The sequence below is a fragment of the Grimontia indica genome (assembly GCF_000333895.2).
Classification (GTDB): Bacteria; Pseudomonadota; Gammaproteobacteria; order Enterobacterales; family Vibrionaceae; genus Enterovibrio; species Enterovibrio indicus.
The window spans coordinates 1-194,788 of record NZ_ANFM02000014.1; the positions used below are offsets into that span (position 1 = coordinate 1).

At 48.4% G+C, this 194,788-nt stretch carries 184 protein-coding genes and 2 tRNA genes; 54 read left to right on the forward strand and 132 right to left on the reverse strand.

Translation table 11 applies throughout. From position 1 onward, the window contains the following. Positions 1-341: 341 nt before the first annotated feature. The 3 genes from D515_RS08375 to D515_RS08385 all read right to left on the reverse strand — a co-directional run bounded on the left by D515_RS08375 (position 342) and on the right by D515_RS08385 (position 3,431). The gene (locus tag D515_RS08375; RefSeq protein WP_002537736.1) at positions 342-1,706 is read right to left on the reverse strand and encodes an MBL fold metallo-hydrolase RNA specificity domain-containing protein; all 1,365 of its coding nucleotides are present in this window, start codon (positions 1,704-1,706) and stop codon (positions 342-344) included. 204 nt (positions 1,707-1,910) lie between these two features. Further along, positions 1,911-2,462, reverse strand: coding sequence for a sugar transferase (locus D515_RS08380; protein WP_002537737.1), 552 nt, complete (start codon positions 2,460-2,462; stop codon positions 1,911-1,913). Positions 2,463-2,483: 21 nt separating this feature from the next. Next, positions 2,484-3,431 carry a UDP-glucose 4-epimerase family protein gene (locus D515_RS08385; protein ID WP_039849840.1) on the reverse strand — a complete coding sequence of 316 codons (948 nt, stop codon included), beginning with the start codon at positions 3,429-3,431 and terminating at the stop codon, positions 2,484-2,486. A 147-nt stretch (positions 3,432-3,578) separates the two neighbouring features. Between D515_RS08385 and D515_RS08390 the strand changes: the two genes are divergently transcribed. Both D515_RS08390 and D515_RS08395 read left to right on the forward strand, forming a co-directional pair. After that, positions 3,579-5,462, forward strand: coding sequence for a polysaccharide biosynthesis protein (locus D515_RS08390; RefSeq protein ID WP_039849804.1), 1,884 nt, complete (start codon positions 3,579-3,581; stop codon positions 5,460-5,462). Further along, on the forward strand, positions 5,462-6,559 hold the full coding sequence (locus D515_RS08395; protein WP_039849805.1) for a glycosyltransferase: 1,098 nt from the start codon (positions 5,462-5,464) through the stop codon (positions 6,557-6,559). The genes D515_RS08390 and D515_RS08395 overlap by 1 nt, the downstream gene beginning before the upstream one ends. Here D515_RS08395 and D515_RS08400 read toward each other — a convergent pair. From D515_RS08400 to D515_RS08500, 21 genes are all read right to left on the reverse strand, one after another. Next, on the reverse strand, positions 6,556-7,794 hold the full coding sequence (locus tag D515_RS08400) for a glycosyltransferase family 4 protein (RefSeq protein WP_002537745.1): 1,239 nt from the start codon (positions 7,792-7,794) through the stop codon (positions 6,556-6,558). The two genes, D515_RS08395 and D515_RS08400, sit on opposite strands and share 4 nt — an antisense overlap. Continuing rightward, a complete protein-coding gene (locus tag D515_RS08405; RefSeq protein WP_002537747.1) occupies positions 7,778-8,650 on the reverse strand; it encodes a GDP-mannose 4,6-dehydratase in 873 nt (290 codons plus the stop codon). Before D515_RS08405 ends, D515_RS08400 begins: the two co-directional genes overlap by 17 nt. 73 nt (positions 8,651-8,723) lie before the next feature. Further along, positions 8,724-9,758 carry a GDP-mannose 4,6-dehydratase gene (gmd, locus tag D515_RS08410; RefSeq protein ID WP_002537748.1) on the reverse strand — a complete coding sequence of 345 codons (1,035 nt, stop codon included), beginning with the start codon at positions 9,756-9,758 and terminating at the stop codon, positions 8,724-8,726. An 18-nt stretch (positions 9,759-9,776) separates the two neighbouring features. Continuing rightward, on the reverse strand, positions 9,777-10,529 hold the full coding sequence (locus D515_RS08415; protein ID WP_002537751.1) for a glycosyltransferase family 2 protein: 753 nt from the start codon (positions 10,527-10,529) through the stop codon (positions 9,777-9,779). Continuing rightward, positions 10,523-10,867, reverse strand: a complete 345-nt coding sequence (locus D515_RS08420) for a cupin domain-containing protein (protein WP_002537752.1) — start codon at positions 10,865-10,867, stop codon at positions 10,523-10,525. The genes D515_RS08415 and D515_RS08420 overlap by 7 nt, the downstream gene beginning before the upstream one ends. Further along, positions 10,845-11,939, reverse strand: a complete 1,095-nt coding sequence (locus D515_RS08425; protein WP_002537754.1) for a nuclear transport factor 2 family protein — start codon at positions 11,937-11,939, stop codon at positions 10,845-10,847. Before D515_RS08425 ends, D515_RS08420 begins: the two co-directional genes overlap by 23 nt. Then, a complete protein-coding gene (locus tag D515_RS08430) occupies positions 11,932-12,567 on the reverse strand; it encodes an HAD family hydrolase (RefSeq protein WP_039849808.1) in 636 nt (211 codons plus the stop codon). Before D515_RS08430 ends, D515_RS08425 begins: the two co-directional genes overlap by 8 nt. Further along, positions 12,557-13,195 carry a PI-PLC domain-containing protein gene (locus D515_RS08435; RefSeq protein ID WP_039849809.1) on the reverse strand — a complete coding sequence of 213 codons (639 nt, stop codon included), beginning with the start codon at positions 13,193-13,195 and terminating at the stop codon, positions 12,557-12,559. Before D515_RS08435 ends, D515_RS08430 begins: the two co-directional genes overlap by 11 nt. A gap of 18 nt (positions 13,196-13,213) precedes the next feature. Next, positions 13,214-14,359, reverse strand: a complete 1,146-nt coding sequence (gene rffA / locus D515_RS08440) for a dTDP-4-amino-4,6-dideoxygalactose transaminase (protein ID WP_002537758.1) — start codon at positions 14,357-14,359, stop codon at positions 13,214-13,216. A 90-nt stretch (positions 14,360-14,449) separates the two neighbouring features. Then, on the reverse strand, positions 14,450-15,226 hold the full coding sequence (locus D515_RS08445) for a GNAT family N-acetyltransferase (RefSeq protein WP_002537759.1): 777 nt from the start codon (positions 15,224-15,226) through the stop codon (positions 14,450-14,452). A gap of 54 nt (positions 15,227-15,280) precedes the next feature. Next, positions 15,281-16,498 (reverse strand): oligosaccharide flippase family protein, encoded by a 1,218-nt coding sequence (locus tag D515_RS08450; protein ID WP_002537761.1) that lies wholly within the window; start codon positions 16,496-16,498, stop codon positions 15,281-15,283. Positions 16,499-16,519: 21 nt separating this feature from the next. Further along, complete coding sequence (locus tag D515_RS25000; protein ID WP_002537763.1) at positions 16,520-17,470, reverse strand: glycosyltransferase family 2 protein; 951 nt, start codon at positions 17,468-17,470, stop codon at positions 16,520-16,522. After that, the gene (locus D515_RS08460; RefSeq protein ID WP_002537764.1) at positions 17,463-18,242 is read right to left on the reverse strand and encodes a hypothetical protein; all 780 of its coding nucleotides are present in this window, start codon (positions 18,240-18,242) and stop codon (positions 17,463-17,465) included. The genes D515_RS25000 and D515_RS08460 overlap by 8 nt, the downstream gene beginning before the upstream one ends. After that, complete coding sequence (locus tag D515_RS08465; protein ID WP_002537766.1) at positions 18,235-19,314, reverse strand: glycosyltransferase family 2 protein; 1,080 nt, start codon at positions 19,312-19,314, stop codon at positions 18,235-18,237. Before D515_RS08465 ends, D515_RS08460 begins: the two co-directional genes overlap by 8 nt. Continuing rightward, complete coding sequence (locus tag D515_RS08470; protein WP_002537767.1) at positions 19,304-20,401, reverse strand: UDP-N-acetylglucosamine 2-epimerase; 1,098 nt, start codon at positions 20,399-20,401, stop codon at positions 19,304-19,306. The genes D515_RS08465 and D515_RS08470 overlap by 11 nt, the downstream gene beginning before the upstream one ends. Further along, complete coding sequence (locus D515_RS08475; protein WP_002537769.1) at positions 20,398-21,336, reverse strand: glycosyltransferase family 2 protein; 939 nt, start codon at positions 21,334-21,336, stop codon at positions 20,398-20,400. The genes D515_RS08470 and D515_RS08475 overlap by 4 nt, the downstream gene beginning before the upstream one ends. A gap of 2 nt (positions 21,337-21,338) precedes the next feature. Beyond that, positions 21,339-23,168: a hypothetical protein gene (locus tag D515_RS08480; protein WP_002537772.1), complete on the reverse strand. Its 1,830-nt coding sequence runs from the start codon at positions 23,166-23,168 to the stop codon at positions 21,339-21,341. A 56-nt stretch (positions 23,169-23,224) separates the two neighbouring features. Then, entirely contained in the window at positions 23,225-24,445 is a 1,221-nt protein-coding gene (locus tag D515_RS08485) for an ABC transporter ATP-binding protein (RefSeq protein WP_002537774.1), read from the reverse strand. Then, complete coding sequence (locus tag D515_RS08490; RefSeq protein ID WP_002537776.1) at positions 24,445-25,242, reverse strand: ABC transporter permease; 798 nt, start codon at positions 25,240-25,242, stop codon at positions 24,445-24,447. The genes D515_RS08485 and D515_RS08490 overlap by 1 nt, the downstream gene beginning before the upstream one ends. 195 nt (positions 25,243-25,437) lie before the next feature. Beyond that, entirely contained in the window at positions 25,438-25,935 is a 498-nt protein-coding gene (rfaH, locus tag D515_RS08495; protein WP_002537777.1) for a transcription/translation regulatory transformer protein RfaH, read from the reverse strand. A gap of 221 nt (positions 25,936-26,156) precedes the next feature. Beyond that, positions 26,157-27,212, reverse strand: coding sequence for a response regulator (locus D515_RS08500; protein WP_002537780.1), 1,056 nt, complete (start codon positions 27,210-27,212; stop codon positions 26,157-26,159). Between the two features lie 298 nt (positions 27,213-27,510). Here D515_RS08500 and D515_RS08505 point away from each other — a divergent pair, with 298 nt between their 5' ends. Together D515_RS08505 and D515_RS08510 are read left to right on the forward strand one after the other, a co-directional pair. Next, the gene (locus D515_RS08505; protein ID WP_002537781.1) at positions 27,511-28,401 is read left to right on the forward strand and encodes a LysR family transcriptional regulator; all 891 of its coding nucleotides are present in this window, start codon (positions 27,511-27,513) and stop codon (positions 28,399-28,401) included. A 181-nt stretch (positions 28,402-28,582) separates the two neighbouring features. Then, positions 28,583-29,182 (forward strand): Yip1 family protein, encoded by a 600-nt coding sequence (locus D515_RS08510; RefSeq protein WP_002537783.1) that lies wholly within the window; start codon positions 28,583-28,585, stop codon positions 29,180-29,182. Between the two features lie 257 nt (positions 29,183-29,439). On the opposite strand, the gene purF is transcribed toward D515_RS08510, so the two are convergent. From purF to fabB, 10 genes are all read right to left on the reverse strand, one after another. Next, the gene (gene purF / locus D515_RS08515) at positions 29,440-30,954 is read right to left on the reverse strand and encodes an amidophosphoribosyltransferase (RefSeq protein ID WP_002537785.1); all 1,515 of its coding nucleotides are present in this window, start codon (positions 30,952-30,954) and stop codon (positions 29,440-29,442) included. A gap of 77 nt (positions 30,955-31,031) precedes the next feature. Then, positions 31,032-31,523 (reverse strand): colicin V production protein, encoded by a 492-nt coding sequence (gene cvpA / locus D515_RS08520; RefSeq protein ID WP_002537786.1) that lies wholly within the window; start codon positions 31,521-31,523, stop codon positions 31,032-31,034. Positions 31,524-31,586: 63 nt separating this feature from the next. After that, a complete protein-coding gene (locus D515_RS08525; protein WP_002537787.1) occupies positions 31,587-32,123 on the reverse strand; it encodes an SPOR domain-containing protein in 537 nt (178 codons plus the stop codon). A 2-nt stretch (positions 32,124-32,125) separates the two neighbouring features. Further along, positions 32,126-33,394 (reverse strand): bifunctional tetrahydrofolate synthase/dihydrofolate synthase, encoded by a 1,269-nt coding sequence (gene folC / locus D515_RS08530; protein WP_002537789.1) that lies wholly within the window; start codon positions 33,392-33,394, stop codon positions 32,126-32,128. A gap of 94 nt (positions 33,395-33,488) precedes the next feature. Beyond that, positions 33,489-34,415, reverse strand: a complete 927-nt coding sequence (accD, locus tag D515_RS08535; RefSeq protein WP_039849812.1) for an acetyl-CoA carboxylase, carboxyltransferase subunit beta — start codon at positions 34,413-34,415, stop codon at positions 33,489-33,491. 239 nt (positions 34,416-34,654) lie between these two features. Further along, positions 34,655-35,449 carry a tRNA pseudouridine(38-40) synthase TruA gene (gene truA, locus D515_RS08540; RefSeq protein ID WP_002537793.1) on the reverse strand — a complete coding sequence of 265 codons (795 nt, stop codon included), beginning with the start codon at positions 35,447-35,449 and terminating at the stop codon, positions 34,655-34,657. Positions 35,450-35,816: 367 nt separating this feature from the next. Next, complete coding sequence (locus tag D515_RS08550; RefSeq protein ID WP_039849814.1) at positions 35,817-40,025, reverse strand: FimV/HubP family polar landmark protein; 4,209 nt, start codon at positions 40,023-40,025, stop codon at positions 35,817-35,819. A 244-nt stretch (positions 40,026-40,269) separates the two neighbouring features. Further along, the gene (locus tag D515_RS08555) at positions 40,270-41,295 is read right to left on the reverse strand and encodes an aspartate-semialdehyde dehydrogenase (protein WP_002537796.1); all 1,026 of its coding nucleotides are present in this window, start codon (positions 41,293-41,295) and stop codon (positions 40,270-40,272) included. Positions 41,296-41,297: 2 nt separating this feature from the next. After that, positions 41,298-42,437, reverse strand: coding sequence for a 4-phosphoerythronate dehydrogenase (locus D515_RS08560; RefSeq protein WP_002537797.1), 1,140 nt, complete (start codon positions 42,435-42,437; stop codon positions 41,298-41,300). 229 nt (positions 42,438-42,666) lie between these two features. Further along, positions 42,667-43,878, reverse strand: a complete 1,212-nt coding sequence (gene fabB, locus D515_RS08565; protein ID WP_002537799.1) for a beta-ketoacyl-ACP synthase I — start codon at positions 43,876-43,878, stop codon at positions 42,667-42,669. 199 nt (positions 43,879-44,077) lie between these two features. Here fabB and mnmC point away from each other — a divergent pair, with 199 nt between their 5' ends. After that, positions 44,078-46,081 carry a bifunctional tRNA (5-methylaminomethyl-2-thiouridine)(34)-methyltransferase MnmC2/FAD-dependent 5-carboxymethylaminomethyl-2-thiouridine(34) oxidoreductase MnmC1 gene (gene mnmC / locus D515_RS08570; RefSeq protein WP_002537800.1) on the forward strand — a complete coding sequence of 668 codons (2,004 nt, stop codon included), beginning with the start codon at positions 44,078-44,080 and terminating at the stop codon, positions 46,079-46,081. A 65-nt stretch (positions 46,082-46,146) separates the two neighbouring features. Here mnmC and D515_RS08575 read toward each other — a convergent pair whose 3' ends face one another. Then, entirely contained in the window at positions 46,147-46,413 is a 267-nt protein-coding gene (locus tag D515_RS08575; protein WP_002537801.1) for a YfcL family protein, read from the reverse strand. 9 nt (positions 46,414-46,422) lie between these two features. After that, the gene (locus D515_RS08580) at positions 46,423-46,947 is read right to left on the reverse strand and encodes an elongation factor P hydroxylase (RefSeq protein ID WP_002537802.1); all 525 of its coding nucleotides are present in this window, start codon (positions 46,945-46,947) and stop codon (positions 46,423-46,425) included. Positions 46,948-47,171: 224 nt separating this feature from the next. On the opposite strand from D515_RS08580, the gene D515_RS08585 reads away from it, so the two are divergent. Further along, the gene (locus D515_RS08585; protein ID WP_002537803.1) at positions 47,172-47,831 is read left to right on the forward strand and encodes a trimeric intracellular cation channel family protein; all 660 of its coding nucleotides are present in this window, start codon (positions 47,172-47,174) and stop codon (positions 47,829-47,831) included. A gap of 121 nt (positions 47,832-47,952) precedes the next feature. Here D515_RS08585 and aroC read toward each other — a convergent pair whose 3' ends face one another. Beyond that, positions 47,953-49,038: a chorismate synthase gene (gene aroC / locus D515_RS08590; RefSeq protein ID WP_002537805.1), complete on the reverse strand. Its 1,086-nt coding sequence runs from the start codon at positions 49,036-49,038 to the stop codon at positions 47,953-47,955. Between the two features lie 220 nt (positions 49,039-49,258). Next, positions 49,259-50,191, reverse strand: a complete 933-nt coding sequence (gene prmB / locus D515_RS08595) for a 50S ribosomal protein L3 N(5)-glutamine methyltransferase (RefSeq protein ID WP_002537806.1) — start codon at positions 50,189-50,191, stop codon at positions 49,259-49,261. Between the two features lie 109 nt (positions 50,192-50,300). On the opposite strand from prmB, the gene smrB reads away from it, so the two are divergent. Further along, positions 50,301-50,834, forward strand: coding sequence for an endonuclease SmrB (gene smrB, locus D515_RS08600; protein ID WP_002537807.1), 534 nt, complete (start codon positions 50,301-50,303; stop codon positions 50,832-50,834). 77 nt (positions 50,835-50,911) lie between these two features. On the opposite strand, the gene sixA is transcribed toward smrB, so the two are convergent. Next, a complete protein-coding gene (sixA, locus tag D515_RS08605; protein ID WP_039849815.1) occupies positions 50,912-51,406 on the reverse strand; it encodes a phosphohistidine phosphatase SixA in 495 nt (164 codons plus the stop codon). Positions 51,407-51,547: 141 nt separating this feature from the next. On the opposite strand from sixA, the gene D515_RS08610 reads away from it, so the two are divergent. Further along, entirely contained in the window at positions 51,548-54,325 is a 2,778-nt protein-coding gene (locus D515_RS08610; RefSeq protein WP_002537811.1) for an insulinase family protein, read from the forward strand. Positions 54,326-54,409: 84 nt separating this feature from the next. Here D515_RS08610 and fadJ read toward each other — a convergent pair whose 3' ends face one another. After that, a complete protein-coding gene (fadJ, locus tag D515_RS08615) occupies positions 54,410-56,533 on the reverse strand; it encodes a fatty acid oxidation complex subunit alpha FadJ (protein WP_002537812.1) in 2,124 nt (707 codons plus the stop codon). Beyond that, positions 56,533-57,843 carry an acetyl-CoA C-acyltransferase FadI gene (gene fadI, locus D515_RS08620; RefSeq protein ID WP_039849816.1) on the reverse strand — a complete coding sequence of 437 codons (1,311 nt, stop codon included), beginning with the start codon at positions 57,841-57,843 and terminating at the stop codon, positions 56,533-56,535. The genes fadJ and fadI overlap by 1 nt, the downstream gene beginning before the upstream one ends. 1,042 nt (positions 57,844-58,885) lie before the next feature. Between fadI and D515_RS08625 the strand changes: the two genes are divergently transcribed. The 4 genes from D515_RS08625 to D515_RS08640 all read left to right on the forward strand — a co-directional run bounded on the left by D515_RS08625 (position 58,886) and on the right by D515_RS08640 (position 63,270). Further along, a complete protein-coding gene (locus tag D515_RS08625; RefSeq protein WP_002537816.1) occupies positions 58,886-59,455 on the forward strand; it encodes a sigma-70 family RNA polymerase sigma factor in 570 nt (189 codons plus the stop codon). Continuing rightward, positions 59,448-60,173, forward strand: a complete 726-nt coding sequence (locus D515_RS08630) for a DUF3379 family protein (RefSeq protein WP_002537817.1) — start codon at positions 59,448-59,450, stop codon at positions 60,171-60,173. The genes D515_RS08625 and D515_RS08630 overlap by 8 nt, the downstream gene beginning before the upstream one ends. 208 nt (positions 60,174-60,381) lie before the next feature. Further along, positions 60,382-61,635 carry an outer membrane protein transport protein gene (locus D515_RS08635; protein WP_002537819.1) on the forward strand — a complete coding sequence of 418 codons (1,254 nt, stop codon included), beginning with the start codon at positions 60,382-60,384 and terminating at the stop codon, positions 61,633-61,635. 321 nt (positions 61,636-61,956) lie between these two features. Beyond that, positions 61,957-63,270: an outer membrane protein transport protein gene (locus D515_RS08640; protein ID WP_002537821.1), complete on the forward strand. Its 1,314-nt coding sequence runs from the start codon at positions 61,957-61,959 to the stop codon at positions 63,268-63,270. A gap of 63 nt (positions 63,271-63,333) precedes the next feature. Here D515_RS08640 and D515_RS08645 read toward each other — a convergent pair whose 3' ends face one another. From D515_RS08645 to ccmA, 10 genes are all read right to left on the reverse strand, one after another. Continuing rightward, the gene (locus D515_RS08645; protein ID WP_002537823.1) at positions 63,334-64,122 is read right to left on the reverse strand and encodes an MlaA family lipoprotein; all 789 of its coding nucleotides are present in this window, start codon (positions 64,120-64,122) and stop codon (positions 63,334-63,336) included. Between the two features lie 79 nt (positions 64,123-64,201). Continuing rightward, complete coding sequence (gene ccmI / locus D515_RS08650) at positions 64,202-65,416, reverse strand: c-type cytochrome biogenesis protein CcmI (RefSeq protein WP_002537824.1); 1,215 nt, start codon at positions 65,414-65,416, stop codon at positions 64,202-64,204. Further along, on the reverse strand, positions 65,413-65,904 hold the full coding sequence (locus tag D515_RS08655) for a cytochrome c-type biogenesis protein (RefSeq protein ID WP_002537826.1): 492 nt from the start codon (positions 65,902-65,904) through the stop codon (positions 65,413-65,415). The genes ccmI and D515_RS08655 overlap by 4 nt, the downstream gene beginning before the upstream one ends. Beyond that, positions 65,904-66,458, reverse strand: a complete 555-nt coding sequence (locus D515_RS08660) for a DsbE family thiol:disulfide interchange protein (RefSeq protein ID WP_002537828.1) — start codon at positions 66,456-66,458, stop codon at positions 65,904-65,906. Before D515_RS08660 ends, D515_RS08655 begins: the two co-directional genes overlap by 1 nt. A gap of 2 nt (positions 66,459-66,460) precedes the next feature. Continuing rightward, positions 66,461-68,437 carry a heme lyase CcmF/NrfE family subunit gene (locus D515_RS08665; protein WP_002537830.1) on the reverse strand — a complete coding sequence of 659 codons (1,977 nt, stop codon included), beginning with the start codon at positions 68,435-68,437 and terminating at the stop codon, positions 66,461-66,463. Next, entirely contained in the window at positions 68,437-68,919 is a 483-nt protein-coding gene (gene ccmE, locus D515_RS08670) for a cytochrome c maturation protein CcmE (RefSeq protein ID WP_002537831.1), read from the reverse strand. The genes D515_RS08665 and ccmE overlap by 1 nt, the downstream gene beginning before the upstream one ends. Next, positions 68,916-69,122 (reverse strand): heme exporter protein CcmD, encoded by a 207-nt coding sequence (ccmD, locus tag D515_RS08675; RefSeq protein ID WP_002537832.1) that lies wholly within the window; start codon positions 69,120-69,122, stop codon positions 68,916-68,918. The genes ccmE and ccmD overlap by 4 nt, the downstream gene beginning before the upstream one ends. Before the next feature lie 2 nt (positions 69,123-69,124). Then, positions 69,125-69,862, reverse strand: a complete 738-nt coding sequence (locus tag D515_RS08680; protein ID WP_002537833.1) for a heme ABC transporter permease — start codon at positions 69,860-69,862, stop codon at positions 69,125-69,127. Positions 69,863-69,903: 41 nt separating this feature from the next. Beyond that, positions 69,904-70,572 carry a heme exporter protein CcmB gene (gene ccmB / locus D515_RS08685; protein ID WP_039849818.1) on the reverse strand — a complete coding sequence of 223 codons (669 nt, stop codon included), beginning with the start codon at positions 70,570-70,572 and terminating at the stop codon, positions 69,904-69,906. Then, complete coding sequence (gene ccmA / locus D515_RS08690) at positions 70,572-71,186, reverse strand: cytochrome c biogenesis heme-transporting ATPase CcmA (protein WP_002537836.1); 615 nt, start codon at positions 71,184-71,186, stop codon at positions 70,572-70,574. Before ccmA ends, ccmB begins: the two co-directional genes overlap by 1 nt. Positions 71,187-71,353: 167 nt before the next feature. Between ccmA and D515_RS08695 the strand changes: the two genes are divergently transcribed. Together D515_RS08695 and D515_RS08700 are read left to right on the forward strand one after the other, a co-directional pair. Next, positions 71,354-72,133 carry a flagellar hook-length control protein FliK gene (locus tag D515_RS08695; RefSeq protein ID WP_002537838.1) on the forward strand — a complete coding sequence of 260 codons (780 nt, stop codon included), beginning with the start codon at positions 71,354-71,356 and terminating at the stop codon, positions 72,131-72,133. After that, positions 72,130-72,423, forward strand: a complete 294-nt coding sequence (locus tag D515_RS08700; RefSeq protein WP_002537839.1) for an EscU/YscU/HrcU family type III secretion system export apparatus switch protein — start codon at positions 72,130-72,132, stop codon at positions 72,421-72,423. Before D515_RS08695 ends, D515_RS08700 begins: the two co-directional genes overlap by 4 nt. Before the next feature lie 17 nt (positions 72,424-72,440). Here D515_RS08700 and D515_RS08705 read toward each other — a convergent pair whose 3' ends face one another. From D515_RS08705 to D515_RS08880, 36 genes are all read right to left on the reverse strand, one after another. Beyond that, entirely contained in the window at positions 72,441-72,866 is a 426-nt protein-coding gene (locus tag D515_RS08705; RefSeq protein WP_002537840.1) for a DUF2802 domain-containing protein, read from the reverse strand. Further along, complete coding sequence (locus D515_RS08710) at positions 72,866-73,354, reverse strand: chemotaxis protein CheW (protein WP_002537841.1); 489 nt, start codon at positions 73,352-73,354, stop codon at positions 72,866-72,868. The genes D515_RS08705 and D515_RS08710 overlap by 1 nt, the downstream gene beginning before the upstream one ends. Before the next feature lie 33 nt (positions 73,355-73,387). Further along, on the reverse strand, positions 73,388-74,557 hold the full coding sequence (locus D515_RS08715; RefSeq protein WP_002537842.1) for a chemotaxis protein CheW: 1,170 nt from the start codon (positions 74,555-74,557) through the stop codon (positions 73,388-73,390). Next, on the reverse strand, positions 74,547-75,326 hold the full coding sequence (locus tag D515_RS08720; RefSeq protein WP_002537843.1) for a ParA family protein: 780 nt from the start codon (positions 75,324-75,326) through the stop codon (positions 74,547-74,549). Before D515_RS08720 ends, D515_RS08715 begins: the two co-directional genes overlap by 11 nt. 9 nt (positions 75,327-75,335) lie before the next feature. Next, positions 75,336-76,487, reverse strand: coding sequence for a protein-glutamate methylesterase/protein-glutamine glutaminase (locus tag D515_RS08725; protein WP_002537845.1), 1,152 nt, complete (start codon positions 76,485-76,487; stop codon positions 75,336-75,338). A gap of 16 nt (positions 76,488-76,503) precedes the next feature. Next, positions 76,504-78,678: a chemotaxis protein CheA gene (locus D515_RS08730; RefSeq protein ID WP_002537847.1), complete on the reverse strand. Its 2,175-nt coding sequence runs from the start codon at positions 78,676-78,678 to the stop codon at positions 76,504-76,506. Between the two features lie 9 nt (positions 78,679-78,687). Beyond that, positions 78,688-79,422, reverse strand: a complete 735-nt coding sequence (locus D515_RS08735; RefSeq protein WP_002537848.1) for a protein phosphatase CheZ — start codon at positions 79,420-79,422, stop codon at positions 78,688-78,690. Between the two features lie 32 nt (positions 79,423-79,454). Next, entirely contained in the window at positions 79,455-79,823 is a 369-nt protein-coding gene (gene cheY / locus D515_RS08740; RefSeq protein WP_002537850.1) for a chemotaxis response regulator CheY, read from the reverse strand. A gap of 49 nt (positions 79,824-79,872) precedes the next feature. After that, positions 79,873-80,595 (reverse strand): RNA polymerase sigma factor FliA, encoded by a 723-nt coding sequence (locus tag D515_RS08745; RefSeq protein ID WP_039849820.1) that lies wholly within the window; start codon positions 80,593-80,595, stop codon positions 79,873-79,875. Beyond that, positions 80,588-81,475: a MinD/ParA family protein gene (locus tag D515_RS08750; protein WP_039849822.1), complete on the reverse strand. Its 888-nt coding sequence runs from the start codon at positions 81,473-81,475 to the stop codon at positions 80,588-80,590. Before D515_RS08750 ends, D515_RS08745 begins: the two co-directional genes overlap by 8 nt. After that, the gene (flhF, locus tag D515_RS08755) at positions 81,468-83,096 is read right to left on the reverse strand and encodes a flagellar biosynthesis GTPase FlhF (RefSeq protein ID WP_002537854.1); all 1,629 of its coding nucleotides are present in this window, start codon (positions 83,094-83,096) and stop codon (positions 81,468-81,470) included. The genes D515_RS08750 and flhF overlap by 8 nt, the downstream gene beginning before the upstream one ends. Positions 83,097-83,127: 31 nt before the next feature. Beyond that, positions 83,128-85,233: a flagellar biosynthesis protein FlhA gene (flhA, locus tag D515_RS08760; protein WP_002537856.1), complete on the reverse strand. Its 2,106-nt coding sequence runs from the start codon at positions 85,231-85,233 to the stop codon at positions 83,128-83,130. A gap of 118 nt (positions 85,234-85,351) precedes the next feature. After that, positions 85,352-86,485 carry a flagellar biosynthesis protein FlhB gene (gene flhB / locus D515_RS08765; RefSeq protein WP_002537858.1) on the reverse strand — a complete coding sequence of 378 codons (1,134 nt, stop codon included), beginning with the start codon at positions 86,483-86,485 and terminating at the stop codon, positions 85,352-85,354. Continuing rightward, on the reverse strand, positions 86,485-87,282 hold the full coding sequence (fliR, locus tag D515_RS08770; protein WP_002537859.1) for a flagellar biosynthetic protein FliR: 798 nt from the start codon (positions 87,280-87,282) through the stop codon (positions 86,485-86,487). The genes flhB and fliR overlap by 1 nt, the downstream gene beginning before the upstream one ends. A 13-nt stretch (positions 87,283-87,295) precedes the next feature. Next, positions 87,296-87,565, reverse strand: a complete 270-nt coding sequence (gene fliQ / locus D515_RS08775) for a flagellar biosynthesis protein FliQ (RefSeq protein ID WP_002537861.1) — start codon at positions 87,563-87,565, stop codon at positions 87,296-87,298. Between the two features lie 9 nt (positions 87,566-87,574). Further along, a complete protein-coding gene (fliP, locus tag D515_RS08780) occupies positions 87,575-88,408 on the reverse strand; it encodes a flagellar type III secretion system pore protein FliP (protein WP_002537862.1) in 834 nt (277 codons plus the stop codon). After that, on the reverse strand, positions 88,398-88,787 hold the full coding sequence (fliO, locus tag D515_RS08785) for a flagellar biosynthetic protein FliO (RefSeq protein WP_002537863.1): 390 nt from the start codon (positions 88,785-88,787) through the stop codon (positions 88,398-88,400). Before fliO ends, fliP begins: the two co-directional genes overlap by 11 nt. Positions 88,788-88,908: 121 nt before the next feature. Further along, complete coding sequence (fliN, locus tag D515_RS08790; protein ID WP_002537865.1) at positions 88,909-89,298, reverse strand: flagellar motor switch protein FliN; 390 nt, start codon at positions 89,296-89,298, stop codon at positions 88,909-88,911. 21 nt (positions 89,299-89,319) lie between these two features. Further along, the gene (gene fliM, locus D515_RS08795; RefSeq protein WP_002537866.1) at positions 89,320-90,387 is read right to left on the reverse strand and encodes a flagellar motor switch protein FliM; all 1,068 of its coding nucleotides are present in this window, start codon (positions 90,385-90,387) and stop codon (positions 89,320-89,322) included. Positions 90,388-90,394: 7 nt separating this feature from the next. Further along, the gene (gene fliL, locus D515_RS08800) at positions 90,395-90,892 is read right to left on the reverse strand and encodes a flagellar basal body-associated protein FliL (RefSeq protein WP_002537867.1); all 498 of its coding nucleotides are present in this window, start codon (positions 90,890-90,892) and stop codon (positions 90,395-90,397) included. A gap of 65 nt (positions 90,893-90,957) precedes the next feature. Continuing rightward, a complete protein-coding gene (locus D515_RS08805) occupies positions 90,958-92,907 on the reverse strand; it encodes a flagellar hook-length control protein FliK (RefSeq protein WP_002537868.1) in 1,950 nt (649 codons plus the stop codon). A gap of 89 nt (positions 92,908-92,996) precedes the next feature. Continuing rightward, entirely contained in the window at positions 92,997-93,446 is a 450-nt protein-coding gene (fliJ, locus tag D515_RS08810) for a flagellar export protein FliJ (RefSeq protein ID WP_002537869.1), read from the reverse strand. Positions 93,447-93,453: 7 nt separating this feature from the next. Beyond that, the gene (gene fliI / locus D515_RS08815) at positions 93,454-94,770 is read right to left on the reverse strand and encodes a flagellar protein export ATPase FliI (RefSeq protein WP_002537870.1); all 1,317 of its coding nucleotides are present in this window, start codon (positions 94,768-94,770) and stop codon (positions 93,454-93,456) included. Continuing rightward, positions 94,754-95,779: a flagellar assembly protein FliH gene (fliH, locus tag D515_RS08820; RefSeq protein ID WP_002537871.1), complete on the reverse strand. Its 1,026-nt coding sequence runs from the start codon at positions 95,777-95,779 to the stop codon at positions 94,754-94,756. The genes fliI and fliH overlap by 17 nt, the downstream gene beginning before the upstream one ends. 58 nt (positions 95,780-95,837) lie before the next feature. Continuing rightward, positions 95,838-96,878: a flagellar motor switch protein FliG gene (gene fliG / locus D515_RS08825; protein WP_002537872.1), complete on the reverse strand. Its 1,041-nt coding sequence runs from the start codon at positions 96,876-96,878 to the stop codon at positions 95,838-95,840. Beyond that, on the reverse strand, positions 96,871-98,631 hold the full coding sequence (gene fliF / locus D515_RS08830; RefSeq protein WP_002537873.1) for a flagellar basal-body MS-ring/collar protein FliF: 1,761 nt from the start codon (positions 98,629-98,631) through the stop codon (positions 96,871-96,873). The genes fliG and fliF overlap by 8 nt, the downstream gene beginning before the upstream one ends. Positions 98,632-98,646: 15 nt before the next feature. Next, a complete protein-coding gene (gene fliE / locus D515_RS08835; protein WP_002537874.1) occupies positions 98,647-98,958 on the reverse strand; it encodes a flagellar hook-basal body complex protein FliE in 312 nt (103 codons plus the stop codon). 126 nt (positions 98,959-99,084) lie between these two features. Next, positions 99,085-100,506, reverse strand: coding sequence for a sigma-54-dependent transcriptional regulator (locus D515_RS08840; protein ID WP_002537875.1), 1,422 nt, complete (start codon positions 100,504-100,506; stop codon positions 99,085-99,087). After that, the gene (locus D515_RS08845; protein ID WP_002537876.1) at positions 100,503-101,552 is read right to left on the reverse strand and encodes a sensor histidine kinase; all 1,050 of its coding nucleotides are present in this window, start codon (positions 101,550-101,552) and stop codon (positions 100,503-100,505) included. Before D515_RS08845 ends, D515_RS08840 begins: the two co-directional genes overlap by 4 nt. A 217-nt stretch (positions 101,553-101,769) precedes the next feature. Then, the gene (locus tag D515_RS08850) at positions 101,770-103,245 is read right to left on the reverse strand and encodes a sigma-54 dependent transcriptional regulator (protein ID WP_002537877.1); all 1,476 of its coding nucleotides are present in this window, start codon (positions 103,243-103,245) and stop codon (positions 101,770-101,772) included. A 172-nt stretch (positions 103,246-103,417) separates the two neighbouring features. Beyond that, a complete protein-coding gene (gene fliS, locus D515_RS08855; RefSeq protein ID WP_002537878.1) occupies positions 103,418-103,822 on the reverse strand; it encodes a flagellar export chaperone FliS in 405 nt (134 codons plus the stop codon). A 12-nt stretch (positions 103,823-103,834) separates the two neighbouring features. Beyond that, a complete protein-coding gene (locus tag D515_RS08860; protein WP_002537880.1) occupies positions 103,835-104,128 on the reverse strand; it encodes a hypothetical protein in 294 nt (97 codons plus the stop codon). 11 nt (positions 104,129-104,139) lie between these two features. Beyond that, positions 104,140-105,510 carry a flagellar filament capping protein FliD gene (fliD, locus tag D515_RS08865; RefSeq protein WP_002537881.1) on the reverse strand — a complete coding sequence of 457 codons (1,371 nt, stop codon included), beginning with the start codon at positions 105,508-105,510 and terminating at the stop codon, positions 104,140-104,142. A gap of 16 nt (positions 105,511-105,526) precedes the next feature. Beyond that, entirely contained in the window at positions 105,527-105,949 is a 423-nt protein-coding gene (locus tag D515_RS08870; RefSeq protein WP_039849824.1) for a flagellar protein FlaG, read from the reverse strand. 66 nt (positions 105,950-106,015) lie between these two features. Continuing rightward, complete coding sequence (locus D515_RS08875; RefSeq protein WP_002537884.1) at positions 106,016-107,155, reverse strand: flagellin; 1,140 nt, start codon at positions 107,153-107,155, stop codon at positions 106,016-106,018. A gap of 372 nt (positions 107,156-107,527) precedes the next feature. Continuing rightward, complete coding sequence (locus D515_RS08880; RefSeq protein WP_002537885.1) at positions 107,528-108,670, reverse strand: flagellin; 1,143 nt, start codon at positions 108,668-108,670, stop codon at positions 107,528-107,530. A 492-nt stretch (positions 108,671-109,162) separates the two neighbouring features. Between D515_RS08880 and D515_RS08885 the strand changes: the two genes are divergently transcribed. Next, positions 109,163-111,259, forward strand: coding sequence for a tetratricopeptide repeat protein (locus D515_RS08885; RefSeq protein ID WP_002537886.1), 2,097 nt, complete (start codon positions 109,163-109,165; stop codon positions 111,257-111,259). Positions 111,260-111,313: 54 nt separating this feature from the next. On the opposite strand, the gene D515_RS25005 is transcribed toward D515_RS08885, so the two are convergent. Then, the gene (locus tag D515_RS25005; protein WP_051997488.1) at positions 111,314-112,318 is read right to left on the reverse strand and encodes a helix-turn-helix domain-containing protein; all 1,005 of its coding nucleotides are present in this window, start codon (positions 112,316-112,318) and stop codon (positions 111,314-111,316) included. 109 nt (positions 112,319-112,427) lie between these two features. Here D515_RS25005 and D515_RS08895 point away from each other — a divergent pair, with 109 nt between their 5' ends. Continuing rightward, complete coding sequence (locus D515_RS08895) at positions 112,428-113,630, forward strand: Acg family FMN-binding oxidoreductase (RefSeq protein ID WP_002537890.1); 1,203 nt, start codon at positions 112,428-112,430, stop codon at positions 113,628-113,630. 72 nt (positions 113,631-113,702) lie between these two features. Here the strand turns inward: D515_RS08895 and D515_RS08900 are convergent, their stop codons facing one another. After that, positions 113,703-114,923, reverse strand: a complete 1,221-nt coding sequence (locus D515_RS08900; protein ID WP_002537892.1) for a sugar efflux transporter — start codon at positions 114,921-114,923, stop codon at positions 113,703-113,705. Positions 114,924-115,138: 215 nt separating this feature from the next. On the opposite strand from D515_RS08900, the gene D515_RS08905 reads away from it, so the two are divergent. Then, complete coding sequence (locus D515_RS08905) at positions 115,139-116,026, forward strand: AraC family transcriptional regulator (RefSeq protein WP_002537894.1); 888 nt, start codon at positions 115,139-115,141, stop codon at positions 116,024-116,026. Between the two features lie 47 nt (positions 116,027-116,073). Here the strand turns inward: D515_RS08905 and flgL are convergent, their stop codons facing one another. From flgL to D515_RS08975, 14 genes are all read right to left on the reverse strand, one after another. Beyond that, the gene (flgL, locus tag D515_RS08910) at positions 116,074-117,267 is read right to left on the reverse strand and encodes a flagellar hook-associated protein FlgL (protein WP_002537895.1); all 1,194 of its coding nucleotides are present in this window, start codon (positions 117,265-117,267) and stop codon (positions 116,074-116,076) included. Positions 117,268-117,278: 11 nt separating this feature from the next. Then, entirely contained in the window at positions 117,279-119,156 is a 1,878-nt protein-coding gene (gene flgK, locus D515_RS08915; RefSeq protein ID WP_002537896.1) for a flagellar hook-associated protein FlgK, read from the reverse strand. A gap of 170 nt (positions 119,157-119,326) precedes the next feature. Next, a complete protein-coding gene (locus tag D515_RS08920) occupies positions 119,327-119,785 on the reverse strand; it encodes a hypothetical protein (protein ID WP_002537897.1) in 459 nt (152 codons plus the stop codon). Between the two features lie 54 nt (positions 119,786-119,839). Beyond that, entirely contained in the window at positions 119,840-120,820 is a 981-nt protein-coding gene (gene flgJ, locus D515_RS08925; protein WP_002537898.1) for a flagellar assembly peptidoglycan hydrolase FlgJ, read from the reverse strand. A gap of 3 nt (positions 120,821-120,823) precedes the next feature. Then, positions 120,824-121,915 carry a flagellar basal body P-ring protein FlgI gene (locus D515_RS08930; protein WP_002537900.1) on the reverse strand — a complete coding sequence of 364 codons (1,092 nt, stop codon included), beginning with the start codon at positions 121,913-121,915 and terminating at the stop codon, positions 120,824-120,826. 28 nt (positions 121,916-121,943) lie between these two features. After that, on the reverse strand, positions 121,944-122,735 hold the full coding sequence (gene flgH, locus D515_RS08935; RefSeq protein ID WP_002537901.1) for a flagellar basal body L-ring protein FlgH: 792 nt from the start codon (positions 122,733-122,735) through the stop codon (positions 121,944-121,946). 15 nt (positions 122,736-122,750) lie between these two features. Then, positions 122,751-123,539, reverse strand: coding sequence for a flagellar basal-body rod protein FlgG (flgG, locus tag D515_RS08940; RefSeq protein ID WP_002537902.1), 789 nt, complete (start codon positions 123,537-123,539; stop codon positions 122,751-122,753). Between the two features lie 16 nt (positions 123,540-123,555). Next, a complete protein-coding gene (flgF, locus tag D515_RS08945; protein WP_002537904.1) occupies positions 123,556-124,305 on the reverse strand; it encodes a flagellar basal-body rod protein FlgF in 750 nt (249 codons plus the stop codon). Positions 124,306-124,482: 177 nt separating this feature from the next. Further along, on the reverse strand, positions 124,483-125,790 hold the full coding sequence (gene flgE / locus D515_RS08950) for a flagellar hook protein FlgE (protein ID WP_002537905.1): 1,308 nt from the start codon (positions 125,788-125,790) through the stop codon (positions 124,483-124,485). Between the two features lie 21 nt (positions 125,791-125,811). After that, complete coding sequence (gene flgD, locus D515_RS08955) at positions 125,812-126,567, reverse strand: flagellar hook assembly protein FlgD (RefSeq protein WP_002537906.1); 756 nt, start codon at positions 126,565-126,567, stop codon at positions 125,812-125,814. Positions 126,568-126,584: 17 nt separating this feature from the next. Beyond that, the gene (flgC, locus tag D515_RS08960) at positions 126,585-126,995 is read right to left on the reverse strand and encodes a flagellar basal body rod protein FlgC (protein WP_002537908.1); all 411 of its coding nucleotides are present in this window, start codon (positions 126,993-126,995) and stop codon (positions 126,585-126,587) included. 3 nt (positions 126,996-126,998) lie between these two features. Continuing rightward, on the reverse strand, positions 126,999-127,394 hold the full coding sequence (gene flgB, locus D515_RS08965) for a flagellar basal body rod protein FlgB (RefSeq protein ID WP_002537909.1): 396 nt from the start codon (positions 127,392-127,394) through the stop codon (positions 126,999-127,001). Between the two features lie 198 nt (positions 127,395-127,592). Further along, a complete protein-coding gene (locus D515_RS08970) occupies positions 127,593-128,420 on the reverse strand; it encodes a CheR family methyltransferase (RefSeq protein ID WP_002537911.1) in 828 nt (275 codons plus the stop codon). A gap of 3 nt (positions 128,421-128,423) precedes the next feature. After that, positions 128,424-129,362 (reverse strand): chemotaxis protein CheV, encoded by a 939-nt coding sequence (locus D515_RS08975; RefSeq protein WP_002537912.1) that lies wholly within the window; start codon positions 129,360-129,362, stop codon positions 128,424-128,426. 132 nt (positions 129,363-129,494) lie between these two features. On the opposite strand from D515_RS08975, the gene flgA reads away from it, so the two are divergent. The 3 genes from flgA (at position 129,495) to D515_RS08990 (ending at position 131,031) form a co-directional block, all read left to right on the forward strand. Then, a complete protein-coding gene (gene flgA / locus D515_RS08980) occupies positions 129,495-130,193 on the forward strand; it encodes a flagellar basal body P-ring formation chaperone FlgA (RefSeq protein ID WP_002537914.1) in 699 nt (232 codons plus the stop codon). Between the two features lie 85 nt (positions 130,194-130,278). After that, complete coding sequence (flgM, locus tag D515_RS08985; RefSeq protein WP_039849825.1) at positions 130,279-130,596, forward strand: flagellar biosynthesis anti-sigma factor FlgM; 318 nt, start codon at positions 130,279-130,281, stop codon at positions 130,594-130,596. A gap of 6 nt (positions 130,597-130,602) precedes the next feature. Then, the gene (locus D515_RS08990; RefSeq protein WP_002537918.1) at positions 130,603-131,031 is read left to right on the forward strand and encodes a flagella synthesis protein FlgN; all 429 of its coding nucleotides are present in this window, start codon (positions 130,603-130,605) and stop codon (positions 131,029-131,031) included. A gap of 69 nt (positions 131,032-131,100) precedes the next feature. On the opposite strand, the gene D515_RS08995 is transcribed toward D515_RS08990, so the two are convergent. After that, the gene (locus D515_RS08995; RefSeq protein WP_002537919.1) at positions 131,101-131,529 is read right to left on the reverse strand and encodes an LPP20 family lipoprotein; all 429 of its coding nucleotides are present in this window, start codon (positions 131,527-131,529) and stop codon (positions 131,101-131,103) included. Between the two features lie 13 nt (positions 131,530-131,542). Further along, a complete protein-coding gene (locus D515_RS09000) occupies positions 131,543-132,178 on the reverse strand; it encodes a FlgO family outer membrane protein (protein ID WP_002537920.1) in 636 nt (211 codons plus the stop codon). Positions 132,179-132,378: 200 nt separating this feature from the next. Between D515_RS09000 and D515_RS09005 the strand changes: the two genes are divergently transcribed. Further along, positions 132,379-133,512: a flagella assembly protein FlgT gene (locus D515_RS09005; protein WP_002537921.1), complete on the forward strand. Its 1,134-nt coding sequence runs from the start codon at positions 132,379-132,381 to the stop codon at positions 133,510-133,512. A 79-nt stretch (positions 133,513-133,591) separates the two neighbouring features. Further along, positions 133,592-133,667: transfer RNA gene (locus D515_RS09010), tRNA-Arg, on the forward strand. A 125-nt stretch (positions 133,668-133,792) separates the two neighbouring features. Here the strand turns inward: D515_RS09010 and D515_RS09015 are convergent. The 4 genes from D515_RS09015 to ligA all read right to left on the reverse strand — a co-directional run bounded on the left by D515_RS09015 (position 133,793) and on the right by ligA (position 141,481). After that, positions 133,793-135,175 carry an OprD family outer membrane porin gene (locus D515_RS09015; RefSeq protein ID WP_039849826.1) on the reverse strand — a complete coding sequence of 461 codons (1,383 nt, stop codon included), beginning with the start codon at positions 135,173-135,175 and terminating at the stop codon, positions 133,793-133,795. Positions 135,176-135,637: 462 nt separating this feature from the next. Further along, the gene (gene gltX, locus D515_RS09020; protein ID WP_002537922.1) at positions 135,638-137,059 is read right to left on the reverse strand and encodes a glutamate--tRNA ligase; all 1,422 of its coding nucleotides are present in this window, start codon (positions 137,057-137,059) and stop codon (positions 135,638-135,640) included. 590 nt (positions 137,060-137,649) lie between these two features. Continuing rightward, the gene (locus D515_RS09025) at positions 137,650-138,936 is read right to left on the reverse strand and encodes a hypothetical protein (RefSeq protein WP_002537923.1); all 1,287 of its coding nucleotides are present in this window, start codon (positions 138,934-138,936) and stop codon (positions 137,650-137,652) included. 532 nt (positions 138,937-139,468) lie between these two features. Beyond that, complete coding sequence (gene ligA, locus D515_RS09030) at positions 139,469-141,481, reverse strand: NAD-dependent DNA ligase LigA (protein ID WP_002537924.1); 2,013 nt, start codon at positions 141,479-141,481, stop codon at positions 139,469-139,471. Between the two features lie 154 nt (positions 141,482-141,635). Here ligA and D515_RS09035 point away from each other — a divergent pair, with 154 nt between their 5' ends. The 6 genes from D515_RS09035 (at position 141,636) to D515_RS09060 (ending at position 149,538) form a co-directional block, all read left to right on the forward strand. Next, positions 141,636-142,100, forward strand: coding sequence for a hypothetical protein (locus tag D515_RS09035; protein ID WP_051997489.1), 465 nt, complete (start codon positions 141,636-141,638; stop codon positions 142,098-142,100). Positions 142,101-142,213: 113 nt separating this feature from the next. Then, entirely contained in the window at positions 142,214-144,052 is a 1,839-nt protein-coding gene (secD, locus tag D515_RS09040; protein WP_083939860.1) for a protein translocase subunit SecD, read from the forward strand. A 2-nt stretch (positions 144,053-144,054) separates the two neighbouring features. Further along, positions 144,055-144,951, forward strand: coding sequence for a protein translocase subunit SecF (gene secF / locus D515_RS09045; protein ID WP_002537927.1), 897 nt, complete (start codon positions 144,055-144,057; stop codon positions 144,949-144,951). Between the two features lie 168 nt (positions 144,952-145,119). Then, complete coding sequence (locus D515_RS09050; RefSeq protein ID WP_039849828.1) at positions 145,120-147,222, forward strand: protein-disulfide reductase DsbD family protein; 2,103 nt, start codon at positions 145,120-145,122, stop codon at positions 147,220-147,222. Between the two features lie 4 nt (positions 147,223-147,226). Then, on the forward strand, positions 147,227-147,748 hold the full coding sequence (locus D515_RS09055) for a protein disulfide oxidoreductase (protein WP_002537928.1): 522 nt from the start codon (positions 147,227-147,229) through the stop codon (positions 147,746-147,748). A 227-nt stretch (positions 147,749-147,975) separates the two neighbouring features. Next, positions 147,976-149,538, forward strand: a complete 1,563-nt coding sequence (locus D515_RS09060) for a lytic polysaccharide monooxygenase (protein WP_002537929.1) — start codon at positions 147,976-147,978, stop codon at positions 149,536-149,538. A gap of 75 nt (positions 149,539-149,613) precedes the next feature. On the opposite strand, the gene zipA is transcribed toward D515_RS09060, so the two are convergent. Further along, positions 149,614-150,576, reverse strand: a complete 963-nt coding sequence (zipA, locus tag D515_RS09065) for a cell division protein ZipA (RefSeq protein ID WP_002537930.1) — start codon at positions 150,574-150,576, stop codon at positions 149,614-149,616. 491 nt (positions 150,577-151,067) lie between these two features. Here zipA and cysZ point away from each other — a divergent pair, with 491 nt between their 5' ends. The 5 genes from cysZ to crr all read left to right on the forward strand — a co-directional run bounded on the left by cysZ (position 151,068) and on the right by crr (position 155,907). Next, a complete protein-coding gene (gene cysZ, locus D515_RS09070; RefSeq protein WP_002537932.1) occupies positions 151,068-151,829 on the forward strand; it encodes a sulfate transporter CysZ in 762 nt (253 codons plus the stop codon). 199 nt (positions 151,830-152,028) lie between these two features. Further along, the gene (gene cysK / locus D515_RS09075; RefSeq protein WP_002537933.1) at positions 152,029-152,997 is read left to right on the forward strand and encodes a cysteine synthase A; all 969 of its coding nucleotides are present in this window, start codon (positions 152,029-152,031) and stop codon (positions 152,995-152,997) included. Positions 152,998-153,314: 317 nt separating this feature from the next. Further along, the gene (locus D515_RS09080; protein ID WP_002537934.1) at positions 153,315-153,572 is read left to right on the forward strand and encodes an HPr family phosphocarrier protein; all 258 of its coding nucleotides are present in this window, start codon (positions 153,315-153,317) and stop codon (positions 153,570-153,572) included. Positions 153,573-153,627: 55 nt separating this feature from the next. After that, positions 153,628-155,355 carry a phosphoenolpyruvate-protein phosphotransferase PtsI gene (ptsI, locus tag D515_RS09085; RefSeq protein ID WP_002537935.1) on the forward strand — a complete coding sequence of 576 codons (1,728 nt, stop codon included), beginning with the start codon at positions 153,628-153,630 and terminating at the stop codon, positions 155,353-155,355. Between the two features lie 42 nt (positions 155,356-155,397). After that, positions 155,398-155,907 carry a PTS glucose transporter subunit IIA gene (gene crr / locus D515_RS09090; protein ID WP_002537936.1) on the forward strand — a complete coding sequence of 170 codons (510 nt, stop codon included), beginning with the start codon at positions 155,398-155,400 and terminating at the stop codon, positions 155,905-155,907. An 89-nt stretch (positions 155,908-155,996) separates the two neighbouring features. Here the strand turns inward: crr and D515_RS09095 are convergent, their stop codons facing one another. From D515_RS09095 to D515_RS09115, 5 genes are all read right to left on the reverse strand, one after another. Continuing rightward, a complete protein-coding gene (locus tag D515_RS09095) occupies positions 155,997-158,438 on the reverse strand; it encodes a beta-mannosidase (protein ID WP_002537937.1) in 2,442 nt (813 codons plus the stop codon). A gap of 295 nt (positions 158,439-158,733) precedes the next feature. Further along, entirely contained in the window at positions 158,734-159,630 is an 897-nt protein-coding gene (locus D515_RS09100; protein WP_002537938.1) for a Dyp-type peroxidase, read from the reverse strand. A gap of 113 nt (positions 159,631-159,743) precedes the next feature. Next, a complete protein-coding gene (locus D515_RS09105) occupies positions 159,744-160,139 on the reverse strand; it encodes a hypothetical protein (protein WP_002537939.1) in 396 nt (131 codons plus the stop codon). Continuing rightward, positions 160,132-160,617: a DUF2919 domain-containing protein gene (locus D515_RS09110; RefSeq protein WP_002537940.1), complete on the reverse strand. Its 486-nt coding sequence runs from the start codon at positions 160,615-160,617 to the stop codon at positions 160,132-160,134. The genes D515_RS09105 and D515_RS09110 overlap by 8 nt, the downstream gene beginning before the upstream one ends. Before the next feature lie 176 nt (positions 160,618-160,793). Further along, on the reverse strand, positions 160,794-161,114 hold the full coding sequence (locus tag D515_RS09115) for a heavy metal-binding domain-containing protein (protein ID WP_002537941.1): 321 nt from the start codon (positions 161,112-161,114) through the stop codon (positions 160,794-160,796). A 123-nt stretch (positions 161,115-161,237) separates the two neighbouring features. Between D515_RS09115 and D515_RS09120 the strand changes: the two genes are divergently transcribed. From D515_RS09120 to D515_RS09130, 3 genes are read left to right on the forward strand one after another with little or no spacing between them, the layout of a single operon-like run. Next, entirely contained in the window at positions 161,238-161,573 is a 336-nt protein-coding gene (locus tag D515_RS09120; RefSeq protein WP_002537942.1) for a DUF2956 domain-containing protein, read from the forward strand. A gap of 13 nt (positions 161,574-161,586) precedes the next feature. Next, complete coding sequence (locus D515_RS09125; protein WP_002537943.1) at positions 161,587-162,024, forward strand: DUF1499 domain-containing protein; 438 nt, start codon at positions 161,587-161,589, stop codon at positions 162,022-162,024. Beyond that, entirely contained in the window at positions 162,025-162,381 is a 357-nt protein-coding gene (locus D515_RS09130) for an MmcQ/YjbR family DNA-binding protein (protein ID WP_002537944.1), read from the forward strand. It abuts the gene before it with no gap. Between the two features lie 38 nt (positions 162,382-162,419). Here D515_RS09130 and D515_RS09135 read toward each other — a convergent pair whose 3' ends face one another. Together D515_RS09135 and D515_RS09140 are read right to left on the reverse strand one after the other, a co-directional pair. Further along, positions 162,420-162,701 (reverse strand): winged helix-turn-helix domain-containing protein, encoded by a 282-nt coding sequence (locus D515_RS09135; protein ID WP_002537945.1) that lies wholly within the window; start codon positions 162,699-162,701, stop codon positions 162,420-162,422. Positions 162,702-162,804: 103 nt separating this feature from the next. Then, positions 162,805-163,101 (reverse strand): ArsR/SmtB family transcription factor, encoded by a 297-nt coding sequence (locus tag D515_RS09140; protein WP_002537946.1) that lies wholly within the window; start codon positions 163,099-163,101, stop codon positions 162,805-162,807. A gap of 204 nt (positions 163,102-163,305) precedes the next feature. Here D515_RS09140 and D515_RS09145 point away from each other — a divergent pair, with 204 nt between their 5' ends. From D515_RS09145 to D515_RS09165, 5 genes are all read left to right on the forward strand, one after another. Then, complete coding sequence (locus D515_RS09145) at positions 163,306-163,656, forward strand: ArsC family reductase (protein WP_039849830.1); 351 nt, start codon at positions 163,306-163,308, stop codon at positions 163,654-163,656. A gap of 31 nt (positions 163,657-163,687) precedes the next feature. Continuing rightward, a complete protein-coding gene (gene dapE, locus D515_RS09150; RefSeq protein WP_002537947.1) occupies positions 163,688-164,824 on the forward strand; it encodes a succinyl-diaminopimelate desuccinylase in 1,137 nt (378 codons plus the stop codon). Further along, entirely contained in the window at positions 164,821-165,495 is a 675-nt protein-coding gene (locus tag D515_RS09155; RefSeq protein WP_002537948.1) for a M15 family metallopeptidase, read from the forward strand. The genes dapE and D515_RS09155 overlap by 4 nt, the downstream gene beginning before the upstream one ends. A 2-nt stretch (positions 165,496-165,497) precedes the next feature. Then, positions 165,498-165,707, forward strand: coding sequence for a DUF2897 family protein (locus D515_RS09160; RefSeq protein WP_002537949.1), 210 nt, complete (start codon positions 165,498-165,500; stop codon positions 165,705-165,707). A gap of 208 nt (positions 165,708-165,915) precedes the next feature. Then, positions 165,916-167,019: a phosphoribosylaminoimidazolesuccinocarboxamide synthase gene (locus D515_RS09165; RefSeq protein WP_002537950.1), complete on the forward strand. Its 1,104-nt coding sequence runs from the start codon at positions 165,916-165,918 to the stop codon at positions 167,017-167,019. Between the two features lie 66 nt (positions 167,020-167,085). Here the strand turns inward: D515_RS09165 and bamC are convergent, their stop codons facing one another. Continuing rightward, positions 167,086-168,111 carry an outer membrane protein assembly factor BamC gene (gene bamC / locus D515_RS09170; protein WP_002537951.1) on the reverse strand — a complete coding sequence of 342 codons (1,026 nt, stop codon included), beginning with the start codon at positions 168,109-168,111 and terminating at the stop codon, positions 167,086-167,088. A gap of 18 nt (positions 168,112-168,129) precedes the next feature. Beyond that, positions 168,130-169,008 carry a 4-hydroxy-tetrahydrodipicolinate synthase gene (gene dapA / locus D515_RS09175; protein ID WP_039849846.1) on the reverse strand — a complete coding sequence of 293 codons (879 nt, stop codon included), beginning with the start codon at positions 169,006-169,008 and terminating at the stop codon, positions 168,130-168,132. Between the two features lie 221 nt (positions 169,009-169,229). Between dapA and bcp the strand changes: the two genes are divergently transcribed. Next, complete coding sequence (bcp, locus tag D515_RS09180) at positions 169,230-169,700, forward strand: thioredoxin-dependent thiol peroxidase (protein WP_002537953.1); 471 nt, start codon at positions 169,230-169,232, stop codon at positions 169,698-169,700. Positions 169,701-169,770: 70 nt separating this feature from the next. Here bcp and D515_RS09185 read toward each other — a convergent pair whose 3' ends face one another. From D515_RS09185 to D515_RS09195, 3 genes are all read right to left on the reverse strand, one after another. Next, entirely contained in the window at positions 169,771-171,249 is a 1,479-nt protein-coding gene (locus D515_RS09185; protein ID WP_002537954.1) for an FAD-dependent oxidoreductase, read from the reverse strand. Between the two features lie 99 nt (positions 171,250-171,348). Then, entirely contained in the window at positions 171,349-172,428 is a 1,080-nt protein-coding gene (locus tag D515_RS09190) for an AI-2E family transporter (protein ID WP_002537955.1), read from the reverse strand. A gap of 12 nt (positions 172,429-172,440) precedes the next feature. Further along, positions 172,441-172,662 (reverse strand): sulfurtransferase TusA family protein, encoded by a 222-nt coding sequence (locus D515_RS09195; protein ID WP_002537956.1) that lies wholly within the window; start codon positions 172,660-172,662, stop codon positions 172,441-172,443. Positions 172,663-172,833: 171 nt separating this feature from the next. Between D515_RS09195 and bepA the strand changes: the two genes are divergently transcribed. The 4 genes from bepA to D515_RS09215 are packed head-to-tail and all read left to right on the forward strand — an operon-like array spanning position 172,834 to position 175,690. Next, positions 172,834-174,291: a beta-barrel assembly-enhancing protease gene (gene bepA, locus D515_RS09200; protein ID WP_039849834.1), complete on the forward strand. Its 1,458-nt coding sequence runs from the start codon at positions 172,834-172,836 to the stop codon at positions 174,289-174,291. 42 nt (positions 174,292-174,333) lie between these two features. Further along, the gene (gene arsC / locus D515_RS09205; RefSeq protein WP_002537960.1) at positions 174,334-174,678 is read left to right on the forward strand and encodes an arsenate reductase (glutaredoxin); all 345 of its coding nucleotides are present in this window, start codon (positions 174,334-174,336) and stop codon (positions 174,676-174,678) included. Further along, complete coding sequence (wrbA, locus tag D515_RS09210) at positions 174,678-175,259, forward strand: NAD(P)H:quinone oxidoreductase (protein WP_002537961.1); 582 nt, start codon at positions 174,678-174,680, stop codon at positions 175,257-175,259. The genes arsC and wrbA overlap by 1 nt, the downstream gene beginning before the upstream one ends. A 17-nt stretch (positions 175,260-175,276) precedes the next feature. Further along, complete coding sequence (locus D515_RS09215; RefSeq protein ID WP_002537963.1) at positions 175,277-175,690, forward strand: DUF2069 domain-containing protein; 414 nt, start codon at positions 175,277-175,279, stop codon at positions 175,688-175,690. 80 nt (positions 175,691-175,770) lie between these two features. Here D515_RS09215 and D515_RS09220 read toward each other — a convergent pair whose 3' ends face one another. After that, a complete protein-coding gene (locus tag D515_RS09220; protein ID WP_002537964.1) occupies positions 175,771-176,880 on the reverse strand; it encodes a DUF2066 domain-containing protein in 1,110 nt (369 codons plus the stop codon). Between the two features lie 262 nt (positions 176,881-177,142). Here D515_RS09220 and D515_RS09225 point away from each other — a divergent pair, with 262 nt between their 5' ends. Continuing rightward, positions 177,143-178,384: a uracil-xanthine permease family protein gene (locus D515_RS09225; RefSeq protein WP_002537966.1), complete on the forward strand. Its 1,242-nt coding sequence runs from the start codon at positions 177,143-177,145 to the stop codon at positions 178,382-178,384. A gap of 66 nt (positions 178,385-178,450) precedes the next feature. Here D515_RS09225 and upp read toward each other — a convergent pair whose 3' ends face one another. Then, the gene (gene upp, locus D515_RS09230; RefSeq protein WP_002537967.1) at positions 178,451-179,077 is read right to left on the reverse strand and encodes a uracil phosphoribosyltransferase; all 627 of its coding nucleotides are present in this window, start codon (positions 179,075-179,077) and stop codon (positions 178,451-178,453) included. A gap of 190 nt (positions 179,078-179,267) precedes the next feature. Here upp and purM point away from each other — a divergent pair, with 190 nt between their 5' ends. Then, the gene (purM, locus tag D515_RS09235) at positions 179,268-180,311 is read left to right on the forward strand and encodes a phosphoribosylformylglycinamidine cyclo-ligase (protein ID WP_002537968.1); all 1,044 of its coding nucleotides are present in this window, start codon (positions 179,268-179,270) and stop codon (positions 180,309-180,311) included. A 2-nt stretch (positions 180,312-180,313) separates the two neighbouring features. Then, positions 180,314-180,949 carry a phosphoribosylglycinamide formyltransferase gene (gene purN, locus D515_RS09240; protein ID WP_002537969.1) on the forward strand — a complete coding sequence of 212 codons (636 nt, stop codon included), beginning with the start codon at positions 180,314-180,316 and terminating at the stop codon, positions 180,947-180,949. Positions 180,950-181,013: 64 nt separating this feature from the next. Here purN and D515_RS09245 read toward each other — a convergent pair whose 3' ends face one another. Both D515_RS09245 and lpcA read right to left on the reverse strand, forming a co-directional pair. After that, positions 181,014-181,838 (reverse strand): class II glutamine amidotransferase, encoded by an 825-nt coding sequence (locus tag D515_RS09245; RefSeq protein ID WP_002537971.1) that lies wholly within the window; start codon positions 181,836-181,838, stop codon positions 181,014-181,016. 15 nt (positions 181,839-181,853) lie between these two features. Further along, a complete protein-coding gene (gene lpcA / locus D515_RS09250) occupies positions 181,854-182,432 on the reverse strand; it encodes a D-sedoheptulose 7-phosphate isomerase (protein ID WP_002537972.1) in 579 nt (192 codons plus the stop codon). A 331-nt stretch (positions 182,433-182,763) separates the two neighbouring features. Here lpcA and fadE point away from each other — a divergent pair, with 331 nt between their 5' ends. After that, a complete protein-coding gene (gene fadE, locus D515_RS09255) occupies positions 182,764-185,214 on the forward strand; it encodes an acyl-CoA dehydrogenase FadE (protein WP_002537973.1) in 2,451 nt (816 codons plus the stop codon). Between the two features lie 67 nt (positions 185,215-185,281). Here fadE and D515_RS09260 read toward each other — a convergent pair whose 3' ends face one another. Both D515_RS09260 and dnaQ read right to left on the reverse strand, forming a co-directional pair. Next, positions 185,282-186,565 (reverse strand): TIGR03503 family protein, encoded by a 1,284-nt coding sequence (locus D515_RS09260; RefSeq protein ID WP_002537974.1) that lies wholly within the window; start codon positions 186,563-186,565, stop codon positions 185,282-185,284. Next, a complete protein-coding gene (gene dnaQ, locus D515_RS09265) occupies positions 186,562-187,305 on the reverse strand; it encodes a DNA polymerase III subunit epsilon (protein WP_039849837.1) in 744 nt (247 codons plus the stop codon). The genes D515_RS09260 and dnaQ overlap by 4 nt, the downstream gene beginning before the upstream one ends. A 51-nt stretch (positions 187,306-187,356) precedes the next feature. Between dnaQ and rnhA the strand changes: the two genes are divergently transcribed. Continuing rightward, positions 187,357-187,824, forward strand: a complete 468-nt coding sequence (gene rnhA, locus D515_RS09270) for a ribonuclease HI (RefSeq protein ID WP_039849839.1) — start codon at positions 187,357-187,359, stop codon at positions 187,822-187,824. A 5-nt stretch (positions 187,825-187,829) separates the two neighbouring features. Here the strand turns inward: rnhA and D515_RS09275 are convergent, their stop codons facing one another. Continuing rightward, on the reverse strand, positions 187,830-188,555 hold the full coding sequence (locus D515_RS09275; RefSeq protein WP_002537976.1) for a methyltransferase domain-containing protein: 726 nt from the start codon (positions 188,553-188,555) through the stop codon (positions 187,830-187,832). A 31-nt stretch (positions 188,556-188,586) separates the two neighbouring features. Here D515_RS09275 and gloB point away from each other — a divergent pair, with 31 nt between their 5' ends. Next, complete coding sequence (gloB, locus tag D515_RS09280) at positions 188,587-189,345, forward strand: hydroxyacylglutathione hydrolase (RefSeq protein ID WP_002537978.1); 759 nt, start codon at positions 188,587-188,589, stop codon at positions 189,343-189,345. A 71-nt stretch (positions 189,346-189,416) separates the two neighbouring features. Beyond that, entirely contained in the window at positions 189,417-190,988 is a 1,572-nt protein-coding gene (locus tag D515_RS09285; RefSeq protein WP_002537979.1) for a lytic transglycosylase, read from the forward strand. Between the two features lie 64 nt (positions 190,989-191,052). On the opposite strand, the gene D515_RS09290 is transcribed toward D515_RS09285, so the two are convergent. Further along, positions 191,053-191,958 (reverse strand): LysR substrate-binding domain-containing protein, encoded by a 906-nt coding sequence (locus D515_RS09290; RefSeq protein ID WP_002537981.1) that lies wholly within the window; start codon positions 191,956-191,958, stop codon positions 191,053-191,055. A gap of 219 nt (positions 191,959-192,177) precedes the next feature. On the opposite strand from D515_RS09290, the gene focA reads away from it, so the two are divergent. Continuing rightward, positions 192,178-193,635, forward strand: coding sequence for a formate transporter FocA (gene focA / locus D515_RS09295; RefSeq protein WP_002537982.1), 1,458 nt, complete (start codon positions 192,178-192,180; stop codon positions 193,633-193,635). 15 nt (positions 193,636-193,650) lie between these two features. On the opposite strand, the gene D515_RS09300 is transcribed toward focA, so the two are convergent. After that, the gene (locus D515_RS09300) at positions 193,651-194,508 is read right to left on the reverse strand and encodes an endonuclease/exonuclease/phosphatase family protein (RefSeq protein WP_002537984.1); all 858 of its coding nucleotides are present in this window, start codon (positions 194,506-194,508) and stop codon (positions 193,651-193,653) included. A 134-nt stretch (positions 194,509-194,642) separates the two neighbouring features. Continuing rightward, a tRNA-Trp gene (locus tag D515_RS09305) sits at positions 194,643-194,719 on the reverse strand. Between the last annotated feature and the right edge of the window lie 69 nt (positions 194,720-194,788).

A 194,788-nucleotide genomic window follows, 5' to 3' on the forward strand; every position in this document is an offset into this window, starting at 1 on the left:
GATTACGGATTACGGATTACGGATTACGGATTACGGATTACGGATTACGGATTGCGGATTGCGGATTGCGGATTGCGGATTGCGGATTGCGGATTGCGGATTGCGGATTGCGGATTGCGATTTTTCCAACTCCCAACAGATAACCAAGCTTTTTCCTGTATACAGTATTCCTAACTCTTTCCGTATTCCATTTCTCCTATGCTCTTTCGCTTCACCGCTCTAACCTAGGATCCTAGGACCTCGCTCTTTTCCTAGGACCTCGCTCTTTTCCTAGGACCTCGCTCTTTTCCTAGGACCTCGCTCTTTTCCTAGGACCTTGCTCTTACCCTAGGACCTTGCTCTTACCCTAGGACCTCGCTCTTCCCCATCACCACCCTCTCCGCCAAATCCCGTTGTTCAACCTCGGCCGCCAGCGCTTCTTGCGCTTCGGCATCACCATGAACGATTCTGATTTCTTTAGGCTTGGTGGGAATGCCTTCTATAAATTGCAACAGTTCGCTTTTGTCTGCGTGGGCTGAGTAGCCGGACATGGTGTGAATGTGGGCACTGACATCGATTTGTTGATTGTCTATTTCAACCTGTTTTTCTCCGCGTTGGAGTTTGCGCCCGAGTGTTCCCCTCGCTTGATAGCCAGCTAATATCACATCGGTTCTGGCATCGGGCAGTAGTGCTTTCAGGTAATTCAAAATGCGTCCGCCATTACACATGCCACTGGCGGCGACAACAATAGCGGGCTCTCCCGTTTGCTTCAGGCGATTAACTAAAGCTTGGTGATCGCTGTGCGAATCGATGGTAATGCATTGTTCAAAAGCGAGTGGATGCCTACCCGCTTCCAATCTACTTTTCGCTTCTTTTCCCCAAAGGGCTTTGAATTCGCGATAACGGTCAGTCACTTTGGCTGCCATTGGCGAATCCAGAATCACTGGGATTTTCGACCACTCGCGCTTTTCAAATTCATCCAGTTGGGTGGCAATAATAGCTTCGATATCAAACAGTAACTCTTGCGTTCTTCCGACGCTGAATGCTGGGATCAGGATGACTCCGCCATCAAGCAATGAACGGTCAATAAGGGCTTTGAGTCTTTGGGCTCTGTGTTCTATTGATTCATGAACACCGTCACCATAGGTACTTTCGATCACCAGCACATCGGCTCTTTCAGGTGGCGTTGGGTCTGGGATTAAGGGCGTGTTGTTCGGGCCAAGGTCGCCCGAGAAGACAATCACCTCTTTGCTAGGGAGTTTCACTTCAACAAAGGCAGAGCCAAGGATATGACCTGCTGGCTGAAAACGAATATCTGCGACCAATTGGGATTGGTGATTCGCGCTATGCCAACTGCCGTAATCGACGGGGATTGTTAGCGATTCAATGAGTTTAAGAATTCGCTGCCTATCTTTTCGCTTAAGCCCCAGTTGAAGACGAAGCGCATCGTCCAACATCATTGGAATCAACTTGGCAGTCGCCAAAGTGCAGTAGATAGGAGAGTTAAAACCTGCCGCTAGCAGCCAGGGTAGGCGTCCGATATGGTCGATGTGAGCGTGTGTAAGGATTAATGCATCTATATCATGAACATCAAATTCGATATCGAGCGGCCGTGTTTCTTCACCTTGAAACAACCCACAATCAATGAGGAGCTTTCCGCTTTCTGTGGTGAGTTGATGGCATGAGCCTGTTACGCCAGTTCTGGCGCCATGGTGGGTGATGTGCATACTCGTTTTTTTCGGCAATGGCTTGTAAGGCCAGTCTGCCGTATATCAAGCAAGCATAAAGTGAGGAAGATTATGTGCCGGACAGAGTTGGGAATTTAAGGTGAAACTAGAAGAGTATTTCAGAAGGGTTTCGATCAAGTGGGTAATTTAGTTTGGCGCGTTGACAAAGCGCTCTAATAGGGAGCGCTTCCATAGAGCATTTGACTAGTTTTTGATTCTGTCGCCCGCACCACCACCAGTTGCTGTTTGAATAATATAGGTAAAGTAGAGCTTCACCGTTAGCGTTTGAATCATCTTTTGATCCCACTCTGCAAGCAACTTGGGTGTCGACATGTCAATTTCGTTGACCTGCGCCAAGCCGGTAATTCCAGGTAAAACGTCAAAGACCCCTCTTGAATCTCGTTCAGCGATAAGCTCTTCTTGGTTAAAAAGACAAGGACGAGGACCAACTAAGCTCATCTCCCCCTTGACCACATTAATAAGCTGGGGCAATTCGTCTAACTTGGTTTTTCTCAAGAAAGCCCCTAGTTTTGTAACTGACGAAGCACTGGCAAGATGTGTCGCCACTGACGCAGTGTCGGGTGCCATAGTCCGGAATTTGATTAAGGTAAATGGCTTTTGGTTTTTGCCCACCCGGGTTTGTCGAAAGATAGGAGAACCAGTATCAAAGTAACCGATCACTGTCACGATAAGCAGCACAGGCCAAAGCAAAAGAAGCCCCATAAGGGCAAAGAAAAAGTCAAAGAGTCTTAACATTATTTTTTCTCATAGATTACTTCATTTATCAGACAAAAATGCACTAACAGTTTCATTAATGCCTTTCTCGAACGTGACGGGAGGCTTCCAGGACAAGGTGTTTAATGTATCGGTAACGTTTAATTGCAGATTGCCACAGAGGCGATCGGACAAATGGGATTTCCCCAACACTTTAGCGCTCAATTCTATCAAGCTCTGCGGAATTGGAATAAGGCGGGCAGGTCTGGACATACTATCAGCTATTTGCTGCATCAGGCGTGTTGTCGAAACGTCATCGTTATCGGACACCAAGAATGTTTTGTTGGCTGCATTCGGGTGTTCGCAACAGGTCATAATGAGCGAGACGAGGTTGTCTATATATACCAGGCTACGTTGGTTATCAATCGCACCAAATGGGAGCGGTATGCCTTTGCGCATGAGCTTCATCATTGATTCGAAGTTAGCTTTGACACCTGGCCCATAAACCAAAGGGGGTCGTATGATCACCACTTCCATTCCCGTTTCTTCAGCTATCTCCCTCAGGCCAATTTCAGCTTCATATTTGCTCAAGCCGTAGGGATCTGTCGGGGAATCAGCCAAAGTAGGTTCAAATGCTCCGCCTTTTTCGGTTTTCTCACCATTAACTTTAATGGAGCTGATAAAGACGAAACGCTTAACGCCACTTTGGGCGGCCTGCCGAGCAAGGTTTAGTGTACCTAAGGTGTTAACTTCCCGATAAGAAGCCAAAACATCTTCAGGGCTTTGGGATTCTGTCATTTGGTGAACACGAGCGGCGCAATGAACAACCACGTCTACACCAGTTAATGCGCCAGACCAGTCTGTATCACCATCAATCTGAGTCACAAACTGCCATTCGGCATTTTCAGTCGCGCTGCGTGACTGGTAAACAGAATGCCACCCCAAGGATTTTCCAGCTTCAACAACCCGTCTTCCTACAAAGCCGCTACCACCGGTCACAAAAAACTTCACTGTTTCACTTACTCTAGGTCTTAAAACGCACGATTCTAGCATGAGACAGTGGCGGGCAGCATCAAACATCCCTAAAATGTCCGCATACTTGGCTTGCTGCTCCACCATCGACTCATTTTAAAATTATAACGAGAACCACAACGCCGAATGTTTACACCGATTCAGTTACTCCTCAGTGCACAGCGACAAAATAAACGAATTATCAGCATTATTTATGACTTGATAGCCGTGACTTTTTCGCTGTATTTCGCACTGGCATTAAGGCTCGATACACTAAATGTTCCTTTTGGCATGTCTGAAATGGCATGCTTAGCAGTCACTATCTGCGTAACGATTCTTTGCTTCATTAAACTCGGCATGTACAGGGCGATACTCCGCTATATGATGATGCCTGCAATAGGCAATATCCTTATAGCTGTCGTGCTTTCTTCTGTTACTCTTGCGCTGAGTGGTTTTTTCTTACAGGCATTTATCCCAAGAAGCGTTCCATTTATTTACGCTGGTTTGGCGATGCTGATGCTTGGCGCTCCCCGCATTATCATCAGAACCATTTACTACCACTACTATCGTCGCCAAAAGCCCAATGTATTTATCTATGGCGCTGGTAGTACAGGAAGAGAACTGGCTTATGCGCTCATTCAAGGCGATGAATACCATCCAGTCGTTTTTTTAGACGATGACCCCAAAAAGTACAGGCAAATCATTACAGGTGTAAAGGTCCACTCTGCAGACGAATTCGACCGTTTAAAATCACTTTACCAACCTGTAAAGCTGCTTCTTGCTATCAACAATATTAAAAAAGGCGATCGTTTACGTTTGCTCGACAAGCTTTCAACATGGCCCATTGAAGTTCAGTCTGTTCCTTCAGTGGAGGATATCGCAGCTGGCAAGGCGCTAGCCACAGACGTTAGAGATCTCGATATTGCCGATTTGCTTGGAAGGCAGGCAGTTGAACCTGATTTAGATCTACTTCGCGAGAATATTTCGGGGAAAAATGTTCTGGTTACCGGTGCTGGTGGTTCTATTGGCTCAGAGCTTTGTCGCCAAATCATATCTCAATCTCCGGCCAAACTTGTTCTTTTCGAGCTTAACGAGTACAACCTTTACTCTATCCATCAAGAACTCACTTCTCTTGCTCGACGCCAGAATATCAACCTCGAGATAGTGGCTGCTTTAGGCTCGGTTCAAAAAGAAAACAGAATGACAAAATTGATGGTCAACAATGCCATTGATACGGTTTATCATTCAGCTGCGTATAAGCATGTCCCTTTAGTAGAAGACAATATTATTGAGGGAATTCGCAATAACGTATTTGGTACCCTCCATTGTGCGAATGCGGCGATAGAGGCCGGCGTTAAAAATTTCACCCTGATTTCGACCGATAAAGCCGTTCGCCCTACCAATATAATGGGTGCCAGCAAGCGAATGGCCGAATTAGTTCTCCAAGCTCTTGCCGATAAGGGAACATCGACTTGTTTCACTATGGTTCGTTTTGGGAACGTATTGGGTTCTTCGGGATCTGTAGTGCCTCTATTTAAAAGGCAGATTCGCGAAGGAGGTCCAGTCACCGTTACTCACCCGGATATTATCCGCTACTTCATGTTGATTCCTGAGGCAGCGCAGTTAGTTATCCAAGCTGGTGCAATGGGACACAATGGCCAGGTTTTCGTGCTTGATATGGGAGAGCCTGTCAAAATCGTGGATCTCGCAAAACGAATGATCAGCCTAATGGGTATGAAAGAATTTTATGATGGTGACCATGAGAGTGGTGACATAGAAATTCGATTTACCGGCCTAAGGCCGGGCGAAAAACTCTTCGAAGAGCTCTTAATCGGTGAGAATGTTCAAGGTACAAGCCATCAGAAAATCATGACCGCTTGTGAAGACAAGCTATCTTGGGAAGAGATGCATACGCTACTCGAAAAGCTGGACGTTTGTTGTCATAATTTCGATGTGGAATGTATCAAGACTATCCTACTTACTGCACCAACTGGCTATAAACCAACGCCCCTAAAATCCAAGAGTAATTAATGAAAATTCTACACGTCTACAGGACTTGCTACCCGGAAACCAAGGGCGGACTTGAGCAAGCGATCCGTTATATTTGTAAAGGCAGTACTGATAACGGATATGAAAATACGATCTTGACCCTCGGGGACGAAGATAAAGAATACGAATTTGAAGGCACTCGGATTATTGTTGTTAAAAAACAATGGGAAGTGTCTTCGAACGGCTTTTCTCTCAAACTTATCAATAAGTTTCGTACCCTATCTCAGGAACATGACGTTATCCACTACCAGTATCCTTGGCCAACAGGCGATCTGTTGAGCTTATTTGCGGCAAAGAAGCCGACATTGGTAAGTTACCAGTCTGATATCGTTAAGCAGAAGCTGCTAAAGCTTATTTATCGCCCGCTTGAGCTTGTCTTTCTAAGTAAAGTGGGTCGCATTGTTGCTAGCTCTCCGCAATATGCGGCCAGCAGCATTAACCTGCAGCAGTTTTCGGAGAAAGTCGACGTTATTCCACTAGGTATTGATGAGTCAACCTACCCAGAGGTTACACAAGAAAAGTTGGAAGAATGGCGCGCAGCTGTTGGTGAGGGCTTCTTTTTGTTCGTTGGCGTATTGCGCTACTACAAAGGGCTTCAGTACTTACTTGAGGCTGCAAAGATTAGCGGCTTGCCCGTTGTGATTGCAGGCGATGGCCCAGAAAAAACGGCTCTCGAGCAGTACATTCAAGAGAATAACCTAACCAACGTTAAAATGGTCGGGTTTATTGAAGAAGATGACAAAGTGGCACTGCATCATCTTTCAAAAGCTTTTGTTTTCCCATCTCATCTTCGCTCAGAGGCATTTGGTATTTCTCTGGTTGAAGCTCAACTATACGGAAAGTCTATCGTAAGTTGTGATATTGGTACTGGCTCCTCTTATGTAAACATCCACATGGAGACAGGTTTGCAAGTACCAGGGGCTGACTCAAAAGCATTTGCGGAAGCAATGGATACTATTGACAAGGATCCTGAGTTGGCTCGTAGGCTGGGACAAAATGCGAGAAAACGCTTTGAGGAAAACTTTACCTCAAAGCGTTATGCAGACAGTTATCTTTCGCTATATCAATCGCTCAGCTAATTTACATTAGCTGAGGTTTCTTTTGATATTTCGGACAATCGATCAAGCACTTGCTCAGTCGTATTCTTCCATTTGAAAGTAGCAGCGCGAGCCAAACCTTTCGCTGCTACTTCTTCCCTTGCTACATCATCCGTAATCATTTGATTCAGTGCATCGCAGATTGATTGCTCGGAATATGGGTCCACATGGACTGCACTATCACCCGAAACTTCTGCAGTTGCACCCACACCGGAAGTAATGACCGCAACGCCTGACGCCATAGCCTCGACTACTGGTAGACCAAATCCTTCATACAGTGACGGATAAGCAAATACCTTTGCTGAAGCATAAAGAGCCTTAAGATCAGAATCCGATAGGTAACCTGTGATAATGATTTCTTTTGCAGCGACAAGCTCTTTAGCTTCAGCCATGAGATCTGCATTCATCCAACCATGGTCTCCAACTAAAACCAAAGGACATTGCTTTCTCGTTTCCTGTGGTAGCAGTTTGAAGCCAGATACAAGACGTTTAAGGTTCTTGCGTGGTTCTAGTGTTGCTACAGATAACGTAAAGCCTTTGTACTCAAGACCAAATTTTTTGAGCACTTTGTTACAGTTATCTTTCTCTTGCGGTTTAAACGCATCAGAAACTGCTAGGTGAACTGTAGATGTCTTACCTTTGCTTTCTGGGAAGTTCTTGTGCATTTCTTCCAAGATGAAATCTGAGTCCACAATAATGTGGGCAGAGTTTTTAATTGATTCCACCATGTTAACTTTCAGATAATCAACACGTTCTCTTGGGTGAAATTCTGGGTATGTCACAAAAGATAGGTCATGCACTGTTGTCAGAATTGGACCACTATATTTGAAGGGAATATAGTTAGGCTCGAAGTATACATAGCCTTGCCCTGCCAGTTCGTTCAACTTGGAAGAAACTCGATGCTGAAAGTACGCACTGCGCAGTCGGTATGTTCCCGGAATGAATCGAATCATTTCAATAATTCGACGCTTTAGGGTCTTCTTATTCATTACTGCATTTTTCGTTTCAGCATCAGATGCGCCATCTTCCGCGTCTGAAGCAGGTGCAACGAACGTATCTACAATCTCACGCAGTTCAGGCTTTTGAATAAACCTACCTGGGTGGAAACCAACAACATCTACGTCATTTTCCAAAAGAGTCTGCAAAATATTTAGCGTGTAGTAACCAATACCAGTCAGTGGGTACCTAATAGGCGTGATATTAATTAGAACTTTCATTGTTTAAGAAAACCTCTTTGAGTGTTTCTTTTAAAGGTTTTGATGGGGTAAATCCAATAAGAGACTGCAGCTTGGTATTGTCACCATTTAGGGCTTTGATCTCATTGCTACGAACAAACTCGGGATTCACTTCTACTGCGATTGAATAGCCGGCTATGTCTTCCATCGTCTTAATGATAGACTCCAAAGAATGAAGGCTTCCAGAACAAACGTTTACGGTTTCTGACGTCGCCCCACTCTCCATTAGCTTTACATAGACTTTTGCTACGTCAGTCACGTCGCTAAAGTCTCTAGACACATCGGTATTACCCAATTGGATAACTTTTTTTCCATCACGGAAATGTTTGACGATTTTAGGTACAAGGAAATGTTCAGCTTGGCCAATACCTGTGTAGTTAAACGGCCTGGTGATAATAATCGGTAGACGGCCAAACCATGTACGTACCATATACTCCATCGCCAGTTTACTCATCGCGTAATGATTAACAGGACCAGGGGCTTGCTCCTCGCCAATATTAATGGCGTTTTTAGGGTTGCCATAGATATTTGCGCTGCTCGCAATGACTAGCTTCTTAATTGGCAAGCCTAATTCATGTATTGCTTCAAGAATGTTAAGAGTGCCAAAAACATTCACATCGTAAAGCGCTTTTTGATCAGAGTGCTGAACAAATGACAATGCTGCCAAATGGATGACATACGCCGGATTTAAGCGTTCGATCTCTAATTTTACGCTTTGTTTGTCAGTGATATCGCATTCTGACGAGAGCCCAACAACGGCGTACCCATTATCTCTAAGCTCTTTTTCCACATGCTTTCCAGTAAAACCGGAGAGCCCTGTCACGAGTACCGTTTTCATCTATCTATCTCATGAAAAAACAGTGGCACTCTTCTGAGTGCCACTGTGGGATAAAAGGATTTTTCAGGAAGTCTTAGAACGAGAAACCTTGCTCGTTACGACGAAGGTCAGCTTCTACCATCATGCTGCAAAGCTCTTCGAGCGTTGTTTTAGGCTCCCAGCCAAGATCAACCTTCGCTTTTTCCGGGTTCCCGATGAGCAAATCAACTTCAGCAGGGCGGTAAAACTTAGGGTTAACTTTAACAACGGTTTTACCCGTGCTCTTGTCGATTGCTGTTTCGTTCTCTTCTTGGCCTTGCCACTCCAGTTCAATACCTGCAGCTTTAAATGCCATGGTTACGAAATCCCGAACAGTTTCAGTGCGGTTTGTCGCTAGGACATATGTATCCGCTTTCTCTGCCTGCAGCATTCTCCACATGCCTTCAACATAATCTTTCGCAAAGCCCCAGTCACGCTTCGCGTCCATGTTGCCGAGCTCCAGTACGTCAAGCTTGCCAAGTTTAATTTTAGCTACGGAGTCAGTGATTTTACGTGTAACAAATTCCTGTCCACGAAGTGGTGATTCGTGATTAAACAGGATGCCACTGGTTGCAAAAATGTCGTAAGACTCGCGGTAGTTGATAACCATCCAGTGCGCATAAAGCTTGGCTACACCGTATGGGCTGCGCGGATAGAAAGGTGTGGATTCGCGCTGAGGAATTTCTTGCACCTTACCGAACATTTCTGAAGTAGATGCTTGATAGAAACGGATTGACGGATTAACTATACGGATAGCTTCCAGCAGGTTCACGGGACCAATGCCTGTGATTTCCGCTGTCGTCAGTGGCTGATCAAAAGACACTCCTACGAAGCTTTGTGCTGCTAGGTTGTACACCTCTGTTGCACCAGTAGTTTGAAGCAAACGGATGCTAGCAGACAAGTCAGTCAGATCGTATTCGACCAGCTCCAGATTAGCGTGGTCCTTAATGCCTAACTCTTCGATGCGCCAGAAGTTAACCGAGCTAGTGCGACGGTATGTGCCGTAAACTTTGTAACCTTTTTCAAGCAGCAATTCAGCGAGATAAGCAGCATCTTGTCCCGTAATACCGGTAATGACGGCTGTTTTCATTAAGTACTCCAATAGAATCTAGAAATTTGTAGCTTTGCGAGATACATCTAAGCTGAGAAACAGCTCCAGATCGGATGGGATTCCCAAGCCGTACATCCCGTCGGCTTCTTTGCCGATGTTGTAGACACCAATCTTACCATTATTCTCGGCTAAATAGGTATAAACGGGAGCAACATAAAACTCTCCGTTACTCCGTATATCTGCACGAATAACTTCATCCGCGTGGTGGCAAAAATCACTTCCGCGAAGGAAGTTATAGATACCTACGGTCGCCTCATCAGAAACAACTACTTTCTCCACGACTTCAGTCACATAGCCATTATCACCCAATTTCGCGTATGACCATTTTGGATCATCCGCTTTCATGGTCAACATTGAACCATCCAAATCTCGATGCTGCATATCATCAAGGTATTCGTTGATATCTATATCTACCCACTGATCCGAATTTGCAATCATCAGAGGCTGATCATTGTCAATGAACTCACGTGCCTTTAGAACTGTCACTGCAGCACCTTCAGTCACCCCATCAATTCCGATCACTTCATAGTCTTTGCAGGCGCGACTAAAGATCTCTTTGAGGTTGTACTTTTCAATGTGTTCATTTTGACACACAAAAATGAACCTATGGTCACAGCGGGGTATCAGGTTTCGAATCACCACTTCGATCATATGTTTACCGCCAACATCAATCAGCGGCTTAGGCAATTCATATCCTTCCTTCGCAAAGCGACTACCTCTGCCCGCCATTGGGACAACAATATTTAGCACTGCTCGCTCTCCTCAAGGTATTTGTCATTTAATGCGCCTGGAACCTTCACGACAACAGTCGTCGTGTCTTCCAGCGCCTCAAAATCAGTGTAAGTGCCTGGCTCTATGGAAACGATCTCACCTTCACTGACGATTAGCTCTCCCATTCGAGCCTTTCCTGAAACGATAGCGGTGATTTCAGTGGCAATTTTGTGGCAATGAGATGCTTCCTTGTCGCCTTTTTTAAACTTTTGGATAGCCACTTCAACGTCGGTTGTTTTGAACAGTGTTGGCTCAAAACCGCCTACAAACCATCCTCGAACAAAGTCTTCTAGCTTATGACTCGTCATTTTTTTCATAAAGATATGCGTCCATTTTTGTCATCAGCCCTTCAGTGTTCCAAGTGATGACATCTGTTCCTATCAGCTTGGTTCCGTCAATAATCAGTTCAAATTCGATCACACTGAAAGCATTATTCGAAACAATGATGTTTTTGGCAGTAAAGCTAATATCCCCTACCGAGTCGAATATTCCTTTAATATAAGCAAGAACATTTGACTTACCTTTTACGGACTTTGAAGGGTCAGTTAACGCAAAATTTTCGTCAAAGAACGCCCCCACTTTGTCGAGGTCTTTGCTATCAAATGCATCTACGTACTGTTCAGTTAGGCTGTGCAAACGTTTAGTCTTGTGCTTAAGTTCATCTGCTACCACTGCTTCATAATGTTCTAGTGCGTGAGCATCTGTGATATGAAAGTAGTCTTTATTGTCAATAGGGATAGCTCGCACCAAACCTTCTTTAAGAATAATTTCGTTGAGTGTTGGAGCGATGTAGAAAAGACCATTGGTCTTCTCATCCTTGCGGACCATTTCTTTCGCAGCTTCAATAAAAGCCCTAGCTGATTTGAAAAAATAGAAACCAGCAATTGCATGCCTGCTAATTGGCGATTTTTCTGCTGCCTGATGAACCCTGAAATGCTCATCAAATTTTACGTATGACCACTTAGGATGAATCGCATCAAAGGTCAGCACACCTGCATCAACATCCTCACTCAAAAATCTGTCGATAACACTCTGAAGATCGATGTTCAGTACTTGTTCGAAACTGGCAATTACCAGTGGCGCATCTAGATCAAGCTTTTCAATAGTAAGCAATGCAGAGCAGGCTGCTCCTTGTGTTGCACCGTTGATATTGCAAATTTCCAGATCCGGACTGAGCAACCCTAGTACTTTATTTAAACGATACTTTTCGGATTCTTCTTTCGGCAACGCAACGACAATTTTTTTATCTGCAGCCAGATTCACAAATGGCGCCGCTGCGCGCTCAACAAGCAGCTTTCCACCGACGTCTGCTAGAATTTTTGGAAACGGAATGGACTGATCTGTCTCAAAGGTGCCCTTCCCTGCCAAAGGAATAAGGATATTAATCATTCTGTTCTATCTCCTTGATAAAACTTTTTATATTTTCGAAAGTCACATCGTTCACCGTTTCGACTTTCAATACGTGAGCATTTGCTGCTTTAGCTGCTTTCAATCCATTCTCGTTGTCTTCAACTATCACGCATTCGTCTGGATCCAAGCCTAATCTTTGTATAGCGAGTTGGTAGATCTCAGGGTCTGGCTTACCTTTACTAACATCTTGATTAGAGAGGTAGAATTCTAGATAAGGCATCAAACTTGATTTTTCCATCATCACTTTCACGGTATTTCGAATCGAATTCGAAGCTACTGCCAATTGGTAGCCTTCTTCGCGCAACTTGGAAAGTGCGTACTGATGGTTGAATACTGGTTTACACAGTTGATGCGTTATATCCATTGTGTATTGCTGCTTCATTTCATTGATAAAGCTATGCAACGACTCTGGTAACACGTGGGTCTTCGATAAAATCTCTAGTTTCTGTTTTGTCGAAAGTCCGTCAAAGGTAACGAGATGGTCGTATCGATTGATCTCCAAACCAAAAATTGCCAGAGCTTTATTCAATGCATCATAGTGCCAATCTTTTGCGTCGATCAGAACGCCATCCATGTCAAAAATAACTGCTTTTATTTTAGTTCCCATTGAAATAATCTCTCGCTGATTCCGGAATATCTGTACATAGAATTAAGTTATCAGACCCAAATACGGATGGAGGTAGAGAACGCAGTGCTTCCCAAACACTCTCATAGTCTCTTCCGTGGAGCTCAGGCGAGACTATGGCAACTTTCTTACCTCGGCTTATCAGGTCAGAGACCATTTCTTGGTCAATTACCATGCCATTAAAGCCATCATACCAAACACCTGAGCATTCATCCCAAAGCACTGTTTTTGGTTCATATTCGCTGTACCTTGAAAAACACGTTAACCCTTTTTTCAGAGATACAATCAGGTCAGGTACCGAAGCATCAAATATAAAGTAGTTTTCTATATTTTTTTCTTTAAGTATCTTAAGTAATTCATCCTGAAGCCCATCAGCTTTGATATTTATGGCGAGAACACCATGGCAACCAGTTTCACCGTATATGTCTAAAAACTCGCTGAACATCAGTTCTTCACCATTTGGCATATCATGGCTAATCACTAATTTTCCTAGGCTGTCACGGACATCAGTCTCTGTGCCAAAACCAAGATTAAAGGATCGTTCGAAGGCGAGCCGAGTGTTTTTTTCTTCGTTCGTCTTCCAATATCCTCGATGCGATATCACTTCCATATTAATTCCTAATGGGTTTTAAGCTTTGATACCAAAAAATTCCAGTATAAGAGAGCAAACTTTTTTAACTTCGTTCTCTGTTAGTTCGAAGTAAAGAGGTAGCCTTACAAGCTTTTCGCTCTCACATGTTGTGAAATGATCAGCACCATGGAAGAAACCAGAGGTTTTACCGTACTTTGAACTATGAAGTGGTACATAGTGGAAGACTGCTGCTACATTGTGATTTCTCAAGTAAGTAATCAGCTCGCTTCTCTCATCAATATTTTTACATTTTAAAAAGAAGATATGTGCGTTGTTACCAGTATATTCAGGCACCGACGGTAGTGTTACGATACCTTTTTCTTCTAGAACGGACAGTTCGGCAGCATATGTATTCCAGAGAGCTAGGCGCTTACCATTAATTTTTTTGATATTCTCCAACTGCGCAAGTAAATATGCACATTGTATTTCTGAAGGAAGAAAGCTTGACCCGATATCTACCCAGCTGTACTTGTCTACCACACCTCTCAGGAAAAGTTTCCGGTTTGTACCCTTTTCTCGAATTATTTCGGCGCGTTCTATCAATTTTTCATCATTAATAAGTAACGCACCACCCTCGCCGCCACTAGTTATATTTTTTGTCTCGTGAAAACTAAAGGTACCAAGATGACCAATACTACCAAGTGCTCGATCTCTGTAATGATTGCCAATAGCCTGTGCAGCGTCTTCAATAACATATATGTTATTTTTCTCAGCAATCTGCATTATCTCGTCCATTTTGCAAGCCATACCAGCGTAGTGGACAACGACAATTGCTTTAGTTCTATCCGTTATGGCCTCTTCGACTCTTTTCGGGTCCAAGTTCATACTGTCTTTTTCAATATCGACGAATACCAATTTCGCTCCACGAAGAGCATAAGCATTCGCTGTCGATACGAAAGTAAAACTTGGCAGTATAACTTCGTCCCCTGGCTGTATATCGATAAGTATTGCGCTTAACTCCAATGCCGCCGTGCACGAAGGTACCATCAACGCACGGTGAGTCGATGTCATTTCTGTCAATAACACCTCACATCGCTTGGAGAATATGCCATCACCACACAAAGCCCTAGATTCAATAGCTTGGCGTATATAATCAATCTCTGTACCCAATACAGGGCTTTTATTAAAAGGAATGCTGTTCACGAAAATCCCCTGCCCTTCTAAGCATTGTGAGCGCTCTAACAGGCAAAATTACTTTGAGTTGAAGATAGGTAGTTGGTACCAAGTTGTGGCTTAGTTTACCCATTTATGGAGTGTCATTTCAGGTTCGGGAAACTTAAAACCAAGCTTGACATACAAATTAAATACCGCATCGTTGTGAGAAGAAATACTCGTAGAAAAGTGGCTATACCCTTTAAGTTCCAGATAGTTGAATAGCCCTTTCCATACAGGGGTTGCCAGCCCTTTACCTTGATACTCCGGAAAAATGGCCACCAATGAAAGAAAACAATCTTTGTTGCCATTATCCTCAATAACAAAAAATGCTAAAGACTTACCATCAAGCTCACAGATAAGAACAGATTGATTCTCATGCTCTACAGCATTCAGCAGCCAGTTTTTGTAACGTTCGTCCGCGAGCGCATTATCTGAACGTGGGTCTTGATGGTATCGCCCATGATGAAATACTCCCAAGCTTCGCTCAGCGATAAGAGAGATTTCATCTTTACCTACGAGTCTGAATGAAAATTTTGGAATACTTACCTTTTCACTATTATTTAGCGATTTGAATGGGCGATAGCTAAGCTCCACAAAGCCAAAGCCCAACCTCTCAAGCAGGTTAATTTTTGCGACATCTGACTGCTTTACTCTTGTGATGACAAGGTCTGCTTCAATAAATTCAAAATGATCATTGATGTCTTGAATAACAGTATCCAGACACAGATTAGGTTCTATTTTCACATCAGAGAGGGAGTAAATTCGCTTATTAAACAGGTCACTATCCCAGCTAATGTATCCAAGCTTTCCGACGAGCCCAGCTGTGTGAAAATCTTCATTATCTACTTTAAACACATTCGATACTCTTCTTTACGAGCTCAATCGCCTAAGCTCTTTAGTGCTTTACCTTTAAGAACGGAGACGTGCAATCTGCACAATATTCATGGATAGAAGTAGGAACATCACTCCTAACACCGTGTATGCCAAGGTCTGGGGGCTGTCTACATTCCCGAAAATTATAAATGCTGAGTAGATGGCAAGGACGAATACCGAATATTGAATATATCTATAGTTACCACCCGCGAGAAAGTAGTTGAAGCATACCGTATTAATGCTCAGTAAAGTCATTGAGATTGAGAGCACTTGAAACAAGCTCGCTGATGACAAATACCTTTCTCCGAATAACGTGAGTATAATTTCATTTGGGAAAAGATAAGAAAGTAACACCACGACTCCCCCGCAAAGAAGAGAGGCCAAAATAGCTAACCAAAGCACTTTTCTTGTATCATTACCTTTACTCATTTCACCTTTCGTGATGGCGAATACAATTCCGCTAATGGCACCAGAAACAAAGAATGCAATTTTCCCTAAGTTAGAAGCCACGGAATAATCACCTGCAACCTCCGAAGAGAAAAGATATTTGGAAAAAACTATATCCGAAGATAATAAAACACCAGATATAAACAGTGTTATACCGACAGGTATAGATTTTTTAAAGTAGTGTGAAACCTCATTAAATATAAGTGGCTTAAGTATAAAACTATAACCAATCCAATTTTTCAAAAATAACAGTGATACGCCAGATGCTATAAACTCTGCGAAGAAAACGTAATAAACATTCACATTAAATAATGTGAACATCAGATAAGTAGCAACTAGCTTGGTTATCGTTAATAGAAAAACCTGAACTTGCAGAAGTTCAAATCGCCCTTGTCCCTGGCAATATCCGACGAGTATCTGTAACAGCAGACTATTAAAAAGGCATACAGAGTAGAAGAGCATAGGGAGTGGGCTGCTGATGTTAAGCCACGTCGTCGCTGGAAAAGACAGCATACAGATTGAGACAAAGAAGGCGGATGATATGAGTAGCGCCCATGAATCTAAACTTTTTACAAGTTCACTTCTTCGCGACTTCGAGACATTAATGTCGTTGTATACCAGAACATACAATGAAGGAAAAACAGACAGAAACGACGTTATAGAAATACCTAATGCGGTTACTGAGGAGAAAACTGCGAAGTCATTTTTTGTAAGTGCTCTGGATATGTAAACCATCAAGCCATAATTGAGTAAATTACTCATATTAGACAAAACGACAAGAAGAATTCCCGTTCTAAAATACTTCATTAGTTCATCTACTGCTCTAGTCTACTTACCGCCAACAATGGACATCCACACTTTTTTAATGTTTCTGGCCAATGTTGGAGAACGTCGTTTGATGACTCCGTACACAACCATTCTTGCAATGCTGTTGAACTCTTCCCATTTAAGGAGTAATTTCAATCTCGTTTTCTCGCTAGTAGACAGGTTACTCCCCTGCTCAACAGCTCTTCTGTAAGCACTAAAAGACCGATTGCATATTTCAATCTCTCTGTTGTTAAACAGGTTTCCCTCTCTGAGTCCTTCAGAGGAAGGAAGGAGGTTGGCGTGAAAAAGAACGTCGTCTACGACGCCAAGATTAGCCATTTCTAATAAACGAAATTCAACAGGTAGTTCTGCCCATGTGGTATCACTTTTTTGATCCAAACCGACAAATACTTTCTCAAAAGCCTGCTTTACCAATTCTGTACGATGCAACGACCACAGTATCTTCGACTTTCCACAGTAATCAGGCTGCCTGATATAATTTTTCATCCTGATGTATGGCGTCTCTCCGGGGATGTCATGTAGATACTTAGTAAAGTCACTAATAATAGGAGGATTGCTCATCTTATCAACGACATCATAGCCAGAAACGACAAAACCATAATCATTTGATTTTGTTAAATTAGGCAGAAGTTTTTCTATATAGTTTAATTCGAGCTCATCATCATCGGCTGCCCACATAAAAAATTCGCCTCGGGCCTTTTCGAGAACAAATTTAAAGTTACCTATAGACCCGATGTTCCGTTCTTGAACATAAAGCTTAATTCGTGAGTCTTCTTCGATGTGCTTACGGACGATATCATGGATTATACTGCTGTTATCTGAAGAGTTATCAGATACAATTATTTCTGTGTTTTCATAAGTCTGTTGGCGGATGAGTTTTAAACAGTTATCGATTTCTTGAGGTCTATTGTATGTTGGAATACCAATCGATACTAATGGGGTATTAATCACTGTTTTTCTCCTGTCCATTAAACAGAGAGTTATATAATTCGTAGTTACTTTCTATAAGCATATCTTTAGTTGTATATTCCTTCGCAGAACCTTCAACTTCCACATCACAGAAGTGAAAAGCAGGTATTTTCATGTCATAATACGCTGTCTTATAACGCGTAAAAATGAGTTTTAAATACGCCTTTTTCTCTACTGCTCCGGGAGAGTTGATTACACCTTGTATATTCGCAACAGTTTTATGTAAGAATGCTTTATTTGTAATCGTGGCAGCCAGTGAAAACTGTTCGTGAAAATTTCTGAACCAGAGTTTATTCGATATAAAAAGGTCTTCTTCTCTTTTAAGCTTCTCGCCTGAGATTAGCTGATTTCCTGTAAACCACGGCTTTGGTTGAGGATTAGGGTCTGAAAACCACTCCATACCTCTACAGGAAAGTTTTATCTGTGCTACATTATTTCGCTTAGCCTGATCCATAGCCTTTTGTATCGGATAGTTATATATCCATACAAAGTCATCGGGCAAAAAGACAAAGTAATCATTTTTAACTAGCTCACTAATTTTTTTCAGTCGTTCTATATAAGATGAGCCTGGTAAATGATGATATTCAATACTTAAGCTTTCGTATATTTCCTTTTGTCTATCAATACTATTTGTTGAATCAAGAACAATGTGTCTAATATTTTTGTTGAAGTTATGAAAACTTCTGAAGGACTTGTTGATATACTCGATACGTTTTTCATTTGAAAAGTTAACTAGCGAGATAACTTCAATCATTTTTAATTTCCTTCTTTCCATCATAACTTCTTAAATGAGGCTTTTTCCCAAGAAGCTTCAAACCCATATGATATAAAATCTGAGATGCCGTGTAGAAACATAAGGGACTATGAAATAAAAATGCTTTCTTTTTCCTATGTGAAATTAAGTAAATCGAATCTAGCAAAGCAGGAAAAACAAGAATTGAGTAAGGGATAAAAAGATATTTCTTAACTGTTCCAAATTTACCAGAACGTTTAGCCATCATTTTCTCGCGCATTAAATAACCTGCGGCACCAACATCGTCGGTATGATGGATATTATTTCTCACTCGCCAACTAATCTTTCTTAAATACTTATCTATTGATTCTGAAGAGTAATGATAGAGGCTATGATCTTTACAAATACCAATTTTGGTTTCAATAGACATCAGATAGTAGAAAAGGTGAGGTAGATTCTCAGGCACACTCACAACATTAGGAAACTTCTCAGAAAAAAAAGTTCTATCTATCATAGTTCCCATAGCAAGAAGTTCGATTAAAGGCAGTGGCTTACTTTCACCAAAGTCCACGCTACAATATCTGTCGTTCTCCAATGACACTTCATACTTTTCTCGGAGATCGTTAATGAATACTTCTGGTGACTTAGATATTCTATATATAAAGAGGCTAAACGGGTCTCCGTATTCATTAATATAGTCGTTTATGAAATGCTCTTCTTTGGGGTTTAAATACCCTGCCGAAATAACCGTTTTGACACCATATTCGCGGATACAGTCAACTTGGTCTCGTAAGCAATTACTGTGGCTATATACCTCATCATGATCGAGATAAACTAAAAGCTCGCCCTTGGCCTCGTTGAAGCCTACAAATTTAGCAAATACTGGTTCAGTTCTTGGGTTGTGCTCAACTTTGCAGCCGCGTTCTTTACCATATTGAATAGTATTATCGGTAGAACCGCCGTCAACTAGCAGTATCTCCAATTTATCCTTTGGATAATTTTGACTGAAAATTGCATCTAACGTTCTCGGAAGCATCTTCATCGAGTTATAGGTAGCAATCACAACAGTAACGATGGGTAAGTTAGTTTCCAACTTTACTCCCCTCTATCAGTACTAGTTCATCGACGATAGTTCTAGATGGATATTCACTTCCTAATTTTGACTCTCTTTGATAGGCATATGGATTATCAAAGAACGTCTCTATAGTCGCACGAGACTTTTTAGATAAAAGTACGTTCTCTTCTAATCCTTCAACACGTTCAGTGTGTGTTCGAAGTATCAAACACGGAATTCCCATATAATAGGCTTCTTCCTGATTACTTCCGCCGTCTGTCACCATAAACCGACTATTTGCTAGAACCTTCATAAAATCCACATACTCAAGTCGGGGTATTAGAGTGATGTTACTGTTAGACTTCAGAGAGTCCAAGATACCAAGTTCTGTTAGCTTAATTTTTGTTAGTTCATGGAGAACAAGAACACAATGAATACGCTTAGACTCTTCAACACAACGTTCAACAATGTATTTTACAAACTCTGTGTCAAAAAGATTTTCCTGGCGATGAATAACAAAAACGAAATACTCCTCTCCTTCAGGCGTATGATCTTGAGGTAATTCGACTGTTTTGGAAAGGCGTAAGCCATCAATAAGGGTATTTTCCCTTGTGTTGACAATTTTCCCTTTCTTATTCTTTAGATTATTCACCGCCCAGTCATTTGGAGCGAAGTGAATACGGGCTAAACGAGATGTTAGTACTCGATCAAGCTCTTCAGGGAATGGATTGAAATAGTTATATGATCGTAAGCCGGCTTCTACATGGCAAATCTTCATTCCAATTATCCTACCGAGTAAAGCGCCAAGTACCGTCGAAACTGTATCACCGTGGACAACAAGGACATCACCTGGTTTTGCTTCAGCAATACTTTTAACTTTTCCTACACTTGTAAATAAAGTTTTGGCGAACCATGAAACTAAACCTAGTGCTGTTTTCTTGTGGTTTGTATCACTTAAAACTAATTTTGGCTTTTTAATTCCGAAGTGGGTAAGAATGGTTGAATTTGTAATATCGTTCTGACCGCTAGATATTATTTCATAGGATATTTCTTTCTGATCCATTTCAACCATAATTGGAAACAATTTTATAAGTTCAGCTGTAGTTCCAACAAAGAAAAAAATCACGATTGAGTCCTGTCTGATATAATATAGAGCGGCCTATCTACCACTTGAACATGGATCCGTCCGATGTAAATTGCTGTAAATCCAATCGCTGACAGCACTGTACCCGTTAGGAATGTATTGAATACAACAAAGTAAGCCATCGGAGTAAAGACTTCGATACCGATGGTCTCTGATATGAGCATATAGATTAGTAAAAGCGAGCAACTAACCAATATTAGCGCACCTAACATACCTGCAATTTTTAATGGTAGTAGTGAGAAAGATGTAAAGCTATTGATTGCAAGCCTAGATAGTTTTCTATAGGAGTAAGCTGCCTCTCCATTTAATCTAGCTGGTGCTTCAAACTCAATATAAGTCTTACGAAATCCCAACCATTCAATCAAGCCACGGAACATGACTGCCTTTTCTTTAAATTTTAGAAACTCCAAGGCAACATTCCGGTCAATCAATTTAAAATCGGTCAATCCTCTAGGCAACTCAATATCTGCAAATAGATTCATTACTTTATAGAAAACGTCGGAGGAAAACTTTTTGAATGCTGTGTAATCTTTCGCACTACTCCTTACAGCAGATACATTCATATATCCTTCCTCCCACTTTCGAAGGAAAGACGGAATCATCTCTGGTGGATGCTGTAGATCTGCGTCCATGAAGATAATAGCGTCAGACTCAATGCTATCTGACAAGCCTGCCACTAGCGCGGGCTCTTTACCAAAGTTTGAAGAGAATCTGATTGCATTGACTTCAAAATTCGCAGAGCCTTTTTGTTGAGATATCACTTCCCATGTTGAGTCATTACTACAATCATCGACAAACTTTACTTCCCATTTATATGAAGTCTCTCTCGAAACAACACTATCAATGCTATCAAGAAGTGGTTTTATATTTAGCTCTTCATTATAGGCCGGAACTACAATAGTGATTTTCTTTGTCATTTTCAGTTCATAACTCTTTGGCTAAACATATTTAAAAGGAATCTATTAATATTATTTTCCTTCACACTTTTTTCGCCTTTTACTACATAGATACTAACGCCTTTTTCCTCAGCTATTAACTCTACATCTCTTGAGTTATCCAAGGTTAGTTTAGTTTGGGAGTAGTTATCTTCAACGGCGAAGTATTTCACTCCATTTGTTATCAATTTATTCAAAAAGCCTTCATCTAATTGATTAATACTTTCTGAAAGACTGTCCAAATCATCAATGTATTTTTTGTTATTTGAACCTGTATAGATTTGATTCGCCAAAATCTTTTTATGGAATAGTCGATTAAAGAGATATGGATAGCTTTGCTCTGGCGGCGATTTCTTAGGAGACAAATATGGCACCTCGACTAGTATACCGTTTTCTCTATCACTCAAAACAGTGTAAGGACTCTGTGTATCTAGTTTGAGAGTTGGTATTTTTTCAAAGAAGTCTAATCTAGACACATCGTTGTGAACAAGCAAAACTAGTAATAGTGCAAAAGCACTTATACTATACTTTTTGAACCTCTCCCCGGACTCAGCTTTTTTATCAAGAATACTGATTAAATGAACTAAGCTGATGACCAGAATAGAGAAAAGACCTATATTGAAGTAAAGTAGAGATCTAGTTGCCACGCGGAACATTGGCGCTATTTCATAGGTTAAAGAGACAAGAGAGATTTTATAGTTTGGTGACAACGCAAAGCAAAGGCTTACCAAGGTAGCCAAACACCAAGGCGCAAGCTTTAAAAGGAAATCTACACTTTTCCGGCCTTGAATCAAAACAATATGGTAGCAAATCAAAACGATTGATACTGGCAGCACAAAGCCGATTCGATAGCTCATCTCCCAAAGATCGTTTGAAAATCTTTCCTTGTCCAAAAGATTTTGAATGAAAGAAATATCCGACTCAAATAACGCATGGATTTTTTGTACAGAGTAAAATGTAAAGGCACCCCATTCGTGTACATGAGTACCACCTTTATTACTTATTTCACTAATTATACCTAGCTTAAGTAGTAGGCTCTGACCGATAACATTTGGGTACAGTAGTATGAGTGCCGAAACAAAAACAATTGACGCAATCGTTAGGTTTTTAACTAGTTCCTTCCAATCAACCTTCCTAGCATTTATCGCAGTTTGGGCTATGAAAAAAGAAATCGTATAAAAAACGCCAAAGTAACCATAATATTCATTGACATTGAAATTAAATATATGGACTAGCGCTAGAACAATCAGCCATTTTCTACTCGGATTATTGGAAGCAATCGCTGTTGTCATCACAACCAGAATAGGAGCAAACATAACCCCAAGACCGAAGAGATGACTGTAAGCTCGAGCTATAGTGTTATCCATAGATACAAGTGCAATAGCAAGCACCAGGGATATGAGTCTATTTGCTCCAAGGTATGAGAAAAGATAAAAAGCAGCAACAGCTGAGAAAAAATAGCCCAGCATTCCGACTAAATCATATGTCAGTTGAGGCGAAAAAAAGTAGCCAATAGTTACACTGACAATTTTCCAGAATTGACTAAATGGTCCTGCTTCAGATAGTGCTTGACCGTGGTTGCTAAATTTGGCCAAGTCTGAAAACACATACCCGAGCCCTTCATGTTGTACAAGGTCTTGTAGCGCGAATATCCCAGCAATAGTACCTAAACCATCTCCTTCATTTGCCAAGGACATTTCTGCTGAAAAGATTGCATCAGAGTACTTAAAGACACTAAAGATAAAGAGAAATGGTATTACTAAGAGCCAGGTTTTATTCCAATTATTTTTGCTTGAGGACAATATAGTCGTCATGCCATCTCCATATTAGGCAGTGTTTATATTCGTGAGTCTTAATTTATAAGTTTCACCTAAATACGCTCTGCTTCTAATGTTTGCGGTATCCAGGAGTTTCCTTCAAAATTAGGCTGTTCAAAGTTAATAACATTAAATACTAATGCCCTATCAACCCAGTCATGACATTCTGAAACGTGATTCTCACCTTCGTGAACCGCTATAGATAGGCTGTATGAACCTGGGCCTAGATTTGCGTCAAACTCAAAAATATATCTTAATTTTTCACCATGTTTAACAGACTCGCCTTTGCATCCATTCAAGAAGTACGTGTTGGTACCAAATACAACCTGCCCTAGTCGGTCTTTGATTGAATAGCCAACAACAAAGTCATCTAAATCATAGTCAATTATAGTATCAACCTGGAGTTTAACTTTCTGTCCACAACCCACTACATCAAGTGAACTACCTTCGTTATCTATGATTTTGCATCCACTTAACTTTGCTTTACCCGTTCCAGTAATAAGACGTTCTTCATTGACATTACTGATTATTTTTGTGTTCTTTTTTTGTGAATCGGCAAGTAATGCATTATAGTAATTCATCACAAACTCAGGGCTTCCTTCGAGCTCAAGCTTTCCTCCATTTATCAGTATTGCTGTATCGCAAATGCTCTGGATTACTTGCTTTTCATGAGAAACTATTAGTAATGTTGTCCCCTGCTCTCTAAACTCTCTAATCTTTGAAAAACTTTTATGTTGAAAATAGGTATCTCCGACAGATAGTGCCTCATCAACGATAAGAACATCAGGGCGAACTGCAGTAGCCACACTGAAGGCCAGCCTCATTTGCATTCCTGAAGAATAGACTCGAAGTGGTTGGTCTATGTACTCTCCAATTTCCGCAAACTCGATGATAGAAGGCATTAACTTTTCAATATCCTTCTTCGTCATACCAAGAAGCTGGCTTGCCATTACAGCATTTTGCCGGCCTGTAAACTCCGGATGAAAACCCATACCAAGTTCAAGCAATGCAGAGACTGAACCTTCAATTTTTACCGAGCCAGCTGTTGGCTTGCTGATTCCCGTTATAAGTTTTAATAATGTGCTCTTTCCCGCTCCATTGATTCCAACTATTCCAACAGCTTTTCCAGCTTCAACACTAAAGCTAATATCATTTAATACGTTTTTGTCAGTATGATAGCTTTTAAATGGAACAAGCCACTCCTTTAGTCGTTGAAAACGCGATTGATAACACTTATATGTTTTTGTGAGACCTTCAACTGTTATCTTACCCATTATATTTCATCCGCAATTTCATTGGCATTCTTTTTATAAACGTAAAGTGAAAATATAAAGAGGATTAGAGACAATATACTAACCCAGAGTAATTCTGAAAAGTTAACACTCTCGTTCATTACAAATATTTTCTGAAGTGAGCCTACAATGATAGTCATAGGGTTTAATTGGATAAGGCTTTGTATTGGCGCTGGTAATATATCTAATGGATAAATAATTGGTGTGGCCCAAAACCAGAATTGAAGAACTACACCAAGTAGTTGACCTACGTCTCGGAAAAACACATTGACCACCCCCAAAGTAAAGCCAAGACTCAATCCAAATATAGATAGCAAAACTATAATTGGTATAATCTGTATCACTGATGAAAATGGAAAATTACCAGTAATGAGGAGAAACATTGCGAATAGCGAAAATATTATTGAAAAGTTAACGAGCGCTGTAAGGAGTACAGTGACTGGCAAACACTCTCTAGGAAATTTCAATTTTTTTAGCAAACTGGCGTTATCCAAATAAACATTTGCCCCCTTTGAAACCAACTCAGAAAAGAAACCCCAAAATATAATCCCTGAACATATGTATATACTGTAACCAAAATGTCCTTCTATACCAGGCAGCTTCGCTTTCATAATATTTGTGAATATCAATGTGTAGACCAAAATCATTGATAGCGGATTAATAACACTCCAAGTCGCTCCTAGTAGAGAATTCTGATATTTCAATTGAAACTCTCGTACTACATTGCTTGTAATAAACTCACGATAGTTCCACAAATTTTTAACGGTTTTAGAAAACATCTATTTTCTCTTACAAACAAACTTAATGTGTTTCAGCATCCATTTCTGGCTGCCTACCAAAGGGGATTTTACCGTATAGTCTCCTACACAACCCCATGATCACACTAATTGTATAATTGACACGCTACCGCCCTTGGGTTTCGTTCCCAAAGTACGCTGTAACATTTGATTGGACATAGCTGGGTAGTCAGCTAGTTACTTCTTACGGAGAGCAGAATTCTCCGTAGACACTTCAACCTGGCGGCTTATTAGATTGATCAACAAAATAGAACGTAATTCACCATCTGGTTCCTTATAGATCGCCTCTGCACCTTCAAACTGACCCGTCATGATTTCAATTTCATCACCCGGTTTAAAAATCTCTGCGAGCACTACACGTTGCTCATCGCTATCCTCGAGCGACATTAAATGAGTAATCAGCTCAATTGGAACCGTCGCTGGCAACCGTCCCTGTCGAACAAAGTCAACCACCCCACGCGTTGAACGAACGGTAGTGTAGGAGATTTTTTCTGGATCAAAGGAAGCGAATACATAGTTAGGAAATAGCGGCTCCAATTCACTGGAACGCTTACCACGGCGGATTTTTTCAACAGTTACCTGGGGATAGTAACAATCGACGCCTTGTCTTTTAAGGTGCTGCTCAGCGCGTTGTTGCTCGCTGCGTTTACAATAGAGCAGATACCATGGATTCATTTTTTGTTCTCGTCGATTTCTTTGCTAGCCAGTTTTTGCATCGTCTTTGCGAAGCAACTCAAGAGTATATTAGGCTGGCCTTTGTGCAGCAAGCATACAGCCTTTAACTGCACAAATTGTCTGCACTGGTTCATAGTTTGGAATGCAGGGATTGAATTTTTTTCAAAGGGCAAAGAAAAACCGCCTGATTCGGCGGTTTTTTAGAGAGAGATTTTGATGATTTAAGCGCTAAGTCTTTGGATGTCCAAGCTAAAGCTAGTAAGTCCGATCTCACTGAGCGACACGCGTACACTGCCTCCTGAAAGGTCAATAGTTTGAAAGCGAGTATTCGATGCATCTATGCCTAGTAGATTTTCGTTCTTCACAATCAACGCCTTGCCTGAGCCATCCACTACAGCATTGAGCCCAGCAGATAAAACATCAAGTTGGTTGTCAGCTGCGTTTAGGATACCAAACATAGCGCGGATTGGACTAGCGTAGGTTGAGCGCTTGATGGCGTGTTCGATTTGATGGACAAGATGAACAAAGCCTCTTTCGTCCGCATCTTGTGACCGGAGATATTCGTTGAAGAACGCTCGGATCATCAAGGTTGTCGCTGTTCCGTTCTCTCCAGCGGATGCGCTATCAACCATGTAGAACGCCATCTGACCATCCATCATCCAGGTGTAATCGAGTACGACCGGGTTGGTATCAGCAGACTGCAATGAGTGATAAGACAATCGCCAGTCACCCTGTTGCGAGTCCTGTTCTGGCATCAATCCCATCAATAGGTCTCTAGCGCTACCTGGATTATCCAAGAGATCCTCCAAATGCCACTTCAGTTCTTCTGTCAGTGGCTGATCGCCGTTTTGAGAGACTTTAAACCATTGCTGAGAGAAATCTGCGTCACTGCTGACTCCACCATCGGCGTCTTCCAATACCGAGATAATGGCGGACTTCACCACCATGATGTCTTCGATAGGTTTGATCAGAAAATCTTTAACGCCAAAGCGCAGCGCCTGAGCAACATCAGACATGCCGCCCGTGCCTGAGATAACTATCACTGGCAACATTGGATATTCCATGCTGACTTCTTCGACGAACTCTAACCCGGTCATTACCGGCATAGAGAGGTCGCTGAGTAACAAGTCAGGAATGCCTTCTCTTAGCGCTTTTAAACCATCTAATCCGTTTTCAGCTTCTCTTACAACGCACCCTTCTTTGCGAAGAAAGCTACCGATGATCCGGCTAAACACGGGATCATCTTCAACAATGAGAACTTCTTTTCCTTCCAACACAATATGTTCTCCTGTTTCCTCTTGCCTTGCTGGTGTCTAATATGGGCAATTTGCTACTACTAGGATAGTTTGAAAATCAGTGCGAGGTTGTCACTAGCCTGTATTAGACGACTCGAAAGTGGTTAACTTTCTGTATCCTGAAAAGAAAATAATTTGGATATTTTCTATCTTTCCTTACCTTCAGACCACCTTTAGAGCCCTGCTTATTGATATGAGACAACGAAAAACACGCCATGTTAATTTGAAATAGCCAAAATAACGCTTTTTGTTGAAGACAATCGCAACACAGTGAAATCCTATGAAATTAGATGACCTCAATCTTTTCCGACTGATCGTCGAAAATGGAAGCTATACGCTAGCTTCAAAAAAGACGGGAATTCCTGTTGCTACACTCACCCGAAGAATCCAAGCACTAGAAGAAGATATCAGGATTAAGCTGCTGCACCGTGATGCCAGAAAACTGTCTTTGACAGAGGCCGGGCAAAGTTTTTACGACCGTTGCTCTCCTTTGTTGGAACAACTGGTAGAAGCTACAGAAAATCTGTCCGAATGTTGTCAGGGTACTTCCGGCACCCTCCGTCTGGCAGCGCCTTCGAACATTGCGATGAAGCTTTTGCAACCCATGTTGAGCGCTTTCCTAGTGGCTTACCCTGACATCAAAATTGACTTGTCACTCTACAGTGATGCATCCCCTACTCACTTGGATGACAAACATGCTTTCATCAAAATCGGACCACAGCGTGATTCATCGATGATCGCTCGAAAACTACACACTGTGAGAGACATTCTTGTTGCTAGCTCAACTTATCTGTCGACAAATGCGCCTTTGACAGACGCTGGCGATCTCGAAAAGCATCATCTGCTGAAAGGATGGCCGCTGATGAGATGGCGACTTTCCAATGATAGAGGTCAGCACATAAGTATTTCTCAACAGGGTCGCTTTGAAGCCTCTGAGCTGCGTGTGGTAAGGGCGGCTGCAAAAGATGGATTGGGTATCGCACTGATACCGGATGTTTTGGTGCAGAGAGATATAGATGAGGGTGAACTGACCCAGATTTTGCCGAATTGGACTACCGAACCTCGTGATATCTTTCTGATGTATCATGATAAAACACATCACCCAGCAAAACTTCGTGCATTTATCGACTTTTCACTCTCATATTTTCACTCAGAAAACACTGAAGAGTGAGGTTGATCACCAAGTGTCCCAGATTCGATAAGTGATTAAAAAACCACCACACTTTTGGTGGTTAAAACTTGCTAACGTCGCCCCTCAACACCTAATGTTATTAATATGTAACGAAGCGATCGATCAAGCATCGCTGTTGCGTATTACAAACTACTGGTTACCGCACAGGAAGGAGCGACCTATGATTCTGGGACATTTGCTCGGCCTTTATACTCACCCTAAAGAAGAATGGAAAAACATCGACGATCGCCATGAAGGCACTGTGAACAGTCTTGGGCATGCTGCGATCATGGCGCTTATTCCACCTATCTGCGCCTATTACTCCAGCGTTCATATCGGCTGGCAGATCGGCGTGGGTGATCCAATTTTCCTTACGCAACAAAGCGCAATTATTATCGCCTGCGCCATGTACTTTGCGCTAATTACCGGCGTAATGGCACTCGCGTATCTCACCCTTTGGATGAGCCGTACGTTTGGGTCAACACCAACTTACACACAAGCACTGGAATTGGCCGCTTACACAGCCACGCCCATTTTCATGGTCGGACTCGCAGCACTATATCCAGTGGTCTGGTTTGTGATGCTGGTTGGCTTAGCAGGTATCGCCTACTCTGTGTACCTTCTGTACACGGGCGTTCCCATCATCATGCACATTCCTGAAGAGCGGGGCTTTATTTACGCAAGCTCGGTCGTCACCTGCGGACTGGTTTTGCTGGTCGCCATTCTTGCCAGCTCAGTCATCATGTGGAATGTCGGTTTCGGCCCAATGTTTGTTCAGTAAATAGATTTGTCCAATCATTGAACGGAATAAGAATTGAAAAACGCGGCTTAATGCCGCGTTTTTATTAGACGCTTTTCTGTAAAAGACGCTTAATACCAATCACAGTAAGTAGGTGATCAGAGATAGCGCAGGAAAAATGCTCGAGAACAAGGCGGAAAATTTCGATAAGTAGTTATTCTACAATCAAATTTTTCAACGCAGTGTTCGAGCATTTTAACAAGCTAGGATGAGCAGATATTTACTACGATTGGTATAAGTTAACTCTCGTTGTAAATTTCAAGATTCGCCAATTCTTGCTGCTGTTCACGAAGCGCTTTGGATTCGTCATTACGCAAACTTTCCAGATAATCCAAATATTCCTGGTTGATGTCGCTGGTCACGTATTCACCACTGAACACCGAGCTTTCAAATCGTTTGATATCAGGGTTGCCTTCGCGCACGGCTTCTTCCAAATCGGTCAGGTCTTGGAAAACTAGCCCATCAGCACCGATGATTTGGCAAATTTCATCGACCTCGCGGCCATGTGCAATCAGCTCATTTGCACTCGGCATGTCGATACCATAAACGTTCGGGAATCGAATCTCTGGTGCAGCTGATGCCATGTAAACACGCTTCGCGCCTGCTTCACGTGCCATTTCAATGATTTGCTCAGACGTGGTACCACGAACAATCGAGTCATCTACCAGCAGGACTGACTTATCTTTAAACTCGGAGCGGATTGCGTTGAGCTTACGGCGCACAGATTTACGACGTTGCTGCTGACCCGGCATGATAAAGGTACGGCCGACATAACGGTTCTTCACAAAACCCTGGCGATAAGGCTTTTCCAGCACCTGTGCGATTTCCAGTGCGATGTCACAAGAGGTTTCCGGGATTGGGATGACGACGTCGATATCAAGATCATCCCACTCGCGGCGGATTTTTGCGCCGAGCTTTTGGCCCATGTTAACGCGCGCACCATACACAGAAATCTTGTCGATGAACGAGTCTGGACGTGCAAAGTAAACAAACTCGAAGATACATGGGGACAACGCAGGGTTGTCAGCACATTGGCGGGTAAACAGTCGGCCATCAAAGGTTGCGTAAACGGCTTCACCCGGAGCAATATCGCGTACGAAATCAAAGCCGACAGCATCCAGCGCCACAGACTCTGAAGCCACCATGTACTCTTCTCGGCCATTCACAGTGCGCTTGCCCAAGCAAAGTGGACGAATACCATGTGGGTCGCGGAAAGCAATCAGACCGTGGCCAATAATCATCGCTACCACAGCGTAGCCACCGGTCACTTGTGCGTGCAATTCACGAACCGCTTTGAACACATCTTCTTCGGTGAGTTTTTTAGACGCTACATTGTCAATTTGGTGAGCAAGAACATTGAGGAGAACTTCGGAATCTGAGGTGGTGTTGAGGTGACGGCGGTCTTGTTCAAACAGAGATTCGCGGAGTTGGTTGGCATTGGTCAGGTTACCGTTGTGCGCCAACGTGATGCCATAAGGCGAGTTCACGTAAAATGGCTGCGCTTCGGAAGCACTGGAGCTACCTGCCGTTGGGTAACGGGCATGGCCAATTCCCACAGTTCCCTGCAGTCTTTGCATGTGCTTCAGTTGGAAAACATCTTTGACCAGTCCGTTCGCTTTTCTAAGGCGGAAACGGTTATCGTCAATGGTGACAATCCCTGCCGCATCCTGACCACGGTGCTGAAGTACTGTCAACGCATCGTAAATTGACTGATTAACCGGGGTCTCGCCCACGATCCCAACAATCCCACACATGTATGCTGTTCCTTGTAACGCGAAATTGAGCCCAGGGAACTTGTGGATTTACCCGCGAACTTTGCCGCGGGAAAACCTTAGATCACCTTAGGCAGAAAGCTGGAGCTTTGCTCCAAATAAGTGAAAAACCACTCAATCACTACCCCAAATTTAGGGATTAACTGTGATTGTTTCCACTCTGGAGAGCTGGCAAGGCTGGTGAAAGCATCAAGGAAAAATAACAGCGCAGCGACTATCAATACGCCACGAATTCCCCCAAAAACAATCCCTAACACGCGATCTGTACCTGAAAGGCCAGTTTTTTGTACTAACTGTCCAATCACGTAGTTAACAACCGCACCAACAATCAGGGTGGCAATAAACAGCGCCGCTATCGCCGCACCATTTCGAATCATTTCGTCATGAATATTTGTAAAGTAAGCTGCCAATTGCGGGTAAAAATTACTCGCAACAAAGAAGGCACCAAACCAAATCACCAGCGATAAGGCTTCTTTAACAAAACCGCGGACCAAGCTAATCAGAGCAGAAAAGCTGATCACGCCAATAATGATGTAATCTATCCAATTCATCTTTTAATCATCTGAGCGATTCGCGCGCATTTTAACAGAAAAAATGACGACGCAAACGTTTTCTTATGGGTTGAGTGGGTTAAATCTAAGCAGTTGACCTTTCAAACCAGTCAAAGACTCTAAATCTGCAGTCATCGATTCAAGCTTTTCCTTAGACACATCAGGGCCTACCTCGACGCGTGCTAAATCACCTTCCTGAATATCACGCGGCATCAGTTGAGCGGGATAGCCTTTACTGCGGAGCGTAGATACCAGGTTTTTGGCATTGTCGATATTGCGGAAGGTGCCGAGACGGATCACCCAAGCAGAATCAACATAGCCATCTTTTGGTTCGGAGGCCTCAACAGATGCCGTCGACGTATCCGGTTCGTCGATGGTCACCATGACTGGCGCTTCCGGCGGCATAAAACTTTCGACCTCTTCCGGCGCTTGAACAGGTTCTGCCAGCACGGTCTCGTCGACTTCTTCACGCAATGGAATAGCTTGATAGCTTTCTTCGTAATGTGCTTTCTCGCCGTCAAATACATCGGGGAGGAAAATCACGCCCAGAGAAACCAGAATGAGCGTCCCGACCAAGCGGTTTTGAAACTGGGTTGCCACAATTACTCCTGTTTTTGGAGGTGGTCGGCGATTTCACCGACGGTATGGAATGAACCGAACACGATGAGGATGTCACCATGAAAGTCCAACGCCGCTTTTGCTTTCTCAAAAGCCAGCGTTGGAGATGCAAAGCCTTCAACACCATCAGGTAGGTGAGAAGTAATTTCTTCCCAAGAAGCTGCGCGTGGACCAGCAAGCGAAGCGGGATACCAGCGATCAACAACAGGCTTCATTTCTTCGACCGTAGCAGCGATGTCTTTGTCATGCAGCATGGCGACGACAGCATGTACGCTACCATTCGCCGCGTCTTTCAGTTCTTGAATCTGTTTAGCCAGGTAAGCCGCTGAATGTGGGTTGTGCGCCACGTCCATCAAAATCAATGGAGACTCAGAAACGCGTTCCATTCGGCCTGCCAGTTTGACTGACTTCAAACCATCAACGATGTGTTCATCAGTCACTTCCAACTCAGACAAGCCCAACGCCATCAGCGCCGTTGCGGCATTTGGCAACGGCAAGTTAGGTACGGGTAAATCGCGCAAATCAAATGCGCCACATTGCCAATGCCACACATCACCTTCTTTTTCATAGGTGAACTGGTAACCCACCTGATGGAGATTAGCGCCAATATCATCAGCATGAGCAGCAACACTTGCCGGAGGCTCTGGCTGACCACAGACTGCAGGTTTACCCGCGCGGAAGATCCCAGCTTTCTCGAAACCAATCACTTCAATGTCATCACCCAACCAATCTACATGGTCCAGTGCCAAACTGGTGATCACCGATACATCGTGGTCAACGACATTGGTAGCGTCCAAGCGGCCACCTAAGCCGACTTCCAGTACCACCACCTCAACCTGGTTATCTTGGAACAACCAAAGTGCTGACAATGTGCCGAATTCAAAGAAGCTAAGACTCGTATCACCTCTCAGCGCTTCTATCGCTGCGAAGGCTTCTGAGTGTCTTTCATCATCCAGCTCTTGGCCGTTAATGCGCACGCGCTCGTTATAACGCACCAGATGAGGAGAGCTGTAAACGCCAACCTTATAACCCGCCTTGAGAAGAATGGTTTCGATAATGGCGCAAGTCGAACCTTTGCCATTGGTGCCGGCTACCGTAATGACCGTTGGCGCGGGTTTGGTCAAATTGCCTTTGTTCGCAACCAGAGAAACACGATCTAGGCCTAAGTCAATCGCGCTGGTATGAAGAGATTCAAGGTACTGCAACCATGCAGACAGTGGTGAATTTGCACCCGGAGAAATGAGTTCTGACATTTGTAATCTATTCTATTGTCCAATGCTTCAATCATATCAGTTAAAAGACAAAGAGCGCCATAAGGCGCTCTTTTGATGTTTATTTGTGGGACACTTATTCGTTATCGTCCACTGGCTCAGCTTCAACCACTTCGCCTTCCAATGGTTTATCGACAGATACCACCAATGGAGACTCTTGATTGGTCATCTTCGCCAGAAGACCACCGATTCGCTGGCGCATTTCACGACGGTCGACAATCATGTCAATGGCACCGTGTTCCAACAGGAATTCACTGCGCTGGAAACCTTCTGGCAATTTCTCACGCACGGTTTGCTCGATAACACGCTGGCCTGCGAAACCGATCAGTGCTTTTGGCTCACCAATGTTCACGTCACCCAGCATCGCAAAGCTTGCGGTGACACCACCAAAAGTTGGGTCAGTCAGTACGGATACAAAAGGCAGGCCTTTTGCAGACAAACGCTCAAGCGCTGCACTGGTTTTCGCCATTTGCATCAGCGACATCAGCGCTTCTTGCATACGGGCACCGCCACTTGCAGAGAAACAAACCAAGCCACAGTTATTTTCAATGGCTGCGTCCACCGCTTTTACGAAACGCGCACCGACAACAGCGCCCATTGAACCACCCATAAAGGCAAATTCAAAAGAAGCACCAACCACTGGCATGCCCAGCAGCTCACCTTTCATGACGATCAGAGCGTCTTTCTCGCCACTTGATTTCTGCGCCGCTGAGATGCGGTCTTTGTATTTCTTTGAGTCACGGAATTTGAGCAGGTCTTTCGGCTCCAGCTCATCACCAATTTCTACGCGGTTACCTTCATCAAGGAAGGTTTCCAGACGCTTGCGTGCGCTCATGCGCATGTGGTGGTCACACTTTGGACACACATGCAGGTTACGCTCAAGTTCTGCGTGGTACAGCACCTGTTCGCAAGACGAACACTTGGTCCAGACGCCTTCAGGAATCGAAGCCTTACGTGAAGAACCGATATTGCTTTTTGTCAGAATTTTTTCAAGCCAGCTCATGAACGACCTTTTGTATTGGAGCACTCGCCGCTTACATCATTACCATGCACTGTTTCGCTCACCATGAGCGCGGTCTGTGCAGAGATGGGCAAGTGGCCTTGATATCTACGAATTCAACGAAGAATTAAAACACAACTTGTTAAGACTTTGGACAAAAAACTGGTACTACCTATTGTTAGTCCCACTTCTGTCTACTTTGCTTTGTAACGAAGAGGCGATTTTCCTCGACGCTTTGCTGGTTACAGTTGTTCGTCCGGCAGAAACAGCGGACCTACCGGCGAAGATGGCAATTCATATTCCGCCGGATAGTCGACCTCTACCAGATACAATCCTTCTGCTTTTGCTGTCGCTGCCGCTAAGTTGCGATCTTTGATTTCCAGTAGCCATTTCAGCCACTCAGGTTTTTGCTCCTTGCGGCCAACGGCAATCAGGCTGCCTGTAATGTTTCGCACCATATGGTGAACGAATGCATTGGCCTTGATATCAATGATCACGTAACAACCCTGACGAGTCACATTTATATGGTGAACATTTCGCCATGGACTGTTTGATTGACAGTGAGCAGCACGGAAAGAAGTGAAATCATTCTCACCCAATAAATACTGTGCCGCTTCATGCATCAGTTTTTCATCCAGCTCACCATGATAGTGGCTGACACCATGACGCAGGATGCCCGGACGCAACGCGTGGTTGTAGATAACGTAGCGATAACGACGGGCAGTTGCGGTAAAGCGAGCGTGGAACTCGTCTGGTACTTCTTTGGCCCAACGCACTGCAATGGCATCTGGCAAATGCGTATTGACGCCCATTGTCCACGCACGAAGCGGTCTTGAGCCTTCAACATCGAAGTGAACAACCTGACCTGTGCCGTGCACGCCAGCATCGGTGCGGCCAGCGCACTGCACTTCTATAGGCTGATTGGCGATTTTGGACAGGGCTTTTTCAAGGTGTTCCTGAACGCTCGGTACTTCACGCTGGCGTTGCCAACCATAAAATTTCGCACCGTCGTATTCCACACCCAGGGCAATTCTCATCGTGTTTTCTCTGTATTGCTGGTTATCTAAGGCGGCGCATTATATACCCAAACGACCCGAAAATGCAGGATTCAGCGAGATTGACTGGCGTTGTGATCGCGGCGTTCCTTTGTAGGTGTAGTCACCTCCATCAAAAAGGAACAACAAAGAGCACGGCGTCAGTCAACTCGCCCGAAGGGAGGCCCTCAATATGCCCACTTCTTCGTTAAATTCCACGGAAATAGAATGACTATTCCTCGTAAAATTTGCCTCGAATTGAACGCATTGATGACCTCTGAATGCGAGCATCTTCAGGTTGTTTGGGTATATACCCAAAGTGTCAGGCATAAAAATGGCGGGATAACCCGCCATTTTAGTTTTCATTTGTTTAGTTGAGCTTCTCTATCATCAATCTAGCTTCATCCTTGAGGTTGGCATCGCCACTTTGCATCACCTTTTCAAGGAGCTGAATGGCACCGTCAACGTCGTTCATCTCAAGGTAGGCTTTCGCTAAATCCATGTTGGTAGCAGCTTCGCCACTACTATCAACATCGGCAGGTTGAATATCACTAAGCACATCCGGGAAATCTGCCAGTCCAACATCCAAGTCCATCTTCAGCGAATCAGGGTCTTCTTGAAGCGCGCCGTCGTCTTTCATCAGATCATCGATGCTGATGTAATCCTCACTCGGAGACGACTCTTCAACCAGTTCGCTTTCCACATCGTCCAGCAAACCGTCCAAGTCACCTTCCAGATCCATAGACTTGATATCATCACCCAAAACTTCCGGCTGCTGAGACCAATCTTCGCTTTCAAGCTCCGGCTCTGGTGCCTGCTCAGCACTCCAAACATCCGTTTCTTCTTCCGGAATATCGAGCTCTTCAGTACTGAAATCACCGAGCCCTGAGTGCTCATCATCCAACTCTTCTGAAAGCAACGCTTCCATATTGAGGCCAGCAACCTGATGATCGTCATCATCTAGCTGTGCCAGATCATCCAACTCTGCCGCGCGATATGGCGCTTGGGAAACCGGTGCTGAAGATTGTGTGAAGCCTTCATCTTGGGACTGCGGCAGGAACTCTTCAAGTTCCCGCTGTTCATCTAACGCTGCTGATAGAGCATCGTCTTCGTCAAACTCACCCAACTCGTCAAGCCCAATAGGGTCCACTTTCGGGAACGCAAGGGTATTTGGCTCAGTGGCCGTGAAGGCTTGTGCGTCTGAATCTGCCTCTGTTTCTTGCTGAACTTCTTCTTGCTCTTCCTGACTCAGTTCATCTTGAAGTGCTTGAATGTCCTCAAGGTCGCTTTCTGCGTCTTCTGGCAGAGTTTCCTGAGAAGCTGGCAGTTCAACATCATATTCCTGCGCAGCATCCTCTTCGGTGTATTCAGGCAGATTCTCTAAATCCAGCGGCGTATCGTCTTCTTCAGGGAGCGAATCGCTGCTTGTCTCTGGCTCACCTTCACTGTCCGCTAACGCCGCCTCTTCGTCATATTCCGGCAAAGAAGACAAATCCAACGGCGCTTCTGCTTCTGCTTCTGCTTCTGCTTCTGCTTCTGCTTCTGCTTCTGCTTCTGCTTCTGCTTCTGCTTCAAAAGCGTCTTGTGGCTCTTCCTCTATTGCAAGGTCTTCAGGCTCTTGATCCGGTAATTCAGGCGCTTCAAGTTCAATCTCTGGTTCAGTATTTTCCGTTTCTCGCTCAGCGCTCTCCAAATCCAGAGTTTCATCTGCCATGAGGTCTTCAGCATCTGTCGCCTCTTCAGAATCAGCAATGTCTTCTGACTCCGCTGACATTTGTTCTGGCTGTTCCAGATCGGCAGGTTCTGCGTCAGCTTGCTCAGATTCTTCAGAAGCCGTTTCTTCATCCAACAGGCTGTCGAGAAGCTCTAAATCATCAGCAGTGGCCTCTGGCTCTTCAATCGCCGTATCTTCTGCTAACGGCTCGTCATCTTGAGGGGCTTCTTCGTCTGTTTGCTCTTCCTGTTCAAGAACATCGTCAAGTAAATCCAACTCAGATTCAGACGCTTCCGGTTCTATCTCAACGTCATCAGGAGTTTCTTCAACGAGAGCGTTCAACTCATCAAGCGCTTCTGTGTCGTCACCGACTAAAGACTCCTCTGATTCAGCATGCTCTTCGTCCGAAGCCGTTGGCATCTCTTCAGCCATGACTGGATCTGGAATATCCAGTTCGTCTGAGGCTTCAAGGACATCATCCAATGCATCCACTGGACTTTCATTGGTTGCTTCATCGAGAAGATCGCCATCAATATCGAGTTCATTGTCGATATCCAGCTCGTTATCGATATCAAGCTCACTGTCAACATCGAGGTCATTACCAAGCAAGTCATCGTCAGGGACTTCATCAAGCAACGCACTTTCGTCTTCAAGTGTGTCACCATCATCAATCAGTTCGTCGAGCAGTACATCGGTTTCGCCAAGATCAACGTCTTCCTGCTCTTCCGAGTCACCCAGTACATCACTCAATAGGTCATCTTCATCGATAGACTCGTCAAGTAGTGCGCTTTCATCCAGCGGATCGATGTCGTCATCTTCACTGACCAGTTCATCAAGCAAAGCATCCGTCTCAGACAGATCAGCTTCTGGCTCAGTGTCCAATGACAAATCATCGATGTCGTCTTTTACTTCTGCCTCAACCGTATTGCCATCTTCATCAATCAGATCATCGCCTAACATTTCATCTAGGAGCGCATCTGGGTCAGCGATATCTTCATCACCAGCAATATCATTGCTAATAAGGTCTAAGTCACCATCTTCGTCGAGAAGCTCATCCAGCATGGCGGAATTGTCATCTGCGCTTTGTTCTGGCTCTGCGGCATCGCCGATAAGGTCATCGATGTCGTCATCAGACAAATCGATATCCTGAGACAAATCCACTTCTGGCTCATCATCAAGTACCTTATCGAACAGGGCTTCATTGGTTTCAAGATCACCTTCTGAAGCCTCTTCTTCCTGTATTTCCGGAGCGGGCTCAACATCTTCAGAATCCTTTTCTTCCGCTGTGGCTTCTTCGCTGCCACCCGACTGCTCTGCATTCAACAGAGCGTCAATGTCATCGACTTCTTCATCGTCACCGCCACCCAGAGATTGCTCCCACATTGCAGCCAGTGCTTCATCAGGGCTCAGCTCGGACTCTTCTGGTTGGGAAGACATTTCATCAAGCGCGCGCTCCATGTCTTCAAGGCCGATTGCACCGTCAGTGTTGGCTTCGATATCTAAATCAGTGCTGGTATCGAAGTCATCATCCAAGCCAACATCCAGATTCGATGTCAGGTCAGTATCTGCATCAATGTCGAGGCCACCTTCTTCGGGCTCCTCTGAAAGCTCAAGGGTGTCTGACAGGTTAATGTCATCAAGATCATCTCCCATGTCATCGCCAAAGAGCTGATCGGCATCGATATCATCGGTAACTTCGAGTTCGTCATCTTCCAGAACCAGTTCGTCGGTGTCATCGTCCGCCACCATCACAGCGTCAAGTTCCGGATCTTCGCCGTCTAAACCTTCCGGCTCTTCCACATCAACATCTTCGTCTTTACGACGACGCATGATGAAGAAGGCAGCAGCACCAATCACTAGCAGTGCGGGAATAATCGCCATGGTCGCCAGCATCAGCGGGCTAGCCATCAAGGATTCAAAGAACGAAGGTTCTTTCATTTCCATCTGCGCCTGACGTAGACGCTGGATTTCGAGGAACTCGCGAATTTCTTCTGTCAGTTCTTCATCCGCGGACATTTGGTCTTTGAGAACAGCCAGTTCGTTTTGAACCTCAGCCAGACGGATTTTGAGAATGTGGTTACTTTCTACCAGCTTGCCCATTTGCAGGTCAGATTCATTAATCTGATTCTGAACGGAAGACATGTTTGGCTTAGCCGGTGCACCGGATGTGTCGCCTTCTGGCTCCATCATCTCCTTCTCTTGCATTGGCTTGTTCTCAGCCATGGTTTCCGTTTCAACGGCTTCCATTTCAGGCTTCGCAGTTTCTGCCATTGCAGGTTCAGGTTTTGGCGCTGGCTTAGGCGCAGGTTTTGGTGTGGCAGCAGGTGCTGTAACTTGCTGACTCAACGGCTGGTTAGCAACGCGTTGTGCGTCTTTGCGCGCTTGGTCTATTTGCAGACGGCTTGCGACGTCATCCGTACTCTCTCGGCGAATCTCCGTGAGTGTTGGCATTTGCAATCGACTACCCGGGATGAGGCCATGAATGTTGGCATCTTCAAACGCACCAGGATTGAGGCGGAAAATGGCACCAATGGTCTGATAAACAGTAACGGAGTTATTTGGCTGATAACGCGATGCAATCGACCACAATGTGTCGGAATCACGGGTTGGACCAACCGTTTGGCGTCGGTTCACCGAAGATAGTGGCGCCTGATTTTGTTGAGCCAGAGGTGCAGTAGCATTAGGCGGAGGAGATTCTTCCACCGGGCCAAGAATACGAATAGCAGACTGCGCAGAGAACGGAACACCGAGGCTCAGCAATAAAGACGAGACGACAAGCGTTTTGCCGAGACGACCACCTGATAAGTATGAAAAAAGAGTTCGCTTCATCGCGTTATAAAAATCTGGGTCAGACACTGCCCGCATTCCCCTATGGCAGAATAAAAGGCTTTTCACAATCGCGGCGCGTTTCCCTACTGAAGTCGTTGGGAGGTAAGGCGTTAAACACCTGCTGCGATTGATATTACTGGTTATTTCCCTAACTATATCGGAAGCCCAGCTGAAAACTGTAGTGTGAAGAGATAAAACTGTGTTTTGTGATCAAACAACCGGCACCAGATCACTGCTGCCGGCTGATTTGACTAGCTTAGGTTTAACCAGTCAGGGATGATTACAGATAATCGCGGATCAGAAGTTCAGCGATTTGCACTGAGTTTGTCGCTGCGCCTTTGCGGACGTTGTCAGCAACCACCCACATGTTCAAACCGTTCGGGTGGCTGATGTCGTTACGTACACGGCCGACCATCACATGGTCTTTACCTGTCGCTTCTTTTACCTGCGTTGGGTAATCTTCGCCGTAGTAAACTTCAACACCTTCAGCGCGGGATAGCAGATCCATCGCTTCGGTGGCATCCAACGGCTGCTGACATTCAATATGTACGGCTTCAGCGTGACCATAAAACACAGGCACGCGAACACAGGTCGGGTTTACTGCCACGGAATCGTCGCCCAGGATTTTCTGGGTTTCCCACACCATCTTCATTTCTTCTTTGGTGTAGCCGTTGTCCATGAACTCATCAATATGCGGCAGACAGTTAAATGCGATCTGCTTTTTGTAAGTGCTTGGCTCTGCTTCCTGGCTGTTCAGCAGTTTCACTGTCTGGCCTGCCAGCTCATCAACGCCTTTCTTACCTGAGCCAGATACTGACTGGTAGGTTGCTACGTTGATGCGCTCAATACCTGCAGCATCGTAAATTGGCTTCAGTGCCACCAGCATTTGGATGGTCGAACAGTTAGGGTTCGCGATGATGTTACGGTTACGGAAATCCGCAATCGCTTCAGGGTTCACTTCTGGCACCACTAGCGGAACATCGTATTCATAGCGGAAACGTGAGGTGTTATCGATAACCACTACGCCTTCGTCAGCGGCAATCGGTGCCCAACGGTCAGAAGATTCCGCACCCGCTGAGAACAGGGCGATTTGAACCTGGCTCCAGTCAAAGTCTTCCACGTTTTTCACGCGGACACTTTTACCGTTAAAGCGGATGGTTTCACCGGCACTGCGCTCACTTGCCAGCAAGTGAAGGTTGCGCACAGGGAATTTACGCTCTTCCAACACCTCGATAATGGTGCGCCCTACTGCGCCTGTAGCACCTAAAACAGCGACGTCATAAGCCACATCGAATTCTTGTGTCATGATTATTCCTCTACGGTAAAACCTAAATTAGCGAGCGACTCTAACCCAAACGCAGCCTCGCCCGCTAGTGTAATTGCACTGTACTCGCGTCTGTCCCAGTAATTCTTTCGCAAGCGGTCAAAGCTTGCGCGTTGCTGTTCAATGTCAGCCATCGCACGGCGAAACTCGGCGTCATCACGACGGATGTCATAAATAAGCTGGCACAGTGCCATCAGATCGCTTTCATCCCAAGGCTTGCTCAGTGATACCTTTGGAATTGGCGCGATCGGCAGCAAAGACGCCGCTTCGACTTTTTCTTCCTGGTTACCCAGAAACTCGCAGTAACTGTTGTAGATCATGGTGGTGCCGCGTGCTTTACCTTCCAGTCCGTAACCCGCAACGTGCGGGGTGGCGAAAGCCAGCATAGGAAGGAGTTCCATGTCCACTTCCGGCTCAAACTCGAAAACATCCAGAACGGCAGTTAACTGTTGTGTTTTCAGCGCAGCTTTCAATGCGTCATTACTGACCACTGGACCTCGAGCCGCGTTGATAAGGATTGAACCAGGCTTCAGTGAAGCGATCTCCGCTTCACCCATCAGATGATGCGTTGGGTGTTCACCGTTTTTGGTTAGCGGCGTATGGAAGGTCAGGACATCACACTCTGCAATCAACGTTTGTAGATGATGAAACTCGCGTGTGTCGCCTTCCGCTTGTTTGAGCGGGTCGCACAAAAGGTGTGGAATGCTTAGCGCTGACAGACATTTCGACAGGTAGCTTCCCACCTGACCTGCGCCCACAATGCCGACCTTACGGTCAGCAATAGAAAAGCCTTGTTGTTGACTCAGTACCAGCAGCGCGCTTATCACGTATTCAGCCACACCCACTTTGTTACAGCCTGGCGCAGCAGTAAAGAAGATGCCTTTGCTGGCAAGCAGCTCTGCATCAACATGGTCGGTGCCTGCGGTTGCCGTACCGACAAATTTCAGTTTGTTAGCTTTTTCCAGCAGTGCTTCGTCAACCTTGGTGACGGAGCGAATCATCAGCGCATCAACGTCAATCAAGTCTTTTGCCGTCAAGGTACGCCCAGCTTTAGCGGTGACCGTACCAAGCTTGCTGAACAGCTCAGCGGCATACGGCATATTTTCATCAATCAGAATGTTCAAGTGCGTTTACTCTTACATTTATTCCATTGGCGCTATTGTGACGGTTTTCTGCGCCAGATAAAACGAAAAAACCCGGCCAATTGGCCGGGCAAAATCCAGGATCTGAAAGGTAGAGATCGGCTCTCAACGATCTAAACCTGCGTCTGTTGTAGGCATAAAGCCAACGTCCCGGAAAACTGAAGAGCCTTTTGACTTTGATAGTCGGTGACTCCGGGGACAAGTAAGACGCTTATCCCTCGTATTTTTTGATAACCAGCGTGGCGTTGGTACCACCAAAGCCGAAGCTGTTAGACATGACTGTCTTCAGCTCTACTTCACGGGTTTCCGACACGATATCCAGACCTTCAGCAGCTGGATCCAAGTTTTCAATGTTGATGCTTGGCGCAACGAAGTTGTTTTCCAGCATGATGGTGGAGTAAATCGCTTCGTGAACACCTGCCGCACCCAGTGCGTGACCGGTCATGGCTTTGGTTGCAGAAATTGCAGGGCTGTTGTTGCCGAACACTTCCTGAATCGCGCCCAGCTCTTTCACATCGCCCACTGGCGTAGAGGTGCCGTGAGTGTTGATGTAGTCGATTTGATCAACGTCCTGCATCGCCATCTTCATACAGCGGATCGCGCCTTCGCCTGATGGCGCTACCATGTCGTAGCCATCTGACGTTGCACCGTAGCCCACGATTTCACCGTAGATTTTCGCACCACGCGCCAGCGCATGCTCAAGCTCTTCGATAACCATCATGCCGCCACCACCAGAGATAACGAAGCCATCGCGGTCTGCATCGTAGGTACGTGATGCTTTTTCTGGGTTGTCGTTGTATTTGGTCGACAGCGCGCCCATAGCGTCAAACATCATGGTCAGTGACCAATCCAGTTCTTCACCACCACCTGCAAAAACAACGTCTTGCTTACCCAGTTGAATCAGTTCAACGGCGTGGCCAATACAGTGTGCTGATGTCGCACACGCAGAGCTCATGGTGTAGTTCACACCACGGATTTTGAATGGTGTTGCCAGACAAGCTGAAACCGTCGAAGACATGGTACGTGGCACCATGTAAGGACCAACACGTTTTACGCCTTTCTCACGTAATGTGTCTGTGGCTGCAACTTGGTTAATCGATGATGCGCCACCAGAACCAGCAACCAGACCGGTGCGGTCGTTAGACACTATATCTTCTGTCAAACCGGCATCTTCGATAGCCTGCTCCATTGACAGATAAGCGAAGCCCGCAGCATCGCCCATAAAACGAAACTTTTTGCGATCAATGTGATCAGCAGGATTGAGCTTTAAATCACCCCAGACATTACTGCGAAGCTTCATGTCTGCGAACTGTTGGGAAAAGCTAATCCCTGATTTACCCGTCTTTAATGACTCCAGCACTTCTTTAACGTTGTTACCGATGCTGGAAACAATTCCCATACCTGTAATTACGGCTCGTTTCATCTTTTGTTCCTACAATTCGAGTTCGCACCGATGATAGCGGTTTTGATACGCCTAAGTGGTCAGCTTTCCTAGAGTACAGGTGTAAGCTGAAATTTTTCACATACTGACACAGACCCGTTGTCGGTTCTGTATATTCCGTCGAATTGGCGATAGAATCCGCGCTCGACGTGCAAACCCCGTTTTTATTAAGGTAAGGCTTGTGACCCAAACCCGTATTGAACACGCCCAAATCCATTGGAATGACGCCGGAACACCGGTCTCTGACAACTTTGACGATGTTTACTTTTCCAATGCCAATGGTCTGGAAGAAACGCGCTACGTGTTCCTGCAGCAAAACCAGCTACCAAACCGCTGGGATACCTTTTCACATGACCGATTCGTGATTGCGGAAACCGGGTTTGGTACAGGCCTTAACTTCCTGGCTGTGTGGCAGTGGTTTGCCCAATTCCGAAAGGAAAACCCTGAGGCTCAAGTCAACCAGCTTCATTTCATCAGCTTTGAGAAGTTCCCGGTCTCCGTGACTGATTTAGAAAAAGCCCACGCAGCCTGGCCAGAGTTGGCGGATTTCGCCGAAGCTCTGCGCAAACACTACCCAGCAGTGGTTTCTGGCTGCCACCGTTTGGTATTGGCAGATGGCATGATCACGCTGGATTTGTGGTTCGGCGACATCAAAGACTGTATGCCGCAAGTGTGGACGTCTGATGACGGTATTGTGGATTGCTGGTTTCTGGACGGCTTTGCACCCAGCAAGAACCCAGAAATGTGGAGTCAGACGCTGTTCGACGGCATGGCAAGACTGGCTAAACAGGACTGTACCGTTGCCACTTTCACAGCAGCTGGCTTTGTGCGTCGCGGCTTAATTGACGCTGGCTTTGAAATGAAGAAAGCCAAGGGTTATGGCACCAAGCGCGACATGATTGTCGGCTCCATGGTCGAACGTAACCAGCCACGCCAACAGGCTCCTTGGTATAAACGTACTGCACCACAAAACAGCAATGACATTGCCATTATTGGTGGCGGTGTGGCGAGCGCCACCTTGGCACTGTCACTGGTGCGCCGTGGAAAATCAGTCACCCTTTATTGCGAGCATGACAAGCCTGGACTTGCCGCATCTGGCAACCGACAAGGCGCGGTATATCCACTTCTAAATGGCAGTGACGATGCCCTTTCTCGCTTCTTTGCGCCGGCATTTCTGTTCTCCCGTCAGTTTATTGAACAGGCAGCAGAAACGGTTTCGTTTGATCACGATTTGTGTGGCGTTACCCAATTAGGGTGGGATGAAAAAAGCGCGGACAAATTGGCGAAGATGCTGACAGGTGGTTTTCCGGAATCTCTTATCCACGGTATCACCAGAGAAGACGCCGAATCACTGACTGGCATTGAAACCGGGCACGGCGGAGTAACCTATCCTCTCGGTGGTTGGTTGTGCCCTCAGCAGTTAACCCAGGGCTTGATAGCCAATGCTGAGAAAACTGGCCTGTTGACCTGTCATTACAATGCCGAAGTGACGAAAGCCAGTCATCAGAACGGGTCGTGGACACTGACTTCAAACCAAGGCGAACTGACTCACGATACCGTGGTGATCGCTAACGGTCACAAGTTCACCCAGTTTGAGCAAACCGCCCCCATCCCGGCCTATGCGGTTCGTGGTCAGGTGTCCCACATCAATACCACGCCAGCGTTAAAGCTGCTCAAAACCGTGTTGTGTTATGACGGTTACCTGACGCCGGCCAACCCAAAAAATGACACTCATTGCATCGGCGCCAGCTATAGCCGGAATGATACTTCCATGGACTTCCGCATGGACGATCAGGCTGACAACAAGCAGCGCCTGGTCGATTGCATTCCTGCTGAGTGGCCAGAAGAGATTGATACTGACCATGGTGGTGGTCGTGTAGGTATTCGCTGTGCCAGCCGCGATCATTTGCCGTATGTCGGTGATGTCTGCAACTTTGAAGCTTTGAAAACCGCATACAGCGATTTGCGTGATAAGAAAGACAGTGCCGAAAATGTACCGGTTTACCCGAACCTCTATAGCCTGTTGGCACTCGGTTCGCGCGGTTTAACCTCTGCGCCAATCCTCGGTGAACTTCTGGCATCACAGCTTTGTGGCGATCCACTACCCATGCCGGTTGATGTGCTTAATGCCTTGCATCCAGGGCGTATGTGGGTAAGAAAACTGCTCAAGGGTAAAGCTCTTTAGTAGGGGAAGATAATTCAAACAAAGAAGGCGCCGATTGGCGCCTTCTTCTTATCTGGTTGCAGTGTTTAACCTGCCTGCTGTTGCAGCGATGCCCAGAGGTTACCCACCAGCACTTGATCGGAAGGGTTCAGCTCGTTTGAATTTTCTTTCAGGCTTTCGTCGACACGTACCTTCAGCGCAGACACATCTTCGATGCCGTCCTGCTCACAATCTGCGGCCGCCAGCGAGACATGACCACGCAGATAACCGCTGGCAAACAACTCATCATCAGAGGCCGTTTCTACCATGGCATCAATCAGGTCGAGGATTTTCTCTTCGTATTCTTGGATCATTTTTAGCTCTCAGGAAAAGTCTGCTGGCGTTAAAGGAGGACGATTATAAAACGTTCGAAGGGCGTCTGAATAGGTTTTGGCGCGCGTAGGCATGCCGTCTTTCAGATATTTCATCACTTGCTCACGCACTTTTGCGGTAAATACCGGGCGGTCAGGTTCAAAAGAACCGTTTAGATTGTCGCAACTTACCTGAAAGCGAAAGCCACAACTGGCCGACAGAATCCACTCTACCGCCTGAGGTTTGATTTCTACCTTTTCAAACTCGGCTTGCGTCTGCTCATCGCGTCCATCCGGCAGATACCAGTAGCCAAAGTCTTCCAGCAAACGGCGTTCAGGCCCGGCAATGCACCAGTGTGACACTTCATGAAGCGCAGAGGCATAAAAACCACGGGCGAAGATGATTCGGTGGTGTGGGTTGTCATCATCCGCAGGCAGATAAACCGGCTCATCGCCGCCCAGCAGCAATTCTGTGTTGAAAGAATCAATAAAAGTCTGATTAAAGACAGAAATAAGGTCGTTGTAATCGTGTTGCATGGCGCGAATTGTAATAGTGAAGTTACAGCAAATTCAGTTAAGCGGGCATTTTACCTGCCAAAACCCCTATTGTCGCAGCAAAAAGCGCCGTTTTAGGCCAATTCCACCAGCAAAAGCATGAATTCAATTCATGGGTGACCTCACAACCTTTCATTGGATTGAGAGATCAATCACAACTATGATTGCGCGAAATTATCCCATTCAAATGCAAGTTACTGAATATCATGTTGTTGTCCACGTTATACATCGTTGGAATTACCGCTGAAGCCATGACAGGCGCACTGGCGGCTGGCCGCAGGAATATGGACTGGTTTGGCGTCATGCTGGTCGCTGCCTGCACAGCCATTGGAGGCGGTACCGTGCGTGATATTTTGCTCGGTCACTACCCGCTTGGTTGGGTCGCTAACCCGCACTATCTGGTGATTGTCTGCGTTGCCGGTATCATCACGACCTGGATGGCATCTTGGGTGGCCCGCAATCACAAGCTTTTCGTCTGGCTGGACTCACTCGGTCTGATTGCTTTCAGCATTATCGGTTGCCGCGTGGGCATGGATATGGGGCTGTCGCCGCTGATTTGTGTGGTGTCTGCGCTGGTGACAGGTATATTTGGTGGCCTGCTGCGTGACTTGCTGTGTCGCCGTCAGCCAATGGTGCTGCATAAAGAGCTATATGCTTCCGTCGCTTTCTTAGCAGGCGCTATGTATTGGGCACTGATGACCCACGGAAACCAGTTTGGCATTGATGAGAACATCGCGACCATTTCTACGCTGGTGACTGGCTTTGTCTTCCGTATGTCTGCGGTGAAGTTTGGCTGGAGTCTGCCGGTGTTTAGTTTTGAAGCTGAAGAACAAACCATTCTGGGAAAAGAAGGACCTAGGTCCTAGGTCCTAGGAAGAGCAAAGAACAAAAAGAAGGGCTGATGGTGCGAAACCGTCAGCCCTTTTCTCTTGTATTGGCTTTTGCTAATTCTAGGACCTTCTTTTCCAAGGCCCTAGGATCTTTCTTTTAAATCTTCGGCGTATTGGTATGCACACCCGCATTCTGTGCGCGGTGACGCAGCAGGTGGTCCATCAATACAATCGCAACCATGGCCTCTGCAATTGGCACCGCACGGATACCGACACATGGGTCATGACGACCTTTGGTAATCACGTCGACGGTTTCGCCATCCACATTGATGGTTTCACCCGGTACCGTGATGCTTGAAGTTGGCTTCAGCGCAAGGTGCGCAACGATATCCTGACCTGATGAAATCCCACCAAGAATGCCGCCAGCGTGGTTGGATTTAAAACCTTCCGGCGTCAGTTCATCACGGTGCTCGCTGCCGCGCTGGTTGACGACGTCAAAGCCATCACCCACTTCCACGCCTTTCACGGCATTGATACCCATCAGCGCGTAAGCAATGTCTGCGTCTAAACGGTCAAACACTGGCTCTCCAAGACCAACAGGCACGTTATTCGCGACCACGGTCAATTTGGCACCAATAGAATCGCCTTCTTTTTTCAGCGCACGGATCAGTTCGTCCAGCGCTTCCAGCTTTGTTTCATCCGGGCAGAAGAATGGGTTTTGCTCAACTTGATCCCAGTCGACCTTGTCGATGGTCACATCACCCATTTGAGAGAGGTAACAGCGGACTTCAATACCAAACTCTTGCTTGAGGTATTTCTTTGCAATCGCACCCGCAGCAACACGCATCGCCGTTTCACGCGCTGAAGAGCGGCCACCACCACGGTAATCACGATGTCCGTATTTTTGATGGTAGGTGTAGTCGGCATGGCCAGGGCGGAAGCGGTCTGCAATCTTGGAGTAATCCTGTGAGCGCTGGTCGGTATTTTCGATAACCAAACCAATCGAAGTCCCTGTCGTTTTACCTTCGAAAACGCCAGAAAGGAACTTCACTTCATCCGGTTCACGACGTTGAGTCGTATATTTTGAGGTGCCCGGACGACGACGGTCCAGATCGACCTGTAAATCTGCTTCTGAAATTTCAAGCCCCGGTGGGCAACCGTCAACAATGCAGCCCAACGCCAATCCATGACTTTCACCAAAAGTGGTGACCCGAAAAACCTGACCTATTGAATTGCCTGCCATTACTTCCTCTGTTTCTCTCCGGTCGACATATCACAACCGCATTAGCATGCACCTAATGAAACATAACCGCGATTGAGAAGCAAAAGCTTTTTTTATGTACAGGTGGAAACTCCCTGTAATACTGGGCTGGTTTCAAGAAATGAGGCAAAACCGGAAAGAGAGATACAAAAAAGGCCGAAATCTATAATTTCAGCCTTTTTCTTAGGGGCAAAGACAACAATTAGTCTTTATAGATAGAAAATTCGTCGGCAACACTGACCAGATCCTGATAGGTCATCAGGAAGACACCGTGGCCGCCATTTTCAAATTCCAGCCAGGTCAGTGGCAGGTGTGGATACTGCTCCTGAACGTGAACCATGGAGTTACCCACTTCACAGATCAGAATGCCTTGCTCAGTCAGGTAATCCGGTGCATTGGCAATGATGCGGCGCATCAGTTTCAGGCCATCGGTACCTGCAGCCAGACCCAACTCTGGCTCGTGACGGAACTCATCCGGCAGCGAGTTCATGTCTTCCTCATCCACGTATGGTGGGTTAGAGACAATCAGGTCGTATTTATCTTTTGGCAGATCTCGGAACAAATCTGAGCGGATTGGGAAAACCTGCTGCTCAAGGCCATGTTCCTGAATGTTCATCTCTGCCACTTCCAGTGCATCGGTAGAAATGTCCACCAGATCTACTTCAGCGTCAGGGAACGCGTAGGCACAGGCAATACCAATGCAGCCACTGCCGGTGCACAGATCCATGATACGGTTTGGCTCGACTTCCAGCATTGGGCTGAACTGATTCTGGATCAGCTCACCGATTGGTGAACGTGGCACCAGCACACGCTCATCCACGTAGAATTCCAAATCGCAGAAGTAAGCTTTGTTTGTCAGGTAAGCCACTGGCGTGCGCTCGTTGATACGACGGATTACGCGTTCAACAATACGGTGACGTTCACTGGTGGTCAGACGCGCAGTTTGCGTTTCTGCAGGCACATCAATTGGCAGATAAAGTGTCGGCAGTACCAATTGTACCGCTTCGTCCCATGCGTTGTCCGTTCCGTGACCGTAATAAATTCCTGCTGCATTAAAGCAACTTACCGTCCAACGTAGCATGTCTTGCAGCGTACGCAGCTCGTTGACGACTTCATCAACAATAATTCTATCCAAAATGGCCTCCAGTAGCCTCAACACATCACCGTCAGGGCGATTCCAACAGGAAAGCAGACATTGTTCTTATTTTAAGTAAAATGCAGCTAACAGAATTTGGAAATGACTTATGAGTAAGAAATCCCCGATCCCAGAAGATGACGACATGTCATTGTTCCGCGATGCGGTGAAAGGCGTTAAAAAACTGCAGCAGGATACCATAAACCCGCCAAGACGCCAGACAACAGAGCAAGCACGCAAAAAGCAGACTGAGTCCGCGGCGCGCGACCACACCTTCTATTTCTCAGACGAGTTTGAACCGCTGCTGAAAGAGGATGGGCCAACTCAATATGCGCGCACAGGTGTCTCCAAATACGAAGTAAAAAGACTTCGCCGCGGTGTTTACGTGCCGGATATGTTCCTTGACCTACACGGCATGACGCAACTGGAAGCCAAGCGAGAGTTAGGCGCACTGATTGCAGCATGTATAAAAGAAGGGATCAGTTGTGCCTGTGTCATGCACGGTATTGGCAAACACATACTGAAACAGAAGACACCACTTTGGTTGGCACAGCACCCTGACGTATTGGCATTCCATCAGGCGCCACTGGAATTTGGTGGTGATGGCGCTTTACTGGTTCTGATTGAAATCCCGGAAAAATAGCCTGAAGCACAGAAACCAAAAACGCCCTGTGTTGGGCGTTTTTTTATCTCTGCTTAAAGCTGTTTTCGACCAAGCGGTCAGGACGCGTACCCCATCACTTGCGACGGACTTTTCATCCACAGCACTTCGCTCTGTTCTGTTTGCGGATTGTATTCAATGCAGGAAATCGAAGATGTCGGGAACATCGGCGGCTGAAGATCAGCCTCAAACTCTGCCGTGAGATAACCCACCAGCGGTAGATGAGAAACCAAAAGAATCGACGCTGGATTATCAACGGAAACTAAAGCGCGCAGGTAAGAAGCAACGTGCTCGCTGTCTCCATACGGCGTGATACCGTCTTCAGTCAAAACACTTTTCGCTTCGGGCAAAACGGCAGCACATGCCGACCAAGTCTGCTGTGCGCGTAAATAAGGACTCACCAAAACCAAGTCCAGTTTTCCCTCTGGCAGCTCTTGTGCCAGCCAGCGTGCCATTTCAACCGATTGTTGCTCACCGCGATCGGTCAGCGGACGTTCTTCATCACTGGCGGCGAAGGTGTGTGCCTCACCGTGGCGCATAATATAAATTCGCATATCACAACAGCTGATTTTGAGTATTCTTCGATATGCTACCAGTCAATTCTTTAATCTGGAACGACTGATCGCACAGATGTTTGCCTCAATTTACTTACGTGGTCATAATTAAGACCTTGCCACTACCAGTGAAGGTGCTTTGTGCAAATCAGTCCCAACGATCATCGTAGCTACCGCCTTATTACTCTCGCCAACAATTTGAGGGTGCTTCTGGTAGAAGATGTGCAAGCACCGCGCAGTGCTGCTGCGTTAACCGTGAATGTGGGACACTTCTGTGATCCCGCTGATCGTGAAGGTTTAGCGCACTTCCTAGAACACATGTTGTTTCTCGGTACAGAGAAATATCCCGATGTCGGTGAGTTCCAATCTTTTATCAGTCGCCATGGCGGTAATAACAACGCCTGGACCGGAACCGAAAACACCACCTTTTTCTTCGATATCCGACACGACCATTTCGAAGAGGCGCTTGATCGATTCGGCCAATTCTTCTCTGCGCCTTTGTTCAATGCAGATGCAGTCGACAAAGAGCGCAACGCGGTTGACTCAGAATATCGTCTGAAACTTCAGGACGATGTGCGCCGGATTTACCAGGTGCAGAAAGAGACCATCAACCAGGCTCACCCTTTCTCAAAATTTTCTGTCGGTAGCCTCGACACCCTTGCCGATCGCGAGGGCAGTTCGGTGCGTGATGAGCTGATTGCTTTTTACAAGACCCATTACAGTGCCAACCTGATGGCAGCCTCGATCACTGGCCCATTCAGGCTGGACGATTTGGAAACGCTGGCAAACCAAACATTCAGTGATATTCCAAACCTTGATCTGTCGCCGTTTGTGCCAGACGTCCCGTTTGTCGATAAAGCCCAGTTGCAACAGTTTGTCTGTATCGAGCCGCTCAAAGATGTTCGCAAGCTGACACTGGCATTTTCAATGCCAGCGACCGATGAGCATTACAAAATCAAGCCACTTTCCTACATTGCCCATCTTCTCGGTTATGAAGGTACTGGCAGTGTGATGTCTTTGCTCAAAGCAAAAGGGCTCATCAATAATCTGTCAGCAGGTGGTGGGATCAGCGGTTCGAATTTCCGAGAGTTTTCAGTCAGTGTCAGCTTGACCGAGGCGGGACTGACCAAGATAGACGATATCGTGACTTACATTTTTCAGGCTATCAGTCTTATCCGCGAGCAGGGGCTCGATGATTGGCGTTATGCAGAAAAACGTGCGGTGCAGGAAATGGCGTTTCGTTATCAAGAGCCTTCACGCCCTATCGATACCGTGAGTCATATGGTGCTCAACATGCAGCATTATCAGGATGAGGATGTGCTGTATGGCGACTACATCATGCAGGAATATGACGAAGCCTTGATACGCCAGATGCTTGGCTACCTGACACCCGATCATCTTCGCCTGACGTTGATTGCCAAAGGTGGCAATTATGATCGCACGGCAAATTGGTACGACACCCCTTACAGTGTGAAACCATTCACCGAAGCTCAGCTCGAAAAATGGCGTGCGGCACATATCTCTCCTGCACTGGCTTTGCCAGAGCCAAACCCCTTTATCAGCTACGAACTCGACCCTGCAGATTTAGAAGCGCCAGAACAGCAACTACCTGTGATGATTCAGGAATTACCGGGCTTTCGTTTGTGGCACCTGCAAGATACCGATTTCCGCGTCCCGAAAGGCGTGGTTTACGTCGCGATAGACAGCCCGCATGCGGTGCAATCGGTCGAGAACATCGTAAAGACCCGCGTCAGCGTTGAAATGCTGATGGAGTCCATCAATGAAACAGCCTATCCTGCCGAAGTTGCGGGCCTGAATTACAATCTCTATGCCCATCAAGGTGGCGTGACTTTGAAGCTAAGCGGCTTCAATGAAAAGCTGCCACTCCTGATGGATTTGGTATTGGATAAATTTGCCAAGCGCGATTTCAAACCAGAGCGCTTTGACATCATCAAAACCCAGTTGCTAAGAAGTTGGAAGAACGCGACTCAAAACAAAGCCATTAACCGCTTATACAATTCGATGACAGGTATCTTGCAACCAAACAATCCGACGTATGAAGAGCTCATCGAAGCGCTGGAACCTCTGCAGGTGACAGAACTACCTGACTTTGTGCATCGCGTGATGTCCGAACTGCATGTTGAGATGTTTGTTTATGGTAACTGGCAGAAGCAGCAAACGCTGGATTTGGCTGAGCCAGTAAAAGATGCCCTTCGTGTGCACAACCAACGCTATCAGGAGTCCACCCGACCACTGGTCCTTTTGAAAGGTGCTGGCAGTGCGTCATACCATCTGGGATGTGACAGTCAAGACTCAGCCGTGTTGGTTTACTACCAGAGCCACGGCACTGAACCTCAGGATGTCGCCTTATTTACTTTCGCTCAGCATTTGATGTCTGCCATCTTCTTCAACGAGCTGCGCACCAAGCAGCAACTTGGCTATATGGTTGGCTCCGGCAACATGCCAATGAACCGGCACCCAGGTTTGATTTTCTATGTGCAGTCACCTCAGGCTGGCCCGGCAAAATTGATGGAAGCAATAGACGACTTCCTCAATGCCTTCTTCCTGGTGCTGCTAGAACTCAACGAAGCGCAATGGCAAGCCAGTAAACAAGGGTTACTCGGACAGATAGAAGAGCCGGATGCCAACCTACGCGCCCGTGGACAGCGTTTGTGGATCAGTATTGGCAATAAGGATGCTGAATTTACCCAGCGCCAGAACGTCGCTGCCGCTATTCGGGATATGGATCGCGCAGATATGGTGAAGTTTGTGGTCGAGCAATTGAAACCGCGTACCTCCGATCGTCTGATCATGCACAGTTGTGGTGGCGCTCACCCTGATGAATGTAGCCTTGAAGGCACAAAGGAAATCGAGTCTGTCACAGCGTTTCGTCGCAATCGCACAGAGCGAATTAACTAAAGCCTGTCGACCTTCGTGCTGCCTTTTTCCATGCTTCAGATATAAAAAATCCCCGGGCCAGCCGGGGATTTTTTGTTTAAGGCTTTATGAGTGGAATGTCTTACCTTCCGCAGCCATGGCTTTAAGCAGCTCACACGGTGCAAAACGCTCACCGTACTTGGCTTCATGCTGTTCCAGCATTTCTACCAGACGTTTAATTCCAATGTGGTCCATATAGCGGAATGGACCGCCGAGGAATGGTGGGAATCCGATACCGAACACAGCACCAATATCGCCGTCACGCGCAGATTTCACCACGCCTTCATCCAAACACTGGGCAGCTTCATTCAGCATCATCAGCACACAGCGAATCGCCAGTTCATGCGCTGATAACTGACTTTTCAGCTCAACACCCAGCAAGGTGTAGACACGCTTATCGACTTCTTTTTTCTTACCGTTGTAAACGAAAAAGCCTTTGCCACTCTTACGACCTTTACGGCCATCATTGAGCATCACGTCGAACACATCCGGTGCCCGGAAACGCTCACCCAATTCGTTCAACAGAATTGGGCTGATCTTCGCGCCAATGTCGATACCTACTTCGTCCAGCAGTGTCACTGGGCCAACAGGGAAACCAAAGTCCAACAGCGCATTGTCAATGTGCTCAACCGACTCACCGGACAGTAAGGTTCTTGCCGCTTCGTTCATGTATGGCGCAAGAATACGGTTCACGTAGAACCCGGCTTTGTCTGCCACCACTATCGGCGTTTTACCTTGCTTCTTCGCAAGCTTCACCACAGTCGCCACCGCTTCTTCGGACGTGCCCGCATGTGGAATCACTTCTACCAGTGGCATTTTATCGACCGGCGAGAAGTAGTGCAGACCCACAATATTTTCAGGACGCTTTGCACCCTCGGCGATTTGATGGATTGGCAGTGAAGAAGTGTTGGTGGCGAAGATGGTATCTTCAGCCAGATTCTCTTCTACTTCCGCAACCATTTGGTGCTTCAGCTTCAGATCTTCAAACACGGCCTCAACAACCACATTGTTACGGCTCATACCGGAATAGTCAGTCGTACCGCTAATGCGATCCATCTGCTTTTGCATTTCGGCTTTGGAAATGATGCGGCGCTTGCGCTTTTTATCCAGCAGTTTATAGCTGTAAGCCATGGCATTCAGAATGCCATCGTTGCTGACATCTTTGACGCGCACAGGTGTATTCGCTTTGGTCGCAGAAACATTGGCGATACCAGCGCCCATCAAACCACCGCCAAGCACAGTCACGCCTGTCACAGTGCGAGGGTCAGCATCTGCGCCAGTTTCTTTTTTCATTGCAGTTGTCGCAAAGAAAATGCTGCGCAATGCGGCAGATTCTGATGACATCACCAGCTCACCAAAGCGTTTTGCTTCCAGCGCCAGGCCTTTCTCGACGCCTTTATCCAAGCCGTATTTGATGACCTCAAGGATGGCTTCAGTGGCAGGGTAATTACCGCGGGTTTTCTCACGGGTTTTCTTCGCAGCCTGATCGAACATAACAGAACGGCCAAGTGCATTGCCGCCCATCGCCCAATCCTGCCAGCTCCCTTTGCGTTTGGGTTTACCCTTCAGTGCCAACTCTTCAGCAACACGAAGCAACACAGACTGAGGAACCACATCATCGACTACGCCCATTTTCTTCGCTTTCTTGGCGCGAAGCTGTTTGCCCGTCAGAATCATATCCAACGCGCCCGGCACACCGATGAGTCTTGGAAGACGTTGCGTACCGCCGGAGCCCGGCAACAAGCCAAGCTGCACTTCGGGAAGACCCAGACGGGTTTTATCATCATCACTCGCGACTCGGCTATGACAAGCCAGAGCGAGTTCCAAACCACCGCCCAACGCAGGGCCATGAATCGCTGCGACGACATGAAATGGCAGTTTCTCGATACGGGAGAACAGCTTCTGACCATGTTCAGCAATAGCCTGTGCATCTTCCGCAGTATTGCACGCATCTAACATGCGAACGTCAGCACCAGCCACAAAGTTATCCGGTTTTGCAGAGTGCAGCACCAGACCTTTGATATCGCTTTTGCTTTCAAGCTCGCTCAGAATTGCACTGATTTCATCAACAAAGCTGGCTTGCAGGGTATTCATGCTCTCGCCAGGGACATCAATGCTCAGCCATGCCACACCGTTGTCACCATAGCGCAGCGAGAACGCACCGTTTGTTGGGGTTGTTTGTTCCGTCATTATTCTGCCTCCAAGATCATCGCTGCACCCAGACCACCTGCTGCACAAGCAGTATTCAATGCCAAACCACCTCCACGGCGGCGAAGTTCATTCAAGGTTTGGGTGATCATGCGCGCACCGGTTGCGGCAAATGGGTGACCGTAAGCAATCGAGCCACCCAGCACATTGAACTTGTCCATGTCGATTTCGCCAATTGCCTGGCTACGACCCAGCTTCTGTTCTGCAAAGCTTTTGGACGCAAACATTTTTACGTTAGCCAACGTCTGCGCGGCAAACGCTTCATGCATATCAATCAGAGTGAGATCAGACAGCGTAATGCCAGCGCGATCTAACGCGATTGGCGTTGAGTAAGACGGCCCCATCAGCATGTCATGCTCAACCTGAATTGCAGAAAACGCGTATGAGCGGATGTAACCCAGAGGCGTTAGACCAAGTTCTTTGGCACGCCCTTCACGCATCAGCATCACTGCTGCAGCACCGTCGGTCAGTGGCGTACTGTTTGCAGCAGTCACAGAGCCGTGTTTGCGGTCAAACGCAGGACGCAGTTTCGCGTAGCCTTCAACCGTTGAGTCTTCGCGAACATTGTTGTCTTTATCAATCCACTGGCGATAAGGTTCAGGGAAGGCAGTCATCACCTCATCACGAACCAATCCATCCGCCCAAGCTTTCGCTGCTAGGGAATGAGAGCGGTGTGCCAATGCATCTTGTTCCTCACGGGTAATGCCATGGCTCTTTGCCATTTGCTCTGCAGTTTGTCCCATGCTGAGGCCTGTCGAATATTCCGCTACAGCTGGTGGAACAGGCGCTAAGTCTTTGAGGGAGAGTGAGCTTAGGAGTTTTAAGCGCTTGCTCATCGTCTTAGCTTTGCTAAGCGCCAGCAGTGTCGCTGCCATGTGCTTAGAGACACCAATTGGCAGCACGGAAGAAGAATCTGCGCCACCTGCGATACCGATATCAACAGCACCGGCCATGATGCTTTCGGTGACGTTGACGACAGATTGGAAGCTGGTCGCGCAAGCGCGGCTGACACTGTAAGCATCAGTGTGAACATTCATACCTGTGCCAAGCACTATTTCACGTGCGATGTTCGGTGCTTCCGGCATTTGAACAACCTGTCCAAAAACCAGCTGGTCGATTAGCTTAGGATCAATGTCGGTACGGTTTAGCATTTCGCTAACAACCATCTTTCCGAGATCAACAGCAGGCACATCCGCATATGCGGTGGATTGTCGTGCAAACGGGGTACGTAAACCCGAGACGACAGCTATACGTTCACCCTGACGCGTAGTCAGATTCTGGGGAGAGTTCATTGCCGCTCCTTGCAATTATTAGAGGTCAGACCAGAAGAGTGTAACCAATTTGTTATCAGATTAAAACGTGCGTTTTAATTAAATCTGCCAAGCAAACATAGACCGTTACGACATTTTTGAAAATAAAAACTGAGCGAGAAGCAAAGTTGGAGAGTGACTAGGGGCTGTTGACCTTTGGTGATGATTTTTGCAGCAGTTTGTGGGGATTTTATGCAAGGCAAAGGCTTCGATGTGTAGCTGGCCTACATGAGAAGCTGATAACGCAGCAGAAATTCCCCACAAACGCTGCCCGAAAGGTTCTGCTCTAAGCGTTTTATGCTTTGTTGAGGTGTGTTTGCTTAGAATCACTAGGCGGCACACACCTCGCCGCGCCTAAAACGCTTATAGCGAGAACAAAATTTAACCACCAAAGGTCAACAGCCCCTTTAAACGAAAAGCAAAAAAAAACCACACCTATCAGGTGTGGCAACGTATGTGGAAAGCAATCACGTATTAAATCAATTAACGTAAAGCCAATTGCAAATCAGGTCATAGACCTGAGGAGAAAGTAAAGTCAGCCTTCAAAAAGGAAGTTTGTCATCTTGCTCAACACGGTTTCATGCGACAGATTCGGTAAACCAACGAAGTCTGTAACACGTCACCAGATGACAGTGCCTACTATACCCACGCATCAGGAAGCGATTTTGAAGCAGATCAATTTTTTGTTTGATTACTCATCAATCGAAGGAAAGAGAGGCTAAAGCGAAGGGAAGATTGCGAGTTAGGTTGGATAAATATGCACTTGGTTGAATTTGTTTAATTCTTAGAAAGCTGTCTAAAACACTACAACCACTGCCTAATTGATTAAACTCAAACCAAATCACCTTCAGAAGGCAGGCTCCGTACATTTAACATGGTTATTTATTAGCCCAATCAACACTACAATTACAGCAAAGCGGCTAACCGTCTTAAAGCCAGATTGCTCACTTAGGGGCTGTTGACCTTTGGTGATGATTTTTGCAGCAATTTGGCATTTAATATCCTAAATAATCAGGATGATAGAATGGTTTTGAAATTATTTGGAAATAAAAAGTCAGAAACCAAGGTCTCTAGTGATATGGAAAAGCAGAGACGATACGAAGCGCTCGTGAGAGCCTGGCACAGAGACCTCTACCGTTATGCATACTGGTTGACGAAAGACCAGCACGTAGCGGAAGATTTGGTGCAGGAAACCTGCCTACGTGCATGGCGCTCGCTTGATAGCCTTCAAGATGACAACGCCGCCAAAGCTTGGCTGATCACCATCCTTAGGCGCGAAAATGCACGCCGTTTCGAGCGTAAACAACTCGAATTGGTAGATATTGATGACCACCAGGTTGCAGACGATGCACGCCCCAGTGAAGAAGCCTCGGTCGAACAGCAATGGCTTCACAAGCAAATCATGCGTCTGTCACCAGAATATCGAGAACCGTTGGTGTTGCAGGTCGTTGCCGGATTTAGCGGTGAAGAGATCGCTGAGATCTTAGACCTAAACAAAAACACTGTTATGACGCGTTTGTTCAGAGCGAGAAACCAATTGAAAGAGTTCATGGACAATCAAACTTCAGGCCAGCGAGGTGCGCTAAATGGATGAGCTCGAATTTCGTCGACGCCTTCTGGCGGACCCTCAGGATAAAGACCCTGAGATTCTGGCAGCAAAATCAGAGTCGCCAGCTAATCAAAAATTAGCATCAGAGCTAGATCAACTAGATGCGCTATTAGATCAAACATTGCGCGTGGATGTACCGGATGATTTGGTCGACAAAGTCCTGTTTAAACAAACCAGTGACGTAGTGCGGGAAGCAAGGAAGCCGCGCTTTCATCTGGCTATCGCTGCTTCTGTTGCATTTGCTTTCGGCATTATGCTGGGCCAATTCAATTGGCAGGCGCTACCGGTCTTGCCAGGACAAGCAAGCTTGGGACAAATTGCTCTAGAGCACTATTACCATGAAGAAGACTTCACCAATAACGTGTTCGAGGGTGCAACCTTGACCCAAGTGAATGCCAAGCTGTCACCATTAGGTAAAACCTTTAATGGTCAGTTACCTGGCGAAGTGTCGTACATCAACCATTGCAGCTTTGCCGATAAGCATGCTGTTCATATGGTGCTTAAAGGTAACAATGGCGAAGATTTCACTGTTTTTGTTGTGCCGCAGCAATCCAAAGCTATGGAAAACTATAGCGATGGCAATATGGAAGCTATTTCATTGCCAGCAGCCAATAACAGCAGTGTGATTGTAGTAGGCAAAGAAGGCGCAGATATCATGCCTGTCGCTGAACAATTGAAGCAACATCTCAATCAGAAGGCCTGATACAATCCATTACAAAATCTAGGGGAGCAGATGCTCCCCTTTTTCTTTTCCCGCAATTACAACCACCTAGCGCCATCCCTAGCATTTACAAAACAGCATGTTATAACTGGTCAGATTTCCAATAAAGCACCTACACAATAGAATTTGCGCAGCTCATTCTGAGCATAAATATCAAAAAAATTATAATTTTATTCGGAATATTCGCATTATGAATAAGAAGCGTCTGTTTATCCGCTCAGCAGTGGCAATGGCTGTTGCAGCGAGCTCCACGTCAGCATTGGCTGCTGGCTTCCAACTTAACGCACAATCAGCAACAGGTATCGGCCGTGCTTTTGCCGGTGATGCTGTAATCGCAGATAACGCAGCTGTTATGGCACGAAACTCTGCGGCTATGGCTCTGTTTGATGAGAAAGCATTCTCAATTGGCTTTGAGACAATCACGACTGACATCACCGTCAGTGATGCAACCTACAGCAGTCTTGCTACGCTTAATCAGCCAGTACCAGTTGCTGATACTGATGATGTGGGCGGCACTTCCATTGCGCCAAACGTACATTTCATCATGCCTCTAAACGAAAAGTTTGCTGTTGGTATCAATGCCTATTCGAACTTTGGCACCAAAACTGAGTTCTCTGATGACTATGTGGCGACTGAATACGGCGGTTTGACCGACGTGAAAAGCTTTAACCTGGGTCTAGCTGGTTCATACCGTTTGAACGACCAATGGAGCTTTGGTGCTGGTCTCGACATCATTTATGGTCAAGGCACAATGAAGCGAACAGCCAATGAAAACCTTCCATTTGTCGGGGGACGCGATTTACTGAATGTTGATGGTGCCGACGGTTTTGCTGTGGGATTCAATGTTGGTACTGTGTACGAGCTGGATGAAAACAACCGATTCGGTTTTGCTTACCGTTACAGCCCAGAATTTGAAGCCAAAGATGACAAAGGCCAGAAGATTACTCTTCCACTGCCTGATATCGCTGAATTCTCTGGCTTCCATAAAATTGAAGACACCAAATTTGCCGTTCACTACAGCGTTCAATACATTGGTTGGGGATCTTTCGATCAAATCGAATTTGAAAACCTTCAAGGCACAGTCCTGACCGGTTCGTATAACAAGCCATACGAATGGCAAGATGGCTGGCACTACAGTATCGGTGGTACCTACTACCTGAACAACGATTGGACACTTCGTGCCGGTTATATGTATGACACCAGTGCGCAAGACAGCCTAACATCAATCTCTGTTCCAGACTCTGATCGTCAATGGTTCTCTGCAGGTTTGACATACAACCTTGACCAAAGCTCAACCATTGACTTCGGCTTTACTTACCTGATGGGTAAAGAAGTGTCTGTATCTGAAAGTACAGAGTTTAATGGCATCACTTTGTCTTCGGTCAATGCTACCACCCAAGCAAATGCGATTCTGATGGGTCTACAGTACAGCCGCAGCTTCTAATTTAATTAGAACACAGTGACTAAAGGGGAGCATTCGCTCCCCTTTTTTGTTCGCTCAAATAAAGCCTAAAGCGAACAAATTCAGTAAAACCAAGGCTTTTCAGCGTACACAAGTACGCTTAACTGGTATTAAGGATTAACACGTGTTCGCCGAAACTCAGCGTACACTTGTTCCAAACCACCCAATAAATAGTGCATTTTACTAAAATATATCAATCCATCGATACATTTATCTAAATACATCCTCTCTCTATCATCAAAATTGCATATTGATTGCCTGTCAGTACCCTGTACCGACCACAATAATCAAGTAAATACTCTAATGAACAAGAACAAACTTCTTCCGCTGGCAATTGCTGCAGCACTTGGCTCTCTTTCTTCAACGTCTGCAATCGCTGCAGGTTTTCAACTGGCGGAGTATTCTGCAACTGGTCTTGGCCGCGCATATGCGGGTGAAGCTGCGATGGCAGATAATGCGTCTGCTCAATTCCGCAATCCAGCCATGATGACTTATCTGGAAGGCACCCAAGTTTCTACTGGCCTTATCTACGTTGATCCAAACGTGGATGTGGAAGGCACAAACACCAGCTTAACTGGCGACAAAACTGCGACTTCATCTAAAGATTTTGCAGATTCAGCCTTTATTCCAAACTTCTACTTCTCTCATCAATTGAACGAGAAGGTTTATCTGGGTCTGGCACTGAGCTCAAACTTCGGTATGCACACTAAACTGGATGACAACTTCAAAGGCACCCAGTTTGGTAATGAAGCGTCAGTGATGACCATGGAAATCAATCCAAACATCGCATACAAAATTAACGACCAGTTCTCTGTTGGTGCTGGTGTTAGATACGTATTGGGTGAAGGTAGCATTGGTGCGAAAAGCTCTGCAGATATCAAAAACCCACTCAATGGCAATGTCATCGTACCTACCGGTACTACTCTAAAATACATGGAAGGTGATGATACTGCTTGGGGTTGGCAAGCTGGTGCAGCTTGGCAGATCAATGAAGACAACCGTTTAGGCTTTAACTATCGTTCTGAAGTGAATCTGAATCTGGAAGGCCATGCCACTGGCCTAGCGTTTGGTACTACTACTGCGCAATTGCCTGGCAGTATGGAGCTGACGCTGCCCGCAACCGCAGAGATAGCAAGCTTCCACCAACTGACCGACACAGTTGCAGTACACGCTAGCATCAACTGGACTGACTGGAGTACCTTCGAAAAGCTGGAAGCAAATATCCCTTCCCTTTCTCAGCCAAACCAACTGGTTAAACAAGAGAACTGGAAAGATAACTATCGCTTTGCTGTTGGTGCCACTTATCAGTTGAACACCAAAACCCAGCTTCGTTCTGGCGTTGCTTATGATACAGCAGCGGTCGATGACGCTAACCGCACCATTACAATTCCAGAAACCGATCGCCTTTGGTTAAGCCTGGGTGCAGGTTACCACTACTCTGATAACCTAACGCTTGACGCAGGTTTTACTTACATCTTTGCAAAAGACGCAGATGTCAAAGAGCCTCGTGACGGAATCAGTTCTGACCTAACTTCTGTACCTTTTGGAGGTACTTTCGAAGGTCAAACCTCTGGCAACGTATGGCTGGCAGGTGTTCAGGCAACTTACCGCTTCTAAGAGTTGAACAAATCCCAGAGACAAAAATGCCACTCAATCGAGTGGCATTTCTTTGTTAATTTCTTAGTAATCGTCGATTTCGTCTAGCAAATCGTCATCCAGATAACTGTCGTCAGGCTCTGGTAAATCTGCCGCCTTTCCGCCTCGGGCTTTAAACTCTTTATTCTGGAGGTAAGCATCACGTGCAAAGGCGTATGGATCCGGTGAGTTAGTCAGCAAGCTTTCCTGTTGAACCAAGGCTGCTCTGTCTTCCATCCCTTCAAACATCCATTTGAGGATAGATTGCGGAAGCGTTAACAGAGACAGCGGCGGATAAAGGCCATCGACCATATCCCCTGCTCCCTCACGCAACGTGATGGGTCCGTAAACGGGGAACATAAAGTAAGGCCCTTGCCCTATGTCGTAGTAACCCATGGCGTCACCAAACTGACGGTCAGAGATTTTCGGAACATTGGCAGCCGAAGCGATATCGATTAAGCCACCAATACCAAAGACAGTGTTTAGCCAAAAGCGATTAAAGTGGGTAAGTGCCGCTTCGCCATCAAGCATAACAATGCTGTTCACCATGCTTGCTGGCTCTTCGAGGTTACTGAGGAAATTAGAGATACCCGTTCGTGTCCAGCTTGGCACATAGTCGACATAAGCCAGCGACACAGGTTTTGCGATATAAGGGTCTAGATAATCATAATTGACCGTCCACATCGCGCGGTTGAATCCTTCAAAAGGATCATTGGGATGCGAAATGTCGAATTCAGCATTGGTTTCAGCGTCAGCCTGAGATTCTTCCGGGGATTGGGCACAACCACTCAGTAAAACCAGCACGCCAACTGCCAGAATAAGTTGTTTCCACATTGTTATAACTTGTCCTTTAGGTAAAAAAGAGGTCGGTTAAATACCGACCTTTTGTCATTATTTTGGCAGTATAAAGCACTTACTGCTTTTGGTTAATCACTAACTGTGAACTTCCGCCGAGCTCAAACGGGTCGGTTTCCCCAAACCAGTCACCGTCACGTGTCATTACGTTGCCGTCGTTGTCAATGCGGGCTTTCACCATCACCTCTGGCAATGAAGACATCAAACGCTCTGGGATCATGCTGTCCGCATCTGTCAGTTCAACTTCTACCGGGAAGCGGCTCAGCGGCAAACGCTTCGCTGCAACCGGCATTGGCGCACCATCCGCAGAGTGAACCGATACAATCAATACACCTTCGCTTGGCAATTGGACTTGTTCATCCAGCGAAATTGTCACAGAGACGGACTGTCCTTCGCCAGCGCCCATTTGTGCTTCTGCACGTTGAATACTGCGGTCCAACATAGAGATACGTGGATCGTCCGCTGGCAGTAGTTGTTTCATGGTAGACCAAGCAGCAACCGCCTCTTCGTAAGCACCGCGCTCAAAAGCATCAAATGCAAGCAATGAAAACGCTTGAAGGTTGCCATGATCGACTCTAATCACTTCGCGCAATAGATTGCGCGCTGTATTGCTGTTTTGCTCATCACCCGACAGCATAAGAGATTGCGCATAACCTAGCTTCACGTCGCTGTCGTCTGGCATCAGGTTGTAGGCTTTCGCCATTGCACCTTCGGCGGTTTGCACATCACGGTTTGCCAAACCAATGCGACCAAGCAGTAACCATCCCATCGCATCATCAGGCGTCTGTTGAAGCTTAGTACGAAGAGACAGCGTCAACTCCGCCATTTCCTGATCTGTCATCGGCTCATTGGTGTCAGACATCAAACGACGAGACAGATCCGGCAAGCGTGATGCCGTCTCTTGCCAAGAAACCACTTCACGATAGTTGCCCATGGTGTCGTACAAGCCATAGCTCATCAACACCATGATAAGGATGCCTGGCACCAATACGACAAAAGGGACCTTACTTTGTGTCGCTGACTTCTCGTTGGCCGGAATGTCATCCAGCAATGATTGCTTAAGCTCAACTGCCAATTCATTCTGGTTTTCCACCAGACCTTCCTCGGCTTCTTCGTTAAGCTCTTCCATACGATCACGGAAGAAGGCTTTGTTCAGTTCATCGCGGCTCGCCGCTTCGTCCTGTTCCTTACCGCGGTAAATCGGCAAAACAAATAAGCCAACAGAGACCACCATCATTAAGGCTGTGATCAGCCAGAACCACATTTCAGTCATCCATTGTTATCCTTATTTTTATTGTCAGCCGAGCCTTCATTGAGCAACGCATCCAGACGTGCCTGCTCTTCGCTATCAAGTTCAGCTTTAACGGTTTTCGCTTTAGGTTTACGGCTGCGCATCACCAAGACAGTGAATCCAACAACCACAAACAATGCCGGGCCAGCCCAAAGAATCAATGTCGACGCCGTCAGTGGCGGGTTGTAAGTCACGAAGTTACCGTATCGATCAACCATGTAATCGACAATCTCGTCTTCGTTCTTACCTTGCTTGAGCATCTCATAAACCTTCAAACGAAGATCCTGAGCCAAGCCAGCATTGGAATCGGCAATATTATTGTTCTGACACTTAGGGCAGCGCAGTTCTTTGCCGAGCTTTTTGAAGGCTTCTTCTTGTTCAGGTGTGTCAAACTCATACACTTCGATCGCTGCAGAGACTGTGAACGCAGCACTTGCAGCCAGCATGATTGCTAACAGAAAACGTTTCATTAGCCTTTTGCCTCCGCCAGCATTTGCTCGTACATCGGGCCTAATTTTTCGTTCCAGTTTCTATCATTCACATCACCGACATGTCGGTAACGAATCACACCGTTAGCATCGATAAGGAACGTCTCTGGCGCACCGTAAACACCAAGATCCAGACCTAGCATGCCATCACCATCAAACAGGCTGACCAGATAAGGGTTACCTAATTGGTTGAGCCAGCCGATCGCTTTCACGCGATCGTCTTTGTAGTTAAGGCCAATGATTTTAACGCCGTTGGCCGCTAACTCATTCAGGTAAGTGTGCTCTGCGTAACAAGTAGGGCACCAAGTTGCCCACACGTTCAAAAGCAGAGGTTCGCCTTTGAAAATGTCCTGATCGTAAAGCTTGCCAGCTTGCGCCAAATCTTCCAGCCGGAACGAAGGAACTGGTTTACCTACCAGCACTGACTCTAACTTCGTTGGGTCATCACCTTCGGCGTTCTTGCCCAATTGCACAAAGAAGACACCAACCAACACCATAAACAGTGCAAACGGAATAAAGAGTAAAGGTTTGTTCACCCTTAAGCCTCCTTCACTGGCTCAGCAGATACTTCTGATTGAGCCTTCTTACGAAAACGGTAACGCTTGTCCGAAATAGCCAGCAAACCACCCAGTGACATCACCAGTGAGCCGAACCAAATCCAACGAACAAATGGTTTGTAGTAGATACGCACTGCCCAAGAGCCATCATTCAAACGTTCACCCATTGCCACATAGAGGTCACGGGTGATACCACGGTCAATCGCCGCTTCGGTCATCATCGAGCGCTGAACCGTGTAGAAACGTTTCTCAGCATGCAGTGTGTTTACGCGCTTATCGCCACGGTAAATATCGAAGTCAGCGATGTAACCGTCGTAGTTCGGACCATCTTTATCGCGAAGACCTGCGAAATGGAAATCGTAGCCTTGCAGTTCAATGCGATCGCCAGGTGCCATTTTCACGTCGCGTTCGATGTCGTAGTTCTGAACCATTGCAATACCGAGCACTGTGATTGCCAGACCGATATGACCAAGCACCATCGCCCAGTGGCTCCGACCCAGCTTACCGAGACCGGTGACGAAATCATGACGGTGAGTCGCACGCTGATACACCTCGATGCATGACAAAGTGATGACCCAAAGGCCCATCACCGCACCCAGCGCAGCCAGCGGCATAAAGACATCAGCAAAGATCCACACCAGTGCAACGCCAAGAACAACAGAAACTACGCCACTAAACAGCAGTTCTTTTTTCACGTTCTTGAGGTTGTCACGTTTCCAGCGGATCAGCGGACCAATACCGAGAAGGAAGGCAAACGGTACTGACAGCCAGGTGAACAGCAGGTTGAAGAATGGTTCACCAATAGAAACCGACCCCAGGCCAAGCTGTTTGTGAACCAATGGCAACAATGTACCCAATAGAACAACAACCAGTGCAGCAACAAGCAGAATGTTGTTTGCCAGCAGGACATTCTCACGGGAGACCAGCTCGAAGTTACCGCGCACACGGACTTCTGACGCACGCAATGCATAAAGCAGCAGCGAGCCGCCGATAACCACCACAAGGAAGCCAAGAATAAACAGGCCCCGGCTTGGATCAGATGCGAATGCATGCACTGAAACCAGTACGCCAGAACGTACCAGGAAGGTGCCCAACAAACTGAGTGAAAATGCAGACAATGCTAACAGCACAGTCCAAGCTTTGAATGTGCCGCGCTTTTCCGTTACTGCCAATGAGTGCATCAACGCGGTACCAGCCAGCCAAGGCATAAACGAGGCGTTTTCTACTGGATCCCAGAACCACCAGCCGCCCCAGCCAAGTTCGTAGTAAGCCCACCAAGAGCCCAGTGCGATACCCAATGTCAGGAATACCCAAGCTGCCGTTGTCCAAGGACGGGACCAACGTGCCCACGCCGTATCAAGACGACCCGCCATCAAGGATGCAATCGCAAAAGCAAACGCCACAGAGAAACCCACATAACCCATGTAAAGCATCGGCGGGTGAACAATCAGCCCCGGATCCTGAAGAAGCGGGTTGAGGTCACGGCCATCAACCGGGAAATAAGGAAGTGTTCGCTCAAACGGGTTCGACGTCAGAATGATAAACAGCAGGAAGCCGACACCAATCATGCCCATCACTGCCAATACGCGGGAGACAGACTCCAGTGGCATGCCACGGCTGAAAATGGCAACGGCCAGTGTCCAACCTGCTTGGATAAGCACCCAAAGAAGCAACGAGCCTTCGTGTGCGCCCCAGACTGCCGTCAGACGGTAGTACCAAGGCAAGGCACTGTTTGAGTTACTCGCTACATACGTGACCGTAAAGTCGTTAACGTAGAATGCCCAGCTCAATGCGATAAAAGACATCAATAGCATCAGGAACATGCCGATAGCCAGTGGACGCGCGGAACGCATCATGGCCTGGTTTCCGACGTGAGCACCCCACAGAGGGTAGATACTCAACAGGACGGAAAAACCAAGGGAGATAATAAGGGCGAAATGCCCTAATTCAGCAATCATTAGTAGCTACCCTGTTTTTGCTGCTCGGTGTATTCAAGCGGTTTATGCCCTTTGTTCATCGCTTCTGCGATTTCAGGCGGCATATATTCTTCATCGTGTTTCGCCAATACTTCGCTTGCGAACACGGTACGTTCATCAACCAGCACACCCTGTGCAACAATTCCCTGACCTTCACGGAAAAGGTCTGGCAGAATGCCTTCAAATTCCACGGTAACTTCTGGGCCAACATCCGCAACACGGAAACTCACTTTCAGAGATTCTGGGTCACGCTCCACTGAATCTGTCACCACCATGCCACCAATACGCAGACGTTGACCGACTTCAGGTTTGGTGCCATCAGGCTTACCATTCACCAATTCAGTTGGCGTGTAGAACAAGTCCATGTTTTGGTTCAATGCGTAAAGCACCAATCCAATCGTCGCGCCTACACCAAACACCAGGGCAAGAGCCAGCCCCAGTCGTTTCTTGCGTCTCGGGTTCATAGCGTGTTCTCCATTTTTTGGGCATTCTTAATACGTTGCTCTCGGGCAACTTTGTTTTTAATTTCTTTAAACAGTTTGCGTCGGGTGAAACGGGTCGCCAGTGCTACCCAAGCCATCGCCACGAATGTAATGCCGAAGGCGCCCCAAACATAACCAGCGTAACCACCCATCGCCAGGAATTCAGAGAAAGAATCGAAGTGCATGGTTATCCCCTCTCAACCAATTCACGAACCCAAGGACGGTGCGCTTCACGTTGTAGAATTTTGTTTTTCAGTCCCATCAGCGACACGGCACCAAAGAACATAGCAAAGCCCAGAATATTCAGAAGCAAAGGCCACAACATATCTGATGCAATGGAAGGTTTCGCAAATTTAGTGATCGTCGCGCCTTGGTGCAGCGTGTTCCACCACTCCACTGAAAAGTGAATGATAGGAAGGTTAATCACCCCTACAATCGCCAGAATACCCGCAGCACGACCAGCAGTGCGGTCATCATCAAAGGCGTTGTAAAGCGCGATCACACCGAGATAGAGGAACAGTAGAATAAGCTCAGAAGTCAGGCGTGCATCCCATACCCACCACGCGCCCCACATTGGCTTACCCCAGATAGCACCAGTCACCAATGCAATAAAGGTAAATACCGCACCTACAGGCGCCATCGCCGCGGCCGCCCAATCAGACGTCTTGATTTGCCACACTAAGCCGATAAATGCCGCAATGGCCATCGACATGTAAGCGCCCATAGACCAAATCGCTGCAGGAACGTGAATATAGATGATTCGGAAACTGTCACCCTGCTGGTAGTCAGAAGGCGCGAATGCCAGTCCCCATATGGTACCGGTGATCAAAGACAGGGCTGCCAAAACCACAAACCACGGCAACAATGTGTTACAGAGTTGGTAGGTTGCCTCGGGCTTGGCATATGGGTGAAGCCATTTCCACATTGCAGATATCACTCTCAGTTAATATGTTGTAATAATTAGTATTATTGGACGCTCACCCGGAGAGCAGCAGACACTGCAAACGGGGAAAGCGTGGCCGAACCTGCCAGCATCGCACCCAAAATGGCTAGCTGACCATTTATCGGAAATCCACCAGCAGCCATATCAATCGCCGATGTCGCGAAGATAAGGACCGGAATAAACAACGGTAAGACCAGAAGGCTTAGCAATGCGCCGCCCTTTCTCAGCCCTACCGTCAATGCCACACCAATCGCGCCAAGGAAGCTCAGCGTCGGCGTGCCTAACAACAGTGTTAGCACAACGGCTTTGTAAGCTTCCCAGTCTAAAGACAGTAATACCGCCAGAAGCGGACTTATGATCAATAGTGGCAGACCGGTCAGCAGCCAATGTGCGACAATTTTTGCGAAAACCAGAACGGACAAAGGTTCTGGCATCAGCAGCATCTGCTCTAACGAGCCATCCATAAAGTCATCACGGAACAAACGATCCAATGACAATACCGCCGCCAACAACGCAGCCACCCAGATAATCCCTGGTGCTATTTCAGCCAGTAAGTTGGGACCAGGTCCGACACCCAATGGAAACAAGGTGATGACAATGATGAAAAACCACAGTGGGTTCAGCATGTCAGATTGGCGACGAAACGCCACGAGCAACTCGCGACGGATCATGTGAAACATAGCTGATCCCATTACGCCCCCAACCTGATCCGGCGCAAACCCGGGTTGCCTTCGAACATATCTTGGTGGGTGGTAAACAACACCATGCCTCCATTATTTACATGCTGTTGAAAAAGGCTCTCAAGCACCTTTACACCCTGTTTGTCGATGGCGGTTAACGGCTCATCCAAAATCCAAAGTTTAGATTGGCTAATCCAAAGCCTTGCCAATGCAACCCGACGGTTCTGACCAGCAGACAGCTGCGCGGCAGGCACATCTTCCCGGCCAGCTAGCCCGACACGTGCCAATGCGTCCCAAAGACTGGATTCATCCGCGTCACCATGCATACGTTGGTAAAATGCCAGATTTTCAAACGCGGTCATCTCACGTTTTACGCCTGTGCTGTGGCCAAGAAACAGTAAATTGCCATAAAACTCTTCTCGGGCTTTATTCACCAATTCTCCGTCCCAGAAGACTTCGCCAGATTCCGCCAGCCCCAACCCGGCAATGATCCGTAACAATGTTGTTTTACCCGCGCCGTTTGGCCCTTCAATTTGGACAAGATCACCGGATGACACCGTAAAACTGAGATCTTCAAACAGCACCCTTTCATCACGGATACAGCTGAGCTCGCGCACTTCCAACATGAGAAATTGGCTTTCCCGATAAAGTTATGAAAAATTTGCCCGATAATACCATAGAGGCGTTTAAAGTCGTTAGCCGCGAGGTCTCGCTAATGTCACTCAAGCAATCAAATCCTACTGATTGATGAGGGCTGGGTATATGCGCTAAGCGTTAATAATTGTGAGTAAATATGAAAATCGACAATATCAATCACATCAATGCATTAGCGCAGGAAACATTGAAGAATGTTCCGGTTAAAAGCCTGCTTGATTTAGGGAAACCATTACAGCAACCCGGTCAGCAGCCCAATCTGAGCGATGGTCAGCGCTCCCAGCTCTCTCAACTCTTGGCACTTTTACCACTCTATTCAATGTTGAAAGGCACACACAGCGAAAACGGATCTTTGCCGCCTGTGATGTTAACTCTGCTGAAGCAGCTCACCATGCCCGCTGATACAAAACTGGCCGCTAAATGGCTTGCCGAGCAGAAAGCGGATAAAGGGTTGCTGGAAGCATTGCGCCAGGCAACCGCACCAGCCAATGAGCAAGAAGGTTCGGGAAAGTTGAAATCTTTGCTGATGCTAATGGCTGAGCAGCGCATCAACGAGCAGACCAAACCCGGTGACTACCATTGGCTGTTTCCCTTCAGGGACAACAACGTCTCCCCGGTACACGTTAACGTCGAGAAAAAGACCGGAAGAAAAAAGAAAAAGTTGCGCTGGTGCATCACGCTAAACCTGACTCTGGCAAAGAACCGTCATCTCACTGCGACAGCAGAACTTGAGGACAATTCACTTTCACTCAGTTTTTCTACCGATGCTGAAGGCTTAAAAAAGCAGATTGAGACCGCCATGCCCAAACTGGAAGAAAAACTCGCCCAACATCAAATCGCGCTGCAGCAATGTGAAATCAATACGTTAGAAAGTGCACAGACGGAAACCATCTCGTCAGGAGTGAATATTCAGGTATGAAGAAAGCTAAAAGCGCAGTGGCGCTCAAATACGATGGTGTTAATGCGCCCAAGGTCTCTGCCAAAGGCTATGACGCGTTGGCTGAAAAGCTCATCGAAGAAATGGAGAAGAATGGCGGACTCATACATAGTGACGAAGCCCTGATGAATTGGTTGGCGGCATTGGAAGTGGGTGACGAAATCCCTGAACAACTCTACTTGGTGATCGCAGAGTTAATTGCTTTTGCCTGGTACTTAGATGGAAAAACCCCGCCCGGATGGGAAGGGTCCATGGTCAACAAAACAGTTTGACGCTTTGGAATATCCGATTAACGCGTCATGCGTTGCTTTCTGATATTCAATAGAAGTTCTGCTTCTGCTTTCGGCAGATCACACTCTTCCATCAGCTCACGCAGATCGGCACCGAGCTCCACCATTTTACTGGCTCGGCTATAGAGGCGACCATCTGGGTCCTGCATTTCCATCTCGTTCTGTTTGTCGAGCAACTCATCAAAGCGCTGCGAGAGCTCAGCAAGTTTCTGGCTCATGCCAATAGAGCCTGCACGCAGTTCATTAAACTGCTTGGACAGACCCTCATGTTGTTGACGGGCATTTTTATAAAGTAGCTCCATGGCCTGGAATTTCGCTTCCAGATTCTGACGCGCTTTCTTTTCCCGTCTCAACATCAACAAGGCAACCACCGCGACACTCAGAGAGATGCCCAGTGGTAGCCATTGCAACACCAAGTCGAGCATTACAGCATTGCCATCTCAGACCACTCTTCATCAGAGAGCAGTTTGTTCAGGTCAACCAGAATGAGCAGATGACCGTTACGGTTGCTCACACCTTGAATGAACTTAGCACTTTCATCGGTACCTACGCTAGGCGTGGTGTCGATTTCAGACGTTTTGAGGTAAACCACCTCAGCCACACTGTCGACCATGATGCCTATCACTTGAGATTCAGCTTCAATCACGATCACGCGTGTGTTGTCAGACACTTCACCTTGGGCAAGACCAAAACGTGAACGGGTGTCGATAACCGTCACGACATTACCACGCAGGTTAATGATGCCAAGAACGTAATCTGGCGCACCTGGTACCGGCGCAATTTCGGTGTAGCGCAATACTTCCCGAACCTGCATAACGTTAATGCCGTAGGTTTCGTCTTCCAGCTGGAAAGTCACCCACTGCAAGACTTCGTCATTCACGTTTTCTTTTTGAACTTCAGCTACCTGAGACATTTATTTTCCTCTTTTCGTGCTGTGCTGCGTCACTTACGCCAACGCATTGGCATCAATACCCTGATTCAGCATGGCAATCAGCGCTTCGACGTGGATCAAGGCGCACATTTTTTCTTTGACTAATCCGGCCAACCAAGGCCGTTTGCCAGCTTGTTCGCGCCATCGCACTTGTTCTCCGTTGAGTGACTCTGTCCCCAGGAGGGCATTACAAGCCAAGCCCCATTTGCTGTCACCCAAGATCACAATATAACTATAGTCATCGCGATGGTTGTTATCCGCTATTTTTTCCGGCATCACCCATTTGGCGGTATCGACGACATCCAACTGCTGATCCCGCTCTGTTTGCAGACCTAAATACCAATCAGGTCTGCCAATCAGGTGATTGCAATCTTCGAGTCGGTGAATTCCCCCTAATTCGGCAAGGGGAACGGCGTATGTCACGCCAAACGATTCGAAGAACAACACCTGAAACGCATATTCAGAAGCGATGTTTTGCCAAGGTGGCGCAACATCTTCCTCGGCCTGAGTTTCCGGCTCGTATGCGGTTTCAGTATCTATATCGACAGTTTCTGCCACTTCTTCAGCAACAGTTTCTTCAACTGCGACTTCAACCTCAGGCTCCGTAATAACCTCAGTATCGAACACTTCTTCGGCCACAGTATCCACTTCCGTTTCAACCATGGTTTCAAGTTCTTGCTCGACGGCGGTTTCCACTTCAACCGCCACTTCAGTGTCAACGACAGCCTCTACTTCCACAGCAACGTCTGTTTCAACTTCAGTAGCGACTTCGGTCTCCACTTCCGTCTCAACGGTCGTTTCTACAAGCGCTTCCGTGAGAGTCCCGGTGTCCGTTTCTGTCAGAGTCAGCGCTTCAGTGTAGGTTTCGACTGCCAGCTCGCTGTCGACAAGCACGTCCGTTTCCGTCAATTCCTCGACTTCCACTTCCATGTCTTCGTCCAACTTAAGCTGGCTCAGCAGTTTTTCTACCGAAGACATATCGCGTTTGTCTTTCGTCAGCGTCGCACCGCTGAATTTTTCAATCGGTTCCATCACCACAGGTTGCGGCTTCAGCTCAACGCTGGTCTCGCTGTCCTGCGGTGCTACATCCGTGTCATGCTGCTGGGAAAAGTAGTCTTCTTCCAGCAGGGCATCAAAATAGTCATCCAGCGCCTGAACACTGGATAAGGCACGGCTATCTTTCATCCTGTTCAAGTCGCTCCAGATAAGAGAGCAGCGTTTTATAGGCAAACACGCCGCGACAGTTTTTTGCGTAATACGATGGCGGCATGTGTTTTAAACTGGCATCGCGGAATTTGGTATCAATCGGTACCGCGGACGTCCAAACCTGATCCGGATAACGCACTTTAAGCTCTTGCAGTGTTTCCAAAGAAGCGCGGGTACGCTTGTCGTACATGGTCGGGATTATGCAAACCTTGAACGCTGACGCGCGGGACTTTTGCATGATTTGCAACGTCCGCACCATTCGCTCCAAACCTTTCATGGCCAAGAACTCGGTTTGCACAGGGATCAGAATACGGTTACTTGCTGCCAGCGCATTCACCATCATCACGCCGAGAATAGGCGGACAATCAATCAACGCATAGTCATATTCATCTTCAAGACATGCCAGGGTTTTCTTCAGCATCAAACCCATACCACCGCGGTTGCCCATGGCGCGATCAAGCGTTGCCAGAGACATGTGCGATGGCAAAATATCGAGGTTTTTGTACTCGGTATTAAGGATCAGCGGTTTGACGGTATCACGATTGATAGTTTGCAATTGGAACAGGTCGAACAAGGTGCGTGGCAACTGCTCCGAATCGTAATTCAGATAGGTTGTCAGCGAAGCATGCGGATCGGTATCGATCAGCAATACACGCTTGTTCTTTTCACTGAGAAGCCCAGCGAGGGTAATGGTGGTGGTGGTTTTCCCCACGCCCCCTTTCTGGTTTGCAATGCTCCAGACTATCACAGCCGCTCCTTAAACGAGGTTGAGCTCAACGAGAATACGTTCGGTGATACGATCCAACGGCAAGTCTTCGGTTGAAATTCCCGCTTTAGCAACGGCTTGCGGCATACCGTAAACAACACAGCTTTCTTCGTCCTGTGCCCATACCGTTGAACCTTGTTGTTTCAACAATCTTGCACCGTCTCGGCCATCTGCGCCCATACCCGTCAACACCATCGACAATACTTTGTCGTTGTAGACTTTGGCTGCAGAGCCGAAGGTTACATCTACGCACGGCTTATAGTTCATACGATCGCCGCCGTCGATAATTTTCACACGAGCCGCCCCTGGGCGTCCATCGATCATCATCTGCATGCCACCCGGTGCCAGATAGGCGGTTCCCGGTTGCAACGGGTCGCCATCTTGCGCTTCTTTTACTGTGATTTTGCAAAGGCCATTGAGGCGCTGGGCAAAAGCCGCCGTAAAGGTGGAAGGCATGTGTTGAATAAGCACGATAGGCATCGGGAAATTCGCAGGAAGTCCCGTCAGCACTTTTTGCAGAGCGACTGGGCCACCTGTTGACGTACCAATCGCCACCAATTGATAACGCTTACCACTGGCTTTGAAGCGTGCTGCAGCAGAAGCCGGCCTAGTAGCTGGTGCAGTAGGCGCAGGTGCCGCTGTGCTTCCCCCGGTTGCCGGGCGCACTGGCGCTCGCGCAGCAGGAGCCGCCGTTGGCGCAGCTGTGGCAGGTTTTGCAGATGGGGCAGGTCTTCGCATAAACGCGCGCTTGCGCGCAATTTCGCTCACGCGCTGTTGTAGCAATGAGACCGCCTCATCACGGTTACGAGCAATGTCTTCGAATTTCTTAGGCAGGAAGTCGAGCGCGCCCGCATCCAAGGCATCAAGTGTGGCTTTTGCCCCATCGTGCGTTAACGAAGAAAACATCAGTATCGGCGTTGGATTGCTCTGCATGATCTCTCGAACCGCAGTAATACCATCCATCACAGGCATTTCGATGTCCATGGTAATGACATCAGGTTTCAGCTGTGCTGCCTTTTCAACTGCCTCTTTCCCGTTAACCGCACAATCAATGACTTGAAGGCGAGGATCCCCGTTAATAATTTCACTAACACGGCGGCGGAAAAAACTTGAATCGTCCACCACCAAAACTTTCACTGCCATGTCATTCCTTATGATTTTATCGGCCAGCGTATCGCTTGAGCAGATTCGGCACATCAAGAATCAATGCGATGTGGCCATCACTGGTGATGGTTGCACCCGCCATACCCGGCGTACCTTGCAACAATTCATCCAGCGGTTTAATAACCACTTCTTCTTGCCCAATCAGCGAATCGACCACGAAGGCGACTGGCTGGTGTCCCATTTGAATGATGACAACATGCCCGACCTCGCGATTCACCGAACCGCGGCGAGGACACAGCCAATCTTGCAGATAGAAAAGCGGAATGGCTTTCTCTCTTACAATCAGGGTCAGTTGGCCATCAACCGTGTTGGTTTTCGACAGATCCAAACTGATGATTTCATTCACATTCGACAATGGGAACGCGTATGGGTTATCACCGATACCGACCATCAGAGTCGGCAGGATTGCCAGCGTCAGAGGCACTTTGATTGAGATAATGGTGCCGCGGCCCAGCTCTGAGTCGATAGAAATTGTACCGTTCAGTTGGGTAATCGCCGTTTTCACCACATCCATGCCTACACCACGACCTGAGATATCTGAGATCTCGGTTTTGGTTGAGAAACCTGCTGCAAAAATCAGGTTGTAGGCTTCAGTATCGCTTAGGCGTGCCGCAGCATCTGCATCCATCACACCACGTTCAACGGCGATGGAGCGAAGTTTCTCTGCATCCATACCGCCACCATCATCTTCGATGGTCAACAGAATGTGGTCACCTTCCTGCGAAGCCGCAAGGGTAATCGTACCTGTACGTGGTTTGCCTTTTTCCTCTCGGACATCCGGCATTTCAATACCGTGGTCAACCGAGTTACGCACCAAGTGGACCATTGGGTCTGCCAGAGCCTCAACCAGGTTTTTATCCAAGTCGGTTTCTTCACCGCGCATTTCGAGCACGATGTCTTTTTTCAGGCTTCGCGCCAAGTCACGAACAACGCGAGGGAAACGGCCAAACACCTTCTTAATTGGCTGCATGCGCGTTTGCATCACAGCACCTTGCAGGTCAGCGGTCACCACGTCGAGGTTCGTCACGGCTTTCGCCATGTTTTCGTCGTCGCTGCTTGCACCAAGGCTGACCAGACGGTTACGTACCAGTACCAGCTCACCCACCATGTTCATGATGGTGTCGAGTGTTGAGGTGTTAACACGTACAGTCTGTTCGACTTGAGGTGCAGGCGGCTTTTTGTCGTCAGTTTTTGCTGGCGGCTTAGCAGCCGGCGCAGGCGGTTTCGCTGCAGCAGGTTCTGCTTTTGGTGCTGGAGCTGGTGCAGGTTTTGGCTCTGCTTTCGGCGGCGGAGGTGGTGCCGAAGCCGCAGGGGCTGCACCACTGGCAATAGGGCTTTTACCCTTGCCGTGCAAATCATCCAACAGCTTTTCAAATTCATCGTCAGTGATTTCATCACTGGCAGGGCTTTCTACTGACGCGTTTTGTGGCGGTGGTGTTGCTGCTTCTGCCGCGCCGCCAGCCAGTGGGCCTTTACCTGTGCCATGCAAGTCATCCAGCAGTTTTTCGAATTCATCGTCAGTGATGTCATCGCCACCACCCGCCGCGTCGGCTGCTGGTGCAGGAGCGCTGCCACCGGCTTGCGGGCCTTTGCCTGCGCCGTGAAGTTCATCCAGAAGTCGATCAAATTCGTCATCTGTAATTTCGTCGACAGAGTCACCAGCAATCGCTTCACCGCCTTCAGCAGGGGCTTCAGCCACCACTTCTGGTTCAGGTTCTGGCTCTGGTTCCGGCTCGGGTTCTGGTGCAGGGGCAGCCGCTTCTACCGCTTCATCTTCTGATGCAGGACGGCTGTATCTGTGCAGTGCCTCAATCAATGCCGGGTCTGCCGCAGGGACTGGCTCGCGCTCCTGAACACAAGCGAACTGCTCGTTAACCGTGTCCAACGACTGGAGGATAGTATCCATGACATCCGCAGTGAGTTCGCGGCCACCGTTACGCAGGTTATCGAAGATATTCTCTGCACCGTGACAGGTTTCTACCAGTTCGGTGAGTGAAAGGAAACCTGCACCACCTTTAACGGTATGGAAACCACGGAAGATTGCATTGAGCAGGTCTCTGTCATCCGGTGTTTTTTCCAGATCGACGAGTTGCTCCGACAGCAACTCCAAAATCTCACCGGCTTCAATTAAGAAGTCCTGGAGGATTTCTTCATCCATTTCAAAACTCATAACGCACCCCTAAAAGCCCAGGCTGGAAAGCAGGTCATCGACGTCATCCTGACTTTGCATCACTTGTTTCTCTTGACGCTCTTTCTCGGAGACCACTGGACCTTCAGCCACAATGCCAGATTGCTGTTGTTCTGCTTCTGTTTCTGGTTCTTTCTGCTCTTCGTCAAGACCAAAGGCAGTGAGGATTTCAACCAGTTGTTTTTCTACTTCTTGCACCAATTCGATGACGCGGCGAATAACTTGTCCAGTCAGATCCTGGAAGTCTTGTGCCATCAGAATTTCGGTCAGTTGACCGTGGAGTTTGGTGGTATCTCCTTCGACTTGTGTCAGTAAACCATCGATTTGGTGACACAAATCTTTGAAACTTGTTATGTCAATCCGCCCCCCCATAAGGTTGTTCCACTGAGGTCGAACCTGGGCAAGGCATTCTTGTAGGTTGTCGGCGATAGGAAGGGTTGCTTCCACTGCATCCATAGTTCGGTTCGCAGCAAGTTCCGTTTTTTCCATCACGAAGTTCAGGCGATCTTTCGCATCTGGGATCTCGCTGGTAGCCAGATCGCTGACGCGAGGATCTAAACGGAAGTTGGACAACGAGTCATGCAGTTGCCGGGTCAGTTTTCCTACCTCATTGAAGAGCGGATTGCGCACATCACTGGCCAGCTTAGCCAGTAATTCATTCGCGCCGTCCTGATTCCCTTCTTCGAGCAAACTGACCAATTCTTTAGCTTGGTCGAGAGTTATCATCTAAATAATCCTTCACTGCGCGAAGAGGAAAATCACATGCGCTCGAAAATCTTGTCCAGCTTTTCTTTGAGCGTTGCGGCAGTAAACGGCTTGACGATGTAACCATTCACACCAGCCTGAGCAGCTTCAACAATTTGCTCACGCTTGGCTTCTGCGGTGATCATCAGCACTGGAAGATGCTTGAGCTCATCATCAGCACGGATGTTCTTCAGAAGGTCAATACCCTGCATGCCAGGCATGTTCCAGTCAGTAACGACGAAATCAATACCGCCTTTCTTGAGGATTGGCAGTGCTGTTAAGCCGTCATCTGCTTCAACAGTGTTGTTGAAACCCAGATCTCGAAGGAGGTTTTTTACGATACGGCGCATTGTTGAAAAGTCATCAACAACGAGGATTTTCATATTTGTGTTCAAAGTGGCCTCCAGTGAGGTTCCTTATTATTGTAGAAACTTACTTCGACCAAGCGGAAAGCTTGGTCCGTAACCGCTGCATTGCCTGATTTTGTATCTGGCAAACCCGGGATTCACTCACCCCGATAATGGCCCCTATCTCCTTGAGGTTAAGTTCCTCGTCGTAATAGAGAGAGAGTACCAAAGCTTCTCTTTCAGGAAGTCCGCGAATGGCATTCGCTAAGTGCGATTTGAAGCTATCCCCGGCAACCTCCTCAAAGGGAAGGTTTTCGTCACGATGACTTTCTGTTACGAAAGCATCTTCTGAGACGCCCAGATCATCGATACCAATGAGTCTGCCTGCATTGATGTCGTTTTGAGCCTGATAGTATTGATCCAGACTCATCCCCAGGCGTTTCGCTATTTCTTTATCGTTAGGGTCTCGCCCTAACTCGCCTTCCAGCTGTGAAATCACTTCACTGATCTGACGGTTATTCTTATGTACCGAGCGCGGTACCCAGTCACCTTTGCGGATATCGTCCAACATCGCGCCGCGAATGCGGATACCGGCATAGGTTTCGAAACTCGCCCCTTTTGAAGGGTCGTAGTTTTGTTGCGCTTCGAGCAGGCCAATCATGCCCGCCTGAATGAGATCTTCAACCTGCACATTCGGGGGCAAACGGGCGATCAGGTGGTGGGCAATTCGCTTCACTAATGTGGAGTATTGCTCAAACACCGTCTCCGTTGATGCTCCAGTCCTGCTGTAGGTCAGCGCCCTATTCACTGAGGTAATCCCCCGCTGCTTCGTCTCGAACCAGCAGTCTCTCAACAAAAAACTCTAAGTGTCCGCCCGGATTTCGTGGCACAGGCCATGTCAGGGCCTTGTTTGCCAGCGCATTGAGTGCAAGCGCGGCTGGAGACTTAGGGAACGCATCAATCACGACACGTTGCTTCTTCACAGATTGACGCACATACTCATCAAGTGGAACACATGCTACTAATTCTAGATTAGCATTTAAAAATCTTTCTGTTACACGAGTTAATTTTGTAAATAAATCGCGACCCTCGCGATAACTGCGCACCATATTGGCGACGACCTTGAAGCGGGTCACGCCATGTTCACGGCTCAGCAGCTTGATCAGGGCGTAGGCATCAGTGATAGAAGTTGGCTCATCGCAAACCACAATCAATACGTCCTGCGCAGCGCGGGAGAAGCTCAACACCATGTCAGAGATACCGGCTGCAGTGTCCACCAGCAGTACATCGACATCTTCTTCAAGCGTACCGAATGCACGGATAAGACCTGCATGCTGCGCGGTACTCAACTCTGTCATTCCACGCATGCCTGAGGACGCGGGAATAATCTTCATGCCATGTGGACCTTCAACAATAATGTCTTTCAGGTCGCAGACGCCTTGCATCACGTGGCTGAGGTTTTTACCTACCCGCAAGCCCAGCAGGACGTCGACATTGGCCAATCCTAAGTCAGCATCCAACACCATCACTTTTTTACCTTGTTTGGCCATGGCTGCTGCCATACCCAAAGTGATGTTGGTTTTACCTACCCCGCCTTTACCACCAGTAACAGTAATAACTTTGGTGCGAGTCGGGTTGGTCAGGCGGCGGAGGCCGCTTGCTTGATCATGCATGGTTGTCTCAATCATAAAAGTCCGCCGCATTCGACTCTGGTACATCATGACTCCAGAAATGGTTTCGCTGCTCTGAATCTTGATCCATCAGTTCACTCGCCTTGTTAACCAGGTATCTCCCACTTGCCTGGCGAATGTCCTCGGGTACACGCTGGCCATCAGCCAGATAGGTAACCGGAAGGGCGTTTTCTATGGTCACACTCAATAATTCCCCCAGACTGAGGGATTCATCCAACTTCGTCAGTACACACCCTGAGAGGGGAATACGTCGGAAGTGATCAATAGTCTCCTGCAGCACGCGACGCTGAGAGGTCGCTGGCAATACAAGAAGGCTTCGGATATGTGAACCACTGTTTTGGATAAGAGTATCAAGTTGTTCTGATAGCCTCAGATCTCGCTGGCCCATGCCTGCGGTATCCAACAGGATCAGTCGACGGTGACGTAACTGATACAGTATATCGGCCAGTTCATCCGCATCTTTAGCAACTTTTACGGGGCAACCCAAAATTCTGCCATAGGTTGCCAATTGCTCATGTGCGCCAATACGGAAGGTATCCGTTGTCACAAGGGCAATTTCTTCAGGGCCGAAGTCCATTGCGGCTCTGGCTGCTAGTTTTGCGATGGTCGTTGTTTTGCCCACACCGGTAGGACCAAGCAGTGCAATCACACCGCCTGACTCCAGTAGGTTCTCACTGGTGGTAATGACTTGATCTGCCACTAAATCCAGTAACTCCGACCACGCTTCATTCGGTGGTGTGTCTTCTGGGATATAACCCGCTAGCTGGTCAGCCAGTACCGGGGAGATACCCATTTTTTCCAGACGTTTGATCAGCATGGCGCGAAGCGGCTCTTTGCGCTCCACTTCCTGCCACATCAGACCGGAAAGCTGGTGCTCAAGCAGGCTGCGAATCGTCGCCATTTCTTTGCGCATCGCTTCAATTTCTTCGTTGCCCTGACGCGATGGCTGACGACGCTGTTCGGTGCGCAGTTCAAAACGGTCATCACGACCCGGTGCGCGGCGATCCTGCTCGTCACGTTTTTGACGTAACAGGCGTTCAATCTCTTGCCCTTTTGCCTGTTGCTGAGCGCGGGAGAAACCATTGTTGCCGTTGTTTGCCCCGTTGCGGTTGCCATTGTTCTGTCCATTGTGACCATTTTGGCCATTCGGACGGCGGGCTGGCGCAGCGTTGTAGGTATTTTCGTTTTGACGAAGACGGGCATCATTTTGACGCGCCAACAATGCGCTTAAAGAATCTGCTTCCTGCTGAGGTTCATCGGCTGCGCTATTTTCCGGCAGTTGCGACTGATAGCGGTCAAGCAAGCTGGAGAACTTGCTGCCCAGTGCGCCTCCAAGTGGTTTGCGCGCAGCTTCTTTGCTGATGTCACGGCGCAAATGCACAGTATCATCAGCCAGTCGGCGTGTTTGTTGAGCGCGGTCCATGCTCTGCGCCATCTGCGTTTTCGCCGCTTCTTTGCGCACATCACGGGTTGGTGCGTCAGTATCTACTGCCGCCACGATTTCGACACCGCCAGTCACTTTTTTGTTGGACATGATAACTGCGTCTGCGCCGAGTGCTTCTTTCACTTCGGCCAGCGCTGTTCGCATGTCTTTGGCAAAAAATCGTTTAATCTTCAAAATCGTCGTCCTGAGTTACTGATGCCGCACATCAGTTGCCAACCGCTCTTACAATTCTTATTTGTTTTTCATCCGGCACTTCCTGATAAGACAGGACTCGCAGCGACGGAATGGTGTTCTTCACAAACTTCGCCAGTGTGGAACGCAGTACCCCTGAAGTCAGCAGGACGGCTGGTTCACCTTGCAGTTCCTGATGCTGGGTTGCTTCTGACAGACTTTGTTGCAATCTTTCTGCCAGCCCCGGTTCAATACCGGTTGATTCACCACCTGACGCTTGCATAGTTTTATGCAATATCTGTTCCAGTTCAGGAACCAAAGTAATAACCGGCAATTCTGGCTCTACCCCATTGATTTCCTGAACAATCAGACGTCGCAGTGAAATTCGGACTGCCGCCGTCAAAATGTCGGGATCTTGACTCTTCGGCGCGTACTCAGAGAGTGTCTGTATAATAGTCCGTACATCGCGGATAGGAATCGCTTCATTGAGAAGGTTCTGCATAACCTTGACCACGGCACCGAGGGTGATTTGATCAGGGATAAGACCCTCCACCAATCGAGGAGACTGCTTAGCCAACATATCAATAAGGTTCTGCGCTTCTTCGTGGCCCAGCAGGCGTTCAGCGTTGTTGGTCAGCATCTGGCTCAAGTGGGTTGCCAGCACGGTCGCGGAATCAACCACCGTGTAGCCAAGTGCCTGGGCATGTTCGCGCTGTGATTTTTCAATCCATACCGCTTCCAGTCCAAATGCCGGGTCAACCGTGCCTTCACCATCAACCGGGCCAAACACCTGACCCGGGTTAATCGCCAGTTCTTTGTCAGGGCGGATATCAGCCTCACCGACCGCAACGCCCATCAGGGTAATGCGATAGCTGTTCGGTGGCAGTTCCAGGTTGTCACGGATGTGGACAGGTGGGATAAGGAAGCCGAAGTCTTGCGACAGCTTCTTGCGTACACCTTTCACGCGATCAAGCAACTCACCACCCTGGTCACGGTCAACCATAGGGATCAGGCGATAACCCACTTCCAGACCAATCACATCAACAGGCTGTACGTCGTCCCAAGAAAGTTCTTTCGGCTTCGGCGGTGCCACTTCTTTGGTCGGTGCGGCTTCCGCTTCTTTCTTGATTCGGGCTTGCTCTTTGGTTTTCCAGTAAGCGAAACCGCCACAAACCAGCGCTAGCGTTAAAAATGGAATGTGAGGCATGCCAGGCACAATGCCCATCACGGTCAGAATGCCGGTCGCAATGATCAGTGCACGAGGGTTATCTACCAGTTGGAAGACCAGCTGTTGACCCATGTCTTCGTCAGTGTTCTGACGGGTCACCATGATGGCGGCGCCAATCGACAGCAAGAGTGAAGGGATTTGAGCAACCAGACCATCACCGATGGTCAGAAGGGTGTAGATTTCAATCGCGTCAGAGAAACTGACGTCATGCTGAATCATACCGATGGAGAGACCACCGATAATGTTAATCGCCAGGATAAGGATACCGGCGATGGCATCACCTTTAACGAATTTTGACGCACCGTCCATCGAACCGTAGAAGTCAGCTTCTTTGGTGACTTCCTGACGACGGGTACGAGCCTGATCCTGATTAATCAGGCCAGCATTCAAATCCGCATCGATAGCCATTTGCTTACCCGGCAAGGCGTCGAGGGTGAAGCGCGCGCTCACCTCGGAGATACGGCCCGCACCTTTGGTCACAACCATGAAGTTGATGATCATCAGGATAAGGAACACCACCAGACCGACGGCGTAGTTACCGCCAATCACCACCGAACCAAACGCATCAATCACCTGACCGGCTGCGCCAGGGCCTTCATGACCATGAAGCAGCACCACACGGGTGGAAGCCACGTTCAATGCCAGTCGCATCAGGGTAGCTATCAGCAATACCGTCGGGAATGCGGCGAAATCGAGCGGTCTACGGGTGTAAACGGTAACCAGCAGCACGACCAGAGAAAGGGCAATGTTAAAAGAGAACATCAGGTCGAGCAGCAATGGCGGCATAGGCAACACCACCATCGCAAGGGTTGAGAGTACGAGGAGCGGTGCACCAATCGCGGGGAAAGCATTCCCTCGCTTGAATGGGTTTTTGTCCTGTACCTTGTCGTAGAACGGCAAAGAAAGCTTCATGTGTCGTTTTAGGTTCTTCTGGGCTTAATCACTGAAGACCTCAGAAGCAAAAAACGAACCAGTTTTACTCTGCCTATTAATCAATAAGTTATTGGCAAATAAAAAGCGCAGTATCACATCAGCGACGTAAATCCGGCGGTATTGGCAGTTGTTGGTCCGCCAGCGGGTTTGGTCGTCGTCCACGACCTTTCTTGTACTGTTTAAGCTGGAAGACGTAAGCAAGCAGCTGGGCGACAGCCGTAAACAGGCCGTCAGGGATTTGTTGTTCAAGCTCCGTGCTGTAATACACCGCACGGGCAAGAGGTGGAGCTGGCACAATCGTGATGTCATGTTCTGCTGCAATTTCCCGGATTTTCAGTGCCAGGAAGTCAGAACCTTTGGCGACAACTATCGGTGCTTTGTCGATTTTACTGTCATAGCGAAGCGCAACCGAATAGTGCTCCGGGTTGGTAATTACAACGTCGGCAGACGGCACTTCCGCCATCATTCGCCGTTGTGCCATTTCGCGCTGAAGCATACGGATCCGCCCTTTCACCTCAGGCTTACCTTCAGTTTCCTTGTATTCGTCTTTGATTTCCTGCTTGGTCATCTTGAGCTGTTCGTTGTGCTGCCAGATTTGGAAAGGCACATCTATCGCGACGACCACCAGCAGGGAGCAACAAATCAACAATACGAAATTCAGCAGAATATCGAGGGCGTGATAGAGGTTGGTCGGGAAGGTTTCGATGTTCAGTTGGTAGAAATCATCAAGACTCACCCACATCAGATAGAAAGCCACACCGGACACCAGCGCCACTTTCAGAATCGACTTGAGAAGCTCAACCCAACTTTGTTTACCGAACATGCGCTTGATGCCCTGCAACGGACTCATTTTGGACAGCTTTGGTCTGGCGGCTTCCCAAGAGAAAGACACCCCGCCAAGCGCCGACGCGCCAATCAAACCGGCGATAAATAGCATCAAAAGTACAAAAGTGATCGGCCAGACAATATGGAATATCGCGCCGTAAGAAATCAGCCCCAACGAGGTGACATCAAATATCTCTTCCCGCGTCAGCGTGAAGAGCTTTCGCATCATCTCCATCAAGGCTTTGCCAAGACTCTCGCCAAACCACATCAATGCCACTGCGCCCACGACGAGCACGGCGACTGATGCCAGTTCTCTTGAGCGCGGTACCTGACCTTTCTCCCGCGCCTGCTGTCGCCTTCGGGGCGTCGCGTCTTCTGTGCGTTCCTGACCGTCGTTCTCTGCCATCAGACACCTCCCTCGACATAACACTCGAGACGGATAAGATCACAGATAGTCTTGAGCCCTGTGTCCCAGTGATTCAGGTAATGCGGCAAAATGCCATTGAGCAGGTACATACAGATCAACAAACCCACCAGCAACGCGAACGAAAAACCGAGTGAGAAGATGTTCAACTGAGGCGCGGCACGGGTCATGACACCGAACGAGAGATTGACCGTCAGCAAGGCGATGATGCCCGCCAATGCCATGCCAAGTGCCACACTGAACATGATGCCAAACCAACTCGCCAGTGCACGGTAATCGGCAACACCCAGCATTTCACCCACAGGCAGGGTTTTAAAACTCATCACCACCAGATTAAGCATCTGAAGATGCCCATCGGTGGAAAGGAAAATCATGGTGGCGACGAAGAGATAGAACTGGCCCAGCAAGGGCGTGTTCTGCCCGTTGGCCGGGTCGACCATGGAAGCAAAACCCAAGCTCGATTGCATACCGATGATTTGACCAAGCAACACGAAGGTTTGAATCACAAACTGGGTCACCGTCCCCATCGCGATGCCAATCAGGATTTGTTGCGCCAACACCACAAAGCCGCCAAAAGAAACCAACTGGATGGTTTCAGGCACTTGAGGAAGCGCGGGCATCACCGCAAAGGTGATAGCCAGAGACAGATACAAACGGATTCGAACCGGCACAAATCGGGCACCAAAAAACGTCATCGTCATCATCATTGATGAGATGCGCGTAAACGGCCAGAAGTACTGTGCCAGCCAATTGAGAATGATATCTGCCGGGTATTCCATGCCTGATGCTCAGTCAGTAAAGCAGCAGGGGTATTTCTTCAATTAAGCGAAAGAAATACTCCATCAGCATGCGCGTCATCCAATGGCCAAACACCATCAGAGCAACCAGTGTCGCAATCAAACGCGGCAGGAAGCTTAAGGTCTGTTCGTTAATTGAGGTTGCCGCTTGGAAAATTGCCACCAGCAAACCAACAATAAGGCCAGGAATGATAATGGCGCAGACCATGACCAGGATGAGGTATAAGGCATCCTGGAACAGTTCGACAAACGCTTCTGGTCCCATGATTCACTCCTACCCGAAACTGCCTGCGAGGGTCGACAGGATGAGGTTCCAACCGTCCACCAGCACAAACAACATCAGCTTAAATGGCAGTGATACAATCATTGGCGAAAGCATCATCATACCCATCGCCATCAGTACCGAGGCCACCACCAGGTCGATAATCAAAAACGGCAGGAAAAGCATAAAGCCTATCTGGAACGCCGTTTTCAGCTCTGAGGTAATAAACGCCGGGATAAGCACCGTCATCGGCACCTCTTCCGCTTCAGTCACCTGTGAGCCAGACATATTCACAAAGGTTTCGAGATCTTTTACTCGCGTCTGTTGCAACATGAACTCACGGAGAGGTACCTGCACACGGTCAAACGCTTCGCGCGAGGTAATTTCTTCATTGAGATAAGGCTGCACCGCAGTCACGTTCATACGGTCAATCACCGGTGACATGATGAAGAAGGTCAGGAACATGGCGATACCGATGATCACCTGATTAGATGGTGTCTGCTGCAAGCCCATGGCTTGACGCAAAATCGCCATCACCACCACGATACGGGTGAAGGAAGTCATCAGGATAACAATCGCTGGCAGGAAGCCAAGTGCTGTCATCAACGCCAGGATCTGCAGGGTGACCGAATAATCCTCGCTGCCATCCGGGTTAACGGTCATGGTCAGCGCAGGAATACCGCCACCGTTGCGCGCCTGAATCATCGAGGCTTCGCCAGCATCGTTGATCAGGGTTTCAGTAATCGTTTCTGACGCTGGAACTGGCTCTTCTTCAGCCAGCGCAAACGGGGTGACAAAAAAGCAGCAAAGCGCCAGAAAAATGGCAGTGACGGATTTAAGACGCATCATTTTTCTTCAGAATCTGGTTGAATTGGGAAGAGAAAGATTTGGTGGACTCCGCTTCAGTGATCGGATTTTCCAATGATTTAATCAGCGTGATTTGCTGAGGCGTGACACCCACGAGCACTTGCTCACCGTTCACATCCAATACCACGACACGCTCTTTCTGGCCTAACGGTAGTTGGCTCACCACCTTCAGCCCAGATTTCGTGCCCATCAGCGAAGGAACCTGCATGCGTTTGAGCGCCCAAGCCAGGCCGAAGATCACGCCAATCACCAGTACTAACGCACCGAGTGTCGTCGCCAGATCCTGGCCATCAGGCGCAGCGGCGTAAGCGCCCGGGGCAAACGTCAATCCAATTACAGCTCGTCGCAGAAATACCATGAACTCTCTTTCTCAGCCTGTGTTTTTCGGGTAATACACCCTTTAAGCAAAATCCAGGCCTAAAAAAACGCCCACCGCAAAGCGGCAGGCGTCTTCCATTCAACAAGCGAAGGGGTTGTCGTTAACGCAGCTTCTTAATTCGTTCTGTTTGGCTGATAACGTCAGTGAGTCGGATACCGAACTTGTCGTTCACCACCACGACTTCGCCATGGGCAATCAGGGTTCCGTTAACCAGCACATCCAGTGACTCACCGGCCAGACGGTCTAACTCGACCACCGAGCCTTGGTTAAGCTGAAGCAAGTTACGAATGTTGATGTTGGTGCGTCCCACTTCCATCGAAATGGTCACCGGAATATCAAGAATCGCGTCCAGCTTTCGGGCTTCATCCGCATTGATGGGTGGTGTTTCATCGACCAACTCATCTAAAGGGGCAGTTTGTACATCATCACCGCCTTCCACTACCGCCTGTTCGGCAAGCGCTGCAGCCCAATCGTCTTCTACATCACTCATGATTATCTACCAACGTATTAATTAATCTTCAGAATTTTGTCCATCGGGGCCCAAGTCTTCAAGCAGCTCGATCGGATCGTCTTCTAACAAGGTCACTGAACTCTTCATCACTTCCGGTCGTTTGAGTTTGTCAGTGATCTTAATCGCCAGATTGTCGTTTGACTGGCCCATCTTGCCCCGGAAGGTCGGCAAGTCTTCAATATAAATCGTGCACGCATCCGGCATTTTCACCGGAATCACATCACCGGCTTCCAACTCCATCAAATCACGGAGTGACAGTTGGGTTTCCAGCAGCTTAGCCGTCAGCCCCACTTCCACATCCATCACTTCATCCTGCAGCGCTTTCGACCAGCGCTTGTCGGTATCCATCTTGTCACTCTGGATACCTGCGTCGAGCAATTCACGGATAGGCTCGACCATGGAATAAGGCATGACAACGTGGAAATCACCGCCACCACCATCAAGTTCGATGTGGAATGAGCTCACAACAATCACTTCTGTCGGGCTCACGATGTTCGCCATTGCCGGGTTCACTTCTGAGTCGAGATATTCGAACTCGACCTTCATGACCGGTGCCCAAGCGTCTTTGTAGTCTTCAAATATCAGCTTAAGCAGCATTTGAATAACACGACGCTCGGTTGGGGTAAATTCACGCCCTTCGATACGTGCGTGGAATCGACCGTCACCACCAAAGAAGTTTTCTACCAGAATGAACACCAGGCGCGCTTCCATGGTGACCAACGCGGTCCCCTTCAGCGGACGGAAGCGAACCATGTTCAAACTGGTTGGGACAAACAGGGTGTTTTGGTATTCACCAAACTTCACCATTTGTACTCCGTTAATCGACACTTCAGCCGTTTTGCGCAGCATGTTAAACAAGCTGATACGCATATGACGCGCAAATCGCTCGTTTATCAGCTCCAGGGTGGGCATGCGCCCACGGACGATTCGGTCTTGAGAGGAGAAGTCAAAATTCGAGGCCGAGGCGATATCGCCGCCACCGCCGCCGGAATCCTGTTCCTCTTCTTCAACGTCGTCTACACCATGAAGAAGCGCATCAATTTCGTCTTGACTGAGGAGATCGGTCACATTGCACCTATTGCATTACAAAGCCAGTAAATAACACCCGCTCAACCACTGTTTTGCCGGTGACTTTTTCCATTGCAGCCTGCACGGTATCGACAGCCTGCTTGCGAACTTCCACCTGTCCTTGCGGCGTACGCAGTTGCTCAACGGTTGCCGCCCCGAACGTTGTCAGAAGGCTGTGCTCAACCAAAGGCAAATTCTGCTTCGCCAATGTTTCGTTCTGGTCGCCACGCACCAACAGCTGAACTTTAACTTGTACCAACCGTTGTTGCATGTCGCCGGTTACGTTAAACACAAAAGGCTGCGGTAACGTAACGTAAATTGCTTGAAGGTTCACTGGTTCAGGCTCTTCAATCACAATGTCTTCCTGTGGCGCGCTTTCACCGCCCATCAGGAAAAAGAAAGCACCTGCACCACCACCGAGTAACAACACTGCCGCCACGATGATAATGATCAGTTTCTTTTTACCGCCACCACCGCCGCCAGCTTCAATATCTTCATCTGCCATGATTCACCTCAGTTTCGGGTTAATTCGATTTCCGGTTTCAAAACAAGCGCAGCAAGAATGCTACATTAAGCATAATAGTCAACACGATCTTTTGATGTATTGACATAGAGCTCAGTGTTTACCACAGAGTGATCTGCGTCCTGTTCATTTCCCCTGCCAAATCGAGATGAGTCACCTTGTCCACTCTGCCCGCTCTGACCTTCACCCTGTTGGGCTTGGTTACCTGCAAATTGCTGTCTGCCGCCTGCATCCTGATGTTGAACAGAGGACTGGGACAATTGCAGACCTTGCTGCTGCATCATTTCACGAAGACGCGGCATGGACTGTTCCACCAAATCCCTTGCGGCCTGATTCGCCACCGTAAACTGCACCGAAGCCTGATCGTTGTTCACCGACAGTTTGATTTGCAGTCTGCCCAGTTCAGGTGGGTCGAGACGAATATCCACATGCTTGAGGTTTTTCGACATCATCATGTTGACGCGTTCAGACAAGGCATTCGCCGCTTCTGTCTGGTTTTGGCTCATTTGTAACGGTGTTTGTGCCGCTGCAGCATCCAGTTTTGCTGCTGTGGTTCCCGCTTGCTGACCAAAACTTGAGACCAGTTGCTGAGCAAGGTGATCCGCTTTTGCTTCACCCGGACGCGCGGTTTCCGTCAACTGTTGGGCGGCTGTCGCTTCAAGAACCGCTTGGCTGGCTGCAGGCTGTGGTTGGTTAGCACCATTTTGCATCCCTGCCGGCGTCCATGGGATTGCGGCAAACGCTGACATTGGGGTAGTTTGCTGAGCTTGAGGGTTCACCGCTGCTTGCACCGCAGAGGCGGCTTGACTCATGTTTGCCTGAGCCGTCAGCGTTAACCCTTTCGCCTGCAGTTCTGCCGCGAGCGCTTTCTCTGGCTCACCATTCATGGTCGATGCCGCCGCCATCTGGGCTCGCATCATCATATCCTGCTGGGCTTTTGTTCCCGCCCACTCTGGTGACTGACTGGCTTTCGCCATCATTTCCGGTGTAATTTCCACGTCACCGTTCGCGGCTACCATTGAAGCTGCCTGAGCCACTACCGGCGCTGCGACAATCGGTGAATCGGGTTGTGTGATTTCTTGTGCTGTCGATGCGCGAAGGGTATCCACTGCCGCAATCAGTTCTGCGTCGCTCAGAGGTTTGGCATCAGCCTCAACATTGCTTTTTACGGGTGAAACGTTCAGGGAATCCGCTTCTACCTTGGCAACCAGTTGTTGAATGACAACTTTTTCTTCATCGGTGAGCATATTGACTGGCTTAGAAAGCAAGGCATCCACTTCGGCTTCAACAGCTTTATCCAATGCTGGCTTGGCGCCATCTACCTGTGTTTCTATATCAAGCTGAGAAGCCCCCTTTGCCAATGCTGGCTTTAGCATTTCAGCCTGTATTGCCAACGCGGGTTTTACCTCTTCAGGCATAACTTCGGTGTTGGCTTTCTGTGGCGGCAAGCTTTTGCCATCAGCCATCACGGGTTCAACCTGCACGGCTTTAAGTTCTGGTGATGAGGTATCGGGTTTGGCCTGAAGTGCCTGATTGGACTCATTAAGGCGCTGCAACAAGACTTCGCCATCTTGCTTAGCGACCTGTTGGCGTGTCACAACAGCCTCTTCACTCTTTTCCTCAGAAGCCGTGGCTTTAAGCACCTGTTCTTCAGCTTCTCCGTTTGCCACTGGCTTGGTGACGACTTCTTCGCCTTCAGCGTCAAAAATCACTTCGTCCAGCGCCAACTTTTCGGCATCTTCACCTTCGCCACTGGCGAGTGCTTTCGTCAAAGCGGCATTAATCGCCTCTTCACTCGCAGCATCACCTTCGGCAGAAACAGCTTTTTCACCAACAACCACGTCGGCTTCACCATCACCAGAAACCAGCTGCGTCAGTTGTGCAAAGAAACCTTCTCCTTCACTTTCAGACACTTCTGGAGACATGACAGCTTTACCCTCCCCAACAGGGGCTTTGCTGCTTGATAAACCGGAAAGTAAGAAACTGGTTTGGCTCATAATTATCCCGCTTCAGATTCTTTATCGTTTGACGCCGGCAACCTTGCCCGGCAACGTGTTACAAAGGTAATAGCAATTATCAGGCCAGCTTAGAATTTCGTGGCATTTTGACGGGTATAAATGAGGGTGGCGAACTCGTCCATCTGTTTTTGCTCCAGACGTTCAGCCCGCATTTTTGCTTCGTTCTGGCGTTTTTCAACCAGCCATTCGAGGGACTTGGTTTTCTGTCGACATTGCTGCCAGTGCTCTCGGCACTGCTCGACATTGTCTTCGAAATCCATTGCCGCCTGGCGTTGTTTTGCCAGTGTTTCATCCAGTTGGACAATAAAGCGGTTCAAGTGACCATAGCTGCTGGCACTCAGGCCCGCCTGTCCACGCTCGGACATTTGGCGGAAGTAATCCAGACGGTAACGCTCAATCTGTTCTACCTGAAGGTGGTAATTTTGAAGTTCTTGCTGGGCAGCTACCAAAGCCAGCTGAGCCTGTTGTTCCTGCTCTTTGGCTTGGTCGATCAGAAGGTTCATCGCGGCTTCAGACATGGCTCACCTACTGAAGCGTTGAACGCAGCATGTTGACGCACATGTCGTAAGGCACCACATCTTTCATCCCCTGTTGCAGATACATGTCCAAACGGGGTTTGAGGGTGAACGCCTGATCGATCCCTTGATCGGTGCCCGGCTTATACGCACCAATCGACACCAAATCCTGATTTTTACGACACACGGAAAGCACTTGCCGCACAGCTCGCGCCATCAGCATATGTTCGTCATCAACAATATTAGGCATCACACGACTGACTGAGCGTTCGACATCGATCGCCGGATAATGCCCAGCGTCTGCCATTTCACGGGACAGCACAATGTGGCCATCAAGAATCGCACGAGCAGCATCTGCGATAGGATCCTGGAGGTCATCCCCTTCGGTTAATACCGTAAAGAATGCCGTGATAGAGCCCTGCCCTTCATTGCCGTTACCTGCACGTTCTACCAGTGCAGGGAGTTTCGCAAACACCGAAGGCGGGTAACCTTTGGTGGCAGGCGGTTCGCCAACAGACAACGCAATCTCGCGCTGCGCTTGGGCAAAACGCGTCAGCGAATCCATGAGCAACAGAACGTCTAAACCCTGATCGCGGAAAAACTCGGCAATGGTGAGGGCCGTCTGACAGCCCTTCAAACGCATCAAAGGTGACGCATCCGCAGGGGCCGCAATCACCACTGAGCGCTCACGGCCTTCTTTGCCAAGAATTTCATCGATGAATTCTTTCACCTCTCGGCCACGTTCACCAATCAACCCCACCACAACTACCTGTGCAGTCGTGCCTCGGGTCATCATGCCGAGCGTCACCGATTTACCGACACCAGAGCCAGCAAACAGGCCAATACGCTGACCTTTACCTACGGTTAACAGGCCATTGATGGCTTTAATGCCGACATCCAGCGGTGTATCAATTGGCTTTCTTGCCAGTGGGTTGATAGCCGCAGGCGTGAAAGGCGCCGTTTGTCCTGTAAAGATATCCCCCAGTCCATCCAGCGGATTGCCCACGCCATCAATGACGCGACCAAGGAGTTCAAGACCAACCGGAATACCCTGCTCGCCAACCATAGGGGTGACGCGTGCGCCCGGTAATACACCGGAGATTTGCTCGCTTGGCATCAGATATAGGGTTTCGCCAGAAAAGCCCACGACTTCGGCTTCAATGGTGCCGTTGAGGGTTTCGACTTTGCACAGGCTGCCAACCGGGGCGCGGCAACCAATGGCTTCTAAAGTCAGGCCAACCACACGCACCAGTTTGCCGGAGGCTACCGGACGTGTGGAAAGGTTATCGGTTTTCAGCGCAGCGAGGCGCTCAGACAGGCTGACCATCGTCTTCTCCTGCCTGAACGTCTGCACCAGAAATTTCTTCAATGGCAGATTCAACGTCTTGTGCTGGTTCCGGTTCACCAGCAGAAGCGAGCACGTCTTCATCCTGTGGTTCAGATAAAAATTCTTCTGGCTGTTCAGGCATCTCACCTGTCACCACTTTGTCTGCACCTTGAAGAACGTCAGCACCCAAGCCATCAGCAGGTGCTTCTGGATCTCTCGCCATATTCTGGCCAGCAAATCGGGTCAGCATTTCACGGATGCGATCTTCCATGCGGTAGTCCACCACAGAGTCGCCACAGGCCACCTGAATATCACCACGGTTAATCGAGGGTTCTGCAATCAAACGCCATTCACGGTCGCGAAGGGATTCAACACTGTGTGCGGTTGTCACCACATCCAGATCTTCCGGATGGAGGTAAATGGTAATTTGACGCCCACCCATCGGCAGCGCATTGACGGCCTCACGCAAGGTGTTAAGGATCACTTGGGGATTGGTTTGCACTTCAGTTTGAATCACGGCTTTTGCTAAGTGCAGCACCAGTTCAACCATCTGATTTTGTACCTGATGATCAACCTGTAACAAAGGGAACGCGAGCTTGGAAAGAATGGCATCAAGTTGGTAACAGCGGTTTTCAATTAACTGCTGACCTTCTTCCATGCCTTGCTGATAGCCTTCTTCCTTACCCGCATCAAAGCCTTCTGTTTTGCCTTCTTCAAAGCCCGCTTCTTTGCCTTCGGTAAAGCCCGCTTCACGCCCTTCCGCCATGCCTTCTTCTACGGCAGATTGGCGGATTTGCTCAAGCGCATCAGCAGTAAGCATGGAAAGATCGAGTTCAGGCTCCTGGTCGTCTTCTTCCAGCTCAGCAGGTTCCCAACCCGGATCGTAGTTCATTGCGGTATCGCGCGGAGGCGCATTCGCTGGGTCGTAGTTAGGGATGTCCCAACGCTCCAGAACGTCTTCTGTTTGCTCGCTTGCGCGAATGTATCCGCGACGACGTTCTAAACTCATGCTGTTACCTTATAAAACGCTGTGTTCAAGCTTGGTTGATTGGACAAAAAGTACGGAATTACAGGAATTCGTCCGCACCGCCGCTCGCCAGCATGATTTCGCCAGCATCGGCCAGTTTGCGTGCCACAGACAGAATTTCTTTCTGCGCCGCTTCCACATCTGCCACGCGAATTGGACCCATGGCTTCGAGATCGTCCTGCAGCATTTCTGCTGCACGCTTCGACATGTTGCCCAAAATCTTGTCGCGGAGCCCTTCTTCTGCACCCTTGAGTGCTTTGAGCAGTGCTTCCTGAGGAACGTCTTTGAGGATAGCCTGAATACCGCGGTCGTCCACGTCTGCCAGGTTGTCGAAGACGAACATGAGATCCTGAATTTGCGATGCCATTTCTTCGTCGTTCTGACCAATTTGCTCCATCAGCGCAGACTCGAGCGCGTTGTCCATGTAGTTCATGATATCGGCAGCCGCTTTCAGGCCACCAATCTTCGCAGCCTGTGCACCTGCTTGACCCGCGAACTGTTTCTCCATGATTTCATTCAGCTCATGCAGTGCCGCAGGCTGAACTTCTTCAAGGTTGGCAATACGCATCACCAGGTCGAGGGCATCACGTTCGGCAAACTGAGAAAGAATAACCGCTGACTGCTCCGGCTCCAGGTAAGAAAGCACGATGGTCTGGATCTGCGGGTGTTCGTTAATGATGATGGAAGCCACCTGACGAGGATCCATCCATTTGAGTGAATCGAGGCCTTTTGAACCACTGCCAAGCACAATCTGATCGACCAGGTTGTTGGCTTTGTCCTCACCCAATGCTGCAACCAGTGCATTACGAACGAAGTCTTCACTGCCCATGCCAATAGCCGTGTAGCCCTGAATGTCTTCAAGGAAGGCGCGATGGACAGCATTCACTTTGTCCTGATTAAGATCAGCCAACTGGGTCATGGCGCTACCCACCTTCTGAACCTGTTTTGGTTCAAGGTGGCGAATAATGCTGGCCGCGTCCTGCTCAGTGAGACTGAGGAGGAGAATTGAGGCCTTTTCTATGCCTGATAGCTGCGACACATCAAAGGTGTTCGCAGGTAAGTCTTTATCGTCTTTAGCCATCGTTGCTTACCCAGCTTTTCACTACCTGAGCTGCCAAATCAGGTTCATTGGCAACCAGTGCCCGAACTGCTTTCAGCAGGTCTTCATCTTTATGGAGATCTGGCAGGTTCAGGTTCGAAGAACTCATGCCAAAGTTGTTCGAGCCATCGAGCTCTGCACCAATCAGGCCAATATCGTCGTCTGGGCTGAGAGGCAAGCCATCTGGCCCCAGCATCTCGCCGTTTGGTCCCAGTAAGCTGTCGTCGTCTTTCGCTGGGTTGATAAGTTTGGACATCGCTGGGCGAATCAACACCAATACCACCACGATGATAACCAGAGAGGCCGCCAGCCAACGCACCCAGTCGTTGAAGTTCTGGTGCTCCCAGATTGGCACATCACCCAAGGCCACTTCTTCCGGCGTCACGAACGGCACGGAAATCACTTCCAGAATATCGCCGCGGTTTTGCGCGTAACCTACACCACCGACAAGCAGGCGGCGGATTTTTTCCAGCTCCGCGTCTCCAACAGGCGTACGGGTAATTTCACCGGTTTCCGGATTAGTAGAAGCGATGTAATCCACAGCCACTGACACAGTTTGACGGGCAATGGTGCCTGTCTGACCACGGCGGTGACTGATGGTGGTATCCAATTCAAAGTTTCGGGTGGCTTCGCGACTGAGTGAACCTTTGTCGCCGACGCCGCCGTTTTTCAGATCCTGCACGTCTTGCGGAATCGCTGAGTCAGCCGGTGGCTGGTTACTCAGCGCACCCGGAATACCGGCAACATAGTCGGTATTGTTGTAGTTCTCACGGGTGTATTCGCTTCGGGTCGAAGACGTAGCCGGGTCGAAACGCTTACGGGTTTCTTCAATGGAGCTGAAATCCATAGTGACATCGACCTGAGAGGTGTAATTACCCAAGCCCAGAACGGGGATCAGAATCGCGTCAATTTTTTCTCTAAGCGCCTGTTCTTGCTTGCGCTCCAACTCATATTCTTTGCGGCGTTGAGAAGCCATTGGATCCTGACTGCCTGAACTTAGCAAACGGCCATGTTGGTCAGTCACGGTGACTCGGGAAGGTTTCAGGCTTGGTACGGCAGACGCCACCATATCAACAATCGAGTCCACTTCTTCCTGACCCAGTTGAGTGGTACCGCGCACGGTAAGGAACACAGTTGCGGAAGCTTCTTGGTTGTGGCGAACGAACACACTTTGTTTTGGCATCGCCAGCAGCACGCGGGCTTTGCTGACTGCGCGGATTTTCTCAATCGCAGCAGCAAGCTGACGTTCGCGGCTCAGTTTAAGACGCTCACGTTCAAGTTGCTGAGAAACACCAAAACCCATGTCCTGCATCAGAATATCGTCACCGGCTTCGGTGGCAGAGTTCAGACCGGCACGGCTGAGGTTGAGTTTGATGGTCGAGTAGTCTTTCGCAGGAACACGAATGGTGTTGCCTTCTAGCTTGTAATCGATTTTTTGCTGGTCAAGATGGTCAAGAACCGGGATCAGCTCTTCCGTTTCATAGGTACCAAGCGGGCGCATTTCTGGTTCTTGAACCCACAGGAAAAGCAGCACAACAAGAGAAATACAAATAGCGACGGCTGCAACGAGGATCAGTTGGCGTGCAATATCAATCCCGCCCAGCGGACCGGTTGGGGTGACATTTCGCTCCATCATGTCCGGATCGGCAAGCGACGATCCGCCATCGGTGGTGGCAGGTAATGCTGCTGCACCATCGTTTAGAGCGAGTTGTGTGTTGTCGTTGTCTTCCGCCACAGGTTACGTCCTACGTTAAACAGGCATGTTCATCAGTTCTTTGTACGCTTCGACCAGCTTGTTGCGGGTCTGCACCGTTGCTTCGAAAGCAACGCTGGACTTGTTACGCGCAATCATCACATCTGAAAGGCTGACGCTGCGGTCGCCTTGGTCAAAACGTGTCGCCAACTCACTGGACGTCTTTTGAATGCCATTCACGGAGTTGATGGCACCGGACAAAAGTTCGCCAAAGTCTTGAGAGACTTGTTGACCAGTCGCAGCACGTGACGTGTTCTGCGCTTCCAATGCCATGGTCTGCATTTCATGCTGCATCGGGTTAATTTTCATAGGTCGTCCTCGCTGTCAAAACTTTGGCAATTCCCGTCAGTTCGGGCTTTTTGGGCTATCTGATTACTATTTATGCAATTATTAAGCCAGTTATTATAACGTAGTCACTCAGCAAAAAGCACCGATTCACTGAGGAATGTCGATCCCCGCATCACGCATTTTGGCGAGTTTATAGCGCAAGGTTCTTGGACTGATGCCTAAACGTTCAGCCACATCTTTCCGGCGACCTTCACAGGCACGAATCGTATCCAGAATGATGGCGAACTCCTGATCGCGAAGTTCACTTCCCAGGCTGTCAGAAGATGCAGTAACAGGTTCGGAATGGTAAGACTCAACGCGATTTGGCATGGCCTGTGGTTGAATGGTCGGTGACACAGCTTCACTGCCAGCAACCAGATTCTGCAAGCTTCCTGCGTCTTGCCAGTCAACGCCTTCCAGAAGGATGTCGACAGCTTCAATCACTCCCTGATTGCAAAGGATCAAAGCGCGTTGCATCACGTTGTCCAGTTCACGCACGTTCCCCGGCCAGCGATACTGTGTCAGTTTTTCGGCAGCGCCTTGGGTCAGTTGCGGAACCGCTTGTCCGAGCTTGCAGCAATGGCGTTTCAAAAGGTGTTCGGCAAGCGGAATGATATCTCCAGCGCGCTCACAAAGCGGCAACCAGGAGATTGGGAAAACATTCAGACGGTAGTAAAGGTCTTCTCGGAAATTTCCTTCTTCCACGTACTGGCGAAGATCGCGGTTACTGGTGGCCAGTACGCGCACATCCAGTTTGATGCTCTTACGGCTACCGAGACGTTCCACTTCACGTTCCTGAAGCACACGCAGCAGTTTGGCTTGGAGTGCCAAATCCATCTCACTGATTTCATCAAGCAAAATGGTGCCGCCTTGCGCTTGTTCGAACTTACCCGGACATGCCTGAACAGCACCGGTAAATGCGCCTTTCTCATAACCGAACAGGGTCGCTTCCAGCATATTTTCCGGAATCGCCGCACAGTTGATGGCGACAAAAGCTCCTTCAGAACGCAAAGACTGACGGTGAATATGGCGCGCCATGACTTCTTTACCTGAACCGCTTGGGCCAAGGATCATCACGTTCGCATCGGTCTTCGCTACACGGTCCGCCAATGCAATCAGTGCCTGACTTTTCGGGTCCGCGACCACAGCATCACTCGTGTCAGCCTTAACCGGCGCATAACGGCTCACCATATTCAGCAGCACTTCGGGCGCAAACGGTTTGGCCATGTAATCAATCGCACCTTCTTTCATGGCGGCGACTGCATCCTGAATATTGGCGTAAGCCGTCATCAGCAGCACTGGCAAGTTGGGGTAGTTCAGCTTGAGGTTTCTAAGCAAACCCAATCCGTCCATCCCTGCCATCTGAACATCAGAAACCACGATGTCGACAGTTTCATTTTTCAGCAGTAACAGAGCCTGTTCGGCGCTGTCTGCTTCAAGCCACTGGTAACCTGCAAGTGCAAGGGTATCCACCAAGGCTTCACGCAAGCCTTCATCATCTTCAACGATAAGTACTTTGCTCTGATTCATTGTGCTTCTCCTGATACCTCTTCCTGCGTGGTATCGCAGTTGTCTGCCAGCGGTAGGCAGAGCGTAAAACAGGCACCCTGGCCCGGTTGAGATTGAAGAGTCAGCCTGCCTTTATGGGCATGACAGACCATTTGAACAACAGCGAGACCAAGGCCTGTGCCTTGCTGTCTCGTTGTGAAAAAAGGTTCGAGAATTTTGCTTTGAAGTTCCGGGGCGATACCGGGGCCATTGTCGGCAACCGACAAGAACAGTTGTCCCTGTATTTCACGGGCATCGACAACCACTTTGCTGCCTTTACCTGCCACCTGAATGGCGTTAACCACCAGATTCGACAGGGCACTGGCCAGCGCATTCATATTGCCAAGCAGCTGGTGAGATTCATCATCACAGTTGATTTCAAAGTCGACTTGCTGACTGCTCACCAGGGCTTCGACCATAGGCTCAAATTCATTAAGCAGGTGCTCGAGCGTAAAAGTGTTCACGACTTTGTTGTCGCCACCTTTGGCAAACAACAACATGTCATTGACCTGCTTTTCGAGATCATGAAGCCTGTCCACCAGCTTCATCTGGAAGCGTTTACGGGTAGGCTCATTAAGGTTTGGCGCTCCAAGGTTTGCTGCATAGAGCAAAGCACTGGAAAGCGGGGTACGCACCTGATGCGCCAGTGAGGCGACCATCTTACCCAACGAGGACAGACGCTGGAGATCGCTCACACGTGATTGCAACAGGCGGGTTTCCGTCATATCGGTGATCAGAATGAGCTGACCGGAATCAGAGGCGGAAATGCCGAGTTTCACTTTGCGTCCGTCACGCAGTGAAACTTCATGACCATCATCTTCACGGGGCGAGAAGGCACGGTTGATCACATCAACCCAACGCTCTTGTGTTAACGGTGTACCAAGCAAACGAAATGCTTCTGGGTTGGCTTCCGCCACACGGCCGTAGGGATCGAGCAGAATAACGCCTGCCGGCATGACATCTAACACTTGTTTGTATCGTAGAACCTGCTGATCAACGGTTCCCAAAGGAGAATAATTCGCTTCCATGATGCTCGACTATTTAGCTCTCTTTTTCTGACGCTAAGTAGCTCTAAGCAGGGAATGTGCCAATTATTAAATCATTGAAAATCAGTAGATTAAGCAAGATGGAAACAAAAAAGCGAAGTCAAAAAAATGACTTCGCTTTCCGGTTAACATTTTTAATGAAAGGTGTTCACACCCAAACAACCCGAAGATGCTCATATTCAGTTCGTTTGGGTATAAATCAGGTCACGTCTTCTTTGTTGAGACCGTACTTACGCATCTTCTCAACCAGCGTGGTGCGTCGCATACCCAGCATGTCGGCTGCACGGGCAACGATACCCATTTGCGCTTCGAGTGCCTGACGAATCATTTCCACTTCCAGGTCCGCCAGCATGGCTTTCAGATCAACACCTTCCGGTGGTAGCCCTGCTGCTGAAGGACTCGCAAAGCCCGGCATTTCTTCCTCCGGCTCATCCATCGCAAACACCGCATGCAGTGCGTCACGCTCCAGATCTTCTTCGGCTTCCAAACCGCCCAAGGTTTCTGGCTGGAACTCCGGAATATCGCTGTAGCGATACTTCTTCGGCAGTCGGTTTACATCCACCATCTGACCTGGGTACAGAATCACCATACGCTCGATGAGGTTAGCGAGTTCGCGGACGTTGCCCGGCCATTCGTGCTCCATCAAAGAACTGATCGCACGTGGCGTCAGGTGAACCTGATTGGCTCCCTCTGCTTCCAAACGCGCCATGAGTTCTTGAATCAAAAGCGGAATGTCTTCAATGCGCTCGCGCAGTGCTGGCATTTCGATTGGGAACACATTCAAGCGATAGAAAAGGTCTTCACGGAACGAGCCCTCTTCAATCATGGTATCGAGGTTGCGATGTGTCGCCGCGACAACGCGTACATTCACCTGAATGGTCTTATTGCCACCAACACGTTCGAAACAACGTTCTTGAAGTACGCGTAGCAGCTTAACCTGCATTGGCTGCGGCATATCACCAATTTCATCCAGGAACAGCGTGCCACCTTCTGCCAGCTCAAAACGGCCTTTACGCGCAGAAATCGCGCCGGTAAATGCCCCTTTTTCGTGACCGAACAGCTCACTTTCCAACAGTTCCGGTGGTATCGCACCGCAGTTCACTGGCACAAATGGCCCTTTCCCGCGTTGCGAATGGTAATGGATGTTACGTGCGACAACTTCTTTACCGGTGCCGGATTCACCCAGAATCAGTACGCTGGCATCGGTTCCTGCAACTTGCTCAATAAGATGACGAACATCGGCGATCGCTTCACTGCGACCGACCATGCTTCTGAAGAGCGTATTTTTTCGGCTAAGTTGAGGAATATTGAATGCGCGCTTGCCGGAAAACTCCTGACAGTGTCGGAGTGCATCAGCAAGTTGGGGATAATTTAGTGGCAGCTCGAGCTCACCGACGAAGTTTGGCAGTCCAGACAATTCCGCTTTGTGTTTTGCAAGCGCAATAATAGGAATGTGATTATTAATCGCCAAACTATCCAGCACTTGGGATAAGCGCTGCGGTGAGTGGATGTTACCCAGAAAACAAGCACCCTCGGCCTGCTTCCAGTGCGAATCATTTAGCTCAGTGGTTGAACATAGCAGGTATTGCTCACCAATAAACTCCAAGATAACGCCTAAATCGTGACGAAATTTTTCATCATCCTCGATAACAAGAATCTTCGTTAAACCTTGCATGTGTGAGATATATCTGCCCTAAAACCATCTAAGTCATCGGCGCGACGGATGTCACCAATAACAGAATAATCCAGCTATTGTAATTATTGCTTGGTATAAGGCAACTAGAGACACAATAAAGCTGTGACTCCAGTGCCAAGACAGATTAGATTGTAGTGAATCTGACGCGTTTTTATGCGTCTGCAGAGGTGATATTGTGATACTCAGCCGGTATTTGATCCCACGCTGATTTAATTTCGCGCAAAATATCGACAACTTCATCGATCGGCGCTTCCAGGTTGTCTCGGTTAGCCTCTGAGATTTGGCGGATCATGTAGTCGTAAAGCGCATCCAGGTTAGAAGCAATCTCCCCACCTTCTTCCATCGACAAACAAGTACGCAAGCTGATGATAATATCCAGCGCCTTACCCAGACGTTCACCTTTCACTGCAATGTCGCCTTGCAGCATCGCTGCTTTGCCCTGAACCAAACGTTCAATAGCACCTGCCATCAGCATTTGAATCACTTTATGTGGTGATGCCGCACTCAACTGGCTGTCTACTGAAACCTTTTTGTAGGCCTGAAGTGACCCTCTCATAACATTCCTCACCTACTCGAACTTTTTGTAAATTTGCACTGACTGACGCCCTTTCTTAAAACGACTGGCATGGGCTGCAGCACTATCACGTTGTACTTTTATAAGGCTAAATAACTGCTCAGTTCTGGCAATGGCCTGTGACCAAGCGGCTTGTTCCGGCTTCTCCGGCAACATCGTGATTTCTGCCAGACATTGTTTTCGAATATTCAATAACCGTGCCATCTCATTGGAATCAACAGGGTCTGAATTCAGTACTGCCAGAAGCTGTTCATCAATCTCTGACAGTTGGGATAGCAAAGCGTGCATGGTTAACTCGCTTACATCGACGGCATGATATTCATCATGGCCGACAGTTGAGATTGCATCTCTGCCATCGCGTTATCCATGGCGGAAAACTGCTTTAATGTGCGGTTTTCCAAATCTTCCATTCGGCGATCCAATGTCTGCTGCTCATCTTGCAAGCGCATACGTTGATCGCCCAAGCTGGATTCGCGGTTGCGAATAGCACCGCCAACACCAGTAAAGTTCTGTACGGTTTCTTCCACCTTGCGGGCGAAACCCTGATTACCACCGAAGAAACCTTCCAATGCCCCGAAGTTACGCGTCAATTGTTTGTCCAGCAGGTTGTAGTTGATTTCCAACCGGCCATCCATCGTGGTGGAGATACCTAGCTCGCTCAATGTTTTGAGCGAATCAGGCGCACCTTCAATTGGCGTAGAAAACAAAGAGCGCATCTGGTTGACCGCGGAGCGAATCACGCTGTCACCCACCAAAGGGCCGCCCTGTTGGGTTTCAGGGTCGTACTTCGACAATGCTTTTGTCACTTGGTAGAACGCGTTGTAGGCGTCCACAAACTCTTCCAGTGACCCTTTCACCGTGTCCCTGTCTTCGTCCACAGTGACAATCACAGGGCCATTTGACGGCGAAGTCAGCTGGGACACATCGATGTTGACGCCGCGAATGGCATCAGAAAACGTATTGGTGTCGCTGGACACAGATGCCAGACCATCAATCAGAATGCGGGCATCCAACGCCGCCTGCATCTCATTCATTGAGTTGCTCGGGCTGGCAGGGTCATAAGCCAGTGCTTGCAGCGGTGACGTCACCGGTGCGTTCACACTGACGGAAATTTGGTTATCGACACCGGTTTTATCACCACCGAGGATCAATCGCGCACCGCTGTCATCATTGATAACGGATGCCTTGATACCAGGGTTATTCGCACTGCTGTTGATGGTGCGGACGATATCGAGCAAGGAGCTGCTGTTTTCGTCGATATCTATGGTCGTGGTTCGGCCGCCCAGACTCAGCGTGATTTGCCCAGCGCCAAAATCGGCCTTGGCATCTAAACCGTCAGAGACGAGTTTATGGGACTGTGCGAGTTGCTGAACGTCGATGGAGTAAACGCCGGTAACGGCTTGGTGGTCGGCGGATGCGGAGACAGCTTCTTCGTTGCTTGAAACTGTACTCCGCGCCGCGAAGGTATTGTTACGGCGAAAGTCATACATCAAGTCTTTCATCGTATCGAGGGAGGTCTTGAGTCTACCGTAGGCGCTGATGTTAGTTTCAACATCGTTCAGGCCTTTAACGATTCGCTCTTGTTTAGGCGCACGCTCAGCTTCAACAATTTTGCTGACCATGGAGTTGATGTCCATGCCACTGCCAAGGCCCGTTGCGCTTAAACCCATTTTTCACTCACCTCAGTTATACCTTTTCTGCAACGAGCCCCCTCGCATGAAGAGACAGTTGCTGTGCTAGCTCTAGCATTTCTTTCTCAGGAATCTGTCTGATGATGTCACCGCTACTCATTTCGTAAACAGTCACAACACTTCTTCCAGAACTCTCATCGAGTCGAAATGACAAGCCTTTGTTAAAGGTAGACACAAACTCATCCAGTCGCTCAACCAGCATTTCGAGCTGTTCTTGCTGCATCTCCCGTGTAGCTTCAAGTTTTTGGACTTGTTCTACCCGGCGTTGAGACAGCTTTTCAACATTCTCTGCCATCTGCCGCTGGTTCGTGATGTTGGGTTGAGTCCCCTCCACAGATTGTTTACTGCTAGCAACTTTCGTGCCTGACTGTGGAGTCACATGAGACAGGGATGACGTAGAAACGGATGATAGGTCCATCGTAGTTCACCTCCTGTTAGCTATTGACGGTGAGGGGCAAGCTCACCGTCATTTTTGGTCTTGCTATTAGCCTAACAGGCTCAGTGCAGCTGACGGTGCTTGCTTCGCTTGTGCAAGTATAGACGTACCAGACTGCTGCAGGATCTGAGATTTAGTGAACTGCGTCGTTTCCTTAGCAAAATCAACGTCTCGGATACGGCTGTTAGAAGCACTCACGTTTTCGTTAACGTTATCCAAGTTAGAGATTGCGTGGCTCAGACGGTTCTGCTTCGCACCCAGTTCTGCACGGTGTGAATCGATGTATTGCATCGCGTTATCCACCAGGCCAACAGCGCGCTGTGCACCACCAACAGTACTGACGTCAACGTCTTGTACGGTTTGGTCAACTTTCGCTGCACCTGCGATACCCAGAGAGGTCGCCAGTGCGCCGGTGAATGCTACGTCTGCGCCAGAGGCAGAAACGATTTGCAGTTCGCCGTTTTCAGTCACAGATGCAGAAACTTTGCCGTCTGCTTGACCGTTGATATAGGTCGCCACTTCTTCCACGTCATCGCCTGCTTTTGCAGAAACGTTGATGGTTGCTGTGGTACCGTCAGCGTTGGTGATAGACATAGATAGTGTTGCTCCACCCGTTGCGGTCCAAGCAGCCATGTCAGCAGACGCAGCTACAGTCGCTTTATAGGTCGCACCACCCATCATTGCTTCGTCAGCTCGGATGTTCTTGAATTCCATGAAGACCGCTTCACCAGCGTCAGCACCGATTTGGAATGCTTTAGTACCGTAAGTACCGTTCAGCAGTTTCGCACCACCGAAAGACGTCGTTTCCGCGATACGGTTCAGTTCGTCTTGCAGAGCAACGATCTCTTCCTGGATTGCCACACGCTCTTGGTCACCGTTAGCACCGTTAGCAGATTGCAGTGACAGGTCACGCATACGCTGCAGGATGTTGGTGGATTCTTCCATCGCACCTTCAGCGGTTTGTGACATTGAAATACCGTCGTTTGCGTTACGTACTGCAACGTCCAGACCACGGCTTTGCGAAATCAGGCGGTTAGAGATTTGCAGACCTGCTGCGTCATCCTTTGCGCTGTTGATACGGAAGCCCGAAGACAGACGCTCCATCGAATTGTTCAACGCATCGGTTGAGCTGTTCAGGTAGCGCTGAGCGGTCATTGCAGGCACGTTAGTGTTTACTGTAATAGCCATAACTATTCTCCTTTGGTACTAAGTCCGGCTTCCGCCCAGCAACCCAGGGAAAACCAGTTCTAAATCTCTCACAACCCATGTAACGGCACGTTTGGAAAAACCTTTACACCTTTTTTCCTACTTTTTTTACAAGCCACCTTAGAGGGTGAAAAGCCGTAAAATCATGGTGCTATGAAGGTTTTCGCCTTAGTGGGGAAAAACTTTAGAGATGATTTAAAAAATTTGTCGGCAAAAATACACTGAGGAGAGAAAAAGCCATTAATAACAAGGCATAACAAGGAAAGAAACTGGATAGGGTGTTAATCTTTTCGCTGAAAAAATGCACAAAAAAAGCGGCAATGGCTTGCCGCTTTTCGGGATCTATATTCCAGATTACTGGAGGAGGTTGAGCGCCGCCTGTGGCAACTGCTTCGCCTGCGCAAGAATAGAGGTACTTGCCTGCTGCAGAATTTGCCCTTTGGTGAGCTCTGTCGTTTCTTTCGCGAAGTCAGTATCGCGGATGCGGCTGTTAGACGCAGAAACGTTCTCTTGGATGTTCGACAAGTTACTGATGGTATGGCTCAAGCGGTTTTGCTTCGCACCCAGGTCAGCACGCTGACTGTCGATGTACTGCATCGCTGAGTCGATAATACCCACGGCCATCTGTGCACCACCCGCATCACTGACGTCGATGTCTTGCGTCGTGGTTGCAGCACCTGCACCGGTCACTAAGCCCAGAGAGGTTGCCAGTCCACCACCAAAGGTGACGTTGCCAGAGAGCTTCTCTTCCGCAACGAAAATCTGTAGTTGGCCAGCTTCATCAACAGACGCCGTCACCATCTCATCAGATTGACCATTAATATAGGTCGCGACTTCCTCAATATCGTCGCCAACTTTGGCATCGATGTTCAGGTTAATGGTATTACCGTCTTTCGTTGTAAATGCCATGGTCAGTGTCGCGGCAGTGCTCGCCACTTCCCAACCTGCTGATTTGCCGTTTGCGGCGATAAACTCGGTACCACCCATGCGGAAATCATCAGCACGAATACTGGTTAAGCCCATGATGATGGCCTCACCCGAATCAGCACCAATTTGGAAAGAAGCTTCACCGAATGAGCCATTCAGAAGACGACGGCCACCAAACGCAGTGGTTTCTGCGATACGGTTAAGTTCGTCCTGAAGCGCTGACACTTCTTCCTGAATCGCGATACGTTCAGACTTACCATTCGCACCATTCGCCGATTGCAGAGACAGGTCACGCATACGTTGCAGGATATTGGTGGATTCCTGCATTGCACCTTCTGCAGTCTGGGCAATGGAGATACCATCGTTAGCGTTGCGCATCGCAACATCTAGACCACGGGTCTGGGCGATGAGTCGGTTCGAAATCTGCAGACCAGCGGCGTCATCTTTCGCACTGTTGATCCGACTACCAGACGACAAGCGTTCCATCGACGTATTGAGATCGTTTGTCGACTTGTTCAGGTAACGCTGCGCAGTCATCGCAGACACGTTGGTGTTAACTGTTACACCCATTTTGCTCTCCTTTGACTTTCGCGTATTTTGCGAAACAGCCTACCCGCGACAAACTTGTCCGAATGTAGAAGCGGGACCAGCCTTCAGTTCGTTATCAGGAACGGTATCAGTGCAACTGACACCTCATGCCGAATATTATTCAAATAGCATGCCAATTTTTGGAAAGTCTTGTTTATCATCAACTTAGAAGCAACGAGAGCGAAGTCGTTCAACAAAACGGCAAATAATTTGATTTTCTCCTCAAGAAAATCGGCAACTTGCCGCCTCCGGTCATTGCCTCTTCATAACCATAGCACCAGATCTTGTAATTAAGAGGGATGAATCACATTTTGTTCGAATAAATTTTCATTCTCAAAACAGAGACAAAGCAGTCCACCTTCTAAACACGTGCGAGTTTATCCATAAAATAAACGTCTTCCGGCACGGTATTTGCTGTCTTTTATTTAGTTTAAAAACTTAAGTTTTTCGCTCGAATAACTATATGGATTCCTTATGAACAATCCCTCCCAAACCAATGAAAGTGCTATGACACTGGAACAAGCGTTTGAGCATGGCGTTTCGCTCTATCAACATCAAAAAAAACGCGAAGCCCGAGAGGTGTTCGAACACATTCTTTCCCATGCGCCTGATGCCCTGCCTGTCCTGCAGGTACTGGCGGTCATGGACAATGAAGAAGGCGCCTGGCAGAACGCTTTGAAAAAGCTCGACCATGCACTGACTATTGAACCCGGCAATGCCTCTCTCCTTTTCGATAAGGCAACCTTGCTGACAGAAAACGGCATGAACAAGGAAGCTCTTGAAATTGTTGAAGCCTTGCTAGGTGTGGCACCTGATCACCAGGAACTATTGGCGATGCGGCAACAACTTACCGCGGCAATCGGCAATCTGGGCGAAAGTCGCCGCACGGCAAAGCAAATGCATCAGGCGTCAGCACAAAAAAATGCCGCCATGGATGCCGAAGTTCAGGAGACACTGGCGCTGGCTGACCAAATGGTGGCAAGCGGCAATCTGGATCAAGCTAAACAACTCTATAACGCCGTGATCAGCGTGGCTGGCGACAACCCAGCGGCATTGCTTGGTTTGGCAAAGCTTTATATGGGCGAGGAAAACTTTGGCCTTGCACGCCAAAACCTGCTCCGTGCGTTTGATATTGAGACGTCAGAAAAAGAAGTGGTGGTTCTACTCAGCCACAGCGCCATCAAGATTGAAGACTACAAAGCAGCGCGTGACCATGCCCGCTTCGGCCTCAACACCTGGCCGGCAGAGCCTCTCTTTTGCCGCTTGATTGTGCTGAGCTACGAAAAAGAAGAGAACTGGCTGGAAGCCTACCGACAAGCGAAAACTTTCATCAAGCCATACCCGACTGACGTGGATTTGCTGAACAGGCTGGCAACAGCAAGCTTCCAGTTGCTGCGCACTCGCCATAATTTCACGCCAGCGGCAATTTTGGAATGTCAGCAACATATTCAACAGGCGGCAAGCGTGGCAAACGAAGAAAACAAGCTGCGCCTTTCCACTTATCTTGCGGAAGTACTCTGGTACAAAGGTGAAGCCAAAACCTCAAAAGCCCTGCTTGAAGATTACATCGCCCAATACCCTGACGACGTAGAAGCGGGTTTCAACATCAGTTTTGTTTACCGTACCCTCGGCGAATGGGAAAACTACTACCGCGCCAATGAGCTCGGCCTGACTTGCCATCGTCGCCTCCAATACAGTGGCAACATGCCTCAGTGGAACCTCGAACGCCCGAAAGATGACGTTGTACTGGTGATGCCAGAGCAAGGCGTGGGGGATGAAATCCTTTATTTCCATAATCTTGCTTTGGTTCTGGAAAACACCCAAAAGGTTTATGTGGCCTGTGATCCTCGCTTGGAATCTGTGCTCAACCGCGCGTATCCAGAGGCTATTATGGTGCCGATCAAACGTATTGAAGGCGAAAGCATTCATATTCCAGAGGAAGTGATGAACGACATTACCTCTTGGGTGGCGGGCGGCAGTTTGGCGGGTATCTGCTTTGAAAAACATGGCCGTCACGTTTACCAGTCTGGTTACGTGAATTTGCCGGAAGACACCAAAACGCACTGGCAATCGACATTAGCAGAGATTCGTTCCGTTAACGCTGACAAGAAACTGATTGGTATTTGTTGGAGAAGTGGCCTTGCCGCCGCAACCCGTAACATCCATTACCTGATTGCAGAAGAAGTCGCGCATTTGGTGAAACAATTCCCGGATGCGGTGTTTATCAATCTTCAATACGGGGATTGCAGCAAAGAACTCAACAAGATTGAAAAGCTTTCCGGCGTACGCATTATGCAGCTTGAAGGTCTGGATCTACGCGATGACTTTGAAGGCACTGCTGCGGTGATTAAAGGATTGGATGCCGTAATCACTGCGGGTACCGCGGTGCATCGTCTGACCACTGCCGTTGGCACACCTTGCCATGTGTTCTTTGCCGGCACGGAAGAGTCTGATTTCAACCAGCCTGAACCTTTGTATTGCGACAGCGAGTTCGGTTACTTCTACCCACCTATGCTGGAAAATAAATACCCGCTGCTGGAATCCATTGTACGCCATATTCAGGCAAGCTGATTCACAGCCAAAACAAAAAGGCCGCATCATAGTGATGCGGCCTTTTTTCTGAATTCACTGAACAAATTCTTTCGGCGTGCACCCTTCCCAGCGCCGGAAAGCTCGGTGAAAAGCTCTGGGCTCCGAAAATGCCAACCAATAGCTGATTTCCTTAATACTCAGCCTGCCCTGCTTTAAGTAAGCCACAGCCAAATCATGCCTAGTCGTATCCAGAATATCCTGAAAGGTTTCCCCTTCGGCTTTGAGCTTTCTGTATAGCGATTGCGCGCTAACCCCGAGACTGTCTGCAATCTCTTCTGCACTCGCTTTTTGGTGATGAAGACTGTCCACAATCCGCTTTTTCACTTCATTGGCAAAGGAGCCCGAAGCGGCAATCTCTTGCATCAATTGCCTGGCATGTTCCGATAAGACGCCATGAATATATTCATTACTGCCACTTAACGGCATATTGAGGAATCTTGTGTCGAAGACCAGTTGATTAAATGCTTTGCTACCCAGCACTTCACACCCCAGCAATCGGCTGACTGCTGTTTGTTCTGCGTCAGACAAATGGCGGGTCAATTCTATATGCGCATTCTGAACCGCATCCGGCGGCAAATTCTGACCAGAGAAGGCCACGAAGCCGCCCAACATCCTGTCGGTATGTTTCTCCAGTTCCCACTCCTCGTTTTCATTCAGTATCCGCAGATAGGCAATATCCTCCTCTTCCACTAATACGATACGCTGAGCTTGATTGAGCAGCGGTGACATTTCGCTGAGTTGCTGCAGAGAATGACGCAACGTCGGGCTATGTTTGACGGCCTGGCCTAATGCACTTGCACCTTTGAAATCCGGATCGATGCCAACCCTAAACCCAAGCAGTGGATCGTTTCTCTGAGCCAAAGCCAGTTTCCAGAACGCGTTATAGATATTGAGCCCGCATCTCTCATCTGGCGAGCTTTTTAGGTCTTTCGGCAGTTTTAGCTGTGTTTTAACCGCTTCGGTATCCCATCCCAAATCTGACAGGATCCTGTCGAGCCCCAGCAAAAAGCCCATGACCAACGTTGGTGAAGTGTCCATTTCCATCCCTTGATGACCAGAGTCCCTATTTGATGTCTACGGTCTCTGTGACTGTCATGGCTCCGATACTAACATTTGAAAAAAATGCAAAGGGAACGAGGGAAGAAAAATGCGTGAAGAAACAAATGGCCGCCGTAAGTTTTTAAAAGGATTGATGGGTGTCGGTGTTGTGGTCGCTGGCGGTACCGTCTATCGTGCGGTTGATAACGGCGTATTCAGCGTCGGTAAAGGTGAGCCATTTACACCTTGGACCGACTGGCAATCGGCGTCAAAAAGCGGTGAACTCGCCATCATTAACGCAGCCGTGCTTGCCGCGAACCCCCACAATACCCAGCCTTGGATTTTTGAATTGCGCGACAACGCGATTTGGCTCTACGCAGACACAGCGCGCCATTTGGGCACCATGGATGTTTATGGCCGTGAACTTTGCATAGGTTTGGGATGCGCCGTGGAGAATATGGTTCAAGCCACTCCCGCGTTCGGGTTTGAAGCGACAGTATTGCTTGGCGACACAGACCTGACCAAACAAACCTGGAGCGGCGTGCCTATGCATGTCGCGACGATAACCCTGACACCGACAGGAAAGCAGGAGCAAAGCGAGCTTTACCAAGCCATTGGTCACCGACATACCGATCGGGGGGAATACCAGCGCGATACGCCGATCGATGCTTCGTCAATGTCTGCATTGACGGCAATGGCCAACGAGAGCTTTCCTGATGTCAGCCTTTCCCTGCTGACGACGAAAGTAGAACGTGACGACTTTACCCAACAAACGGTCAATGCCACCCGCTTTATTGCCGCCGATCATCAGATGTCTTCTGACAGTTTCCGGTGGTTCAGACTGAGCCATAAAGAGATGCAAGCGCACCGTGATGGTGTTTACATCGATACTGCCGGGTTGCCGCCTGCCATGAGAGCCATCAGTAAAATCATGCCGACCTTATCAGAGGAGTCATCGAATCAATATTGGATTGAAGGTACGCAACGCACCATGGAATCTACACCAATGCATGGCTTGATCACGCTGAATAATCTCTACAGCTCAAAGCAGAACATTGAAGCTGGCAGGTTGTGGCAACGCATTCATCTTTGGTCGACGACACAAGGTATTTCGATGCAGCCGGTTAACCAAACCTGTGAAGTGATAGACAGACAAAAACAGCTAGAACAGCCACAGACTTTTGCCGACGATCTGCGCGCGTTATCCGGCAAACCTCAATCTGCCACTTTTGCTTTCCGGGCTGGCTACCCAACCCTGACTGCAATCCCCAGCCCTCGTCGCGCCTTGAAAGACGTGGTCGCCAGCGCATAAATAAGGCCTGTTGGGCTTCGGTATAAAAAGAAAAAGGTCAGCACGTGCTGACCTTTTGATTGAGTGGTGACTTTACGCTTCGGCAACCAACTGCGACGGGCATGATGGGCGTCGCGTCTCTCTTGCCGACAGCAGCAACAAGCCAAAGGCCACAGCACCTGCCAGCAGCATCGCCAGAATCACAGTGTGATAGTCGTAGAGTTCGGCAACAAAACCAACCGTCACGCTGGATGCCAAACTTGCTATCATGATGGCGTTATTGAACAAGGTTGTTGCCACACCCATCTGGTTTGGCATCTTGTTCTGAATCACTACCATCCCGAGGCTTGCACTGATACCAACCGCCAAGCCGTTCAGCATTTGCAACGCATACATTTGCCAAAGTGCACCCGCATTAAACAGCAAGGCATAGAAGAGGCATGCCGCTGCCGCACTGAGCACCATCAAACGTTGAGGCGCAATTTTAGCCGCCCATAGGCCCGCCAGTACCATCACGGGAATTTCCACAAACGCTGCCAAGCCGAGTAACTGACCCGCCACTGATCCTGCCATATCCAGTTCCTTTGTCACATACAAAGGGATCGACATGACGTACATGTTGTTGGCCAAAAACAACATGAACACCGCGCCCAGATATAACGGCGCTCCCGGGATTTTGTGCCATGACAGGCGCACTTCCGCTTCACCTTGAGTATCCGTTTCTTTGATTTTGGTTGACGGGAACATACGCCAAACAATCAATACCGAAATAACCATGGTGACAGCAGCAAACAAGAATGCGCCGTTAAAACCGAAGGCATCGTACAGGATGAAAGCCAGTGGCGGGCCAATAACCCAAGACAAGGACATCATGGCGCGCATCAGCGATACAAACAGCGTGCTGTTATCGCCAAGGTTCTTGTCCGCAAACTCGCGGCCAAGTGCAAAAGTCTGTGGTAAAGCGGCGGCCGAAAAGCTCGAGATGAAGATCATCACAGCCAGCGCCAGATAGAAGTCGCGGATCATCATGAACAGTGCCATCACAACGATAAACGCGCCTTGCGCCAGCAAGATGATTTGGCGGCGTTCCCAACCCACATCTGACAACTTGGCAATACGCTGCGAAACCATCACTCCGCTAAAAATCGAGATGGCGAGAAACACGCCCATTTGCAACGGCGTAGCGTCCAATCCATCGACAACAAAAATCCCTAAAAGTGGATAGAAAAAGCCACCGCCGAGACCAGCAAACAAGCTGACCAGCAGGTAACAAAGCGCGGCTTTATTGGTCAAAAAACTTACGTAGTTTTTCATGAATTATTTCCCATAAAAATGGTGTATACAGTCGTCTGATTGAACAGTCTGTCTGACTATCTCTTTCTTATTTGTGATGCAGTTTAGGGACAAATATGCACCTCGTGTGATAGCTATCGAGCAACCGCTGATACTATTCATTCAATTTCTTCCAACTCACTGACAATCCGGGTAAAACTACAACTGCACTAACCTTTACCAAGCGAGAGAACTTCATGCGGCCAACCATTGAACGCGTTCATAAAGCCGTCAGCCCTAGCTGGCACTTTACGGATTACCATTGCATCGAGCCTAAGATTGGCGTGCAGTGCGGCTGGCATTACCACGATGAAATCGAGCTGGTGCTCTACTACGACCCTCATCATGTCGCGCCAGGTAAAATCATCATTGATGATTACGTCGGCGAGGCAGCACATGGTTATGCCTATCTCACTGGTCCCGGTTTACCGCATATGCTGACCCGAGTGGCTTCGACGGCCACGCCGGAGCGTCCCAGCAGCTCACATGTGCTCTGGCTTGATCAGTCTTGGATTCAATCCCTGGTGGTCACGGTGCCGGCATTGTCTGCCGTCAGTGACATGTTGGTACGCGCAAACAAAGGGCTGATGTTATCCAAAGCGACGTTCGATGCTTTGTACCCTTTGATGAATGGCGCGTCGCAGCTGAAACCTGCCGCACAGTTTGTGCGGGTGGTGGAAATCCTTATGCTGCTGTGTGAAGACAAATCAGCGCAAACACTGACTTCTCGCCCTTTCTGCTTTTACGTGGCGAAAGATACGCCAATTCTCGACAAGCTGGAAAAAGCGCAGCAGTTTATCGCCGACAATTACAATGCGCAAATATCTGTTCAAGATATATGCAGCCACCTCCACATGAGCGAAAGCTCGGTGTACAGGATGTTTGAAAAGCATTTTGATGACAGCTTCTCAGACCACCTTAAAAATTATCGACTTGGAAAAGCCTGCGAGATACTGGTGCGCTCCAACATCCCAGTGTCAGTTGTGGCGGAGCGGGTGGGATTTTCTAACCTGTCGAACTTCAACCGGCAGTTCAAAACAGCAAAAGGGATGACCCCAACCGAATTCAGGAAGTTGTTTGGGTAGGAAACGGCTTGAAATAAGAGTTCCCAGTGTCTGGGAACTCAGTGGCATTAGATGTAGTTGAAGAGCGAGAGGTCTTTGGTCTTGGCAAAAGCCTGCTGAGAAGCCTGCAATGCCAACATGTTTTCATTCATGTCGATCACCGCTGTCGAGTAATCCAAATCTTCCATGGTGCCAAGCGAACGGTTAAGCACCAGCTTGAAGTCTTTGTGCATGCCTTCCTGTCTGTCCAACGTCGTCAGACGGGTACCGACTTCAGAGCGTGCTTTGTTGAGATGCTTGAACGCAGCAGAAAACTGTTCGGTGACCTGATGCAACTCTGCCGTCGCTGAAGCATTGAAGATACTCTCGTGTGATAGCTCGATACCTTTCTTGAACGCATCAAACACGTTAAACGTATCCTGACGCTCCAGCACAATCTTGTCACCATCCAGCATTTCGCCTTCAAAACTCAGGCTGAGTGTTCCCCACTGCACACCGTTTTGCGGATCGTAGACTCCGGCACTGACCACGCTGCCATTTTGGGTCAGCTCATAAGTGGTTTGGCCGCCACTATCCACGCTAAAGCTCACCGCATAGTCAGAGTTATCAGCATTATTGGTGTTTTTGGCTTGTGCCAGCAACAGCAAGGAACCGCTGTTCAAATCGTATTCCGGTTGATAGTCACCGAACGGGTTTTTGATTTCCATAAACACCTGATCGCCCGGATCGCTGGTTTGCACTTCAACCGCCGGAGCGACTTGCGCGGTGCGGTGATAACTGTCGCCGGCATAACGCACATTCAGCGCACTGTCGCGATAGAAAGGTTGCTTACTGGACTGGGTACCAGAGAACAGGAAATTGCCTGATTCATCTTTCGCGTTGACCAGATTCATGAAGTTGTCGAACAGACCTTTGAGATCCTGGCGGTGAGCCGTGCGGTCATCATCAGACAAGGAACCGTTGATCATTTCCATCGTCTTACGTTTCGCGCTATCGACCAACTGTTCGGCATCATCCACCGCGATTTCCGCACGGGTTTGGCGGTTGCGGGCAAGGGTGATCGAATCGATGTATTGATCGAGCTGTTTATCCTGCTGGCGGAAGTTCTGGATATAAATCGAGGAAACCGGATCGTCCCCCGCTGTAAGCACACGCTTACCCGTGGCAAGCTGGTCTTGGTTATCCTGCAACTTCACCTGCTGACGCATCAGGTCATTCGACACTGACTGGTAGTTGTGAAAACTGGCAATACGGCTAATCATCACTCAGATCCTTATCGGGTTGCATTCAGCAGAGTTTCAAAGGTTTCATTCGCGGCGGTCATGATTCGGGAAGACGCCATGTAGGCTTGCTGGAATTTCATCATGTTTGCCGCTTCTTCATCGAGGTTAACCCCGGAGATCTCTGCTACACGCCCTGCCGCTGCATCATGTTCAACGCGGCTGACATCCTCAAGGCGGGCAAAGGAGGCTTTCTGTACACCTAAATCCGTGTTCAGGCCTTCATAAACGTCAATCAGACTGGAACGGCCACCATCCATCAGTTTCTGGGTTTGAAGCTGCTGCATGCGGATAAGGTTACCGTTCTCACCGTCTGCAGGAAGCAAACTCACTGCAAAGATATCTTCTGCTGCCGCGCCCGGTGTCAGCTCAAACGTGGTGCCATTGACGGTCACCGGAGATGCTGGCGGATAGGCTTGCGGTGCAAGGAGAATATTGCCTTTCATGTCCAGAACAGCAAACTGAGATGCATCAGGAGAAATCGCCACCTGAAACTCTTGTTGCGCGCCTTGTTGAAGCACTTTCAGATTTCCCTGACCAGTGATAACAGAGGTGGAGCTGATATAACTCTGGGCGGCAATTTTTGCCGGGTCTTCCATGGTGACGGCAATCTGGCCGGCACCTTGACGCACTGGACGGAGAATGACGCGTTCGCCCGCAGCCAGACCTACATCAACCTGAATGCGCAAGCCATCATATTCAATCGACGGTGGCGAACCGGAAGGCGTAACAGCAACCATGTTCTTTTCCGGATCGACCAAAGTGTATTGGCTACCATCAAACTTCAAGTGGTAATCGCCAATTTTCAGTTGCGCCAAATCGTCGATATAGACTTTCAGTTCGGCTGTGGAATCCGACGCTTTCACCACGCGATCACGGGCGAAGTCTTCGCTGTTGAAATCCACATAAATGTTTTCACCCACCTGACCAGCAAGATCAAAACCCTGCGATTGCAGCTCGTTGATCGACATGGCAAAGCCTGCGGCTAAGCGGCCAAGTTCATCACGGGCCTGTGCCAGCGTGTTATCACGGTATTCGAACATCGCCCCCAGCTTGCCGCGAATGTCACCATTGTCGATGGGTTTGAGTGCTTTACCTTCCACCAGTGCCAAACGGCGTTTCTGGTAGTCCGGTGTGCCCGGCACCGTTTGCAGTTCACTGGCATGCAAGCCGGAAACCAATGTATGACCGCTACCGATAATGACGTTATACAAGCCATCATCACGCTGGTTCACACTGACTTGGGTAAATTCAGAGAGCTCATTGATAAGCTGCTGGTGACGGTCAAGCAAATCGTTATCCACCGCCTGCGATTTAAGGATCGCTTTATGGATATCCACAATCTCCGCACCAATGTCATTCATGCGTTTTAGTGTGGCGTCGATTTGGACGGTGGTATCCGCTTCCTGGTTTTGCAGAACATTGTTGATGTCGTTGAGACCGGCAGCAACCAGACGAGATTTTTCCAGCACCACTTTACGGGCGCCCATGTCACTTGGGCTGTCTGCCAGCCCTTTTACCGCGCCATAGAACTCATTCATGTTCTCTGGAATTTTCTTCGCAGAGTGAGACATCATGTCATCCAACATGGTGAGTTGACTGTTACGGGTTTGAGCGTGAGCCAATGCAGAGGTGGTGATATTCAATTCGTTAACGGCAAACTTATCGTAGTTGCGGCGAACGGCTGCCGCGTGCACGCCGTGGCCCCATTGGTTTGCCGACCAATAGGCGGAGTCATTGGCACGCTGCTCAACGGACTGACGGCTGTAGCCATCAGTATTCACGTTCGAGATGTTGTGACCCGTTGTGTTCAGCTGCCGCTGTGCTGTCAGAACGCCCTGAGAACCGAGCGTCAGCAGATCAAACCCCATTCTGCCCCCGTATGCGGAAACGCATAACCTACGAAATTGTCTATTGAGCAGAACAATTCAAGAATCGTGCCACAGAGCTTAAGGTCTGAAATTCAATAAGATAGGTGAAGCTTTCAACAACTTGGCTTCTCTCCGAGCCCCAGAAGGCAAGGGATTGCCGCCAAACAGTATCAACTGTTGAGCCAGCTCCAAAGACCAAGCGAAAAGTTAGGCAAAAGATCGATACCCAGGAATGACTTCAGCAAATAGAGAGAGGTGATCACAATCGAGAACAGCACAAAGCTACTCAATAGCAAAACCAGCACACGTCCAGCATTGGCTGCCTTCTCTTCAGCACGGGTAAATTCACGGCGGTTACGTCCAAAGAGGAATACCAGGTAGTAGTTCCACCCAAACCCACCAATGACGGTTCTAAAATCTATCGCATGACGAGCCTTGGCACGGGTGCCAAACATGAGTTTAAGCTGGAGTAATTGCGCATCGGTGAAGGATTCCGCAACATCCTTCGGAGTTCTCTCCAGAAATGAGCGGATAAACGGATCGCGCTGAATAGAGCCGCTAGAATGCTCTGAGATGGTTTTTTGTCCCTGTTCGGGTTCTCTTTCCTGCTTGGGTAGCTGCTCTGCCATTTGCCTTCACCTTTCGCTGCGACAGAGCGGAAAACAACAAACCGCCCTTGCGGATTATTGTTCCATCATGCCTTTAACACGGTTAAACACACTGATCACTTTGTCGGAGTACTTAGGATCCGTTGCATAGCCCGCTTGATGCAGACCACGGATAAACTGTTCAGGCTCTGCGGTCTGTTGTAGGGCGTTGGCATAACGCGGATTCCGGTTCAGAAAACTCACGTAATCATTAAAACTGTCTTCATATGAAGCATAGGCACGAAATGACGCCATTTCCTGAACAGGGATATCATCATGGAATTCCAGCGTCTGGGTGGCTACTTTGTTACCATCCCAGCGGGGATCCGCTTTGATGTTAAAAAGGTTATGGCTGGAACCACGCGCATTGGCGATCACTTTCTTGCCCCAACCCGTTTCCAGTGCGGCTTGCGCAATCAAAATGGCAGGATCTGTCCCTAAGGTACGAGCGGCCTTTTTCGCGTATGGCGTCAAACGGCTAACAAACTCATCCGGGGTTTCAAAAGGCTTACTGGCTTCTACTTTTGGTACAGCATTTTGCTGCGCTAACATGTGAGCGCTTGGAATAACGGTGTCATCAGAAAGCGGTGGCAACACTTGCTGTGCAGTCTCCTCTTCCGTCATGTTTGGAGCAAGTGGCAGCGTTGGCTGCAGGCGAATGCGATCGCTCGCGCTGTTGTCACCCACATCCATCGGTTCGCTGTTTTGCAATCCTTTGAATTGCTGAACAATCAGATCGGCTAGCCCCAACGAACCTTCACGGGAAAGCGCACTGGAAAGCTGTTCGTCTGCCATTTGTTCATAGAATTTGGAAGTGCGGTTATCAATCAAATCTGACTCGAAGGCTTCGTTGGCACTTCGCATCGATTTGAACAGCATTTGGGTGAACAGAGCTTCAAACTGCTCTGCCGCAGCGTGCAAGGCATCGTCTGATTGCTCGCCGTTCGCCGCTTTCTGGCGAAGAATATCCAGTCGGCTGAGGTCGTGAATAAATCCGGTATCTAATGGTGCTTTCATGGCTTAAATCACTATCAGTTGACCGTCGATAGCGCCCGCTTGCTTGAGCGCCTGCAAGATTGCCATCAAGTCTGAGGGTGCCGCACCAACGCCATTCACGGCGCGGACCAAATCATCCAGCGTGACACCGGGTTTGAAGTGGAACATGCGGCCATCTTCTTCCGTCACTTCCACACCGGAATCCGGCACGACTACGGTTTCACCGCCAGAGAATGCACCCGGCTGGCTGACCTGCAGATTTTCGTTAATGGTGACTGTCATGCCGCCATGTGTGATGGCCGCAGGACGAAGACGTACGTTTTGACCCACCACAATGGTGCCTGTGCGGCTGTTCACGATGATTTTTGCCGCAGCATCGGCCGGAACAAACTCTAGATTTTCTACCGTAGAAAGGAAGGCAACACGTTGGGACAGATCACGGGGTGCACGGACACGCACTGAGGTAGCATCCATTGCCGATGCAGTATTTGGCCCAAGGAAACTGTTGATGGAGTCCGCCATGCGCTGCGCGGTGGTGAAGTCAGATTCGAACAGGTTGAAGGTAATGTGATCGCCACGACCAAACGGTGAAGGCACTTCCTGCTCGACCGTCGCGCCGTTGGTGATGCGGCCAACAGTTGGCGTGTTACCGACGATAGAGGAACCGTCTGCACCTTCCGCACTGAAGCCACCCACAATCAGGTTGCCTTGTGCCACGGCGTAGACTTTACCATCCAGACCTTTCATGAAGGTTTGTACCAGCGTACCGCCGCGCAAGCTCTTTGCAGAACCGATGGACGACACTGTGATGTCAATTTTCTGGCCTTGCTTTGAAAATGGCGGCAACTCAGCACTGACGGCCACCGCTGCCACATTCTTGGTTTTCGGTTTGGTGCCCGGTGGCAATTGAATGCCGAAGTTTTTCAGCATGGCATTAAAGCTTTGATCGGTAAACGGCGTGCTCTCACCTGTTCCGGCAAGACCTACCACTAATCCGTATCCCACCAATTGGTTGCTACGTACACCTGCCACTTCCGACACATCTTTAATGCGGGCAGCTTGTGCCGCTGGGGCAACCAATAGGGCGATTAAAAACAGCTTTAGCCAACTCTTCACGTCAATTCTCCGGCATCTTTTCTATGCGTTATAGAACGACATTAAAGAATCGTGCCAAGAATCCCTGATCCTGCGTATCCTGACGATCGCCAGTGCCTGAATACTGGATGCGGGCGTTGGAAATACGCGTCGAGGCGATGGTGTTCTCTGACGTGATGTCGTCTGGGCGAATCGTACCGCTCAAACGGATATATTCATCGCCAGTGTTCAGCGTCAGCCATTTCTCACCACGAATCAGCAAGTTACCGTTCGACATCACATCAATCACTTCAACGGAAATCGAACCAGAAATGCTGTTGCTCTGGTCTGCACTGGTCGAGCCGCTGGTAGAGTTATCATGCGCGGCGGCATATGACAGGTTGCGGTCGCCAATCGTCACTTCCTGACCACCTAACGACAGTGGGTCCATGCTCAGGTCGCTCGATTTTGCCGCGTCGCTGCTGGCGCTCTTTTTAGCCTGCGTTTTCTCTTCCAGCATCACAGTCACTATATCGCCAATGCTGCGCGGTTTGGTGTCATCGTAAAGATCTTGCGCACTCACTGCACTGAACAGCGAGCCTGTTGCCGTCGCATAGTGTTCCGGCTGACGGGTCGGATGAAGTGGTGTCCAGTTTGGATCACCGGCTACCGGATCTTCGCGTTCACGAAGCAGGCCAATCAGCCCTTCACTACCCGGTTCGGTATTACCTTCAACCGCGTCAGTTTCTGTTGTGCCCTGCACCACTTCGCTTTGATTTTCCGCCAAAAAGGCTTCTGGATTCATCATTTCACAGCCGGAAACCGTCGCCAGCATAAATCCTGTGATCAGTAACTTTTTCATCCGCCTTTTACTCCTTTATAGCTGCTGGTTGACGTAGCTCAGCATCTGGTCGACAGACGAAATCACTTTGGAGTTCATTTCATAAACCCGCTGCGCTTCGATCATGTTGACCAATTCTTCGGTGACGTTAACGTTGGAGGTTTCCAGCATTGATTGTCTGACACTGCCAAGGCCATCAAGACCCGGTACACCCTCTTGTGGGTCACCACTCGCGCCCGTTGGCAGGTAGAGGTTTTGTCCGATAGGCTCAAGGCCGCCTGGGTTGATGAAGTCAACTGTCGTGATCTGTCCGATAACGGCATTGGCCTGCTGTCCACGCAATCTCGCAGAGACTTCGCCATCAGTACCGATAGTCACCTGAATGGCATCCGGCGGTACGACAATTTCTGGCTCCAGTGGATAGCCCGCACCAGAGGTCACAATCACGCCTTCGTCATTCAGCGTGAATTGACCGTTGCGCTGGTAACCGATGTTGCCGTCTGGCAGCAAAATCTGGAAGAAGCCGTCACCTTCGATCATCAGGTCGAGGGCGTTGTTGGTAGTTTGGGCATTACCATTGGTGTGAACGCGCTGCGTTGCCACCACTTTCGAACCGGCACCCAACATCAAGCCGCTTGGCAGTTCAGTGTTCTGTGAAGACTGACCGCCAGGCTGGTTGATGTTTTGATAAAACAGATCTTCAAAAACCGCGCGGGACTTTTTAAAGCCCACTGTCGAGGCGTTCGCCAAGTTATTCGAAATGGTCGAAATGTTGGTCTGTTGTGCGTCTAGGCCGGTTTTACTCACCCACAGTGCTGGATGCATACTGAATTCCTCTCAATTAACCCATGCGCAGCAGAGAGTTAGATGCTTGATCCATTTCCTCTGCGGTTTTCATTAGTTTGACTTGCATTTCAAAGTGACGCTGAAGGTCAATCAGCCCCGTCATCTCATTTATCGGGTTGACGTTACTGCCTTCCAGTGCGCCAGTCAGAAGTGACACTCCCGCGTCAGCTTCATACACGGTGCCGGGATTAATCGGCTTGAATACACCGTTTTTGTCTTTAAAAAGCTCATCGTTATTCGGGCGGACAAGTTTGATGCGGTCGACTTCTTCCATCGCTTCCGGTGGCGCGCCTTGTGGCAACACAGACACTGTACCGTCAGTCCCGATTTCAATTTTCGAAACCGGTAAAGGAAGGAAGATTGGCGCGCCGCGCTCTCCTAGGATCAAATGGCCGTGACCATTTTGCAGCATTCCCGTTTGGTCAACTTTTAGGTTACCGACTCGGGTGTAGCCCTCTTGACCTGTGCCATCCAAAACCGCCAGCCAACCGTCACCTTTAATAGCAACGTCAAGTTCACGACCAGTGGTGATAGTTGAACCTTGTGCAAAGCTGTATCCAGGACGCTCTGTCATATTGAACACACGGGTCGGTAAGCCTTCTCCGTATGCTTGCATAGCACGAGCCTGTTCCAGGTCTGCGCGAAAGCCAGTGGTACTGGCGTTTGCCAGATTGTTGGCACGCAGCTGTAAAGCCTGCATATCTTGTTTGGCGCCACTCATGGCGAGAAATAGTGCGCGATCCATTAAGACGTTCTCCTGTCGCTTATGCATTAAAGAAAGCAAGAAGGGTGCCAAAATGCAATATTGTAGAATTACAACAAGTTAGTGCAAGAAATGAGCAGATTGAGGAGAGAGATAAGAATAATTCTGGGAAAAGAATTGCCGCCCGGTCGCCGAGCGGCAAAAGAACACATATAGCGATTAACGAATCTGGAGAATCGTCTGTTGCATCTGGTTACCTACTTCCAGCGAGCGTGAGTTCGCTTGGAAGTTGCGCTGTGCGGTAATCAAGTCCACCAGCTCTTGGGTCATGTCGATGTTTGACTGCTCGATAGTACCGCTTTTCACTTTACCGAACGCGCCTTGCATCGCCTCACCCCACACGGCTTCACCAGATTGCTGGGTCACTTTCCACTGGGTATTACCCGCTTGAGAAAGACCTTGCTGGTTAGATACACGAACCATCGCCACTCGGCCCAGCGCAACGTTTTCGCCGTTACTGTAGGTCGCCATGATGGTGCCTTTCGGATCGATATCCACTTTCGCCAGGTAGCCCGTGGTTGCGCCATCTTCCGTGAACTTACGCATTTCAAACGGTGAGGCGTACTGCGTTGGCTCTTCAAAGTTAATTGTCAGCGCCTGCGAACCGTCTGCACCGTTCATTTCAAGGCCAGCACCGTTAGGACCAAACTCTACGGTCTGGATTGGCGCGCCATTGTTTACGGTATTCACTGAACCATCGCTGTTGAATTCAATCGAGTGACCGACCTGACCGGTTGCACTGGTGAATTCACCGCCGGTCAGACTCAGCGGCTTTTCACCGGTCGCGTCTGTTGCCGTGTAGTAAACAGCCCACTTGTTCGGTGTCACGTTATCTTTGACGTAGTAAGTGGTCAGTTTGTATGGCTGACCCAGTGAGTCAAAGATCGTGGCTGATGTCGATTTGTTGTATGTGTCTGGGTCTTCAGGATTGAATAGCGCTGGATCTTTCTCTGCGCCACCTGCTGGCAGGTTCAAACCAATATCGACATTTTCAGAGGCGCGTGGCTGACCAAACTGATCTGGCACGTTCAGCGCTTTCGGCTCAAAAGAACCGACTTGCAATGTTTCATTATCAACGTTGTAGCCCAGCAGGAACTGACCCTCTGAGTTAACAATGTTGTTGTTTTTATCAAGGTGGAAAGCACCGTTACGGGTCAACACGTTGTTTTGCGTTGCCAGGTTGTCGTTAGCAACCGCGAAGTAACCGTTACCACTGATACGCAGATCCAGTGGGTTGTTGGTGTAGATACTGGAACCTTCATGGAACTGCTGCGCAACAATCGAGGTTTGCACACCGCTACCTGTGGTGGTCTTTGCGTTCGAGAAGATCGACGCAGAATAAACGTCACCAAACTCAGCACGCGACTCTTTAAAACCAAAAGTGTTGGCGTTCGCAATGTTGTTACTGGTGGTGTTCATGTCTTTTTGAGCTGCCGCCAGGCCACTCAGTGCGATATTTAAAGCCATTGCTGGAACTCCTCTGTCCTTTTAGCTCTTGCTCACGTTGCCAAGGCTGGATGATTTACCTACTTCAAGCACTTCGGTGAGTTTGACCGGAGATGCGTAACCGGCGATGTTCAACATCACGTTACCGTCGCCATTCCCCAATAGAACACTGTTGACGTTCGCGTAGGTGGAAAGCTCAAGATCCTGAGACTTACCATCAATGTTGCCGCTTACGTTGACTTTGTAATTACCTTCCGGCAGTGGGTTGCCGGCATCATCTTTGCCGTCCCACTCAACACGGTGATCCCCTGGAGACTTGGCCCCCATGCTGAAGGTTCTCAGCAACTCGCCACGCTCGTTCTGGATTCGGACAATCACATCGTTCAGGGCCTGTGGCAATTTCACCATACCGGCAATGCCACCTTCCGCTGATTTGAAGCCTTCGTTACCTGGAACCAATACATCCTGACCTACCAGAGAGGATGCCTGCAGCGCTTGACTGGACGTCATGGCCGCGTTCAGGGAACCGAATTGGTCGTTCATTTTGCCGATGCCGTCTACGGTCGCGAATGATGCCATCTGTGCAATCATCTGCTCGTTATCAACAGGCTTGAACGGATCCTGGTTTGCCAACTGCTTGGTCAGCAGTGACAAGAAATCTTCTTGCTTAAGGTCGGTCTGGCCAGTGACTTTCTCGCCAGTATCACCACGCTCAGCACGTTGCTTTTCTTGCAGCGCTTTTAGCTGGTCGATGTAGCTACCGCCACCTGCTCCGCCTGCGCCGTCAATAGGATTCATAGTGCCGTACTCCTACCTTATTTGCCCATTTGTAGTGTGCGCATCAGCATTTGTTTGCTCGCTTCTGCCACTTCTACGTTGGTTTGATAAGAACGGGATGCCGAAATCATGTTGGCCATCTCTTCCATCACATTGACATTGGGCTTGTAAATATAGCCTTCCGCATTTGCCATTGGGTGTTCAGGGTTATATTCCGCACGCAGCGGCTTCTGACTTTCAACAATGCCTGCAACACGAACCGGTACGCTGTCGCCTTGCTGGTATTTATTTAACTCTGCGGCGAACACAGGGTGACGTGCTTTGTACGTCTCTGCTGCTGAGCTGCTCACTGAGTTAGCGTTTGCCAGGTTACTGGATGTGGTGTTGAGTCGAACGGACTCTGCACTCATGGCAGAACCGGTCACATTGAACACATTAAAAAGACTCATCCATTATTCCCCTTTCAGTGCCTTGGACATGTTTTTGAACTTGGAGCCAAGGAAATCCAATGACGCTTGATACTCAAGGGCATTTTGCATGAACAGGTTACGTTCTACCTGCGCATCAACGGTGTTGCCGTCGCCGGTATCAGGCTGGTTTGGAATGCGGTACATTTTCTGGCCGTTCACCTGAGAGGTGGCAGGGATATGCCGCTCGTTGGTACGACTCAGGCCAAAGTTTGCCCCAGAGGTTGCCGCTTGCAGCGCACGTTCGAAGTCAACATCCTGCGCTTTGTAGCCCGGCGTGTTGGCGTTTGCCAAGTTGCTCGACAGGGTTTCCGCCCTTTGAGCACGCACACCCACAGTGTGTTGATGAACGCCAAGCGCTTTGTCGAATGATATCGCCATACGGCACCTCCAAAAATCTTCTACCGGATAATTTGCAAGTAAGATGCCAACTTTAAAATATCATTCACCAAAGGTGTTAGCATCTATAAAATCATAAACTTAGTAGTATCCGGCTATTTGTTAAGCGGCAACGCGCTTTTCAATAGATACAAAAAAAGCGGCAACTTCTGTGCCGCTTTTCCGAGACGTAGGTAAAACCTACTTTAATTTATAGATGATACCGGGGTTACAACGGATCATATCAAATCTGTCTGTCAGCCCCGTCAGGGATTCTGATGCACCCAGCAACAGATAACCGCCTGGGTTCAGGCTACCCGCCATCTGGTTCAACACTTTGGATTTCATGTCAGGTGAGAAGTAAATCAACACGTTACGACAAAAAATAATGTCAAACTTGCCCAGCATGCCATAGCTTTCCATCAAGTTTTGTGGCTTGAAGGTCACCATGCGTTTGAGCGTGTCTTTAACCTTCATTCGCCCTTCGCCGGCATCTTCAAAGAACTGACGTTTGCGTTCCGGTGACAGGCCTCGGCTCAATGCCAGGTTGTCGTAAATACCGGTGCGGCAATTTTCGAGCATGGTGGAAGAAATATCTGTTGCGGTGATAGCCACATTTCCCAACATACCCGGCTTCTTTTGCTGCACTTCCTGAATGGTCATGGCAATCGAATAAGGTTCTTGTCCGGATGAGCTTGCCGCTGACCAAATTTTGATTGGCCTTTTGCTTTCTGCCACTTCTGGCAAGAGACGGTTGGCGAGCACCTCAAACGGATAGGAATCCCTGAACCACAAGGTTTCGTTTGTGGTCATGGCATCAATGGCTGAGACAGCCAGATCGCGGTTACGGTTTGTAAGAACAAGCTGAAACAGTTCAGTCATTGAAGCAAGCTTGTATCGCGTTAGCAGAGGGCTGAGTCGGCTTCTAACAAGATATTGCTTGCTATCACCTAGAACAATGCCACATTTGCTTTCGAGGTACTTACAAAAATCACGATACTCTTGTTCTGTTATCGCTATATTCGTCATGGATTAGTTTTCTTGACCTTTACCTTTCACCGCGTTCATTACGGCTTCGCCGAGTTCATCTGGGTCGAACTTCGGAATGAATGCATCTGCCCCAACTCGCTGTACCATCGCTTCATTGAAGACACCACTGAGCGACGAGTGCAATACTACATGAAGATCTTTGAGGTTAGGATCTTTTTTGATTTCAGTCGTTAAGGTGTAACCGTCCATCTCTGGCATCTCGATATCAGAGATGACAAGTGCAAGATCATTGATGGTGCCTTCCGCCGCCATACCCTGCAATTTATCGAGTGCATCTCGTCCATCATGCGCCAAAACAACGTTGTAGCCAATGGTTTCTACTGCACGCTTCACCTGACGACGAGCCACACTTGAATCGTCAGCAACCAACACGGTAGTTGGATCTGTACCGCCTTCCTCAAACACAGGTTTGTTCGCCAGCACTTCTTCACTGATGTCTTCGTTCACTGGCGATATCTGATTCAGAATTTTTTCTACGTCAAGAATCTCCACCAGCTCACCTTCGATTTCAGTCACCGCGGTCAGATAGTTAGAACTGCCGGTACCTTCTGGTGGTGGCAAGATAGATTCCCAGTGCATATTCACAATTCGCTCTACTGAACCCACCAAGAATCCCTGCGTTGAGCGGTTGAACTCTGAAATGATGATAAAGCGGTTTTCTGGGTCTGTGATCGGCATGCCGCCTGTTGCCAGACTCATGTCGATAACTGAAATGGTTTGTCCGCGGATGTGTGCCACCCCTTTAACCAGCGGATGTAAATTTGGCATGGAAGTCAGCTTCGGGCACTGGAGTACTTCCTTTACTTTAAAAACGTTGATGCCGTAACGCTGCTTACGCATCAAACGAAAGGTCAACAGCTCTAAGCGGTTTTGTCCGACCAGTTGCGTACGCTGATTGACCGTATCAAGAATCCCCGACATAAGATAAACTCCATATTGCCCTGTTTTTGTTATCGCATTGCAGCAAACATCTTCGTTTTCACCCGCATTCTTGGCATGCGAATTGAAGGAATCACTGCATCTAAATTCACCATACTAACCAATATGTGACATATGTGTTATCAACGATTAGTCTGGCTCTTTATCGGCACGTTTCTCTATAGCTTTAGCTCAATTATAGCCGCTGCACCATTAAGTCAACTCGATGCAGTAAAAGAAGCCGCAGAAGTGCATGTAGAATCTCTGATCACCGCCCCCGAATATGGAAAGCTTGAGGTTCAGGCAACCAATCTGGACAGTCGCCTACAGCTATCTCACTGCCCTTCACCATTAAAGGCTGATGTCCCAGGCAGGCAATCTCTCAATAAGAGTGTCACGGTGATGGTGAGCTGTGAAGAAGATGGCTGGCAAGTATATGTGCCTGTGCAAATTAAACTGCTCACGCCCGTCGTCGTCGCTCGTCGTCCCTTGGACAGGGGCATAACGATCTCCCACGATGACTTGATTGTGCAGCTGGTCGATGCGCGCTTTCAACGCGGACAAACCTACACTGATGGCGCAACCATTGTAGGCTCACGTATCAAACGCGTTGTGGGTATTGGCGAGCCCATCAACGGCAATGATATCTGTATGGTCTGCCGTAATGACGAAGTGATTATTACTGCGTCCGGTAGTGGACTGAATATCATTGCAAAAGGAACAGCATTAAGTGACGGTGCTCTCGGTGAGCAAATTAAAGTCCGTAACAGCAAATCCAATCGAATAGTCGATGGTACAATTACTGCTGTCGGTCAAGTCATCGTTAAATTCTAATTTAATGCAATTAAGTGCTAAAGTTCATATTAATGCGGCCGATACTGTGAGCAACAGAAGGTTCGGACAAAGATAAGGCTTTATTATGGCAAGTATCGATCATCTGCGTTCTGGTCAGCCATTGAGCACGAACAGAAGCAACCAAAGTAAGACGCAAAGCACTGCCGCGGAAAGCGGTAATGCTGGCGAAGTACGCAATCATCGCGGGGATGCATTCTCTATGAGTGATGAGAGCCGCGCAATTGGTGCACTCAATCAGCAAATGGCGAGCGAAGCCCATTTTGACAGCGCTAAGGTAGCAGCAATTAAAGCCGCTATCGCTAACGGCTCATACAAAGTGGATGCAGACCGACTGGCTGCAAACATCATGAAGCACGAAGACGATCTTCGTGGAATGAAGTAATTCGTCATGTCTGAAGTACTCTCTTTTGAGCAACTTCTTCAGGCACAAGCTGAGAATGTTAACGCGCTGCTTGAAGTCATGGACAACGAAACCTCGGCCATTGCCTCCCGAAAGGCAGCCGACATAAACGCGTGCGCGAAGCAAAAACTCACTCTGATTCAAAACATCCAGCTACGAGATGCCCAACTGGCAAAATGTCCCGAGCTTCAATCACCTTCTGAAGAAAGCATCGCGGTTATCTCGAGCATCAAAACGTCCCTTGAAAAGTGCCACCAGTTAAATGACGCCAACGGTGTTGCACTTCAGCGTGCTCAACTTAGCATGCACAAGCTTCGTAACCTGTTCCAGGAAGCAGCAGGGAAAAATGAAATGACTTATGACAGCGAAGGTCATGCATCAGGCAGCCGAACACTAGGCACTAATGTTAAAGCCTGATCCTCAAGCATGAATCCAAAAAGAAAGCCGCTCTACTGAGCGGCTTTCTTTTTATCCAATGTCTATCTTCTAGAAAATAATCGAGTCATCTCTAGGCACATGATGGGATTCACCATAATCTGACATCTTCTTCATTTTACGCAGATTCAGCTGAAGTTCAGTGACATAGCTGTCACCCACTTTGTAACTGGCAATCACTTCTGCCGCACGGATAATGCCATCTGATGCACCATGGGTTCTATCCTGCCCCAATTGCTGATCCTCCACCTGGGTCAAACCACTCACGCGAATGCCGTACACTTGCTCAGACAGCTCTTTATAAGCTTCTAGTTTCGACGCTCTCATGGCACGGAACTGTTTTTCCTCTTCCGTTTCGCCACGTTGCGCGCTAATAGATGCCGTGCCTACCGCTGTCAAAATGTCATCTGAGCGAATAGTGGTAATAGGTTGGCAAGCGGTCAACATCAATAGCATTGCCAGAGTTAGCCAAGTTTTCATATTCACTCCAGAATTACGGTTTCAAGATAATGGTGTCAGTAGAATGTTTACGCTGATCGCCACGGATGATCACGCCATCTTCAATGCGAACTTTACGTAAGGTATCGATGTCGCGGCCAATTCTGTCCGCTGGGAGGAAGCCCTGTGCCGATGCGACTACTACACGAGAACGCATACCAACGATGCGAGCATTAACCAGTACACCGCCACCTTGGCGCAGCATGGTGCCAGTAAGCACGTAATCGATTTGCTGCTCTGGGTGTAACTCTTTCCAATCACGGCTTAGTGAAAAATCACCGTCTTTGGTTACCCGGATGGTGCCGGTATTTTTGAAGTCAATGACGGTAAAGCCGCGTCGCTGCATCTGGTAAATCATGCCTTCAGTCACGGAGTTCCCCAGCCAGTTGGTTTCATCCATCTCTTCAACATCGACAAAAGACACAATCGCCATCGGCGTTCGGGCAGTCAGGTAGTTGTTGGTCTCCAGCAACTCTTCCGCCAAACCGTCCATAAAGTAATCCAATGTGTGTCTTGGGGTTTGCTGCAACAGGAACTGGCTACCCGAATACGGTTCTTTACCGTTGTAAATCGGGTTATAGGCGCAAGATACGGTTGCTAGACTGAGTAATATCACTATCCAGTTTTTCATTGTCGTCTGGCTCCGGACACGATTTCGGACTGACCTGTTACATCTAGGGCAAAAGCCCAGTCCACTGTTCATCCCTATTTCGGGAACATTATTTGCATTGAGTGGCTATATTCTCGCTTTATTGGCTAACCACCTTGCCGCTTTTTCAGCGATGTTATCTGGTCTAGCAATTTTTATACCTACTATTGGAAACCAAGGTTATGCGCAAAAGAATTCTTAAGCCTCTCTTCGCTTGTATCGCGCTGGCATCAGCCTCTGTTAACGCTGCGTGGTACGAAGTGACTGGGGTTAGCACGGTTTTGGAAAGCAAAGAGCAGGCAAGAGAAAGAGCCTTGGAAGATGCGATTTATCAGGCATTAAAATTCTCCGGTGCAGATATTGCCGGCCTGACAAGTATTCGCCCTTACCTGAAAGAAGCGAAAAACGACTATCTGTTCAGTGGTGATGAAATCCGCCACATTCAGGTAGTGGAAACCAAGGAAAAAGGCGGCGTCATGAAATTGACAGCCCGCATCGATATCTACCCAACGGCAAATGCTTGCCACAAGCATCAATACAAAAAAGGCCTGGTCATGGGCCGTTTCGATATTGTTTCTCCACAACACGCGGCGTTGGGCGGCATCTTTCAATTTGGCGATGACTTTACCGTTTTGCTTCAGCGCCAATTTGAAACCCAGGCACAAAGCTTTGTTGTTCAGGGTATTACGCCTTATTCAATTTCTCCGACTCAGCCTGATGTTGCCACTATGGTGGCGGAAGATACTGGTGCACAGTATCTGTTAGTGGGCACGATTACTGATATGACGGCAACCATTGATCAAAAAGTACTGAGAAAAGATCAGACAAACCGTCAACTGGCATTGTCAATTGATGTGATTGATGGGAAATCCGGTGAGGTGATTTATCAAAATATCTACCGCGACATCGCTACCTGGCCATTTGAACGACACAGTAAAGTCGATACAAAAACAGCACGTTTCTGGGCTTCGCCCTATGGCGAAATGGCACAGCGAATGAGCCGCAATATTTTGTTGGATCTAGAAAGTAACCTTGCGTGCAGAGCGACAACCCCAGAGATCGTCTCGATCAACGGTCAAACTGGGCAAATCAATGCCGGTCGTATTCATGGCGTGAAACATGGAGACGAACTGGCGCTATGGCACAACGCCTCTTTCACTGACCAATATGGCATTCACCGTACCCAAATGAAAAAAAGCGCCATTGGCCTGTCAGTGACCCGTGTTTACGAGAGTTCTGCGGAAGTTGCGGTGTCTCCTGTCGAGCTGGGTTCTAGCATTCAGATCGGCGATTTGGTGACCAAATACACTCAGTAACTTCTTTAAAGCCTTAACGTTACGGCACAATTGGGTATACTAAACACTCGGCGTTGATATTCTCCACATCAGCGCCAACGCTCCCATAGCTCAACAGGATAGAGCAGTCGCCTCCTAAGCGATCGATCGGGGTTCGAGTCCCTGTGGGAGCGCCATTTTTAATGTCACCAACACCACTAGTTCACTCCTTTTCTTCCAGCTTGTGTCAATTTACAGCCTTTTGCAGATATAAAAAAACGCCTGCAAGGCAGGCGTTTTTTGTCATTCAATTCGCAATCAATTATTTGATAGTGAAAGGAATTGTCAGAGTAACTTTGATGTCGCTCTCGTCTTGGAACAGGTTGGTGTATGGTGCCCAGTTACCTGCATCAGTGTCGTTCACGTATTCGGTGTAGTACATACCCAGGTTTGCACCTTGCAACGCACCGTTTTGGATTGCGTAGTTAGCAAATACACTACCTGCGTATTCGAACAGGTCATCGGCACCTGCTACGTCAGTAGATGCCATACCGAATGCACCGCTGATACCAGCGCTGAAGCCAGGAGCACCCAGATCAGTGAAGTCACGCGCTACAGAAGCAAACGCCGCAAATTCGCCGTCGTGGTTGAAGTCAGAACGGTTGTTCCACCAGATGTCATAAGTACCGTTTGAGCCGCCGTATGCTTTAGTCAGACGGTAGGACATGTTACCAATCAAAGATGCATCTTTGTCTTCAGCAACGGTGTAAGTTGCTTCTGCACGAACATTGTACGCACCGAAAGATTTAGCAGAAAGGAACGCCAGCTGGAATGCAGTACTGTCAAACTGACCGTCATCTTCTACAACATACAGTTGTGGAGACAAGTACAGGCCGCCGTCAGTAGTGTACTTCACTTTAACGTGAGCGTTTTTACGGTCGCCATCAGTCAGGCCAGCGTAAGCAACGTCTAACAGAAGGCCGTTGTCAAAGGTGTAACGACCACCGATTGAGTACGCATCACCCGCATCAGTTTTACCGTCTGCTTCGCGGAAACCGTAAGTGTCTTTGAACCACGGAGCCTTGTATTCAGTAGCGTAGACGAAACCTAGTTGCAGGTTATCTTGATTGTAGCCAATTTCACCACCAGTGTAGCTACCCGCCGCGTATGACCAGTTCACACCAATCGCACCAGGTACGGAAGGTTGGAACCAACCAGCTTTCGCTGTCACGCTGTCGCCGAACTTAAATTTAGCAGCTGCAGTTTGCACAGCAACGCCATTGTCAGTACAGCCTGAATCCCATGTACCTTCACAGCCAGTGTTAGCATCTGGTTGCATGTCATATGGGTTGTTAACGTTCCAGAAGTTCATCTCATGGTCAGGGCTACCATTGTTGTATAGATCGAATGTGCTATACACGTTCAGATCCAAACCAGCAACGTCGCCAACATAGCCAGACGCGAAGCCCAGGTTCATCATTACTGAACCATGGTCTAGGTTAGTGGTTTTAGGTGTATCTTGACCGGTAGCTGAATCAAAGCCGCCACGAGTACGGTCGCGGAACCAAAAGTTAATGCCGCCAGAGATAGATGAATCTTCAAAGAAGCCTTCAGCTTGAGCAGTCGGTGCAGTAATCATTGATGCGCCAGCGATTACACCTACAACCGCCATGCTCAGCATAGAGCGTTTAAACAGTTTTTCCATGGAATACTCCTAAAATTTCAATTTAAACCGATGGGGAGTTCGTCACTCTTAGTTGGCCGCCGAGAGCAACGACACCGGTGTATTTATTGATTTAATGTATCAACGAGTCGAAAGCTTAATTCGTAACGATAAAAAAAAAATCTGAGACTGCGGGAACTTTGAAATGCCTCAAAATTAAAATATAAAACAATATATATCCAAATATATCAATGACTTAGATTGGTTAAAAAAACATAAAAAAGACACACTCTTTAGCTTTATCAGAGTGCACCTGATCTTGATCACGCAAACCAAAAGAAAAAGGAGCCTTATCCTCAAAAAGAGAAATAGATAAAGCGTCATATATTGATCTGATTCTCATTTCTTTCTGATGAAAATCACACTTATTCAACCTATCAGCAAAGAAAAAGCCCCTGAAGAAATCAGGGGCTCAATGGTTATGAGTCCAATTCTCGATTGTTGTTACTGAGCTTCACGCTGTGCGATAAACTCTAAAGCTTGTTTGATACGGGAAACAACACGAGCTTTACCAATCAGATTCATTACCGCATCAACTGATGGTGACTGACCCTGGCCTGTTACCGCAACACGAAGTGGCATACCCACTTTACCCATCCCTAACTCGAGCTCACTGCAAACGTCAGCGATAAGTTGGTGGAGGTTTTCAGTGTTCCACTCTTCAATAGACTCAGCTTTACTTAGTGCCAACTCTAAAGCTTCTTTTGCCACAGGACGAAGATGCTTTTTCGCAGCACCCGCTTCAAACTCTTCGAAGTCTTGATAAAAATAGCGACATTGTTCAGCCAGTTCGATCAGAGTGTTGCATCGCTCACCAACAAGCTTTATCACATCAGTGATAGCCGGGCCGTTACTAACATCAATCTCTTTAGCATCAAGATGCCACTGCAGGTATTTCGCTACATAATCTGGCTCAGACGTCTTGATGTAATGATTGTTCAACCAAAGCAGTTTATCTGTGTTGAATGCAGATGCTGACTTACTAACCGACTCAAGATTAAACAACTGAATCATTTCATCTAGAGAGAAGATTTCCTGATCACCGTGAGACCATCCCAAGCGAACAAGGTAATTCAGCAGTGCCTGTGGAAGGTAACCGTCATCTCGGTACTGCATCACACTCACTGCGCCATGGCGTTTAGAGAGCTTCGCGCCGTCATCACCCAGAATCATTGAGCAATGTGCGAACTCTGGTACTGCCGCACCAATGGCTTTGTAAATGTTGATTTGGCGAGGAGTATTGTTGATGTGATCTTCACCACGAACAACCTGAGTAATACCCATATCCCAGTCATCAATGACCACACAGAAATTGTATGTCGGGCTACCATCAGTTCGGCGGATAATCAGATCATCTAACTCACTGTTTGCAATTTCGATACGGCCACGAATTTTGTCATCAAAAACCACAGAGCCTTCTTTAGGGTTTCGGAAACGAATACAAAATGGTGAGTCTTCTGTCGCCGCTTCATTCGCTGCGACCACTTTAGGATGGCCTGCATCATAACGCGGCTTTACACCGGCAGCCATTTGCTCTTCGCGGATTTCATCCAGCAGCTCTTTTGGCGCATAACATTTGTATGCTTTATCTTCTGCTAGTAACTGATCAACAACTTCGTTGTAACGATCAAAGCGCTTGGTTTGATAGTACGGACCTTCATCCCAATCAAGTCCCAGCCACTCCATGCCTTCAATGATGGCATCGATAGCTTCTTGGGTTGAGCGCTCTAGGTCAGTGTCTTCGATACGAAGAACAAATTCACCACCAGTGTGTTTGGCACAGAGCCAAGAATACAGTGCAGTACGCGCACCACCTACATGCAAGAAGCCTGTTGGGCTTGGAGCAAAACGAGTTTTAACAGTCATGTTAATCCTATAACGTTCAGCGTGATTGAATAGAACGGAGGGATTTCCGATAGGGCGCTATTGTATGCTGTGAGCGCAGTCAGGACAACGTCTGAAAGTTTCTGGGCGGCTGCCTTTCAAAAGGAAAATTAGGGATGAGAAATAGGAAAGCCCCGATCGGGACATCGGGGCTTTCAAAGCATATGGATGAGAAGGTTACATCTCATATTTATATGGGGCTGGCACTTCTCCGCCTCGGCCTCTACAAAGAACGGGAGGCATCATTGTTGATTCACCGTTGATAATGCATGGTCTTTCCCAGAGAGTAGGGCCAGCTTTTGAGCTACTCGCTTGGGCTGCTCCCATACTTGAAGCCAAAATCACAGATAACATCACAACTGTTTTTAAAATACGCATCTAAATTTCTCCTATTGCGTGATATTGCTCGCAATTTGAGAATAGAACAGGTTGTTTTTTTTGTGACAAAAATAAGCATTTTTTTTTTCTTTTCAAATCAGGTGATTAATTCCAGCCAGCCTCACAATGTGGAGCATTATCGACAAATACAAAAAGCCCCCGCAAGTGCGAGGGCTTTCCATTAGGCGTAATTCTTACAGGAAGTTGTAAGGGATGATTACTTGCAGACGGAAGTCCTGGCGAGCGTAATCTGAGTTGTCTTTCATGTCGCGCTCAAGGTGAGTCGCGTGGAAACGAATGGTAGAACCTTTCAGTGAACCATTTGGTACAGAGTAACCGATAGTACCGTTAACTGCGTACTCAGCGTCAAAATCAACTTGCTCTTCGCTGATGTCAGACAGAGCTACACCTGCGTAGGCAAACCAACCTTCACCCAGGTCGAAGTTGAAGCGGTTGTACCAAGCGATTTGGCTGTCTTGGTTCCAGTCTGACAGTGCATCCCACCACTGCTGCCAAGTACCGTTGTTCGAACCGTATGCACGAACAGTACGTGGAGAGAACTCTGCAGAGTTCTTGGTGTGAGTGTAACGAACTTGAGAGTCCCACTTCACATCACCCAGAGGCATTGCGAACTGGATACCATGGTGAGCACCAAGACCATCGTAAGTAGACTTGTCGTTTACAGCGTAGATACCGTAACCCAGGCTCCAACCGTCAGCAGCGTAGTTAAACTTAGCTGCGTAAGAAGTAGAGCTATCGTCTGAGCCACCGTTTGCCAGGTTAGCTTGACCAACACCCAGGTCTACAGAAACATCACCAACAGCACCAACAAGACCTACAGAGTGAAGGAAGTCAAACGCTTGTTTTTCTTGTGGTGTTCTTTGAACAGTTTCCCACCAAGGTGCAGTGTGTTGATCTGCAAAACCGTAGCCCAGAGTCCAGCCGTTCAGGTCAACGAATGCTTTACCACCGCGGTAAGTACCTGGTACGAAAGACCAAACGTTACCGATGGTACCAACACCCATTTGGGTCAGGCCGATGTCACCGCGAATAGAATCAGTTTTAAACTTGATTGCAGCTTTAGTCGCCTTGAAAGTACCTTGAGTGTCTTGACCACCCCAGCCGTCACACAGAACGATTTCGTTACATGCGCCGTTGTTGTAAAGAGAACCACCCAGGTAACCACCAAGGTCAACGCCAATCGCACCAGCATAACCAGATGAGAAGTTAACACCTAAGTTCCAATCGCTGTAGTTGAGGTTTTCAGTCCACTCAGCGTCTGCACCAATTTTACGGTGGCGGTAGCGCGTGTCAGAAACAACAACAGTCGACAAAGAAGCGCCTTCAAGAAACTCATTCAGTTTCTCTACGTACTGATCACCAGCTGCACTTTCAGTAGCAGCTTGTGCTGGCATTGCCGCAACACCTAGGATTGCTGCAGTCAAAGCAGACACTTTGAAAATGGTTGAACGTTTTTCCATGGAAAATAACTCCTAAAAGGGATTTTTCAGAATTCCGAATCATCGCCGTTATGGTTGGCCGCCGTAGCAATGACTCGTTTATTCGATTTTCTAAAACGACTCAATTTCATCGCTTTAGATTTTTTGTCACCGATTGAACTCTCCCTCAACCGATGAGTCTCAGACTACTTTCACCTGAAAAAACATCAACGAGAACTTTATTTGTTATTAAAAAAATATGACTCGGTGCAAAGTTCCATCCATGTTCGTGATCGAGATCCCTTATTTAGACAAATACATAAAAATAAAAACATAAGACATTAAAAAACAACCACTTGTAATTATTTGCGGTCAGTAAAAATACTAAAAAACACTGTATTGAGATCGTTATCACATATTCATTTTCGAGACATAAAAATGAATTTCCAGTCGTTTTAATGGTCAAATTTCACCTCGTGAAATATCTGAATTGGATCGCAAAAGCGCTAGGGGCGGGGCATAAAAAAACGCCAGCATGATGCTGGCGTTTGTGGAGGATTGGTATTTAATGAAATTAACGTGACAGCAATCTCACCATTCCGTCTTCATCCAGAATTTCAATGCCAAGTTGCTGGGCTTTAGCCAACTTAGAGCCGGCGGCTTCACCAGCAATCAAGAGATCGGTTTTTGCAGAAACGCTGCCCGTCACTTTCGCACCTAACGCTTGAAGGGCTGCCTTTGCATCATTGCGGGACATTTGTGAGAGGGTTCCTGTCAGAACAACAATTTTACCCGCCAATGGTTGAGGTTCATTTTCGTCTCGCTGTTCAATGGCAGGCCAGGTAATACCACTTTCCAGCAAGGCATCAATCACTTCTTTGTTGTGCTCTTCATTAAAGAAATTCACCACATGTTTAGCGACAATGATGCCCACATCCTGCACTTCGACTAACTGTTCTTCTTTCGCTTCTCGAATCGCGTCGAAGGTGAAGAAGTGGTTCGCCAGGTTTGCTGCCGTTGCCTCTCCTACTTCCCTGATGCCTAGAGAGTAAATAAAGCGAGCCAGTGTGGTTTCTTTAGCTTTAGCCAGTGCATCCACGAGGTTTTGTGCGGATTTTGGCCCCATACGGTCGAGCATGGTCACTTGACCCGCTGTAAGCTTGAACAAATCCGCGGGTGTGGTGATCAGCTCTTTTTCAATTAGCTGCTCAACTATCTTGTCGCCAAGCCCATCGATATCCAGTGCTTTTCGGGAAGAAAAGTGCTTAATAGCCTCTTTGCGTTGTGCACGGCAAATCAAACCACCGGTACAGCGAGCAACTGCTTCTCCTTCAACGCGTTCAACATGAGATTGGCAAACTGGACAAGCATCTGGGAAAACCACATCTTTTGCATCATCAGGGCGACGGCTATCCACTACGCTGACGATTTGTGGGATCACATCACCAGCACGGCGAATAATGACGGTATCGCCAATTTTTACGCCAAGACGTGCGATCTCATCAGCGTTATGAAGTGTGGCGTTGGAAACGGTTACCCCACCGACAAACACGGGCTCCAGCTTAGCAACCGGCGTAATAGCACCGGTACGGCCAACCTGAAATTCGACATCTTGCAGTACTGTGATTTCTTCCTGAGCAGGGAACTTATAGGCAATGGCCCAGCGCGGTGCTCGGGCGACGAAACCTAAACGCTCTTGGGTATCAATGGCGTCAACTTTGATCACCACACCGTCAATTTCATACGGCAAGTCATTGCGACGCGCGCCGATATCTTGATAGTAAGCTTTGACGTTTTCGATGCCTTCGACTTTTTTGACTTCTGGACTGAGTGGAATGCCCCAGATTTTCAGTTGTTCTAAACGACCGATATGGGAATCACCAAACACTTCGGACATCACACCCACTGAGTAGGCATAGAAACGAAGGGGACGGGTTGCGGTAATTTTTGGATCTAGCTGACGAAGGCTTCCAGCCGCGGCATTGCGAGGGTTCGCAAATGCTTTTTCACCTTTTTTGATGTTTTTTTCGTTAAGTTTTTCAAAGCCTTCCTTAGGCATAAAGACTTCGCCACGCACTTCCAAACGCTGAGGCCAGCCTTCCCCTTGAAGCTGCAAGGGAACATTGCGGATGGTACGGACATTGTGAGTGATGTTCTCCCCCGTAGCACCGTCACCACGGGTAGCGGCTTGCACCAGAACACCATTCTCATACATCAAGCTCACTGCCAGGCCATCCAGCTTAGGTTCACAGCTGAAAATAAAATCACCTGAGATGTTTAGCCTGTCCTTCATGCGCTTTTCAAACGCTTCTAGCTCTTCATCATCAAAGGCGTTATCCAGAGACAACATTGGAATTTCGTGGCGAACTTGCTCAAACGCACCCAATGGTGCACCACCAACACGCTGGCTTGGTGAATCTGCCATCACTAGCTCTGGGTGCTCAGCTTCTATCGCCAGCAACTCCTGCATCATGCGATCATATTCCGCATCCGGAAGTTCGGGTTTGTCTTCGACGTAGTAAAGGTGGCCGTGATAGTTAAGCTGCGTTTTCAGCGACTGCAGTTTTTGTTGAATTTCCGTGGTCATCAATGCTGCCTAGTTTGCTTCACCACTTTTTAGTGGCTTGGATATTGAGAATGTGAGCCAGTATACCCGAACTCCCACAAGGCGCGAAAATACCGCTTGTTGATAGTGCATCCATGCGATTATGATGCTGTCAGATTTATCATTGAGTGACACCATGAAGGGTAACGCATTAAGACACAACGGCAGTTTGGGCACTTTGCTCACGTTGCTGCTTGTCTTTTTTTCGCTGCCATCATTCGCGGCAGACTCTGTCGACACACACAGCGCTCACTCAAACTGTCTGGTGGTCACTCACCATGAAGCGCAAACTTCATCACAAGATGCGCTCACTTCATTAAATGCTGAGCACCGGGCGCCCGCCAAATCGCTAACACCAAGCCTATCCACCTTACTCAGAAACGGCTCATGGCTGCCAGAAAGGCTTGCCAACACTGAACCTGAATATGAGCTGGTTATCGAGCTGGCAAACGTTGCCACTTTGCTTGATTACTATCATTACGACGACACATTCAGCCACTGGCACGACTGGACTCGCTCTCCCCCAGCGACCAGACACCGTATCGCTGGCTGGAAAGATTCCAACCTGCAATACCGGTTCATTTCTCAAGCTCAAGCCTGAACTTCAAATCCAAGCTGACTTCCATCGGCGCACTAAACACGCCCACTCACTAACCAGTGGACTAAAGATTTGACGTATTTGCCGTAAATGTTTTGCGGTGACGAGCGAGAGCTATGCAAAAAAACACTCAAAATACTAAGCCAAAGAGAACAGGCCGAGCGACCCTGTTAAACCACTATCCTGCATGGAAATACGTGGTGCTGATCACCACCATCATCATTATGCTGTTCAGCGCCCTGCCGTCTTGGTTTGGCGAAAGCCCGGCTATCATGATTTCCCACAAAGGGAATACGCCATCGGCTGTCGCGATCAAAAGCATCCTGGATAACAAAGATGTCGCCGTGACACGTATTGACCAACAAGGCAATAAAACCACCGTGGTGCTCAGCGAAGCATCGCAACAAAATGCGGCTAAGCAGATTTTGGCAAAACGTATGCCGGAAGATGACACCGTGACACTAGCCATGGTGCCAGCAGCACCAGCTTGGCTACTGGAGATGGGTTTCAAGCCAATCAAGCTTGGTCTTGACCTTCGCGGCGGCGTGCAATTCCTGCTGGATGTCGACATGCAGCAAGTTTTCCATGCTCATGCAACACAAGCCGCTGATGCGGTCCGCGAGCACGCGCGCGAGCTTCGTGTCCGTGGTGTGCGCGTTCAGGTTAATGCCGATAGTGACTTAAAAATCGTTGCACCATCCAGTGCTTCTGAAGGCGAACTGCGCCAATTCCTCCGCGAGCAATATCCGCAATGGGAAGTAAAAGGTAGCGGTGACAACACCCTGACAATGAGTTTGAAAGAAGCGGAAAAGCAAACACTCACTAACCTAACTGTGCAACAGAACCTGCAAACCATGCGCTCTCGTATTGAGGAGCTCGGCATCACAGAAGCAGCTGTTCAACGTCAGGGCGAACACCGCATCCGCATCGAACTGCCAGGCGTTCAAGACCCAGCCGCCGCCAAAAACGTGATTGGCGCAACTGCAAGCCTTGCGTTCTATGAAGTGGTAAGTGATTACAAACCTGGCTCTATGGTGATCCCAGAGCAAAACGGTCGCCCGGTGCACGTTAACCGCAAACCGGTTCTATCAGGTGAGCACATTGTCGATGCGCGCGCCAGCATGGGTGAAATGGGCATGCCGGAAGTGAACATTTCGCTGGATTCAACCGGCGGTAAAAAAATGTCTGACTTCTCAGCGCAGCATATCGGCAAACCTATGGCGACAGCTTACAGCGAATACAGCCGCAATGCAGAAGGTAAAACTGAGCAAGAAACGTCCATCATCAGCGTGGCGACCATTCAGTCCCAACTGGGTAACCGTTTCCGCATTACCGGCGTCGGTACCCTGCCTGAAGCACAGGATTTAGCGCTATTGCTGCGTGCCGGCTCTCTCACCGCACCAGTAACCATCGTTGAAGAACGCACCATTGGTCCTTCTTTGGGTGCTGAAAACATTCAAAACGGCTTTGCGGCACTGGCAATGGGGATGGGTTTAACCCTGCTGTTTATGGCTGTGTGGTACCGCAAGCTTGGCTGGGTGGCAAACCTCGCCCTTGTCGTCAATATGGTAATGCTACTGGGTCTGATTGCCCTACTTCCTGGGGCAGTACTTACGCTGCCGGGTATCGCTGGACTAGTGCTTACCGTCGGTATGGCAGTGGATACCAACGTACTTATCTTCGAACGTATTAAAGAGAAAGTCCGTGAAGGAAGAAGTCTGGCTCAGTCGATTGATTTGGGTTTCAGCAGTGCGTTCGCCACTATCCTCGACTCCAACATCACCACACTTATCTCTGCTGCAACCTTATATGCCATTGGTAATGGCCCTATCCAAGGTTTTGCTCTGACATTGGGCTTAGGTTTGTTGACCAGTATGTTTACCGGAATCTTCGCGTCTCGCGCAGTGATCAATCTGGTTTGGGGTAGAGATTCACGTCGCGGTGTGAGGGTATAACAATGATTACGATGAAAAACGCAACAAAACTTCGCCGTATTGGCAGCCTGATTTCCTGTGTACTCATGGTGCTTTCTATCTTTACCTTGAGCACCAAGGGCCTCAATTTCGGCCTCGATTTTACCGGCGGTATGATCAGTGAAGTTCAACTGGACTCAACGCTGACTGCCAACCAAATTCAAGACAAATTGGAAGCTGCGCTCAAACAGCCTGTGACCGTGGTGTCAGCCGGAGAAGCCGGTGATTGGGTACTTCGTTACGCCGCGCCGGAGAAATTGAGTGAGCAGCCTGAGCTCAAGCCTATCCTTGAGTCTTTCTCTCAAACTGTCGAGATGATTAACGTCAGTCTGGTCGGCCCACAAGTCGGTCAAGAACTGGCAGAGCAAGGAGGATTGGCCGTGCTTATTACTCTGTTGGTGATTCTGGGTTACCTGAGTTTCCGCTTCGAGTGGCGACTGGCATCCGGCGCACTCTTGGCACTGGTACATGACGTCGTTCTCCTGCTGGGCTTTTTCTCTATCACAGGAATGGAGTTCAACCTGACAGTGTTGGCAGCACTCTTGGCGGTGCTGGGTTACTCCCTGAATGATTCCATCATCATCTCTGACCGGATCAGGGAACTGCTGAAAGCGAACGTGACCTTGCCAATTGCAGAGCTCAACAACCGCGCGATTGCTTCTACTATGTCCCGCACTCTCATCACTTCAGGAACCACACTGATTTCAGTGGGGTCACTGTGGCTGTTGGGGGGAGAGCCACTATATGGTTTCTCCATCACCATGTTTATCGGTATTGTCGCCGGCACCTGGTCAACCATGACGGTCGCCACCATTATTCCGGAAATGACGAATCTGCGACCCGAACATTACATGCCAACACCGGTGTCTGACGCACCATAAAGCCTTAAATTCCAAGCCCGCTTCTGCGGGCTTTTTTATACCCACTCCATCATCCTGTAATCAATGTCTAACGAACACGGTCACTTACATATTAGGTATTCCTGCCGCTTGCAATCTGTCAGCGCGCTCAACAGAATGCTGTGCAAAATTGGATCAAATTTTTAGGCCATGTATCACCACACTTCAATCAAGAGCTCTCTATTAATCATCGCTTTACTTGCTTTGATGTTTTTTTTGTCGCTAACAGTGAAAGCCCAGACACCGGATACCGGATGGCTAACAAACCCTGCTCACCTACCGGTCAAAGCCCGCGTTGCGCTGACTGGCAATGCCAATGAATCAACCAACGCCGTTGAAGGCTTTCTGGAAATCAACCTCTCCGGCAACTGGAAAACCTACTGGCGCTCCCCCGGAGAAGGCGGCGTTGCGCCGAGTCTAAATTGGCAAGCATCAGAGAACATCAAAGATGTGGACTGGCAATGGCCTGCTCCACAACGCTTCGATTTGTTGGGTATTGATACGCTGGGCTACACAGGCGATATCATTTTTCCCATCACGCTATACGTTGATAACATCAACAAACCAGCAAACTTTGCAGGTACCTTAACGGTCTCTTCCTGTACCACAGTGTGTGTGCTCACGGACTACGAGTTTGAACTGGCATTTATACCAAACAATCTAAAACCCAATGCAGAGTTGCTGCACACGCATGCGCAGGCCGCTAGCCAAGTCCCTAAAGCATCACCTCAACTGAAAAATATCAGCGCCATATGGGATGATACAAAACAGCAACTGCAAGTTTCCGCAAGTAAAGTCATCGATTGGCAATCACCCGATATCATTGTTGATGGCAGTTCGGACGCACTAACCGATGTAGCTTTTTCTGTGCCGACAATCTCAGTGAATGGCCAGACCGTCACCGCTACCTACTCCGCCAGCAGTTGGATGAAACAGCCTGCGTTGGCCGATGAAATGGTGACCATCACATTTATTGACAAAGATTTTCTGGCTGAACAGAAAATCACGGCAAAGGCGGGCACCATTGTTGAGTCAGTACCGGGCTTTTCCTTTGCATCTGCCATTGCCTTCGCCCTGCTAGGTGGCCTTATTCTTAATATCATGCCTTGTGTGTTGCCGGTACTTGGTCTCAAGCTCAGCAGCGTGATCACCGCTCAGGGTCTGGCGAAAGTACAAATACGTAAGCAATTTCTTGCCTCAGCGGCGGGTATCTTGTTTTCATTTTGGCTACTCGCTGCTTTCCTACTCACTCTCAAACTCACTGGAAACGCGATCGGTTGGGGCATTCAATTCCAAAGCCCGCTGTTTATCGGTGTGATGGTGGCGATTACGATGCTGTTTGCTGCCAACATGTTGGGATTATTCGAGATCAGACTGCCCTCTTCGGCGAATACCTGGTTGGCAGCCCGGGGAGATAACTCCTATGTCGGGCACTTTACACAAGGCATGTTTGCCACATTACTTGCAACCCCGTGTTCTGCACCGTTTCTTGGTACCGCGGTTGCGTTTGCTCTAACCGCATCAACGCCAACCCTGTTTGCGATTTTCTCCGCGCTAGCTGTCGGTATGGCGCTGCCTTGGTTACTCGTTGCCGCAATGCCTTCCCTAGCAGCGAAATTGCCAAAGCCAGGCCCCTGGATGAACCGAGTGAAGTGGTTATTTGGCTTTATGATGCTTGCAACCAGCGTCTGGCTACTGACATTGCTGGCCAATCATTTATCGCTGCTTTGGCTTATCATCCTGAGCTTCATCGTCATTGCCTTTTTCATCACCAGAACCCACAAAGTTCACGGTAAAAAAACAGCAGTGATCATCAGTGGCGTGGGCATTTTTCTGACGGCTGTGACGCTGGTAATTGCAAGCCTTACAGCCTCTAAATGGGTGACGCCTCTGCCACCTGATTTAGCGTGGAAAAAGCTCGATGAATCGCAGATAGCGCAAGAAGTGAAAGCAGAAAACACCGTGTTTGTGGATGTCACTGCAGATTGGTGTATCACCTGCAAAGCGAACAAAATTGGTGTTTTACTGCAAGAGCCCGTCTACTCCAGACTTCAAGCCGAAGATATGGTGACATTTCAGGGTGATTGGACTTCTCCCAACGGTTATGTGACTGACTATCTGCGTAAATACGGCCGCTATGGTGTGCCTTTCAATATTGTTTATGGCCCAGCGGCGCCAGAAGGCATCCCGCTTCCTGTCGTGCTGTCTAGTGAAGATATCATTCGTGCCATCAATCATGCTAAAGGAGGTTGAAACCATGGACACTCCAAAAGACAAGAGTAAATGGAAACAGCCCGGATTCTGGATAAAGGAAATCCTGACACTGGTGATCTTGTTTTCCATTGTTTCATTCGCTGTGGATCTTTGGCGCAGTCAGGACATGCCGAACGAGCAGTTGCCAAATGTTGCCTTACAGGATCTGTCAGGTGAAACCATAGATTTAGTCGCCCTGAGTGAAGACAAGCCCGTGGTTTTGTACTTTTGGGCCACGTGGTGTGGCGCATGCAAATTTGTGACGCCAACTGTTGACTTGTTAGCGGAGGATCATGAGGTCGTCTCAGTTGCGATCACCTCAGGCTCAAATGATCGTGTTGCGGCCTACCTTCAACATCACGACCTAAAATTCGCCACCATCAATGATGAGCGAGGATCATTGTCAGGTATGTGGGGCGTGCGCGCGACGCCGACCATCGTGATTGTTAAAGGCGGCAAAATCGCATCTATCACCACCGGTATCACCACCCCACCCGGTTTATTGGCTCGCCTTTGGTTGGCTTAACCCATCGCTTTCACAGGCACTTTTCAAACAAAATACCCGGCCATTGATTAGTGACATGAATTCCTAATCATGCCGGGCATTTTTCATATCTATGAAAAATCAGAAAACCTTTTTCGAGCCACCTTTAATTTGTAGAAACCGACAAAATCCCGCCGCCTAATTTTCAACCAAATCAGTGTGTAATAACAAAAAAGCAACAAAAACAACCAACACTGAGAGGAAACAACATGTTACGCACTCGACTACTCCCTTTGGTGGCAGTGGTATCGGCGACAATACCTCAACTCGCCTTTGCACACGGCTATATGGACTACCCACCTGCACGTCAGGAAATTTGTGACAGCGACGGTGGCTACTGGGAATCAACGGATGGCTCAACCATCCCGAACGCCGCTTGTCGCGCTGCTTTTAAAGAGTCTGGCTGGTATCCATTTGTGCAAAAGCCGGAGTTTGCCAAGCTCGTTTCTGATTTCACCAATCAAGCAGCTGTTGAAGCTGGTGTGCCAGATGGCGCGCTGTGTTCTGCGGGTGACCCGAAAAAAGCCGGTATCGACATTCCCTCTTCTGAATGGCAAGCCACACCCATTGACCCAAGCTTGAACGGTAAACTGACTCTGCTATACCGTGCATCAACGCCCCACAATCCAAGCTTCTGGAAATTCTACCTCTCAAATGCTGCCTACAATTCGGCAACTGATGCATTGAAATGGTCAGATCTGGATTTGATTGCGGAATTTGGCAATGTACCCGTTGTGATAATCAACGAGAAAAAGTACTACCAAATGACGATTACACTGCCAACAGACCGTACCGGCAACGCAGTGCTTTATTCACGCTGGCAGCGCGATGACCCGGCAGGCGAAGGCTTCTACAACTGTTCAGACATCAGCTTTGGTGGCGACATCGTTGTTCCAACATGGCAAAGCCTTGGTGCAGCAGTCAAAGCGACTGACGACGCCAATAATGGAGATACCGTTTGGTTCCGTGTTTTCGATGGAAGTGGAACAGAAACCGTGTTCGAAAAGGTCGCTATTGACGTGACAAACCAAGACGAATCGGTTTGGGCTTCTCAGTTAGCAGATATCATCAGCAATGGTTCGACCGGTGTTCGCCTCGGTAAACTCTCACAAGACGGTTTGGTGTCTTGGGACAGCGCCGACCTATACGGCAATCTGGTTTACGTGAAAGACCAAAGCGCTACCTTCCAGCTCGATATCAAACGTGAAGTTGTGAACAACGTGCCTGTTCTTAACGCCCCGCTGACAGTGAACGTGGAAAGCGGTCAATCTACTCAAATTGCTATTTCAGCAACAGATGCTGACAACGATGTACTGACATTCAGTGCTAGCCAAGGCACTGTGACAGTCACTGGCAATGATGCAACCATCAGTTACACTGCGCCAGCAACCACCACTGACCTTAACGACACGATTACTGTGACAGTCACTGACGGCACTGCGAGTGCTGAGGCTGTGATCAGCGTAAACGTGAAAGGTAGCGGTAGCACTGGCGGTGAAACAAACTGGGATGCGAATGCGACCTATCTGGCTGGCGATAAAGTGACACACTTTGGCGTAACTTATACGGCGCAGTGGTGGAACAAAGGTGAGGAGCCGGGAACGTCTTCCGTATGGGTAGCGGACAAAGGTGCTGGCGACCAAGCCTGGAGTAAAGATATTGCCTACAGCGGCGGCGATACTGTGGTTTATGAGACGAAAACCTACAAAGCGAAGTGGTGGACCAAAGGCGATCTACCGACGAATGGCGGGCCTTGGGCGGAAGTGAAATAACACACTCTTCCCCAATGCAGCTGACATAAAAAACGCCCCTTAAAGGGGCGTTTTTCTTTGTCTTGTCAGATTCAATCAGGCGCGCGCGTGGAACTGTTTTATCTTGTCGCGATAACCATCAAGGCGCTGAGGCGTCATCATATTTCGCTTATCGTCCGTGACCAAACCACCAAGCTGATCTGCAACTTGTTGGGCAGTTTGAAGCATGAGCTTAAAGTTCTGCTCGGCTTCACCGTAACAAGGCAGCGTCATAAACAGGGTAATGCCCGGAGTGGTGAATTGATGAATCGTTGCCAGCGGGAAACTACCAGGGTTAAACATGTTTGCCGCACTGAACAAAACTTTACCTGTGCCAGCTAAATCTGCGTGGCGGTGGAAAATTTCCATCTCACCGAAAATCATGCCGTGTTGCTCGAGGCAGTTAATCAGCTCTTCGCCATCAAACTCACTGTTATTTGCAGCCTGAACGTTCATGATCAGTACCTGCTGCTCTGGCTCTTTTGGTGCTTCTTCTTCAACTTGTGGTACATCATCAACAACAGTTTCTGAAGCGTCTTTATCTTCTGCAAAAGACACGTTTTCTGGTGTTTCAATAACTGGTTCTGGGACTGCGTCAACAACAGGGGCTTCTTCCTGAGGCGTTTGAATCGACTGTACAGGCACATCAGTCGCTTTATCTGCATCGCTGTCGTCAGCAGAAAATGTCGGCAAAGGAACATCTTCGTCCTTCTCTTTTGCTGACATGTCTTCATTCTGTCCAGCAAAAAGAGGATCGACATCAGGTTTATCACCAAAATTCAGACCAGGCTCTTTGCGCTCAGTTTTAGGCTTGTCGCTACTACCAGACTTGATCACTCGAACTGAACCAATACCGTCCTGATCAAATCCTGTCTCATCTTTTTCTCTTAATTTCCCAATTGGCTTTTCGCCAAACTTCGCGGGCTTTTCCTTACGGCTTGTCCACAAGCCATGAAGCAACAACGCGGCGATAGCCACCGCACCCAAAATGATTAAAACAAGGCGCAATTCCTGCATCATTTAATCTCAGCATTTATCCAATTAACGACGAGAGTCCGCAAGCGGTTGTGACCTATCTAAACACCTTGGTACAACCTTTGGCAATGTCGCACATACAAATTGCTGACTACTGTACCAAAAAGCGTATGAAAGTTAACGTCCATACCGCGAGAACACTGAAAAAGTCACTGTTCTGACAGTGAAAACGCGCCCAATGCGCATTTTCACTCACTTCACTATGCTGTTTGACAATGGCGCGGTTCAATAATTCACCAGTGGCGTAAATTGCCATTATCTGGTCTTAGACGTTAACATTCTCTCATCACGAGGCATCGATAGAGGTGCTGCATCGCTAGCTGGAATATCAAGATTGCGTTTTAAACCCCCGAAAACCCAAGGTTTCACAGCAATACGCCATCACCTGTAAAATGAAGTCAAAGTTGGCTTAGTTCCTGCTTTAGCAATAAAAACATTCAATTTTTGCCTTAGGGATAGGCACGGAAGGAGATTCTATGAACCCAACTCAAATGGCTAAGCAGCCGGTATCTGGTGCGAGCTATTTTCTCCGCGGATTTTCGCTCATGTTTACGCCCGGGATCCGTCGCTTTGTGATTATTCCGTTGGTCGTAAACCTGCTTTTAATGGGCACCCTAATTGGTGTTGTGCTTTCTCAGCTCAGTGATTGGATTAATGGCTGGTTATCCTATTTACCTGAAATGCTGAATTGGCTCTCGTATGTCTTGTGGCCTCTGCTGGCAATAGCAATATTGGTTATCTGTTCTTACTTTTTCAGTACTGTTGCCAACTGGATTGCGGCCCCTTTTAACGGCCTACTGGCTGAACATCTGGAAGCTAAGTTGACAGGCAAGCGTCCACCAGACGATGGCATTACCGGCATCATCAAAGATTTACCCCGTGTGTTTAAACGCGAATGGCAGAAACTTGCTTACTACTTGCCAAAAGCTTTGGGTTTGTTGTTACTAATGTGGATTCCAGCGATTGGCCAAACACTCGGCCCGGTGCTGTGGTTCTTGTTCAGTGCCTGGATGATGGGTATCCAGTATTGTGACTACCCGTTTGATAACCACCGTGTCTCTTTCCCGAACATGAAAGCCACGCTGCGCGACAATAAAGGCTCCACCATGAGTTTTGGCGCTTTGGTGATGTTGTTCACCATGACACCGATTCTCAACCTTTTTGTTATGCCAGCCGCTGTCTGCGGAGCAACGGCGATGTGGGTTGATAAGTATCGCGGCGATCTAGCCCGCTATTAAACTCACTTCAATATTTCGGAAAAACACCTTTGCTCAACAGAACAAAGGTGTTTTCTGCTTCCAAATACACTATTTAGTGTTACCCGCATCTGAAACCATGCTGATAACAATAAGATATAACTAACGATTACTTTGCTTTCAGCCAAATCAGGATATTCTAAAACTCGTATATCCCCTGCAAACCGAAGGAACGAAGAAGATGGGTAAAATTTACGAAGATAATTCAACCACTATCGGCAACACGCCGCTTGTGCGTCTTAACCGTGTATCAAACGGCAAAGTGCTGGTAAAAATTGAAGCTCGCAACCCTAGCTTTAGCGTTAAATGCCGTATCGGTGCAAACATGATTTGGGATGCAGAGAAAAGCGGCAAGCTGAAGCCTGGTGTTGAACTGGTTGAGCCAACCAGTGGTAACACAGGTATCGCGCTGGCTTATGTTGCTGCAGCCCGTGGTTACAAACTGACTCTGACTATGCCTGAGTCAATGAGCCTTGAGCGTCGTAAACTGCTGAAAGCACTGGGTGCAAACTTGGTACTGACCGAAGCAGCGAAAGGCATGAAAGGTGCGATTGCTAAAGCAGAAGAAATTGTTGCTGCTGACCCAGCAAAATTCCTGATGCTGCAACAGTTTAACAACCCTGCTAACCCAGAAATCCACGAGAAGACCACAGGTCCTGAAATTTGGGAAGATACTGAAGGCGAAATCGACGTATTCGTATCTGGTGTAGGTACGGGTGGTACGCTGACTGGTGTTAGCCGTTACATCAAAAACACCAAAGGCAAAGCAATCACCACTGTTGCAGTAGAGCCTGCGGAGTCTCCAGTTATCACCCAAACTGTGAATGGTGACGACGTACAACCAGCACCTCACAAAATCCAAGGTATCGGTGCAGGTTTCGTACCTGGCAACCTGGATTTGTCTCTGGTCGACAAAACTGTACTGGTTACCTCTGACGAAGCGATTGCAATGGCACGCCGTCTGATGGAAGAAGAAGGCATCCTAGCGGGTATTTCTTCAGGTGCTGCTGTTGTTGCTGCCAACAAAATTGCAGAATTGCCTGAGTTCGCAGGCAAAAACATCGTAACGATTCTGCCAAGTTCTGGTGAGCGTTACCTGAGTTCTGCACTGTTCGCTGGCATCTTCACAGAACTTGAAAACCAGCAATAACAGGCCTCGAGCTTCCAAATCCAATCGCATGATTGGCAACAAAAAAGCCCCGTCGGGGCTTTTTTGTTTGATTTTTTAATCCTGCTCTAGTAAAAATTCCCCGCCTTTTATTTTCGGCCTCGAAATTAATCATCGCCTCGAGTGTGAGTCAGGTGTTGTTTTGAGCGAAAATGTCACAAAAGTTTGACTTGGATTAAGCTAGGGCACTCAAATCTTGGTTAGTTTACCGTCCATCGATAGCCAAAACTGGTCAATCAGTTTAAGCTAACCGAAGATTTAATACATAAACCTAAATAAATAATGTATCGGGGTAAAACATGTATCAAAAGCAAGTAGAAATCACTGCTGAAAACGGTCTGCACACTCGTCCTGCGGCTCAGTTCGTAAAAGAAGCGAAAGGCTTCGATGCAAAAATCACTGTAGAGTCTGGCGGTAAAGAAGCAAGCGCAACTAGCCTGTTCAAGCTGCAAACTCTGGGTCTGACCAAGGGTACTGTTGTAACTATCAAAGCAGACGGTGCACAAGCTCAAGAAGCAGTTGATCACCTGGTTAAGCTGATGGACGAGCTGGAATAATCCAGCTCTTTTTCTATCCATTAGTATTTCAATTTGATCAATGTAGGGTAAAGCTATGATTTCAGGTATCCTGGCATCTCCTGGTATTGCTTTTGGTAAAGCGCTGCTACTCCAAGAAGACGACATCGTCATCAACAAAAATCCAGTTCCAGCTGACCAGCTAGACGCAGAAATCGCTCGTCTTTACGACGCACGCGAAAAATCTAAACAGCAACTTGAAGTGATTAAAGACAAGGCGCGCGAAACTTTCGGTGAAGAGAAAGAAGCGATCTTTGAAGGTCACATCATGCTGCTTGAAGATGAAGAGCTAGAAGAAGAAATCATAGCTTTCATTAAAGACAACAATGCTTCTACCGAGTACGCGATCTACAGCGTTATCGAAGAGCAAGCAGTCACCCTAGAATCTCTGGACGACGAATACCTGAAAGAACGTGCTACTGACATTCGTGACATCGGCTCACGTTTTGTTAAGAACGCACTGGGTATCAACATTGTGTCCCTGAGCGCAATCAACGAAGAAGTGATTCTGGTCGCTAACGACCTGACTCCTTCTGAAACTGCGCAAATCAACCTGGACTACGTGCTGGGTTTCATCACCGATATCGGTGGTCGCACGTCTCACACTTCTATCATGGCGCGTTCTCTGGAACTGCCTGCGATCGTTGGCACCAACGACATCACTAAGCGTGTGAACAACGGCGACATGCTGGTTCTTGATGCAATCAACAACACGATTGTTATCAACCCAAGCGAAGAAGAACTGACCAAATTCAAAGCGATCCGTGATGAGTTCATCGCAGAGAAAGAAGAGCTGGCAAAACTGAAAGACCTGCCAGCTGTGACTCTGGATGGCCACCAAGTAGAAGTTTGCGGCAACATCGGTACAGTGAAAGACTGTGATGGTGTTAACCGTAACGGTGGCGAAGGTGTTGGCCTGTACCGTACCGAATTCCTGTTCATGGACCGCGATGCGCTGCCAACTGAAGAAATTCAGTACAAAGCGTACAAAGAAGTTGCAGAAGCGATGCATGGCCATCCAGTGATTATCCGTACTATGGATATCGGTGGTGACAAAGATCTGCCATACATGGATCTGCCAAAAGAAATGAACCCGTTCCTGGGTTGGCGTGCAGTTCGCATCAGCCTGGACCGTCGTGAAATCCTTCGCGACCAGCTGCGTGCAATCCTGCGTGCTTCTGCACACGGTAAACTTCGCGTGATGTTCCCAATGATCATCTCTGTTGAAGAAATCCGTGAGCTGAAAAAAGCAATTGAAGAGTACAAAGCGGAACTGCGTGCTGAAGGTCTGGCATTTGACGAGAACATCGAAATCGGTGTCATGGTTGAAACGCCTGCTGCAGCTGCAATTGCTCACCACCTTGCAAAAGAAGTTGAGTTCTTTAGCATTGGTACAAACGACTTAACCCAGTATACTCTTGCGGTTGACCGTGGTAACGAGCTGATCTCTCACCTATACAACCCACTGTCTCCAGCAGTACTGACCGTTATCAAGCAAGTCATCGACGCTTCTCACAAAGAAGGTAAGTGGACTGGCATGTGTGGTGAGTTGGCAGGCGATGAGCGTGCAACACTGCTTCTGATGGGTATGGGTCTTGATGAGTTCAGCATGAGTGGTATCTCTATTCCACGAATCAAGAAGATCATCCGTAATGCTAACTTTGCTGATGTTAAGGCAATGGCGGAAGAAGCACTGGCAATGCCTACTGCTGCAGAAATTACTGCGCATGTAGATAAATTCATTGCAGAGAAAACTGTCTGCTAAGATACAGCAGCAAAGAATTGATAACGCTTAGGAGCAAACACTATGGGTCTGTTTGACAAACTGAAGAAGCTGGTTTCTGACGACAGCAACGACGCAGGCGCGATCGAAATCATCGCACCACTGTCTGGTGAAATCGTAAATATCGAAGACGTGCCAGACGTTGTTTTCGCTGAGAAAATCGTGGGCGACGGCATCGCGATCAAACCAGCTGGCGACAAAATGGTTGCACCAGTAAACGGTACCATTGGTAAGATTTTCGAAACTAACCACGCGTTCTCTATCGAATCTGAAGACGGCATCGAGCTGTTCGTTCACTTCGGTATTGATACCGTTGAACTGAAAGGTGAAGGCTTCAAGCGCATCGCTGAAGAAGGTCAGACTGTTAAAGTTGGCGACCCAATCATCGAATTCGATCTGGCTATGCTGGAAGAGAAAGCGAAGTCTACCCTGACTCCTGTTGTTATCTCTAACATGGACGAAATCAAAGAGCTGAACAAGCTGTCTGGTGCCGTTTCTGTTGGTGAAACGCCAGTACTGCGCATCAAGAAGTAATTCTTGAATCGCAAGAAAAAGCGCAGCTTCGGCTGCGCTTTTTTGTGTCTGTTAAAAAGTGAAAGGGAGGCAATCGCCTCCCTTATTGTTTAAAACGTCTCTGACAGTTGGTAAACACGAAGCCCTGCTTTCATTGCCTCTACATCAGCACAGCCTTCGAAGTTTACTGTGACCGGAGAGCAAGGCATCAGCGTGAAACTGCTGTCACTGAAGCGTCCCTCGCCTTCAAACTCAAGATGAACAAAGAATGCTGGCAGATCTGACTTCAATACCAGCTGCAAGCCATCCGTCCCTTCCATGATTTCAACATCCACTGAAGCCTTAGGTAGTGGTAGGCGTTTATAAACATCATCAAACCAGGTATTGGTGATCTCCTTGCCATCGCATTCCATGACTACATGGAAGAAGCCTTGATGCTTACGCTCATCAATCACTTGTCTGTCGCATTGCCAAACTGTTTGGTTGTCATCTTCACCCAACTTAGTTTCAAACGGCCAGGTGTCGATCACTTCGCCTTGCCAGTCATACCAAGTCACCTGCCCTTTAGCATCCACATTCCGGTGTTCATCATTGATCAGACGAAGTGCCAACGCATCCTGCTCTTCCACAAATACCGCGGCCTGAACGTCAAAGAAGCGCTTGGCATGATAGTGGAGTAGCTTCCAGCGTCCTGTGTACTCAATGCTTGACCACGAGCTCACTGGCCAACAATCATTAAGTTGCCAGTAAAGAATCCCTCGGCACAGTGGTTTGTTGGCACGCCAGTATTCACTTGCTGTTTTAATTGCCAGTGCCTGCTGGACCTGGCTCAGATATAACATCTGTGCGAAATCTTTCGGGAAGCGGAAGTAGCGGGTGAACATCTCCGTCATGATGCTGTTGCCACGCCCATTCTTCTGGTGTTGCTCAAAGGTCGGTGATGTGACGTTCCAGTCATCTTCCGATGCGAAGGTTTTCACTGTCGGCAGAGACGGCCAGGACTGATAGCCAAACTCACTACAAAAACGCGGCTTCACGGTGTGGTAGGCATCAAAGGACTTTCCTGAATGCCACACATCCCAGAAGTGCATGTCACCCTTGTTGTCATCATGCCAGGCATCGCCAAAGTCTAACTCACCATTACAAGGCGAACTCGCCCAGAAACGACGATATGGATCTTCACGTTCAACCACTTCCTGCAGCACCCGGTTAAGGCGATCATAATTCACCACGTACTTTTCGCGGTTGGTGCGCGACTCTGGATACCAACCGATCGCACCAATGACTTCGTTATCGCCACACCACAGGGCAATAGAGGCATGATCGCTGAGACGACGCACCTGGTACGCCACTTCCAGCTCTACATCTTTCAGAAATTCTGGCGTTGAAGGATAAAGCGCGCAGGCAAACATGAGATCTTGCCACACCATCAGACCAAGCTCATCGCACAATTCGTAGAAGCAGTCACGCTCATACATGCCACCGCCCCAGACACGAATCATATTCATGTTCGCCGCTTTCGCATCTTCTAAAAGCTGACGGTAGCGGTCTGGTGTTTGCAATGCCGGCATGGCATCCAACGGAATCCAATTAGCCCCTTTTGACATGATCGCTTTGCCATTCATCACAAACGTCATTGCCGACCCAGCTTCGTCTGGCGTGGTATCCAAATGGAGTTCTCGCAAACCAATGCGTTTGGTGACCTGTTGACCATCAACCGATACGGTCAGTGAGTAGAGTGGTTGGCTACCATACCCAGCTGGCCACCAGCGCTCTGGGTGAGTTATCGTGAAGCCACATGCCAAAGACTCGGCATCCGCTGCAATGGTAGCGCTTTGCGACTCACCACATGGAGATGTCAGCACACATTCAATAGCCACAGAATCAGTACCAACGATTTCTGCATCGATAGAAAGGGTGAGGTCGCATTGGCCGTTAGTTTGCCACTGCTGGGCAGTGCGAACACCTTTGAGTGCCATATTGTGGATTGGCTGCAGCTTCACGCTGTCATAGATTCCGCTAGCAAGCAGACAAATCCCCCAGTCCCAGCCAGCGTGACATTGGGTTTTACGAAGGGTATTCATGTGAGGAATTTGATTATTACCCACCGCCCAAGGCACGGAAAATGGCAAACGTTCAGCACGTGCTTTCGCCTCAATATCGGCACGCTTCAAGGTGACAGTCAGAGTGTTCTCACCTTGTTTGAGATAAGGACGCACATCAACTCGATATTCTCGGAACATATTGGCGCACAGCAAGACAACCTCGCCATTCACCGCTATAGATGCCACGGTATCGACCATGCTCAGCAATAGGTCAACTCGAGGTGCTTCCAGCGTTGATGAATCGGCCTCGAACGATTTCGTGAGGTGCCAATCATGCTCACTGACCCATTGAACGTCAGTTTCATTGCAGCCGTAATAAGGGTCAGGGATTTTATCAGCGACCAACAAGGCGCTGTGGACATCACCAGGGATTTGGATCGGTGCGACAATGCTGTCATCAGTTAATGATGTCAGTGTCCATTCACCATCAAGTATTAATTGGGTCACGCAATTTCTCCGGATAGTGCGAGATGCCGCGAACCGCTAATTCCTTGATACTGCAAAGCGTCCTTATTGCCACGCCCATTCAACGACTCTCAAAACATAAAAACTGGGCTGAGAACACCACAGATACGAAAGGCCGTCGAGTAGAATAAGGGCGCATCAGACCGCCAATTGTCATTTCCAAAATCTGGCTCAAAAAACCGGAAAAGCCCTTTTAACCGTGCTCACAAATTGACATAAAAAAGCACCAATCAACGGTGCTTTTAATGTTATCAATAAAATTCAAAGCATTGATAAGTCAGATACTTTCTAGCACTTCCATTGAAGGTGCATAGAAGTACGCGCCTGTGACTGGCGTGGTAAAGCGAAGCAGCATGTCGGTTTTACCATCGCGCTCACCGAACATGCTTTCCAACATGGTTTTGTGAACATGCTGAGTATGGCAATAAGCCAAGAACAGCAAGCCGTGATCACCTGACACAGAGCCATATGGCAGGCTGTGGCGAACCATTTTTAGACCTTTACCGTCTTCTTTGATATCTACTCGGCCAACGTGCGAAGTTGGTGGTACATCTTCAAGTTCAATCGAGTCAGGCTTGGTACGGCCAATCACTTTCTCTTGCTGCTTGATGGTCAGTGGTTCCCATGCTGCCAGTTTGTGTACGTAACGCTGCATCATAACGACACTGCCACCAGCACATTCACCATCAGCGATAATCGCCACATCACGACGCGCTTCTGCGCCTTCCGGGTTTTCAGTGCCATCGATAAACCCTGTCATGTCTCGAGAGTCGAGGTAACGATACCCGTAGGTTTCATCAATGACGTCAACCTCTGAAGCAATAGGTGACAAGAACTTGCGTAGCAGGAAGAAGTTCAGATCATGACGGGTTGAGTGAGCGTGAAGGAAAATGTCACACTCCGTTGCGGGCGCATGGGCATCACCTTCGCCCAGAGGGCGGAAAGCGGAGAAATCAGTCGGTGTTGCAATACCGTTTTCCGCGCAGAAAGCTGGGGAAAAAGACACAGCTGCTTTCAGATCAGCATCAGGTTGCTGGGCATTAATGTCATCAACAAGGGAGTGAAGTGCGCGACACTGAGCAAGCACTTCTGAAGCAGAACCATTGACTTTCAGAACTGTGTACAGTGCGAAAGGACCTGCATCTGCAACGATTGCCGGTTGAGAAACCGCCATGTATTACCTCCAAGTAAAACTGCTAGTTTTCATTTTAGTTTTAAGAAAACTAGCATATTACCTGTGAAGCGCCGAGACTTTGTCTCAGATCTGTAAAGTGGGCTTTCTGGCACTTATACCGACGTAATTTCCACTTTTAAAGATGCAAATTCATCCAGTTGCTCGTTGCTCTGATTAACAGAAGCCGGCGTATTCAGTCCCGCACTGACAACGGGCGACATGATGGTTCGCCAGCCGCCATCGTCGCACTGTTCTTGAACCAGAAGAGAAATTTTCACCTCATCAGCCGTCACTTCCAAAAGCTCAGCTTTGCCAATGAGTGCACCTGTCTCTTCACCGTTATCAAACAGAACAGTTTCTTCTCCAGGCACTAATGATACGGAGGTTTGTGCGCGGTGTTGCTTGCCGGCACGATCCATTTCGAAATTAACATCAACCTGCCAGTCAGCCATGGCTAAGGGGCTTAACATTGCGCTGAACAGGACAAGCCCTTTCTTCCACTCATTCATTTTTTTCTTCTCTTGTAATGGGGGCTTCAAATAAAAACCGAATGCGGCGGCTTCTTAATAGGTATAACGCAAGCCAAATCGCTATCAGTAACATTAACGCCCCACTCCAGTGGAACTCCCAACGCTGAGCCATCAGGTGATTGACTTGCAGTATCAAATCACCACTCAACGCCGCTAGGAGGATGTACTTACCCAACCGCCAAATACGCTGAAAAAATGCTGGGAAACGATGAAGACTCCCAGCCATCAGCATCAAAGCCACTGCGGGAAATCCCAACGCCAGCCCGACATAAAGTGCATCATGGCTTGGGTAAATCAGCGAGAGCAAATCTTTGCCTTGCTCCCGGCTGACGCCTGCAATCACAAACACTATCCAAGAACGCGCCAGAAAGAGGCCTGTCAGCCAGAACATCAGGTTTGGCTTCGCGTTTCCGTGTTTGTCGTAATAGTCAGGAGATTGGTACAAAAGCGTATTCATCTATCTTGTTTCTTCAGGATTATGCGCAGCCACCAGCAAAGGGAAGCATGCAAAAAAACATTGTTCATAACCCTCCTTGGCACTTTGTCAGTAGTAATGGGGAGCACAAAGCTCGGGCTCATCATTTTGCGGTGTAGCGCAGTATATTTCAGCCCAAGCTTTTAGCTCGCTCACATTTATCCGACAGTGACTGCTGTTCCGCTAACACTCACCATCAACATTCCACCATTGGGGCCGACCACTTCATAATCAAGGTCGATACCTACCACTGCGTTTCCGCCTGCGGCGCGTGCACGCTCTCTGAGCTCCTCAAATGCAATTTCACGCGCTTTAGCGAGTTCTTGCTCGTAAGCGGCAGAACGCCCACCAACAATATCGCGAATACTCGCAAAGATATCTTTGAAGATATTCGCACCGAGAATAGCTTCTCCTACGACGACACCGTGGTAATGCGTGATTTCGCGTCCTTGGATAGTCGGGGTTGTGGTTAAGATCATTTGTCCTTTCTCCCTTTTATTGTCATTAGAGGTCTGACACGATTCTCAGAATTTGGTTTCGTGGCAGTCCCTTATCATCGGTATAATCGCTTACAACGTAATACGGTTAAAGATGAATAAATAATGAGTAATGCGACACCCTCACCGGAGACCCAACAAGAAGCGATGAAAATTGCCAAGGCAACGCAAAAGCCTGGGCAAACCAAAGAGCAGACAAAACTGATTGCTCAAGGCATTGAGAAAGGGATTGCGCTATACAAGAAACAGCAAAAAGCCAAAGCTCGGGATCGCGATAAAGAACGGAAAAAGCAACTCAAGCAAAAACACGTCGATACCGTATCAACAAACGATGTGACAGAAACCGTTGAACCAATGTCTACGTCTCGCAATCTTTTGCCTTGGGGACTCCTGATAGTGAGTTGGGTGGGGTTTGCAGCCTATATACTGAGCAACCAATAACAGGGAATATACAATGAAAAAGACGCTCTCATTCGCCGCTGCTGGCGTAGCAATGATAGTCACACTCGGATGCGCACAAGGAGAAGACGCAGTGACCGATAAATCTCTTACCCCATGTGGCGACAAACCAAACTGTGTCTCCACACAGGACCCACGTGAAGATTTCAACGTTGCGCCATTCGAGTTGGCAGAAAGTGTTTCGATAGCACCTATTCTGGAAGTCGCGCTCAGCATGCCAGGCACTCGTATTGGTGATCAGGAGCCTGGCTATGTGCGTGTTGAGAGCGTCAGTAAAATCATGCGCTTCGTGGATGACCTGGAACTTCGTATCGATGGCGACCAGCTGATTGTCCGTTCTGAATCGCGCGTTGGATACTCAGACTTTGGCGTAAACCGAAAACGCGTTGAAGCATTAAGAACAGCGCTTCAGGAAAAAGGACTCATCAAGTAAATGGACATCCCGGCACTCAAGGCACACTGCGCATCGCTGGTGGGTATCCGTCATGATGTAAAGTGGGGCGGCGTTGATGTATACAGCGTGCACCAGACTAAGATGGTTTGCATTTTCTACGATGGAGAGAAGATGGCCTGCAAAGTGCCGGAAGATTTGTTCGTCATGATGGCGGAGATCCCGGATTGCCGTCCGGCACCGCACCTGGCTAGGGCTGGGTGGATAGAATTTGGCAAAAACTGCCCTCTGCCAACGGCGGAAATAGAGAATATCATTTCCCGTTCCTGGCATCTGGTGGTAGATAAACTGCCTAAATACGTTCAGAAGTCGCTAAGGCCTGCTCACGCCGAAGCCTGAAAACAAAAAACGCAGACTCGTTAGCTGCGTTTTTTGTTTTATACCGTAAGCGTTCCCATAATGTCCTGTTTACGGTCTTCAACCCACTCACGTTTGAACGGGCCCCAGTCAGTCAGGCGGTAATATCCGTCATTATGGCGGCGTCCATCCTGAATGAATGACAATTCAATACCAAGACCTGCCAGTGATTTGATCACGTCCTGAATCGTGCGACGTGGCCAGCCCGTGGCTTCAATTAAACGCGGAACGTTCGGACGTTCCATTTCTTCAACCAAAAAAGCGAGATACAGTCTTCTTGCAAAAACCGGATTCAGTTCCATTGAGACCTCCTAATATGACTGCTTTCCATTATTCAATGAATTGCAAAGGAGGTATTGCGCTTGATCAAATTGAACGCCTATTCATCAGCATGTCGTTTGCTCGTTAGCGCTCTCCACACCATGCGCCTTGAATTGCATTGATCAGGTTTTCCACTTTGCCACCTGCAATGCGGTAAAACACTGACTGCGACTCCTTGCGTGTCTCGACTAATCCCGCTTGTCGCAACACAGTAAGGTGTTGGGAAAAAGCAGACTGACTCAAGGCACTGTTCTCAAGAAGAGTCGAGACATTTTTCTCCCCTTCTCGTAACTGACAGAGCACCATCAACCGTTCTGGGTGCGAGAGAATTCTCAGCACTTTGGCCGCCTCATTGGCTTGTTGTTGTAGTTCTTTACCCATTGCTGGCAAACACCCTTTAAATTAGATTCATCTAATTAATTTGCATCAGAATTCACTAATGTAGAAATTTTGAATGAAATTGATTTATGAAGCTATTCGAATAGAAGTTAATTCAATGATAGGTGAAGTCGCTTCACGCCTTGCTTTCAACACTTCGCAATGTCAATCTAGCACCCTCGACGTAGCACTATGAGGAAACAGTGAATGACCACAATGGTTTACGGGATTAAGAATTGCGACACCATCAAGAAAGCGCTGAAGTGGCTTGATGCGGAAGGCAAACCGTACACGTTTCATGACTACCGTAAAGACGGTATCGATCAGGAAATGTTAAAGCAATTTGTGGAAAAGCTGGGCTGGGAAGCACTGGTCAACAAGCGCGGTACCACCTTCCGAGGACTTTCCGAAGAACAAAAGAACAATTTGGATGAATCCAATGCCGTCTCTTTGATGCTGGTTCACCCTGCCATGATTAAGCGCCCTCTTTTGATTCACAACGACACGTATCACCTCGGCTTTAAAGCTGCAGAGTACGAAACAATTTTTAGCGAATAAAACCGTTTTAAGAACAAGGACACACAACCCCATGATAGACAGTGCGGTATTGTCTCTGGCCAAGGAATTAATAGGCCGTCCATCCGTGACTCCAGAAGATGAAGGATGTCAGGAACTGATGATCGAGCGCCTCGAAACGCTGGGATTCAAAATTGAACGTATGGTGTTTGAAGACACCACCAACCTTTGGGCTCGTCGCGGTACCGAAGGCCCACTGTTTGCCTTTGCTGGTCACACCGATGTGGTACCAGCTGGCCCTTTAGAGCAGTGGAAAACACCTCCTTTTGAACCGACGATCGTAGACGGTTACCTGCATGGCCGTGGCGCGGCAGACATGAAAGGCTCACTGGCTGCGATGGTCGTAGCAACTGAACGCTTTATCGCAGAAAACCCAGATCATAACGGTTCACTGGCATTCCTTATCACCTCAGATGAAGAAGGCCCATTTATCAACGGAACGACCCGTGTTGTCGATACCCTGATGGCGCGTGATGAAATCATCGACATGTGCATTGTGGGTGAACCAAGCAGCACCGACGCGGTGGGTGATGTGGTGAAGAACGGTCGTCGCGGCTCACTGACTGGTGATGTCACCTTCAAAGGTATTCAGGGCCACGTTGCCTACCCACACCTTGCGAAAAACCCGGTTCATCTTGCTCTGCCTGCATTGGCAGAACTGACCAGCGTTCAGTGGGATGAAGGTAACGCCTACTTCCCGCCAACCAGCCTGCAAATTCCAAACGTCGCGGCAGGAACAGGTGCAAGTAATGTTGTTCCCGGTGAGTTCCACGTCCAGTTCAACTTGCGCTACAGCACCGAATTGACAGCGCAGGACATCGAAAGCCGCACTCACGCCATCTTCGACGCGCATGGTCTGGACTACGATATTAAATGGACCTACAACGGCTTGCCATTCCTGACAGATGCAGGTTCTTTACTTGATGCTGTCGTTGAAGCCGTGGACGAAGTGAACAGCGAGAAGCCACAGCTTCTCACCACTGGCGGCACCTCTGACGGTCGCTTTATCGCGCAAATGGGCGGTCAGGTGATTGAGTTAGGTCCGGTCAACGCCACCATCCACAAAGTGAATGAGTGTGTGAAGATTGATGATCTCGAAAAACTGACTGACATGTACCAAAAGGTACTGGAGAAAGTGCTGGCGAAATGAGTTGGACCCTTTCATCGCTGACAGGACAAACACAAGACCATCTGTGCACTCTCGCAGAGGGTCTGAAGCTGCATAAAGAGGTTCAGGCGGATTTCTTAGCTCTGCAGAGCGCAGCAGAAAAAGCTGGCTTTGAACTCACTATTGCCAGCAGCTTTCGTGATTTCAGCCGTCAGCAGATGATATGGGACAACAAGTTCAATGGCCTTCGCCCCATGCTTGATGGTGACGGAAATCCTTTGGATACCAGTCAGCTCAAAGATGATGATAAAGTGCGCGCAATTTTGCGCTGGTCAGCCTTACCAGGTGCGAGCCGTCATCATTGGGGCACCGATATCGACATCTATGCCAGAAACCTCTTGCCTGAAGGTATTTCCATCCAACTTGAACCTTGGGAATACCTTACCGGACACCAAAAGCCTTTCTTTGATTGGCTTTTGGCTAACATGAAAACGCACGGCTTTTACCTGCCTTATCGCGAAGATAGAGGCGGTGTGGCATTTGAGCCCTGGCATATCAGCCACATCCCAACCACACAAGGGGCGCTGGATATCCTCACGCCTGAAGCACTGCGCACCGCGATCGCATCTTCTGACATCGCTGGACGGGAAACTGTGCTAAACCAGCTGGATTGGATATATTCTCAGTACGTCTCGAACGTTTGTGAGGTCTGAACATGGATATACTCACCAATCCCTACGTGATCATCTTTATTGTGGTCGCCGTTGTGGTCAGCAACATCATGGCACTGAAATACACGGCCAATGCCAAATTCGGTATGAAGCAAAAGCCTAAGCCAAAAGATGAAGACCAAAGCAACGAGCAAAAGAAAGAGCGAAAACCTTACGATGATGAGGATGACGACGACAAATCGTCTTTCTGGTGATCGAAAGCGGCGACCACAGGGTCGCCTTTTTTGTGTCTGAAACTTTTTGCGCAAACGTTTGCGTTTTCAGTAACAGCCCATGTTCAGTTCTGGTATCATGCAAGGCGTTTGGAGGGTGAGAGTAAGGAAGTCGCCGCTCTCACCGCATAGAATGTTGTCTTGCCAGTGACGAAGCCTCGTCCGGCCACTTTTAGATAGGAATGTCTCAATGAGCCTTGCGGATCAAGTTCTCGCCGTTAACGACGATCTTCCCATTCGTACCCACCAACCTGTTCATAGCGGTAAAGTCCGCTCTGTCTACTGGCTGACAGAAGAAGACAGCAAACGTCTTATTCAGGAAAAAGGCTATGACGTCGCCCCTGATGCGCCACTGGCCATCATGGTGATCAGTGACCGTATCTCCGCATTCGATTGTATCTGGCATGCCAAAGGCGGCCTGAAAGGTGTCCCTGGCAAAGGCGCTGCACTGAATGCCATTTCCAACCATTGGTTCCGCCTTTTCAAGGAAAATGGACTGGCAGACAGCCATATTCTTGATATTCCCCACCCGTTCGTTTGGATTGTTCAAAAAGCCAAACCCGTCATGATTGAAGCGATTTGCCGCAAATACATCACAGGTTCCATGTGGCGTGCCTACGCAAAAGGCGAGCGTGAATTCTGCGGCATTGAATTGCCTGAGGGACTGGAAAAAGACAAAGCCTTGCCAGAACTTCTGATCACGCCATCAACCAAAGGTATCCTGAGCGGCATTCCAGGTGTGCCTGAAGCGGATGACGTCAACATCACCCGCAAGAACATCGAAGACAACTTCGCTGCATTTAACTTCTCATCTGCCGATGACATTGCGCGATATGAAACCCTGCTCAAAGAAGGTTTTGGTGTGATCAGCAATGCACTGGAAGCGATTGACCAAACTTTTGTAGACACCAAATTTGAGTTTGGTTATGTCACTGATGCGGCCAGCAAAGAAAAGCTCATCTATATGGATGAAGTCGGTACACCGGACTCTTCACGTATTTGGGATACCAAGGAATACAAGGCTGGCAATATCGTGGAAAACTCCAAAGAAGGCTTCCGCCAATTCTTGCTGAACTACTTCCCTGACCCAGACATTCTGCTCAACAAAGAACGTATGCCAGAGCGTGAAGCTTTAGCTCGCGATAACGATCTGCCCGTTGAAGCGCTGATGGACATTTCACGCACCTACATTGGTATTGCAGAAAAAATTACGGGCGCACCTATCCACCTGAGTGACAACCCGAAACAGGAAATTATTGATATCCTGAAGGAAGAGTACTGTTTGATCGACTGATTCCTAACAAAACGATAGACAAAAAAAGAGGACGCCTTGGCGTCCTCTTTCTCATTCTGTACAGGCTTATTGGTTGTTCAAACGCTCTACAGCTGCAGTGAATGCCGGCGCGATACCAGCCAACACATCTTCACCTACAGGCTTGCCTGAACTGTCCGTCACGTTAATCGACGTACGGTTACCTAAATCACCCAATAGGATGTTGTAGTTCTTCTTGCTAAGTTGCAGTGGCAACACACCAATTTCTTCCCAGAACTCGTCGTCCGGAGACTTGTATTCCACACTCAGCGTACCTTGTGAACGGTTTCGGTCTTCGATAGTGAAGCCAAGCTCACTCAGCATGTTAGGAAAACGTTCCCAGAACACTTCGTAAGGCGCACGGGCAATAATGACCGGCGAACCGCCACGGTCTTTGCCCAGACTGATTGGAATGTTCTTCACCAACTCCAATGCACGTAGGCGTGCTTCTTCACGCAGGTCGGCATCGTAACGGGCAGTGATCATGTTGGTCATCTGGGCGTTGTAACGGTCACGTGATGCCTGAGTCAGGTTATCTGGTGAACCGTTGCGTTTCCATTCCACCATTTCGATGTGGAAACCTTGGCGGCCACGATCTTGAGCAGGCGTCACTACGTAACGGCTCTCGATAACTTCTTCATCTTCATCAATCGTCCACACTAACCAGTCAGTCTCAATGCCATCCGGTGAGGAGGTTCGAACCGGGATCTGGGAGTTAGCGACCATGTCTTCGATGGTTGACCAAAGACGCTGGGCTTGATCTTCACGAGGCATCCAAACGGTGACGCCTTGTCTGTTGCGCTCATAGCGCGCGCCCGGGATCAATTCGAGAATTTGCTGAGGGGGGCGGATATCAATATCACGACCTACCGGGCCTTGGAAATCATTGGCTGGAATGCGATAAGCACCGGAAAACTCAGGCTGCTGATCGGGAAGGTTTTTCCAATCTGACAGCGGTGGTGTTTCAAGGTATTTAAAATCATCCGACGCCTGACGGCGCGAATCAGCGCTTGAGCAGGCCGCCAGCATGGCGACCATCACAGCACTCAAGCCGAACTTAAAAACAGGTTTCATTAAAACTCCAAAGAAGCGTTAGAGCACGCCTGCATCTACAAGAGCCTGCTTCACTTTAGGCTGCAGTTTTGCATCCAAAGTGGTCAGCGGCAGACGCAGTGTTCCGTCCGCAATCAAGCCCATTTCATGCAATGCCCACTTCACTGGAATTGGGTTCGCTTCGACGAAAAGATCAGTGTGCAGAGGCATTATCTTATCATTGATTGAACGGGCTTCGTCCATTTCTCCTGCCAGCGCCAGTTTGATCATTTTTGCCATTTGCGCAGCAGCAATGTTGTTGGTTACTGAAATCACGCCATGGCCACCAGCGGCAACAAAATCCAGGCCAGTGAGATCATCACCACTCAGTAAGATAAAATCTTCGCCACAAAGTTCACGGTGAATACGAACACGGTCCAAATCACCAGTCGCATCTTTGATGCCAATAATGTTTTCAAACTCAGAAAGACGTGCGACAGTCTCAGGCAACATGTCAGCGACAGTGCGACCTGGTACGTTGTACAGAATCTGTGGAAGTTCGCTCGACTCAGAGATAGCTTTAAAATGCTGGTACAGACCTTCCTGAGAAGGTTTGTTGTAGTAAGGCACTACGCTCAGGCAGCCTGCGATACCAGAACCCGCAAACATTTTGCTGAAGGTAATCGCTTCGTGGGTTGCATTCGCACCAGTACCTGCGATGACGGGAATGCGTCCATCGGCGAATTCGAGTGTCTTCAGAACAATCTTGATATGCTCTTCTACGGTAACAGTGGCTGATTCACCTGTCGTCCCGACAGAGACGATGGCGTCAGTGCCTGCATCAACATGAAAATCAACGAGATTTTTCAAACTGGCGTAATCGACTTCACCAGAGCTATCCATAGGCGTGACAAGTGCCACGATACTTCCTGAAAACATTTCCATCTCCAAAAACGCGTTTTGACCCATGGTACTTTTGGCGACAGGCAAAAACAAGCACGCAGAGGTGCCTTATACCCTGTGTTTGCGCGGTTGATCACCGAGAAAATGAACGATATTGTGCGCTTGGACGTATTGCCACTCGCGACAATGATTTACGCACGTATTCTAACGAGACGCATGCTCACTCGTTGCGACATGAAAATTAAGAAGGAAGAAACATGCAAACGCTCGAAGCCGGTGCAGTAGCACCAGAATTCTCGCTGCAAGACCAAAACGGAAACACTGTCTCTTTGAGTCAGTTCAAAGGCAAAAACAAGGTGCTGGTTTACTTCTACCCGAAGGCGATGACACCGGGTTGCACAACTCAAGCCTGCTCACTGCGTGACAGTAAAGCAGAACTGGATGCTCTGAACACCGTCGTTCTTGGCCTCAGCCCAGATCCAGTGAAAAAGCTGAAAGGCTTTGAAGAAAAGAAAGAGCTGAACTTCACCTTGCTGAGTGATGAAGACCACGCTGTTGCCGACGCTTTCGGCGTTTGGGGCCTGAAAAAGTTCATGGGCAAAGAGTATGACGGCATTCACCGTCTGAGCTTCTTGGTGGATGAGAATGGTGTTATCGAACATGTGTTCAACAAGTTCAAAACCAAAGACCACCACGACGTGGTGATCAACTACCTGAAAGGCGAATAAGCCCTACAGGAACGAAAAAGGCCGTCAATGACGGCCTTTGTTGTTTTTGCGACTAACGCAACTATGGTCGCTATTTTTCTGGAAACGGAATGGCCAGTGCTTCCGGGTAACCTCTCAGCACTGTCAACGTTTTCGCTTTCTCTACTACCTGTGCTTCAGTCAATGACTCGGTCAGTGACAGTGTTGGAATATTCCACCCAGCAGGCAATTTCACACCGTGAAGCGCTTCTAACTGCTCAAGGATACGCTCAGCTGCTTGCAGTGCGGATGAGGCTTTCACCAACTCGACACGTGCGTAGCGCTCACCTTCAAAGGACGCGTCAGCCGCACGCAAACTCGGGTCGTCTCCCGGAATTTGCTGAGCGCCACAAAGCGGCTTTCCACCCACTTCGGCTTGCTCGAATGCAGGTAGCCAATTGGCGAAATGGGAAATGGCACGGGAAGTACGCTCACGGATTTCAGGCCATTCCCAGCCACCATCAGCTTTCACCACCATGCTTTCGGGCAGCGGCGGATAAGCGGTTTCTGCATCACTTTTCACCAAACCACCTTCAAACAAGGTGATCTCCTGCGTCATGCCATGAAGCTGGATGAAACCTTGTGGGTACGGAGTGAGTTGCGCCATGCCCTGCGGTGTACCGCGCTCTCCATGAATAATCACTTCTGGCCATTGGCCGGGTTTTGATGGCCAGTGGGCGACGTAGGCGGCTTTGTACTCGACCCAACGCTTTCTTGGCGAGGAGACCATATCGTCCAGCTTGCCTGTGCGAAATCCGGCAGCATTGATGAGGTAATCAACACGTTGCGATACCACTTCACCATCCACGTTCTGCGCGTGAATAGTCCAGCCTTCATGCTCTTTGACCAGATCAATGACCTTATGGCCAAGTTTCATCTCGCAATGAGATGACTCTTCTAGCCCCAGGGCAGCAGTAGCGGCCAAACGGAAAACACTCAGTCCATATTCCTGAACCACAACTATCGGGTATTTGAAATTGTCATGCGGCAAGTGGTGCGCCACAGGAATCATCCATTCTTGTGGTGTTTTAGGTGATTCAGGCAGTGGTAACTGAGCCAATGCGGCCATATCTTCGCGGGAAAACAGCGTGTAGTAATCGTCAGGGGGCCCCAAAACGGCATTATTCTGGTCTTGATCAACCAACGCTTTGTAATGCGCGGTTAGTACGTCGAGACGATTCAAAATCGCCTCAGGTTCGCCCGGGTCTGATGTCGGGATAGCAATAACCGTCGGACGCCGGTTAACAGAGTGCGGATAGGCTCGAACGGTAGCAATAGATTGCTCCAAAAGTGTCACACACTGCTGTTCAGAAATCTCGCGGTACAGGTTTCCCCCTGCGTGCAGGTGACAAATCGGTGGCCCACTGACGAGGCTTTCCCCTGCTTCAAACAGCACGGTATTGATGCCCAAACCCGACAGCTTCAACGCTGCAGTCGAACCGGCAACACCACCACCCACGATGCCAACAGTAAACGGTTTGTTTAACGTCAACGCACTACCCTCAACACACAATTCGGTCTTTTCTTTCATTCTAATCGCAGCCAGCCCTTGAGCCTGGCAAAAATAAAGAGAGACCCAAATTCAGGTCCCTACTTTTTGATTACTCACTTTATCACGGTGAAGATCATTTTAGTTGTTAGTTTCTGCTATTGCTTCTTCCGGTTCATTGGAAGGCAGCGCGTTCCATACCGCTTTCACCAGAGTTGCCAGTGGGATAGCAAAGAAAACGCCCCAGAACCCCCAAAGTCCTCCAAACACCAGCACGGCAACGATAATCGCCACAGGGTGGAGATTCACTGCTTCGGAGAATAAAACCGGCACCAACACATTACCGTCAAGTGCCTGAATAATACCGTATGCCAGCATCAGGTAACCCAGCTCTGGGCTAATGCCCCACTGGAACAGTGCGACCATAAAGATGGGCAAAGTGACCGCTGCCGCGCCAATGTAAGGAATGAGAACAGACAAGCCCGTAGCTACACTCAGCAGCGCTGCGTAGCGGAGGTCCAGAATCGCGAAGGTGATGTAACTGGTAATACCCACGATAATAATTTCCGTCACTTTGCCACGGATGTAGTTAGAGATTTGTTCGTTCATCTCCATCCCTACTTTGTTGGTCAAGCGGCGGTTTCTCGGCAGTAACGAGGTAAACGAACGCATCATTTCCTCTTTGTCTTTAAGCAGGAAGAAAACCAGCAATGGCACCAAAATGAGGTAAACCGCCAAAGCTGCGAGGCTCACGAGCGAAGACAATGAGCTTTTCACTACGCTTTCACCCATACCCAGCACACGGCTTTGCAATGTGTCGATAAAGGTATTCACCATATGCGGTTGAATAAGTTCAGGATACTCATCAGGAAGATGGGAAACATAGCTTTGGAAATCGTTGAACATTTTCGGAATGTCAGCGATGAGGTTGATGATCTGGTTCCAGATCGTTGGCATCAACCCAAAAAAAGCGAGGATCATAAAACCCACAAAAAGCAAGAGGACCAGGATCACCGACAAGGTGCGGTTCAGTCCTAATTTCACCATTTTGGCAACAGGCCATTCCAACAGATAGGCCAATACGATAGCAACAAGAAGTGGGGCAATCAGGTTGCCGAAAAAGTAGATGACCACAAAGCCCATGATGAGCAGTGCAATCAAGCTTACTGCGTGCGGATCTGAGAACCGTCGTTGATACCAACGGTTAAGCATTTCTAGCATGTAGTTTCCTGTTTATAGTTTGGTGACGTTAATCACCGTCGCTCCCTGAACAGGCTGGCACTCAAATTCAAAACCACTCTTCTCCAAGTAGCGGGGAATATCCTTCAAGGCGCCACTGTCCGTAATGTATAGCGCTATTTGCTGTCCTTGCTTCAGTGATGCACAGGCTCTTTTCGCCAAAAGCAGCGCCATAGGGCAACGCTGCTCACGCAAATCAAGGGATTGAATTTCCATTCTTTCTCGCTGACCGCTATTATCGTCGGCATTGTATACTCAAACAACGCGGATAAGTAGTTTGGGTATTCTGACAACCTCGCCGCGAAAGCCAGAACCTCTCGCTCGCCTCGTTGTCTATCTATATCAACACCCCAAAGATTTCGCGTGCTGGAGGCACCAACGTCAGTCATGCAGCTTTTCAAAAAAGCCACAACGAGCCTTCTTATTGCATCACTTGCCCTCACATCACCAGTGATGGCGACGTCGTATAACGATCTCCCCGAAATCGGCACTGCCGCAGCGGGCACCTTGACTGTTCAGAAAGAAATTGAATACGGCGACGCTTACATGCGTATGCTTCGTGGCAGCCAGCCTATCGTGAATGACCCGGTTTTGTCCGAATACATTTCCGCATTAGGGGCATCTCTGGTTGCCAATGCTAATGATGTTAAAACACCTTTTGAGTTTTTTCTGATACGGAATCGTGACATTAATGCTTTCGCCTTCTTTGGTGGTCACGTTGCCTTACATACAGGTCTGTTTCTCCATGCACAGAGCGAAAGTGAACTCGCCTCTGTGGTCGCGCACGAAATCGCCCACTTAACACAGCGCCATCTGGCCCGTGCCATGGAAGAGCAAGCAAGACAAACACCGCTAACCATGGCGGCACTGGTTGGTTCATTGATGCTGGCGATTGCAGCGCCCCAAGCAGGCATTGCTGCGGCTCAAGCCACCACAGCAGCTTCTATTCAGAGCCAAATCAACTACACCCGAAGCAACGAGAAAGAAGCCGACCGTATTGGTCTGGAGACCCTTTCGCGCTCAGGGTTTGATGTAAACGCCATGCCAGTTTTCTTCACCCGCATGGCGGACCAATATCGCTTTGCTTCGAAACCGCCACAGTTCTTGTTGACTCACCCGTTGCCAGACTCGCGTATCACCGACTCTCGCTCCCGTGCGCAGCAATATCCGCAACGTACTGTTCCATTATCACCGGAATACCATCTTGCCCGTGCCCGCGTGATCGCGCGTTTTGCCGGTATCGACAGTGCTGCCGCCATCGACTGGTTCGATCGCCAACTTAAAAAAGCCTCCCCTGCCCGCGCTCAATCGCTGAACTATGGTAAAGCGCTGGTATATATCGACAGCAGGCAGTTTGATAAAGCCGGAAAGCTTTTAGCACCATTGTACAAGGCGCAGCCAAATAACCGCTTCTATTTAGATGCGATGACAGATTTAGATGTCGCACAGAAACACTATGATGCAGCCCTGAAACGTCTTGAAAAAGCGCTCGCTACCCAACCAAACAATGCCGTATTGCTTTTGAACCGTGATTACGTGTTGGTAAAAGCAGGGCGTTATGAAGAGGCGATTAAAGGTTTAGTGAAAGTGACACACCGTTTCCCAACCAATACCAACGGTTGGTCGTTGCTTCAGGAAGCTTACGACAGTGAAGGTGTCCGCCATGGCGCGCTTGCCGCACAAGCAGAGCTTTATGCCCTTCAAGGACGTTGGCACAAAGCCATTAGCAATTACACACAAGCCAGTCAGCTTGTGGAGCTTGGCAGCCTTGATCAGGCTCGCTACGATGCACGTATAGATCAGCTCAGGGTGCAGGAAGCGCGTTTCGCTGAGTTGCAACGCTAAGTCATCGCCCGAACAACAAACTAAAACGAGAAAGGAACTGTCATGTCAGTCACTATTTACCACAACTCCCGTTGCTCAAAGAGCCGCCAAACTCTGGCGCTGCTGGAAGAAAAAGGCATTCAGCCAGACGTTGTGGCTTATCTGGAAACACCGCCATCTGCAGACACCATAAAAAACCTGCTGGAGCAATTGGGCTTCGACTCCCCACGACAAATGATGCGCACCAAAGAAGCCATCTATAAAGAGCTTCAGCTGGCTGATGCGACAGACGAGCAACTGATTCAAGCTATGGTTGAAAATCCAAAACTGATTGAACGCCCAATTGTTGTCGCAAATGGTAAAGCAGCGATGGGTCGACCACCAGAAAACGTATTGACCATTCTGTAATGACTGAGGTTCTGGTTCTCTATTACAGCCGACATGGCGGGACAAGAAGCATTGCCCGCCTGATTGCCCGTGGCATAGAAGCATCAGGCGCGGTGGCAAGATTACGCACCGTCCCCGACATTGCCTCCGTTGGCGAAACACCATCTGCTGAGATCCCGGAAGATCCGTACGTGTCGATAGAGGACTTGAAAGCTTGTGATGGTTTGGCGCTCGGAAGCCCAGTTCGCTTTGGCAACATGGCCGCACCGCTTAAACACTTTATCGACAGCACGGCCAAAGAGTGGCTAGCGGGCACCCTGATCGGAAAGCCAGCCATGGTATTTACCTCAGGTTCCATGCTGCATGGCGGTCAGGAAACCACACTGAACACTATGATGCTGCCACTGCTTCACCACGGTATGGTGATTGTCGGACTGCCTCACTCAGAGCCCGCCCTGCACACAACACAAGGTGGCGGTTCCCCCTACGGGCCTTCACACATAACAGGCGAAGGTCGGCGCCAGCCTGATGCTGAAGAGAAAAGCCTCGCCATTGCTGGTGGTAAGCGTCTGGCTGAGATAGCCGCGCGCCTCAAAGATTGATAAAAGGAGTTATCCCGTTGTTTTCTTCCAGTTCAACACTGAGGCCTCTGGCTCTCGGCGCATATTTGGCACTGATTGGTTGGGTCGCTTTGTGGCATGGTGTGATTTCACCGCACCCACATGTGAACCCAATCGGCGTAGCTATCGCTTGGATACTCCCACTGCTCTTGCCACTTATTGGCATTATGAAAGGCAAAGCTTATACCCACGCCTGGGCGAACTTCATTTTGATGTTTTACTTCCTGCATGCGCTGACCATTCTGTGGGTCGATGTAGGTGAACGCTGGCTGGCTGCTTTAGAACTGGTGCTGACTTCGTTTTCTTTTGTCTGCAACGTGTATTACGCCAAGCGCAAAGGACAGGAAGAAGGGCTGGGACTGAAGAAGCTGTCCCAAGTCGAGAAAGAAGAAAAAGCGCGTTTCGAGCAATAAGCCTCAAATCGCAAGTGATAAAAAAGCAGGTTTCTCAACCTGCTTTTTTTTAATTCCAGCGTATGAAACTTAGCTGTTGCTTAGCCAATCCACTCATACTGAATCGCCGCTTCTACTGGCTCTGGAATGGGTGTTGGCTCCACAGGCACTATCACACCATCGACACTTTCAGTCACAACAGGAGCTTCTTCCACCAGAGGTTGAGACACTACTTCCACACGGCGCAGACGACGGTCTACCATCATCTCATTGTGAAAGATATCTTCAGACGCTAGCAGGCTGATACGGAAAGTCGCAGTACCATCAACAATCGACTCCAATCGCAACGAAGCCACTGAGTTTAAGCCTTTCAATGTACGTTCGATAACAAAGAAATCTTCTGCATCATCAAGCCCTGACACTTCCAACGCTTTCGCACCGCTGTCAGCAACACCAAGATTCACAGCAAGGCGACCTGCATAGAAATCAGCCATCTCATCAATCATGGTGGCGAATGCTTGATCTGGCGAACCGGAAGCGCGACCTTCAACAGGTGCATCCTGACCGATACTTGCTGCATTTGGGAAAAGTTGCCAGCTAATGCGGTTATTGTACACTTTGACAACGGCAACACCTGCCGGGTTGTATCTCGCACTTGCCTGAGCGATAGGTCCTGCGAATCCCCCCCAAAGATCAGGAATAGACACAGCAACCACATCGTCAAAGTCACCTACAGGCATCAAAACAGGTAAACCGCGGCGCTCGCCTTCCGCTTTCAGCTCATTGATGAGTGGAGATGCAGATTGTTCCCACACCACATTGCGCTGAGAAGCATTATCTTCCACCAGCCAGAACAGGACTTCCGGACGCGGAGTGCCCCAGTAAGTCGCTTGAGCTTGCGTTAACAGTGTGCGGATCTTCCGGTCATCAAAACCAAGAACCAAAGAACGTTGACCTTCGACATTGCCATAGCCGAGCTGGGTAATGTATTGGTTCACCGTTGGGAGTGCTTTTTGAATAACGGGATTGTTACCCACCTCAGACTGGCCAGACGCGCGGATCAATACATCAACAAATGCTGTTTCTTTCGCAGCTTGTTCCGTTGCTGCATCGCTGTCATCCAACACCACTTCAGCACTGAACAGTGAAGCGGCCATTGCACTGGTTTGCCCCAGTACGAGTGCCAAAACGAAAATGAAGGTTCGTAACATATATTTGCCAGATAACTCGATTTTTAAACGTTGATCATAAAGTGAAGCCCTACTGTCAGCAATGGCTAAACACCGAAATTGAGCGTTATACCAGTTGCGTACCCTTCAATACTCAAGCTTCCTGCTATTTCATTGACAATTTTTCCGACAGAAAGTTTGTCTATCAGTGTGAAGTATACTGACAGTATGCAATAGCTCACTTAATTACCCCTATAAATCATGATAATATCCCGCGATTTTTTAAACTTCAGGAAGGTGCGTCATGATGCAAGTGTTACAAGGGGCACAAATGCTATTTGTTGCCTTTGGCGCGTTGGTGCTGGTTCCACTCCTTACGGGACTTGACCCTAACGTCGCTCTTTTCGGTGCCGGTATTGGTACCCTTCTCTTCCAAATCATCACCAAACGTTCTGTCCCCATTTTCCTCGCTTCCTCTTTTGCCTTTATTGCCCCCATCTTGTTCGGTGTTCAGACCTGGGGTATCCCAGCAACCATGGGTGGTCTAATGGCAGCAGGCCTGGTGTACGTGTGCATGGGCGGGTTTATCAAAGTGCGTGGTGTTGGTTTCATCCACAAGCTACTTCCACCAGTAGTGGTTGGCCCGGTGATCATGGTGATCGGTTTGGGTCTGGCACCTGCAGCCGTCAACATGGCGGTAGGTAAATCCGGCGACGGTGCCATTCAGCTGGTTGATGGCTCAGTAGCACTTTGGATTTCAGCGGTTTCGCTCATCACGACTATCGCTGTGTCAGTGTTCGCTAAAGGCTTTTTTAAGCTGGTACCCATTCTGGCAGGTATCGTGTCAGGCTATGTGGTTGCGCTTTTCTTTGGCGTGGTTGATTTTTCTCCGGTTCAAAATGCAGCGTGGCTGGCGATGCCAAACTTCACTGCACCGGAATTCAACATCAACGCGATTCTGTTCATGATTCCAGTAGCCATTGCCCCTGCCGTTGAACACGTTGGCGACATGCTGGCGATTTCAAATGTGACCAACAAAGACTACCTGAAAAAGCCGGGACTTCACCGCACCATGGCGGGCGATGGTGTTGCGACCATGGCCGCTTCGATGTTTGGTGCGCCACCGAACACTACTTACAGTGAAGTCACAGGCGCCGTGATGCTGACCCGCGCTTTCAACCCCGCCATCATGACCTGGGGTGCCATCACGGCGATTGTGCTGGCCTTCGTTGGCAAGTTGGGTGCGATTTTGCAGACCATTCCCGTTCCTGTGATGGGCGGCATCATGATTTTGCTGTTTGGCTCTATCGCAACCGTCGGTCTGAACACCCTGATCAAAAATCAGGTCGATCTACACAAAGCACGTAACCTGGCTATTGTTGCAGTGACACTGGTCTTCGGTATCGGCGGTATGGCCTTTGGTATTGGCGAATTCAGCCTGCAGGGTATTAGCCTTTGCGGCATTGTTGCGATTTTGCTGAACCTCATCCTGCCGCATGACATGGGTGAAGCCCACGTAGTCGACAACGCGCAGATGGAAGATTAATTCTCCACACCAAACGAAAAGAGGCTTCCAAATGGAAGCCTCTTTCATATCTCGATTTCGTGCTATTTACTTAGTACCGAAAATCTTATCGCCTGCATCGCCCAGACCTGGCACGATGTAGCCTTTGTCATTCAGTTTCTGGTCGATTGCTGCAGTGTAAAGCTCTACATCCGGGTGTGCTTTTTCCAGCGCTTCAATACCTTCCGGTGCCGCTACCAGAACAAGCACTTTGATGTTGTCACAACCGTGCTCTTTCAGTAGATCGATGGTTGCGATCATAGAACCACCGGTTGCCAGCATTGGGTCAACCACCAGCGCCATACGCTCGTTGATATTGCTCGCAAGCTTGTGGAAATAAGGAACCGGTTCCAGCGTTTCTTCATCACGGTAAATACCGACCACACTGATACGCGCGCTTGGAATGTGCTCCAAAACGCCATCCATCATGCCCAGACCTGCACGAAGAATTGGCACAACCGTCACTTTCTTGCCCTTGATGCGGTCGATTTCAACTGGGCCATTCCAGCCTTCAATGGTCACTTTTTCAGTTTCGAAATCTGAAGTCGCTTCATAGGTCAGCAGGCTGCCTACTTCTGTCGCCAACTCACGAAAACGCTTGGTGCTGATGTCACCCTCACGCATCAGACCGATTTTGTGTTTTACCAGCGGGTGCTTAACTTCGACGACTTTCATGACAGACTCCTGCAAAAAACAAATTCCACGAATTATACACAAGAAAATTCGGTGTAATAGTTACATACAACTGGTTGCGCTTTTTTAAGCCAAATTCGCTGCATTGAACCTGACGCAAACGTTTTCCTTTTTGAAATACCGCTGTTAAAATGGCGCCGCTTTTTAGTCCATAACTCGGTAAGGATCCCCAGTGAGCGATAATAAGTCTTCTCTAAGCTACAAAGATGCAGGTGTAGATATCGATGCAGGTAACGCCCTGGTCGACAGAATTAAAGGCGTTGTTAAGCGCACTCGTCGTCCTGAAGTCATGGGTGGCATCGGTGGTTTCGGTGCACTTTGTGAACTGCCTACAAAATACAAACAGCCAGTCCTGGTTTCAGGTACTGACGGTGTAGGTACCAAACTTCGCCTGGCGATGGATCTGAAAAAACACGACACCATTGGTATCGACCTGGTAGCAATGTGTGTCAATGACCTGATTGTTCAGGGTGCTGAGCCATTGTTCTTCCTTGATTACTACGCAACAGGCAAGCTGGACGTTGATACAGCTGCTGACGTGGTAACCGGTATTGGCGAAGGCTGTTTGCAAGCTGGCTGTGCCCTTATCGGTGGTGAAACCGCTGAAATGCCGGGTATGTACCATGGCGAAGACTACGACGTGGCTGGCTTCTGCGTTGGTGTCGTTGAGAAAGAAGAAGTGATCGACGGCTCTAAAGTCGCTCAAGGTGATGCGATCATTGCTGTCGCTTCATCAGGCCCTCACTCTAACGGCTACAGCCTTGTTCGCAAGATCATCGAGGTTTCAGGCGCAGACGTTAACGCGGAGCTTGAAGGCAAGACACTGGCTGACCACCTGCTGGAACCTACACGCATTTACGTGAAGCCAGCCCTTAAGATGCTGGAAAGCTGTGATGTTCACGCCATTTCGCACATCACAGGTGGCGGTTTCTGGGAAAACATCCCACGTGTGCTGCCTGAAGGCACCAAAGCCGTGATCGATGGAAACAGCTGGGAATGGCCTGTTATTTTCAACTGGCTGCAAGAAAACGGTAACGTGACCGAGCACGAAATGTACCGTACCTTCAACTGTGGCGTGGGTCTTGTGATTGCACTGCCTGCTGACCAAGCACAAAAAGCCATCGACATCCTGAATCAGGAAGGTGAAAGCGCATGGCTGCTAGGCACCATCGAGAACGCTGCGGCTGGCGAAGAACAGGTTGAGATCAAGGGGTAACCATGAAAAAGCTGGTTGTTCTGGTTTCTGGAAACGGCTCAAATCTTCAGGCGATCATTGATCGCTGCCATGGCAATAACGGCATTGAAGTTTCGGCTGTCATTGCAAACAAAGAAGACGCATACGGCCTCACCCGTGCTAAAGACGCCGGGATTGAAGCGGTTGTGGTAGCTAGTAAAGGGATTTCAGATCGAAGCCAATATGACAGCCAGCTGATGGCTACTATCGATGAATACTCGCCAGACCTCATTGTGTTGGCGGGTTTCATGCGTATCCTGACGCCAGAGTTTGTCCGTCACTATCAGGGCAAGATGCTGAACATTCACCCTTCCTTATTGCCGAAATACACTGGCCTCAATACCCACCAGCGTGCGATTGACGCAGGCGATGACGAGCACGGTACTTCAGTGCATTTTGTGACAGAAGAGCTCGACGGTGGCCCTGTCATTCTTCAGGCCAGAGTGCCGATTTTTGAAGATGACGATGCGGAAAGTGTATTCGAACGTGTTCAGGAGCAAGAACACCGTATCTATCCGTTAGTGGTGGAATGGTTCTGTCAGGGCAGACTCAACATGGCGGATGAAAAAGCCGTGATGGATGGCGAAGTGCTGGGACAATCCGGCTACGCAGCTGATTAACTCCGTTTTTTCGGACACAAAAAACGCGCCCTTACGGCGCGTTTTTTATCGTCTGAAGATGGCACTACGAATCGGATTCGCTAGCCGCCTCTTCTGCCTGTGCTGCAATATCAGCACGGTTGCAGGTAATCACTTCACCCAAATGGAACACACAATACTCACCCGGCTGCATCTTGTGCCAGGTTTCATTGTTGGTCAGTGGCTGAGTCGCTATCACTGTCACCACGTCATTCGGCGTCGTCTCTTCCTGAAAGTCGACCGTCACCTCTTCATCGATCAGGCTGGCTTTACCAAACGGCGCACGACGGGTTATCCAGTGAAGGTTATTGGAGCAATACGCCATCACATAGTCACCGTCACTGAACAGCATGTTAAACACGCCTAGTTCACGAAGTTTGTCACAACGGCTGGCGATAAAGCGGAACACTTCCGTCATATCGTCAGGCTTGTCGGGGTAATGCTTTTCAATTTCGTGCAGTAAATAGCAGAAGGCTTTTTCACTGTCCGTTTCTCCAACAGGCTTGAAGTGCCCTGTCGGCAAATCTTCGTACTCTGACAATTGCCCATTGTGAGCATAAGTCCAGTAACGTCCCCAAATTTCACGGGTAAACGGATGAGTATTCTCCAGATTGACTTCACCGCGGTTAGCCTGACGAATGTGGCTTATCACCGCGCAGCTTTTGATCGGATAACTCTGAACAAGCTCAGCAATTTTTGAGTCGCAGCTTGGGTTCGGGTCTTTAAAGGTCCTAAACCCTTTGCCTTCATAAAAGACAATGCCCCAGCCATCGCGGTGAGGGCCTGTATTTCCCCCACGCTGGATTAAGCCGGTAAAGCTAAAACAAATGTCCGTTGGTACATTGGCACTCATGCCAAGCAGTTCACACATTCCTTTACGTTATCCTTATTTTTCCATTTCTTTTTCGACAAGCTGGATCAGGATGTGAATGATCTTGATGTGCACCTCCTGAATACGATCCGCATAGCCAAAATGTGGAACACGGATTTCAATGTCTGCCAAGCCTGCCATTTTACCGCCATCTTTACCGGTCAGCATAATGCTCTTCATGCCTTTCTCTTTCGCCGCATCAATCGCTTTCAGCACGTTACCAGAATTACCTGATGTCGACAGACCAAACAATACGTCACCTTTTGCGCCTACCGCCTGAACATAACGAGAGAAAACGTACTCATAGCCAAAGTCATTCGATACACAAGAAAGGTGGCTTGGATCAGAGATTGCGATGGCCGGATAACCAGGGCGGTTTTCACGGTAACGACCCGTCAGCTCTTCAGCAAAGTGCATCGCGTCACAATGCGAACCGCCATTACCGCATGACAGTACTTTACCGCCTGCTTTAAAGGAATCAGCCAGCAGTTTCGCTGCCGCTTCGATGTCTGCAATGTTCTTGTCGTCACTTAGAAACGCGTTAAGCACCTGAGCTGCTTCGTTAAGCTCTGAGCGAATGAGATCTTGGTACATGGGCAATTCTCTATTTATTGGTTTATTCGTCCATTACCAGCCGCGCTATTGATAGCGACCAGAAGGATTTATTAGCAGGGCAAGCGCCCGAAGATATGAGAAGCAGTGTACCCGCAAAAAGATGAAGCTGTCGATAATCTGCCTCACCTTATGCATCTCTCGTAAAAACAATCGTCTGAAAACTGAACACTGTTTCATTGTACTTCTCTGTGAAGTGAGGTGCACATTTTTACCGGTCACTGTTTTACATTCTCTTAAAAACCTGCTTACAATTAAGTGGTATGACCTCTTACCATTATAAGATTGGGTTGAAGGATAAGGAGAACCGAAAATGGCGACAACCCTGTACCTGATAACGTTTCTGGCACTGATGGCGATACTGGCGTATCACCGCGCTGGCTTGAAACTATTCACCGCCGCAGCAGCGGGAATGTTAATTGTTGGCTCTGTGATGGGCATTGTTGGCCAAATCAGCTGGCTGGTGTTCATCGCAATCGCCATTCCTTTGAACGTACGCTCATTCCGTGAGTCATGGCTGAGCAAACCTGCACTGAAGATGTTTAAAGGCGTGATGCCAGAAATGTCTCAGACCGAAAAAGAAGCTATTGATGCAGGCACCGTCTGGTGGGAAGCCGATCTTTTCCGCGGCGCGCCAGATTGGAACAAGCTGCATGACATTCCTGCACCTCGCCTGAGTGCTGAAGAGCGTGCATTCCTAGACGGTCCAGTCAACGAAGTGTGCCGCATGGTCAATGACTATCAGGTCACCCATGAACTGGCAGACCTGCCACCGGAAGTCTGGCAATACCTGAAGGACAACAAGTTTTTCGCCATGATCATCAAAAAGGAATACGGTGGTCTGGAGTTTTCTGCTTACGCACAATCATTGGTCCTGCAAAAACTGACCGGCGTTTCAGGCGTGCTATCTTCCACCGTTGGTGTGCCAAACAGCCTGGGTCCTGGTGAGTTACTGCAACACTATGGCACCACAGACCAGAAAGATTACTACCTGCCACGCCTGGCGAATGGCCTTGAAATACCATGTTTCGCACTGACAAGCCCTGAAGCAGGCTCTGATGCAGGCTCTATCCCGGATGAAGGTGTTGTCACTAAAGGCATATGGCAAGGCAAAGAAGTGCTGGGTATGTCCATCACCTGGAACAAGCGTTACATCACACTGGCGCCAGTCGCGACCGTTCTTGGTCTGGCATTCAAGCTGAAAGATCCGGAAGGTCTCCTTGGCGATCAGGAGGATATGGGTATCACCTGTGCGCTGATCCCTACGGATATTGAAGGCGTGGACATTGGCCGCCGTCATTTCCCGCTGAACCTGCCGTTCCAAAACGGTCCTACCCGTGGTGAGAATATTTTTGTTCCACTTGATTTCATCATCGGTGGTCCAGAAATGGCAGGCCAGGGTTGGCGCATGCTGGTTGAATGTCTGTCAGTTGGCCGTGGTATTACCCTGCCTTCAAACTCGACAGGTGGTCTCAAAACGGCTGCGCTGGCGACCGGCGCTTATGCCCGCATTCGCCGTCAGTTCAAATTGCCTATCGGTAAAATGGAAGGTATTGAAGAGCCATTGGCACGTATCGGTGGTAACGCCTATGTCATGGATGCCGCCAGTGCGTTGACCGTGGCTGGCATCGACTTGGGTGAGAAGCCGTCAGTCATCTCTGCCATTGTGAAATATCACTGTACCCATCGTGGTCAACGTGGCGTGATTGACGCGATGGACGTCGTCGGTGGCAAGGGTATCTGTATGGGCCCGAAAAACTTCCTGGCCCGCGGTTATCAAGGTGCACCGATTGCCATTACGGTTGAAGGTGCAAACATTCTGACCCGTTCGATGATCATCTTTGGTCAAGGTGCTATCCGCTGCCATCCATTTGTATTGGAAGAAATGAACGCAGCTTACAAAGAAGACGAGCGCGAAGCTTTGGCTGGTTTTGACCAGGCATTGTTTGGCCATGTTGGCTTTGTGATCAGCAATCTGGTTCGTTCGGTTTGGTTGGGCCTGACTGATGGCCGCACTTCCAGCGTGCCACGTAAAGACGAAACAGCACGCTACTACCAACAGATGAACCGCTACGCATCTAACCTGGCCCTGTTATCTGACATCTCAATGGCAGTGCTGGGTGGTAACCTGAAACGTAAAGAACGCCTTTCTGCCCGTCTGGGTGATGTTCTGAGCCAATTGTATCTGGCTTCGGCTACCATGAAGCGCTATGCCGACGATGGCTACCAAAAAGCGGATCTGCCTTTGGTTCACTGGGGCATGCAAGATGCTATGTACCAAACTGAAGAAGCTCTGGATGATTTCCTTGCCAACTTCCCTGCCCGTTGGGTAGCTGCGCCGCTGCGTGTTCTGTTATTCCCATTCGGCACGCGTCGCACCAAACCAAGCGATTCGCTGGACGGTAAAGTGGCAGCAATTCTGCAAACCCCAGGTGAAACCCGCAGCCGTATCGGCCGTGGTCAGTTCCTGGAAGCATCTGAGCACAATGCGGTCGGTAAGATTGAAAAAGCCCTGCTGGATATCCTTGCCGCAGAGCCTGTCTACCAGAAAGTGTGTGACTCGACGGGTCAAAAACTGCCATTTATGTTCCTCGACAAAGTGGCGGAGATTGGTCTTCGTGAGGGCGCAATTTCAGAGAAAGAAGCAGACATCCTGCGTATTGCAGAGGAAGGTCGTCTCGAAACTATCAACGTTGATGACTTTGATCCTGCAGAGCTCGCCGCAGCGAGCAAAACGTTGGATAAAGTGGTACACGCTGCCTAACGTCAAACCCGATAACGAAAAAAGGAGAAGCTTAGCTTCTCCTTTTTCTTTGCACGGAAAAAACGGATTAAGCCGCTTTGTCCGGTTCTTCCGGTGGCGGTGCTTCCAGTTCTTCTTCCGTCTCTGCAGCAAGCTTCTTACGCTTGATCATACGAACGACGAACCAGCCACCGACCGCCAAGATAAGCAGCAAGATGTTGCCACCAATAATGGTGATCATTGCCATCTTTCTGTCTGCTTCACGTTTCTCAGCCGCAATGCGCTCATCTTCTATACGCTTACGCTCCGCTTCTCGTTCTTCACGCTCGATCTTCGCCTGCTCGATCGCCTCATAATCTGCCACGGCAAACGTCTGCTCAGGAAGATGGAACATCAAAGGGCGTCCGGAAAGTTTATCCGTGCCATATAGCCATGCATGCCATTTATGACGCCCCGGCTCTTCGAAGTTATCGATATCGACCGTGAGCGCCGTGTAATCTTCGCCCGCAACGCCCTGATAGACAGATAACTTGCCATTGGGATCCGTAAACTCCGAATGAGCAGCAATGGAACCAGGCTCTATGCTTGCGGTATCAGACTCCACCAGAAGATGGTGAGGCAGCGCTTTTTTACGGCTTTGCTTAAAGGTCGCCATCAGTGGTGTTGGATACACCAAAACTTCCTGCTCCAGAGTGCGGAAAAACACGCCGTTACCTGAAGTGACTCGTGCGCGATATTTTCCAGGATGAGCATTCACAGGAAGCTCGACTGTAAACACGCCGTCACCTGCGTATTCATCCAACCCCGCCCCATCATCTTTGAATCGGCCCAGAGACATTTCCTGCGGGCGCTGATCCACCGGAATGTCATCCACACTTTCCAGATACTCTGTAAAGGTGACGGTTAACTCAACGCGGTCGAGAAAGTCCCTGAGGTTCAGTGGTACATCACCTTGCATTAACCGGGCGGTAAACTTAAGTGTCTCTCCTTGGTAAAGACGACTTGGAAAGTTATCTACCTTCATACTGAGTTCGGAGAGAATGCGGATTTTATTTTCAGGAGTGACTTTACCAATCGCCTGCCATGGGCCTGGCATTGGGTTTAGAATCGAAATAATGTCCATGTCTGGCTCTTTATGCCATGAAACATTATCGGGATGACGGAATTCATATAGCTTGGAGCCATCCGGCTGCACAAGCACAACCGGCTGACTGGGTTTTTGACGATAAATAACAAAAGCAACCTGAGTAATGGTGGAATCGATACGGAAACGATTATTCAGTAACCGTATGTCACGATCCGATGTCTGCTCCGCTGCGACGTTGAACGCCATCAGCAGAGTGAGCAGCAACCCAGCCCACCTTGTTTTCATACACTCTCCTGTTGCCTCCACAAACAGCTGCCATTCTTTTCGATGATATCGAGCTGCTTTTCATGTTCACTTAGTTCATCGGCAGAGGCACTGATAATCTTTAGTTTTTTCGTACCGGCTTCGACACGTCGAATGGCTTCACCGCCTCCGCCTTCTTCGTTCGAATCACTACCACTGAACTTAAGCGTTGTCTGGCCACCTGTCATCAACAGGTAAACATCAGCCAGAATCTCGGCATCGAGCAATGCGCCGTGTAGGGTACGGTGCGAGTTATCTATGCCGTAACGTTCACAGAGAATATCAAGGTTGTTTCGTTTGCCCGGGAAGATTTTCTTCGCCATGGCAAGGGTATCCGTAACCTTGCAGAAGTCGTCCGTCTTACCAATCGACGGATCCTGCATCTGGAATTCATAGTCCATGAAGCCGGTATCAAAGGGCGCGTTGTGGGCAACAAGTTCCGCGCCTTTGATAAATTCGAGGAATTCGGCATGAATATCGCCATATTCCGGCTTATCACGCAAAAACTCATCGGTAATACCGTGTACGGAAATCGCTTCCGGATCGATTTCTCGATCCGGTTTGATGTACACGTGGAAATGGCGACCGGTCAGCTTGCGGTTGATGATTTCCACCGCGCCGATTTCAATAATGCGGTGTCCTTCGTAATGGGGACCACCTTCACGGTTCATACCCGTGGTTTCCGTATCGAGAACGATAATTCTGTCGTAACTGGCTTTCATAGCGGCACTTGTGTCAGACTTGGCGATTAATTTCCACAGATACTAACAAATATGGTCAAGCAGGTAGAAATTTTCACGGACGGTTCTTGTCTCGGTAATCCGGGACCGGGTGGTTATGGCGTGGTCATGCGTTACAAACAACACGAGAAAGAGATGAGCGAAGGCTTTGCGCTCACCACCAATAACCGCATGGAACTGCTGGCGGCCATTGTGGGTCTGGCAAGCCTGAAAGAGTCCTGCAACGTCACGCTGACTACTGACAGTCAATACGTACGTCAGGGTATCACCCAGTGGATACACAACTGGAAGAAGCGTGGTTGGAAAACAGCTGACAAGAAGCCTGTAAAAAATGCCGACCTATGGCAACGTCTGGATACTGAAACCCAGCGTCATACTGTGGACTGGCAATGGGTGAAAGGTCACGCGGGCCACCCAGAAAATGAGCGCTGTGATGAACTGGCAAGAACCGCCGCAGAAAACCCGACAGGGCCAGACGACGGTTACATCCCTTCCGAGTAAATATCTCAACCGCCGGTACAGTAATTCACACTCACCGGCGACAACGATTTCTTAAGCTTCCACTTCGGTTTGATAGGTTTCAGTGGATAGGTTCGCTTACGTGCAACAATGAAATAGAGCGAGCCAATAGCAGGCAGAAGCCCCGAACAGGCATTTTCAAACCATACGCCACAAGTTCGGTGGCGTGTTGCTGGAATCAGTCCGAAACATGACATTTCCACAATTTCGTAGTTAAGCACCCCCAACCAGTCCCTCACCCGCAATGGCGTAAACATTCGCCCACTCCAAGGCAATTGATTCTTACGCCATGGGATTAATCGACCGATCCCCATCAAACTACTGGGATTTACTCCTGAAAGGATCAGGTAGCCATCGTCTATCATGACTCTGTCGATCTCACGCAGCAATCGATGAGGGTCATCCGTGTAATCGAGCTGGTTGGCGAGAATGCAAACGTCAAAGGCTTTGTCGAGAAAAGGCAGATCGTAGTTCTCGGCCTCCATGTTCCGCAAAGGATTGAGCTTGTCGATACAGACCTGATGCTGAATGTTACAATGCCCGGTCACCATCTCACAGCTGAGGCCACCAAGCTTTAGCATGTGATAACCGAACAGTCTGGGCAACCATTCGTCCAGCCGCGTTTGCACGTGCATACACGCCCATTCGCCGTGCGCGAATTGGTCCCAAGTGTACGGGTATTCCAGTGGACGTTGGCTGCGTGCTGGTTTCATAGTGTTTTAGAGTTATAGCTGGAGAGATTCAATGCTATCTGTAACAAGCATACCTGCATTCAATGACAATTACATCTGGCTGCTAAAAAATGATGACAATCATTGTGTTGTCGTCGATCCCGGTGATGCCAAGCCAGTACTTGAAACCCTTAACAATGAAGGGCTGACGCTGAATGGGGTACTGGTCACTCATCATCACAATGACCATGTTGGCGGTATCCGCACCTTGCTGGAACACTTCCCGGGCCTCTCCATTTATGGTCCAGCGACCGATCGTTTCCCTATGGTCAACCACCCCCTAAAACACGGTCAGAGTTTTACACTGTTCAACAGTGACTTTACAGTTTTCCACGTTCCGGGACATACGCTCGACCACATTGCTTATTATGCTGAGGGAATGCTGTTTTGCGGGGATACGCTATTTTCTGCAGGTTGCGGTCGGCTGTTTGAAGGCACCCCAAAACAAATGCACCAATCCCTGACACATCTGGCGTCTTTACCGGATGACACACTGGTGTTTTGTGCGCATGAATACACGCTTTCAAACCTGAAATTTGCTCTCGCGGTCGAACCGAACAATACTGCGCTTAACGAATATGTTGTTGAAGCTAAGGCACTTCGGGAGAAAAACATCCCCACTTTGCCGAGTTCGATTGGGAAAGAAAAGTGTATCAACCCTTTCCTACGCGCCCATATCGACAGTATCAAAGCGGCTGTAAGTCAAGGTGCGACTGACTCTACGGATACCGAAACTTTTGCGGCGCTCAGACGTTGGAAAGATGAATTTTGACACAAGTCACTTGTAAGCAAGAGTTCCGGCCGAGTATCATCATCGGCCATTTTTTGAAAGGTCAGAGATTAATGAAGTTCCGTTATGTGTTAGTGGGATCGATGTTCCTCGCAGGATGCCAGATTACCGGCCAAAGTGATGTCGCGACCACGACTAACACGCCAGAGCAACAGGAAGAAGCACTCCTAAAGACTGACATCGTTCAGACGCCAGTTGAAACCCAAAAGGTCGAGGAGACCACTCCTGTCATCACGCCTCAAACACAGGACGATGTCTGGGAACGGATTGCCATGCAACTCGAGATGCCCGTACCTGAAAACAAGCGCGTTAATTACTACCGCAACTGGTACTTAAAGCACCCGCAACACCTCAAAACAGTCGCCGAACGCGCTGAACCTTTCCTGTATCTCATCACTGAAAAAGTTGAAGAGCGCGGCATTCCACTCGAAATCGCGCTTCTGCCTGTCGTAGAAAGCTCATTTGATCAATTTGCTTACTCCCATGGCCGCGCAGCAGGTTTATGGCAATTTGTGCCAGACACAGGCCGCCGCTTTGGTTTGGAGCAAAACTGGTGGTATGACGGCCGTCGTGATGTCGTCGCTTCAACGGATGCTGCATTAGATTTGCTGGAATACCTTCACAAGAAATTTGATGGCGACTGGCTGCATGCATTGGCCGCCTACAACACAGGTGAGGGTCGTGTGTTCCGCGCGATTAGAAACAATAAAGCCAAAGGCCTTCCAACCGACTTCTGGCACCTTTCTCTTCCAAAAGAAACCAGTGGTTATGTGCCTAAGCTGATTGCTGTCGCAGATGTCGTGAAGAACAAAGAGCGTTATGGTTTAGACTTACCAGCCATTGCCAACAAGCCAGTTGTGGAACAGGTAGAACCTGGCGTACAGATGGATTTAGCGCTGGCCGCCAACTATGCAGGCCTGTCTCTGTCTGAGCTCCAAAGCCTGAACCCTGCGTATAACCATTGGGCGACAGCACCAGATGGTGCAAACCATTTGCTGCTACCTAAAGAAAATGTAGCTCGCTTTAATAGCAACCTAACGGAAAACAATAATCAGGGCGTGAAAGTGACCCGCTATAAAGTGAAAAGCGGTGATTCTCTGGGCCTGATTGCAAAACGCCACAATACAACAGTCAAAGTGATTCAACGTGCCAATAGCTTAAAAGGCACCAATATCCGTGTGGGAGAGCACTTGCTGATTCCTGTATCGCTGAAAGACGAAAGCCAATACACACTGAGTGCTCCACAGCGTTTAGCAAAACTCACCAGTAAACAACGCGGTGACATTAAACTCACCCACACAGTGCAAAAAGGTGATAGCTTCTGGACGATCGCCCGTAAACACGGCGTGTCACATACTTCACTGGCGCGCTGGAATGGTATGGCACCGAAAGATCCGCTGCGCATTGGTCAGGACTTGGTGATTTGGAAAAAAGCCGATGAAGGCGCACGTATCCGTACTATCTTCTACCAAATCCGTGAAGGCGATTCACTGAGTGGTATTGCTGCGCGCTACAAGGTGTCGGTGTCGGATCTGGTGAAATGGAACTCGCTGAAGAAGAACGCGTATATCCAGCCAGGACAAAAACTGAAGCTGTATATCGATGTCACCAAAGTAAGTGCTTAACTTCTAGTTAGTAAAAAAGCGCGCAGCGTTTTCGCTGCGCGCTTTTTTGTATCAACAAAATTGATTACATCACCATAGGGTGTCGCTTCATCATCCTGATACCTTCCCGCTTAAAGCAATCCACCACCGGGTTTTCTGCCATATCGGCTCGCCAAACAAAAGAGAGTGAGCGTGAAATATCCAATTCCGGTACATTCAACGCCACCAACTTTCCATCTTCAATATACTGCTCAACATCTAAGTAAGGTAAGCAGGTGACATAAGGCCCATTGGCAACAAGACTTCGGATAACTGGAATATGTTCATACTCGCGCCAAACATCAAGGTCAGCGATATGGCGAGAAATTGCGCTCTCAAATGCCATTCTTGTCCCAGAACCATGCTCGCGCAAAATCCACTGAGCCTGTTCCAACTGAGCCATACTCACCCGCTCCCTTTTAGCAAAAGGGTGATGGGCAGCTGCTACAATCGTTAGGTGATCCGTGCACCATGGCTCCTGATGCAGACGATTGTCATCTACACGACCTTCAATAATCCCAAGATCATAGCGGTAGTCCAATACACCCTGAATAATGGAGCTGGTACTTCGTACGCCTAAGGAAATTCGAATTTCTGGAAAGTCATTATCAATAATACTGATAAGGTCCGGAACCAAGTGTTCTGCTGGGGTTTGACTTGCCCCAAGACGGATTTCGCCGCTCAACAGGTGCTGGTCATAGAAGCCCATTTCAATCTGCTTGGCGTCTCTCAACAACCGCTTGGCCTTTGGTCGAAGCCATGCTCCCCAATGCGTCAGGATAAGACGCTTCCCTTTCCGTTCAAAAAGCGGCCTGCCCAACATTTTCTCGAGCTGAGATAGCGACATACTTGTCGCAGACTGGGTCAAAGCCAGTAAATCTGCTGCCTGACTGACGCTGCCGCAATCCGCAACCGCATCGAAAACAGCCAGTTGTTTAAGTGAATAGCGCATGACTTCCCTCCCCAGAAAAGCAGCGAACGTTAAACCTCTTTATTTTTATGGGTTTATTGTACTCACCCTAAAAAAATCATCAATAAAACTGAATACAAAACAAAGAATTATCAATTGTACTTGACCACTCCTTCACACTTAGTCTGAAAGGGAAGTCAGGTACATCGCCCGACTCGAAGAAAAAGGAAAACACCATGAAACAACTCAGGAGGGGAAGAAATGACAACTGCGTATTCTGATCACGACTTCGTCTCAGTGAAAGGCTTCTCTGCGGCTGAAATGATGTCCGAGGCAGAGCGGTATGCACTGAAGAAAATCAGCAAAAGAAGCGGAGCCACCATCAGTCTTGCTGTACTGGCTGGCGTCTTTATCGGCCTCGCGTTTCTTTTCTACATCACAGTTACCACGGGCAATAACAGCGCAAGTTGGGGAATGACTAGGCTGATTGGCGGACTCGCATTCAGTATGGGCCTGATACTTATAGTGATCTTTGAAGGTGAGCTGTTTACCAGCACAGTGCTTTCTAGTATCTCCTGGGCCAACAATCAGGTAAGCATCGGAAAGCTGTTCAGCACCTGGGGCAAGGTCTACCTCGGCAACTTTATCGGGGCGATGATTTTGCTAACGTTGGTAACAGCAGCAGGGCTATACCAACTGGATGGCGGTCAATGGGGGTTGAATGCACTCAATATCGCTCAGCATAAGCTCCACCACACTTGGCTTGAAGCTTTCACACTCGGCGTGCTCTGTAACATTCTTGTCTGCACAGCGATTTGGCTAACCTTTTGCTCTGCAAACCCTGTCGTCAAAGCCGTGATGACTATGCTGCCTGTAGCCATGTTCGTGTCCAGCGGTTTCGAGCACAGTATCGCCAACATGTTTATGGTTCCGCTGGGTATCGTCATTTCTCACTTTTCACCGGACGCTTTCTGGACGCAATTAGGTGTATCACCATCAAGTTACGCTGACTTAACTGTTTCCCACTTTGTCGTTAATAACCTTATCCCAGTGACGCTTGGCAACATTGTCGGTGGCGCTGTACTGGTTGGCCTTGCCAACTGGGGGATTTATACAAAGCAAATGCAACAACCTGAAATGCTGGCCGTAAACTCGCCAGTGACACTCAATAAAGCCAGTAAGGATTCTGCCATGATGAACAAAATGAAAGTTAAAGATCTGATGAATACCAGCCCTATCGTATTGAAAGCCACTGATCGCACTGTATATGCTATCGATGTGCTGCTTTCAAACCAACTGACTGGTGCTCCGGTTTGCGACAATCAACTGCACGTGGTCGGTTTCTTCTCAGTGCACGATGTGATGGTTAACCTATGGTGTGAGGATTACCTACCAGATGCAGAACAATGCGTAGGCGAACTGATGAATGATGATGTGACGGCTCTTAGCGCCAACGAAAGCCTGATTGATGTCGCTGAGTTTTTAGTCGTCGACAAAGAAAAAGCGTTTCCTGTTTCTGATATGGGTATTGCAACCAGCTTGAGCTATAAACCGCTTAAGGACCGCGTTCGTGAAGCGAAAATGAGTAAACCTCATATCCTTCCGGTGCTGGAAAACAATCGTCTGGTTGGCGTTATATCACGCTCCGATGTATTGAAGGCGATGCGCCCACTCTACAATGCGAATGAAACAATCAGCCAAATGTCGCAAGCAGTCTGAAAAAGAAAGGCAGCGTTAATCGCTGCCTTTTTCTTGTGCGTCTTCAAACACAAACCTCGCTTCGAGCTTTGCATGATCAGAGGCGGTAGTATCAATAGATTTAGCGTGTTGTAATTTCATCCCACGATAAAATACATGGTCCAGTGGATGACTGAAAACTCGTAGCCTTTCATCTGGCTGGAAATTCGCTTCCTGTAGCTCAATCGAACTTAACTTATCTCTCACGACAGACAGTCGTTCATTACTCCAGGTGTTTAAGTCTCCTGCAATAATCAAAGGCCCCTTAAGTGGCTCTACCGCTTCTACCAACACATCCAATTGCTCAGAATACTCAGTCACGCCATAAGTAAAATTGATACTGTGAAGGTTAATCACAGACAACACTTCCCCATTGGAAAGCGGGAAAGCACTATACAATGCACTCTTTGGTAATCGTAAGTAGGGTTCAACCTTGGTATAGGCGCAGACTTTCTCTGGAATAGCTTCAGACAAGGTCATCACGCCTGCGATTTCCCCATTAATCGCAAAAGCATAAGCCTGATTACTATGCCAGCCACTTTGTTCTAGATAGCTAAGCATTTGTGGTTTGGTTTGCGCTTCCTGAAGCAAAATAATGGTGTTGTCCGCCGCCAGCGACTTAAGTTCAGTATCCCAACCTTCCAACTGCTGTTTATAGATATTCCATACAGCAATGTTTAAAGGTTTCGATGCATCAATCTCCGAAGAACTTTTATACTCGCGGCATTTCACAGCACCCTGACCGGAAGCAAGCTGAGGTGAGTCAGGGACATCAACGAGAAAGTAGACGAGAGCAATGCCTAGTAGAAGAAATGCGGTAGAAAGAATAACCCAAAGGCTTCGAAGTTGATTCATAGTGCCGATTAGTGTTTGAGAGCTAAACCAGCCTGAAGGATACACATAAACCGTCACTCCCGCACAGGGATTTAAGAGCAAAGCCAAACACAAAAACGCAAAAAAGCCTCAGCATTTCTGCTGAGGCTTGAAGATGGCAGGGGTGGAGGGATTCGAACCCCCAACACGCGGATTTGGAATCCGCTGCTCTGCCAATTGGAGCTACACCCCTGTTGCTGTTTTTAAGAGTTAGCTTCTCTTTAAGAAGTGGCGGAGCGGACGGGACTCGAACCCGCGACCC

What these genes read in the sequence shown, in the direction of transcription:
- D515_RS08995 (WP_002537919.1), bottom strand. Translation starts at nt 131,529, where the DNA reads ATGAAAACTTGGCTAACTCTGGCAATGCTATTGATGTTGACCGCTTGC.
- purF (WP_002537785.1), bottom strand. Translation starts at nt 30,954, where the DNA reads ATGTGTGGGATTGTTGGGATCGTGGGCGAGACCCCGGTTAATCAGTCA.
- D515_RS09115 (WP_002537941.1), bottom strand. Translation starts at nt 161,114, where the DNA reads ATGATCTTAACCACAACCCCGACTATCCAAGGACGCGAAATCACGCAT.
- cheY (WP_002537850.1), bottom strand. Translation starts at nt 79,823, where the DNA reads ATGAAAATCCTCGTTGTTGATGACTTTTCAACAATGCGCCGTATCGTA.
- D515_RS08875 (WP_002537884.1), bottom strand. Translation starts at nt 107,155, where the DNA reads ATGGCTATTACAGTAAACACTAACGTGCCTGCAATGACCGCTCAGCGC.
- D515_RS09100 (WP_002537938.1), bottom strand. Translation starts at nt 159,630, where the DNA reads ATGGCGGTTTCTCAACCGGCAATCGTTGCAGATGCAGGTCCTTTCGCA.
- D515_RS09275 (WP_002537976.1), bottom strand. Translation starts at nt 188,555, where the DNA reads ATGAAACCAGCACGCAGCCAACGTCCACTGGAATACCCGTACACTTGG.
- fadI (WP_039849816.1), bottom strand. Translation starts at nt 57,843, where the DNA reads ATGAACTCTCCCCAGAATCTGACTACGCGTCAGGGTGAACGTATAGCT.
- D515_RS08640 (WP_002537821.1), top strand. Translation starts at nt 61,957, where the DNA reads ATGAACAAGAACAAACTTCTTCCGCTGGCAATTGCTGCAGCACTTGGC.
- D515_RS08665 (WP_002537830.1), bottom strand. Translation starts at nt 68,437, where the DNA reads ATGATTGCTGAATTAGGGCATTTCGCCCTTATTATCTCCCTTGGTTTT.
- D515_RS09005 (WP_002537921.1), top strand. Translation starts at nt 132,379, where the DNA reads ATGCGCAAAAGAATTCTTAAGCCTCTCTTCGCTTGTATCGCGCTGGCA.
- D515_RS08850 (WP_002537877.1), bottom strand. Translation starts at nt 103,245, where the DNA reads ATGCAAGGTTTAACGAAGATTCTTGTTATCGAGGATGATGAAAAATTT.
- folC (WP_002537789.1), bottom strand. Translation starts at nt 33,394, where the DNA reads ATGTCAGAACTCATTTCTCCGGGTGCAAATTCACCACTGTCTGCATGG.
- aroC (WP_002537805.1), bottom strand. Translation starts at nt 49,038, where the DNA reads ATGGCAGGCAATTCAATAGGTCAGGTTTTTCGGGTCACCACTTTTGGT.
- flgG (WP_002537902.1), bottom strand. Translation starts at nt 123,539, where the DNA reads ATGCATCCAGCACTGTGGGTGAGTAAAACCGGCCTAGACGCACAACAG.
- gltX (WP_002537922.1), bottom strand. Translation starts at nt 137,059, where the DNA reads ATGACTGTTAAAACTCGTTTTGCTCCAAGCCCAACAGGCTTCTTGCAT.
- bamC (WP_002537951.1), bottom strand. Translation starts at nt 168,111, where the DNA reads ATGAAACCTGTTTTTAAGTTCGGCTTGAGTGCTGTGATGGTCGCCATG.
- fliI (WP_002537870.1), bottom strand. Translation starts at nt 94,770, where the DNA reads ATGGTCAGCCTGTCTGAGCGCCTCGCTGCGCTGAAAACCGATAACCTT.
- D515_RS08585 (WP_002537803.1), top strand. Translation starts at nt 47,172, where the DNA reads ATGTTGTTGTCCACGTTATACATCGTTGGAATTACCGCTGAAGCCATG.
- D515_RS08880 (WP_002537885.1), bottom strand. Translation starts at nt 108,670, where the DNA reads ATGGGTGTAACAGTTAACACCAACGTGTCTGCGATGACTGCGCAGCGT.
- secF (WP_002537927.1), top strand. Translation starts at nt 144,055, where the DNA reads ATGATTACGATGAAAAACGCAACAAAACTTCGCCGTATTGGCAGCCTG.
- fliG (WP_002537872.1), bottom strand. Translation starts at nt 96,878, where the DNA reads ATGGCTAAAGACGATAAAGACTTACCTGCGAACACCTTTGATGTGTCG.
- upp (WP_002537967.1), bottom strand. Translation starts at nt 179,077, where the DNA reads ATGAAAGTCGTCGAAGTTAAGCACCCGCTGGTAAAACACAAAATCGGT.
- D515_RS08475 (WP_002537769.1), bottom strand. Translation starts at nt 21,336, where the DNA reads ATGACAAAGAAAATCACTATTGTAGTTCCGGCCTATAATGAAGAGCTA.
- D515_RS08990 (WP_002537918.1), top strand. Translation starts at nt 130,603, where the DNA reads ATGTCTGAAGTACTCTCTTTTGAGCAACTTCTTCAGGCACAAGCTGAG.
- focA (WP_002537982.1), top strand. Translation starts at nt 192,178, where the DNA reads ATGACAACTGCGTATTCTGATCACGACTTCGTCTCAGTGAAAGGCTTC.
- flgC (WP_002537908.1), bottom strand. Translation starts at nt 126,995, where the DNA reads ATGAGTCTTTTTAATGTGTTCAATGTGACCGGTTCTGCCATGAGTGCA.
- D515_RS09285 (WP_002537979.1), top strand. Translation starts at nt 189,417, where the DNA reads ATGAAGTTCCGTTATGTGTTAGTGGGATCGATGTTCCTCGCAGGATGC.
- D515_RS09300 (WP_002537984.1), bottom strand. Translation starts at nt 194,508, where the DNA reads ATGAATCAACTTCGAAGCCTTTGGGTTATTCTTTCTACCGCATTTCTT.
- D515_RS08435 (WP_039849809.1), bottom strand. Translation starts at nt 13,195, where the DNA reads ATGGAAGTGATATCGCATCGAGGATATTGGAAGACGAACGAAGAAAAA.
- purN (WP_002537969.1), top strand. Translation starts at nt 180,314, where the DNA reads ATGAAAAAGCTGGTTGTTCTGGTTTCTGGAAACGGCTCAAATCTTCAG.
- D515_RS08430 (WP_039849808.1), bottom strand. Translation starts at nt 12,567, where the DNA reads ATGGGAACTAAAATAAAAGCAGTTATTTTTGACATGGATGGCGTTCTG.
- dapE (WP_002537947.1), top strand. Translation starts at nt 163,688, where the DNA reads ATGATAGACAGTGCGGTATTGTCTCTGGCCAAGGAATTAATAGGCCGT.
- D515_RS08490 (WP_002537776.1), bottom strand. Translation starts at nt 25,242, where the DNA reads ATGTTTTCTAAAACCGTTAAAAATTTGTGGAACTATCGTGAGTTTATT.
- D515_RS08420 (WP_002537752.1), bottom strand. Translation starts at nt 10,867, where the DNA reads ATGAAAAAAATGACGAGTCATAAGCTAGAAGACTTTGTTCGAGGATGG.
- flgE (WP_002537905.1), bottom strand. Translation starts at nt 125,790, where the DNA reads ATGGCTTTAAATATCGCACTGAGTGGCCTGGCGGCAGCTCAAAAAGAC.
- flhA (WP_002537856.1), bottom strand. Translation starts at nt 85,233, where the DNA reads ATGAAGCTTTCTTTGCCGTTCTACGACAAGGTACAGGACAAAAACCCA.
- ligA (WP_002537924.1), bottom strand. Translation starts at nt 141,481, where the DNA reads ATGACCACGGAAATTCAACAAAAACTGCAGTCGCTGAAAACGCAGCTT.
- gmd (WP_002537748.1), bottom strand. Translation starts at nt 9,758, where the DNA reads ATGAAAACAGCCGTCATTACCGGTATTACGGGACAAGATGCTGCTTAT.
- rfaH (WP_002537777.1), bottom strand. Translation starts at nt 25,935, where the DNA reads ATGAATCCATGGTATCTGCTCTATTGTAAACGCAGCGAGCAACAACGC.
- fliL (WP_002537867.1), bottom strand. Translation starts at nt 90,892, where the DNA reads ATGGCAGATGAAGATATTGAAGCTGGCGGCGGTGGTGGCGGTAAAAAG.
- lpcA (WP_002537972.1), bottom strand. Translation starts at nt 182,432, where the DNA reads ATGTACCAAGATCTCATTCGCTCAGAGCTTAACGAAGCAGCTCAGGTG.
- D515_RS08550 (WP_039849814.1), bottom strand. Translation starts at nt 40,025, where the DNA reads ATGCGGGCAGTGTCTGACCCAGATTTTTATAACGCGATGAAGCGAACT.
- zipA (WP_002537930.1), bottom strand. Translation starts at nt 150,576, where the DNA reads ATGATGCAGGAATTGCGCCTTGTTTTAATCATTTTGGGTGCGGTGGCT.
- D515_RS09195 (WP_002537956.1), bottom strand. Translation starts at nt 172,662, where the DNA reads ATGGAAATTCAATCCCTTGATTTGCGTGAGCAGCGTTGCCCTATGGCG.
- sixA (WP_039849815.1), bottom strand. Translation starts at nt 51,406, where the DNA reads ATGCGAATTTATATTATGCGCCACGGTGAGGCACACACCTTCGCCGCC.
- D515_RS08680 (WP_002537833.1), bottom strand. Translation starts at nt 69,862, where the DNA reads ATGTGGAAATGGCTTCACCCATATGCCAAGCCCGAGGCAACCTACCAA.
- fliJ (WP_002537869.1), bottom strand. Translation starts at nt 93,446, where the DNA reads ATGTCTGAAGCCGCGATGAACCTTCTGATCGACCAAGCCAAAGAGCAG.
- D515_RS09145 (WP_039849830.1), top strand. Translation starts at nt 163,306, where the DNA reads ATGACCACAATGGTTTACGGGATTAAGAATTGCGACACCATCAAGAAA.
- dapA (WP_039849846.1), bottom strand. Translation starts at nt 169,008, where the DNA reads ATGTTTTCAGGAAGTATCGTGGCACTTGTCACGCCTATGGATAGCTCT.
- accD (WP_039849812.1), bottom strand. Translation starts at nt 34,415, where the DNA reads ATGAGCTGGCTTGAAAAAATTCTGACAAAAAGCAATATCGGTTCTTCA.
- D515_RS08505 (WP_002537781.1), top strand. Translation starts at nt 27,511, where the DNA reads ATGAAATTAGATGACCTCAATCTTTTCCGACTGATCGTCGAAAATGGA.
- D515_RS08920 (WP_002537897.1), bottom strand. Translation starts at nt 119,785, where the DNA reads ATGGCAGAGCAGCTACCCAAGCAGGAAAGAGAACCCGAACAGGGACAA.
- D515_RS09105 (WP_002537939.1), bottom strand. Translation starts at nt 160,139, where the DNA reads ATGAATGAGTGGAAGAAAGGGCTTGTCCTGTTCAGCGCAATGTTAAGC.
- D515_RS08400 (WP_002537745.1), bottom strand. Translation starts at nt 7,794, where the DNA reads ATGAAAGTTCTAATTAATATCACGCCTATTAGGTACCCACTGACTGGT.
- cysZ (WP_002537932.1), top strand. Translation starts at nt 151,068, where the DNA reads ATGAACCCAACTCAAATGGCTAAGCAGCCGGTATCTGGTGCGAGCTAT.
- D515_RS08630 (WP_002537817.1), top strand. Translation starts at nt 59,448, where the DNA reads ATGGATGAGCTCGAATTTCGTCGACGCCTTCTGGCGGACCCTCAGGAT.
- D515_RS08575 (WP_002537801.1), bottom strand. Translation starts at nt 46,413, where the DNA reads ATGATCCAAGAATACGAAGAGAAAATCCTCGACCTGATTGATGCCATG.
- truA (WP_002537793.1), bottom strand. Translation starts at nt 35,449, where the DNA reads ATGAGAATTGCCCTGGGTGTGGAATACGACGGTGCGAAATTTTATGGT.
- flgB (WP_002537909.1), bottom strand. Translation starts at nt 127,394, where the DNA reads ATGGCGATATCATTCGACAAAGCGCTTGGCGTTCATCAACACACTGTG.
- flgL (WP_002537895.1), bottom strand. Translation starts at nt 117,267, where the DNA reads ATGATTAGCCGTATTGCCAGTTTTCACAACTACCAGTCAGTGTCGAAT.
- crr (WP_002537936.1), top strand. Translation starts at nt 155,398, where the DNA reads ATGGGTCTGTTTGACAAACTGAAGAAGCTGGTTTCTGACGACAGCAAC.
- D515_RS08695 (WP_002537838.1), top strand. Translation starts at nt 71,354, where the DNA reads ATGAAAATCGACAATATCAATCACATCAATGCATTAGCGCAGGAAACA.
- ccmA (WP_002537836.1), bottom strand. Translation starts at nt 71,186, where the DNA reads ATGTTGGAAGTGCGCGAGCTCAGCTGTATCCGTGATGAAAGGGTGCTG.
- D515_RS08970 (WP_002537911.1), bottom strand. Translation starts at nt 128,420, where the DNA reads ATGACGAATATAGCGATAACAGAACAAGAGTATCGTGATTTTTGTAAG.
- D515_RS08805 (WP_002537868.1), bottom strand. Translation starts at nt 92,907, where the DNA reads ATGAGCCAAACCAGTTTCTTACTTTCCGGTTTATCAAGCAGCAAAGCC.
- D515_RS08860 (WP_002537880.1), bottom strand. Translation starts at nt 104,128, where the DNA reads ATGCACGCTTTGCTATCCCAACTGTCAGAGATTGATGAACAGCTTCTG.
- D515_RS09000 (WP_002537920.1), bottom strand. Translation starts at nt 132,178, where the DNA reads ATGAAAAACTGGATAGTGATATTACTCAGTCTAGCAACCGTATCTTGC.
- fliH (WP_002537871.1), bottom strand. Translation starts at nt 95,779, where the DNA reads ATGAGTTTAGAACGTCGTCGCGGATACATTCGCGCAAGCGAGCAAACA.
- D515_RS08845 (WP_002537876.1), bottom strand. Translation starts at nt 101,552, where the DNA reads ATGGAAGCGAATTATTCTCCTTTGGGAACCGTTGATCAGCAGGTTCTA.
- D515_RS08975 (WP_002537912.1), bottom strand. Translation starts at nt 129,362, where the DNA reads ATGTCGGGGATTCTTGATACGGTCAATCAGCGTACGCAACTGGTCGGA.
- D515_RS08580 (WP_002537802.1), bottom strand. Translation starts at nt 46,947, where the DNA reads ATGCAACACGATTACAACGACCTTATTTCTGTCTTTAATCAGACTTTT.
- fliD (WP_002537881.1), bottom strand. Translation starts at nt 105,510, where the DNA reads ATGGGTTTAAGCGCAACGGGCCTTGGCAGTGGCATGGACATCAACTCC.
- D515_RS09120 (WP_002537942.1), top strand. Translation starts at nt 161,238, where the DNA reads ATGAGTAATGCGACACCCTCACCGGAGACCCAACAAGAAGCGATGAAA.
- wrbA (WP_002537961.1), top strand. Translation starts at nt 174,678, where the DNA reads ATGACTGAGGTTCTGGTTCTCTATTACAGCCGACATGGCGGGACAAGA.
- flgJ (WP_002537898.1), bottom strand. Translation starts at nt 120,820, where the DNA reads ATGAAAGCACCATTAGATACCGGATTTATTCACGACCTCAGCCGACTG.
- D515_RS09135 (WP_002537945.1), bottom strand. Translation starts at nt 162,701, where the DNA reads ATGGAACTGAATCCGGTTTTTGCAAGAAGACTGTATCTCGCTTTTTTG.
- flgF (WP_002537904.1), bottom strand. Translation starts at nt 124,305, where the DNA reads ATGGATCGCGCACTATTTCTCGCCATGAGTGGCGCCAAACAAGATATG.
- cvpA (WP_002537786.1), bottom strand. Translation starts at nt 31,523, where the DNA reads ATGAATTGGATAGATTACATCATTATTGGCGTGATCAGCTTTTCTGCT.
- flgM (WP_039849825.1), top strand. Translation starts at nt 130,279, where the DNA reads ATGGCAAGTATCGATCATCTGCGTTCTGGTCAGCCATTGAGCACGAAC.
- bepA (WP_039849834.1), top strand. Translation starts at nt 172,834, where the DNA reads ATGCAGCTTTTCAAAAAAGCCACAACGAGCCTTCTTATTGCATCACTT.
- D515_RS08725 (WP_002537845.1), bottom strand. Translation starts at nt 76,487, where the DNA reads ATGGCAGTGAAAGTTTTGGTGGTGGACGATTCAAGTTTTTTCCGCCGC.
- D515_RS09080 (WP_002537934.1), top strand. Translation starts at nt 153,315, where the DNA reads ATGTATCAAAAGCAAGTAGAAATCACTGCTGAAAACGGTCTGCACACT.
- flgK (WP_002537896.1), bottom strand. Translation starts at nt 119,156, where the DNA reads ATGGGGTTTGATCTGCTGACGCTCGGTTCTCAGGGCGTTCTGACAGCA.
- D515_RS08450 (WP_002537761.1), bottom strand. Translation starts at nt 16,498, where the DNA reads ATGAAGTATTTTAGAACGGGAATTCTTCTTGTCGTTTTGTCTAATATG.
- fliE (WP_002537874.1), bottom strand. Translation starts at nt 98,958, where the DNA reads ATGAAAATTAACCCGATGCAGCATGAAATGCAGACCATGGCATTGGAA.
- D515_RS09015 (WP_039849826.1), bottom strand. Translation starts at nt 135,175, where the DNA reads ATGGAAAAACTGTTTAAACGCTCTATGCTGAGCATGGCGGTTGTAGGT.
- fliO (WP_002537863.1), bottom strand. Translation starts at nt 88,787, where the DNA reads ATGGTATTTCTGCGACGAGCTGTAATTGGATTGACGTTTGCCCCGGGC.
- D515_RS08735 (WP_002537848.1), bottom strand. Translation starts at nt 79,422, where the DNA reads ATGATAACTCTCGACCAAGCTAAAGAATTGGTCAGTTTGCTCGAAGAA.
- D515_RS08900 (WP_002537892.1), bottom strand. Translation starts at nt 114,923, where the DNA reads ATGAAAAACTACGTAAGTTTTTTGACCAATAAAGCCGCGCTTTGTTAC.
- gloB (WP_002537978.1), top strand. Translation starts at nt 188,587, where the DNA reads ATGCTATCTGTAACAAGCATACCTGCATTCAATGACAATTACATCTGG.
- ccmI (WP_002537824.1), bottom strand. Translation starts at nt 65,416, where the DNA reads ATGACTGAAATGTGGTTCTGGCTGATCACAGCCTTAATGATGGTGGTC.
- D515_RS08895 (WP_002537890.1), top strand. Translation starts at nt 112,428, where the DNA reads ATGCGTGAAGAAACAAATGGCCGCCGTAAGTTTTTAAAAGGATTGATG.
- D515_RS09140 (WP_002537946.1), bottom strand. Translation starts at nt 163,101, where the DNA reads ATGGGTAAAGAACTACAACAACAAGCCAATGAGGCGGCCAAAGTGCTG.
- D515_RS08750 (WP_039849822.1), bottom strand. Translation starts at nt 81,475, where the DNA reads ATGATTGAGACAACCATGCATGATCAAGCAAGCGGCCTCCGCCGCCTG.
- D515_RS08700 (WP_002537839.1), top strand. Translation starts at nt 72,130, where the DNA reads ATGAAGAAAGCTAAAAGCGCAGTGGCGCTCAAATACGATGGTGTTAAT.
- D515_RS09025 (WP_002537923.1), bottom strand. Translation starts at nt 138,936, where the DNA reads ATGGAAAAACGTTCAACCATTTTCAAAGTGTCTGCTTTGACTGCAGCA.
- D515_RS08635 (WP_002537819.1), top strand. Translation starts at nt 60,382, where the DNA reads ATGAATAAGAAGCGTCTGTTTATCCGCTCAGCAGTGGCAATGGCTGTT.
- D515_RS08485 (WP_002537774.1), bottom strand. Translation starts at nt 24,445, where the DNA reads ATGGGTAAGATAACAGTTGAAGGTCTCACAAAAACATATAAGTGTTAT.
- ccmB (WP_039849818.1), bottom strand. Translation starts at nt 70,572, where the DNA reads ATGGGATCAGCTATGTTTCACATGATCCGTCGCGAGTTGCTCGTGGCG.
- arsC (WP_002537960.1), top strand. Translation starts at nt 174,334, where the DNA reads ATGTCAGTCACTATTTACCACAACTCCCGTTGCTCAAAGAGCCGCCAA.
- fliQ (WP_002537861.1), bottom strand. Translation starts at nt 87,565, where the DNA reads ATGGGACCAGAAGCGTTTGTCGAACTGTTCCAGGATGCCTTATACCTC.
- fliS (WP_002537878.1), bottom strand. Translation starts at nt 103,822, where the DNA reads ATGAGAGGGTCACTTCAGGCCTACAAAAAGGTTTCAGTAGACAGCCAG.
- D515_RS09125 (WP_002537943.1), top strand. Translation starts at nt 161,587, where the DNA reads ATGAAAAAGACGCTCTCATTCGCCGCTGCTGGCGTAGCAATGATAGTC.
- cysK (WP_002537933.1), top strand. Translation starts at nt 152,029, where the DNA reads ATGGGTAAAATTTACGAAGATAATTCAACCACTATCGGCAACACGCCG.
- D515_RS08510 (WP_002537783.1), top strand. Translation starts at nt 28,583, where the DNA reads ATGATTCTGGGACATTTGCTCGGCCTTTATACTCACCCTAAAGAAGAA.
- flgA (WP_002537914.1), top strand. Translation starts at nt 129,495, where the DNA reads ATGTGTTATCAACGATTAGTCTGGCTCTTTATCGGCACGTTTCTCTAT.
- D515_RS09055 (WP_002537928.1), top strand. Translation starts at nt 147,227, where the DNA reads ATGGACACTCCAAAAGACAAGAGTAAATGGAAACAGCCCGGATTCTGG.
- D515_RS08705 (WP_002537840.1), bottom strand. Translation starts at nt 72,866, where the DNA reads ATGCTCGACTTGGTGTTGCAATGGCTACCACTGGGCATCTCTCTGAGT.
- D515_RS08425 (WP_002537754.1), bottom strand. Translation starts at nt 11,939, where the DNA reads ATGATTAATATCCTTATTCCTTTGGCAGGGAAGGGCACCTTTGAGACA.
- D515_RS09290 (WP_002537981.1), bottom strand. Translation starts at nt 191,958, where the DNA reads ATGCGCTATTCACTTAAACAACTGGCTGTTTTCGATGCGGTTGCGGAT.
- bcp (WP_002537953.1), top strand. Translation starts at nt 169,230, where the DNA reads ATGCAAACGCTCGAAGCCGGTGCAGTAGCACCAGAATTCTCGCTGCAA.
- flgH (WP_002537901.1), bottom strand. Translation starts at nt 122,735, where the DNA reads ATGAAAAAGTTACTGATCACAGGATTTATGCTGGCGACGGTTTCCGGC.
- D515_RS08395 (WP_039849805.1), top strand. Translation starts at nt 5,462, where the DNA reads ATGAAAATTCTACACGTCTACAGGACTTGCTACCCGGAAACCAAGGGC.
- D515_RS09165 (WP_002537950.1), top strand. Translation starts at nt 165,916, where the DNA reads ATGAGCCTTGCGGATCAAGTTCTCGCCGTTAACGACGATCTTCCCATT.
- ptsI (WP_002537935.1), top strand. Translation starts at nt 153,628, where the DNA reads ATGATTTCAGGTATCCTGGCATCTCCTGGTATTGCTTTTGGTAAAGCG.
- secD (WP_083939860.1), top strand. Translation starts at nt 142,214, where the DNA reads ATGCAAAAAAACACTCAAAATACTAAGCCAAAGAGAACAGGCCGAGCG.
- D515_RS09185 (WP_002537954.1), bottom strand. Translation starts at nt 171,249, where the DNA reads ATGAAAGAAAAGACCGAATTGTGTGTTGAGGGTAGTGCGTTGACGTTA.
- D515_RS09260 (WP_002537974.1), bottom strand. Translation starts at nt 186,565, where the DNA reads ATGAAAACAAGGTGGGCTGGGTTGCTGCTCACTCTGCTGATGGCGTTC.
- D515_RS09110 (WP_002537940.1), bottom strand. Translation starts at nt 160,617, where the DNA reads ATGAATACGCTTTTGTACCAATCTCCTGACTATTACGACAAACACGGA.
- ccmD (WP_002537832.1), bottom strand. Translation starts at nt 69,122, where the DNA reads ATGCACTTCGATTCTTTCTCTGAATTCCTGGCGATGGGTGGTTACGCT.
- dnaQ (WP_039849837.1), bottom strand. Translation starts at nt 187,305, where the DNA reads ATGAAAGCCAGTTACGACAGAATTATCGTTCTCGATACGGAAACCACG.
- smrB (WP_002537807.1), top strand. Translation starts at nt 50,301, where the DNA reads ATGAGTAAGAAATCCCCGATCCCAGAAGATGACGACATGTCATTGTTC.
- fliP (WP_002537862.1), bottom strand. Translation starts at nt 88,408, where the DNA reads ATGCGTCTTAAATCCGTCACTGCCATTTTTCTGGCGCTTTGCTGCTTT.
- rnhA (WP_039849839.1), top strand. Translation starts at nt 187,357, where the DNA reads ATGGTCAAGCAGGTAGAAATTTTCACGGACGGTTCTTGTCTCGGTAAT.
- D515_RS09160 (WP_002537949.1), top strand. Translation starts at nt 165,498, where the DNA reads ATGGATATACTCACCAATCCCTACGTGATCATCTTTATTGTGGTCGCC.
- D515_RS09245 (WP_002537971.1), bottom strand. Translation starts at nt 181,838, where the DNA reads ATGTGTGAACTGCTTGGCATGAGTGCCAATGTACCAACGGACATTTGT.
- D515_RS08645 (WP_002537823.1), bottom strand. Translation starts at nt 64,122, where the DNA reads ATGTGGAAACAACTTATTCTGGCAGTTGGCGTGCTGGTTTTACTGAGT.
- ccmE (WP_002537831.1), bottom strand. Translation starts at nt 68,919, where the DNA reads ATGAACCCGAGACGCAAGAAACGACTGGGGCTGGCTCTTGCCCTGGTG.
- D515_RS08390 (WP_039849804.1), top strand. Translation starts at nt 3,579, where the DNA reads ATGTTTACACCGATTCAGTTACTCCTCAGTGCACAGCGACAAAATAAA.
- D515_RS09060 (WP_002537929.1), top strand. Translation starts at nt 147,976, where the DNA reads ATGTTACGCACTCGACTACTCCCTTTGGTGGCAGTGGTATCGGCGACA.
- D515_RS08730 (WP_002537847.1), bottom strand. Translation starts at nt 78,678, where the DNA reads ATGAGTTTTGAAATGGATGAAGAAATCCTCCAGGACTTCTTAATTGAA.
- fliR (WP_002537859.1), bottom strand. Translation starts at nt 87,282, where the DNA reads ATGGAATACCCGGCAGATATCATTCTCAATTGGCTGGCACAGTACTTC.
- D515_RS09035 (WP_051997489.1), top strand. Translation starts at nt 141,636, where the DNA reads ATGAAGGGTAACGCATTAAGACACAACGGCAGTTTGGGCACTTTGCTC.
- D515_RS08870 (WP_039849824.1), bottom strand. Translation starts at nt 105,949, where the DNA reads ATGGACCTATCATCCGTTTCTACGTCATCCCTGTCTCATGTGACTCCA.
- D515_RS08480 (WP_002537772.1), bottom strand. Translation starts at nt 23,168, where the DNA reads ATGACGACTATATTGTCCTCAAGCAAAAATAATTGGAATAAAACCTGG.
- D515_RS08840 (WP_002537875.1), bottom strand. Translation starts at nt 100,506, where the DNA reads ATGAATCAGAGCAAAGTACTTATCGTTGAAGATGATGAAGGCTTGCGT.
- fadE (WP_002537973.1), top strand. Translation starts at nt 182,764, where the DNA reads ATGGCGACAACCCTGTACCTGATAACGTTTCTGGCACTGATGGCGATA.
- D515_RS08885 (WP_002537886.1), top strand. Translation starts at nt 109,163, where the DNA reads ATGAACAATCCCTCCCAAACCAATGAAAGTGCTATGACACTGGAACAA.
- D515_RS08710 (WP_002537841.1), bottom strand. Translation starts at nt 73,354, where the DNA reads ATGTCTCAGGTAGCTGAAGTTCAAAAAGAAAACGTGAATGACGAAGTC.
- D515_RS25005 (WP_051997488.1), bottom strand. Translation starts at nt 112,318, where the DNA reads ATGGACACTTCACCAACGTTGGTCATGGGCTTTTTGCTGGGGCTCGAC.
- D515_RS09220 (WP_002537964.1), bottom strand. Translation starts at nt 176,880, where the DNA reads ATGTTACGAACCTTCATTTTCGTTTTGGCACTCGTACTGGGGCAAACC.
- D515_RS08460 (WP_002537764.1), bottom strand. Translation starts at nt 18,242, where the DNA reads ATGATTGAAGTTATCTCGCTAGTTAACTTTTCAAATGAAAAACGTATC.
- D515_RS08405 (WP_002537747.1), bottom strand. Translation starts at nt 8,650, where the DNA reads ATGAAAACGGTACTCGTGACAGGGCTCTCCGGTTTTACTGGAAAGCAT.
- D515_RS09050 (WP_039849828.1), top strand. Translation starts at nt 145,120, where the DNA reads ATGTATCACCACACTTCAATCAAGAGCTCTCTATTAATCATCGCTTTA.
- D515_RS08715 (WP_002537842.1), bottom strand. Translation starts at nt 74,557, where the DNA reads ATGAAAGATAGCCGTGCCTTATCCAGTGTTCAGGCGCTGGATGACTAT.
- fliN (WP_002537865.1), bottom strand. Translation starts at nt 89,298, where the DNA reads ATGAGTGATGTAGAAGACGATTGGGCTGCAGCGCTTGCCGAACAGGCG.
- flhB (WP_002537858.1), bottom strand. Translation starts at nt 86,485, where the DNA reads ATGGCAGAGAACGACGGTCAGGAACGCACAGAAGACGCGACGCCCCGA.
- D515_RS08380 (WP_002537737.1), bottom strand. Translation starts at nt 2,462, where the DNA reads ATGTTAAGACTCTTTGACTTTTTCTTTGCCCTTATGGGGCTTCTTTTG.
- D515_RS08905 (WP_002537894.1), top strand. Translation starts at nt 115,139, where the DNA reads ATGCGGCCAACCATTGAACGCGTTCATAAAGCCGTCAGCCCTAGCTGG.
- fadJ (WP_002537812.1), bottom strand. Translation starts at nt 56,533, where the DNA reads ATGACGGAACAAACAACCCCAACAAACGGTGCGTTCTCGCTGCGCTAT.
- D515_RS08625 (WP_002537816.1), top strand. Translation starts at nt 58,886, where the DNA reads ATGGTTTTGAAATTATTTGGAAATAAAAAGTCAGAAACCAAGGTCTCT.
- flgD (WP_002537906.1), bottom strand. Translation starts at nt 126,567, where the DNA reads ATGAATCCTATTGACGGCGCAGGCGGAGCAGGTGGCGGTAGCTACATC.
- D515_RS08555 (WP_002537796.1), bottom strand. Translation starts at nt 41,295, where the DNA reads ATGACACAAGAATTCGATGTGGCTTATGACGTCGCTGTTTTAGGTGCT.
- D515_RS08655 (WP_002537826.1), bottom strand. Translation starts at nt 65,904, where the DNA reads ATGAAACGTTTTCTGTTAGCAATCATGCTGGCTGCAAGTGCTGCGTTC.
- D515_RS09130 (WP_002537944.1), top strand. Translation starts at nt 162,025, where the DNA reads ATGGACATCCCGGCACTCAAGGCACACTGCGCATCGCTGGTGGGTATC.
- D515_RS09225 (WP_002537966.1), top strand. Translation starts at nt 177,143, where the DNA reads ATGATGCAAGTGTTACAAGGGGCACAAATGCTATTTGTTGCCTTTGGC.
- D515_RS08375 (WP_002537736.1), bottom strand. Translation starts at nt 1,706, where the DNA reads ATGCACATCACCCACCATGGCGCCAGAACTGGCGTAACAGGCTCATGC.
- D515_RS09190 (WP_002537955.1), bottom strand. Translation starts at nt 172,428, where the DNA reads ATGCTAGAAATGCTTAACCGTTGGTATCAACGACGGTTCTCAGATCCG.
- D515_RS09155 (WP_002537948.1), top strand. Translation starts at nt 164,821, where the DNA reads ATGAGTTGGACCCTTTCATCGCTGACAGGACAAACACAAGACCATCTG.
- fabB (WP_002537799.1), bottom strand. Translation starts at nt 43,878, where the DNA reads ATGAAACGAGCCGTAATTACAGGTATGGGAATTGTTTCCAGCATCGGT.